Origin of the sequence: Isoalcanivorax pacificus W11-5 (assembly GCF_000299335.2) — a bacterium.
Classification (GTDB): domain Bacteria; phylum Pseudomonadota; class Gammaproteobacteria; order Pseudomonadales; family Alcanivoracaceae; genus Isoalcanivorax; species Isoalcanivorax pacificus.
Genome location: NZ_CP004387.1, coordinates 1,489,286 through 1,719,971, shown reverse-complemented (window position 1 = coordinate 1,719,971; position 230,686 = coordinate 1,489,286). Strand labels below are relative to the sequence as shown.

At 63.5% G+C, this 230,686-nt stretch carries 214 protein-coding genes, 3 tRNA genes, 1 other RNA gene and 1 pseudogene (2 of these 219 cut by a window edge); 87 read left to right on the top strand and 132 right to left on the bottom strand.

Annotated elements, in window-relative coordinates:
• From S7S_RS07740 to S7S_RS07730, 3 genes are all read right to left on the bottom strand, one after another.
• Positions 1-1,019, bottom strand: the 5' portion of a protein-coding gene (locus S7S_RS07740; RefSeq protein WP_082027665.1) for a tryptophan--tRNA ligase. 196 nt of this gene lie to the left of the window's left edge; 1,019 of the gene's 1,215 nt are visible here — the first part of the coding sequence; the start codon lies at positions 1,017-1,019; its stop codon lies off the left edge, out of view.
• A 183-nt stretch (positions 1,020-1,202) separates the two neighbouring features.
• Positions 1,203-1,826, bottom strand: coding sequence for an L-threonylcarbamoyladenylate synthase (locus S7S_RS07735; RefSeq protein ID WP_008735724.1), 624 nt, complete (start codon positions 1,824-1,826; stop codon positions 1,203-1,205).
• A 126-nt stretch (positions 1,827-1,952) separates the two neighbouring features.
• On the bottom strand, positions 1,953-2,798 hold the full coding sequence (locus S7S_RS07730) for a PHP domain-containing protein (RefSeq protein ID WP_035204238.1): 846 nt from the start codon (positions 2,796-2,798) through the stop codon (positions 1,953-1,955).
• 114 nt (positions 2,799-2,912) lie between these two features.
• Between S7S_RS07730 and S7S_RS07725 the strand changes: the two genes are divergently transcribed.
• From S7S_RS07725 to S7S_RS07715, 3 genes are all read left to right on the top strand, one after another.
• Entirely contained in the window at positions 2,913-3,533 is a 621-nt protein-coding gene (locus S7S_RS07725; RefSeq protein WP_008735720.1) for an inner membrane-spanning protein YciB, read from the top strand.
• A 3-nt stretch (positions 3,534-3,536) separates the two neighbouring features.
• Complete coding sequence (locus S7S_RS07720) at positions 3,537-3,836, top strand: YciI family protein (protein ID WP_008735718.1); 300 nt, start codon at positions 3,537-3,539, stop codon at positions 3,834-3,836.
• A 74-nt stretch (positions 3,837-3,910) separates the two neighbouring features.
• Positions 3,911-4,594, top strand: a complete 684-nt coding sequence (locus tag S7S_RS07715) for a TIGR04211 family SH3 domain-containing protein (RefSeq protein ID WP_008735716.1) — start codon at positions 3,911-3,913, stop codon at positions 4,592-4,594.
• A 58-nt stretch (positions 4,595-4,652) separates the two neighbouring features.
• Here S7S_RS07715 and S7S_RS07710 read toward each other — a convergent pair whose 3' ends face one another.
• Positions 4,653-5,690, bottom strand: coding sequence for a hypothetical protein (locus S7S_RS07710; protein WP_144401618.1), 1,038 nt, complete (start codon positions 5,688-5,690; stop codon positions 4,653-4,655).
• Positions 5,691-6,014: 324 nt separating this feature from the next.
• Positions 6,015-7,193: a CaiB/BaiF CoA transferase family protein gene (locus tag S7S_RS07705; RefSeq protein WP_008735712.1), complete on the bottom strand. Its 1,179-nt coding sequence runs from the start codon at positions 7,191-7,193 to the stop codon at positions 6,015-6,017.
• A gap of 182 nt (positions 7,194-7,375) precedes the next feature.
• Between S7S_RS07705 and S7S_RS07700 the strand changes: the two genes are divergently transcribed.
• From S7S_RS07700 to S7S_RS07690, 3 genes are all read left to right on the top strand, one after another.
• Positions 7,376-8,266 (top strand): acyltransferase, encoded by an 891-nt coding sequence (locus tag S7S_RS07700; protein ID WP_008735710.1) that lies wholly within the window; start codon positions 7,376-7,378, stop codon positions 8,264-8,266.
• Between the two features lie 208 nt (positions 8,267-8,474).
• Positions 8,475-11,126: a DUF349 domain-containing protein gene (locus S7S_RS07695; RefSeq protein ID WP_008735709.1), complete on the top strand. Its 2,652-nt coding sequence runs from the start codon at positions 8,475-8,477 to the stop codon at positions 11,124-11,126.
• A 59-nt stretch (positions 11,127-11,185) separates the two neighbouring features.
• Positions 11,186-11,659 (top strand): DUF4442 domain-containing protein, encoded by a 474-nt coding sequence (locus S7S_RS07690; protein WP_035204114.1) that lies wholly within the window; start codon positions 11,186-11,188, stop codon positions 11,657-11,659.
• Positions 11,660-11,662: 3 nt separating this feature from the next.
• Here S7S_RS07690 and S7S_RS07685 read toward each other — a convergent pair whose 3' ends face one another.
• Together S7S_RS07685 and S7S_RS07680 are read right to left on the bottom strand one after the other, a co-directional pair.
• Positions 11,663-12,277 (bottom strand): DUF924 family protein, encoded by a 615-nt coding sequence (locus S7S_RS07685; RefSeq protein WP_008735705.1) that lies wholly within the window; start codon positions 12,275-12,277, stop codon positions 11,663-11,665.
• Between the two features lie 49 nt (positions 12,278-12,326).
• The gene (locus S7S_RS07680) at positions 12,327-12,944 is read right to left on the bottom strand and encodes an arylesterase (RefSeq protein ID WP_008735703.1); all 618 of its coding nucleotides are present in this window, start codon (positions 12,942-12,944) and stop codon (positions 12,327-12,329) included.
• On the opposite strand from S7S_RS07680, the gene S7S_RS07675 reads away from it, so the two are divergent.
• The 4 genes from S7S_RS07675 (at position 12,943) to S7S_RS07660 (ending at position 18,896) form a co-directional block, all read left to right on the top strand.
• Positions 12,943-13,638: an ABC transporter ATP-binding protein gene (locus S7S_RS07675; RefSeq protein ID WP_052269224.1), complete on the top strand. Its 696-nt coding sequence runs from the start codon at positions 12,943-12,945 to the stop codon at positions 13,636-13,638. The genes S7S_RS07680 and S7S_RS07675 overlap by 2 nt on opposite strands.
• Before the next feature lie 9 nt (positions 13,639-13,647).
• The gene (locus S7S_RS07670) at positions 13,648-16,101 is read left to right on the top strand and encodes an ABC transporter permease (protein ID WP_035204111.1); all 2,454 of its coding nucleotides are present in this window, start codon (positions 13,648-13,650) and stop codon (positions 16,099-16,101) included.
• 121 nt (positions 16,102-16,222) lie between these two features.
• Positions 16,223-18,238, top strand: a complete 2,016-nt coding sequence (locus S7S_RS07665) for a neutral/alkaline non-lysosomal ceramidase N-terminal domain-containing protein (RefSeq protein WP_008735697.1) — start codon at positions 16,223-16,225, stop codon at positions 18,236-18,238.
• Positions 18,239-18,287: 49 nt separating this feature from the next.
• Entirely contained in the window at positions 18,288-18,896 is a 609-nt protein-coding gene (locus S7S_RS07660) for a hypothetical protein (protein WP_144401617.1), read from the top strand.
• A gap of 21 nt (positions 18,897-18,917) precedes the next feature.
• On the opposite strand, the gene rloA3 is transcribed toward S7S_RS07660, so the two are convergent.
• Entirely contained in the window at positions 18,918-19,475 is a 558-nt protein-coding gene (gene rloA3, locus S7S_RS07655; protein WP_008735694.1) for a retropepsin-like aspartic peptidase RloA3, read from the bottom strand.
• 252 nt (positions 19,476-19,727) lie between these two features.
• On the opposite strand from rloA3, the gene S7S_RS18835 reads away from it, so the two are divergent.
• Positions 19,728-20,108 (top strand): hypothetical protein, encoded by a 381-nt coding sequence (locus tag S7S_RS18835; RefSeq protein WP_008735692.1) that lies wholly within the window; start codon positions 19,728-19,730, stop codon positions 20,106-20,108.
• 48 nt (positions 20,109-20,156) lie between these two features.
• Here the strand turns inward: S7S_RS18835 and cydX are convergent, their stop codons facing one another.
• Genes cydX through S7S_RS07635 form a run of 3 tightly spaced genes read right to left on the bottom strand, consistent with a single transcriptional unit; the run spans position 20,157 to position 23,016 of the window.
• Entirely contained in the window at positions 20,157-20,282 is a 126-nt protein-coding gene (cydX, locus tag S7S_RS19240; RefSeq protein WP_008735690.1) for a cytochrome bd-I oxidase subunit CydX, read from the bottom strand.
• A 12-nt stretch (positions 20,283-20,294) separates the two neighbouring features.
• Positions 20,295-21,425, bottom strand: a complete 1,131-nt coding sequence (gene cydB / locus S7S_RS07640) for a cytochrome d ubiquinol oxidase subunit II (RefSeq protein ID WP_008735688.1) — start codon at positions 21,423-21,425, stop codon at positions 20,295-20,297.
• A 13-nt stretch (positions 21,426-21,438) separates the two neighbouring features.
• On the bottom strand, positions 21,439-23,016 hold the full coding sequence (locus S7S_RS07635) for a cytochrome ubiquinol oxidase subunit I (protein ID WP_008735687.1): 1,578 nt from the start codon (positions 23,014-23,016) through the stop codon (positions 21,439-21,441).
• 402 nt (positions 23,017-23,418) lie between these two features.
• On the opposite strand from S7S_RS07635, the gene cydD reads away from it, so the two are divergent.
• The 3 genes from cydD to S7S_RS07620 all read left to right on the top strand — a co-directional run bounded on the left by cydD (position 23,419) and on the right by S7S_RS07620 (position 26,971).
• Positions 23,419-25,125, top strand: coding sequence for a thiol reductant ABC exporter subunit CydD (gene cydD, locus S7S_RS07630; protein WP_008735685.1), 1,707 nt, complete (start codon positions 23,419-23,421; stop codon positions 25,123-25,125).
• Positions 25,118-26,803: a thiol reductant ABC exporter subunit CydC gene (cydC, locus tag S7S_RS07625; protein ID WP_008735683.1), complete on the top strand. Its 1,686-nt coding sequence runs from the start codon at positions 25,118-25,120 to the stop codon at positions 26,801-26,803. Before cydD ends, cydC begins: the two co-directional genes overlap by 8 nt.
• Before the next feature lie 92 nt (positions 26,804-26,895).
• Positions 26,896-26,971: transfer RNA gene (locus S7S_RS07620), tRNA-Thr, on the top strand.
• 80 nt (positions 26,972-27,051) lie between these two features.
• Here the strand turns inward: S7S_RS07620 and S7S_RS07615 are convergent.
• Together S7S_RS07615 and S7S_RS07610 are read right to left on the bottom strand one after the other, a co-directional pair.
• Positions 27,052-28,815 (bottom strand): thrombospondin type 3 repeat-containing protein, encoded by a 1,764-nt coding sequence (locus S7S_RS07615; RefSeq protein ID WP_008735681.1) that lies wholly within the window; start codon positions 28,813-28,815, stop codon positions 27,052-27,054.
• Between the two features lies 1 nt (position 28,816).
• Positions 28,817-29,923 (bottom strand): OmpA family protein, encoded by a 1,107-nt coding sequence (locus tag S7S_RS07610; protein ID WP_008735680.1) that lies wholly within the window; start codon positions 29,921-29,923, stop codon positions 28,817-28,819.
• A gap of 311 nt (positions 29,924-30,234) precedes the next feature.
• Between S7S_RS07610 and S7S_RS07605 the strand changes: the two genes are divergently transcribed.
• Together S7S_RS07605 and S7S_RS07600 are read left to right on the top strand one after the other, a co-directional pair.
• Positions 30,235-30,480 (top strand): type II toxin-antitoxin system CcdA family antitoxin, encoded by a 246-nt coding sequence (locus tag S7S_RS07605; protein ID WP_008735678.1) that lies wholly within the window; start codon positions 30,235-30,237, stop codon positions 30,478-30,480.
• On the top strand, positions 30,480-30,797 hold the full coding sequence (locus S7S_RS07600; protein WP_008735675.1) for a CcdB family protein: 318 nt from the start codon (positions 30,480-30,482) through the stop codon (positions 30,795-30,797). Before S7S_RS07605 ends, S7S_RS07600 begins: the two co-directional genes overlap by 1 nt.
• A 177-nt stretch (positions 30,798-30,974) precedes the next feature.
• Here S7S_RS07600 and S7S_RS18830 read toward each other — a convergent pair whose 3' ends face one another.
• The 3 genes from S7S_RS18830 to S7S_RS07585 all read right to left on the bottom strand — a co-directional run bounded on the left by S7S_RS18830 (position 30,975) and on the right by S7S_RS07585 (position 33,866).
• Positions 30,975-31,652, bottom strand: coding sequence for a thioredoxin family protein (locus tag S7S_RS18830; protein WP_008735673.1), 678 nt, complete (start codon positions 31,650-31,652; stop codon positions 30,975-30,977).
• Between the two features lie 165 nt (positions 31,653-31,817).
• Positions 31,818-32,843, bottom strand: coding sequence for a putative solute-binding protein (locus S7S_RS07590; protein ID WP_008735671.1), 1,026 nt, complete (start codon positions 32,841-32,843; stop codon positions 31,818-31,820).
• Positions 32,844-32,924: 81 nt separating this feature from the next.
• Positions 32,925-33,866 carry a hypothetical protein gene (locus S7S_RS07585; RefSeq protein WP_144401616.1) on the bottom strand — a complete coding sequence of 314 codons (942 nt, stop codon included), beginning with the start codon at positions 33,864-33,866 and terminating at the stop codon, positions 32,925-32,927.
• A 563-nt stretch (positions 33,867-34,429) separates the two neighbouring features.
• On the opposite strand from S7S_RS07585, the gene S7S_RS07580 reads away from it, so the two are divergent.
• The 5 genes from S7S_RS07580 (at position 34,430) to S7S_RS07560 (ending at position 43,128) form a co-directional block, all read left to right on the top strand.
• On the top strand, positions 34,430-35,206 hold the full coding sequence (locus S7S_RS07580) for a helix-turn-helix transcriptional regulator (RefSeq protein WP_008735666.1): 777 nt from the start codon (positions 34,430-34,432) through the stop codon (positions 35,204-35,206).
• Between the two features lie 15 nt (positions 35,207-35,221).
• The gene (locus S7S_RS07575; protein WP_008735663.1) at positions 35,222-35,869 is read left to right on the top strand and encodes a class I SAM-dependent methyltransferase; all 648 of its coding nucleotides are present in this window, start codon (positions 35,222-35,224) and stop codon (positions 35,867-35,869) included.
• 136 nt (positions 35,870-36,005) lie between these two features.
• Complete coding sequence (locus tag S7S_RS07570) at positions 36,006-38,351, top strand: penicillin acylase family protein (RefSeq protein ID WP_008735660.1); 2,346 nt, start codon at positions 36,006-36,008, stop codon at positions 38,349-38,351.
• Positions 38,352-38,633: 282 nt separating this feature from the next.
• The gene (locus S7S_RS07565; RefSeq protein WP_008735658.1) at positions 38,634-40,247 is read left to right on the top strand and encodes a DUF4394 domain-containing protein; all 1,614 of its coding nucleotides are present in this window, start codon (positions 38,634-38,636) and stop codon (positions 40,245-40,247) included.
• Positions 40,248-40,347: 100 nt separating this feature from the next.
• Entirely contained in the window at positions 40,348-43,128 is a 2,781-nt protein-coding gene (locus S7S_RS07560; protein ID WP_008735656.1) for a hypothetical protein, read from the top strand.
• Here S7S_RS07560 and S7S_RS07555 read toward each other — a convergent pair.
• On the bottom strand, positions 43,125-43,793 hold the full coding sequence (locus tag S7S_RS07555) for a DNA-3-methyladenine glycosylase I (protein ID WP_008735655.1): 669 nt from the start codon (positions 43,791-43,793) through the stop codon (positions 43,125-43,127). The genes S7S_RS07560 and S7S_RS07555 overlap by 4 nt on opposite strands.
• Complete coding sequence (gene msrB, locus S7S_RS07550; RefSeq protein ID WP_008735653.1) at positions 43,790-44,185, bottom strand: peptide-methionine (R)-S-oxide reductase MsrB; 396 nt, start codon at positions 44,183-44,185, stop codon at positions 43,790-43,792. Before msrB ends, S7S_RS07555 begins: the two co-directional genes overlap by 4 nt.
• Before the next feature lie 123 nt (positions 44,186-44,308).
• Here msrB and S7S_RS07545 point away from each other — a divergent pair, with 123 nt between their 5' ends.
• On the top strand, positions 44,309-45,535 hold the full coding sequence (locus S7S_RS07545) for a pyridoxal phosphate-dependent aminotransferase (protein WP_008735651.1): 1,227 nt from the start codon (positions 44,309-44,311) through the stop codon (positions 45,533-45,535).
• A gap of 37 nt (positions 45,536-45,572) precedes the next feature.
• The gene (locus S7S_RS07540; protein ID WP_008735649.1) at positions 45,573-46,067 is read left to right on the top strand and encodes a hypothetical protein; all 495 of its coding nucleotides are present in this window, start codon (positions 45,573-45,575) and stop codon (positions 46,065-46,067) included.
• A gap of 2 nt (positions 46,068-46,069) precedes the next feature.
• Here S7S_RS07540 and S7S_RS07535 read toward each other — a convergent pair whose 3' ends face one another.
• Complete coding sequence (locus tag S7S_RS07535; RefSeq protein WP_008735647.1) at positions 46,070-48,130, bottom strand: site-specific recombinase; 2,061 nt, start codon at positions 48,128-48,130, stop codon at positions 46,070-46,072.
• Between the two features lie 233 nt (positions 48,131-48,363).
• Between S7S_RS07535 and htpX the strand changes: the two genes are divergently transcribed.
• Positions 48,364-49,257, top strand: a complete 894-nt coding sequence (gene htpX / locus S7S_RS07530; RefSeq protein WP_008735644.1) for a protease HtpX — start codon at positions 48,364-48,366, stop codon at positions 49,255-49,257.
• Positions 49,258-49,307: 50 nt separating this feature from the next.
• On the opposite strand, the gene S7S_RS07525 is transcribed toward htpX, so the two are convergent.
• Entirely contained in the window at positions 49,308-50,447 is a 1,140-nt protein-coding gene (locus tag S7S_RS07525) for an ATP-NAD kinase family protein (RefSeq protein ID WP_008735642.1), read from the bottom strand.
• A gap of 205 nt (positions 50,448-50,652) precedes the next feature.
• On the opposite strand from S7S_RS07525, the gene S7S_RS07520 reads away from it, so the two are divergent.
• Entirely contained in the window at positions 50,653-50,838 is a 186-nt protein-coding gene (locus S7S_RS07520) for a PA1571 family protein (RefSeq protein ID WP_008735641.1), read from the top strand.
• Here S7S_RS07520 and S7S_RS07515 read toward each other — a convergent pair.
• Positions 50,807-51,988: a 4-phosphoerythronate dehydrogenase gene (locus tag S7S_RS07515; RefSeq protein WP_008735638.1), complete on the bottom strand. Its 1,182-nt coding sequence runs from the start codon at positions 51,986-51,988 to the stop codon at positions 50,807-50,809. The genes S7S_RS07520 and S7S_RS07515 overlap by 32 nt on opposite strands.
• 281 nt (positions 51,989-52,269) lie before the next feature.
• On the opposite strand from S7S_RS07515, the gene S7S_RS07510 reads away from it, so the two are divergent.
• From S7S_RS07510 to S7S_RS07470, 9 genes are all read left to right on the top strand, one after another.
• A complete protein-coding gene (locus S7S_RS07510) occupies positions 52,270-52,785 on the top strand; it encodes a hypothetical protein (protein WP_238582950.1) in 516 nt (171 codons plus the stop codon).
• Between the two features lie 2 nt (positions 52,786-52,787).
• Positions 52,788-54,707 carry a tetratricopeptide repeat protein gene (locus tag S7S_RS07505; protein ID WP_035204103.1) on the top strand — a complete coding sequence of 640 codons (1,920 nt, stop codon included), beginning with the start codon at positions 52,788-52,790 and terminating at the stop codon, positions 54,705-54,707.
• Positions 54,704-57,721, top strand: coding sequence for a tetratricopeptide repeat protein (locus tag S7S_RS07500; protein WP_008735631.1), 3,018 nt, complete (start codon positions 54,704-54,706; stop codon positions 57,719-57,721). Before S7S_RS07505 ends, S7S_RS07500 begins: the two co-directional genes overlap by 4 nt.
• On the top strand, positions 57,702-58,406 hold the full coding sequence (locus S7S_RS07495) for a tetratricopeptide repeat protein (RefSeq protein ID WP_082027662.1): 705 nt from the start codon (positions 57,702-57,704) through the stop codon (positions 58,404-58,406). The genes S7S_RS07500 and S7S_RS07495 overlap by 20 nt, the downstream gene beginning before the upstream one ends.
• Complete coding sequence (locus tag S7S_RS07490) at positions 58,403-58,693, top strand: hypothetical protein (RefSeq protein ID WP_008735626.1); 291 nt, start codon at positions 58,403-58,405, stop codon at positions 58,691-58,693. The genes S7S_RS07495 and S7S_RS07490 overlap by 4 nt, the downstream gene beginning before the upstream one ends.
• 199 nt (positions 58,694-58,892) lie before the next feature.
• Complete coding sequence (locus S7S_RS07485) at positions 58,893-59,600, top strand: MotA/TolQ/ExbB proton channel family protein (RefSeq protein ID WP_008735625.1); 708 nt, start codon at positions 58,893-58,895, stop codon at positions 59,598-59,600.
• 41 nt (positions 59,601-59,641) lie between these two features.
• Positions 59,642-60,160 (top strand): ExbD/TolR family protein, encoded by a 519-nt coding sequence (locus tag S7S_RS07480; protein ID WP_008735623.1) that lies wholly within the window; start codon positions 59,642-59,644, stop codon positions 60,158-60,160.
• A complete protein-coding gene (locus S7S_RS07475) occupies positions 60,157-60,666 on the top strand; it encodes an ExbD/TolR family protein (protein ID WP_008735621.1) in 510 nt (169 codons plus the stop codon). The genes S7S_RS07480 and S7S_RS07475 overlap by 4 nt, the downstream gene beginning before the upstream one ends.
• Positions 60,663-61,640 carry an AgmX/PglI C-terminal domain-containing protein gene (locus tag S7S_RS07470; protein ID WP_008735619.1) on the top strand — a complete coding sequence of 326 codons (978 nt, stop codon included), beginning with the start codon at positions 60,663-60,665 and terminating at the stop codon, positions 61,638-61,640. Before S7S_RS07475 ends, S7S_RS07470 begins: the two co-directional genes overlap by 4 nt.
• Positions 61,641-61,715: 75 nt before the next feature.
• Here S7S_RS07470 and S7S_RS07465 read toward each other — a convergent pair whose 3' ends face one another.
• Positions 61,716-62,339, bottom strand: a complete 624-nt coding sequence (locus tag S7S_RS07465; protein WP_008735618.1) for an elongation factor P hydroxylase — start codon at positions 62,337-62,339, stop codon at positions 61,716-61,718.
• 15 nt (positions 62,340-62,354) lie between these two features.
• Between S7S_RS07465 and S7S_RS07460 the strand changes: the two genes are divergently transcribed.
• The gene (locus S7S_RS07460; protein ID WP_008735617.1) at positions 62,355-63,716 is read left to right on the top strand and encodes an MATE family efflux transporter; all 1,362 of its coding nucleotides are present in this window, start codon (positions 62,355-62,357) and stop codon (positions 63,714-63,716) included.
• A gap of 33 nt (positions 63,717-63,749) precedes the next feature.
• On the opposite strand, the gene S7S_RS07455 is transcribed toward S7S_RS07460, so the two are convergent.
• The 12 genes from S7S_RS07455 to S7S_RS07405 all read right to left on the bottom strand — a co-directional run bounded on the left by S7S_RS07455 (position 63,750) and on the right by S7S_RS07405 (position 76,653).
• A complete protein-coding gene (locus S7S_RS07455) occupies positions 63,750-64,898 on the bottom strand; it encodes an acyl-CoA dehydrogenase family protein (RefSeq protein WP_008735614.1) in 1,149 nt (382 codons plus the stop codon).
• Positions 64,899-65,018: 120 nt separating this feature from the next.
• Positions 65,019-65,615, bottom strand: a complete 597-nt coding sequence (recR, locus tag S7S_RS07450) for a recombination mediator RecR (protein ID WP_008735613.1) — start codon at positions 65,613-65,615, stop codon at positions 65,019-65,021.
• A 13-nt stretch (positions 65,616-65,628) separates the two neighbouring features.
• Positions 65,629-65,949 carry a YbaB/EbfC family nucleoid-associated protein gene (locus S7S_RS07445; RefSeq protein WP_008735611.1) on the bottom strand — a complete coding sequence of 107 codons (321 nt, stop codon included), beginning with the start codon at positions 65,947-65,949 and terminating at the stop codon, positions 65,629-65,631.
• A gap of 7 nt (positions 65,950-65,956) precedes the next feature.
• Positions 65,957-67,669 (bottom strand): DNA polymerase III subunit gamma/tau, encoded by a 1,713-nt coding sequence (gene dnaX / locus S7S_RS07440; protein ID WP_008735609.1) that lies wholly within the window; start codon positions 67,667-67,669, stop codon positions 65,957-65,959.
• Positions 67,670-67,954: 285 nt separating this feature from the next.
• An RNA gene (ffs, locus tag S7S_RS19235) (signal recognition particle sRNA small type) lies at positions 67,955-68,051 on the bottom strand.
• Between the two features lie 124 nt (positions 68,052-68,175).
• On the bottom strand, positions 68,176-70,551 hold the full coding sequence (locus tag S7S_RS07435; RefSeq protein ID WP_008735607.1) for a putative bifunctional diguanylate cyclase/phosphodiesterase: 2,376 nt from the start codon (positions 70,549-70,551) through the stop codon (positions 68,176-68,178).
• Between the two features lie 215 nt (positions 70,552-70,766).
• Entirely contained in the window at positions 70,767-71,732 is a 966-nt protein-coding gene (locus S7S_RS07430; protein WP_052269223.1) for an AraC family transcriptional regulator, read from the bottom strand.
• Positions 71,733-72,056: 324 nt separating this feature from the next.
• Complete coding sequence (locus S7S_RS07425) at positions 72,057-72,575, bottom strand: hypothetical protein (RefSeq protein ID WP_008735603.1); 519 nt, start codon at positions 72,573-72,575, stop codon at positions 72,057-72,059.
• 199 nt (positions 72,576-72,774) lie between these two features.
• Positions 72,775-73,218 carry an Hsp20 family protein gene (locus tag S7S_RS07420; RefSeq protein ID WP_008735600.1) on the bottom strand — a complete coding sequence of 148 codons (444 nt, stop codon included), beginning with the start codon at positions 73,216-73,218 and terminating at the stop codon, positions 72,775-72,777.
• A gap of 190 nt (positions 73,219-73,408) precedes the next feature.
• On the bottom strand, positions 73,409-75,490 hold the full coding sequence (locus S7S_RS07415; RefSeq protein WP_041025967.1) for a hypothetical protein: 2,082 nt from the start codon (positions 75,488-75,490) through the stop codon (positions 73,409-73,411).
• A complete protein-coding gene (locus S7S_RS07410; RefSeq protein ID WP_008739211.1) occupies positions 75,469-76,140 on the bottom strand; it encodes a 2OG-Fe(II) oxygenase in 672 nt (223 codons plus the stop codon). Before S7S_RS07410 ends, S7S_RS07415 begins: the two co-directional genes overlap by 22 nt.
• Before the next feature lie 36 nt (positions 76,141-76,176).
• Entirely contained in the window at positions 76,177-76,653 is a 477-nt protein-coding gene (locus S7S_RS07405; RefSeq protein WP_035205650.1) for a type III secretion system chaperone family protein, read from the bottom strand.
• A 181-nt stretch (positions 76,654-76,834) separates the two neighbouring features.
• On the opposite strand from S7S_RS07405, the gene S7S_RS07400 reads away from it, so the two are divergent.
• From S7S_RS07400 to S7S_RS07380, 5 genes are read left to right on the top strand one after another with little or no spacing between them, the layout of a single operon-like run.
• The gene (locus tag S7S_RS07400; RefSeq protein ID WP_008739215.1) at positions 76,835-77,515 is read left to right on the top strand and encodes a hypothetical protein; all 681 of its coding nucleotides are present in this window, start codon (positions 76,835-76,837) and stop codon (positions 77,513-77,515) included.
• 40 nt (positions 77,516-77,555) lie between these two features.
• Positions 77,556-78,368: a DUF1853 family protein gene (locus tag S7S_RS18825; protein WP_008739217.1), complete on the top strand. Its 813-nt coding sequence runs from the start codon at positions 77,556-77,558 to the stop codon at positions 78,366-78,368.
• Between the two features lie 14 nt (positions 78,369-78,382).
• Entirely contained in the window at positions 78,383-79,423 is a 1,041-nt protein-coding gene (locus S7S_RS07390) for a DUF2804 domain-containing protein (protein WP_008739218.1), read from the top strand.
• Positions 79,417-79,986, top strand: a complete 570-nt coding sequence (locus S7S_RS07385; RefSeq protein WP_008739219.1) for a DUF4282 domain-containing protein — start codon at positions 79,417-79,419, stop codon at positions 79,984-79,986. The genes S7S_RS07390 and S7S_RS07385 overlap by 7 nt, the downstream gene beginning before the upstream one ends.
• A 57-nt stretch (positions 79,987-80,043) precedes the next feature.
• On the top strand, positions 80,044-81,534 hold the full coding sequence (locus S7S_RS07380) for a protein adenylyltransferase SelO family protein (protein WP_008739220.1): 1,491 nt from the start codon (positions 80,044-80,046) through the stop codon (positions 81,532-81,534).
• 16 nt (positions 81,535-81,550) lie between these two features.
• Here S7S_RS07380 and S7S_RS07375 read toward each other — a convergent pair whose 3' ends face one another.
• The 4 genes from S7S_RS07375 to S7S_RS07360 all read right to left on the bottom strand — a co-directional run bounded on the left by S7S_RS07375 (position 81,551) and on the right by S7S_RS07360 (position 85,680).
• Positions 81,551-83,707, bottom strand: a complete 2,157-nt coding sequence (locus S7S_RS07375) for an acetyl-CoA hydrolase/transferase C-terminal domain-containing protein (protein ID WP_041025966.1) — start codon at positions 83,705-83,707, stop codon at positions 81,551-81,553.
• A 44-nt stretch (positions 83,708-83,751) separates the two neighbouring features.
• Positions 83,752-84,084 (bottom strand): DMT family transporter, encoded by a 333-nt coding sequence (locus S7S_RS07370; protein WP_008739222.1) that lies wholly within the window; start codon positions 84,082-84,084, stop codon positions 83,752-83,754.
• 315 nt (positions 84,085-84,399) lie between these two features.
• Positions 84,400-84,777, bottom strand: a complete 378-nt coding sequence (locus S7S_RS07365; protein ID WP_008739223.1) for a YbaN family protein — start codon at positions 84,775-84,777, stop codon at positions 84,400-84,402.
• Between the two features lie 81 nt (positions 84,778-84,858).
• On the bottom strand, positions 84,859-85,680 hold the full coding sequence (locus tag S7S_RS07360; protein ID WP_008739224.1) for a dienelactone hydrolase family protein: 822 nt from the start codon (positions 85,678-85,680) through the stop codon (positions 84,859-84,861).
• A gap of 97 nt (positions 85,681-85,777) precedes the next feature.
• Between S7S_RS07360 and S7S_RS07355 the strand changes: the two genes are divergently transcribed.
• Positions 85,778-86,755, top strand: a complete 978-nt coding sequence (locus tag S7S_RS07355; protein ID WP_008739225.1) for a GlxA family transcriptional regulator — start codon at positions 85,778-85,780, stop codon at positions 86,753-86,755.
• A gap of 55 nt (positions 86,756-86,810) precedes the next feature.
• On the opposite strand, the gene S7S_RS07350 is transcribed toward S7S_RS07355, so the two are convergent.
• On the bottom strand, positions 86,811-87,197 hold the full coding sequence (locus tag S7S_RS07350) for an SCP2 sterol-binding domain-containing protein (protein ID WP_008739226.1): 387 nt from the start codon (positions 87,195-87,197) through the stop codon (positions 86,811-86,813).
• Between the two features lie 152 nt (positions 87,198-87,349).
• The gene (locus S7S_RS07345) at positions 87,350-88,234 is read right to left on the bottom strand and encodes a tetratricopeptide repeat protein (protein ID WP_008739227.1); all 885 of its coding nucleotides are present in this window, start codon (positions 88,232-88,234) and stop codon (positions 87,350-87,352) included.
• Positions 88,235-88,397: 163 nt separating this feature from the next.
• Between S7S_RS07345 and S7S_RS07340 the strand changes: the two genes are divergently transcribed.
• The 3 genes from S7S_RS07340 to S7S_RS07330 all read left to right on the top strand — a co-directional run bounded on the left by S7S_RS07340 (position 88,398) and on the right by S7S_RS07330 (position 93,561).
• Positions 88,398-90,863: an acyl-CoA dehydrogenase gene (locus S7S_RS07340; protein WP_008739228.1), complete on the top strand. Its 2,466-nt coding sequence runs from the start codon at positions 88,398-88,400 to the stop codon at positions 90,861-90,863.
• Between the two features lie 143 nt (positions 90,864-91,006).
• Positions 91,007-91,684, top strand: a complete 678-nt coding sequence (locus S7S_RS07335; RefSeq protein ID WP_008739229.1) for a response regulator — start codon at positions 91,007-91,009, stop codon at positions 91,682-91,684.
• A complete protein-coding gene (locus S7S_RS07330) occupies positions 91,681-93,561 on the top strand; it encodes a sensor histidine kinase (RefSeq protein WP_008739230.1) in 1,881 nt (626 codons plus the stop codon). Before S7S_RS07335 ends, S7S_RS07330 begins: the two co-directional genes overlap by 4 nt.
• 157 nt (positions 93,562-93,718) lie before the next feature.
• Here S7S_RS07330 and S7S_RS07325 read toward each other — a convergent pair whose 3' ends face one another.
• From S7S_RS07325 to S7S_RS07315, 3 genes are all read right to left on the bottom strand, one after another.
• Positions 93,719-94,219, bottom strand: coding sequence for a porin family protein (locus tag S7S_RS07325; RefSeq protein ID WP_008739231.1), 501 nt, complete (start codon positions 94,217-94,219; stop codon positions 93,719-93,721).
• 274 nt (positions 94,220-94,493) lie between these two features.
• Entirely contained in the window at positions 94,494-96,032 is a 1,539-nt protein-coding gene (locus S7S_RS07320; RefSeq protein ID WP_008739232.1) for a transcriptional activator, read from the bottom strand.
• Positions 96,033-96,228: 196 nt separating this feature from the next.
• Complete coding sequence (locus S7S_RS07315; RefSeq protein WP_008739233.1) at positions 96,229-96,567, bottom strand: hypothetical protein; 339 nt, start codon at positions 96,565-96,567, stop codon at positions 96,229-96,231.
• 279 nt (positions 96,568-96,846) lie between these two features.
• Here S7S_RS07315 and S7S_RS07310 point away from each other — a divergent pair, with 279 nt between their 5' ends.
• Positions 96,847-97,998: an iron-containing alcohol dehydrogenase gene (locus S7S_RS07310; protein ID WP_008739234.1), complete on the top strand. Its 1,152-nt coding sequence runs from the start codon at positions 96,847-96,849 to the stop codon at positions 97,996-97,998.
• A 2-nt stretch (positions 97,999-98,000) separates the two neighbouring features.
• On the top strand, positions 98,001-98,441 hold the full coding sequence (locus S7S_RS07305; RefSeq protein WP_008739235.1) for an acyl-CoA thioesterase: 441 nt from the start codon (positions 98,001-98,003) through the stop codon (positions 98,439-98,441).
• 13 nt (positions 98,442-98,454) lie between these two features.
• Here S7S_RS07305 and S7S_RS07300 read toward each other — a convergent pair whose 3' ends face one another.
• Positions 98,455-99,621, bottom strand: a complete 1,167-nt coding sequence (locus S7S_RS07300) for an acyl-CoA dehydrogenase (protein ID WP_008739236.1) — start codon at positions 99,619-99,621, stop codon at positions 98,455-98,457.
• Between the two features lie 63 nt (positions 99,622-99,684).
• Between S7S_RS07300 and S7S_RS07295 the strand changes: the two genes are divergently transcribed.
• On the top strand, positions 99,685-100,659 hold the full coding sequence (locus S7S_RS07295; RefSeq protein WP_008739237.1) for an NAD(P)H-quinone oxidoreductase: 975 nt from the start codon (positions 99,685-99,687) through the stop codon (positions 100,657-100,659).
• Between the two features lie 192 nt (positions 100,660-100,851).
• Here S7S_RS07295 and surE read toward each other — a convergent pair whose 3' ends face one another.
• The gene (gene surE / locus S7S_RS07290; protein ID WP_008739238.1) at positions 100,852-101,637 is read right to left on the bottom strand and encodes a 5'/3'-nucleotidase SurE; all 786 of its coding nucleotides are present in this window, start codon (positions 101,635-101,637) and stop codon (positions 100,852-100,854) included.
• A gap of 147 nt (positions 101,638-101,784) precedes the next feature.
• Positions 101,785-102,438, bottom strand: a complete 654-nt coding sequence (locus S7S_RS07285) for a TetR family transcriptional regulator (protein ID WP_008739239.1) — start codon at positions 102,436-102,438, stop codon at positions 101,785-101,787.
• Between the two features lie 244 nt (positions 102,439-102,682).
• Here S7S_RS07285 and S7S_RS07280 point away from each other — a divergent pair, with 244 nt between their 5' ends.
• From S7S_RS07280 to S7S_RS07260, 5 genes are all read left to right on the top strand, one after another.
• Positions 102,683-103,837 (top strand): efflux RND transporter periplasmic adaptor subunit, encoded by a 1,155-nt coding sequence (locus S7S_RS07280; RefSeq protein WP_008739240.1) that lies wholly within the window; start codon positions 102,683-102,685, stop codon positions 103,835-103,837.
• Positions 103,838-103,855: 18 nt separating this feature from the next.
• Positions 103,856-106,993 carry an efflux RND transporter permease subunit gene (locus S7S_RS07275; RefSeq protein ID WP_008739241.1) on the top strand — a complete coding sequence of 1,046 codons (3,138 nt, stop codon included), beginning with the start codon at positions 103,856-103,858 and terminating at the stop codon, positions 106,991-106,993.
• 187 nt (positions 106,994-107,180) lie between these two features.
• On the top strand, positions 107,181-109,247 hold the full coding sequence (locus tag S7S_RS07270) for a TonB-dependent receptor family protein (RefSeq protein ID WP_008739243.1): 2,067 nt from the start codon (positions 107,181-107,183) through the stop codon (positions 109,245-109,247).
• A 3-nt stretch (positions 109,248-109,250) separates the two neighbouring features.
• The gene (locus S7S_RS07265) at positions 109,251-109,931 is read left to right on the top strand and encodes a peroxiredoxin (protein WP_008739245.1); all 681 of its coding nucleotides are present in this window, start codon (positions 109,251-109,253) and stop codon (positions 109,929-109,931) included.
• Between the two features lie 148 nt (positions 109,932-110,079).
• Positions 110,080-111,246 carry a porin gene (locus S7S_RS07260; RefSeq protein WP_008739248.1) on the top strand — a complete coding sequence of 389 codons (1,167 nt, stop codon included), beginning with the start codon at positions 110,080-110,082 and terminating at the stop codon, positions 111,244-111,246.
• Positions 111,247-111,307: 61 nt separating this feature from the next.
• Here the strand turns inward: S7S_RS07260 and S7S_RS07255 are convergent, their stop codons facing one another.
• From S7S_RS07255 to pedF, 5 genes are all read right to left on the bottom strand, one after another.
• A complete protein-coding gene (locus tag S7S_RS07255) occupies positions 111,308-112,765 on the bottom strand; it encodes a protein adenylyltransferase SelO family protein (RefSeq protein WP_008739251.1) in 1,458 nt (485 codons plus the stop codon).
• An 85-nt stretch (positions 112,766-112,850) separates the two neighbouring features.
• A complete protein-coding gene (gene exaC, locus S7S_RS07250; protein ID WP_008739253.1) occupies positions 112,851-114,371 on the bottom strand; it encodes an acetaldehyde dehydrogenase ExaC in 1,521 nt (506 codons plus the stop codon).
• Between the two features lie 106 nt (positions 114,372-114,477).
• The gene (locus tag S7S_RS07245) at positions 114,478-115,446 is read right to left on the bottom strand and encodes a quinoprotein relay system zinc metallohydrolase 1 (RefSeq protein ID WP_008739255.1); all 969 of its coding nucleotides are present in this window, start codon (positions 115,444-115,446) and stop codon (positions 114,478-114,480) included.
• Positions 115,418-116,170: a quinoprotein dehydrogenase-associated SoxYZ-like carrier gene (locus S7S_RS07240; RefSeq protein WP_008739256.1), complete on the bottom strand. Its 753-nt coding sequence runs from the start codon at positions 116,168-116,170 to the stop codon at positions 115,418-115,420. Before S7S_RS07240 ends, S7S_RS07245 begins: the two co-directional genes overlap by 29 nt.
• Before the next feature lie 3 nt (positions 116,171-116,173).
• On the bottom strand, positions 116,174-116,614 hold the full coding sequence (gene pedF, locus S7S_RS07235) for a cytochrome c-550 PedF (protein WP_035205657.1): 441 nt from the start codon (positions 116,612-116,614) through the stop codon (positions 116,174-116,176).
• A 335-nt stretch (positions 116,615-116,949) separates the two neighbouring features.
• On the opposite strand from pedF, the gene S7S_RS07230 reads away from it, so the two are divergent.
• Complete coding sequence (locus tag S7S_RS07230) at positions 116,950-118,782, top strand: PQQ-dependent methanol/ethanol family dehydrogenase (RefSeq protein ID WP_008739258.1); 1,833 nt, start codon at positions 116,950-116,952, stop codon at positions 118,780-118,782.
• A 50-nt stretch (positions 118,783-118,832) separates the two neighbouring features.
• Positions 118,833-119,495, top strand: a complete 663-nt coding sequence (locus S7S_RS07225) for a pentapeptide repeat-containing protein (RefSeq protein WP_008739259.1) — start codon at positions 118,833-118,835, stop codon at positions 119,493-119,495.
• 27 nt (positions 119,496-119,522) lie between these two features.
• Here S7S_RS07225 and S7S_RS07220 read toward each other — a convergent pair whose 3' ends face one another.
• From S7S_RS07220 to S7S_RS07185, 8 genes are all read right to left on the bottom strand, one after another.
• Positions 119,523-120,950 (bottom strand): ATP-binding response regulator, encoded by a 1,428-nt coding sequence (locus S7S_RS07220; protein ID WP_008739260.1) that lies wholly within the window; start codon positions 120,948-120,950, stop codon positions 119,523-119,525.
• Complete coding sequence (gene nosP, locus S7S_RS07215) at positions 120,928-122,085, bottom strand: nitric oxide-sensing protein NosP (RefSeq protein WP_008739261.1); 1,158 nt, start codon at positions 122,083-122,085, stop codon at positions 120,928-120,930. The genes S7S_RS07220 and nosP overlap by 23 nt, the downstream gene beginning before the upstream one ends.
• Before the next feature lie 114 nt (positions 122,086-122,199).
• Positions 122,200-122,880 (bottom strand): response regulator, encoded by a 681-nt coding sequence (locus tag S7S_RS07210; protein WP_008739262.1) that lies wholly within the window; start codon positions 122,878-122,880, stop codon positions 122,200-122,202.
• A 216-nt stretch (positions 122,881-123,096) separates the two neighbouring features.
• On the bottom strand, positions 123,097-123,876 hold the full coding sequence (locus S7S_RS07205; protein ID WP_238582949.1) for an SDR family NAD(P)-dependent oxidoreductase: 780 nt from the start codon (positions 123,874-123,876) through the stop codon (positions 123,097-123,099).
• Positions 123,877-123,887: 11 nt separating this feature from the next.
• Positions 123,888-124,652 carry an SDR family oxidoreductase gene (locus S7S_RS07200; protein ID WP_008739267.1) on the bottom strand — a complete coding sequence of 255 codons (765 nt, stop codon included), beginning with the start codon at positions 124,650-124,652 and terminating at the stop codon, positions 123,888-123,890.
• A gap of 26 nt (positions 124,653-124,678) precedes the next feature.
• Entirely contained in the window at positions 124,679-125,710 is a 1,032-nt protein-coding gene (locus S7S_RS07195; protein WP_008739270.1) for a phosphotransferase, read from the bottom strand.
• A gap of 25 nt (positions 125,711-125,735) precedes the next feature.
• Positions 125,736-126,944, bottom strand: a complete 1,209-nt coding sequence (locus S7S_RS07190; RefSeq protein WP_008739272.1) for an acyl-CoA dehydrogenase family protein — start codon at positions 126,942-126,944, stop codon at positions 125,736-125,738.
• 11 nt (positions 126,945-126,955) lie between these two features.
• Positions 126,956-127,633: a histidine phosphatase family protein gene (locus tag S7S_RS07185; RefSeq protein WP_008739274.1), complete on the bottom strand. Its 678-nt coding sequence runs from the start codon at positions 127,631-127,633 to the stop codon at positions 126,956-126,958.
• Positions 127,634-127,840: 207 nt separating this feature from the next.
• Between S7S_RS07185 and S7S_RS18820 the strand changes: the two genes are divergently transcribed.
• From S7S_RS18820 to brnA, 4 genes are all read left to right on the top strand, one after another.
• Positions 127,841-128,374: an alpha/beta fold hydrolase gene (locus S7S_RS18820; RefSeq protein ID WP_008739275.1), complete on the top strand. Its 534-nt coding sequence runs from the start codon at positions 127,841-127,843 to the stop codon at positions 128,372-128,374.
• 326 nt (positions 128,375-128,700) lie between these two features.
• Complete coding sequence (locus S7S_RS07175) at positions 128,701-128,952, top strand: hypothetical protein (protein WP_008739277.1); 252 nt, start codon at positions 128,701-128,703, stop codon at positions 128,950-128,952.
• Positions 128,953-128,984: 32 nt separating this feature from the next.
• The gene (locus S7S_RS07170; RefSeq protein ID WP_008739278.1) at positions 128,985-129,260 is read left to right on the top strand and encodes a BrnT family toxin; all 276 of its coding nucleotides are present in this window, start codon (positions 128,985-128,987) and stop codon (positions 129,258-129,260) included.
• Entirely contained in the window at positions 129,241-129,504 is a 264-nt protein-coding gene (brnA, locus tag S7S_RS07165) for a type II toxin-antitoxin system BrnA family antitoxin (RefSeq protein WP_008739280.1), read from the top strand. The genes S7S_RS07170 and brnA overlap by 20 nt, the downstream gene beginning before the upstream one ends.
• On the opposite strand, the gene S7S_RS07160 is transcribed toward brnA, so the two are convergent.
• From S7S_RS07160 to S7S_RS07140, 5 genes are all read right to left on the bottom strand, one after another.
• Complete coding sequence (locus tag S7S_RS07160) at positions 129,501-130,511, bottom strand: fatty acid desaturase family protein (protein ID WP_008739282.1); 1,011 nt, start codon at positions 130,509-130,511, stop codon at positions 129,501-129,503. The two genes, brnA and S7S_RS07160, sit on opposite strands and share 4 nt — an antisense overlap.
• 14 nt (positions 130,512-130,525) lie before the next feature.
• A complete protein-coding gene (locus tag S7S_RS07155; protein WP_008739284.1) occupies positions 130,526-131,347 on the bottom strand; it encodes a PaaX family transcriptional regulator C-terminal domain-containing protein in 822 nt (273 codons plus the stop codon).
• A gap of 561 nt (positions 131,348-131,908) precedes the next feature.
• Positions 131,909-131,999: transfer RNA gene (locus tag S7S_RS07150), tRNA-Ser, on the bottom strand.
• 252 nt (positions 132,000-132,251) lie between these two features.
• Entirely contained in the window at positions 132,252-132,722 is a 471-nt protein-coding gene (locus S7S_RS07145; protein WP_008739285.1) for a YiiD C-terminal domain-containing protein, read from the bottom strand.
• A complete protein-coding gene (locus S7S_RS07140) occupies positions 132,719-133,279 on the bottom strand; it encodes a nitroreductase family protein (protein ID WP_008739286.1) in 561 nt (186 codons plus the stop codon). Before S7S_RS07140 ends, S7S_RS07145 begins: the two co-directional genes overlap by 4 nt.
• A 182-nt stretch (positions 133,280-133,461) precedes the next feature.
• Here S7S_RS07140 and S7S_RS07135 point away from each other — a divergent pair, with 182 nt between their 5' ends.
• Together S7S_RS07135 and S7S_RS07130 are read left to right on the top strand one after the other, a co-directional pair.
• Complete coding sequence (locus tag S7S_RS07135) at positions 133,462-135,006, top strand: adenylate/guanylate cyclase domain-containing protein (protein ID WP_008739287.1); 1,545 nt, start codon at positions 133,462-133,464, stop codon at positions 135,004-135,006.
• A 67-nt stretch (positions 135,007-135,073) separates the two neighbouring features.
• Complete coding sequence (locus S7S_RS07130; protein ID WP_008739288.1) at positions 135,074-136,570, top strand: AbgT family transporter; 1,497 nt, start codon at positions 135,074-135,076, stop codon at positions 136,568-136,570.
• Between the two features lie 13 nt (positions 136,571-136,583).
• Here the strand turns inward: S7S_RS07130 and S7S_RS07125 are convergent, their stop codons facing one another.
• From S7S_RS07125 to S7S_RS07105, 5 genes are all read right to left on the bottom strand, one after another.
• A complete protein-coding gene (locus S7S_RS07125; protein ID WP_008739289.1) occupies positions 136,584-136,901 on the bottom strand; it encodes a DUF6694 family lipoprotein in 318 nt (105 codons plus the stop codon).
• Between the two features lie 45 nt (positions 136,902-136,946).
• Positions 136,947-137,774, bottom strand: coding sequence for an NADPH-dependent 7-cyano-7-deazaguanine reductase QueF (gene queF, locus S7S_RS07120; protein WP_008739290.1), 828 nt, complete (start codon positions 137,772-137,774; stop codon positions 136,947-136,949).
• A gap of 162 nt (positions 137,775-137,936) precedes the next feature.
• Positions 137,937-138,710: an ABC transporter permease gene (locus S7S_RS07115; RefSeq protein ID WP_008739291.1), complete on the bottom strand. Its 774-nt coding sequence runs from the start codon at positions 138,708-138,710 to the stop codon at positions 137,937-137,939.
• Positions 138,707-139,639 (bottom strand): ABC transporter ATP-binding protein, encoded by a 933-nt coding sequence (locus S7S_RS07110; RefSeq protein ID WP_008739293.1) that lies wholly within the window; start codon positions 139,637-139,639, stop codon positions 138,707-138,709. Before S7S_RS07110 ends, S7S_RS07115 begins: the two co-directional genes overlap by 4 nt.
• A gap of 88 nt (positions 139,640-139,727) precedes the next feature.
• Positions 139,728-140,450, bottom strand: coding sequence for a histidine phosphatase family protein (locus tag S7S_RS07105; protein ID WP_008739296.1), 723 nt, complete (start codon positions 140,448-140,450; stop codon positions 139,728-139,730).
• A 149-nt stretch (positions 140,451-140,599) separates the two neighbouring features.
• Between S7S_RS07105 and S7S_RS07100 the strand changes: the two genes are divergently transcribed.
• Positions 140,600-141,502, top strand: coding sequence for a bile acid:sodium symporter family protein (locus tag S7S_RS07100; RefSeq protein WP_008739302.1), 903 nt, complete (start codon positions 140,600-140,602; stop codon positions 141,500-141,502).
• A gap of 8 nt (positions 141,503-141,510) precedes the next feature.
• Here S7S_RS07100 and S7S_RS07095 read toward each other — a convergent pair whose 3' ends face one another.
• Positions 141,511-142,389 carry a LysR family transcriptional regulator gene (locus S7S_RS07095; RefSeq protein ID WP_008739308.1) on the bottom strand — a complete coding sequence of 293 codons (879 nt, stop codon included), beginning with the start codon at positions 142,387-142,389 and terminating at the stop codon, positions 141,511-141,513.
• A 165-nt stretch (positions 142,390-142,554) separates the two neighbouring features.
• On the opposite strand from S7S_RS07095, the gene S7S_RS07090 reads away from it, so the two are divergent.
• Positions 142,555-143,328: a ferredoxin--NADP reductase gene (locus S7S_RS07090; RefSeq protein WP_008739310.1), complete on the top strand. Its 774-nt coding sequence runs from the start codon at positions 142,555-142,557 to the stop codon at positions 143,326-143,328.
• A gap of 288 nt (positions 143,329-143,616) precedes the next feature.
• On the opposite strand, the gene S7S_RS07085 is transcribed toward S7S_RS07090, so the two are convergent.
• The 4 genes from S7S_RS07085 to S7S_RS07070 form a co-directional block, all read right to left on the bottom strand.
• Positions 143,617-144,915 (bottom strand): sodium ion-translocating decarboxylase subunit beta, encoded by a 1,299-nt coding sequence (locus tag S7S_RS07085; RefSeq protein ID WP_008739312.1) that lies wholly within the window; start codon positions 144,913-144,915, stop codon positions 143,617-143,619.
• A 10-nt stretch (positions 144,916-144,925) separates the two neighbouring features.
• The gene (gene oadA / locus S7S_RS07080) at positions 144,926-146,701 is read right to left on the bottom strand and encodes a sodium-extruding oxaloacetate decarboxylase subunit alpha (protein ID WP_041025965.1); all 1,776 of its coding nucleotides are present in this window, start codon (positions 146,699-146,701) and stop codon (positions 144,926-144,928) included.
• 73 nt (positions 146,702-146,774) lie between these two features.
• The gene (locus tag S7S_RS07075) at positions 146,775-147,023 is read right to left on the bottom strand and encodes an OadG family protein (protein WP_008739316.1); all 249 of its coding nucleotides are present in this window, start codon (positions 147,021-147,023) and stop codon (positions 146,775-146,777) included.
• Between the two features lie 201 nt (positions 147,024-147,224).
• The gene (locus S7S_RS07070; RefSeq protein ID WP_008739318.1) at positions 147,225-148,280 is read right to left on the bottom strand and encodes a saccharopine dehydrogenase family protein; all 1,056 of its coding nucleotides are present in this window, start codon (positions 148,278-148,280) and stop codon (positions 147,225-147,227) included.
• Between the two features lie 214 nt (positions 148,281-148,494).
• On the opposite strand from S7S_RS07070, the gene S7S_RS07065 reads away from it, so the two are divergent.
• The 3 genes from S7S_RS07065 to S7S_RS19230 all read left to right on the top strand — a co-directional run bounded on the left by S7S_RS07065 (position 148,495) and on the right by S7S_RS19230 (position 150,133).
• Positions 148,495-148,571 (top strand) — tRNA-Arg (locus S7S_RS07065).
• Positions 148,572-149,126: 555 nt separating this feature from the next.
• Complete coding sequence (locus S7S_RS07060) at positions 149,127-149,666, top strand: hypothetical protein (RefSeq protein WP_008739319.1); 540 nt, start codon at positions 149,127-149,129, stop codon at positions 149,664-149,666.
• Between the two features lie 26 nt (positions 149,667-149,692).
• On the top strand, positions 149,693-150,133 hold the full coding sequence (locus S7S_RS19230) for a type II toxin-antitoxin system YafO family toxin (RefSeq protein WP_008739320.1): 441 nt from the start codon (positions 149,693-149,695) through the stop codon (positions 150,131-150,133).
• Between the two features lie 739 nt (positions 150,134-150,872).
• Here S7S_RS19230 and tnpC read toward each other — a convergent pair.
• The 4 genes from tnpC to S7S_RS07040 all read right to left on the bottom strand — a co-directional run bounded on the left by tnpC (position 150,873) and on the right by S7S_RS07040 (position 154,110).
• Positions 150,873-152,453, bottom strand: coding sequence for an IS66 family transposase (gene tnpC, locus S7S_RS07055; protein ID WP_041025964.1), 1,581 nt, complete (start codon positions 152,451-152,453; stop codon positions 150,873-150,875).
• A gap of 83 nt (positions 152,454-152,536) precedes the next feature.
• Positions 152,537-152,872 carry an IS66 family insertion sequence element accessory protein TnpB gene (gene tnpB / locus S7S_RS07050; RefSeq protein ID WP_041025929.1) on the bottom strand — a complete coding sequence of 112 codons (336 nt, stop codon included), beginning with the start codon at positions 152,870-152,872 and terminating at the stop codon, positions 152,537-152,539.
• A complete protein-coding gene (tnpA, locus tag S7S_RS18815; protein ID WP_052269201.1) occupies positions 152,869-153,213 on the bottom strand; it encodes an IS66-like element accessory protein TnpA in 345 nt (114 codons plus the stop codon). Before tnpA ends, tnpB begins: the two co-directional genes overlap by 4 nt.
• A gap of 597 nt (positions 153,214-153,810) precedes the next feature.
• Entirely contained in the window at positions 153,811-154,110 is a 300-nt protein-coding gene (locus S7S_RS07040; RefSeq protein ID WP_008740493.1) for a hypothetical protein, read from the bottom strand.
• A gap of 211 nt (positions 154,111-154,321) precedes the next feature.
• On the opposite strand from S7S_RS07040, the gene S7S_RS07035 reads away from it, so the two are divergent.
• Positions 154,322-155,224, top strand: a complete 903-nt coding sequence (locus tag S7S_RS07035) for an endonuclease (RefSeq protein ID WP_008740491.1) — start codon at positions 154,322-154,324, stop codon at positions 155,222-155,224.
• A gap of 177 nt (positions 155,225-155,401) precedes the next feature.
• The gene (locus S7S_RS07030; RefSeq protein WP_238582948.1) at positions 155,402-156,859 is read left to right on the top strand and encodes a hypothetical protein; all 1,458 of its coding nucleotides are present in this window, start codon (positions 155,402-155,404) and stop codon (positions 156,857-156,859) included.
• Between the two features lie 217 nt (positions 156,860-157,076).
• On the opposite strand, the gene S7S_RS07025 is transcribed toward S7S_RS07030, so the two are convergent.
• The 23 genes and pseudogenes from S7S_RS07025 to ccmA all read right to left on the bottom strand — a co-directional run.
• Complete coding sequence (locus tag S7S_RS07025) at positions 157,077-158,048, bottom strand: porin (RefSeq protein WP_082027657.1); 972 nt, start codon at positions 158,046-158,048, stop codon at positions 157,077-157,079.
• Between the two features lie 323 nt (positions 158,049-158,371).
• Positions 158,372-158,563 carry a 2-hydroxymuconate tautomerase gene (locus S7S_RS07020; RefSeq protein WP_008740471.1) on the bottom strand — a complete coding sequence of 64 codons (192 nt, stop codon included), beginning with the start codon at positions 158,561-158,563 and terminating at the stop codon, positions 158,372-158,374.
• A gap of 35 nt (positions 158,564-158,598) precedes the next feature.
• Positions 158,599-159,387 (bottom strand): 2-oxo-3-hexenedioate decarboxylase, encoded by a 789-nt coding sequence (dmpH, locus tag S7S_RS07015; RefSeq protein ID WP_008740470.1) that lies wholly within the window; start codon positions 159,385-159,387, stop codon positions 158,599-158,601.
• Complete coding sequence (gene dmpG, locus S7S_RS07010; protein ID WP_338010707.1) at positions 159,384-160,433, bottom strand: 4-hydroxy-2-oxovalerate aldolase; 1,050 nt, start codon at positions 160,431-160,433, stop codon at positions 159,384-159,386. The genes dmpH and dmpG overlap by 4 nt, the downstream gene beginning before the upstream one ends.
• Before the next feature lie 19 nt (positions 160,434-160,452).
• Entirely contained in the window at positions 160,453-161,394 is a 942-nt protein-coding gene (locus S7S_RS07005; RefSeq protein WP_041025962.1) for an acetaldehyde dehydrogenase (acetylating), read from the bottom strand.
• A gap of 19 nt (positions 161,395-161,413) precedes the next feature.
• The gene (gene dmpE / locus S7S_RS07000; RefSeq protein ID WP_041025961.1) at positions 161,414-162,199 is read right to left on the bottom strand and encodes a 2-oxopent-4-enoate hydratase; all 786 of its coding nucleotides are present in this window, start codon (positions 162,197-162,199) and stop codon (positions 161,414-161,416) included.
• A 32-nt stretch (positions 162,200-162,231) separates the two neighbouring features.
• Positions 162,232-163,692 (bottom strand): 2-hydroxymuconic semialdehyde dehydrogenase, encoded by a 1,461-nt coding sequence (locus S7S_RS06995; RefSeq protein ID WP_041025960.1) that lies wholly within the window; start codon positions 163,690-163,692, stop codon positions 162,232-162,234.
• 667 nt (positions 163,693-164,359) lie between these two features.
• Positions 164,360-165,217, bottom strand: coding sequence for a VOC family protein (locus S7S_RS06990; protein ID WP_041025959.1), 858 nt, complete (start codon positions 165,215-165,217; stop codon positions 164,360-164,362).
• Positions 165,218-165,678: 461 nt separating this feature from the next.
• On the bottom strand, positions 165,679-166,698 hold the full coding sequence (locus tag S7S_RS06985; protein WP_041025958.1) for a 2Fe-2S iron-sulfur cluster binding domain-containing protein: 1,020 nt from the start codon (positions 166,696-166,698) through the stop codon (positions 165,679-165,681).
• Between the two features lie 25 nt (positions 166,699-166,723).
• Complete coding sequence (locus tag S7S_RS06980) at positions 166,724-167,761, bottom strand: zinc-binding dehydrogenase (RefSeq protein ID WP_041025957.1); 1,038 nt, start codon at positions 167,759-167,761, stop codon at positions 166,724-166,726.
• 13 nt (positions 167,762-167,774) lie between these two features.
• Positions 167,775-168,284: an aromatic-ring-hydroxylating dioxygenase subunit beta gene (locus S7S_RS18810; protein WP_052269220.1), complete on the bottom strand. Its 510-nt coding sequence runs from the start codon at positions 168,282-168,284 to the stop codon at positions 167,775-167,777.
• Complete coding sequence (locus S7S_RS06970; RefSeq protein ID WP_202966535.1) at positions 168,284-169,669, bottom strand: aromatic ring-hydroxylating oxygenase subunit alpha; 1,386 nt, start codon at positions 169,667-169,669, stop codon at positions 168,284-168,286. The genes S7S_RS18810 and S7S_RS06970 overlap by 1 nt, the downstream gene beginning before the upstream one ends.
• Before the next feature lie 45 nt (positions 169,670-169,714).
• A complete protein-coding gene (locus tag S7S_RS06965) occupies positions 169,715-171,715 on the bottom strand; it encodes a TRAP transporter permease (RefSeq protein ID WP_052269219.1) in 2,001 nt (666 codons plus the stop codon).
• A 41-nt stretch (positions 171,716-171,756) separates the two neighbouring features.
• Positions 171,757-172,761: a TAXI family TRAP transporter solute-binding subunit gene (locus S7S_RS06960; protein ID WP_041025956.1), complete on the bottom strand. Its 1,005-nt coding sequence runs from the start codon at positions 172,759-172,761 to the stop codon at positions 171,757-171,759.
• Positions 172,762-173,231: 470 nt separating this feature from the next.
• Entirely contained in the window at positions 173,232-173,945 is a 714-nt protein-coding gene (locus S7S_RS06955; RefSeq protein WP_052269218.1) for a GntR family transcriptional regulator, read from the bottom strand.
• 318 nt (positions 173,946-174,263) lie between these two features.
• On the bottom strand, positions 174,264-174,743 hold the full coding sequence (bfr, locus tag S7S_RS06950) for a bacterioferritin (RefSeq protein WP_041025955.1): 480 nt from the start codon (positions 174,741-174,743) through the stop codon (positions 174,264-174,266).
• A 220-nt stretch (positions 174,744-174,963) separates the two neighbouring features.
• On the bottom strand, positions 174,964-175,197 hold the full coding sequence (locus tag S7S_RS19225) for a bacterioferritin-associated ferredoxin (RefSeq protein ID WP_008740217.1): 234 nt from the start codon (positions 175,195-175,197) through the stop codon (positions 174,964-174,966).
• A 10-nt stretch (positions 175,198-175,207) separates the two neighbouring features.
• The gene (locus S7S_RS19575; RefSeq protein ID WP_144401612.1) at positions 175,208-175,522 is read right to left on the bottom strand and encodes a hypothetical protein; all 315 of its coding nucleotides are present in this window, start codon (positions 175,520-175,522) and stop codon (positions 175,208-175,210) included.
• A gap of 10 nt (positions 175,523-175,532) precedes the next feature.
• Complete coding sequence (ccmE, locus tag S7S_RS06945; protein ID WP_041025954.1) at positions 175,533-176,021, bottom strand: cytochrome c maturation protein CcmE; 489 nt, start codon at positions 176,019-176,021, stop codon at positions 175,533-175,535.
• Entirely contained in the window at positions 176,018-176,203 is a 186-nt protein-coding gene (gene ccmD, locus S7S_RS06940; RefSeq protein ID WP_041025953.1) for a heme exporter protein CcmD, read from the bottom strand. The genes ccmE and ccmD overlap by 4 nt, the downstream gene beginning before the upstream one ends.
• The gene (locus S7S_RS06935; protein WP_082027654.1) at positions 176,203-177,135 is read right to left on the bottom strand and encodes a heme ABC transporter permease; all 933 of its coding nucleotides are present in this window, start codon (positions 177,133-177,135) and stop codon (positions 176,203-176,205) included. Before S7S_RS06935 ends, ccmD begins: the two co-directional genes overlap by 1 nt.
• Before the next feature lie 58 nt (positions 177,136-177,193).
• Positions 177,194-177,862: a heme exporter protein CcmB gene (ccmB, locus tag S7S_RS06930; RefSeq protein ID WP_041025952.1), complete on the bottom strand. Its 669-nt coding sequence runs from the start codon at positions 177,860-177,862 to the stop codon at positions 177,194-177,196.
• A pseudogene (ccmA, locus tag S7S_RS06925) lies at positions 177,859-178,461 on the bottom strand (cytochrome c biogenesis heme-transporting ATPase CcmA); the annotation flags it as partial. The pseudogene ccmA and the gene ccmB, both read right to left, overlap by 4 nt.
• 179 nt (positions 178,462-178,640) lie before the next feature.
• Here ccmA and S7S_RS06920 point away from each other — a divergent pair.
• The gene (locus S7S_RS06920; protein ID WP_041025950.1) at positions 178,641-179,177 is read left to right on the top strand and encodes a lipocalin family protein; all 537 of its coding nucleotides are present in this window, start codon (positions 178,641-178,643) and stop codon (positions 179,175-179,177) included.
• 29 nt (positions 179,178-179,206) lie between these two features.
• Complete coding sequence (locus S7S_RS06915) at positions 179,207-179,605, top strand: DUF4279 domain-containing protein (protein WP_008740227.1); 399 nt, start codon at positions 179,207-179,209, stop codon at positions 179,603-179,605.
• 120 nt (positions 179,606-179,725) lie between these two features.
• Here S7S_RS06915 and S7S_RS06910 read toward each other — a convergent pair whose 3' ends face one another.
• From S7S_RS06910 to S7S_RS06900, 3 genes are read right to left on the bottom strand one after another with little or no spacing between them, the layout of a single operon-like run.
• Positions 179,726-180,940, bottom strand: coding sequence for an MFS transporter (locus tag S7S_RS06910; protein WP_041025949.1), 1,215 nt, complete (start codon positions 180,938-180,940; stop codon positions 179,726-179,728).
• Entirely contained in the window at positions 180,937-181,530 is a 594-nt protein-coding gene (locus tag S7S_RS06905) for a TetR/AcrR family transcriptional regulator (RefSeq protein ID WP_041025948.1), read from the bottom strand. The genes S7S_RS06910 and S7S_RS06905 overlap by 4 nt, the downstream gene beginning before the upstream one ends.
• Positions 181,530-182,480, bottom strand: a complete 951-nt coding sequence (locus S7S_RS06900) for a ketopantoate reductase family protein (protein ID WP_202966533.1) — start codon at positions 182,478-182,480, stop codon at positions 181,530-181,532. The genes S7S_RS06905 and S7S_RS06900 overlap by 1 nt, the downstream gene beginning before the upstream one ends.
• A 131-nt stretch (positions 182,481-182,611) precedes the next feature.
• Here S7S_RS06900 and S7S_RS06895 point away from each other — a divergent pair, with 131 nt between their 5' ends.
• Together S7S_RS06895 and S7S_RS06890 are read left to right on the top strand one after the other, a co-directional pair.
• Positions 182,612-183,073, top strand: a complete 462-nt coding sequence (locus S7S_RS06895; protein WP_041025947.1) for a CYTH domain-containing protein — start codon at positions 182,612-182,614, stop codon at positions 183,071-183,073.
• A gap of 111 nt (positions 183,074-183,184) precedes the next feature.
• The gene (locus S7S_RS06890; protein ID WP_041025946.1) at positions 183,185-184,543 is read left to right on the top strand and encodes a hypothetical protein; all 1,359 of its coding nucleotides are present in this window, start codon (positions 183,185-183,187) and stop codon (positions 184,541-184,543) included.
• Positions 184,544-184,586: 43 nt separating this feature from the next.
• Here S7S_RS06890 and S7S_RS06885 read toward each other — a convergent pair whose 3' ends face one another.
• Positions 184,587-184,961, bottom strand: coding sequence for a carboxymuconolactone decarboxylase family protein (locus tag S7S_RS06885; protein WP_041025945.1), 375 nt, complete (start codon positions 184,959-184,961; stop codon positions 184,587-184,589).
• A 121-nt stretch (positions 184,962-185,082) separates the two neighbouring features.
• On the opposite strand from S7S_RS06885, the gene S7S_RS18805 reads away from it, so the two are divergent.
• From S7S_RS18805 to S7S_RS06865, 4 genes are all read left to right on the top strand, one after another.
• Positions 185,083-186,009, top strand: a complete 927-nt coding sequence (locus tag S7S_RS18805) for a hypothetical protein (RefSeq protein ID WP_052269217.1) — start codon at positions 185,083-185,085, stop codon at positions 186,007-186,009.
• Between the two features lie 2 nt (positions 186,010-186,011).
• On the top strand, positions 186,012-187,538 hold the full coding sequence (locus S7S_RS06875; RefSeq protein WP_008738824.1) for a Y-family DNA polymerase: 1,527 nt from the start codon (positions 186,012-186,014) through the stop codon (positions 187,536-187,538).
• Positions 187,539-187,638: 100 nt separating this feature from the next.
• Positions 187,639-188,595 carry a DUF6607 family protein gene (locus S7S_RS06870; protein ID WP_008738826.1) on the top strand — a complete coding sequence of 319 codons (957 nt, stop codon included), beginning with the start codon at positions 187,639-187,641 and terminating at the stop codon, positions 188,593-188,595.
• 215 nt (positions 188,596-188,810) lie between these two features.
• Positions 188,811-189,233 (top strand): VOC family protein, encoded by a 423-nt coding sequence (locus S7S_RS06865; RefSeq protein WP_008738827.1) that lies wholly within the window; start codon positions 188,811-188,813, stop codon positions 189,231-189,233.
• 24 nt (positions 189,234-189,257) lie between these two features.
• On the opposite strand, the gene S7S_RS06860 is transcribed toward S7S_RS06865, so the two are convergent.
• Together S7S_RS06860 and S7S_RS06855 are read right to left on the bottom strand one after the other, a co-directional pair.
• Positions 189,258-189,998 carry an NYN domain-containing protein gene (locus S7S_RS06860; RefSeq protein ID WP_035205479.1) on the bottom strand — a complete coding sequence of 247 codons (741 nt, stop codon included), beginning with the start codon at positions 189,996-189,998 and terminating at the stop codon, positions 189,258-189,260.
• Positions 189,958-190,926, bottom strand: a complete 969-nt coding sequence (locus S7S_RS06855; RefSeq protein WP_008738829.1) for a sterol desaturase family protein — start codon at positions 190,924-190,926, stop codon at positions 189,958-189,960. Before S7S_RS06855 ends, S7S_RS06860 begins: the two co-directional genes overlap by 41 nt.
• A gap of 126 nt (positions 190,927-191,052) precedes the next feature.
• Between S7S_RS06855 and S7S_RS06850 the strand changes: the two genes are divergently transcribed.
• Positions 191,053-192,063, top strand: coding sequence for a helix-turn-helix domain-containing protein (locus tag S7S_RS06850; RefSeq protein WP_008738830.1), 1,011 nt, complete (start codon positions 191,053-191,055; stop codon positions 192,061-192,063).
• 10 nt (positions 192,064-192,073) lie between these two features.
• Positions 192,074-192,739 (top strand): pirin family protein, encoded by a 666-nt coding sequence (locus S7S_RS06845; protein WP_008738831.1) that lies wholly within the window; start codon positions 192,074-192,076, stop codon positions 192,737-192,739.
• Here S7S_RS06845 and S7S_RS06840 read toward each other — a convergent pair.
• Positions 192,710-193,282, bottom strand: a complete 573-nt coding sequence (locus S7S_RS06840; RefSeq protein WP_008738832.1) for a GDYXXLXY domain-containing protein — start codon at positions 193,280-193,282, stop codon at positions 192,710-192,712. The two genes, S7S_RS06845 and S7S_RS06840, sit on opposite strands and share 30 nt — an antisense overlap.
• Positions 193,272-194,588: a DUF2157 domain-containing protein gene (locus S7S_RS06835; RefSeq protein WP_238582962.1), complete on the bottom strand. Its 1,317-nt coding sequence runs from the start codon at positions 194,586-194,588 to the stop codon at positions 193,272-193,274. The genes S7S_RS06840 and S7S_RS06835 overlap by 11 nt, the downstream gene beginning before the upstream one ends.
• A gap of 252 nt (positions 194,589-194,840) precedes the next feature.
• On the opposite strand from S7S_RS06835, the gene S7S_RS06830 reads away from it, so the two are divergent.
• The 3 genes from S7S_RS06830 (at position 194,841) to S7S_RS06820 (ending at position 199,905) form a co-directional block, all read left to right on the top strand.
• A complete protein-coding gene (locus S7S_RS06830; protein ID WP_008738834.1) occupies positions 194,841-195,866 on the top strand; it encodes a hypothetical protein in 1,026 nt (341 codons plus the stop codon).
• A gap of 101 nt (positions 195,867-195,967) precedes the next feature.
• Positions 195,968-196,570, top strand: coding sequence for an HPP family protein (locus S7S_RS06825; protein WP_008738835.1), 603 nt, complete (start codon positions 195,968-195,970; stop codon positions 196,568-196,570).
• A gap of 221 nt (positions 196,571-196,791) precedes the next feature.
• On the top strand, positions 196,792-199,905 hold the full coding sequence (locus S7S_RS06820) for an error-prone DNA polymerase (RefSeq protein ID WP_008738836.1): 3,114 nt from the start codon (positions 196,792-196,794) through the stop codon (positions 199,903-199,905).
• A gap of 73 nt (positions 199,906-199,978) precedes the next feature.
• On the opposite strand, the gene S7S_RS06815 is transcribed toward S7S_RS06820, so the two are convergent.
• On the bottom strand, positions 199,979-201,751 hold the full coding sequence (locus S7S_RS06815) for a hypothetical protein (protein ID WP_008738863.1): 1,773 nt from the start codon (positions 201,749-201,751) through the stop codon (positions 199,979-199,981).
• Between the two features lie 363 nt (positions 201,752-202,114).
• Here S7S_RS06815 and S7S_RS06810 point away from each other — a divergent pair, with 363 nt between their 5' ends.
• A complete protein-coding gene (locus S7S_RS06810) occupies positions 202,115-203,044 on the top strand; it encodes a helix-turn-helix transcriptional regulator (protein WP_008738868.1) in 930 nt (309 codons plus the stop codon).
• A 33-nt stretch (positions 203,045-203,077) separates the two neighbouring features.
• Here the strand turns inward: S7S_RS06810 and S7S_RS06805 are convergent, their stop codons facing one another.
• The 6 genes from S7S_RS06805 to S7S_RS06780 form a co-directional block, all read right to left on the bottom strand.
• Positions 203,078-203,440 (bottom strand): HVO_A0114 family putative DNA-binding protein, encoded by a 363-nt coding sequence (locus tag S7S_RS06805; RefSeq protein WP_008738870.1) that lies wholly within the window; start codon positions 203,438-203,440, stop codon positions 203,078-203,080.
• A complete protein-coding gene (locus S7S_RS06800) occupies positions 203,437-203,799 on the bottom strand; it encodes a toxin-antitoxin system TumE family protein (protein ID WP_008738872.1) in 363 nt (120 codons plus the stop codon). Before S7S_RS06800 ends, S7S_RS06805 begins: the two co-directional genes overlap by 4 nt.
• A 212-nt stretch (positions 203,800-204,011) precedes the next feature.
• Positions 204,012-204,485 (bottom strand): hypothetical protein, encoded by a 474-nt coding sequence (locus S7S_RS06795; protein WP_008738874.1) that lies wholly within the window; start codon positions 204,483-204,485, stop codon positions 204,012-204,014.
• A gap of 208 nt (positions 204,486-204,693) precedes the next feature.
• On the bottom strand, positions 204,694-206,907 hold the full coding sequence (locus tag S7S_RS06790; protein WP_008738876.1) for a patatin-like phospholipase family protein: 2,214 nt from the start codon (positions 206,905-206,907) through the stop codon (positions 204,694-204,696).
• A gap of 41 nt (positions 206,908-206,948) precedes the next feature.
• Complete coding sequence (locus S7S_RS06785) at positions 206,949-207,743, bottom strand: SDR family NAD(P)-dependent oxidoreductase (RefSeq protein WP_008738878.1); 795 nt, start codon at positions 207,741-207,743, stop codon at positions 206,949-206,951.
• Positions 207,744-207,773: 30 nt separating this feature from the next.
• Positions 207,774-209,018: an NADH:flavin oxidoreductase/NADH oxidase family protein gene (locus S7S_RS06780; protein ID WP_008738880.1), complete on the bottom strand. Its 1,245-nt coding sequence runs from the start codon at positions 209,016-209,018 to the stop codon at positions 207,774-207,776.
• A gap of 136 nt (positions 209,019-209,154) precedes the next feature.
• Here S7S_RS06780 and S7S_RS06775 point away from each other — a divergent pair, with 136 nt between their 5' ends.
• Entirely contained in the window at positions 209,155-209,478 is a 324-nt protein-coding gene (locus S7S_RS06775; RefSeq protein WP_008738882.1) for a hypothetical protein, read from the top strand.
• Between the two features lie 130 nt (positions 209,479-209,608).
• Positions 209,609-210,256, top strand: coding sequence for a hypothetical protein (locus S7S_RS06770; protein ID WP_008738884.1), 648 nt, complete (start codon positions 209,609-209,611; stop codon positions 210,254-210,256).
• Here S7S_RS06770 and S7S_RS06765 read toward each other — a convergent pair whose 3' ends face one another.
• Positions 210,257-211,138 (bottom strand): AEC family transporter, encoded by an 882-nt coding sequence (locus S7S_RS06765; RefSeq protein WP_008738886.1) that lies wholly within the window; start codon positions 211,136-211,138, stop codon positions 210,257-210,259.
• 66 nt (positions 211,139-211,204) lie between these two features.
• Here S7S_RS06765 and mnmC point away from each other — a divergent pair, with 66 nt between their 5' ends.
• Together mnmC and S7S_RS06755 are read left to right on the top strand one after the other, a co-directional pair.
• A complete protein-coding gene (gene mnmC / locus S7S_RS06760) occupies positions 211,205-213,076 on the top strand; it encodes a bifunctional tRNA (5-methylaminomethyl-2-thiouridine)(34)-methyltransferase MnmC2/FAD-dependent 5-carboxymethylaminomethyl-2-thiouridine(34) oxidoreductase MnmC1 (RefSeq protein ID WP_035205482.1) in 1,872 nt (623 codons plus the stop codon).
• On the top strand, positions 213,073-213,474 hold the full coding sequence (locus S7S_RS06755; RefSeq protein ID WP_008738927.1) for an MAPEG family protein: 402 nt from the start codon (positions 213,073-213,075) through the stop codon (positions 213,472-213,474). The genes mnmC and S7S_RS06755 overlap by 4 nt, the downstream gene beginning before the upstream one ends.
• A gap of 2 nt (positions 213,475-213,476) precedes the next feature.
• Here S7S_RS06755 and S7S_RS06750 read toward each other — a convergent pair whose 3' ends face one another.
• Both S7S_RS06750 and S7S_RS06745 read right to left on the bottom strand, forming a co-directional pair.
• Positions 213,477-213,722 (bottom strand): YheU family protein, encoded by a 246-nt coding sequence (locus S7S_RS06750; protein WP_008738929.1) that lies wholly within the window; start codon positions 213,720-213,722, stop codon positions 213,477-213,479.
• Between the two features lie 87 nt (positions 213,723-213,809).
• Positions 213,810-215,294: a flavin-containing monooxygenase gene (locus S7S_RS06745; RefSeq protein ID WP_008738931.1), complete on the bottom strand. Its 1,485-nt coding sequence runs from the start codon at positions 215,292-215,294 to the stop codon at positions 213,810-213,812.
• Positions 215,295-215,383: 89 nt separating this feature from the next.
• On the opposite strand from S7S_RS06745, the gene S7S_RS06740 reads away from it, so the two are divergent.
• Positions 215,384-216,046: a TetR/AcrR family transcriptional regulator gene (locus tag S7S_RS06740; protein ID WP_008738932.1), complete on the top strand. Its 663-nt coding sequence runs from the start codon at positions 215,384-215,386 to the stop codon at positions 216,044-216,046.
• On the opposite strand, the gene S7S_RS06735 is transcribed toward S7S_RS06740, so the two are convergent.
• The 3 genes from S7S_RS06735 to S7S_RS06725 all read right to left on the bottom strand — a co-directional run bounded on the left by S7S_RS06735 (position 216,037) and on the right by S7S_RS06725 (position 219,270).
• Positions 216,037-217,149 carry an alkane 1-monooxygenase gene (locus S7S_RS06735; RefSeq protein WP_008738933.1) on the bottom strand — a complete coding sequence of 371 codons (1,113 nt, stop codon included), beginning with the start codon at positions 217,147-217,149 and terminating at the stop codon, positions 216,037-216,039. The two genes, S7S_RS06740 and S7S_RS06735, sit on opposite strands and share 10 nt — an antisense overlap.
• Before the next feature lie 190 nt (positions 217,150-217,339).
• The gene (locus S7S_RS06730; protein ID WP_008738934.1) at positions 217,340-218,587 is read right to left on the bottom strand and encodes a DcaP family trimeric outer membrane transporter; all 1,248 of its coding nucleotides are present in this window, start codon (positions 218,585-218,587) and stop codon (positions 217,340-217,342) included.
• A gap of 245 nt (positions 218,588-218,832) precedes the next feature.
• Complete coding sequence (locus S7S_RS06725; RefSeq protein ID WP_008738935.1) at positions 218,833-219,270, bottom strand: PaaI family thioesterase; 438 nt, start codon at positions 219,268-219,270, stop codon at positions 218,833-218,835.
• Between the two features lie 55 nt (positions 219,271-219,325).
• Here S7S_RS06725 and S7S_RS06720 point away from each other — a divergent pair, with 55 nt between their 5' ends.
• Positions 219,326-220,027 carry a GntR family transcriptional regulator gene (locus S7S_RS06720; protein ID WP_008738936.1) on the top strand — a complete coding sequence of 234 codons (702 nt, stop codon included), beginning with the start codon at positions 219,326-219,328 and terminating at the stop codon, positions 220,025-220,027.
• Between the two features lie 285 nt (positions 220,028-220,312).
• Here S7S_RS06720 and S7S_RS06715 read toward each other — a convergent pair whose 3' ends face one another.
• The 10 genes from S7S_RS06715 to S7S_RS06670 form a co-directional block, all read right to left on the bottom strand.
• Positions 220,313-221,869, bottom strand: a complete 1,557-nt coding sequence (locus S7S_RS06715; RefSeq protein WP_008738937.1) for a long-chain-fatty-acid--CoA ligase — start codon at positions 221,867-221,869, stop codon at positions 220,313-220,315.
• Between the two features lie 13 nt (positions 221,870-221,882).
• Positions 221,883-222,866, bottom strand: a complete 984-nt coding sequence (locus S7S_RS06710; RefSeq protein WP_008738938.1) for a Bug family tripartite tricarboxylate transporter substrate binding protein — start codon at positions 222,864-222,866, stop codon at positions 221,883-221,885.
• 251 nt (positions 222,867-223,117) lie between these two features.
• Positions 223,118-224,518 carry a hypothetical protein gene (locus S7S_RS06705; protein WP_008738939.1) on the bottom strand — a complete coding sequence of 467 codons (1,401 nt, stop codon included), beginning with the start codon at positions 224,516-224,518 and terminating at the stop codon, positions 223,118-223,120.
• A 93-nt stretch (positions 224,519-224,611) separates the two neighbouring features.
• A complete protein-coding gene (locus S7S_RS06700) occupies positions 224,612-225,766 on the bottom strand; it encodes an acyl-CoA dehydrogenase family protein (RefSeq protein ID WP_008738940.1) in 1,155 nt (384 codons plus the stop codon).
• Between the two features lie 44 nt (positions 225,767-225,810).
• The gene (locus S7S_RS06695) at positions 225,811-226,989 is read right to left on the bottom strand and encodes a thiolase (protein ID WP_008738941.1); all 1,179 of its coding nucleotides are present in this window, start codon (positions 226,987-226,989) and stop codon (positions 225,811-225,813) included.
• Positions 226,986-227,375 (bottom strand): Zn-ribbon domain-containing OB-fold protein, encoded by a 390-nt coding sequence (locus S7S_RS06690; RefSeq protein WP_008738942.1) that lies wholly within the window; start codon positions 227,373-227,375, stop codon positions 226,986-226,988. Before S7S_RS06690 ends, S7S_RS06695 begins: the two co-directional genes overlap by 4 nt.
• Positions 227,376-227,389: 14 nt before the next feature.
• Positions 227,390-228,307, bottom strand: a complete 918-nt coding sequence (locus S7S_RS06685) for an SDR family NAD(P)-dependent oxidoreductase (protein ID WP_035205485.1) — start codon at positions 228,305-228,307, stop codon at positions 227,390-227,392.
• Positions 228,308-228,327: 20 nt separating this feature from the next.
• A complete protein-coding gene (locus S7S_RS06680; protein WP_008738944.1) occupies positions 228,328-229,110 on the bottom strand; it encodes an enoyl-CoA hydratase/isomerase family protein in 783 nt (260 codons plus the stop codon).
• 7 nt (positions 229,111-229,117) lie between these two features.
• A complete protein-coding gene (locus S7S_RS06675; RefSeq protein ID WP_008738945.1) occupies positions 229,118-229,951 on the bottom strand; it encodes an SDR family oxidoreductase in 834 nt (277 codons plus the stop codon).
• A gap of 13 nt (positions 229,952-229,964) precedes the next feature.
• A protein-coding gene (locus tag S7S_RS06670; RefSeq protein WP_008738946.1) for a Bug family tripartite tricarboxylate transporter substrate binding protein crosses the window boundary here: on the bottom strand, positions 229,965-230,686 show its 3' portion. It continues 256 nt past the right edge of the window; 722 of the gene's 978 nt are visible here — the last part of the coding sequence; the start codon falls outside the window, past its right edge; the stop codon is at positions 229,965-229,967.

Genomic DNA, 230,686 nt, shown 5'->3' with positions numbered 1-230,686 from the left:
CCGATCCCGGCCGTGGTGCAACCTTCACGCACCCACTGGCGAGTCTGCTCGTCAGAGTAGATCTGATGCAATTGCCATACCGGACAGTTGTCCGGGTTACCCGGATCGGTGCGGCGCACCCGCGCCGGGTCGGTGGGCATGCGGCGGATTTTCTCGTCCACGCTGTCCGGTTCTTCGCGCAGGCTGATGAAATTGCCATAGGACTTGGACATTTTCTGCCCGTCCAGCCCCGGCATTTTCGACGCCGGCGTCAGCAGTGCCTGGGGCTCCGGCAGGATCACCTTGCCGCCGCCTTCCAGATCACCGAGCAGCCGCTCGCGGTCACCCAGGGTAATGTTCTGCTGGTCCATCACCAGCGCGCGCGCCGTTTCCAGCGCGTTTTCGTCGCCCTGTTCCTGATACTTGCGGCGATTGTCCTGGTACACCTTTGCCTGTTTCTTGCCCATCTTGCGCACTGCTGCGGCAACGGCTTCCTCGAAGCCCGGCTCGCGGCCGTACAGGTGGTTGAAACGGCGCGCCACTTCGCGGGTGATTTCCACGTGCGCCACCTGATCGGCACCCACCGGCACCAGCCCGGCGCGGTACATCAGGATGTCCGCCGACTGCAGCAGCGGGTAGCCGAGGAAACCATAGGTCGCCAGGTCTTTCTCCTTCAGCTTTTCCTGCTGGTCCTTGTAGGTCGGCACGCGTTCCAGCCAGCCCAGCGGCGTCATCATCGACAGCAGCAGGTGCAGTTCAGCATGCTCGGGCACGCGGGACTGGATAAACAGGGTGCAGGAGCCGGGGTTCACACCCGCCGCCAGCCAGTCGATCACCATCTCCCAGACGTTCTGTTCGATACGCTGCGGGTTTTCATATTCGGTGGTCAGGGCATGCCAGTCGGCGACGAAGAAAAAGCACTCGTACTCGTGCTGCAGCCGCACCCAGTTTTTCAGTACGCCGTGGTAGTGACCCAGATGCAGGCGGCCGGTCGGCCGCATCCCTGACAACACGCGCTGAGAGGACACCACAGAACTCAAAACAGACTCCTGAAAAACAACTGACGGGGAGAGCGGCGGTCCGGGACCGCAGCATGGGCCACCCGCGCAGCTCGGCGCGGGGGCGGAAAGGCGCAAGTATACCGGGTTCCGTGAGCTGTGATCTATGCGAGAGGCAGGCTCGCGGTGTAACTGGCGGAGAAATAAGCAACCGGTGCCGGCGGTTCAGAAAATACTGTCCAGCGCCCCGGCGCCCTCGCGCACCACTTCGGGGCCATCGCCATCGACCAGCGAGATCACGGTGGTCTCGGTGACGCCGCCAAAGCCGCCGTCGATGATCAGGTCCACCTGCCCTTCCAGCACGTTGCGCACGTCCAGCGGGTCGGTCAGCGGGAACTCCTCGCCCGGCAACAGCAGGGTCGAGGTCATGATCGGCTCGCCGTGCTCGGCCAGCAGCCCCTGGCAGATGGCGTGCTCCGGGACGCGGATACCGATGGTGCGCTTCTTCGGGTGCATCAGCCGCCGTGGCACTTCATGGGTGCCGCGCAGGATCCAGGTGTAAGGGCCGGGTGTATGGGCCTTGAGCAGCCGGTAATCCGGGTTTTCCACCTTGGCATACAGCGCCAGCACCGACAGGTCCGCGCACAGCAGCGTGAACTGGTGCTTGTCATCCAGCCGGCGCAGGCGGATCAGCCGCTCCAGCGCAGCCTTTTCACCGATACCGCACCCCAGCGCATAGGTGGTGTCGGTGGGGTAAGCGATCAGGCCGCCACCACGCAACACTTCCACGGCCTCGCGCAGCAGGCGTGGCTGGGGGGTGACAGGATGGACGTGCAATACCCTGGTCATGGGGCTCCGGGATCAGTGAACAGGGCCGGCATTGTAGGGCCTGCGCCCGCTCGTCGCGAGCCTTCTGCGGGGTATGGCGTGCTGCCATCAGGCATGGCAGTGATTGGCTGAGGCTATCGGGGCCGTTCAGGCTGCGCGGAACAGCTCCCACACCGGGCGGGCACCTTCCGGCAGCGGCGGCAGCCGGCCGAGTTCCAGCCATTGTTGTGCCGGCGTGTGAAAATCGGAACCACCGGAGGCATAGAGCGGGAAATCACGCAGGCATTCGCGCAGCAGTGCCTGCTGGGCCGGATTCAGGCGCGGCATCGCCACCTCCAGCCCTTCGCCACCGGCGGCGCAGAAATCTGCCAGTAATTGCCGCAGCTTGCGTCGTGTCATGCCATAGCGCACGGGATGGGCCAGTACCGCGACGCCTCCCGTTTCGCGCAGCGCTGCCACGGCCTCTTCGAGGGCGACCCAGGGTGTGCTGACAAAGGCCGACTGGCCCGGCTTGAGGTAGCGGTTGAAGGCATGCTGCTCATCGCGCACCTTGCCGGCAGCCACCAGCATGCGCGCAAACAGCGGCCGGCCCGGCGCATCCGTACCGGCCAGGCTGGCAGCGCGTTCATAGCTGCCGGCCAGGCCGGCGGCCTTGTCCAGCTTGCGGCCAATCTGTTCCGCACGGCGCACCCGCGCCTGCTGCTGGGCTTCAACCAGTGCCAGCAACGCCGGGTGCTCCGCCTGCATGCCCAATCCGACCACGTGCAGTTCGCGATTCCCCCAGCCCACCGACAGCTCGATGCCGGTCACCAGTTCGATGCCCGCCTGGACGGCGGCTGCCCGCGCCTCCGGCAACCCGGCCAGGGTGTCATGGTCGGTCAGCGCCAGTTGCTCTACCCCGGCCGCCGCCGCGCGCGCCACCAGTTCGGCAGGCGTGAGCGTGCCATCGGAGGCAGTGCTGTGACAGTGGAAGTCGTAGCAGGGCGAAGTCATGCGGGGTCCGGGGCTGGTGAATGCGGCCAGCAGCATAGCATGAGCGCGGCGATTTCACCTGTTCACCCAAACGAGCATCCATTACCATCAGGACCTCGCAAACAGGGAGCAGGCATGAAAAAGCTGTTCGACTACCTGCCGGTGATTGTCTTTTTCGGCCTGTATTTCGCCAGCGGCCGGGACATCTATCTGGCCACCTGGGGCATCCTCATCGCCAGCCTGCTGCAGATCGTGCTGGGCTATCTGGTCTGGCGCAAGGTCGAGCGCATGCACCTGCTGGTGTTCGTCGTCACCCTGGTATTCGGCGGCCTGACGCTGCTGCTGCGCGACGAAATGTTCATCAAGTGGCGGCCGACCGTGATCTACGGTGTGCTGGCGGTGGTATTGCTGGCCGGCCAGTTCCTGCGCGAACGCTCGCTGCTGCAACGCATGTGCGAGGCGATGATGATCAGCGGGCTGGGTTATGTGGTGCCGCTGGTGAAGCGTGACTGGACCATCCTCAATATCAGCTTTGTGCTCTACTTCAGTCTGCTTGGCGGCCTGAACATCTATATCGCCTATCACTTCAGCACCGATTTCTGGGTCAATTTCAAGCTGATCGGTTTCACACTGCTGAACCTGGTGTTCTACATGGGCCTGTTCCTGTTCGTGTACAAACGGCTGCCGGAAGAGGAACGCCAGCGCCTGTTCCACGACCGCGCTGCGAAACCGGACACCCGGCAACACGAGGAATGACACGTGTTCTACGCCTTTATCAGTGAAGATGTCGCCGGTACGCTGGCGCAACGCCTGGCCGCACGGCCGGAACATCTGGCCCGCCTGCGACGCCTGCAGGATGAGGGCCGGTTACTGCTGGCCGGGCCGCACCCGGCCATTGATTGCGACGACCCGGGCGAGGCCGGTTTCACCGGCTCGCTGGTGGTGGCGGAATTCCCCAGCCTGGAGGACGCCCAACGCTGGGCCGATGCCGACCCGTACGTGGACGCGGGCGTCTACGCCCGTGTCACTGTGAAACCATTTCGTAAAGTTCTGCCCTGATGTGACCAGGGTCACAACCCGGCAGAAACGCTTTTTTCTACACTGCGCGCGCCTGTGACACGGAGTTCGAATTCATGCGCTTACGGTTTGTTCTTGGTTTTGTCTTTTTCACCGCCCTGTTCACGGGCATGACCCTGCCCGCCACCGCCCGGGCCGCTTCCGGCTGGATTGGCGACAGTATCTACGTGCCGGTGCGTGCCGGCGCCGGCACCGGTTTCCGCATCGTGCACCGGGGCCTGCGCTCCGGCACGCAAGTCGAAGTGCTGAAATGGGACCAGGGTGCTGACTGGGTGCAGATCCGCGTCGGCGATACCGAAGGCTGGGTCGAAGAGCAGTACATGAGCCGCCAGCCGATCGCCCGCATCCAGCTCGAGCGGGCGCAACAGCGCGTGCAGAATCTGGAACGGGAACTGGCCGAGGTACGCAGCGCCCTGGATGAAGCCAGCACCGAACGCGACCGCTTCTCTCAACAGGCCAGTGAACTGAACCAGAACCTGAGCGCACGCGGTGAAGAACTGGAGCAACTGCAGCAGGTGGCCGCCGATCCTCTGCGCCTGGATCGCGCCAACCGCAAGCTCAATGAAGACCTGAGCCTGCTGCGCACGGAACTGGATCAGGTCAAGGCGGAAAACGCCCTGCTGCGCAACGACCGCACCTTCCAGGGCTGGATGTTTGCCCTGCTCACCATCTTCGGCGGCATGACGCTGGGCTGGTATTTCAAATCCCGCGCCAGTCGCCAGCGCACAAGCTGGGTCTGACAACCGACGGGCGGGGCCACTCTGGCAGGAGGTTGTTCAGCAGCCTGCCAGGCCCGCCCTACCAGATCCCGAACAGTGTCTCGACCCGGAACACGATGCCGGTGGTGGTATCGAAGTCCCGCTCGCGCGGCCACAGCAGATAGGGTTCCAGTTCATAGAAGAACCAGGGCCGCCAGATATTGCGGCGATAAGTGACGCCGGCGCGGTAGTTTTCCACGCGGGTATTCGGGCGGGTAAAGCCGTCCATACTGACCAGATAACGCAGCGCTTCGCGCCGATTCAGTTCCACACCGAGCACCGCACTCTGCTGCCAGCGCCAGCCACGCCCTTCCTGAATATTCTCTTCGCTGATCTCGACAAAACTGGTGCTGCGGAACAGGCGGTGCCGGGACAGGGGCCGGTCGAAATCCACCACGGTGCGGCTGCGCCAGCCCTTCAGGTCCCGCCAGTCCACCGTTTCTTCCAGCCGGGCTGACCAGTATTCCGAGACCTGCCGCTGCTGCCGGTAGCGGCCGCGCCAGTACAGCTTGATATCCGAGCGCACACCGACGTCCATGTCGATATCCATATTGTCGGCGGTCGCCAGCACCCAGCGCAGGCCGGCCCGGGCGGCATTGTCCTCGTTGTCGCCGGTGGTCTCCGGCGAACCCTGCAGGCCGGCGTTCTCATCCTCGAATTCCCGTTCACTGGCCAGCACCAGGCTCAGCCGGTGTTCCAGATTTGGCAGATGGACGCGCACCCGAAAGCGCACGTCACTGTCACGCTCGCCGTCATCGCGAAACAACTGCGCCCCCACCACCCGCACTGACGTGCCGGCCACGCCGCGGCTCTGGTCATCGGCGTCACCAAACACGCCGTCCAGCCACTGGGTCGGCCAGCACAGGCCTCGGGAAAACGCATGGTGGGCGCGGTCGACCCATTGCAGTTCACCGCTTTCCCAGGGATCACAATCCACCGGCACGCGGTAGACCTCGCCAGTGTCGTCGGTTTCCAGCAGCACGGTACCATCCGGCTGTTCGATCCAGCCTTCCGGGTCGTCGAGTTCAGGGTCTTCCGGGAGTTCGATGACTTCAGGCGCCACAGCAGGGGGAGCCATGGCTGGCTCGGTGGGGACCGCCTCCACAGGCGGGGGCAGGTCATCGGCGCGAGCAATGACGGCCAGCACCAGCAGACAGACGACGCTGCACAGCGCAGACACTGCGCGGCGCACGCCACGCGGCGGCCCGGCATACCGGCATATCGGCTGGCTGCGCTGTGCGCTCCCTGCACACAGGGCTCTTCCCGCGTGATGCACTACTGCTCTACCTGCTCCATTGTTACCGCGAGCATAAGCGGGGACGGCGCGGCGGAGCCAGCCGGTGCCGGTAAAATCTGCGGGCAGGCCCGCAGATTTTACCGGTGCATCACACTTCGCCGGGCATTACATTGCCGCACCGATCTGCATCAGCGCCTGAATGTCGTCATCGCTGAAACCGTGCTCGGCCAGCACTTCACGCGTGTGCGCACCCGGCATGCCACCCGCAAAACGGTATTCCGGTGCCGTGGCGGAAAACTTGAACGGCGAGGCGACCTGACGCTGAGTGCCCTCCCCGGCCGGCACTTCCACCACCATGCCACGCGCCTTGAGCTGTGGGTGTTCAGCCGCCTCGGACAGCGACAGCACGGGCTCCACGCAGGCATCCACGCCGGCAAAAATGGCAGACCATTCGTCGAAGCTCTTTTCCTTCATGGCGGCACGGATTTCCGCCTTCACCTCGGCAACAATGTCCGGTGCCATGGCCAGTCCCTTTGTTGCCAGGTGCGGGCGACCAATCGCCTGACAGAACTGCAGGAAGAACTGCGGCTCCAGCCCCGCCACCGAGAACCAGCGGCCATCACGGGTTTCGTAGCAGTCATAGAAGGAGCCGCCATTGAGCTGGGTACGCTCCAGCACCGGGTCTTCGCCGGCAATCAGGGCCTGCGGTGCGGTCAGCGCGTGCAGGCTGAACGCCGCGTCGGTCATGGAAATATCGATATGCTGGCCTTCGCCGGTGGCCTGGCGATGGATCACCGCCGCCAGGATCGCCATCACCGCATGGCAGGAGCCACCGGCGATGTCCGCCGCCTGCAGGGCCATCGGTGCCGGGCCGCTGTCGCGGCGGCCGTTGTAGGCGGTCATGCCGGCAATCGCCAGGTAATTCAGGTCATGGCCGGCACGGTCACGGTACGGGCCGTCCTGGCCGTAGCCGGTGATGGAACAGTAGATCAGGCCCGGGTTGATCTCGCGCAGCGCCTCGTAGCCCACGCCCAGACGGTTCATCACGCCAGGGCGGAACTGCTCGACGATGATGTCGTAGTCCTGTACCAGCCGGTGGATCACCGCCACTGCCTCCGGCTTTTTCAGGTCCAGTGCCAGCGAACGCTTGGAGCGGTTCAGATAGCCATGCACAGCGGAAATGCCGCCGGCCATCGGCGGCAGCATGCGGACCATATCCGGCCGGGTAGGCGACTCGACACGCAGCACCTGGGCGCCGAGATCGGCCAGTATCAGGGTGCCGAACGGCCCCGGCAGCAGCGTACTGAAATCGAGCACTTTGAGCGTGGAAAGCGGACCGGCCATGGCATGCCTCTTTGATGGGTGGGGATTCAGGTTCCCGGGCAGCATAGGCAGCACGCCGCCCGGCGCCAATGACGGGGCTGCTCAAAATCCTGACCGGAGCGACCAGACAGTCCCCTGCCGGCCGGGACAGCCCCGGGCTTTTCCGCTAGGATTGCCGCTCCCTGGACTTTCTATACAACTGCATGAACATCTGGAACTACATCCGTGCACCCCTGGTTCTGCTGGGCATCCTCCTCAACACCGTGGTCATGGTGATCCCGCTCTATCTGTTCACCCTGGCCCGGATGGCGATCCGCCACGAGCGCACACAGATTGCCCTGGCCCGGGTGCTGGTGCGCATCGCCGAATCCTGGATGTGGGTCAACAACACCCTGATCGGCCTGATCAGCCGCCCGCGCTGGCAGATCGAGGGCCTTGAGGGGTTGAGCAAAGACCAGTGGTATCTGGTCACCAGCAACCACCAGTCCTGGGCCGACATCCTGGTGCTGCAGAAGGTGTTCAACCGCCGCATCCCGATGCTGAAATTCTTCCTCAAACAGGAGCTGATCCGCGTGCCGTTGCTGGGCCACGCCTGGTGGGCGCTGGATTTCCCGTTCATGAAACGGCACACCCGCGAAGAGATCGAGCGCGATCCGTCCCTGAAAGGCAAGGACCTGGAGACCACCCGCAAAGCGTGCGAGAAATTCGCCCATTTCCCGACCTCGGTGATGAATTTCTTCGAGGGCACCCGTTTCACCCAGGCCAAGCACGACCAGCAGCAGTCCCCGTACCAGCACCTGCTCAAGCCCAAGGCCGGTGGCACCGCGTTCGCACTCGGCGCCATGGGCGGCAAGCTCGGCACCCTGCTGGACGTGACCATCGTCTACCCGCAAGGCGTCTCGCGCAGCCTGATGGCCTTCCTCGGCGGTGCCATCCGCGATATCCAGATCATCATCCGGCCACGCCCCATCCCGGAGTGGGCCTCGCAGGGTGACTATGAAAACGACCCCGCCTTCCGCGCCCGTTTCCAGGCATGGATCAGCGACCTCTGGGCCGAAAAAGACGCCTTGCTGCAGGCGCGCCTGGCCCGCTGACCTCTCCACCGACCGCGCCGGGGGCTGTTGTCCCCCGGCACGGGATCGCTATCATGTCCCGCATGCCGCACCGCCATCCGGTTGATCGCGGCAGCGGCCCGCACACACCGTAACGGCTGTGTTGCACAGCCCGCCGGGGGTATGATGCGGGCCCATATACGCTACATCATCGCGGCGCCCCGCCCGGCGCCGACAGCAGGGGATATCAATGCTGGGCAAACTTTTCCGACCGCGCTGGCAGCACCAGAATGCTGCCCAGCGCCTGCGCGCCATTCACGAACTGTCCCTGGACGATCCACAAAGCGGCCATGTCCTCGCCACCCTCGCACGCGGTGACAGCGACAGCGAGGTCCGCGCTGCGGCAGCCGGGCGCCTGCCTGACCTGAAACTGCTTGATCACCTGATCAGCCAAGACACCAGCGACACCGTGCGCACCGCCGCTGCAGAACAACTGCACCGGCTGCTGGCCGGCCTGGCCGAACACTGCCCGGCGCTGGACAACCGCCTGCGCCTGGTCCAACTCACGGACAATCAGGGCACGCTGCTGTATGTCGCCCGGCAAAGCCCGGATGCCGCCTGCCGGCTGGCCGCCACCGAACGCCTGACCGACCCGGCCGCCCTGCTGGAACTGGCGCTGCATGGCCAGGACCCGGCCCAGCGCATCAGCGCCGCCGAACGTATCCAGGACGCCACCACCCTGCGCCAACTGGTGCGCGAAGGCCGAGACAAACGCGTACAACAAAGCGCCCGTGAAAAACTGCGCGAGCACCAGCAGGCCGCCCAGGCCAGCGAAGAACGCCAGCGCGCCCGCGACGCCATCCTGGCGGAAATCACCCAGCACGCCGGCCGCCAGATCGACAACCTGTACGGCCCCCGTTTGGCGCAGCTACGCCAGCAATGGCAGCAGGCCAGCGAAGGGGCCAGTGGCGAAGCACAGCGCCACTTCAACGAACAGGCCGCCCGCTGCGACGCACTGCTCGCCGCCCGCGAACAGGCGCAGGCCGAGCAGGCCCGCAAAGAGACACTGCACACCGAACAGCAGGCAGCCATCGACGGCCTGCTGGCACTGCGCGGCGAACTCACCGCAGAAGTGTTCGACAGCCATCTGGGCAGCCTGCGTGCCGCTGTGGCCATGCAAACCCGCCGCTGGCAGGCCGCCACTGAAGAGCATCCCGCCGACGCGCAGACCCAGGCGCGCTACACCGGCGTGCTGGAGGGCTGGCAACTGCTGCTTGCCGCCGCCGATGAGCTGCAGACCCGCCAGCAGGAACTGGCTGACCTGTGCACCGCCTTGCAGGCCGGCAATGGCGACGACACCCTGCTCGCCGAGGCACGACAATGGCTGGCGCAATGGCCGGCCGATGCACCACGCCCGTCGCTACTGGTCAGCCTCGCCGACCAGTTGACCCTGGCACAACCGGCCCGCGAGCCAGTACGCGAAAAACGCGAGGCCCGCCGCGCACCGCGCAGTAGTGAACAGGAAGCCCTGGACAATCTGCTCGGCGCCGTGCAACGGGAACTGCGCCAGCGCAACCTGCGCCACGCCAACCGCCTCTGGCACAAGGCCGAAGCGCTGCTGGCCGAGCACCCGGACAGCAGCCGCGCCGCGCGCATGGAAAAACTGCGTCCGGAGCTGGACGAATTGCGCGACTGGCACGCATTCGCCGCCGAACCGAAGAAAGACGACCTGTGCGCCCGCATGGAAGCACTGGCCAGTGAAGCCATGGACGCGGAAGAAAAAGCCACCGCCATCCAGGCACTGCATGACGAATGGCGCAGCCTGATGTCCTCCAACCAGGACATTGACCAGGCGCTGTGGGAACGCTTCAAGGCCGCGTCCGATATCGCCTACGAACCCTGCCGCGAACACTTTCGCGAACAGGACGCCGAGCGTGCTGCCAATCTGGCCAAACGCGCTGCGCTGTGCGATCAGCTCGACGCCCTGCTCGCCAGCCAGGCCCAGCATCCGGAGCAGACCGACTGGCCGGCGCTGTTCGAGATCCGCCGCCAGGCACCGCAGGAGTTCCGCGAATACCAGCCGGTACGCTTTACTGACGCACGCGGCATCAGCCGTCGTTTCAGCCAGCTATTGAGCACACTGGACGAACGGCTCGAACAGGCCAGCGCCCGGCACGGCGAGCTGCTGGAACAATACTGCGTGCAGGTCGAGCAATTGCTTGAACAGAGCGACCTGCGCACTGCCACCGATCAGGCGCGGCAACTGCAACAACAATGGAAACACACCGGCTGGGTGCACCCGCAGCGCTATCGCGGCCTGCACAAGCGCTTCCGCAAGGCCTGCGACGCCCTGTTCGGCCGCCAGCAGGCCGAGCGCGACGCGCAGCGCCAGCAGCACGCACAGGACAAACAGATGCTGGCTGCCGCGCTGGAACAATTTGGCGCCGCCCTGCCGACGCTGGACAGCGCGGCCCTGCGCGAACAGATACAGGCACTGGAAGCCCTGCCCTGCCCGCGCCGCGAACAGCATCTGCTGAAACAGCGCGACCAGCTGCTGCAACAGGCCCGCGCCACCCTGGCGGCATGGCCGAAACGCCAGCGCTGGCAAAAACTCAGCGAGCGCGTGGCGGCTGCACCGGACAGCGACACGGACGACACCGCCCAGCGCGAACTGGCCGTGGCGCTGGAAGTGAGTGCGGATGTGGAAAGCCCGGCGGATGCACGCGAAGAACGCATGCGCTGGCAACTGGAAAAACTGCCGCAGGCAATGAAGCGCGCCAACCCGGACCGGCTGGAAGAATGCGCACGGCTGCTCGACGACGCCGAGGCGCTGCTGGCAGCAGGCCTGCATCCGGTCATCCGCAGTCGTCTGCAACAGGCGCTGGCGCGCCTGGCTCCCTGACAACACCACCCGCTCACCGGCCCCACCGGTGAGCTTTTTCTCCTGCAGGGTAATACACCATGTCGAGAGTGCTCTGGCCTCTGATTCGTGGCGCGCGTGGCCTGGCCCGCGCATTGAACTGGTACGGCCCCTACCTCGGCGCCGGGGTGCGGGTGGAGTACATCAGTGAGGATTTCCGCGAGGCGCGCGTATCGATGGTGCAGCGCTGGTACAACACAAATTATGTCGGCACGCATTTCGGCGGCTCGCTGTATGCGCTGACGGACCCGTTCTACATGCTCTTGCTGATGCGTAACCTGGGGCCGGACCATATCGTCTGGGACAAGGCCGCCAGCATTGATTTCGTGCGGCCAGGGCGAGGCCGGGTTATGGCCACTTTCCGGCTCACTGACACCATGCTCGAAGAGGTACGCACGAAAACCGCCCACGGCGAAAAGTACACCCCCACCTGGCCGGTGGAGGTGATCGATGAAGAAGGCCTGCTGGTGGCGCGGGTGGAAAAAACGCTTTATATCCGCCGCAAGCGCGGCTGAGCATTACTGGCCATAGCGCTTTGCGTCGCGCAGGTATTCCAGTTCCTCCGGCGTGCTCTCCCGGCACAGGGCCTCGTTGCGGTGCGGGAAGCGTCCGAAGCGCTCGATCACTTCCGCGTGCTCGATGGCAAAATCGAGATTGTTCGCTATTTTTGTCGCCACCTCCGGCGGCGCGCTGTCACGCAGCCAGGCAAAGCATTTGACACACTTGCGTTGCAGCGACAGGTCCTCGGCGTGCATCAGCGGCATATAGAAAAACACCCGGCCAACCCACGGCAGCTTGTTGTCCATGCCCAGCGCCAGCCCTTCGTTCACCAGCGTCACCGCACGATGGTCACCGGCAAATGCACGCGCGGAACCCCGAAACATGTTGCGCGTGAACTGGTCCAGCAGAATCACCAGCGCCAGCCGTGCAAACGGATGGTGTTCCCAGTCCACCAGTTCCTGCGCCAGTGCGGCCTCGACCAGATCACCGAAACGATCGGTGATCTCCACATCCACACCGTGGTTGCTGCCGAACCAGAGCCCGTCACGCGGCGAGTCAGGCCAGCCATGTTCCAGACCATTACCGAACCAGAAATCCAGCACGTTCTGCCAGCGTGGTTTGTCATAAAACATAGTGTGTCCGCCCTGATCGCCTGAAGGGAATTTTAGTATTGGGGCCTGTTCATTCGCAGTGCCGGCGTACAACGTCCGCCAGCAGTGTCCAGGCATTCTCCAGCAGGCGCGGCTGTGCCGATGCCACAGGGTGAATGCCATCTTCCTGCATCAGCGACGGTTCACCACCCACGCCATCGAGAAAGAACGGCAGCAACGGCACCTCCTGCTCCTGTGCGACCTGGGTGAACACGGCCTCGAACATCCGGGTGTAGGCTTCGCCATAATTCGGCGGGATACGCATGCCGAACAGCAGCGGCTCGGCCCCCGCCTCGCGGCTGACCGTGATCATGCGCACCAGATTCTGTTTCATCTGCACCGGCGGCATACCGCGCAGACCATCGTTGCCGCCCAGTTCGATCACGACCACCGACGGAGTGTGCGCAGCCAGCAGCGCCGGCAGGCGTGCAGCGCCTCCGGCCGAGGTCTCGCCACTCACTGACGCGTTGTACACATTCAGGGTGGCACACTCACCCTCGAGTTTTTGTTCCAGCAGGCTGACCCAGCCTGCCGACTTGTCAATGCCATACGCGGCACTGATACTGTCGCCAACCACCAGAATGTCGGCCGACGCAATGGATGCCACGGCAGTCAGGCAACCACAGAGCAACGCGGACCCCAGACGCATGAATCAGACTCCTTCTTTACGGGACGACGCCTCGGCCCCCATCTTGATTGCCCGTCACCTTAGCAAACGGGTTCCCGGCCCGGAAGGTGAACTGACCCTGCTGGACGATATCGATATGACCGTGATGAGCGGCGAAAGTGTCGCCATCACCGGCCCCAGCGGCAGTGGCAAGTCTACCCTGCTCGGCCTGCTGGCCGGGCTGGATGTCCCTTCCGGTGGCGACGTCTTGCTCGCCGGCGGCGCCTTCAGCCAGCTTGATGAAGACGCCCGCGCGGTAAAACGCGGTGAATATTGCGCGTTCGTGTTCCAGTCATTCCATCTGGTCGCCGATCTCAATGTGCTGGAAAACGTCATGCTGCCGCTGGAGATACAGCGCCGTGGCAACGCCGCCGAAATTGCCCGTCAGTGGCTGGATCGCGTCGGCCTGGCGCACCGGCTGAAACACTTCCCCACCACACTGTCCGGCGGCGAACAACAGCGCGTGGCACTGGCGCGGGCGTTCGCAGTGCAACCGGCGCTGCTGTTCGCCGATGAACCCACCGGCAGCCTTGACCACGCCAACGGCGAACGCATCAGCAGCCTGCTGTTCGATCTCAACCGCGAGGCCGGCACCGCCCTGGTGCTGGTCACCCACGATGATGCACTGGCCGCGCGCTGCCATCGGCAACTGCGGCTTGATGACGGCCGGCTGTGAGGCACAACCATGCTGCGAACAGGTAGTCTCTGGCGCCCCTGGCGCGACGGCGCGTTCCGCGTGCTGGCCCTGGCACTGGGCATCGCCGCGCTGGCGCTGGCGTCCGTGGTGCTGTTGCGCGCAGAACTCGATCAGCGCTTCACCATTCGCTCGGCAGAAATGCTCGGCGGTGACCTGGTGCTGGTGGGCAGCGAACCGCCCGCCGCAGAGCAGCTTGCGCTGCTGTCGGCGCTTGACCAGGGCCAGGTGGCAGACTTCCCCACCGTGCTGGTCCACGGCGATGAAATGCTGCTGGTCAGTGCCCGCGCTGCGGATGCCGGCTACCCGGTATACGGTCAATTGCAGAGTGCCCCGGGTCGCTTCGACGCCACCCGGCCAGCGGCCACCGGACCGGCCGCCGGCGAAGTGTGGATGGCCGACCAGGCGCTCGACCGACTGGGCCTTACCATCGGCGACCAGGTGCAGATTGGCCGGCAGCCGCTGACCCTGACCGCCGTGATCCGTCAGGAACCGGATCAGGGCGCTGGCTTCTACAGCATGAGCCCGCGCGTACTGTTCAATCTCGCCGACCTCGACGCCACCGGCGTCCTCGGCCCCGGCACCCGTGTGCGCCACCGGCTGATGCTCGGTGGCAGCGCCAGCGATATCGCCACCGCCACCGCCGCACTGGACCCGGTGCTGCGCCCGGACCAGCGTCTGCGGACGCTGGAAGACGCCGCCGGCCGCACCCGTGGCCCGCTGCAGCAACTGACCCTGTGGGTCAGCCTGGGCGTGCTGCTAGTGAGCCTGCTGTGCGGCGCGGCCATCTATCTCGCCACCAGCCAGCGGGTGCGCAAGCGCGCACGCATGGCGGCGCTGCTGCGCAGCTTCGGCGCCCGGCGCGGTCAGGTGATGCAGCGTCTGCTCGGGGAAGAATTCATCGCGGTCCTGCCGGCGGTGGCCCTCGGCACCCTGCTCGGGCTGGGGCTGATCCACGGCCTGCGTGCACTGATGGGCTGGCAGGACCCGCTGGCTGCCACCCCCGGCGACTGGGTCGCGGTGCTGGCCGGGCCGCTGGTGCTGTGGCTGGCGTTCGCATTGCCCCGGCTGAGCACACTGGTGCGCACGCCGGCCATGCAGGTGCTCAATGATCGCATCAGCGCCCGGCCCGTCTCCGGCATTGTCGAACTGGCCGCCGCACTGGGCGCACCAGTGATCCTGGCCGCGCTGCTGACCGGTTCGCTGACCGAACTGGGCCAGTTGCTGCTTCTGCTGGTGGTGCTCGGTGCTTTGCTGCCATCACTGCTGTGGCCGCTGTTGAAAGTGCTCGACATCGGCAGCCAGCGTCTGCCGCTGGCCGGCCGGCTGGCGATTCGCCGGTTGAGCCGCCGCCCCGGCCTGACCCTGCCGCTGCTGGCTTCCCTGACCATCGCCATGGCCGTGCTGGCCCTGGCCGGCCAGACCGGCAGCCAGTTGCTCAATGACTGGCGCGAACGCCTGCCGGAACAGGCGCCGAACCACTTCGTCTTCAATCTGTTCGATGCCGACCTGCCCCGCTTCAACAGCTGGATGGCAGAACAGGCCGCCATCCCGCAGCCGCTGTATCCGGTGGTGCGTGGCCGCCTCACCGAGATCAATGGCGCGCCGGTGCGTGACGCCGTGACCAAGGAAAACGAGGACGCCCAGCGCGCGCTGAATCGCGACCTGGTACTGACCGAAGTCACCGACACGACGCTGCCGGACAGCAACCGCGTCACCGACGGCGACTGGCCGCCACCACCGGGCACCGTGTCGGTAGAACGGGAACTGGCCATGAACCTGGGCCTGCGCCGTGATGACACGGTGCATTTCGTCACCAGCCAGGGCACCGTCACGGCCACCATCAGCAGCATCCGTGACGTGGACTGGGACAGCTTCGAACCGAACTTCTATTTCATGTTCGCCACCGATGGCCTGGTCAGCCAGGACATCACCTGGCTGACCAGCTTCTGGCTGCCCCCCGGCGACGGCGCACGGCTGGCCGCGCTGCTGCGGGACGTGCCGCACCTGACCGTGATTGACGTCAACGCCCTGCTGGACCAGGCCCAGGACATCATCCGTCAGGCGAGCCGCGCCACTGCCCTGCTGGCGGTGTTGCTGATGGCTGCGGCGATGCTGGTGCTCGGCGCTGCACTGCTCGGTGCGCAAGCCCAGCGCGGGCGCGACAATGCATTGCTGCGCACTCTCGGCGGCGACAGGCATCTGATCCGCCGCGTCACCTGGCTGGAATCCCTGACGCTGGGCAGCGCCGCCGGCCTCTGCGCCACGCTGATCATGCTGGCGGCACTGTATCCGCTGGGCCAGCGGCTGTTTTCCGGCGCCCTGCCCTGGTCCGGCTGGCTGCTGCTGCCCCTGGCCCTCGGCCTGCTGGTGGCCGTCACGGGCGTCAGCCTCGGCGCGCGCTCGCAGCACCAGCCGGCCCTGGGGCTGCTGCGACAGGAATAACGGCAGCCAGAAGGCGTCGCGATGAGGGGTCCGCTCCTCTGAATAGGCACAGGATGACTTTGCACTAACGTACCTTAAAACAATAAGCTGCGTCCGCCACTCAACCGACAGGGACGACTCCATGCCGAAACGCCGCCGCTTGCCACGTCTGCGCCTTTTCCTGATGGCCGTGCTGCTGGGCACGGTCGGCGCGCTGACTTTCACCGCCTGGCCGTTTCTCACCTACCCGGCCACCACGCTGACCATCAGCCGCCCGGCGCCCCTGCCGCCCGCCACCAGCGGCCCGGCGCTGGCCGGTCTGGCCGAGTCGGACATCACGCCGCCCATCGGCATTCCCAAGTTCGGCTACTCCGCCTGGGCGCGCCCCTCGGATGGCTTCCGCACGCGCCTGAAAGCACGTGCCTTCTACCTGCACAGCCCGGGGCAGACACCGCTTGCCCTGGTGACCCTGGACCTCGGCGCCGGGTCACGCGTGCTGCATCACCGTGTGGCCGAGCTGATCGCCGCCCACACCGATGTGCCCGCACACGGCCTAAGCCTGCTGGTGACCCACACCCATTCCGGACCGGGCCAGTTCCTCGACAGCGATTTCTACAACGTCTTCGGCAGCAACCTGCCCGGCTTCGATCCGACACTGGCGGAATTTCTCAGCCGGCAGATCGCCGATGCCGTGATCCGCGCCTACCGCGAACGCCGCACCGCGCGCTTTGCTACCGGGCAGACCGAGGTCTACGGATTCACGCGCAACCGTTCTCTGGCAGCCTGGGCGCGCAATTTTCGCCTGGATGAAAACCGCCTCACCGATGACATGGCCTACCAGGCCGTGAACCCGACCATGACCATGCTGCGGGTCGACCTGGCCGGCGACGACGGCGCCTTTTACCCGGCCGGCGCGCTGACAGCATTTTCGATCCACGGCACCGCCATCCCGCCGTTTACGCATCCCTGGCACGCGGACGTCTGGCACTGGCTGGCACACGACGTGGCCGAGGCCATCGGCACCCGCTACGAGACACCGTTCACGCCGCTGCATGGCGCCTTCCAGGCCACCCACGCCGACAACAGCCCGGCCTGGGTCGAGGGCCAGCGCGGCGACCGCGAGGCACGCCGCATCGGCGGTGCACTCGCCGGCCACGCACTGCGCCTGTTTGAGCGCCTGGGCACGCAGCTGGATGATCAACTGGTCACCGGCGTCGGCAGCCGTGAACTGGACCTGCTCACGCTGGCACCGGACAGCCGCTTTGGCCTGTGCGAGCGAGCCATCGTCGGCGCCGCCACCGCCGGTGCAGCAAAGGGCGATGAAGTCTTTCCGATTTCCTGGCTGCCGTTCATTCGTCCCGGCCAGCCGAAAACGCTGTTCAACGACAACTGCCAGGGCGCCAAGCACTGGATGCTGTCGAAGCTGCAACTGTTGTTGCCGGCGGAACGTTTTCCCCACGAGGCACTGATCCAGGTAGTACGCATCAACGATCTGGTGCTGGTCAACCTGCCGTGGGAAGTCACGCTGGAAAGTGGCAACCGCATTCGCAAGGCGGTGCGTGAACAACTGCCAGCCGGCCGCTGGCGCGTGGAAATCTCCAGCCTTGCCAACGGCTTCTTCGGTTACGCCACCACCCCGGAAGAATATTCCCTGCAACGCTACGAAGGCGGCCACACATTGTACGGGCCGCACACGCTGGACATGCTCGCCAGCCAGAGCGCACAGCTGGCCAGCGACCTGTTCACGCACGGCAGCATTGATGACCTGCCGGCGCAGTGGCGCTTTACCTTGCTCAGCCGAGACTTCTGGCCGGTCACCGAGGCGCCGCTGGCAACGCGCACACTGTTGAGTGCACCCCGCTTCACCGACGCCGACGGACTGCGTGAACCCTACTGGGCGTTTCGCTTCCGTGGCGAACATCCCGCGCATCTGCCCCTGCATGAACCCCTGCTGCACGTAGAGCAGCAAGACGCCGACGGCCACTGGTCACTGCTGCAGGATGACCAGGGCAGCGCGCTGCAATTGCTGCGGCTGGACCAGGACGCGGAGCAGGCCGAATACGAGGTGCGCTGGTATAACCCGCCGCACACGCCGGCCACGCAGCCACGCCGGTTCCGCGTGCTGGGCCATGCCCCGCTCAGTTCGGCAGCGTTCTGAGGTAGAATCGACGGCAGACACCCCGTCGGGAAAGCATCAGGAGAGCACCATGCAACAGAGGATGTCAGGCCCCACCCGTATGCTGTTGAGTAGCGCCCTCGCCGGCGTTGTCTTCCTGACCGGCTGCGCGAGCACGTCGGACATTGCCACCCGTTACGGGGCCATCAGCCTGGACGGCAACACGCTGTTGCTGGCCACCCGTTCACCTGACCCTCAGGTACGCAAGCGCTGGGAAAACGCCTGCGAACCGGCATTCCGCAAACAGGGCTATGACGTCACACAGAGTTTCACGGTGCTGCCCGCCTGGTTTGCCACCGGCACTGACGAACTGGAACGCTGGGCCAGTGCCAATGGCATCCGCAACATCCTGGTGGCCGAACTGACCGGGCTGTTGCCGGCACCGCCAAACTACAACCCGCCGGAAGTGCTGTCCGGCAACAACATGCACCACGATGTGCAGATCATGGTGCCGGCGCGCGAGTACCGTGAAACCCGCGACGCGCCGCAGGCCAATCAGAATATCGAAGTCAATCTGCTCAACAATGAAGGGCACATTCTCTGGCGTGCCGACATGGTCACGCGCGAAGCGAACAATATCCCCGCCATCGCGCGCAGCCAGTGTGAAGCCCTGGCGCGCGCCCTGCGGCAGGCTGGATAAAGGCCCGGCAGCCGAGCCCCGTCAGTCGTCGATATCTTCATCGTCCGGTTCGGCGTCGTGCGCCATCACTTTCGAATCGTCATCGCAACGCAGCCTGTGCTCGAAGGTGCGGGTGACATCCACCGGCCCCAGATGCTGTAGCGTGCGGCGGCCGATCAGCAGCGGATAGAGCATGTCGTCCCGGTCCTCCAGGCTGAACTGCTCTTCATAAACCGTGTCGCCAATACAGATCTTCATCAGCACCACCGGGCGCCGCTCTGACCCGCCGGCACCGCGCACGCGCACGTTGCGGAACACTGGCTGCTCGAATTCCCGCGACACCACATCGCCTGTGGCCTCATCCTCGACCTCAACGGTAAAACGTACCCAGTCATCGCCATCCTGCTCGAACCGCTCGATATCCTCCGCGTGCATGGACGACGTCAATGCACCGGTGTCCAGCTTGGCCTTGACCTGGACGCCCCAGGGTTCGATGGAGGCGTTCTCGATCCACCCGAAGAGCGGCTTTTCGGCAGCCAGCACCGGCGTGGCGGCCAGCAGCAGCACCGCCACGGCGGCATATCGCATTCTGTTTCGCATGGTCCCGGGGCTCCTTTTACCTGTTGTTCAGCACATGGACCGCCCGAGGCGACCCGGCGTTCAGCAACCTGGGAAAGATTACTGATTTTTTTGCATCCCGTTTCGGTTTTACCTTCTGTTACTTGCCTGCCCTGATGTCACGCGCAGCATGGGGACAACGGCAGCCACGACGGCCGCCGGGCAACGGGCAGGACGCCCGCGCCATCCATGACCAGGGAGAGACAGGGAACGTCCGACACAGGAGGATTGACCATGAAGACGCTGCTTACCACTTCCGCCATTGCCCTGCTGCTGGCCAGCCCGGCCGGCTTTGCCCAGCAGACCACTACCGAACAGATGCAACAACGCACCGAGGCGATGCGCGAGCAGGCCGAACAGCATCGCGACAGCGCAGAGCAAGAACGGGAAGAGCGCATGGACGCCGCACGCAAGGAACGCGAGGCGATGCGCGAAGAAGCCGAGAAGCGACGTGAAGCAACCCGGGACAAGGCCGAAGAACAGCGCGAGGCGGCACAGGAACGTGCGGAACAACAACGCGAAGCCGCGGAGGAACGGCGCGAGGCTACCCGTGAACGCATCGAGGAACAACGTGACGCAAACCGTGAGCGTCTGGAACAGATGCGCGAGCAATAGGCCTGTGATCAGGAGGCACCGCCACCCGGGCGGCGCCTCCTGAAAACCTTACTCCGATGAATCGTCCTCGTTCCGCAGCCGCGTGTCGGTCTCATTCAGTTCGAACCACATGGCATTGAGAATGCCGAATGTGCACGCCAGGCCGACACCGAGAATCCAGCTGAAATACCACATGGTGCAACCTCCTCAGTACATGTCCTTGCTGACGTCGCGCTCGCTGACCTTGCCCCACAGCACCTTGTACACCCAGGCGGTGTATAGCAGCACGATGGGCAGCAGCAACGCAGTGGAGAACAGCATCACACCCAGCGTGTAGTGACTGGATGAGCTGTCCCAGACCGTCAGGCTGTGGCCGGGCTGTGTGCTGCTCGGCAGGATCATCGGGAACATGGCCACGCCCACGGTGGTGATGATCGCCGCCACCGACAGTTTCGAGCCGATAAAGCTCAGCGCACCACGTTGCGTCTGCAGGCCGAGCAGCGCCAGCAACGCCCCGGCAAAACCGGCCAGCGGCACCAGCCACAACAGCGGGTACTCGCGGAAATTCGCCAGCCATACACCGGCTTCCAGCACCACCTCCTTGCGCAGCGGATTGCTCGGCCCTTCCGGGTTCATGTCGGTCATGATGCGGTAGCCATCCATCTGGCTGATCCAGACACCGCCGATGGCAAACAGCACAATCACCACCAGCGCGGCAATCTTGCCATAGGCCCGTGCACGGGCAGCCGGTTCACCGTCGGCCTTGATCTGCAACCAGGTCGCGCCGTGCAGCACCAGCATCGACAACGACACCACACCGCACAACAGCGCAAACGGGTTCAGCAGGCCAAAGAACGAGCCGGTATAGAATGGCCGCAGGCTGCTGTCGAAATGAAACGGTACGCCCTGCAACACATTGCCCACCGCCACACCGAAGATCAGTGCCGGCACCACGCCGGAAAAACACAGTGCCGCATCCCAGCGCGCGCGCCAGGCTGGTTCCTCGCGCTTGGAGCGGAACTTGAAAGCCACCGGGCGAATGATCAGTGCGGAAAGGATCAGGAACATTGCCAGATAGAAACCGGAGAAACTCACCGCATACAACGCCGGCCAGGCCGCGAAGATGGCACCGCCTCCGAGAATGAACCAGACCTGGTTGCCTTCCCACACCGGGCCGACGGTATTGATCACCTGCCGGCGCTGGCCATCGGTGCGTGCCACCGCCGGCAGCAGGGCGGCCACGCCCATGTCAAAGCCATCGGTGATGGCAAACGCCACCAGCAGCACACCGAGCAGCGCCCACCAGATCAGACGCAGGGTTTCGTAGTCGAACAACATGGTATCTCCTCCCTTACGCCCGAATATTGTCGAAGGCCGGTGACGGCCTGTCCGTCACGTCTGCTTGTTCCGGCACATGCTCATCCGGTCCCAGGCGGATGTATTTGATCATCAGGCGGACCTCGATAACCGCCAGCACGGTGTACAGCACCATGAAGCCGGCCAGCGAGATCAGTATCTCGCTCAGGCCAATGGAACTGACCCCGAGGAACGTCGGCAACACCCCCTCGATGACCCAGGGCTGCCGGCCATACTCCGCCACCAGCCAGCCCAGCTCCGCTGCGATCCAGGGCAACGGCAGCGACAGGAACGCCACCCGCAGGAACCAGCGCGGCATCTGCCGGCGCAATGAACACAAGTAGAACGCCGCGCCGAACAGCAGGATAAAGTAGAAACCGAAGGCAACCATGAAGCGGAACGACCAGAACAACGCAAACACGTTCGGCAGCGAGTCCTGCACTGCGCTGGTGATCTGCTCATCGGTCGCGTCACGCGGGTCTTCCACATACCGCTTCAGCATCAGGGCATAACCAAGGTACTGCTGATTCTGCAGGAAGGCCTCGCGCGCCTGCGGGTTGTTGCCATCTTCCTTCAGGGTCTCCAGCGCATCGTACGCCACCAGCCCATCGCGAATGTGCATTTCCGAAAGCGCCACCAGCTCAAGGATGCCCGGAATTTCCTTGGTGAAACTGCGCGTGGCGATCAGGCCCATCATCCAGGGAACACGCAATTCATAATGTGTCTCCTGCGCCTCCCGGTCCGGAATGCCGAAGATCGTAAACGACGCCGGCGCTTCCTCGGTGTGCCACATGCCTTCAATCATCGCCAGCTTCATTTTCTGGTTGTCCGTGAGCGCATAACCGGATTCGTCACCCAGCACCACCACCGACAGCGCCGCCGCCAGGCCAAAAGACGCCGCCACCGTCAGCGAGCGCTTGGCCAGTGCCACATGACGCTTGCGCAGCAAATAGAAGGCACTGATCGACAACACGAACATCGCGCCGGTGACATAACCCGCCGCCACGGTGTGGACAAACTTGGCCTGCGCTACCGGATTGAAAATGACCTCCGCAAAGTTCGTCACTTCCATGCGCATAGTGTCCGTATTGAACACAGAACCCACCGGGTTCTGCATCCAGCCGTTGGCGATCAGAATCCAGAGTGCCGACAGGTTCGAACCGAGCGCCACCAGCCAGGTCACCGCAAGATGCTGCACCTTGCCCAGCTTGTCCCAGCCAAAGAAGAACAGGCCGACCAGGGTCGCTTCAAGGAAGAATGCCATCAGCCCTTCGATCGCCAGCGGTGCACCGAACACGTCGCCGACATAATGGCTGTAGTAGGCCCAGTTGGTACCGAACTGGAATTCCATCACGATACCGGTGGCGACGCCCATGGCGAAGTTGATACCGAACAGCAGGCCCCAGAACTTGGTCATGTCGCGCCAGATGGTGCGACCGGTCATCACATAGACACTCTCCATGATCGCAATCATGAAAGAGAGGCCCAGCGTGAGGGGAACGAACAGGAAATGGTACATCGCTGTCAGGGCAAACTGCAGCCGAGACAACTCAACCAGAGTGGCGTCGATCATCAGCGTTTCTCCCACTGATCATGCACTGGCGTATTGCCCTGCAGGCTGTCGGCACAGCCTTTGCCGCCACGACGTCCGTAGAACGCGCGGCCGGATTGATACCCGAGGGGCCAATCCGTTGCCTTCACGGTTTCGGGGGATGTGAAAGTCGTCTGCGCCGGCGATCTCCCTTGCCGGCATCAGAACGGCCCTGCATCACACACACCGTTCAAAACCATGAACTGAAAAAATCCCGACGGACTCTTTCAACACCCTGCCTGGCGTCACAGTAGACCACAGATGAAAGCCTCGGCAATCAGGTCTACCATTGATCCCCGTCATCGACGGGACATTCCGGACGAAGCATAGCACCGCCCCATACGGCTTTCACTTCAACTTTCAGGCGAGTTCATAGAAATCATCATGCCTCCTGATACAGATCAGTTTCACGCCGCGCGCGCCCGGAACGACGGCGCCCCTCTGCGCTGGCTCGCCGGGCAGTCGCGACACGCCCGTCTGCTGCTTCGCACGCTGTACCTCACCGCGCTGCTGGACACAGCATTTGCCGTATCCCAGGCCGCTCTCCTCGCCTGGCTGGCTGCGCAACTGATCAGCGGCGGCACATCGCTGTGGCTGGCCGCGCTGCTGTTGCTGCTCGTGCTCACGGTGCGCACGCTGAACAGCGCCCTGCGCGCACGTCAGGGTGCCGGTGCCGCCGCCGAGATCAGCCGCGCGGTGCGCGATGACGTGGTCGCCGCCCTGCTGCGTGGCCGTGGTGCAGCCCTGACGCCTGGCGAAGCCAGCACAGCGCTGCTGGAACAAAGCGATGCCATTGGCCGTTATCACGCCGGCTTCGCGACACAGCGGCGCATCGCCTCCATGGCAACGCTGCTGTTTCTGGCCGCGGCCTTCAGCACCGACTGGATCGTCGGCCTGATACTGCTGCTTACCGCGCCGCTGATTCCGCTGTTCATGATCCTGGTTGGTACCGGCGCACAACGCGCCGCCGACCGGCAACTGGACAGCCTGCGCTTTCTCGGTGGCTACTTTCTCGACCGCCTGCGCGGTGTACTGACATTGCGCGCCTTCGCCCGTGAACAGGCAGAGCAACACGCCGTGCAGGTGGCCACCGATGATTTTCGCCGCCGCACCATGAAGGTCCTGCGCATCGCGTTCCTGACCTCGGCAGTACTGGAATTATTTGCCGCACTGGCGGTGGCGCTGGTTGCCTTGTACGTCGGGTTGCACCTGCTGAACCTGGTTGCCATCGGCCCCGGCCCGACACTGGACTTCGGCACCGGGCTGTTTCTGCTGCTGCTCGCGCCGGAGTTCTATCAACCCCTGCGGCAACTTGCCGCGGGTTATCACGAACGCGCTGCGGCCCGTGCTGCCGCCGAGGTGCTCGCACCCTTGCTGGCCACACAGACAATGCCACCGGATACCGCCACCCTGCCCACACGCCGTGCACCATCGCTGACGCTGGCCAGCGTGAATTTTCGCTACCCCGACAACGATCAGCCACTGCTGGAAAATGCCTCACTACACCTGCCGGCCGGCGGCTGTCTGGTCATTCGCGGGGACAGCGGCACCGGCAAAAGCACACTGCTGAAACTGATCGCCGGCCTGCTGACACCCGACCACGGCCAGGTGCAGCACAACGGCCGCGCTGTCGCGCCCTTGTCGCACAGCACCGGCGCCCTGGCGTGGGCCGGCCAGCATCCCTGGTTCATACACGGCACCCTGGCCGACAATCTGAGACTGGTCGCCCCTGCCGCCGATGACGACACTCTACATGCCGTGCTCGCGCAATGTGGACTGGACAATTTGTCCAGTGGGCTGTCGACACCACTGGACGAAAATGGCGGCGGGCTGTCCGGCGGCCAGGGACGCCGGCTCGGGCTCGCGCGCGCACTGCTCAGTGACGCGCCGTTGCTGTTACTTGATGAACCCACCGCCGAACTGGACCCGGCCACGGAAGCGCGCGTACTGGACGCACTGCGGGCACAGATCGGCCACCGCACAGTGGTCATCGCAACGCATTCAGTCGCCTGTGCCGCACTGGCCGATCACAGCCTGTGGCTGAGCCAGGAGGCCGATGGCCAGATCAGCCTGGAGGTGGCCCATGTCTGAACACAACGACACCGCCGTGGCGTGGTTGCGCACGCATTTCCACAATGACCGGCACCGGCTGCGCAATGCCTGGCTGCTGGCGCTGGCCACCGCGCTGACCGGCATGGGCCTGCTGGGACTCTCCGGCTGGTTCATCAGTGCCGCCGCACTGGCCGGGCTGGCCGCCGCCGGCCCGGCCGTCGCCTTCAACCTGCTCGCGCCGAGCGCCGGCATTCGCGCGTTGGCCATGGGACGCACGGTGTCGCGGTATTTCGAACGGCTGGTGAGCCACGACGCCACATTCCAGGTCATGCAGCGCCTGCGCACACAGCTGTTCAACGCTATCCTGCCGCGCATTCCCGGCCCGCTGTCCTACCTCAGCAGCGGTCATCTGCTGGAACGGCTGCTCGGCGATGTCGAACGGCTCGAACAGGCCTGGCTCGGGCAGTGGCAACCAGGCCTGGTCGCCGCCGCCACCGCGCTGGTGATGCTCGCACTGGGGTGGCTGTTCGCCGGCCCGCTTGCCGCGCTGGTCATGCTGACGCTGTTCGCGCTGATCACCGCGCTGCTGATAACACTCTCGCGCCGCGCCGCCGCGCCGCTGCAGGCACGCATGGATATCCGCGACCAGATGCGCAGCCAGCTGGTGCAGACGCTCCAGGGGCTGCCTGATGTGCTGGCCTACGGCCTGCGTCCACGACTGCTGCACGACTGGCAAGGCCGGCTGGGCACGCTGGCCGGCCTGGAGCATCGTCTGGCGTTGCAGCAGGCCATCACCCAGGCCCTCACCCAGAGCCTGATGCAATGGCTCGCGGTGGGCGTGCTGCTGGTACTGCTGGTGCCGGTACAACAGGGCGTGGTCAGCGCCCCGCTGGCACTGGCGCTGATGCTGCTCGTGCTGGCGGCCGCTGAAGTGACGCTGCCGCTGGCGCAGGCCTTCCAGCGCTGGCCAGATACCCGCAGCACCATCAGCCGCCTGCGTACCCTGACGGACACCCCCCTGCCGGATCAGGCCGCCACCGGCACCCGTGAACCCAGCCCCGACGGCACACTGCTGGTCGACAACCTGCGCTTTGCCTGGCCCGATGCCCCGGCGCTGTTCGACGGGCTGACGTTCAGCGTCCGCGCCGGCACACCGCTCGCCGTCATCGGTGCCAGTGGCAGTGGCAAATCCACCCTGTTGCACTGCCTGATGGGCCTGCAACGGGCGGACGCCGGCACCATCCGGTTCGGCGGCGTCGTGCAAAAAGACGCCGCGCCCGAGGCCTGGCGCAGCGGCTTTGCCTTGCTGCTGCAACAGCAGCAGCTTTTTACCGGCAGCCTGCGCGACAACCTGCGCCTGGCCCGCCCGGACGCCGACGACGCACTGCTCTGGCATACCCTCGAACGGGCCAGCCTGGCCGACGTGATACGTCGCCGGGGCGGCCTCGACCTGTGGATCGGTCCGCAAGGCCTGCATCTCTCCGGTGGCCAGGGCCGGCGCCTGTCGCTGGCCCGCGTATTGCTGCGCGACAGCCCGGTGGTACTGCTCGACGAACCGTTCACCGGCCTGGAAGCCCGCACCGCTGACAGCCTGTTCGACACCCTGCAACAGACCCTGCGCGAGCGCGTGCTGATCATGGCCACCCACGACCCGCGCCACGCCGAACGGTTGCCACAACAGCTCATCCTTGGCAATACAGGCCCGGTTGCCTATTGAAGCCCCAGCCGTGGCCGACTAAACTTGCCGACCTTGCCCGGTGCCCACCGGGTGAGGCGCAAGCGTCGATCCACATCGAACGGTTGCCATGTGCCGCAATAGCTCAGTTGGTAGAGCAACTGATTCGTAATCAGTAGGTCGGAGGTTCGATTCCTCTTTGCGGCACCATTTCGTTGTTCATCCCCCTGCGCACCAACACCACGAAAAAAGGGACCGAAGCCCCTTTTCCCGCTGGTGCCTGCTCGCCGTTACGGCGAGCCGACACACACCTCGTGCACACGATAGGTCTTGTTGGCATTCAGCAGGCCCACGTATTCCAGCCGTACCGAATCAAACGCGACCGCCGGGACCTCTGCCGCCAGGAAGCGCTGGCCGCTGTCAGAGCCGATGCCAAGCAACTCCAGGTCGAGTACGCCACCGTCCACGGCGGCAGTGCCCACTTCGGCACCATTGTCATAGAAATGCACCGACACAAAGTTGCCCAGCAGGCTCAGATTAAGCAGTTGCGAGTTGGGATCGGAGATCACAAAGCCGGCGGTAGTCACACCGGCAATGTCGTTGGCAGTGTCCACGGCGTCCGCGCTGACAAAGGCGCCGCCCACCAGCAGGGCTGCACCAATATTCATCTGCGCAAAGGTCGAGGAAGTACCGTCGAGCATCAAGGCCGGATCATCCACATTGCAGCCCAGGCACAGGCCCAGTGAACCGGCGGACGCAGTGAAGTCGGTGTTGCCCAGCGGCTGATAGGTGTTGCCAACGGCGCAGTTGAAGCCATCATCATCGCAGACATCGCCCTTGCCATCGCCGTCGGCGTCTTCCTGGCCGGCGTTGGCGATCAGCGGGCAGTTGTCCGTGTCGTCGGGAATGCCGTCGCCATCGGTATCGGTGTCACCATTATCACAGGCATCACCAATGCCATCGCCGTCGGCATCTTCCTGGCCGGGGTTCGGGATCAGCGGACAGTTATCCGTATCATCGGGAATCCCGTCTCCGTCCGAGTCATTCTCACAGGCATCACCGACCCCATCACCATCGGCGTCTTCCTGACCGGGATTCGGCACCAGCGGGCAGTTGTCAGTAGCATCTGGAATACCGTCACCGTCGGTGTCCAGCGGGACTTCGCAGGCATCGCCGACGCCATCGCCATCAGCGTCTTCCTGGCCGGGGTTCGGCACCAGCGGGCAGTTGTCGGTGTCGTCGGGAACGCCGTCACCGTCGGTATCCACTGGCGGGGTGCTGCTGTCACAGACGTCACCAATGCCGTCGCCATCCGCATCAGCCTGGTCTGCGTTGGCAATCAGCGGGCAGTTGTCGCTGGGGTTGCTGATACCGTCGCCGTCGCGGTCGTTGTCGCACACGTCACCGATGCCGTCGGTGTCGAGGTCAGCCTGGTCAGTGTTCGGCAACAACAGGCAGTTGTCATCGTCGTCAGCGATGGTGTCGCCGTCGCGGTCGCCGTCACAGGCATCGCCCACGCCGTCGTTGTCGGTATCCAGCTGGGTGACATTCGGGGTGAAGCGGCAGTTGTCGTTGTTGTTCGGTACGCCGTCACCGTCACCGTCGGGATCGCACACATCGCCGATACCGTCGTTGTCGACATCGCCCTGCTCCGGATTAAAATTGTCCGGGCAGTTGTCGATGCCGTCGTCCACGCCATCACGGTCGCGGTCATTATCGGCATCGCAGGCGTCGCCAATACCGTCACCATCGGTGTCGGTCTGGTTCGGGTTCGCCACCAACGGGCAGTTGTCAGTGATGTCCGGGCGGCCGTCACCGTCGCGATCACTGTCGCAGACATCGCCGATGCCATCGCCGTCCATGTCTTCCTGCATGGCATTGGCCATGGAGGGACAGTTATCGTCCACATCCTCGATGCCATCGCCATCCTGGTCATCGGTCCGCTGTACCGGCGGCGTGCCGCCACCATCCCCATCGGCCTTGCAGCCAGCCAGCCCGGCGCCCAGGAGGGCTGCCAGCCATAGCACGCAGAATGTTTTCAACAGGCTTCCCATGTCATTGACTCCTTGACTCGCCGCTGACCCGGAATTCCACACGCCGGTTCATGGCGCGGCCGGAGGCGGTATCGTTGCTGGCAATCGGTTGCTGTTCGCCGTAGCCGGTGGCGCGCAGGCGACCGGCATCAACGCCCTGGCTGGTCAGGTAATTGCGCACAGAATCCGCACGGCGCTGCGACAATTGCTGGTTGTAGGCATCAGAGCCGGTGCTGTCGGTATGGCCGGCGATCTCCATGGTCACTTCCGGCTGTTCCTGCAGCGAACGCACGGTCTGGTCCAGTGACGGCCGTGAACTGGGGGTGATCTGGTCGGAGTTCAGCTCGAAGTTGATCGTGTTCAGAACGATGGTCTGGTTCATGATCATGCAGCCATCGGCATCGACCCGCGCACCGCTGATCGTGTTCGGGCAACGGTCACGGTCATCCGGTACGCCGTCACCATCCGTGTCCACCACAGGCCGTTCCACCACGCGTTCCACTTCGCGGGTTTCCACCACCACGCGTTCCACCACCTGGCGATAGCCAAGGGGGATCTCGAACCCCAGCGAGAACCGCCAGTCACTGAAACCGCCCTGATCCTCGGACGCCGTGCCCCGAATGCCGTCGAAATTGTCGTAGAGATAACGGGCTTCCATGCGCAGCTTCAGGCCGTTGTCGAACAGCGGCCCGGTGACAGCGCCCAGCCCCACATTGGCGTGGAATTCATAGCTGTCGTCGGCGTCGGGAATCACATCGTTGTAGACCACACCGATGGCGGCCAGGACAAACGGCGTAAAGCCGGTGCGGTCGCCAAAAGCATAGGCCAGGCCAGTGGACACCGTACCCTGGTAGAAATCCGGCTGATCCTTGATACCGCGTTCGAGAATGTAACCGCCGCCCTCAGTCTCCCACCACCAGTGGTCAGACAGTTGCCGCCCGTAGATCAGGCTGGCACCGGCCCCGTAGTTGTCCAGTTCACGGTCTTTATCGAGTCTCAGATAGCTGGCCATGGGGCTGAGGTACTGGCGGGTGGTTGTATCCTCGGTGTACTCCCCATCCTGCGCGTACACCTGCCCCGCGGTGGCACAGGCCACTATGGCCAGCGCCCCTCCGGTCAATCTGTTCATGCTGCGCTCCCTGCCGGAAAGTCAAATAACGTGGGAGCAATACTTTGCAAAGACGGGCTGAAAGAAAAGGCGCGTTCCAGTGTGGGGCCGTTGCAGTATTGTGTTCGCGGAGCGGGACTGTGATGGGTTTGTACGGGTTTCGTTTCACAGCGTGAGGGAAAGCCGGCGGCGGGCCGTCCTGATGTTCAGGTTTGGGGCCGCGATGTTGGCGCATCCGCCTGTTAGCCGGCGTGACCACCGGCTGTCATATGCCTTGCCCGGCACCCACAATGCGCATAATCTATGCGCATGAATCGTATGGAGCCACAGCCATGAATCCCACCTACAACACCCAAGCCCCCAAAAAGCCTACAAATGTCAGCATAAACAGCGACTTACTTGAAAAAGCCAGGGCATTTAATATCAACCTGTCCGCAACACTGGAGCATGCATTGACGGAGCAATTACGGACCGAACAACGCGCTCAATGGTTGCGGGAAAACGCCGATGCCATTCAGGCCTATAACCAGTTTGTCGAAGCCAACGGCACCTTTAGCGACAGCGTAAGGCGTTTCTGATGGGACAGTTCTGTGCATACAAGAACCCCAACCCGGGCACTCGCAAGCAGTATCCCTACTTGCTGGATATTCAAAGCGATTTATTGAGCGCGCTGCGAACGACTGTCGTTATTCCGCTCGCCCCCACCAGAATGGCTGCCCCGATGAGTTTATCGAGGTTGAATCCAACGTTCGATATCGATGGTGAAGGTTACACAGCCATCACGCAGGATATGGCAGGCATTGATCGCAACCAGCTCGGCGCGCAGGTTTTTGATCTGTCAGCTTATCGTTCCGACATTGTAGCGGCGGTTGATTTTGTGCTGGCTGGAATATAGCGCTGCGACGCCATTCGCCAAAGCAGCAGACCATACCCTGCGGGAGCCATATCTCACATCTGCACTTTAAATTGGTGCATACCGCACACTTCGCCGCACCCCGCTCTTCCCGGCCCAGTTGATGACATAAACCACCCCACTACCAGGCGTCAGACGGCGAACAAAAAAACAAACCCGTTACAGGTTCTGAGACAAATCGTCATTCAGAGTATCTTTATCCAGGTTACCCAGATGATGATAAATTTCCACGCCACGCCTGAACAGCTTCATATCCGGAATAGAGTGAACCTTGTATTTCTCCGCGGTCTTCTTTTGGTCATCCACATTAAGACTTGCCACCCTGATCTCACCAGATCGCTCCTTTGCAATAATCTCTAATGTGCTTTGCAGTTGCCTGCATGGCCCACACCACTCCCCCCAGAAAAACACCAACACTGGGAAATCATCGTTTACCGCTTTTTGAAAATTGAGGTCATTCAGTGGCGTAATCTGCCCACGCTCCTCCCAATGCAACTCCATGAGCCTCTTTTCCAATTCAGACTCTCGATAATATATCTCAGAATAATCTCCACCATACTCCGGATCCTGGCCACTCGGATTCTCTTCCTTTGAAAATCCAAATCGCTCCATTCCCTCTGTGAAAAGACCGTATTCCACAGAATGCCACAGCCGAACCACACGATATATACGACCAAGCTCGTTTCGGACGCCAAACGTATAGATGTCTGTCATAAAAGGGCCGTTATCCGAACCGACATCAACCGCCTGCCTCGCCACTCCATCATCATCCTTTCGGACACTCTCGCCCTTGATCAAATAGGTTTGCAATCTCACCTCCCGCTGCGCACTTTGCATTACCCTTTTCTTAGAATCCTGACAACCAAATCAAAATACCTATTTAGCGCCATATTATCAGAGCGTTTTCCCTGCATTTTTGTAGCGCTTCGTCAAACATGACAAACAAAAAACGGCGTCCACTGGACGCCGTTTTCATGTTTCTCTATTTCAGGATACAAAAACTTACCAATCCAGCTCCCGCCGATCACTGCACTCGGCCCGGCTAGCATCATGACGGCAACGAATGTTCCGCAGCAGGGACATCATGTCCTTGCTGAACAACCCTTCTTCCGTCATCGCCACACGTGCATCACGCATCATTTCGTCATAACGCTGACGGTCCGGATCGGAAATACGGATCCACCACTTGTCTTCGATGTCAGCATCGGCGCCGCTGACCAGGCGCATGGCGCGGTCAAACAGGTTCTCGAACACATAGTTGCGGGACCAGTTGGCGAATTCCTCGTCAAAACGGCTGTGGCGCGCGATGATCTGGAAGCTCAGCTGACCCAGTACGTAGTCCACGATGCCGCCATTCGGCTCCATGCCCTTGTACAGCTCCAGGCCCTTGTAGGCGAACGCCGGGGCAAAGCAGATATCCACACTGTGGTTGTTGAAGCGGCCGGCGAAGTTGGTGATGTCGGACATCACCGGGGTCATGCCGACGCTGGCGGCCATCTTGCCCTGGGTCACGTCATACTCCAGCACGGCGATGGATTTGCCGGCCAGCGCGCTGACGTTGTTGATCGCCTTGTCTTTCACGAACAGGTACGCCGCACCCATCGGCAGCACACCGAACACCTCATAGGTATTGGTGCGCATATGTTCCACGATGCGCGGGTTGTTGCTGGAAAGCACCTGGATCACGGTCTTCATGATGTCGTAGTTCGGGATCGAACCGATCGAATCCATGCTGCCCGTGTAGGTGTTGAACTGACGACCGCGCACACCGGTGATACCGGCCGCGTCGCACTGGCCTGCCTTGAGGTCCTCGGCGGCAATGCCTTCGTCGGTGTACACGCGCAGGTTGATGTCGTAGCCCTGGGTGCGGGCGGCGGCAGCGTAGTCACGCATGATGTTGTAGGTGTCACCCGAGGTGCCGAGGATATCGAACACACACAGCGTACGCTGGGTGACCGCATGGGATGACATGGATAATGGCAGCAGCGCAGCTGCGGCAAAAGCAGTGATTACCTTGCTGAAACGCATGGTTCCCTCCGGATCGTATTCGCAGAATTCGGTGCGGGGCGACGGGCTGCCGCCCCGCAGAGTGAGCGTGCTAAACAGGCATCAGAGCAGGTCGTCGATGTTGATGTCGGAATCGCCGGTGCTCTCATCCCAGAAGGTGCCCAGGCCGCCAAACGGGGTACGCTTGCCGGTGGCTTCGGTCCACAGACGATCGGAGATACCCAGCAGCATGAAGCCGGCAATGGCGTCCATCATGGCGTAGTCCGGGTTCAGGTTCTCGTCGTGCTGGGCGAAACCGCGCAGGCCGTTGCGCACTTCATCGTCATCGCCGGTGCTGTAGGCAGAGATCACGTACAGCGTACTGGAGAGACGCACACCGCTGTCATAGCCACGTTGGGCGGCCTGACGCAGTTCGGCCATGGCATCGACATTGTCCGGAGCGAGCATCGGCAGGATGTTCCAGAGCGAGGCACGGATACCGCGCGGTACGCCCCACCACTTCTCGTTGTCCAGACACTGGGCGGCACGCTCCACCTTGGCAGCGATATCGCGCGGAATACCGAGCGACACATCCGAGGCGGCGTCGTTCAGCAGCGACTGGACACCGCTGAGCAGGCCGGTCATGAACACGATTTCGTCGAAGTCCTGGCGCAGGCGCGGGCAGTCATCCAGCGTTTCGATTTCGCCATATTGCTTGACCATGCGACGGTAGGCTTCGTACTGGCGCTTGGCAGAGAGTTGTGCGTAGCGTTTCTGGGCAGCGCGGGCGTCCTGGGCCTCGGTCACGTCGCCTTTGTTCATGGCCCGCAGGTAGCGCAGTTCCTCTTCTGCCGCCTGAGCGTCAGAGCAGGTGGCGGCCATGGTATTCATCAGCACCGAAAGACGGTTCGGCTTGGAGCCCACCGTCTCGAAAGACGTCAGAAACGGGGTGAAACCTTCACCCGTCGCGCAGGCCATCCCCAGATCATCGTAGGTCATCACATAGGCGGTCATTTCACCCCGACCGAAGTTGACAAGGATGTCACCCGTGGTTTTGTACACCATGGTACAGCCCTGCATGACCATCAGTGCGGCAGCCACCCCCAGACCACGTACAGACGACCGGAAAACGCGGGAAGAAGAGCTTTTTCCTGGTTGTAGCGCGCTGGAAGTCGGGCAAGGTTTCGCAAAAGGATTAAGCATCATGCTATACATCTCCTAACTTTTTATTTCTATCGTTTTTGTTGATATCACGCTGATGAACGCTGGCTCACCCGGGCCTTCAGACCTCTGTGTGAACTCGATCAATGCAGGAGGCTAGTGTTTCGGTGAACAAACGGAAACTTAATCTGGGTAAAAGCTGCTTTTCGTTTTTAACCCTGCCCTCACCCCACCTGCAGAGGATGACATTATCCCCATAGAAAACAATCACCTGACTGCTGGCATAGCCATATCACGCAAAGACCACGCGCGGTTTTTTTTATCTGAATACAGCAGCTTGTTTTGATTTAATGCCAAACGCCGAATGGGCAATATCCGATAAATGGCAAAGAGATATTAATTTGACAGCACGCCCTTTGCTGATAATGATTCTCATCTTTTCGTGCCTGGCCCGGAACCCCTAACGCATGACCACAACAATCGGCGCGCATCTGTATATCTGGGATGATCGTTTTCTGTACACGACGGCCGGAATGACATCTGATTCGACCCAGCGGCATACCCTGACACTGCTGCTGGCCATGGACGCTGGCGGCAGTTTTACCCTCGAGGAAGACGATGGGCGCAGCGCCCGCTACAGTGCCGCGCTCATTGGCCACGGCGTGGCACGCCGGCTGGCGACACCGGACAGCGCCCTGCTGTCGCTGAACTTCGATCCGCAAAGCTATGAGTATCACACGCTGAAGGCCTTTCTCGGCCGCGCACCGGTACGGGCCGTGGAGGCACGCCTGGATGATACCCTGCGCACCGAAATGCGCGCCGCCGGCCTCGGCGTGCTGGATGGCGCCACCCTGTTCCGGCTGACCACCCGGCTGGCACACGCCATCACCGGCTACCGGCCGATCCGCCTGAGCATGGACATGCGTGTACTGCACGTGGCGCACAAGATAAAAAAGGAACTGCCGCTGCAAAGCACCGTGGAGGAGCTGGCACGGGAAGTCGGCCTGTCGGCGCACCGCCTCACGCATCTGTTTTCCGACAAGCTCGGGCTGTCGATCAAGAGCTATGTGCTGTGGGCCAAGATGCGCCGCGCGGCGGTGCTGATCGCCCTGGGACGCTCCCTGGCGGATATTGCCCATGAAGTCGGCTTTGCCGATGCCGCCCACCTGACGCGCACCTTCAAAGCGTTCTTCGGGCTGACACCCTCTTTCGTCGCCCAGCACATCAGGGTGCATCTGCACTGAATGGAGAAAATACGGATGACTCCCGAACAGCTTGCTGCCCAGTTGCGCTGCCCCCATGGCGAGGACGCCGACGACGTCGGCCTGTCCATGAACCGCGCCAACGGAGCCCTCACACTGCGCAGTATTGCCTTGCTGGACCCGGCACCCGGCCAGCGCGTGCTGGAAATCGGCCCCGGCAATGCCGCCTTCGCCACGCAGGTGGTGCACCATGCACCGGGGGTGCAGTACACCGGCCTGGACCTGTCTGCCGAGATGGTGGCGGCCGCCACCCGGCTGAACCGCGCCCTGGTGGATGACGGCCGGGCCACATTCGTGCCCGGCAGTGCGGAGCAGCTGCCGTTTGCGGACGCCTGCTTTGAACGCATATTCAGCGTCAACACGCTCTATTTCTGGACACCGGCAGAACCCTGCCTGCATGAGATCCGCCGGGTTATCACTCCGGACGGCGTGCTCTGCCTGGCCTTTGGCCATCGCGACTTCATGGCTGCCCTGCCCTTCGCTGCGCACGGCTTCACGCTGTATGACGAACAGGAGGCCTCGGCACTGCTGGACGCGACCGGCTGGCAGGTAACGGCAATCGATGAGCACCTTGAATCGGTGCGCAGCAACACCGGCGAAGCGATACAGCGACGGATGCTGATCGTCCGCGCCCGGCCCGTTTGACAGGCACTCAGAAAATGACCGGCCGGCCGCCTTACACTCGTAAGCCGAAAGGCGTAAAAAACAGCCGCTGCATTCAAATATCTACGTAATCTTCCTGATAAACTTGCCCGCAATCATAACAAGAAGGGAGAGCACCATGTTTTCACCCGCCATTCTGCGCGCTGGCCTGGCGGCTGGATTCAGTACCGCCCTGGTACTGACCGGCTGCGGCGGCGACAGTAGTTCCCGCAGACATACCCCCGAGCCGGAAACCGGCTACGCGGCCACCCTGGAACGCACCACCTACGGCGTGCCACACATCACTTCGGAGACTTACGGCGGCCTGGGCTACGGCCACGGCTACGCCATCGCCGAGGACAACCTGTGCGTACTCGCCGATGCCTTCGTCACGTTCAGTGGCGAGCGCTCGAAATACTTTGGCCGTACCGGCACGCAGGCGGCCAGTGGCACCTTCGGCGCTCCGGTCAACCTGGAAGCCGATTTCTTCTTCCGTTTCATCGCCAATGACGAAACGGTCGAGAACTTCCTCAGCCAGCAGGATGACGAATTCCACCAGCTGGTGGACGGTTTTGCCGCCGGCTATAACCGCTATGTGCGCGAAATCCAGCAGGGCGACCATGCCAACCGCCATCTGGACTGCCGCAGTGAAGAATGGCTGCGCGAAATTACCGAACAGGACATGTACCGCCGCCTGGTGGTGCTGAACCTGGCCGCCAGTTCTTCCAACTGGGTCGAGGAGATTGCCTCCGCCGCACCGCCATCCCCCGTGATCAGCCCGACGCTGGCCCGCACCGTCTCTATTGAGGACGGCCTCGGCGACATCGATCCGGAGCGGTTTGTGCTGGGTCGCAAGACCGGTATCGGCAGCAACACCTATTCATTCGGCAGCGATGCCACCGGCACCAACAGCGGCATCAACTTTGCCAACCCGCACTGGTATCTGGAAGGCGTGGACCGTTTTTATCAGGTGCACCTGACCAAGCCGGGCGAGATCGATATCGCCGGTGCCGCCATCATGGGCGCGCCGATGGTGCTGATCGGTTTCAACAACAACCTGGCCTGGGCACACACCGTGTCCACCGCGCGCCGCTTTGGCTTCTACCGCCTGCAACTGGCGGCGGATGACCCGACCAGCTACATCTTCGACGGCCAGCGCCGTGCCATGGAAGCGACGGAAATCACCGTGGAAATGGAAGACGGCACCACCGCGACCCGCACCCTGTACCGTTCGCACCTGGGTCCGATGATCAACCTCAGCGGCCTGAGCCCGGCACTGGCCTGGAACAGCGCGCAGGCCGTCACCATTCGTGACGTGAACCTGGAAAACCCGCGTTCCTTCCGCAACTTCCTGGCCTGGAACCATGCCCAGACGCTGCAGGATTTCATCGACGCGAAGAAATCCATTCTCGGCATTCCGTGGGTGAACACGTCCGCCGCCGGTCGTGACGATGGCCGCGCGTTCTACTCCGACATCACGGTGGTGCCGAACCTGCCGGATTCGCTGGTATCGCTGTGCAGCATCACCGAACTGGCGCCGGCCCTGCCGCTGCTCGCCGGCAACACCTCCGCCTGTACCTGGCGCACCGATGCCGACTCCCCGCAACCCGGTGCTTTCGGCGTCAGCAAGCTGCCCAGCCTGGAAAGCCCGGAATACGTGGCGAACATGAACGACAGCTACTGGCTGAGCAACCCGAACACGCCGCTGACCGGCTACGACCGTGTGATCGGCGCGGAAAACAATGCGCAGAGCCTGCGTACCCGCATGGGGCACACGCAGGCCCTGGAACTGGTGGCCAACCCGCCGGTGACCAGCGCACAGGTGCGTGAGGAGGTCATCAGCAGCCGCGTCTACAGCGCCGAGCAACTGAAAGACGACCTGCTCGCCGCCGCCTGCACTGGCAACCCGATTGATGTCGACGGCACCGATGTCGACGTGACCGTAGCCTGTAGCGTGCTTGATGCCTGGGACAACACCGGCAATCTGGATGCCCGTGGCGCACTCATCTGGTCGCAGTTCTGGAACCGCGCGCGCAACCTGTCGAACCTGTACACCACCCCGTTCAACGCCATGGACCCGATCAACACCCCGAATGGCCTGAACACCGCCAACGCGGACGTGATCGAAGCCTTTGGCGCTGCCGTCCAGGCCGTCAATGACTCCGGCCTGCCGCTGGATGCGCAGGTGCGTGATTACCAGACCTATCCGAAACAGGGCGTCACCATTCCGCTGTTCGGTGGTTCGGGCAACGAAGGCTATTTCACCGTGCTGAACAACACCTACATGCACGTGGTGGATTTCCCGGATGGCCAGCCCGTGCGTGCCTATACCTTCGTCGCGCACTCGCAGTCCACCGATCCGAACAGCCCGCACTTTGCGGATTACACCCAGGCGTATTCGGATAAGCAATGGAACGAATTCCCGTTCACCCGTGAAGCGATCGAAGCCTCCCTGATCGCAGAACCACTGCAACTGGAAGAGTAAACTCACCGCACCATCGCACGACCCGGAACAAGGCAGGCTTCGGCCTGCCTTGTTTTTTCGCGCACCCTTCACGCATATCTGTCACCGCACTGTCATGCAGTGCTTTTTTTTCGGTAAAACGCTGCGTCGTTACCAAACTACAATAAATCCCCCCCCTTCACTCACGCGTTCTTCCCTCCTTCACAACGAGTCTCGACAAGGCCATGCACGGAGTTATACCGGCATGCCGCCCAGCGGATTGCCGCCCAGACGATACAAGCTATACAAGGAGAGGTACCCCCAATGCGCCAGCCCCTGTTCATCGCCGTCGCGCTCGCGACATCCCTGTCACTCGTCGCCTGCGGCGGCAGTTCCAGTTCACGACGCGCACCGCCGCCGGATCTCGCGGAGGTGACGCCGGGCCCGATGGTACTGCTGACCGCAGGCGATGCGCTGATCAGCCTTGACCGGGCCGACCCCGGCAACCTCAGCGCCTCCACGGCCATCACCGGCCTGGCCACTGCCGACACGCTGGTGGGCATTGCCTACCGCCCCGCCACCGGAGACCTGTACGGCGTCGGCCTGCTGGGCAATCTGTACGTAATTGACGACAGCACCGGCGCGGTCACCAGTACCGTCACCCTGATCCCGAGCGCTACCTCACCGACCTTTGCCGGCCTGGATGGCGAGGAATTCGGTGTCGATTTCAACCCGGTACCAGACCGCCTGCGTGTGGTGTCCGACAACGGCCAGAACCTGCGCATCAACGTGGATACTGGTGAGGTGATTATCGACGGTGCCGTCAACGGCGCACCGGATGCCGACATCACCGGCTCCGCCTACACCAACAGTTTTGCCGGCACCGCCACCACGCGACTGTTCAGCATCGACAGCGACGGCGAAATGCTCTACCTGCAAAACCCGCCGAACGACGGCACGCAGACCAATCCGGTCACGCTGGGCGTGGATGCTTCCGACCATAACGGTTTCGTGTTGGATGGACGCACCAACGAAGGCTTCGCCGCGTTCACCGTGGACGGCCGCGCCGGGCTCTACTACATCGACGTCAACGCGACAGAGAATGCCGCCACCCTGATTGGCCGGCTGGATGTCAGCGGTGGCATCAAGGGCATTGCCATTCCACCGGCCACGCCGATGGTGTACACCCTCACCGAAGACAACGAACTGGCCAGTTTCAGTCTCACCAGCCCTGGCTCGATCACCACGGTCGCCATCACCGGCTTGTCCACCACGCCCGAGGCCCTGCTCGGCATTGATTTCCGCCCGGCCACCGGCGACCTGTATGCGGTGTCCGCCCTCGGCAAGATCTACACCCTGAACACCGGCACCGGCGCCGCCACAGAAGTGGCCACGCTCGGCCCTGCGCCCGCGCCGGACAACGATTTCGTCATGCTCGACGCGGGCGACTATGTGCTGGATTTCAACCCGGTACCGGATCGCCTGCGGCTGATGAGCGAACTCGGCCAGAACCTGCGCATCAACGTCGACACCGGCGCGGCACTCGTGGACGGCAGCGTCAACCAGGCCGGTGCCACCCCCGTACTGACCGCCGCCGCCTACACCAACAGCTACGCCAACCCGCCGGGCACCCAGCTCTACACCATCGACATCGACGGCCAGCAATACAACCTGCAGAACCCGCCCAATGACGGCACCCAGGTACCGCAGGGCGCACTGCCGATTGTCGCGGCGGGAGACCAGGGCTTTGATATCGCCGGCGGCGACAACGGACTGGTACTGGTCGCACTGTCCGACGACGCAGCAGGCCCGCATGTGCTCTACAAACTCAACCTCACTACCGGCGCATTCACGCTGGTGGGGGCCGATGCCGCGAGTTCCACCATCGGCGGCGCCAGCGGTCCGTCATTGCGCAGCCTCGCCATCGATCTGCAATAACCATCACGGCGGCGGCAAGCGCCGCCGCTTTTTTTGTTGCGCGGCCTGGCGTGCCCGCGTGTAACATCGGGCGCAGACTCACTGCGGCCGGAGATGCCCATTGCTATCACGCCCTGTTACCCGCCTGCTGGCAACGCTTGCCCTGACGTTACCCCTGGGCAGCTACGCCAACCCGCCGCAGAATCCGCTCAGCGTCGGCTGGCGTGACAACGGCCGCCACTGGCAGAGCATCGAAACCGAACAGGTGCGCATCCACTATCTCAGCGGCAACGAAGCCCAGGCCCGGTACGCCGCCGCCATCGCCGCGCAGGCACACCAGCGGCTCACTGACACGCTGCAATGGCAGCCCCGCGACAAACCGGAACTGGTACTGACCGACGACTACGACCTGGCCAACGGCTGGGCCACTGCCCTGCCCTTCGCACAAAGCCGGTTGTACCTGTCGCCCTCCGACGGTTTCGATACGCTGGAGAACAGCGACGACTGGCTCAGCACGCTGATCACGCACGAATACACGCATGTGATTCATCTGGATAAAGGCGACCGCACACCGTTGCGGCTGCGCAGCCTTTTCGGTCGCTTTGCGTTGCTGTTTCCGAACCAGTTCCAGCCCGGCTTCATGATCGAAGGTTTGGCGGTCCATCAGGAATCCGATGCTGCCACCGGCACCGGCCGCGCCTACAGTGCGCTGTATGCTGGTGAAATGCAGGCGCAGGCGGATGCCGGCCTGCGCAGTATCAGCCAGGTCAGTGTCACCAACCGCCGCTGGCCGTCCGGCGACGGATATCTGTACGGCGCGTTTTTCATGCGTTTTCTGTCTGAGCAGTATGGCGAAGACAGCATCCTGCGGCTGATCGACCAGTACAGCGGCAACCTGGTGCCGTTTTCACTGAACAGCACCGCCAGGCAGATTTACGGCAAGGATTTCCGCGCACTGTGGCAGGAATACCAGACCTGGCTGCGCGCGCATTTCCCGGCACAGGCGCAACAGGGCCTGCCCGGCCGTGCGCTGACCACACATGGCCTGAACAGCTTCCCGCCCGTGGCACGTGGCAACGCCCTCTACCGCATCCACAGCGACGGCCACGGCAGGCAATCATTGATGCGCTATCAGCAGGGCGCCGCGCCAGAACGCGTGACCCGGGTGCGCGATGCCGGCCTGTTCGATGTCGATGCCAACGGCCGGGTAATCATGGCCAGCCTGCGTCCCCGTCGGGAAAACCGGCTGTGGAGTGATCTATACCTGTACGACGGTCACTGGCAGCGGCTCACTATTGATGGCCGCTATCGCGAAGCGCGCTGGCTGCCGGACGGTGGTCTGCTCGCACGGCAGCAGCAGGATGGCCTGTTCGCACTGCATCAGCTTGATGCCCGGGGACACCTGCAGCACATTCTCTGGCAGGGCGGCCAGGGAGACGTGCTCGGCCAGTTCGCCCTGGCCCCGGATGGCGCCTCTATCGTGGCCGCCTTCAAGCCTGCCAACCGTAGCTGGCAACTGGCCCGCATCACGCTGGCCGACGGCCAGCTCACTCTGCTCACCGACAACGGCAACCTGCAGGGCGAGCCGAGCTTTGCCGCCGACGGCAGCCTGTTGTTCAGTGCCGACTACGACGGCCGCTTTGACCTGTACCGCAGGGATCAGGCCGGGCACATCACCCGGTTGACCGACGTTTCAACGGGCGCCTTTACCCCCGTGCAAACCGCCGACGGCACGCTCTATTACCAGGGCCTGAGCGCCAGCGGCTATGACTTGTGGGCCGTGCAGGATCCCGGCACCACCACCCTGCCCGCCATCAAGCCGGCCCGCCGCCTGACGCCGCCGCCAGCCGTGGCCACCAGCGCCCCGACCCGCTACCGCCCCACCAGCGCCCGCCCACGCTGGTGGCTGCCGGTGTTCGCCGCCACCGAAGACAGTACCCAGGTCGGTGTTTCCACTGGCGGCAGCGATGCCCTCGGGCAACACAGTTATGGCCTGACCCTGTTTTATGAAACCCGCAGTGAAGAACCGGGCGGGCTGCTCGGGTATCAATACAGCAACCGCTGGCAACTGCTGCTGGAACGGGCATTGTCATTCAGTACCGCGGACGACCAGGTACAGCGCGTACGCGCCTCCGACAGCGCATCCCTGACACGCCTGAACCTGTGGAATGCCTTCGACGACCGCCTCGGCCTGCACGCCAATGTATTTTATGAACAGGATTCCGATCGTTATCGCCGCACCGGCGTGCCGCCGCGCCGGGATATCGGCCGTGGCCTGGCCGGGCTGGCGTTGGTGTTCGACAACACCGAGCAATTCCGCTACAGCATCAGCCCGGCCGCCGGCCGGCAAATTGCGCTGGTGGCGGAAACCAACGAGGCCATCGACAGCGATTACAGCGGCGAGGTCTACACGCTCGACTGGCGCGAGTATGTGCATCTGGGCGCTTCCCATGTGCTGGCGTTGCGCGCAGCGGGTGCCTGGGGTACCGAGCGCCCGAAACCCATCGTGCTCAGCGACCAGCCGGTAGACCCGAACGCCTGGTTCGGTCGCGACCGCTACCTGCTGCGCGGTTATCCCGACGATGAAATCTTCGGCCGGCGTATCGCGGTGGGCAGCGCCGAGTGGCGCTTCCCGCTGGCACGCATCCAGCGCAACTGGCACACCTATCCGCTCGGCCTGCGCGACCTGCACGGTGCCCTGTTTGCCGATACCGGCGCGGCCTGGAATGAGGTGGATTACGGGCTGAACGGCAAACAGCTCACCGGCGTTGGCGCTGAACTGACCACCGAACTGGTGCTCGGTTATCAACTGGTGCTGCCGGTGCGCGTCGGCGTGGCGCGCGGCCTGGACGAAGAACTTGGCGAAACGCGCGCCTATGTGAGTATCGGTGCAAGTTTTTAGCCGACCGTCATCGACAGGATGCGGCTGACATGCGCCTGCGGCAGGCCGGATTCCGCCTGCCAGGTATTGATCGCTGCCTGCGCCGCACGGCGATCACGCTGGCTGGCAAGCGCCCGCTCGATCACGCCATTGGCGATCAGCGCCGCGCGCACATCATCGGTGGGGTACCAGGTGTCGCGGCCCGCCATGCGCAGAAACGCCGGCGCCGAATTGCCGCCCAGTTGCTTGCCCTTGCGACCAAGCACCAGCCACAGGCCGACGATATCCTGATCCGGCCACTCGGACAGGAAACGGCCGAACCCGCCATGTTCCTGGCTGACCTCACGCACCATCTGCGCGTTGAAACGAATCGCCTGCATCTTGCCGGCATGCCGGATCAGGCGTGTATCCTGCAGGCGTTCATCCAGCATGTGATCGGACATCAGCACCAGCTTCTCCGGCTCGAAACCGAAGAACGCGTCCTCGAACGCCGGCCATTTGTTGTCCACCATGTCGTGGCTGAGGCCGGCACGGAAGATGCGCCGCATCATGGTGGACAAATACCAGGCATCACTGCGCCTGCGCAGCGTGGCGGCAGACACGACCTCCGGCAGCCTGGCCCGCACTGCCGCCTCGCCACCATGGCGACGGCAGGCCAGCGCGAAGATATCCTCGAACGCTTTCATTCCTTCTCCTCAAGGTCCAGCGAGGCGGAGTTGATGCAATAGCGCAGGCCGGTGGGCTGCGGGCCGTCGGGGAACACATGGCCAAGGTGGGCATCGCACACCGCGCACAGCACTTCGGTGCGGGTCATGCCCAGGCTCTGGTCGGTCACTTCAGCAATCACCTCGTCCTCGACCGGCTGATAGAAACTCGGCCAGCCGCTGCCGGAATCATACTTGGTTGCCGCATCGAACAGCGGCGTGCCACAGCAGACGCAGTGGTAGACACCGGGGGTCTTGCTGTCATGGTACTTGCCGGTGAAGGCCCGTTCGGTACCATGCTGCCGGGTGATGCGGAAGGTCTCCGGGTCCAGTTCCCGGCGCCACTCGTCCTCGCTCTTGCGGATCTTGTCCATACTGCTCTCCCGAAGTGAGTCGTGTCTGTCTGGTGTGATCGGCAACGCGCCTGAGGGTTCATATACAGCCAGCGAAATCGCGTTGTAGAATGCGGGCTCCTTTTTCCTGACCAAGCCCAGATCATGAGTGCGGATAAACCGGCCATTCTCAAGTCCGAAAAACTGAAAGGCGTATGTTACGACATCCGTGGCCCGGTGCTGCGTGAAGCCAACCGCATGGAGGAGGATGGCCAGCGCATCATCAAGCTGAACATCGGCAACCCGGCGCCGTTCGGCCTGATCGCCCCGGACGAGATCCTGCAGGACGTGATCCATAACCTGCCGGACTCCACCGGCTACTGCCATTCCAAGGGGCTGTTCCCGGCACGCAAGGCGGTGATGCACTACTGCCAGGAAAAGGGCATCGAAGGCGTCACCATCGACGATATCATCCTCGGCAACGGCGTCTCCGAGCTGATCGTCATGTCGATGCAGGCGCTGGTCAACAACGGCGACGAAATCCTCATTCCTGCCCCGGACTACCCGCTGTGGACCGCCGCCGTGCGGCTGGCCGGCGGCAATCCGGTGCATTATCTGTGCGACGAACAACAGGACTGGCAGCCGGCGCTGGACGATATTCGCGCCAAGATCACCCCGCGCACCCGCGCGCTGGTGATCATCAACCCGAACAATCCCACCGGCGCCAACTACAGCCGCGCCTTCCTGCAGGAAATGCTGGAGATCGCCCGGCAGCACAACCTGATCGTGTTCGCCGACGAAATCTACGACAAGATCCTCTACGACGAAGAGCAGCATGTGTCCATCGCCTCCATGGCCGAGGACCTGCTGTTCGTCACCTTCAACGGCCTGTCGAAAGCGTACCGCGCTGCCGGCTTCCGGTCCGGCTGGATGATCATCTCCGGCGCCAAGCACCTGGCGAAGGACTTCATTGAGGGCCTGGAAATGCTGGCCTCCATGCGCCTGTGCGCCAACGTGCCGGCCCAGCATGCGATCCAGACCGCCCTCGGCGGCTACCAGAGCATCGACGATCTGGTCCTGCCCAGCGGCCGCCTCGGCAAGCAGCGTGACCTGGCCTGGCAATTGCTGAACGAGATTCCCGGTGTGTCCTGCGTCAAACCGAAATCCGCGCTGTACCTGTTCCCTCGCCTGGACCCGGACGTCTACCGCATTGACGACGACGAAGCCTTCGCGCTGGACCTGCTGCGCCAGGAACGTGTGCTGATCGTCCAGGGCACGGCCTTCAACTGGCCGAAACCGGATCACTTCCGCATCGTGTTCCTGCCGCAACTGGACGACATCCAGGAAGCCATCAGCCGCATCGGGCGCTATCTGGCGCGCATGCGCAAGTAGCAACGGCAATCAGCAACCGGGAATCACGGGGCACGGTATGGCCGACATCCACATCGACGACTTCTGCCGCGATGCGGCGCTGATCCTGCTGCACCTGTACAACGCCTTCCCGCGCCCGCAGGCCATCTATGTGGAAGACATCTCCGGCCCGGACGAGCCGGACGAAGTCGGCCTGCACTCCAAACGCTACATGGCCTGCCTCGGCACCCTGCTGTGGCTGGCCAGCGAAGGCTACCTGCGCTACGACAGCCTGATCTACCAGGACGGCATTGATCAGGCCGTGCTCACCAACAAGGCATTCGTGCTGCTCAGCGCCGCCAGCGACCTGCGCCTGGCAGAACCACCCGCCAACTTGCCTGGTACCCTGATGGCGGAAAAAGGCGCCCTGGTGGAGCAGATTCGCGCCGCCCTGCGCGGCGGTCATTCCGCCGATATCAGTGCTGTAATGCGCTACTTCCTGGCGAACCGTCCGGAGGCAGTGACCTCACCGGCCACCCTGCCCCACTATCAGCGCCAACCACGGGACGACTGACATCAGGCCGCCTTGTCGCCGCTGCTTTTCTTCTCGTCCTTTTTTTCCGGCTTACCCTCCGGGACCACATCTTCCTCCGCAGGAACCGTATCCGGCGGTGGGTACAACAAGCCCGCCGGTCGCTCGCGCAGCACCTGGAAATACGCCTTCAGCAGTTTGCTGATGCTGGCGATGCGAGTACCCCGTGCACGCAGCGCCACGTTCAACGCCAGGGCAAAACTCACTACCAGGTTGACGCCCCCGATCAGCAGCGCAAACAGTACAAAACAGACAAACGCCTGCGCCGAGGGAATATCCACTGACATCGCGTAACCCACATCGGCAGACGAAAACGCCACATGGCGAATATCAATCGGCAGGCCCAGTTGATGGCCGATATAGCCGGTGGACCCCAGCAGCACACCGAAGGTGAAGTTGCTCATCAGGGCACCGTAGTTCTCGCTCGCGTAACGCGCCAGCCAGTCGCGGGCGCCGGCCGGCAACACGGCACGCAGCACCGGATGGCCGCGCAAGCGCGCCTCCATGTCCAGGTACGCGGAACGGTTGTCGAACCAGCCGGCGATCAGACCGGACACGAACAGCCACAACCCGGCAATCGCCGCATAGAACAGCGCCGGGCTTTGCCAGGGATGAATCCCGGAAAGAATGTAATCGTACCGCTCACTGCCGATCAGTGGCGCACCGCCCTGCCACTGGCTGTAGCCCCAGCCGATCAGAAACGCCACCGACAACGCCACCGCCACATTGCCAAGAATGGCGACAAACTGTGTGCGGCCCACCCGCACCAGCAGTTCGGCCAGCTTGCGCGCATTGGCCCGGCCGTGCTCACCCTGTTCCACTTTTTCGGCGATGCTCGCCGCCGTCATCGCCGGCTGCTTGGTGGCCACCGTGCAGTACAGCATGTGGATCAGCACGAACCCCAACCCATAGTTCAGGCTCACCAGCACCGTCTGCGGAAAGTCCGCCAGCCCGAGCCCCAGAATCTGTATCTTGATCAGCGCCATGAACGCAATGATGAAACCGCCGCCCGCCCCGGACGCCAGCATGCGGAAGTACTCCCGGCGGCTGCCGGCGATGTAGTGCTCGCCATGGTCACTGGAGTTTTCCGTGACACTGCGCGCCAGCAGGCGGGTGTTCTGTTGCCAGAGGGCACCGACACTGTGCCGCGCCGCCATCGCCTGCACCAGTTGCCGGAACAGCTCCACACCCCGGCGCCGGCGCTTTTCCGGGTCATCCGGATCGACCACGTCCAGCAGCAGTTCGATGCGCGCCAGCGTCTGGCTCAGACGTTCCAGCAGATGCGTCAGCGCCACGCTGGTGCCGCAGTTCACCGTGCGCCGGCGCAGGCGGGCGATTTCTTCTTCGCACTGTTCCAGCAGCACGCGGGCGTGGGCATCGTCCAGGCGGGCCGTCTCGGGATCACTCAGCCATTTCGGATACGCCTGGGTATACAGCGCCAGCTCGCGCTGCAAGGCCACAAACGCCGAATCCCGTTTCAGGATGCGCGGGTCCAGGCGCAGGATCGCCGGCTCCAGCTCTTCTGCCGCAATCCAGATCGACAACAGCTCGATGGCATACAGCACTTCGTGGCACAGCCGTTCCTGCGTGCTCGCCAGCGCTTCTGGTGAAAACTGCCACAAGGTGAACAGCAGGCTGACCCAGGCGTCATCCGGCACCTGGGCCACCCATTCAATATCGGATTTGCGACGAAAGACGATGAAGAAAACGTCCTTCACGCTGGTCATGTTGACCGGCGACGGATTCAGGCGCTCATACAGGCGCTCGCCCATTTCCTTGAGAAAGCCGCGACGGGAATACAGCCCCAGCCCGGTCAGCAACTGGAAGAAGCGCGCTTCATCAAGCCAGCCCTGCAGGCGTTCGGCGAGTTGCTGGTGGAGGTCGGGTCTGGCCTGTAAGATAGCGGCCAGCCCTGTCATGCGGTCAGCCACCGCGTCGGTGGCCTCGTGCCGGCCCGGCCGCAGCCAGTCGACGATCAGCACCATGGACTTCACGGCACTGGTTTCCGGATTGGCCAGTTCGGCCAGCATTTTGTCCAGGGACACGCAGGGCTTCCTTTTCGCAGTAGTCCGGCACGGCGGCGGCGCCCGCCGCCAGCGAGGATCATACGGTATCCGGGCGGTTGCGTCGTGCCGGCACCGGTCACCGCTGGCAACAAAAAAAAGCCGCATCCGCTTGAATTCGGGGCACAAGACCACAAAATCACTGTCAGAATTCCCCGGCGCGGGTGGCGACCCCATCCGCCCTGCCCCGTGACTATCTTGGAGAGTCTCAGCACATGATGCGCATAGCCCTGTTCCTGCTCACCAACATCGCCGTGCTGGCGGTGGCCAGCGTCGTTCTCAGCCTGCTTGGCGTGAATTCGATTCTGGCGCAGAACGGCGTCGACCTGGATCTGCAGGCCCTGCTGATCTTCAGTGCCGTGTTCGGCTTCGCCGGCTCGCTGATTTCCCTGTTCATGTCCAAGTGGATGGCGAAACGTGCGGCCCGCGTCCAGGTCATCGACCAGCCCCGCACCCAGGCCGAACAGTGGCTGGTGACCACCGTACGCGAGCTGTCCACCAAGGCCGGCATCGGCATGCCGGAGGTGGGTATCTTCCCGGCCCAGCAATCCAACGCCTTTGCCACGGGCTGGAACCGCAATGCCTCACTGGTCGCGGTGTCCGAAGGCATGCTGCAGCGTTTCAGCCGCGACGAAATCCGTGCCGTGCTGGCGCACGAGATCGGCCACGTCGCCAATGGCGACATGGTCACCCTGACACTGGTCCAGGGCGTGGTGAACACCTTCGTGATCTTCTTCTCGCGGGTGATCGGCCATGTGGTCGACCGGGTGGTGTTCAAGACCGAGCGCGGCTACGGGCCGGGCTACTACATCGTGTCCATCGTCGCGCAGATCCTGCTCGGCTTCCTGGCCACCGCCATCGTCATGTGGTTCTCGCGCTTCCGCGAATACCGGGCCGACGCGGCCGGCGCGCAACTGGCCAATCGCCAGAGCATGATCTCCGCGCTGGAACACCTGAAAGCGGAGAGCGGCGTGCCGGACCAGATGCCGGAATCACTGACCGCGTTCGGCATCAACATGGGCCTGCGCCAGGGGCTGAAATCCCTGTTCCATTCGCACCCGCCGCTGGACGACCGTATCGCCGCGCTGCGCGAGCAGCGGCACGGTTGATGCATATGAAAAGGGGAAAGGGCGCCGCTGGCGCCCTTTTCATTCTCCGCTCAGGGCTCGGCCCCGACCGGGTACAACACCTGATCCTCATAACCGCTGACCACGGGCATCCAGCCGGCCAGTGCCCGATCCAGCGCAGCATCGCCGGTATCCACCTGTAACGGCCGCCCCCGCAACGACGCCAGCTTGAGTCGCGTGGCAAGAACATGGAAATGGTCACGTCCGAGCCGGCGGATCACCGCCGGGCTGAACTGCTGGTTGCCGCGCCCGAACAGATGCCCCTGGCCGCCGATCACGGTGATCACCGCACGTGCCGGCGCATCGCCAATCAACGCCAGAATCTCCGTCGCCGTCACATCCGCCGCCACTCGCTCGCCGTTTCTGACCACATCCACGCCCAGCAGCGTATTCGGCAGGCCAAGTTGTGTCATCACCTCGGCCACCGTGGAGCCGGAGCCCATCAGATACCAGGTATCCGGTTCAAGCTGCCCGGCCATCCAGGCCGCCAGTTCCGTGACCTGCATATCCTCGGTTTCACGCCCGCCGCATTTCACCTGCTGCAGCAGACGGCTGTTGTCCGGCACCCGCAGTGTGCCGTAGTAACGTGCCCTGACGATGCCATCGCGGAACGCCTGCTCATCAATATCCCGCACTTCGCCGTCGGTCAGCCCCACCAGCTCGCCGCGCACCAGCGCTCCGAGCAGGCTGCCGGCCGCCTCCGGGTTCACGGCATAGACGCCGGAGTGCATCTTGCAGCCGGCCGGGATCCCCAGCACCGGCAGCCCGGTGCCAAGCGTGTCGTACACATCGCGGGCCGTGCCGTCCCCGCCGGCGAACAGCAGCACGTCGATGCCCTCCGCCGCCAGTGTCCGGACCGCCTCCCGGGTGTCCGGCGGGGTGCTCGGTGAGGACGGCTGGCCCAGCACCTGCGCCGGCACCCCTGCCTCCGCCGCCCAGCGCTCGCCCATCTCGCCACCCCAGGTCAGCAGCCGTACCGGCACGCCACTGTCGCGCAGTGCCGCCAGCGCCCGCACCGCACGCGGCCCGGCCTGTGGCACGGCACCCCGGGACAGCGCCTCGGCCACGGTGTCCGCGCCATCACTGCCCTTGAGTGCCACAGCGCCGCCCAGACCTGCGAGCGGGTTGACCAGCAGCCCGATGCACAGTGGCCGGGGTACCTGTTCTGACATCACCCTGCCTCCTCGGCCGCTACCGGCAAAGCCGCTGTTTTTTGCATAAGAGAGCTACGAAATGCAGTGTTTTTTTCATGAAAGAGTCATATCCGGAAACAATACTTACCTTGGCTGGCAGGCAGCGGACGCGGTAGCGTAGAGGCTGTATCGGTCGCTGACCTGGCCGATCATTTTGACACGCAACCATCAAGGCAGGTGAACCATGAACCGGAAAACCGACACCCAGGCCACACCAGATTGGGAAAAGGATTTCAATGGTGCCGCCCTGATCGATGCACAGGGACGCGAAATCCCGATCACGGAAGATATGGTACAGCAGGCTTGTGCGCATCTGGAGCGCGCCTGGCACTACCCGGCTACTGCGACACAACAACGCCAAGCCGGCTGAGCACGGTCTGCCACACCGGTGCCACCGCGCCGGTGACCCGCAGACCCGCTGTTTCATGACGTACCCGGTACGTCTTTCTTAACTGATCGAAATTCGTGCCCCGCGTGACATCCGTCAGCGGCACCCACGTTTCCCGAGACCCACCCTCCGGCGGCAGGCCCATGGCCTCGCGCAGTAGCCGGTGGTCCTCTTCCGGCCGGTAGGCCGTGCGCAACAGCGCCAGCAGGTCCGCCATGGATGCCACCGGCGCTTCCCACGTCCGGACGGGCGCCTGTTGCGGCATCGCACGTGAGGCATCCACACCCAGCCACTGGCCGAGCGCCCGGTACAACATCCAGGTCCCCCGCACCTTGCCCTCGACACTGTAGCCGGCGATATGCGGCGAACCACGCCACACCGCAGCCAGCAGCGCCGGCGGCACCTGCGGCTCCTGCTCCCACACATCCAGCACCGTCACCGGCCCCTGCCCGGCTTCAAGCCGCGCCAGCAGGGCCCGGTTATCGATCACTGGCCCCCGGCAGGTGTTGATCAGCAATTGCGCGGGGGTCAGCGCTGCCAGCCGGGCGGCATCCAGCAGATGGTGTGTCGGGTGCGGGCCGGCGGTGGTCAATGGCACATGCAGGCTGATCACATCGCAGGCCAGCACCTGTTCAAGTGTCCCGAGCGGCACCGCCGTCTGCGCGCCGGCCTCCACCTGCGGCGGGTCGCTGGCCACCACCGTACAGCCCACTGCCTCCAGCAGGCCGGCCACACTGCGCCCCACATTGCCCAGCCCGACGAGGCCGACGCGCAAACGCTGCAGTGCGCGGCCATTGTCCAGCGCCCAGGCCAGTACCGCCTGCAACACATATTCCGCCACCGCCATCGCATTGCAGCCCGGCGCGTGGGCAAAGCGGATGCCGGCCCGCGCCAGATAATCCAGGTCCACATGATCGGTGCCAATCGTGGCCGAGCCGACAAACCGCACCGACGTGCCGGCCAGCAGCGCTTCGTCCACCCGCGTCACCGAGCGCACCAGCAGCACCTGTGCCCCGGTCAGTGCAGCACGCGGCAGCGGCCGGCCGGGCACGGTGCGCACCTCGCCCAACCCGCTGAACAGTTCCAGCGCAGGCATGTTTTCATCAGCAATGATGGTCGGCACGTTCGTCACAATATTCCTCCGGCGGCAGCGCCGGCCATGATACCGCCCCCGGCAAAAAAGACACCGCTTCGGCATGATCCGGCGATAGCAAGCCCCGATGTTGGCCGCAACGCCCGCCACCGGAAGAAAAGCCTGCACCCACCGGACTTGATTTAAGTCTTTCTTCTCAGTTACAAAGAGGCTTCCGCGACGCAATCGGGGTGGAGACTGCGACGTGGCTCAGATATCAGGAAATAGGTCGTCTCTCGCGGCCAGTGATACATACATAAAAACAGCCTCAGGCCATAACAATGAAAATCCGACACGTACTCATGGTCCTCGCGGCCATGGTGGGTTGTGTGCAAGTTGCCGTTGCCCAGGACGAAGGGCTTTCCCAGCGTATCCAGACTCTCAAGCAAGGTGTGCTCGACCTCAACCGTGACCTGACGCTGCTTGAGGAAGAACTCCTCTACCCCAGCTCCCAGGCCGCGTTCTTCCTGTCCGTGGATGTCGGCACGCCGATCCGGCTGGTGGATGTGAACCTGACCCTCAACGGTCAGCACGTCGGCTACCACTTCTACACGGATGCCGAGTTCGACGCACTGACCAAGGGCGGCATCCAGCGCCTGTACACCGGTAACATCCAGAGCGGGCGCAACGTGCTCGAAGCCACCATTACCGGCTACGACCCGCGCGGCAAGGATTACCAGAAAACCACTTCCTATACCTTCGACAAAGGCCCCGGACGGAAGCTGATCGAACTGCGCGTGGTGGACGATCTTGACGCCATGCAGCACCGCTTCGAATTCCGTGAATGGGACGAGTGACCATGCGCCGCCTTCCCCGTCGACTCGGCGCCGTGGCGCTGGGCGTGCTGATGGCGTTGACGTCGGCCAGCGCCCAGGAGAGCAGCACCCGCCTGGTACTGTTCGAGGACATCCCGCTCGGCCCGCTGTCACTCGGGCTGGAAGAACAGCGCTATCTGGCGTTCGGCGAAGCGATTTTCGATTACTACAGCGATCATCAGTTCGCCGCCCTGTCCGGGCTGAAAGTAAACCAGGTGCGCGGCCTGTTCGACGAGCACACCGAGTATGCCGAACTATTGCTCGGTGAACTGTTCGTCAACTACGGGCTGCCCGCCCAGGCCGAGGAAATCTTCGATCGTCTGCTCAAGCAGGACATCCTCTCCCGCACCCGCGCGGAAACCTGGCTGCACAAGGCCGACCTGCACTATCGCCAGGGGCAGTACGACGCCGCGCGTGACATTCTGGAAAGCAACCGCCTGCGCGACCTGAAACCCGAACAACAACCGCGCCGGCAACTGATGCTGGCCAACATCCTGATCAACCAGGGCGAATTCCGCGCCGCCACCCGCGAACTGGACGCCGTCGACCCGAACAGCCTGGCCGGCGCGTACGCCGGCTACAACATCGGCGTGGCCATGATCCGCGCCGACCAGACCGACGCCGGCCTGGCCCGGCTCGACCGTGTTGCCGGGCTGCCGCCGGGCGATGAGGAAATCAATGCCCTGAAAGACCGCGCCGCCCTGGCCATCGGCCTGACCGAGCTGCAACGCCAGCGCTTCGACCAGGCCCGCGCCGCCCTGCTTCGCATCCGCGCCGACGGCCCGTTTTCCAACGAAGCCCTGATGGCGCTCGGCCTGGCCAACTACGAACGCGGTGCTGCACGCGCCGCCCTGCCCTTGTGGCTGGAGCTGGTACGCCGCAACCCGGCGCACGAATCCGTGCAGGAAGCCATGCTGCTGGCCCCGCGCGCCTACGAAGACCTCGGTGCACAGACCCAGGCGCTGGCCGGTTACCGTTTCGCCGCCGAGCAATTCCGGAACGCATTGCGTGACATCGAACAGGCCATCCGCAGCGTCGACGAGGCCGGCTGGCTGGCCAGCCTCACCCCGGACCAGGTGGACAGCCGCAGCAGCGACCCGATGGCCTGGCTGACCCGCTTCGGCACTGCCCGGGGAGCACAGGTAACGTATCTGCATGCGCTGTTCGCCGAACGTGGTTTCGCCGAGAACTATCGCCAGTATCAGCAGCTGGTACGCCTGCGTGACACCCTCGCCCGGCACCAGCGTGAACTGCCGGTGTTACTGGCGACTCTGTCACAGCGACAGCACCAGCTCGATGGTATTCTGCCGCGCATACGTGCTGAGCTGGTGGCCTTGCGCCAACAGCAACAACAACTCTCAGACAGCACGATGTTGCTGGCGATGGGGATGCCCCGGCAACTGGACATCGACACACCGGAAGATCTGGCTGGCCTGCCGCAACTGATCATGTGGCAGCGCATCGACGCCCTGCTCGACAGCGGCCGTGGCAGCAGCAGACAGCGTGACCGTCTCGCTCGCCTGCGCGGACTGCTGCTGTGGGACATTGCAAACCAGGCCCCGGAACAACGCCAGCGACAAGAACAGGACAGTGCTGCCCTGCGCACCGACGCCGAACTGGTCGGCCTGCGTATTGCGGCACTGGAACAACTGGTGCGGGATGCCAGCCTAGCGCTGCGCAGTGACCTGGGGGCACGTCTGAACGCACAAGAACAACGCATCGACCGGCTGCTGGCCGACGCCGATAGCGCCATCAATGATCTGGGGCAGGTGCTGAAAAACGACGCCTTGCGGGTGCTCGCGCAGCAGCGCGTGCGTCTGGGCGAGCACCTGGCCGAGGCACACCTGTCTGCGGCCCGCTTGCAGGACACCTCCGCCAACAGCGGACGGGGGGACCGCCCATGAGACGTTTTCCCCTGCAACGGCTGTCCGCAGCCATCATGCTCGTGTCCGGCACGCTGACCTTTGCCGGCTGCGCCAGCGCACCGCCCGCCGATCCCGCCGCCGGCCGCTACAGCGGCACGACGCTCGCAGATCTGGAACAGCACGACATCGTCATCGAACAAAAAGCACTGGAAAACGCCTCCCCGGAAATGGCGCTGGAAAACTACCGCCGCGCCATTGCCCTGCTGCCGGAACCGGAACAGCGCGCCCGGCCGCTGCGCCGCATGGCCGACCTGGCCATGAACACCGCCGAACGCCGCAGCTTTGATGACCCCGCACAACAGGCTGCGCCGTCGGTGGACACCACCGGCGAATATGATCGCAACATTGATCGCATGCTGTACGAGAATTTCCTGCGCGAAGCCGAAACCGCCACCGACCGCGAACAGCGTTACGCCCTGCTCGGCCTGGCCGGCGACATGCGCTCCAACCTGCAGGACGCCGATCTCGATACCGATTTCCGCACCGCCATCCTGCTCTATCGCACCCTGCTGGAAAGCACCCGCGACCCGGCCGAACGTGCCGACGCCTGGTACCAGCTGGCCAAGGCCTACGACCTGGCCGGCGACCTGAACGGTTCGTTGCAGTCACTGGAAGCCCTGGTGCGCGAACACCCGGACAGCGAGTACTACGTCGAGGCGCAATTCCGCCGCGGCGAGTTGCTGTTCGCCAACAGCGAATTCGACACCGCCGCCGACGCCTACGGCGCAGTGATCCGCACCGGCGGCGATAACGACTTCCTGCTGCAATCGCTGTACAAGCTGGGCTGGAGCCATTACAAGCTCGGCGACTACCGGCTCGCGCTGACACAGTTCTTTGCGCTCACCGACCGTCTGCATGGCAAACCCGAACTGGACAACCCGGCCACCATGCAGGCCAAGCTGATGCAGGATACCGCGCGCGTCATCAGCCTGACCTTTACCAATCTCGACGGCGCCGAGTCTGTACACCAGTGGTTTGCCGAGCACGGCAGCCGCCCCTACGAAGGCGATGTCTATCGCAACCTGGGCGACACCTATCTGCAGCAGGAACGCTTCCGCGACGCCGCCGACAGCTACGACCGTTTCGTCAGCACCTACCCGGACGGTCCACGCGCACCGGAATTCTCCACCCTGCAGATCGAGGCCTACCAGAAAGGTGGTTTCCCGACGCTGGTGCTGCCGGCGAAGGAACAGTTCGTCGAGCGCTACGGCGTCAACAGCCGCTTCTGGGCCGCCCAGCCGGATATCCGCGCCGGTTATGTGGACCTGCTGAAAGGCCATATTCTCGACCTGGCCCAGCACTACCACGCGCTGGCGCAGCAGACTGCCGGCAAGCAGGCCTCCCCCGCAGAAGCCTACGCCGCGCCAGTGCGCTGGTACCGCGAATACCTGGACACACCGCCCCCGGCAGCCAATCAGGCCAGCATCAATCACCGCTATGCCGAAGCCCTGTACGCCGCGCAGGACTACGCGGGCGCCGTGGCAGAATTCGAGCGCACGGCCTACGAATATCCGGACTACGCCGACGCCGACAGCGCCGGTTATTTCGCGCTGGTGGCCTATCAGGCACTGATGGGCGGCCTGCCCGCCGACACCGAACAGCAGGCCGCCGCCCGCGACGCCTGGCTGCAACGCAAGATTGCCAGCGGCCTGCGCTTCGCCGCCGCCTGGCCCGCGCACGAACAGGCAGCGCAGGTGCTGTACAACGTCAGCGAAGACCAGCTCTCGCGCAACGACGTCACCGGCGCCGTCGCCACCGCCGGCCTGCTGGTCAATCGCCAGCCGCCACCGCCGGCGGACATGCTGCGCTACGGCTGGGCCACCATTGCCAACGGCGAATTCGATCTGGGCCGCTACGATGTGGCGGAGTACGCCTACAGCACCCTGATCGGCCTGCCCAGCCTGAGCGCCACGGAAAAGACCACCTACCAGGAACGCCTCGCCGCCAGCGTGTATCGTCAGGCCGAAGGCCTGCAGGAAACCGGCGAGCTGGCCGCTGCGGCCGCCATGTTCCTGCGCGTCGCCGACGTGTATCCGCAGGCGAGCATCCGCAAGAACGCAGAATTCGATGCCGCCACCCTGTACCTGGAGCTGGCAGACCACGGCAGCGCTATCACCATCCTGGAAGATTTCCGCAGGCGCTATCCGGATGATCCGCTCACCGCCACCGTGCCGGACAAACTGGCGCTGGCCTATGAAAAGACCGGCAACTTCGGCGCTGCCGCGCTGGAGCTGGAACGCATTGCCGACACTTACGCCGACAGCGATCCCGAGCTGGGCCAGCAGGCGCTCTGGCAGGCTGCCGAAATGCAGGACCGTGCCGACGACCTGGCCGGCTCCGTGCGGCTGTATCGCAAATACGTCTGGGCCTACCCGGACCCGATCGACGTGCGCGCCGAAGCCCAGTACCGCCTGACCTCGCTGTATGAAAAAGGCGGCGACCTGGAACGCCGCGACTTCTGGCTCGACAAGCTGATCCAGACCTGGCGCGACGCCGGCGATGCCCCCAGCGTGCGCATTGCCTACCTGGGCGCCTGGGCGGCCTTCACCCTGGCCGAACCGAAGTTCGAGACGTTCCGCGACATTCGCCTGACCCAGCCGCTGCGCCGCAGCCTGGAGCAGAAAACCACCGCCATGCGCAGTGCACTGGCCAGCTATGAGCAGGTCGCCGCCATCGGCGTGGCCGAGTTCGCCACCGCCGCCAACTACAAGATCGGCGAAATGTACCGTCAGCTCGCCCTCGACATCATGGACAGCGAACGCCCCGGCAATCTGGACGAGCTGGAACTGGAAATGTACGAGCTGCTGCTGGAGGAACAGGCGCTGCCGTATGAAGACCAGGCCATCGATATCCTGATCGCCAACACCGATCTGGTGGTGGACGACATCTATGACGAGTGGGTCAAACAGAGCTTCGCCGCGCTGGGCGAATTGCTGCCGGGACGTTACGCGAAATTTGAACAGGTCGAACCCTATGTCGACATCATTTACTAAGCTGTCGCTGGCCTTGCTGTGCAGCACAGCGCTACTGCACGGTTGCAGCACCACCCCTGTGCCCGGCGACGGCGAACGGGCCGTATCGCGCTATGCTGACCAGCGCACCGGCTCGGCCGCCGCCGACAGCGATGCCGTGCATATCCCGCCGGTGCCTCACGATGCTGCTGCAGAACCGATGGCAGCCGCCGCCATGAATGATTATTTCAATGCCCTGCAGGCGCTGCGCGATGGCGACGCGGCGCGCGCGGAAAGCCTGTTCCGCGACATCGCCGAACGCTATCCGCTGCTGTCCGGCCCGTGGGTGAACCTGGGCCTGATCGCCTTGCAGCAGGACCGTTTTGACGACGCGGAAAACGCGCTGCGCCGCGCGCTCCAGGTCAATGCACGCAACCCGTATGCACATAACGCACTGGGGCTGGCACTGCGCGAGCAGGGCCGTTTTGATGAAGCCGCCGCGCATTATCAGCAGGCCGTCACGCTCGACCCGATGTACGCCCGCGCCCATTTCAATCTCGGCGTGCTGGCCGAGCTGTACCTGCAACAGCCCGCCGACGCGCTGGCGCATTTCCGTCGCTACCAGGCGTTACAGAAACAGCCGGACCAGACCGTCGCCAACTGGATCACCGACCTTGAACGGCGCGTGCCCCAGGCCGCCGTCGCCGCAGAGGACAACAAATCATGAGCTTGCGCCTGCTGCTGCCCGCCCTGCTGCTGATCCCGTTCTGTGCCCACGCCCAGGACGCCGAACCGGCCGTGGGCACCAACATCATCGGCACCCAGGAAGCCCCCACCGTGCTCAACGTGGTGCCCTGGAAAGACCGCGAAGTAAAACTCGAACGCAAGGACCCGACCTCGGCACTGCTCGACCGGGTACTGGAACCGCTGGACCCGGATGTGCTGATGCGCGAGGTGGAATACCACCAGTTGCTGAACCAGCGCAGCCAGGACGACAGCCTGTTCCTGGACTGACTTCACCCTATCAGGGTGTTGAAAAAGCATCGAAGATGCTTTTTCAAGCCACCTTTGCGGCGCAGGTCCGCAAAGGTGGACACGGAAAATCAACCGCTTGTCGCGTTTGATTTTGCTGACGGCCTGATCAGCCGTCAGCACAGGCTGTCTTCAACAGCCTGCTACGCCAACCACTCTCAACACTGCTCAGGAGATCCACATGTCAACTGCGACCCTCGATACCGCCACCACCGTTGCGGATCCGGGCCTTGTTGCCACCATCGTCGCCTTCATCCAGGACGGCGGTCTGTTCATGTACCCGATCCTGGTGGTGCTGGCCGTCGGCCTTGGCATTACCCTGGAGCGCATCATCTACCTGCAGAGCGTCAAGGGCCGCAACCGCAAAGTCTGGGCCGAGATTTTCCCCCTGCTGACCAAAGCCCAGTTCCGCCAGGCGATGGAAGCCGTGCGTGAAAACGACACCGGCATCGCCCGCGTGATCGGCTACGGCCTGGAACGCGCGCGCACCTCGCGCCGCCACGAAGACGTGGAACTGGCCATGGAAGAGGGCCTGATGGAAGTGCTGCCACGTCTGGAGACCCGCACCGGCTACATCGCCACGCTGGCCAACATCGCCACCCTGCTCGGCCTGCTCGGCACCATTCTGGGTCTGATCGCGGCCTTTACCGCCGTTGCCAGCGCCGACCCGGCACAAAAGGCCGACCTGCTGTCTGCCTCCATTTCCGTCGCCATGAACACCACCGCGTTCGGTCTGATCACCGCCATTCCGCTGCTGCTGGCCCACGCCTTCATCAACTCGATGACCAGCAAGATCGTCGACAGCATGGAAATGGCCTCGGTGAAATTCATCAACGTCTACCGCCTTGCCATCAGCCAGCAGGAACAGCGCAAGCCCGATGCCGAGTAAGCGCCAACCGTTAACCACCCACTTGCTGTCAAGGAGCCGGTATGCGGTTTCGCAAACGAGAACGTGACGACGAGGTGGAGCTGAACATCACCGCTTTTCTGAATCTGATGGTGGTGCTGATTCCGTTTTTGCTGCTGAACGCGGTGTTCGCGCAGGTGTCTGTCCTGCAACTGAACCTGCCGTCGGACAACGCAGCCCCCTCTGACCCGGACAGTCAGCGGCCGTTGGTGCTTGAAGTACTGATCTATCAGGACCGTTTCGAGGTGATCGATCGCCAGAGCGGCCCGTTGAAGATCGTGCCCAACACCGAAGACGGTGCGCACGACCGGGATGCCCTGCACACTTTCCTGGTGCAGGTGAAAGAACAATTTCCGGACATTACCGACATTACCCTGCTGTGCGAGGACGATACATCCTACGAACTGCTGGTGCAGACCATGGACACCGTGCGCCTGCGCAACGTGACGCTCAACGGCCAGCGCATCAAGCGTGAGCTGTTCCCGGACATCGGCATCGGTTCGGCACCGCCGGATGCACGCCGTGCGGGAGGTGCGTCATGAGAAAGCAGTCACCGCGCGCACAGCGCAAGGCACGGCATTACAGCCGCCGCCGCAAGGTCAGCGGCCTGAACCTGACCGCGCTGATGGACATCTTCACCATCCTGGTGTTCTTCCTGCTGGTGAACAGTTCCAACTCACAGCAGTTGCCGGACAACCCGGACATCGTGCTGCCCGAGTCCACCGCCCAGGAAGTGCCCAGCGAGGTGCTGACGTTGCAGGTCAGCCAGAACATGATCCTGCTGCAGGAGCGCCCGCTGATCAGCGTCACCGACGCCATGGCCGGTGAGGAGCGCACCATTGCCGCCCTGGTCACCGAACTGAATGGCTTTGCTGCCCGCGCCGCGCAACTGACCGGCCCGATGGAAGACGGCCGCGAACTGATGATCATGGCCGACCGGCAGACCGACTACGCCGTGCTGCAACGCATCATGCAGAGCGCCAACCAGACCGAGTACACCAGGCTGGCGTTCGCCGTGCTGCGCACCAGCGAGGAGGACGAGCAATGAGCCTGGACCAGCACTCGGCAAAGGCCGCGCCCGCCCCGGCCCAGCGTCCGCGCTCCATGGTCAGCGGCACCCTCGCCTGGGACCCGCTGCCGGGGGAACGCCTGCGCCAGAACAGCATCCTGGCACTGCTCGGCCTGCTCTGTCTGTTCCTGATCATCATGATCGAGAACACCACGGTGCCGAAGGTGGACCGTACCACGGAGGAAGTCCCGGAACGGCTGGCGCGCCTGGTGGTGGAGCGCAAGAAAGAAGAGCCGCCTCCCCCGCCGCCGGAACCCGAACCGGAGCAGCAGCAGGAAGAAGTGAAACCGGAACCCGAACCGGAGCCGAAACCCGAACCGCAACGGCGCCCGCCGCCGACACCGGAACGGGTGGAACAGGCACGCGAACGGGCCAAACAGGAACTGCAGGTATTCGAGGACTCGCTGGCCGGGCTGCGTGACATGGCGCCGGTGGTGCAGGGCCGCGAACTGCGTCGCGGCGGCGACGAAGCCGCGACCATCCAGCGCGACCTGCTGACCAGCCGCGCCGGCTCGCGTTCCGGCGGCATCGCCACCGGTTCCGTCTCCAGTGGTGGCGGCGGCAGCGGCACCCTGTCCGGGGGCCAGGTGGCGCAGGTGGAAAGCAGCATCGCCAGCAACGCCGAAGCCGCCTCGACGGTACGCCAGAGCAGCGACGGCAAGAGCCGCCGTACGGAGGAGCAGATCCGCCGCACCTTCGACCGCTACGCCGGCCGTATCAACAGCGTTTACCAGCGCGCCCTGCGCAGCAATCCGGCGCTGCAGGGCACGGTGATCGTATCGCTGGTGATCGAACCGGACGGCAGTGTCAGCGGTGCGACCATCAAGTCCACCGAGCTGAACGACGAGGAGCTGGAACGCCGCGTGATCCTGGTGATCCGCAGCATGGACTTCGGCAGCCTGCCGGTGGAAACCTGGCGCGGGGATTACCCGATCAACTTCTTCCCGAGTTGACCGGGCTGCCGCGCAAACGCTGTCCCGGAAAAAGAGAAGGCGCCATTCGGCGCCTTCTCTTTTTCCGCCACGCTGTCACCCGAAAGAATGGACCGCCTGCAGGCAATCAGGCGTGACGGCAGCGCCGTCCCGATAACGCGCGCTCAAGGCGCGCATCCAGCGAACCCAGCGCTGGTCTGCCGCCATGGCCAGGCGCCTCAGCGCTTCCTGATGCACCGCCCGGGCAAACGGCCCGTCCTCCCCGGCATCGCCGCTGAGGTTATCCAGCGACACCCGGAAATCGTGACCGCAGGCGGCACAGAACAGCAACTCCAGCGCCTGGGGTGCCACTTCCACATGCAGGAAGTTGGCCTGCTGGGCGGCATCGCGACCGTCCGGCGCATACCAGTAGCCATAGTCCTCACGGGTCCGGCGTTCAGCACCGGCCACGCACCAGTGCGCCACTTCGTGCAGCGCACTGCGGAAATAATCGCGGGTATAGAGAATCCGGTTCGGGGCACCCGGCAGATAGACCGGCTCGTCGGCGCCGCCTTCCAGGCGCGTGTCGTAGGCGGCGAGAAAAACCTGCGCAAACAGCCACTCCAGGTCACCACTGTCAAACCGCGCCGGGAACTTCGCTGCCCGTGCCGCGTCTGTCTGCTGCGACCGCTGATCCGGTTCGCCAGCCTCGTCACAATGCGGTAGATTAGCCGCCCTCATAAGGGGTTCCTGCCTGTGTCCATTCTCTCTGCCAGCCGGCGCCTTGAGCTCTCGCTGCAACTGAAACTCGCCCTGCCGATTCTCGGCGGGCAACTGGCCCAGACCGCCAACGGCTTTGTCGATACCGTGATGGCCGGCCGCGTCAGCGCCACCGACCTGGCCGCAGTCGCCGTGGGTGCGAGTGTCTGGGTGCCGCTGTTTCTGTTCATGGCCGGCGTGCTGATGAGCGTTACGCCGATCCTGTCACGCCAGCTCGGCGCGGCAGCTTACCATCGCATCAGCCCGCTGGCACAGCAGGCACTGTGGCTGGCGCTGGGCCTGGGCCTGTGCGGCGCGCTGGTGCTGCGCAGCATGGCCCCGGTGCTGCACTGGATGGACGTGGACACGGCCATGCGGCCGATGGTGCTGGGGTATCTCGAAGGGCTGAGCTGGGGCATTCCCGGCGCCGCGCTGTTCCTGGCGCTGCGCAGCTACACGGAAGCCATGGCCCACACCCGTCCGGTGCTGTGGATCAGCGTCATCGGCTTGCTGATCAACATTCCCACCAACTACGTGCTGATCTACGGCAAGCTCGGCTTCGAGCCCCTGGGCGGTGCCGGCTGCGGCTGGGCCACGGCCGTGGTGTTCTGGTGCATGGCGCTGATGATGGCGCTGTATATCCGCTTTCACCGGGCCTACCGGCGCGCGCGCCTGACCCTGAAACCGCTGGTCTTCGAGCCGAAACAGGTCAGCTATATGCTGCGCCTGGGGCTGCCGGTGGGCATGACGATTTTCTTCGAGGTGAGCATCTTTGCCGTGATTGCGCTGCTGATCAGCAGCCTCGGGCCGGTGATCGTGGCCGGGCACCAGATCGCGCTGAACTTCGCCTCGCTGGTATTCATGCTGCCGTTGAGCCTGGCGATTGCCGTGACGGTGCGCATCAGCAATGAACGCGGTCGCGGCGATGGCGAGGCCGTGCGCCGGGCCGCCAGCACATCACTGTGGCTGACGGGTGGCGCCGGCATCTGCGCCGGTATCTGCCTGTGGCTGCTGCGCGAGCAGGTGCCGCTGATCTATACCGACAACCCGGCGGTACAGCAACTGGCTGCCGGGCTGTTGTTGTACGCGGCACTGTATCAGGTGTCCGATGCGTTCCAGGTCGCCGCCAACGGTGCCCTGCGCGGGTTCGAGGACACGGCGGTGCCGATGGTGTACACGCTGCTGTCCTACTGGGGTATCGGGTTGCCGGTGGGGTTTATCCTCGGTCGTACCGACTGGCTGGTGCCGGCCATGGGCCCGGCCGGTTTCTGGATTGGCCTGCTGGCCGGGCTGACCAGTGCCGCCGTGCTGCTGGGCTGGCGCCTGCGCTGGCGGTTGCGGCAGGTCATCCGCGCCTGAACGACAACGCCCGGCGACGCCGGGCGCTTTTCTTCACAGCCCCATCTGCTTGGCGATCACTTCATTCATGATCTCGTAGGTGCCACCACCGATGGACAGGATGCGGTTGTCCCGTGCCAGCCGCTCCACCACGCTTTCGCGCATGAACCCCATGCCACCGAACAACTGCACCGCATCGTAGGTGAGCCGGTCGGAGACATTGGTGGCGAAGTTCTTCGCCATGGAAATTTCTTTTACGCAGTTCTGGCCGGCCTGAATCTTTGCCGCGATGCGGTAGGTGAATTCACGGCTGGCCTCGACCAGTGTCGCCATCTCCGCCAGCTTGTGCCGGGTCACCTGGAAACCGGCCAGCGTACGGCCAAACGCCTCGCGCTGCTTCACGTAATCCAGGCTTGCTTCCAGCGCCAGTTGCGAGGTCATGTTGGCCATCACGCACAACATCAGCCTTTCCATCTGGAAGTTGGTCATGATGCAGAAAAAACCGCCGTTTTCCGGGCCGATCAGGTTGCCCGCCGGAACGCGGCAATCCTCGAAGAACAGCTCGGCGGTGTCACTCGCCCACCAGCCGGTTTTCTTCAGATTGCGGCCGACAGAAAACCCCGGCGTACCCTTTTCGATCAACAGCAGGCTCACGCCACCAAAGCCGGTATCGCCAGTGCGCACCGCCACGGTGTAGTAATCGGCGCGCACACCGGAGGTGATGAACGTCTTGCTGCCATTGACCACATAATGGTCGCCGTCCCGCACGGCGCGGGTACGCAGGTTGGCCACGTCCGAGCCGCCGCCCGGCTCGGTGACCGCCAGCGCCGCGATCTTTTTGCCGCTGAGCACTTCCGGCACCACGCGCGCCTTGAGTTCCTCGCTGCCCCACTTCCACACCGGCGGCAGGCCGATGTCCAGTGAGCCCAGGCTGGCCACCAGCCCCCCGGAGGTGCAGCGCATCAGCTCTTCGGATGCGGCCACTTTCATGAACACGTCGTTTTCGCCGGCGCCGCCGTAGGCTTCCGGGTGGCCAATGCCCAGCAGGCCAGTTTCCGCCGCCTTGCTGTACAGCTCGCGGGGAAACTCGCCCGCTTCTTCCCAGGCATCAATGTGCGGCAGGATTTCCTTCTCGACGAACTTGCGCACGCTGTCGCGCACCATCCGGTGGGTATCGTTGAAATAATCGAGACTGGCGTTCATGGGTGGCCCCGGTAAACAGAATGAAGCCGACACTACCAAGCAAGCGCTTGGTATTCAATGACGCAAATAGCCGTGACTGAGCGCTCTGGTCAGTGCCCGGCCATTGGAAAAGCGGAGGCGTCAGACTGGCCGACGGCCGCGAAAGGCATGGGCCAGGGTGGCCCCGTCGACGAACTCCAGGTCGCCCCCCATCGGCACGCCCTGGGCGATGCGGCTCACGGTCACTGCGGTGCCGTGGACCATTTCAAGGATGTAGTGGGCGGTGGCTTCGCCCTCCACCGTGGTGCCGGTGGCGAGGATGATTTCGCTGATGTCGCCGGCCTGGATCTGCTGTTCGAGCTGATCCAGGCCGATCTGGCGCGGGCCCATGCCGTCGATCGGCGACAGCTGGCCCAGCAGCACGAAATAGCGGCCCCGGTATTCACCGGAGTGTTCGATGGCGAGCACGTCCGCCGGGGAGGACACCACGCAGACCTGGCTCTGGTCGCGACGGCTGTCCAGGCAGATCGGGCACAGGTCCCGTTCGGCGAAGTTGCGGCAGCGGCTGCACTGGCGCACCCCCTCCATGGCGCTGGTCAGGGCCTCGGCCAGGTGCCCGCCGCCCTCGCGGTTGCGTTCCAGCAGATGGTAGGCCATGCGCTGCGCAGAGCGCGGCCCCACGCCCGGCAGGCAGGTAAAGGCGTCGATCAGGCCCTGGACCAGCGGACTGTGCTTCACGGCGTTTTCCTGTTCAGAACAGTTTGAAGCCCGGCGGCATCGGCATGCCGGCAGTCATGCCGGCCATTTTTTCCTGCTGGTGTTTTTCCACTCGGCGCACGGCGTCGTTGACGGCGGCCGCGAGCAGGTCTTCCAGCATTTCCTTGTCTTCGCTCATCAGGCTCGGGTCGATCTCCACCCGGCGCACATCGTGGCGGCCATTCATGGTCACCTTGATCATGCCGGCGCCGGCCTCGCCCACCACTTCTGCGCTGGCGATTTCTTCCTGCGCCTTTTTCATGCGTTCCTGCATGGCCTGGGCCTGTTGCATCAGGCTGTTGATATCGAAATCCATACTGACCTCACTGGGCATCGGTTTCCGGCGGCTCGATGGAATGTTCATCGAGGCGGCCATTGAATGTTTCAAGCAGCGCCTGCACGGTGGCGTCGCCACTGAGCGCCGCCTTCGCCTGCGCCAGACGCTGGGCGCGACGGCGCGCAGCCAGCTCGTCCGGGGTACCGTTGGCGTCATCGTCCACGTCGATATGCAGATGCACGGCACGGCCGAGGTACTCTGACAACGCCGCTTCCAGCGCCTGCAGCCGCTCGCGGCTGTTCATCACGTCGTAGCCGCCACGCATCGCCAGTTGCCAGCGGCCGCCTTCGCGGCTCACCAGCACGCAGTTGCGCGCCAGGTTGCGGACCACGCCTTCCAGCGGCAGCCGCTCTACCAGGGCTTCCCACCAGGCAGCCGGATCGGACAGCTCGCGCTCGTCCGGTACCGGCGCCGGTGTCGGCGCGGGCGCGGCACGGGGTGGCTCGGGAGCCGGGGCAGGCTCAGGCGGCGGTGCGGGCGCCGGCGCGGTGGGCGCACTGTCGAGGATGGCCCGCAGATTCGGACGTGGTGCATCCGGTGCCGGGGCAGCGGCCACCGGAGCCGGCGCGGGACGACCCGGCGCCGGCTCAGCGGGCTTTTTTGCCGGGTCGCTGCCCCCCGCGAGCACACCGTCGGGGCGGAACACCAGCATGCGCAGCAGGATCATCTCCAGCCCCGCGCGGGCATCCGGCACGTCCGACAGGTCGCGGCGGCCGCGCACGGCGATGTCGTAGAACAGTTGCAGTTGCTCGGCCTGAAACGCGCCGGCCAGTTCAGTGATGGCGCTGTCGCTCTCGCGCTCGGGCACGATCTGCGCCACCGCCAGGCGATGCAGGGTATTGATCAACTCATCCAGCAGCGACAGCTCATCCGGGCTGTGCTCGGCCACCTGGTCCAGTGCCGCCAGCACCCCGGCCGGCTCGCCACCGGCCAGCGCCCGCAGCAGCACCAGCACATGGGCGCGGTCCACCGTGCCGAGCATGGCGGCAATACTGGTTTCGCTCAGCTGTTCGCCGCTGAAGGCAATCGCCTGGTCGGTCAGGCTCAGCGCGTCGCGCATGGAGCCGCGCGCGGCGCGGCCCAGCAGCAGCAAGCCCGGTTCCTCGAAGCGGATCATCTCCCGCTCGAGCAGCACTTTCAGGTGCGTGGCAATGCGCTCCGCCGGCAGCCCTTTCAGGTTGAACTGCAGGCAGCGCGACAGGATTGTCACCGGCAGCTTCTGCGGGTCGGTAGTGGCGAGCAGGAACTTGACGTGCGGCGGCGGCTCTTCCAGCGTTTTCAGCAGCGCGTTGAAGCTGTGCGCGGAAAGCATGTGCACTTCGTCGATCAGGTAGACCTTGTAGCGGCCTCGCGTGGGCGCGTACTGGACGTTGTCGAGCAGCTCGCGGGTGTCCTCGACCTTGGTGCGGCTGGCCGCATCCACTTCGATCAGGTCGACAAACCGCCCTTCGGCAATCTCGCGGCAGCTGTCGCACACGCCGCAGGGTTGCGAGCTGACGCCCTGCTCACAGTTCAGGCATTTGGCGAGAATCCGGGCGATGGTGGTCTTGCCGCAACCCCGGGTGCCGGTGAACAGATAGGCATGGTGCAGGCGGTCCTGGTCCAGCGCGTGGGTGAGCGCTTTCGAGACGTGCTCCTGACCCACCAGCTCGGCGAAGGTACGAGGCCGGTATTTGCGCGCAAGAACCTGATAATTCATGAAATCCGCAGCCATCCAGTGAAGACAGCAATGCTAGCCCAGCGGGGGCGTGACTGCCAGCGGGGGGGGGATGAAGGTCGGACGTCGGACGTCGGACGTCGGACGTCTGACACGAAAAGCGGGTATGGAGCAGCCGGGAAGGTTGGAGGCGATATCAGCGTCAGGCGCAAGGCGCCAGATGCCGGACGCAAAAACCAATACAGCGCAGAGAACGCCAGGACCACATCATCCCTGTTTTAGCGTCCGACGTCAGACGTCCGACGTCCGACCCAAAAATGGAGGTGGCCCCGCCAGCCACACCCCGGCACACGATGTCACTGCTACCGTTGCTCCCTTCCGGGCCTGGCGGGGTTCACAGCTGATCATTGCGGGGGGACCAACGGGGCCACCATTGCACACTGACCGGGCGCGCCGGTCAGGAGGCGCGCATTGTGGCCAAAGGCGTGCCGCTTTGCAACCGCCGCCCCGGCACGGACACGCCGTTCCCGGCTTTTTTCAGCGCAGTACTAAAGCGCGATGGTGCGCTGCGTCCAGGCATTGAGTATGTCGCGCAGGAATTCTTCCTCGTTCAGTGGCCGCGCCACCAGATAACCCTGCACATCATCGCACCCGAGCGAATCCAGCAGCCGCAGCTGGCCTTCGGTTTCCACACCTTCGGCGAGCACATTCAGGTCCAGATTGGCGGCCAGTTCGATGATGCTCGCCACCAGTACGCGATCATGCCGGTCCTGTTCCATGTCACGGATAAACGAACGGTCGATCTTCACCGTGTCCACCGGCAGGCTGCGCAGGTGCGACAGCGATGAAAAGCCGGTGCCGAAATCGTCCAGCGACAGGCCATAGCCCAGCGCGCGCAGGCGGCTCAGTACGCGCACTGCGTCCTGCATGTCACGCATGGCCGAGCTTTCGGTGATCTCGAATTCCAGTTGCGAGGCAGACAGATGATAGCGCTGGCGCAGCGCTTCGATGCGGTCCACCAGCCGTTCATCAAATAACTGCCGCGCGGACAGGTTGATCGACAGCACCAGCGGCTCCTGTTGCGCCGGCCAGCGTGACAGCGTGCGGCAGGCCTGTTCCATCACCCAGTAACCCAGGCGCAGGATCTGGCCGGTTTCCTCGGCCACGGGAATAAATTCATCCGGCGGAATGGTGCGCCCGTCCGGCGTGCGCCAGCGCAGCAATACTTCGGCGCCGGCCAGTTGGCGGCCATCCAGGCGCATGCGCGGCTGGAACGCCAGCCACAGCTCGCGGTCCGGGTCGAGCCGCTTGAGCAGCGTGGCGATTTCCGCCTTGTGGTTGAGCTGGGTGAGCATCGCCGGGCGGTAGTAGTCATGTTTGTTCTTGCCCGCGCGCTTGGCCTCGTACATGGCCAGGTCGGCGCTGCGCACCAGTTCCTCTACGTCCTGCCCGTGCTCGGGATAATGGGCCAGCCCGATGCTGCCGCTGAGCATGAATTCCACCCCGTTGAACGCTATCGGCTGACGAACGGCCGCCACCAGCCGTTCCACCCAGCCCTGCTCGTCGGCCGGCGCGGGCTGCGGCACAAACAATACGAATTCATCACCGCTGTAACGCGCCGCCAGCATGTTTTCGCCGGCCAACACCACCAGCCGGCGCGACATGGCTCTCAGCGCGGCATCCCCGGCCTTGTGGCCGAGCGAATCATTGAGCAGCTTGAAATCGTCCAGGTCGAGAAACGCCAGCAACCCGCCCTGGCAGCCTGCCAGGTGTTCACTCAGGCGGCGCTCGAAACAGCGCCGGTTCGGCAACCCGGTGAGGCCGTCATGATCGGCCAGGTACGCCAGTTTTTCTTCCTGGCGCCGGCGCTCGGACACATCGCGGACGATGGCGATGAACTGGCGCTCTTGATCGATTTCCATGTCCGAGACGCTGATCTCCACCGGGAACAACCTGCCGGTGACGTGCCGCGCGGTGAATTCCCAGGGCCGGGAGCCGACCTTGCCGGGCAAGGTGCGCGAACTCAGCCGCTGCAGCGAATGCCGTTGTGTTTCGTGCAGCGCGGGCGGCGCCAGCATGGTCACGGGCTGGCCCAGCACCTGCTCCGCGTCGTAGCCAAAAATCTGTTCGGCGGCGCGATTGAAGCCGGTGATCATGCCCTCGGTGGAGCAGATCACCACGCCATCGGAAATCTGGCCCAGCAATGTGTCGGTCCAGGTGCGCAGCTCCCATTCGCGCCGATGGCTGTGCCGCACGTGTTGCAGCGCACGTTCACCGGCATCCAGTGCCTGCGCCGCCAGCCGCTGCTCGCGCCGGCCCCAGACCAGCATCAGGGTGATCGCCATCATGTAATGCAGCCCCTGCGCCACCGCATAGCCCCAGGGCATCCAGGGGGAATAGTGCAACAACGGATAATTCAGCAGGTGCAGCGCCATCAGCCCGCAGGCCAGCGCAAAGAAACGATGGCCGTGCCAGCGGTAATCCGGCTGGCGCACCAGGAAGCACCACGCCAACGCGGCGTACCCGGCGGAGCCGAGCAGCGACAGCGGCAGCGCACGCCACGGTGATGACATGCCCGCCGCCCAGGCCACCCCCAGCCAGCCCAGTGGCAGCAGCATCCACAGCGCACTGGCACGCGGCAGGCTGCGGCCAGCGAACAGCCAGGCACCGGCCAGCATCAGCAGGCCGCGGCCACCGGAAGCATATTCCGCCGCCAGGCCGGCCAGGATCGCGGTCTCGCCGCGCGCGGTGGTGACACTGGGTAACAGATAGCGGACCGCCGCCAGGGCAAAGCCCAGGGTCCAGAGCAGATAGGCCAGTTGCCGTTCACGGCGCCAGAACTGGGCCATGATCAGCGCTACCAGGGCAGCACTGACGGCACTGCCATACAGCAGCAGGGTGTAGAGCAGCGTCTGATTGAGCATCTCTTTATTCTTCTTGTGTATGCCGACCCCCCGACGACGGCGTCATGACGACGCATCGCGGGGCGCATTCGCAATGCCGTGCAGGTTAACCGATGCGGTATCGCCATGCCGGTCGCGGCCCACATTCTGTGCCGGCACCCAGGCCGGCTCCCCGATGAAGTGTGGGCAATGTCACAAATCATCCCCGCTCTGGCGGTGGATGTAAAACCCCGTCGCTACACCGTGCGTCGGAAACGTCCAGGGCTCACGCCGGCATGCCGGCGGAAGGCCCGGTTGAAGGCCTGGCTCGACTGGTAGCCGAGCTGTTCGGCGATGGCCGTCAGCGACAGCGGCGTGCGTTGCAGCAGCTGTTCAGCCTGGCGCATCCGCAACACGCCGAGATATGCGAGCGGCGATTCACCCACCAGTTCGCGAAACCGTGCCGCGAAGGCCGAGCGCGACAGCCCGGCGGTCTGCGCCAGCGTCGCCACGGTCCACAGGTCGCCGGGCCGTTCGTGCATGGCCGCCAGCGCGCGCGCCAGGCCGGCATCACGCAGCCCGGCCAGCCAGCCTCGGCTGCCCGACTGCCCTGTGTCCATGCAGTAGCGCACGCACTGGATAAACAGCACATCCACCAGGCGGTTGAGAATGGCGTCGTTGCCCGGCGCGGCGCCGGCCAGTTCAATGCGGGCAAACTGGATACCCAGCACCAGCCAGGCCGGCGGGTTCCCGCCACTGACATGCACCACTGACGGCAGCATGCTGGTCAGCATGCGCGCGCGGGCACGGTCGATACGAAAGCGGCACAGCATCATCGAGACTTCCGTCGTGCCGCTGCCCAGGGTGATCTGCCGTTCTCCGGCACGCATGGCGCCCAGTACATGTGCGAGGCATTCCGCACGCGGGACATCCGGGTCTGGCAGCGAGATCAGCCGGTGTCCGTCGCCACCGGGAAACAGCAGCACATCGCCGGCCTCGGCCTGGTACAGCTCGCCGTTGTCGAGCAGGCAACCCAGGCGGCCTTCCAGTACTGCGTAGAATCCGGCCGCATCATCCTGTTCCGGCAGAGACAACTGCCAGGCTCCCCGGAAGGTGGTGAAAATATGGCGGGCATCGCGAAAATGGATGTCGTTGATGACAGCACTGAGCGCATCGGTAGGCTCGGTGCCAGCATGGCTGATGTCGGCATTCCCGGATAGCACGCTATCTGATACGTCGCCGCATCGTCCCTCTTTTTTGCCGTTCACTACTATGCCCCTGTCATGCAAAAAATGCGCAAACCAAGTATTCAAATGTGTCCCGGACAGTAGAGCCGTCAGCTATGTGGCTGGCGTGTGCAGCCATCCGGGTCGCGGCCCCCTGTAACCGCGATCCCGCATAATGCCTGCCTCCGCCGCCAGACAACAAGCCAATCTGCCGGGCGCGACGGGGTGCTTTTCAGGCGGCACCAATGTCATGGGACAAAGCAACGCAAAAACCGATGCCGCTTTCACGGCATCGGTGCAGGACAGAACAAAACAAACAAATCAGAAAAAGGGACTGTAGCCGTCTTCTTCGCCAGCCATGGTGGCTTCGCGGTGCTTGCCGGTCATTACCCGGTGCACGCGCCGGGCCTGGTCTTCATCGTCGGCATCCACCATCACCAGATAGTTGCCCCGCTCCACCTCGGCGAGATAACGCATCATGTGATGATTCCTGCGTGACAGCCCGATCAGGCCACCAAACCAGGCACCGTGAAACAGGAAGAAGGCGCCGGCAATCCACACCGCCCACATGTTCATCGATACGCCGAACGGGTCCATGGCCATCAGGGCCAGCCCGACCAGCAGGCCGATCACCAGCCCGATCGCCGCGCCAAGGAAGCCGCTGTGCATGAGGTCCGTCTGGTCCCAGGGCGAGACGGCGTGCACCCGCGCGCGCTCCAGCTCGGCCACGTCACGGCCCATTACGGAAATACGATTTGGCCCGATACCTTCGGCGGCCAGATCCTGATTGATGCCGGTAACACTCGGCAGTGACTGCGTCATGTAATAGAACCGTTTCATGCAGTGCCTCCTGTGCCTGCCCTCTTCTTTGACAGCAACCTCAGCGTGTCACTGTGTCGTAGCAGGTCCAGTATCGCGCCGTGGGCGCAAACAGGGGCAAGCGCCTGGCTAGACTTTCTCGCCATAAAGAAAAACGGCTGATAACCATTGGTTATCAGCCGCAGAGCGCTGAGGATAACTTTTGCCTGTCAGGCTGCCGTCAGTGGGCGATCTCGATCTGACGCGGGCGGCTGGCTTCCGGCACGACGCGGCGCAGAGAAATTTCCAGCAGGCCATCGCGCATCTCGGCACCTTCCACCTGCACATGATCGGCCAGGCGGAAACTGCGTTCGAAATTGCGGCGCGCGATGCCCCGGTGCAGCCAGGTCTGCCCGGATTGCTCCGGGTTCACGTTCTTCTCCGTGCTCTGGCGACCGGTCACTGTCAGCTGGTTTTCGCGCGCGGTGATCTGCAGCATGTCGCGGGAAAAACCGGCCACGGCCATCACGATGCGATAACGGTCTTCGCCTTCACGGACAATGTCGTAAGGGGGATAGGTGCTGGACTGGTCCGCACGCAATGCGGAATCCAGCAGTTCGTTGAAACGGTCAAACCCTACGCTGTGACGGAACAGCGGCGCCAGGGAAAATTCGGTGTTCATCATAACTCCTCCGATACGCGTCACTCAGGCCCGGTTCGCGACAACGAACCCTGCGGCACCCGCGCGACGCTATGCACAATGGTATGAGACACGTGACGTTTTCAACCGGCCGGGTTGTCACAATGAGGAAAGTGGCGACGGGAAAATATTTTTCAAGCGTTTTCTGAAAACTTTTCGGCACCGTGCGGTATTGTCAGTCGTGCCCGATGACCAGCACGTGCACCGACGCTTCCTGGCGCGGCAGGGTGACGCCGGTTGCCGGCGAGCGGGATTCCGCCTGCAACGTGAACAGCGCCTCCTCGACGGCCGTGGTGTCCTGCGGCACCCGCAGCCGCAGGCGGACACAGACGGCAGCGCCTGCCTCGACCGGGAGCCAGCGGCTTTGCGAGAGATCCTGGTAGAGCGACTCGCCCCGGCAGGTCGGATCAAGCAGCAAGGCGTGTGGCCACTCGGCCCCGGCCGGCGGCACGTAATGAAAACGCACCTGGCTGTCCGAACCGGCCTGGTAACGGAATGGCAGCAGCTCTGTCGCGCCGGGTGCCACGACACGCGGCGGGGGTGGTTCGAGCCGGCCTTCGCGCAGCAGTTGCAGGCGCAGGCCGGTGTAGGCGGTTTCGGTGCCGGCCGGCAGTCGCCAGCCCTGGCCATCCACCCATCGGGCCGGTTCACGGGCGGCCAGTTGCCAGCCCATCGGCACCGGCGCCCGCACATGCAGGTCGGTGCCGGCGTAACGCTCCGGCAGGCGCAGACGGAACTCCCCGGTGCCCTGGGTGGCCGCCTCCGCCAGTAGCCGGCCCGCCGCGTCCGTCACCTGCAGCGGCCAGCCAGGCAGGCCCGTGACGGCCTGGCCCTGTTGCGCCAGCGCCTCGATCCGGCCGCTGATCAGCGTCCCGGCGGGCTGACAGACAAACCCCGGTGCCACACCGGTCTCGCCCATCTCCCCCGCGACAGCCGGCAGGCGTCCCGCACCACCGGCGCCACCAGGCGCGGGCGCCTTACCGCCGGCGCCGCCTTCATACTGCAGTTGCCAGGGCACCGGCTGGCCGTCCCCGGCCATCAGCAGCAGGGTGCCGCCCCCTCCACCGCCACCTGCGGCGTCCGCTCCAGGCAGCCCCGCCGCACCGCGTACACTGACGGTGCCGGTATCGTCCACGGGAAACTGTCCGGCCCGCACCACGATGACGCCGCCCCCGGCCCCGCCGCTGGCCGCATTGTGCACGCCGCCGCCGGGGCTGCCGGCACCGCCGCCACCGCCCGGCATCAGCACCGGCAGACCAGCGGCGACTGCCGCCCCTCCCAGGCCACCGTCCGCACCGCCGGCCTGGCCCGGTTCGCCGCCCGCCCCGCCGCCACCGCCACTGGCGCCGCCCTGCAGCGGGCTGTTGCCACCCCCGCCAGCGTTACCGGGCGCGCCGCGCGCCATGCTGCCGCCGGGGTAGCCATCGCCAACACCCCGGCGGTCTGCCTCGGGCCGGGTATCGGGCACCGTGCCGTCCTGCCATACCCAGCGCGGCGTGCCGGCGAAGCCTTCGCCCTTGCTGCCGTGCTGGCCGTAGCCGGCCGCCAGTTCAGCGCGCCCCGGTGCCGGGTAGCGGTAATCGCCGGCGGTGGCCAGTGCGCCGTGCAGCGCCAGCCCGGCGCCACCGCGAAACCCTGCCCCGCCGGCATCCAGTGAGTAGCCGGCCAGCCGCAGGCCACGGCGCACATCCAGCGCCAGCAGCCCGCCGGACTGCCCGTCCCAGGGCAGGGGCCGGAGATCACCAGCGAGCGTCGCCTGCTCATATTGCGGTACACGCACCAGTTGCCAGCGCGCCAGGGTCGGCACCGGCCCGGCGCCGGCAGCCGTCACCTGCCGGGCACCCGGCGGTTCGCGAAAGGGATAGTCGTGCAGCAGGCCGCCGTCCACCCCGGCACCGCGCACCCGCACACGTTGCGGCCCTGCCTGTTCCACCCGCAGCCACTCGAACTGCCCGGCCTGCGAGGCGGTAACGCCATAACGGTGGTCATTGGCGGCAATCATCTGCGCGCCCTGTACCTGCCAGAGCAACAGCAGGTCACCGGGATGCAGGTTGCCCACGCCGCGCGCCGGGCCCAGCGGAATGTCCCGCTGCCCGGCCTGCAGGCTCGCGCCGTCCGGCGCAGCGAAATAGCGGTTGATGACGCCACCGGGGCTGGCCACGCCCTCGGCCCCGGGGTCGGCACACAGCGGTGCCGCCTGCCCCGGTGACGCCAGCATGGCGCCCAGCAGCAGTATCAGCGCGAGGGATCGATCCATGCGCCCGTGCTGGTGTTGCGCCGGAACCAGCCGGCAATGCTGAGGCGGTCGTGACGCGCGGGCAGCACTTCGTGGGGAATCTGCTCGCTGAGGAAGCACACCAGGCTGCCGGCGCGCGGCGCCACGTCCAGATCGTGGTGCACGGCATCCGGCTGCGGCCAGAGCCGCAGGCAACCACCGTCGGCGGGCGTCCACAGGGCGTTGAGGTAGACCACCACCGATACCACGCGTGGGTTGTCGCCGCGAAAGGCGTCCAGGTGGCGACGGTAATAAGCGCCGGGATCGTAAATGGCGAAGTGGGATTCCAGATCGAACAGGCCGAGGAACAGGCGCGAGTTGATCAACTGCCGTAACTGTTCCATCTCCTCCAGCAGACGCACCTGCGCCAGCGTGGAACCGTTCAGCCAGCAGGTACGGTCCCGGCGGATGCGCTCGTTCTGCTGCAGTTGTTCGTTGCGCCCGATGGCGGCCTCGGTGAAGCCGCCCTGGCGGTCACGCAGCAACGCCTCGCGGCGCAGGGCGCGTACCAGGACCGGGGAAAAATAGGCTGGCTCCACTGCATAGCCCCGGGTGGCCAGCCCATCGACAATGCGATCCCGGGGGCCGTGTCCCAAACCACCGCCGTGGGGCGGTTGCAGCAATTCTTCCATGGAGGTACCCAGCCATCAGGTGGAAACAGGCTCGCCTCAATGCAGCGCGCTATGGGGTGGCGGGCCACCGTCGCGCTGACTTTCCGGCAAGGCCAGGCAATCAGTCTGCTGGCAATCGTCCAGCAACTGATCGCAGGCGTCCACACAGACTTGCACAAAATGGATGAACTGCTCGGTGCTGATGCCGTTGCGGGTCAACAGCAGGTCGCAGGCAATCAGGCGAGGCAGGGTTTCGTCGTTCACGTCGAGAAAGATTTTCAGCACCGGCAGCGTCATGTTGAGCCGCGCCAGGTCCGCCTGCACCAGAAACAGGCTTGACGGCCGCACTTCCAGCTCGACGTTCATCAGCACCCCTTCCTCTTCCAGGAACAGCCGTGCTTCGGCCACCCCTTCGCGGGCCTGCAGGGCACTCAGGTGCAGTCCGTGGCACTGGTCGCAGATATAGAACTCGATGCCCGCTTGCTGCAGCCAGCGCTGCAACTGGTCGGCATCGGGCGTGACAAGTGGAAGCATGCCGTTCTCCGAATTGACTGGCGGCGAATGATCAATGATTCGCCGGGCAAAGGAAAGGGCGCACCGGCGTGACAGGAATGCGCCCTGCCGCTGGCCATTGCGGTCATTGGCGTGGCGCCACCAGCCCGGTAGGCTGCCGCCTTCTACACAGGAACCATAACAAGAATACGGAGCCGCCTGCATGGCCTACTACGTCGCGTTCCGCTCCAGCGAGCGCCTGCACCGCACCACCGACGGCTTTATCCAGCGCATGCGCGAGCCCGCGCCCCGGCTGGAACCGGCCACCATCGAATCGATCATGGCCGATTTCCTCGACCAGTCGCTGGCGGTGTTCTTCCTGCGCCCGGCAGAGCTGGTCGGCCTCAGCGGCAGCATGCTGCGTGGCGTGACGCTGGCCGCCGACACCATCAACAAGGCGGCCCGGCTGGTGGTCAGCCGGGCGGCGAAAAAACTCGACCTCGCCCAGCACCGCGAGACGGCCCGCTATATGGACCAGATGCGCCGCATGATCCCCGCGGACGACGGCAGCGAAGACTGGTACGTCCTGTTCCCGATCGAAGACACCCTGGCCGGCCGCCTTGAGCAGGCCATGGCATTGTGCGAGGCCGGCCAGCCGGACCAGGCACGCCCGGCGCTGGTGGAATACCTGCACGCCCTCACCGATGTGGCGCTGTACTGGTACTTCGAGCAGCCGATCAAGCTGCTCGGTTTCGGCCCGATCATGCGCAAGATGGCCGACGTCGCACTGGATACCACCCGCAAGGCCACCCACGGCGTGATCCGCAAAGTGTTCGCGGACCTCAAGGGCGAACAGGTCGGGCACGCCACCCGCTACATGCACAGCCTGCTGCGCACGCTGTGACATGCGATACTCGGCCGTCCCCCGGCCGAGTGTTCTGCTGATGGCGTGTTACTGGCCCGACAACATCGCGCAATGGCGTCTGGCGCCTGCCCTGATCGATACCGCGGCCCTGCCCGGTGTCGGCGATGCCGGTGCCCTGCTCGCGCCCGCCGGCGCCCCGGCGCTGCCGGCGGCCGACAACGACCGCCGCCTGGGCCGGCTGTTCGAGCGTCATGTACAGGACTGGATTACCCGCACACCGGCTCTCACCCTGCGCGCGCACAATGTGGCGATCCACGATGGCACGCGCACACTTGGCGAACTGGATCTGCTGGTGTCACACGGCAACACGCTGATGCACTGGGAAGTGACACTGAAATTCTATCTCGGCGTCGACGAGACGTTCTGGCCCGGCCCCGACCCGAGGGACCAGTTTGCCCGGCGCCTGCACCGGCTGCGCACCCACCAGTTTCCACTGCTCGCCCGGCCGGCCACCGGCGCCCGGCTGGCTGCGCTCGGGCTGTCGACCCCACGCAGCCAGCACCTGCTGAGCCGCGGCATGCTGTTCTATCCTCACGACCGTCTGCTGGCACCACCGGCTGGCGCCCACCCCGATCACCTGCGGGGCACCTGGTGGCCACTGTCCGCCGTGCCGCGCGAAGGGCGTTTTCTGCCGATTCCCAAATCGCACTGGCTTGATATCAAAATGCTGTCGAACAATTCTCAGAACTGGCTTGCCTCACCCCGGTTGATTGACTATGTTCACGCACAGGACCGCCCGGTCATGGTGTTGTACGAGTCTCAGGCTCACGCATACCTGCCGGGCGTTGTTGTCTCTGACGGCTGGCTCGATGTTGTCAGCCGCCGCGCCTGAGTAATGGCCCGACCATGTTTGATAATTCCGATAACAACACCGCACGTCTGATTGATGCCCGCGGCCAGGTGGCCTTCGGCCTGTTTCCCGGCAGCGTGGCAGACATCAACGGCCGCGAGGCCGACTACCGCACGCCCATGGGCCGCCCGGCCAGCCGTCTTGCCCGGCATTTCAATTACAAACAGTTCCAGTATTTTGGCGTGATCAGCGACGATCTGCTGGCCGGCTGCGCACTGGCCGACACTGCCTGGATGGGCATCGCGTTTTTCTATCTGTTCGAGCCCGCGACCGGCCGGCTGGTGGAACACACCTGGCGCTCGCCGATGAGTCGCGCGTTGCGCATGTCGGCGTCCCCGGTCGAGGGCGAGAGTGTGTTTCAGCAACAGGGGGTGGATATTCGCATGGGTTACCAGCCGCACAACGGCGGCCTGCGCAAGACGCTTTCGGTCACCTTGCCATCGCTGACATTGCAGGCGCAGATGGACGAAAGCGCCGCCTATGAACCGATGTCGATCTGCACGCGCACCGGCGTCAACGGTTGGGTGTACGCCAATAAAGTCGCTGGCGTCGATGTCAGCGGCACATTGCAACGTGACGGCAGCACACTGTCACTGAGCGATCTCCATGCCTGCGGCCATCACGACTTTTCCGCCGGCTACATGCGCCGCGAAACCTTCTGGAACTGGGCCTGCCTGAGCGGCCATGCCGGTGGTCACCGGCTCGGGCTGAATCTCTCCTGCGGCGTCAACGAAACCAGTTTTACCGAGAACTGCCTGTGGCTGGATGACCGGCTGATCAAGGTCGACACCACCGTGTTCGACTACCAGCGTGACAATCTGCTGGCGCCCTGGCAGGTACGCAGCAATGACGGCCAGGTGGCGCTGACGTTCGAGCCGCTAGGCAATCATCGCGAACACCTGAACCTGGGTCTGTTCGCCACCAACTTCAATCAGCTGTTTGGCCGCTTCACTGGCGAAATTCGTCTTGCCGATGGCGAAACACTCGCAGTACGGAACCTGTTCGGTTTCGTTGAGGAACAGTACGCAAAATGGTAACCCCAAAAGACGCCGACACCGCTCCGGCCCGCAAGAGCGCACGTGAAAAATTCCACTTCGGCATTATCTGGGTGGTGCAGTACTGGCGCGAGCTGTTCAACTTCCGTTTTGACAAGTACATGATCATCCAGGTCATTCCCGGTGTGTACGGGCTGGCGCTGGTGGCCATCGGCTGCGGCCTGCTGTACCTGTGTGTGGAGGCCTTTTTCCAGTCCACCTGGCGCGGGCTGTTCTATCTGGTATTCGCGGCGCCATTGACGTTTCTGGTGCTGGCTTCGGTGCTGCGCGCCCTGCTGGAATTCTACATGGTGGTGTTCCGTATTTCCGAACACGTGGACGAACTGGTCGGTATCCGCGATACCGTCGACCGGCTCTCCGGCATCAGCGATTCCGTGGATGAAATGGCCGCACTGACACGCCGCATTCCGTTCTGGCGCGCCCTGACCGGCGCCGGCAAGCCGCGCCAGCGCGTCCCGGACGGCGCGCGCCGCCGCCCCGAGCAAGGCGACAGCACGCCGCGCAGCGACAACGGCAACGGCAAGCCACCACGCCCCCCCGAATGATCTCCATCGGGGCGGCGTGCCTGTTGGCGCACCGCCCCGATGTGCGATGATGGGCGCATGCCCACAGACCAGCCTGCCTCATCCATGAATCCGCTGCACACGCTCCGGTTCGACAACCGTTACCGCGCCCTGCCCGGCAGCCTGCATGCTGACGTGACACCGCAACCACTGGCCGCTCCCCGCACCCTGGCCGCGCGCAGCGACGACTGCCTCGCGCTGATCGGATTGCCGCCAGACGAGGTCAGCGATACCGCCCTGCTGGAGGCGTTTTCCGGTGAACGGCTGCTGCCCGGCATGGCACCGCTGGCACAGAAATACACCGGCCACCAGTTCGGCGTGTACAACCCGGACCTCGGCGACGGCCGCGGCCTGTTGCTGGGCGAAGTGGTACTGCCGGACGGTTCACGCCGCGACCTGCACCTGAAAGGCGCCGGCAAGACGCCGTTCTCGCGCATGGGCGATGGCCGCGCCGTGCTGCGTTCATCGATCCGCGAATTCCTCGCCAGCGAAGCACTGGCTGCGCTCGGCATCAGCACCACCCGCGCCCTGTGCGTGATCGGTTCCGACGAGCCGGTATACCGCGAAACCCGCGAGACCGGCGCCATGCTGTTGCGGGTGGCGCGCACCCATGTGCGCTTCGGTCACTTCGAATACCTGCATCACAGCGACCAGCTCGACGTGCTGCCGCAGTTGCTCGATTACGTGATTGACCTGCATCTGCCAGCCCTGCGCGACGCCGAAAACCCGGCACGCGAACTGTTCCGTACCGTGGTACACCGCACCGCCCACATGATTGCCGGCTGGCAGAACGCGGGCTTTGCCCACGGCGTGATGAACTCCGACAACATGAGCATTCTTGGCGAAACCTTCGACTACGGGCCGTACGGTTTCCTGGACGCGTTTGAACCGGGTTTTATCTGCAACCATTCCGACTGGCAGGGCCGCTATGCCTTCAACCGCCAGCCGGAAATCGGGCTGTGGAATCTGAATTGCCTGGCGCACGGGTTTTCCACCCTGATGCGCCGCGAACATCTCGTCGACGCGCTGAAAGAATACGAGGACGCCTTCCACAACCAGTACCTGGCCCTGCTGCGCGCCCGCCTGGGGCTGGCCCAGCCACACCCGCAGGACGCCGAACTGATCGGCGACCTGCTCGGCCTGATGAGCGCCGACCGCGCCGACTACACACGCAGCTTCCGGGGCCTGTGCGAGTTTGATCGCCACAGCCTGGCCACACCGGCACAGGATGAATTCCGCGACACCGTCGCCTTCCGCAACTGGTCAAAACGCTACGCCGACCGGCTCGCGCAGGAAGACAGCCAGGACGATGCCCGTGCCGCCGCCATGCGCGCCGCCAATCCGAAATATGTACTGCGGAATTATCTGGCCGAAACCGCCATCCGGCAGGCACAGGCCGGCGATTTCAGCGAAGTGATGCGGCTGCACCGGCTGCTGCGGACACCGTTCGCCGAGCAGCCGGCCATGCAGGACTATGCCGCACTGCCGCCCGACTGGGGGCGGCATCTGGAGATCAGTTGTTCGTCCTGACGGGCGCTTGTCCCGATCATGCCTCGCGAGTGGCGGCCAGCGCCGCCAGCAACAGCCGCCGGTAGAGCCGCTCGCGCAGGCCGTCGGCCTCCGCCAGCCCCATGCGCTCAAGATGCGGCGCAAAACGCTGTTCATCACCTTCCTGCCACAGCGCCCGACGGCCCAGTTCCAGATATTCCTTCTTGCTCGCTTTCTGCTTCAGCCAGGTCAGCGCATTCAGCAGGCGCTGCTCGACCTCGGTGAAATCACAGCCCAGCGGAAACTGCGGGAACGCCCGCGCCTTGTCAAAGCGCCCGGCCCGCTCCGCCAGCCGTTCCGGGGTGTTGTAGCGGAACGCTTCCGGCACCTGATAATCCTGAGCGATCTTGCCCGCCTTGCGCGCCTGGTCCAGCAACGCGTCCTGAAAACGGCTGTCGGCAATATTCACCATCGCCGCCACCACCTCGGCATCCGTTTTACCGCGCACATCGGCAATGCCGTATTCGGTGACAAAGATATCGCGCAGATGACGCGGAATCGTGGTGTGGCCGTAGGACCAGACGATATTCGAGGCCGCTTCGCCGCCGCGCTCGCGCCAGGCCCGCAGCAGCAGGATACTGCGCGCGCCCGCCAGCTCGTGCGCCTGGCAGACAAAGTTGTACTGCCCGCCGACACCGGACAGCACGCGGCCGTCTTCAAGCTGATCGGACACCGCTGCACCCAGCGCGGTGGCCGTGAACGCCGTGTTGATAAAACGCGCGTCACGCCGTTGCAGGCGCTTGAGCGGCTCGTCGCCATAAAGCTGGTTGATAAAACTGATATGCGTCATGTTGATGGCTGCAGCCTGTTCCGCCGGCAGTTCACGCAGACGCTGGTAGAACGCCGCCGGGCCGAGGAAAAACCCGCCATGCATCAACGTACCGCCGCGCAGCGGGCCGCCGATGCGTGCACCGATGGCGGCGCGGGTGCCGGTGGCAGACAAGTCATTGGCAAGCGCTTCGCTGCCCAGCAGCAGCCGGCCTTGCTCCAGCCGCGCCGCGTCCGGCATCAGGCCAAGCGATTGCAGCCAGCCCAGGGTGCCGTCATCCAGCACGTCATCCAGCACACCGGCCTCGCGCAACGCATCCAGGCTGTCCAGCGATGCCTCCGGTGACAGCACGCCCTGGTTGATCAGCGCCTGCACACATTCGTCGTCGTACACACGGCGCCGGATCACACCGCCATCCACCAGCGACATCAGGCCGTGGGTGAACATTTCACTGCACCCGTACAGGCCCTGCCCAAACGGCGCGCAGCCGCCTTCGCGGCGAATCAGTTCGGCAAACTGTTGCAGGCCGAATTCACCCAGCAGTTCGCGATACAGGTCATTGTGGTGCTCACGCAGCAACGTGTGATGCACCAGCGCATCACCCAGCGCGCCAATACCGATCTGCAACAGACCGCCATCCCGGACCAGCGTGCTGGCATTCAGGCCCACCAGATGGTCCTGCAGGGCCACCGGCATGTTTGGTGTGCTGAACAGCCGCGTGTCAGTGCCCGGCGCCTCGATCACCAGATCGAACAGCGACGCCTCCACCTCGGCATCATTGCCCATAAAGGGCAAATCCGGATGCACCTGCGCCACAGCGATAATGGTTTCGCCGGCATCGCGCCGGGCCATCAGCATCGGCAGCAAATCCAGCGACACTTCCGGGTTGCAGGCCAGGCTGAGCCTGTCCGGTGCGTCGGCGCGCACCGCCACCAATTGCGCGGCCACGTTCACCCCGGCCGCATTCAGGTCGCGCGCCACATGCGTGTAGTTGCTGCTGATGTACTGCTGTTGCGCGGTGTCGCTGCCAAGCAGGCTGCCGGGCTGGAAGAAAAACTCGCACACACGAATATTCGGCGGCAGCGCATTGCGGCGCACGGCCTTGAGATAATCCAGTTCCTCATAATCACCGAATACACGCTCGGCGAACGGATTCAGAAAACGCGCTTCCAGATCACTGCCGGCGGCCGGCTTGCCCAGCGACAGGGCGGTATAAATCGTCAGCGAAACAGCAGGGTCCGCCGCTGCGCGGCGGTAGAGCGCATTGACGAACTGATTGGGCTTGCCCAGCCCGAGTGGCATGCCAAGACGGATATCACCGCCGGTGCGCCGGATCACTTCTTCCACGGCCTCGTCCACCGACGCTACACGTCTGCCTGACTCCATGCCTGACTCCCTTGTTGTCGAAATGAAACCTGCAGGCCGGCGCGTCAGTGCGCCGCCATGTTCGAATACAGATTGATCACCAGCACCCCGGCCATGATCAGGCCAATGCCCAGCAGTGCCGGCCAGTCCGGGATCTGCCGGAACATCACCGCGCTGACCGCAACGATCAGTACGATACCCACGCCCGACCAGATTGCATAGGCGATGCCGACCGGGATACTGCGCATCACCAGCGACAGACAATAAAACGCCACGCCGTAACCACACACCACCAGCAGGCTCGGCCCGAGCCGCGAAAAGCCGGCCGATGCTTTCAGCGCACTGGTGCCAATCACCTCGGCGACAATCGCCAGGCCAAGCAACGCATAGGCCGTCATCACGTGCTCCTTTCCCGGGTAACAGACACGGCAAGCATGCCGAAGCGCCGGCCTGACCGGCAATGCAGTGCAGAGAAAAAACAGACAAAAAAAAGGCCCCTGGTCAGGAGCCTTCTTAACAAACCATAGAGACAAACCATGAAAAGACTGTGTTCTCAATACCGCATCACCGACCGCGGTCAGGATGCACAGCGGCATCGGGACCGACCCACAGGCGGGGCCAGAGCGATATCACAATAACATGATTTTCCCTCGCAGGGACAGAATGATGTCATCCGGGACTGCGCCAGCCCGCCACCCGGCGTGGCTGCCCGGTTACCCGCGCAGGCCGATCGGCGCCTCCGGCCGCGACCAGAGCCAGACCAGCACCACCGCCATCACCGGCGGCACGCCCCATTTCACCCAGAGCGGCGCCGCAGACAGCGCCAGCAACAGCACGCTGGCGGTCATCATCAGCAGCGCCAGCCACTTGGCCCGGCGCGGCACCACACCATGCTCCCGCCAGTCCCGAATCGGCGGGCCGAAGCGCGGGTGGGCCAGCAGCCAGTCATGCAGCGCCGGCCAGCCGCGTGCAGCGGCCCAGGCACCGAGCAGCATGAACACCGTGGTCGGCATACCGGGCACCACCACGCCGATCAGCCCCAGGCCCACGAACATCAGGGCCAGTATTCGCCAGCAGACACGAATCAGCATCAGCGCGCTTCTCCCGGCCACCACCGGGTGGCCTTCCTGCACGCCAGTGTAACAGCCCCGGCCAACCGGGCGGCAGACAGCTCAGCACGCCAGGCGCTGGCGGAAGAACGCCAGAATCTCGTCGCGCGCCGCCCGGGTCGGCTGGCCGGCTTCATCGATCAGGTGCGCGGTCACCACACTGTGCGGGCTGGCCACCACCTGTTCAAAAAATGGCGACAGCCCCTCACGCCGGGCTGCATCATCCGGCAGCACGCGCGCGATAAAGCGCTCGCCCAGTGCCTGCCGGTAGGCCGCGAAGCGTTGCGCACGGCAGAAGCGGTCGCCCTCGAAGCGATAGGCCATCACGGTCAGGTCTTCCTGCTCCAGCCGCTCGCGCACGGCGGCCAGTTCCTCCGGCGCGATCTCCAGCCCGGCGGGGTCATCCAGCGGCAGGGTCGGCTGCGACAGTACCGGCGCCAGCACCGCCTGCTCCAGCATCATGCTGAGGGCGAAATTGCCGGTGAAACACATGCCGATGGCCCCCACGCCCGGCCCGCCACATTCTGCGTGGGCCTGCCGGGCCAGCGCCCGCAGCCATTGCGTCACCGGGCTGGAACGGTTCATGGCGAAGGCGTGGAACTCGGCGCTGACACAGGCGCGCTGGAACACTGCCTTGCCCTCCTCCGCGTCCGGCACGGCGCCGTCCCGACCAAACAGCGACGGCATGTAGACGGTAAACCCGGCATCACGCACCCAGCGGCTGAAGCGCGCCACCTCCGGGCTGATGCCGGGCATTTCCGTCATCACGATGACCGCCGGCCCGGTGCCGGCCACATGAACCACCTTGGTGGCCTCGTTGAGGGTGACCCGGCGCGGTGTGAAATCAGTCAGTGGATCGTCTTGATGGCGTGCAGTGTGCGGCATGGCAGTGTGTTCCCCTGTTGGTCGGTGACTGGTATTGCAGCCGCCACGGGGTTAGCCTGCCAGCGTCCGTTATGACATCTTTCAGGCGTTTTCAGACATGACCGATTTTACCGTGCTGGTACTGCCCGGCGCCTATGCCAGCAGCGTGGCCGTGACGCTGGACATGCTTCAGGCCGCCGCCGCCATCGCCCCGCATCTCAATACGCCGCAGCCGCGCTGGCGCGTGGTCTCGCCCACCGCCGGCACCGTGCCGCTCAGCAGCGGCCTGCAACTGGCCACACGCACCCTGCCCGCCCGCGCGGACCGCAGCACCTGGATCATTCCCGGCCTGGGCGTGGACCAGCCGCAAGCGCTCACCGTGCGCCTGCAACAGGACGATGCCCGGCGCGCCAGTGAGGCCCTGCGCCGCCATGCCGCACGCGGCGGCGCGGTGGCGGCCTCCTGCTCGGCGGTTTTCCTGTTGCAGCACACCGGCCTGCTCACAGGCCGGCGTGCCACCACCTCCTGGTGGCTGGCCGGCCACCTGCGACAGCAGGCGCCGGCGTGTGAGGTCGCCGCAGAACAGATGGTGTGCGTGGACGGCCCGCTGTGCACCGCTGGCGCCGCGCTGGCGCAATCGGACATGATGCTGCATCTGTTGCGCAGCCGCTTTGGCACGGCACTGGCGGAACGCGTGGCACGGCTGCTGTTGCTCGATGCGCGAGAGGCGCAATCACCGTTCGTGGTGCCGTCGATGCTGGCGCAGGGGAATGAACTGATCAGGCAACTGACCCGACGCATTGAGGCGTCACTGCCGCAGCCACCGGACGTGGCCACGCTGGCCGCAGAACAGGCCATGTCCAGCCGCACGCTGTCACGGCATGTGCGCGCGGCGACCGGTCAGGGCGTGCTGGCGCTGGTGCAGAGCGTGCGCCTGAACCGTGCACGGCGGTTACTGGAATCCAGCCGCCTGAGCATCGAGCAGATTGCCGCGCAGGTCGGTTATCACGACGCCACCGCGCTGCGACGGCTGGTGCGCAAGGCCACTGGCGCCACCCCGAGTCATTTTCGTGCAGGCAACAAAAAAGCCCCGTAAAGGGGCCTTTTGCATCGCCAGTCCCGGAGGGTCTGGCGTCTGTCACGCGCGCCGATCAGGCGGTGATCGCGTGGATCTGCTTCATCAGGTCTTTCTGGGCAGCCGTCGGCTGGGCGGTTTGCAGCGCCATCAGCTTGCTCATGTCGCCTTCGATGCGGATCTGGCCGCTCATGAAGCCCTGCATGCCTGCAGACTGGTCGCCTTCGATGAAGATGCGCTTGGCCAGGTCAGCCGGCAGGATCAGGGTGGTCGGCGCGCCGTCGCGGTGGCCCTGCTCGATCATGCCACCCACCAGTGCCATCTGCTTTTCACCGTCGCCGGTGTTGACCGTAATATTGATCACTAGGTCGGCCAGTGCCGCCGGGGCTTCGATGTCGCCGGCCTGCGCACGCAGCTCTTGAACCTTGGCAAACCACTCGTCAGACAGAAATTCGCTGCTCATCTCTCTTCTCCTTGGTGTTTTATAGGCCCAATGGGTGATCCATCCGGCATGGCATTCAAACGAGCGTTCGAAAGTCTCCGTACCTTATAGAAGGCCAGCGCGGCAGGCAATAGCCGGACAGGCCAGTCGCGCTGCGCCTCCGGTCACCCCGTTCAGTAGAGATAATTGAACATCTTGCGGCGGTACTCGCTGGCCAGCGGATCGCCTTTCGGCAGGCAGTCGAACACTTTCAGCAGGGCCGCGCGGGCCACACCCTCGCGGTAGCCGGGGTGATCACGCAACAGCCGCAACAAGGCTTCCAGCCCGTCCCGAAACTGCCCTGCGGCGGCGGCCTGCAAGCCGTAGGTGTACAACGCAGCCGCCTGTTTTTCCGGGCTCTCGGGCTGGTCGATCTGGCGTGCCAGTTCGCTCAGTGGCACCGGAGCCTCGGCAAATTCTTCCAGCAGTGCAAAGCGCGCACGGAAGGGGCGCAGGGTGTCGACATCCTCCGCCACTTCGGCCAGCACCGATTGCGCGTCCTGAACCCGACCGTCGCCCAGCAGATATTCCACCAGCAGCGCACGCAGGGAATGGCGATCCGGTTCCTGCGCCAGTGTCTGCCGCAGCACGGCTTCCGCCTGTTCGCCGTGGCCCGCTGCGATGGCGCCGCGCACCTGCTCCAGAAAGGCTTCTTCCTGCGCGGCCTCGTCTTCCTCCGGGTTGCCCAGCACCGGCGCCAGCCATTGCCGCAGCGCGGCCTCGGTTTGCAGGCCGCTGAGCTCGGCCACCAGTTGTCCCTGGTACACCAGCTTCAGCGTCGGCAGGCTGCGCACGCCGAACTGCCCGGCAATGACCTGCTGCTGGTCCGCATTGACCTTCGCCAGCAACACACGGCCGGCCTGCTCGCGGACGATCTTCTCCAGCACCGGCGCCATTTGCTGGCACGGCTGACACCAGTCGGCCCAGAAGTCGACGATCACGGGCATGCGCCGGGAGGCTTCCAGCACTTCGGTCAGGTTGTGTTCGGTGACATCGATAATGAACTGTTCAGCTTGCACGTCAGGCCCTCGTTGTTCGCACTGGCGCGATTGTACGTCATTCTCAGCAGCGGAAGCATGACCAGGAAGTCGAACAATTCAGCGCCGGTTTTACGCCTTTTTCACCCATTCCGGCCGGCACTGGTCTACCATCGTGGCATCCTTCCGATGACAGGAGCTGGTTATGACTTTGTTCGTTACTGCCCTGATCCTGCTTGCGGTGCTGTGCGCCCTGTTCTATTTCGAGGTTTCGCTGCGCACCGGCTCCGCACTGTTTGCTGGCGCCTGGCTGGCCCTCGGGATCATCGCTCCCGCTTTATGGCACCCCTTGTTGCTGATTCCCCTGGTGATCGTGCTGGCGGTACTGAACGTACCCGCACTGCGCATGAACCTGATCAGCAAGCCGGTATACGGGCTGCTGAGCAAGACCATGCCCAGCATCAGCGACACCGAGCGTGAAGCGCTGGAGGCCGGTTCCACCTGGTGGGAAAAAGAACTGTTCTGCGGCAAGCCGGACTGGCAGATGTACAGCGGCATTTCGCTGCCGACGCTGACCCGCGACGAGCAGTCCTTTATCGACAACGAGGTGGAAGAACTGTGCAGCATGCTCGATGAGTGGCGCATTCACCACGAGCTGAAAGATCTGCCGCAACCGGTGTGGCAGTTCCTGCGCGACAAGGGCTTTTTTGGCCTGATCATTCCACGCGAATATGGCGGGCGTGAGTTCAGCCCGTATGCGCAGAGCCGCGTGATGAGCAAGATCGCCTCGCGCTCGCTGACCGCCGCTGTGACCGCCATGGTGCCGAATTCGCTCGGCCCGGGCGAGCTGCTGATGAAGTACGGCACCGATGAACAGAAACAGCACTGGCTGCCGGGGCTGGCCGCCGGGAAGGAACTGCCCTGCTTCGGCCTGACCGGGCCGGAAGCCGGCTCCGACGCCGGTGCCATTCCGGATATCGGCGTGGTCTGCAAGGGCGAACACGACGGCAAGGAAGTGATCGGGCTGCGACTGAATTTTTCCAAGCGCTGGATCACGCTGGCGCCGGTCGCCACCGTGGTGGGCCTGGCGTTCAAGCTGGAAGACCCGGACGGCCTGCTCGGTGACCCGTCGAAAACAGACTACGGCATTACCTGCGCCCTGATCCCTGCCAGCCATCCCGGTGTGGAAACCGGTCGCCGCCACTACCCGGGCGCCCCGTTCATGAACGGCCCGGTCACCGGCAAGGACGTGTTTATCCCGGTGGACTGGATTATCGGCGGCCCGGACATGGCCGGCAAAGGCTGGCGCATGCTGATCGAATGCCTGGGTGCCGGCCGTGGCATCTCGCTGCCGGCCCTGGCCACCGCCAGCGGTGAAGTCGGATACCGCAGTGTCGGCGCCTTTTCGCGCATTCGCCGCCAGTTCAATGTGGAAGTGGGCAAGTTCGAGGGCGTGCAGGAAGCCTCGGCGGAAATCGCCGCGCTGGCCTACACACTGGAAGCCCAGCGCCATTTCGTCACCAAGGGCCTGGAAGATGGCATTCCCTCGGTCATGACGTCGATGGCGAAGTATCACGCCACGGAAATGATGCGCGTGCTGATCAACCACGGCATGGATATCGGCGGTGGCCGCGCCATCCAGCTTGGGCCGCGTAATTTCATGGCGCTGCCGTATCAGTCGATCCCGATCGCCATCACGGTGGAAGGTGCGAACATCCTGACCCGCTCGCTGATGATCTTCGGCCAGGGTTCCATGCGCTGCCACCCGTACCTGTACGAAGAACTGCAAACGCTGACCGCCGAGGACAGCGCACAGGGGCTGCAGGATTTCGATCCGCTGTTCTTCCGGCACGCCGGCTACACACTGAGCCGGGTGGCGCGCATGCTGGTGCAGGGCCTGACCGGCGCACGCTTTTCCGACGTGCCTGACAACGCCGACGATTTCAGCCGCCGCTGGTTCCAGTTGCTGAATCGCTTCAGCACCATCCTGTCGGTGACGGCGGATACCGCGCTGGCGATCCTGGGCGGCGACCTCAAGCGTCGCGAACTGTTGTCCGCACGCCTGGGCGACGCCCACAGCCAGTTGCTGATGGCTTCCGCGATTCTGAAATTCCACGCCGCACAACCCAGCGACCGCGCCAACGATGCCCACGCGGAATACGCACTGACCCGCGCCTTCCATCTGGCCCAGGAAGCACTGTACGAGTTCTACCGCAACTTCCCTGCACGAGTGCCGGCCTGGCTGGTGAAATGGGTCGCCTTCCCGATCGGCCGCGTGATCCATGCGCCCGACGACGAACTGATCCGCGAGCTGGGCGACCTGATCATGGAGCCCACCTCGGTGCGCGAGACGCTCGGCAGCTTCACCTATATCAGCACCGACCCGAAAGACGCGCTCGGCCGGCTGGAAACCACCTACCGCAAACTGCTGGAAGTGGACGACGCCTGGCAGGCCTATCTCAAGGCACACAGCCGCGGCAAGCTGGAAGGCCGCAGCATGACCGAGCAGCTCGGTTCCGCCGCCGCCCAGGGCATCATCCGCGACAGCGACGTCCAGGCACTGCTGGCGTACGACGCGATGCGCTACGACTGCCTGCTGACCGATGCCTTTGAACCGGAATTCTTCCGGCAATCACAGGCACCGGCGGACGACGAAGGCGAGGCAGCTTAACACCGCAGGCAGTACGCGGCCGGGTGGACAGCACCCGGCCGCCGCCTGTCCGTCCATGCCGAATCCCTGTACCCAGGGATAGGCCAGCCTGCCGTTGTTCTGCATACTGCACGGCTTGTTGCACCTACCTGCTTCGAGCCGACATGGATACTCCCCCCTCCCTGACCGCAGAGCCCGCCCTGCCGTCCCCGGTCCTGATCGTGGAAGACGATCCGCTGATCCGGCGCCGCCTGGAACGGATATTGCTGCAAGTGGGCTACCGCCCCGACATGCTGTGCCACGCGGCCTCACTGGCCGAGGCACGCCAGCACCAGGCAGCGCAGTGCACGGCACTGGCGCTGGTCGATCTCGGCCTGCCCGATGGCCATGGCACCGAGCTGATCGCCGAACTGCGTGCGGCCGACCCGGCCATGGGCATTCTAGTGATTTCTGCCTGGAGTACGGAAGACGCCATCATGGCGGCGCTGCGCGCCGGTGCGACGGGTTATCTGCTGAAGGAACGCGACGACCTGGAGGTCTCCCTGTCGATCCGCAGCGTGCTGCGTGGCGGTGCACCGATCGATCCGTTCATTGCCCGCCGCCTGATTGGTGAACTGTACCGCGCGCCCCCCGTTTCCGACGACGCCACGCTGAGTACGCGTGAGGGCGAAGTGCTGCTGCTGGTGGCCGACGGACTGTCGAACCGCGAAATCGCCGAGCGCCTGCACATCTCGCGCTACACCGTCGAATCCCATGTGAAGCACATCTACCGCAAGCTGGCAGTGTCGTCCCGCATCCGCGCCATCAGCGAAGCGCGCTCGCGCGGATTGCTGGACGGATGAAGCCACCGGCAACGACATGGCACCGGGCAGCGCTCTGCCGGGCAGCGCTCTGCTGGGCAGCACTGAGCACACTGCCGCTGTGGCTGATGGTGCAGCCCGGCACTGCAAACGCTGACTGCACGCCGCACATCGCTTCGGTGATGGCCGCGCGCGACAGCGGCCAGGGCCGCCCGGTGGATGGCTGGCAGGCCGTTACACTGCCTGACAACTGGAGCCTGCGCTGGCCAGAGCATGACGGCAGTGTCTGGTACCGCCTTCAACTGCAGCGTCCGTGCCCTGGAACAGCCCCCGCCAGCGCGCTCGTCATCCACTATCTGATCATGGCAGGCGAAGTGTTCATTAACGACAGCCTGCTCTGGCGCGATCGCCACCTTACCGAGCCACTGTCCCGTTCCTGGAACAGTCCGCGTTACTGGGTACTGCCCGACACCGCCGCCACTGACGACATCGTGTGGGTGCGCGTGGCCGGTGTCGCTGCCCAGACGCCGGGGCTCGGCCGGGTCAGTATCGGCGATCAGGACGCCATGCAGGCACTGTATCTGCGGGAACTCTGGCGCACGCGCACCCTGTCCGTCATCAACCTGACCGTCTCGGCAGTGCTCGGCACCCTGGCGTTATTTGTCTGGCTGGCCTTTCCGGCCCACAGGGTGTTCGGCTACTACGCCCTGACCAGCATCTGCTGGGTACTGTTCGGCATCAATACCCTCGCCACCGAAGCCTGGCCCTTCACCAGCACTGAAGCGGTTGCGCGCGCCAACCATCTGGCCTACGCACTGTTCATCGCCAGTTTCTGCGTGTTTACGTGGCGCCTGCTGGCGCTGCACCACCCCGCCTGGCTGGAGAAAGCCCTCGGCGTGCTGGGCCTCGTTGTGCTCGGCATGATTGTACTGGTGCCCGGCTGGTCATCCCTGCAACTGGCCGGCCACCTCAGCACGCTGATCCTGCTGCTCAATATTCTGTACATCATCTGGCAGGCATTGCGCCGCCGGCAGCCAGAACACTATGTGGTGGCGGCGAGCTTTCTGCTGCTGATCGCCATTGCCGTACGCGACATCCTGGTGCTGTCGGGCGTGCTGAAAAGCGACCACGCCCTTACCCCCTATACCTGCCTGCTGTTCATGGTGATGGCCGCAGTCCTGCTGGGCACACGCGTGGCGCGCAATGCCCGGCGCATCGAACGTTTCAATCAGGAACTCAGCAACGCCGTCGATCAGGCCTGTGCCGACCTGAGCCGCACCCTGGCGAAAGAGCACCAGCTCGCCATCCACAATTCCCGCCTGCAGGAGCGACTGCAGCTGGCCCACGATCTGCATGACGGGCTCGGCGGACAGATCGTGCGCTCCATCATGGTCATCGAACAGAATGACGCACCACTGCAGAACGAACGCTTTATATCGATGCTCAAGCTGCTGCGCGATGACTTGCGCCAGGTCATTGACAGTGGCGCCAGCGCCACGGCATCAGCCCCCGCGACACCGGCGGAGTGGGCGGCGCCATTGCGTTACCGCTTCGCCAATCTGTGCGATGCGCTGGGCATCGGCATGAGCTGGTGTGTCCCCGATAGCTGGCAGGCGCCGCCCAGCGCACTGCAATGCCTGCTGCTTGCCCGCCTGGCAGAAGAAGCGCTGACCAATGTCGTCAAGCACAGCCGGGCACACCACGCGCAGGTCACACTGCAACAGCAGGAACATTTTCTGGTGTTGCGCGTCGGGGACGACGGCATCGGGTTTGATGTGGAGGCGTTACAGGGTGCCAGCCTGGGCATTGGCCTCGACAGCATGCGGGCACGGGCAGAGCGCATGGGCGGTACGCTGACGCTGCATTCGCGCCCCGGTGCGACGGTGCTGGAAGCCAGGCTGCCACTGCAGGGCCGATAACAGCAGCGCACGCAATGACCATGCGCCCCAGGTCAGCGAACCGGCCAGCCAGTGTTGTGATGCGGGTGTTCGGGTTGTGCACCACCCCCAAGGGCTGTCGATACAGCGCCTGGGGGCGGTTCAGGGGAAGCGTGTTCCTGCATCCGGTGGTCAGCGATCAGAAGCGATACACCATGCCCACCGATACCACGTTCTGCTTGCTGAAATCGTTGTCCACCAGCTTGAGATATTCCAGCGTCAACGCGGACTGGTCGTCCATCTCCCAGTTCAGGCCGGCACCGTAGGCGGCGCCGTCGTCGCGGTAATCTTCATTGCCGACGGAGGAATCCACATAGCTGTAACCACCAATCAGGTACGGGTCCAGCTTGCCGCCGGTGGGCAGATTCACTACAGCGTAAACGCCATAGAAGTAATTCATTTCGGCATCAATGCCACGGTAGTCGTCGTCGAACAGGCCGGTGCCAAGACGCACTTCCCCGCTCAGCAGTTCATTGATCTCCAGGCCGCCACGCAGCGACAGTGCATCCAGGGAAGCTTCCTTCACCGCGCCCCGCTCAAAGTCCAGATAGCCATACTGCACGCCAAAATAGGGCGTGGAGTCGGCGATTGCCAAGCCGCTCGCGCTTGCCATCATCAGAGCACACAGGGTTCTTTTCATTGTTCATTCTCTCCTTGATCCATGATGCATACAGCGCCCGGGCCGGGCAGCCCGACCAGCATAACCAAAAGCGGGGACAGCGCCAAAAGACGTCCCGTCAGGCGGTACACGCAGACGATGAATTTGCCAACCCTGTCACCTCGACGGGACGGCATTATCGCCATAAGCGCGTTATCGGGCGGACAGGTGTTCACCGGGACATGGCGCGGGAAGTTGCCTCGGCCTGACAGGCTGAGGGCAAACTATCAGTAACAAGAATAATTCTCAACAAAAATCAGGCCACCGCATCGAGCTCCACCAGCCCGGAATCCAGGCTGAGTGTTTCGCCGTCACAGCGCAGCATCTGTTCGCTGCCGAGACGCTGGCGCAAGCCCGACACCAGCCCGTGCAGGCGCGCCATGCCGTCCGCCGGCCCTTCCGGCCAGAGCCGGTTCACGGCCTGCATCACTGGCATGGCGCCTTCCGCCTCGGCCAGTGCGACAAGCAGGGTCGTCTCCTCCGGCGGCAACAACAACGGTGCCCCGTCAAGTTGCAAGGGCAACGGGTCTGCGGCACGGACGCGCAACGGCTTGCGCCAGCCAGGCGGGGACAGGCCACGGGGTGGTGCCAGGCGGCGTGCATAAATCAGGCGCTGCACGTAATCCGGTTCCACATTCTTTTCCAGTGCCAGCGCGCAAAGTTCGGACATCGCGTCATTGCGCCACCAGGGAAAATTCAGATACTGCTGTTCGCGCCCCAGCCGCAGGGTGCTGCGCAGCAACACAGCCGCCTGGCGACGCAATCCGAACTTCAGCGCCAGATGTGCGCGCACCAGCCCCTGCGCAAACGGTACGCCAATCGACGCCATGCTGCGGCCGGTGAGTCCCACGCGGCCCATCTGCCACAGCGCCAGATGCGGCAACCCGCGCTCCAGATGCAACTGCGCCAGCCCCATGCGCGTCACTGCAATCGGAAATACCGCGCCGGCGCGCCTGGCACGTTGCACAGCCTGCCGCGCGTTGGACAGCGCCTCTGGCATATTGCCGGCGGCGCAGCAACACCAGGCACGGCAAAAATGGTAGCCGGCGCGGTCCAGATGATGCGTCGGCGGCGCGCTGCCACGCATGTCGTCCAGTTGCGCAGCGGCCTGGCGCAGATTGTTGCGGCTCAGCGACAGGTAGGCGCGCTGCATGTGGAAATGCGAATCCCACACATGCACGCCACTTTCCACGGCCAGCGCCAGGCCCGCCGTCACCGCCGCTTCGCAGGCGTCAAAATCCAGGAACAACCGCCGCACCATGGCATCGATGGAATAGCTGATCAGCAACGCGTGCGGTTCGCGGGTACTCATCCGCAATGGCGCCATGCGCTGGCGCAGTGCTTCTGCGGCAAGCAGGTCGCCGCGCCAGATGTGATACAGCACCAGATAGTTGGCAGCGGTCAGGCGCACGTAGGTGTAGCCGTGCTGATCAACAATACGTTCGCAGCGCTGCGCGTACTCGCCGATGCGTGCATGGCCCGGCTGGCGAAACACCAGCATGCCGAACATGGCGACCTGCACCTCTTCGCGTATCTGCACGGGCAGGTTGTTCGGCTGCTCGCTGAACACGCGCTGATGGCGTTCGACAAAACGGATCAGTGTGTCAAAGCCGGAGAACTCCGACAGCGACAGGATGCGGCCGTGCACGGCCCGGCACAGCAATTGCCAGCTTGAGGCGAGATTCGGTGAAGGTTGGGAATGGGACAGACGAAACGGCACCTCCGCCTGCCGCGCGGCGGCCAGCGGATCGCGAAAGAAATCATCGTTGTCGGGTACAAAAGCAACAACTGACACGGCTACATCCCTGGCCGGAAACAGGACAGGCTATCCTCGGGCTGGCCATGCAGCGGCCAGCTGTCCGGAGCACGCGGCGCCTGTCCGTATCACCTGCGATCCCGCAGGTTCCCCACACTGCCCCGCCCGAACACGCCCCGGGCAAGGCATCTTGCCAGCATGCCAGTCTGCACGCCAGTACGCCACTGTCGTGCCATCAGTCCTCGCGGCGATATTCGCCATCAATCACATTGCCACGCGGCGGCGGCTGAAACGGGTCCTGTCCGGCGAACGGATCCGCAGCACGCCCTTCCCTTGCAGCACGCTGCATGGCTTCCGCCTGGGCACGGGCCTGTTCCATCGCGGCCCGGATCTGGCGCCGGAAGCGCCAGAAGCGGATCGCAAACACCAGCACCAGCACCGCGACAATGCCGAGCACGATCAGAAACACGAAGGCGCCAACAAACAGCGACGCCGCCAGCAACACGGCGGCACTGATCGCCGCCACCACACGGACCAACGGATTGGCCGGGGCATTTCCTTCCAGATGATTCATCTCGGGAACCTGTTTCCTGTGGTCTAGAACGATCACCGTGCCGTCCTGCGGCAGGCATTGGCGGCAGATGCCTGCGGCATCTGCACTAGGGAACCTCTGCGGGCCGGTCCCCGCGCGATATCAGTTTGTCACTGTCTTCTGAGACAGGTCACCCTGCCCCGTGTTCCCTGTCCGCGCGGCAACTCACAGCCGCTGACAGGATGGTTTACCATGTGCGGCGCCTGTCATCACGCCATTCACCCGGCATGACCGGCGTCGCCAACGCCAGGGAGCACCGCCATGACACCCTTTACCTTCAGCACCACGCAAAGCCTGATCTGTGAACCCGGCGCCAGCGACCGGCTGGCGGAGATCGCCGCCTCGCTGGGCATGCAGCGCCCGTGCGTGGTCACCGACGGTGGCATCCTCGGCAGCGGCCTGCTGACCCCGGTGCTTGAGCATCTGCGCTCGGCCGGCCTGTCCGTCACCCTGTTCAGCGATGTGGTCGCTGACCCGCCGGAAGCCGTAGTGCTGGATGCGCTCGCGCAGGCCCGTGACGGCCAGTGCGACGGCGTGATCGGCTTCGGCGGCGGCAGCGCCATGGACACCGCCAAGCTGGTCGCCCTGCTGCTCAATAATGGCCAGCGGCTGCAGGACGTATATGGGGTCGGCAACGCCCAGGGCAAGCGCCTGCCGCTGATCCAGGTACCGACCACCGCCGGCACCGGCTCGGAGGTGACACCGATCGCCATCGTCACCACCGGCGAAACCACCAAGCAGGGTGTCGTGGCGCCACAATTGCTGCCGGATATCGCCGTGCTGGATGCCCGCCTGACCCTGGGCCTGCCGCCGGCGGTCACCGCCGCCACCGGCATCGATGCGATGGTGCACGCCATTGAGGCCTACACCAGCAAACACCGCAAGAACCCCTATTCCGACATGCTGGCCCGCGAGGCCCTTCACCTGCTGGCCCGCCATATCGAAGCCGCCGTGCAGACCGGCGAGGACGAAACCGCCCGCAGCCAGATGCTGCTCGGGGCCATGCTTGCCGGCCAGGCCTTCGCCAATGCCCCGGTGGCCGCCGTGCACGCGCTGGCCTACCCGCTCGGCGGCATCTATCACATCCCGCACGGGCTGAGTAATTCCCTGGTGCTGCCGCATGTGCTGCGCTTCAACCTGGAGAGCGCACGGCACGAGTACACCGAACTGGCCGGCATTATCCTGCCGCAGAACGAAGGCCACGCTGACGACGCAGCCGAACGGATGATCGACTATCTGGAAGAACTGGCCGTGCGGCTTGCGTTGCCCACTCGCCTGCGCGAACTGGATATTCCGGAATCCGCTCTCGGCCGGCTGGCCGCCGACGCCATGCTGCAACAGCGCCTGCTGGTGAACAATCCGCGCACGGTGACGGAAGACGACGCCCTCGCCATCTACAAGGCAGCCTGGTAACCATGAACGACACACAACGCGGCACCCGCGCCGACTACCGCTACTTCACCCCGATCACCACGCGCTGGCACGACAACGATGTCTATGGCCACGTCAACAACGTGACTTACTACAGCTATTTCGATTCCGTTGCGAATCACTTTCTGATTCACGAAGGCGGGCTGGATATTCATCAGGGCAGCGTGATCGGGCTGGTGGTGAGTTCCGGCTGCCGTTATCACGCTGCCCTGGCATACCCGGACATTCTCGCCGGCGGCCTGCGCGTCAACCGGCTGGGCAATTCATCGGTGGAATACGGGCTGGCGATTTTCCGTGATGGCGTCGATGAGGCCGCTGCGGAAGGTTTTTTTACCCATGTGTTCGTGGACCGCAGCACGCGCCGGCCGGTGCCCATCCCCGAACCGTTGCGCACCGCCCTGGCCAGCCTGTCGCAGAGCGGGTAGCGCCGTCGCGCCTTCAGGCAAACGCCTGCAAACCCGTCTGCGCACGGCCCAGGATCAGGGCATGCACGTCGTGCGTGCCTTCGTAGGTATTCACCGCCTCCAGATTCATCAGATGGCGCATCACATGGTATTCATCCGAAATACCGTTGCCGCCGTGCATGTCGCGCGCCTGGCGGGCAATGTCCAGCGCCTTGCCGCAGTTGTTGCGCTTCAGCAGCGACACCATTTCCGGCGCCCAGTCGCCTGCATCCATCAACCGGCCCAGACGCAGGCAGCCCTGTAATCCCAGCGTGATCTCCGTCTGCATGTCGGCCAGCTTGCGCTGCACCAGTTGCGTGGCCGCCAGCGGCCGGTCAAATTGATGCCGGTCGAGCGTGTATTGCCGTGCCGCATGCCAGCAGAATTCCGCCGCGCCCAGCGCGCCCCAGCTGATGCCGTAGCGCGCCTTGTTCAGGCAACTGAACGGGCCTTTCAGGCCCTCGACGTGCAAACGGTTTTCCGCCGGCACAAAGGCATCCTCCAGCACGATCTGTCCGGTGACGGAGGCACGCAGGGACAACTTGCCCTCGATCTTCGGCGTGCTGAAACCGGGCGTACCGCGCTCGACCACAAAGCCGGTGATGCGGCCATCGAGCTTTGCCCACACAACCGCCAGGTCAGCCAGCGGCGAATTGGTGATCCAGGTCTTGGTGCCATTGAGCCGATAACCACCGTCCACCGCTTCCGCGCGCGTGGTCATGCCGCCCGGATCGGAACCGTGGTCCGGCTCCGTCAATCCGAAGCAGCCGATCCATTCGCCACTGGCCAGTTTGGGCAGGCAACGCTGGCGCAGCGCCTCGTCACCAAACGTCTCGATCGGGAACATCACCAGTGACGACTGCACACTCATGGCCGAGCGATAACCGGAATCCACCCGTTCCACTTCCCGCGCCAGCAGGCCATAGCTGACATGATTGACGCCAGCGCCACCGTACTGCGCCGCCACCGTGGCGCCCAGCAACCCCTGGGCACCCATCTCGGTCATGATCTCGCGCTCAAAGATTTCCTCGCGGTGGGCGCGCAGCACGCGCGGCATCAGCCGGTCCTGGCAGAAGGCACGGGCGCTGTCGCGCACTTGGCGCTCGTCGTCGGTGAGCTGCTGCTCCAGCAGCAGGGCATCATCCCAGCGAAAGGATTGCATGGTGTCTCCCGGTCCGGTTCGCATGTTTTAATGCCACGCAGCATATCACTGGAGGAGTTTCCCATGCGCGCATGGTGTATCCAGAACAAGACGCTTGAACTGAACACATTGCCCACGCCCGAACCCGGCCCGGAAGAAGTGCGCATCCGCGTGCGCGCCATCGGCGTCAACCGGGCCGATATTCTTCAGACGCAGGGGCTCTACCCTGCCCCACCCGGTTTTGACCAACGCATTCCGGGCCTGGAATACAGCGGCGAAGTGGACGCGGTGGGCGAACGTGTTCGCGGCCGTCAAGTCGGTGACGCGGTCATGGGCCTGGTGCCCGGATGCGCCTATGCCGAGTACGTGCTCTGCCACGAACGCGAAACACTGAGCCTGCCGGAAACAGACGGCAAGCCGCTGGATTTCGCCCGCGCCGCCACCCTGCCGGAAGCGTTTCTGACAGCGTATCGCGCCCTGTTCCTTGAGGGGGGCCTGCAAAGCGGCCAATGGTGCCTGGTGCGGCCGGCCACTGCCGGTGTCGGCCTGGCTGGCGTGCAACTGGCCGCCGCGCTGGGCGCACGGCCGATCGGCAGCAGCCGCCATCCGGACAATCTCGCCAACGCCCGCAACATGGGCCTGGTCGCGGCGGTCAGCGAAGGGCCTGGCATGGCGGACGAGTTGAAAACGCTGACGCAGGGCGAAGGCGTGGCGGTGATACTGGATATGGTCGGCCCGGACTGGGATGCGCTGTTGCCGGGGCTGCGCACCGAAGGCTCGCTGGTGATGATTGGTCTGCTCGGCGGCACAAAGACCAGCCTGAATCTGGCCGGCCTGCTGCAACGGCGGCAGCATCTTTCCGCCATGACCATGCGCAGCCAGCCACTGGAAAATCGCATCCGCATGGCCGGGCTGTTCAACGACCGGCTGGCGCCGCTGTTCAGCGATGGCCGCCTGCAACCGCTGCCGCTGGAAACCTTCCCGTTCGATGATGCGCCATCAGCGCACACGCATATGCTGAAGTCGGATTTCAGCGGCAAACGAGTCATTGTGCTGTAGGGTGGGTAGAGCCAAAGGCGAAACCCACCATGACCATGCCGCACACTGCTCGCACAAAACCAGCGAAACCACCCGCCTCCCCAACCGGGTGATTTCGATGATTTTGCGGGAGTGATTAACAGGCATGGACCCGGTGGGTTTCGCCTTTGGCTCTACCCACCCTACGGCACATTTTGCATTGGTGGGGCTTTTTTATAGTTGAAGCTCGCCAATCTGCCACCCCGCCTGTGCCCGGTCTTCATCACAGCGTGACGTTTGCAGCGGCATCACCGACACATAGCCTTCGGCCAGCGCCACCACATCGGATTGCGGATGCGTCACGGCATCCGGTGCACGGCGAAATTCGAGCCAGTGATAGGGCAGCCCGCGTCCGTCTTCGCCGGCCTTGAGCACCGGGCGCGGCACGCTGCCTTCGATCTGCCGGGTCACGCGCGCCGCACGAATCGTCTCCGCAGGCAACGCCGGGAAATTGATGTTCCAGCACACATGATCCGGCTGACGCTGCACCAGACGGCGGATGATCCGCTCGCCGAGCACCTGCACCGGCGCCCAGTCGATCTCGTCCCGCACGCGAAACGCCTGGCTCAGCGCCACCGCCGGCACCCCCAGGTGCGCAGCAGCAAGCACCGCACCGACGGTGCCGGAATACATCACCGCATCAGACAGATTGGCACCACAGTTCACGCCGGAAATGACCAGGTCCGGCGGTGCATCGGCAAACCAGTGTGCCAGGGCAAACATCACGCAGTCGGCCGGCGTGCCCGACAGGGCATAGCGGCGCTCACCCCGGGAGTAATGACGCAACGGCTGATGCAGGGAAATCGCCTGCCCGACACCACTCTGGTCATGCTCCGGCGCCACCACCCAGACTTCACTGCCCAGTGATGCGGCCAGCACCTCGGCCACCGCCAGCCCCGGCGCGTCAATGCCGTCGTCATTGGTCACCAGTATCCGTTCAAATCGTGGCGTGTCGGCCATGCATCCGTCCCGTGAGTGCCTGAACAGGGTGTTGAAGACGCTTCAAAGCGGCTTTTTCAAGCGTGATTGAACCTGCCAATCGGCGGACACGATACCGGCAGACACCGGTGAAGGGAACTTCCCGCGCAAACATCACTCAACAGTTTTTTACGCGTTTGCTACGGGATCGGACTGTTGCAGATAGGGGCAATGGCGCAAAGTATGCAGAAAGCCATCCACCAGTTCCGTGCCCTGCTGCCGCAGGCAGAAACTTTCAGGCTGTAATAACCAGGTAAATATCAGACCGGTAAGCTGGGCGTGAAACTGCACCACTGCCTTGTTGATGTCCAGGCCCGCCGGCAGTTGTTCACGGCGTACCGCATTGCGGAATCCTTCGGCCAGATAGCCGGACACCTGCCGGAAACCATCCTGGCGATGATTGAGCAGCGGCAAGGTCTCTGCCGTGTATTCACAGCGCAGGAAATAGATTTCAAACAGGCGTCTTTTCTGCGGATCACTGGCCAGCTCATTGAGCATAGTCACCATGACGGCCCGTATCGCCCCGAGCGGGTCCGGTTCGTCCGGCAACATGGCCTGCCGCAGCAGGGTATCGAACGGCACCCGCCGACGCTCGGCCATGGCAATGAAGACGTCATGCTTGTTCTTGAAATGCCAGTAGATGGCGCCGCGGGTCACCCCGGCTTCGGCGGCAATGTCATTCAGCGAGGTGCAGGAGACCCCCTTGCGATGGAACACCAGCTCCGCCGCGTCAAGAATCTGCTCTCTGGTTTCCATGGCTTCAGCCTTGGTGCGCCGTGCCATAGGGCTCTCCCGCTCATGTCATGTGTCAGGCCGGATCACCGGTCCGGGCCGGCTGCCACTATACATACGTTTGCGAATGTATGTATAGTGCCGGCTATCTATACAGAACCCGGCTGACGACCCCGTTGCGGGCCATCACGCGGGCCTGCGTGTCCACGAGACACCCTGTTCCAACGACTGTACCCAGAAAAATCAAGTAGAGGTTCCTATGCGCAGTGGTCAAATTCGTCCAGGGTTGGCGCTCATGCTGACTGCCCTGCTCGCCGCCTGCAGTGACAGCGCCCCCCCTGGCGAGCAACAGGCTCCAGAGGTGGGCTATATCACTGTCCAGAGCCAGTCCGTGACCCTGCAACGGGAATTGCCGGGCCGTACCAACCCTTACCAGATCGCCGAAGTGCGCCCGCAGGTGACCGGGGTGATCAAGGAGCGGCTGTTCGAGGAAGGCGCCGAAGTGAAGGCCGGCGACCCGCTCTATCAGATCGACGACCGTCTCTACCGCGCCGCCGTCGCCAGTGCCCAGGCCGACCTGGCCCGCGCCCGTGCTGCCAGCGAATCAGCCCGGCTGACCATCCGCCGTTTTGAGCGCCTGGTGGAAATGAAAGCGGTCAGCCAGCAGGAACACGACGAAGCCCGCGCCGCCTATGACGAAAGCGCCGCCGCCGTCGCCGCCGCCGAAGCCGCGCTGCAGACCGCACGCATCAACCTCGATTACGCCACCATCACCGCGCCGATCGATGGCCGCATCGGCCGCTCCACCGTGACCGCCGGCGCACTGGTCACCGCCAACCAGGCCCAGGCACTGACCACGATCCGCCAGCTTGATCCGATCTATGTTGACCTGACGCAATCCAACAACGAGTTGCGCCAGTTGCGCGCCGCCATGGAAGCCGGGCAGTTGCAGAAAGTCAGCGACGACGAAGCGCGCGTCACCCTGCTGATGGAAGACGGCAGCCAGTACGAGCACCCCGGCGCACTGCAATTTGCCGAATACTCGGTGGATGAAGGCACCGGCTCGGTGGCACTGCGCGCCCTGTTCCCGAACCCCGAAGGCAATCTGTTGCCGGGCATGTTCGTGCGCGCGCGCCTGCCGGAAGGCCGCCGCAGTGACGCCGTGCTGGTGCCACAGAAAGGCATCGCCCGCGACCCGCGCGGCAACGCCACCGCCATGCTGGTCTCGGCCGACAACACCGCCGAGCAACGCCCCGTGGTGGCCGAACGCGCCATCGGCAACCAGTGGCTGATCAGCGAAGGGCTGCAGGCCGGCGACAAACTGATTCTCGAAGGGCTGCAGAAAATCCGTCCCGGCGCGCCCGTGCGCGCGGTAGAACTGGACGCCGACCAGGCCGAGCCCGCCTCCGGTGACAGCGCACCCGCCGCTGCCGCCGATACCGCACGCTGAACCGCCAGGACCTGACACATGGCCAGATTCTTTATCGACCGCCCGATCTTCGCCTGGGTGATCGCCATCGTCATCATGATGGCGGGGACGCTCGCGATCACCCAGTTGCCGGTGGAGCAATACCCCACCGTGGCACCACCGGAAGTCACCATCCGTTCCAGCTACACAGGCGCCTCGGCGCAAACCGTGGAAGACTCGGTCACGCAGGTGATCGAGCAGCAGATGAACGGGATCGACAACCTGCTCTACCTGCGCTCCACCAGTGATTCCGCCGGCAACGCCAACACCGTGCTGACCTTTGCGCCGGGCACCGACCCGGACATTGCCCAGGTACAGGTGCAGAACCAGCTCCAGCGCGCCATGCCACTGCTGCCGCAGCAGGTGCAGCAACTCGGCGTGCAGGTCCGCAAATCCTCGGATTCCTTCATGATGGTGATTGCCTTCACCTCGAAGGACGGCAGCATGACCCGCGCCGACCTGGCCGACTATATTGCCGCCAACGTGCAGGACCCGATCAGCCGCGTGCAGGGTGTCGGCCAGATCCAGTTGTTTGGCGCACCCTACTCCATGCGCATCTGGCTCGACCCGCAGAAACTGAATGAATTCGCGCTGACACCCGCTGACGTGGTGCAGGCCATCGAAGTGCAGAACAACCAGGTGGCCGGCGGTGAACTCGGTGGCGCGCCAGCGGTGCCGGGGCAGCAGCTCAACGCCACCATCATTGCCCAGACACGGCTGGAAACGCCGGAGGAATTCGGCAACATCCTGCTGCGTGTACGCCAGGACGGCTCCCAGGTACGCCTGCACGATGTCGCCCGCGTCGAACTGGGAGCAGAAAGCTACGCCATCGAAGGCCGTTTCAACGGCCGCCCGGCGGCCGGCCTCGCCATCAACCTGGCCACCGGCGCCAACGCGCTGGATACCGCCACGGCCGTGCGCGCACGGTTGGCCGAACTGAGCGAATTCTTCCCCGACAACATCGAAATGCAGTACCCGTACGACACCACACCGTTCGTGGAAATCTCGATCATGGAAGTGGTCAAGACCCTGATCGAAGGTATCGTGCTGGTGTTCCTGGTGATGTACCTGTTCCTGCAGAACCTCCGCGCCACGCTGATCCCCACCATCGCCGTGCCGGTGGTGCTGCTCGGTACTTTCGGTGTGCTGTCCGCGTTCGGTTTCTCGGTGAATACGCTGACCATGTTCGGCATGGTGCTGGCCATCGGGTTGCTGGTCGATGACGCCATCGTGGTGGTGGAAAACGTCGAGCGGGTGATGGTCGAAGACAACCTGCCACCGCGCGAGGCCACGCGCAAATCCATGGGCCAGATCACCGGCGCCCTGGTGGGCATCGCACTGGTACTGTCGGCGGTGTTCATCCCGATGGCGTTCTTCCCCGGCTCCACCGGAGCCATCTATCGCCAGTTTTCCATCACCATCGTGTCTGCCATGGTGTTGTCGGTGCTGGTGGCAATGATCCTGACGCCCGCATTGTGCGCCACCATGCTCAAGCCGATTCATGCCGAGCATCAACGCACCACCGGCTTCTTCGGCTGGTTCAACCGCAATTTTGACCGCGCCTCGCGTGGCTACCGTGGCCGGGTGGAACACATCCTTGGCCGGCGCGGCCGCTACCTGCTGATCTACGCGGCCATTGTCGCCGTGCTGGCCTTTGCCTTCATGCGCATGCCGTCGGCGTTCCTGCCGGAAGAAGACCAGGGCATCCTGCTGGCTCAGGTGCAACTGCCGGCCGGTTCCACGCAGGAGCAGACCATCGAGGTGCTGAAAAAAATGGAACACCACTTCCTCGAAAACGAGAAAGACGTGGTGCAGTCCATGTTCGCCGTGGCCGGCTTCAGTTTCTCCGGCCGTGGCCAGAATGCCGGCTTTGCGTTTATCCGCCTGAAAGACTGGGAAGACCGCAACCTGGGCCAGGACGGTGCGCAGCACATCGCGCAACGGGCCATGGGTGCGTTCTCGCAGATACGTGAAGCGATCATCTTCGCGCTGAACCCGCCGGCCATCCCGGCACTGGGTGTGGCCAGCGGTTTCAACTTCCAGTTGCAGGACCGCGCCGGCCTAGGCCACGCGGCACTGACCGAGGCAAGAAACGCGCTGCTGGCCAAGGCCAATCAGCATCCGGCACTGGTGGCCGTGCGCGCCAACGGCCTGGAAGACGCCACCCAGTACAAGCTGGAAGTGGACCGCGCCAAGGCCCAGGCGCTCGGTGTGTCACTGGCGGATATCAACACCACGCTGGCCGTGGCCTGGGGTTCCAGCTATGTGAATGATTTCGTCGACCGTGGCCGCGTGAAACGCGTCTATGTACAAGCCGACGCCGCCTTCCGCATGCTGCCGGAGGACATCAGCAAATGGTACGTGCGCAACGGCGCCGGCGAGATGGTGCCCTTCTCCAGCTTCGCCACCGGCGACTGGACCTACGGGCCGCAGCAGCTGGAGCGTTACAATGGCGTCTCGTCGATGAACATCCAGGGCAGTGCGGCCCCCGGCGCCAGTACCGGCGACGCCATGCTGGCGATGGAACAACTCGCCGCCGAACTGCCGCAGGGTTTTGGTTACGAGTGGACCGGCCTGTCCTATCAGGAACGCCAGGCCGGCAGCCAGGCGCCCGCGTTGTATGCGCTCTCCATGCTGGTGGTGCTGCTGTGTCTCGCCGCACTGTATGAAAGCTGGTCGATCCCGTTCGCGGTGATGCTGGTGGTGCCACTGGGCGTGATCGGTGCCGTCCTTGCCGCGACGATGCGCGGCATGGAGAACGATGTGTTCTTCCAGGTGGGCCTGCTGACCACCATTGGCCTGTCGGCGAAGAACGCGATCCTGATCGCCGAATTCGCCAAGGACCAGGAAGAAGAAGGCATGGGGCTGCTGAAGGCGACACTGGAAGCCGTGCGCATGCGACTGCGGCCCATCCTGATGACATCGCTGGCGTTCATGCTCGGCGTGACACCGCTGATGCTCAGTAGCGGCGCCGGTTCCGGCGCCCGCAACGCGATCGGCACCGGCGTGTTCGGCGGCATGCTCACCGCCACCGTGCTGGCGATCTTCTTCATCCCGCTGTTCTACGTGGTGGTGCGCAAGCTTTCCGGCGTGCCGTTGTTCAGCAAGGACGAGGACCCGACCCGGACACAGGGCTGAACCTGTTCCGCCCTGTCACCGTGCGCATCACAACGCACGGTTTCCCCGAACGGGGCATGGCCAGCGCCATGCCCCGTTTTTGCTACTTACGGCGTAGAGCACTGCTACTTTGGCACCGGGCCACTTGAGTCGCGCAGCACAAGTGCCTAGCGTGTAAGCCACCCATCACAACAATGATGCAGACGCCATGAGACGCCTGAACCGCGACACCCTCTGTCCAGCCCTGCTGGCCTTGAGCCTGCCGGCCTGGAGCCTGGCCGATATCGCACGCCTGGACACCGTGACCGTCGACGGCACGCGCATGGAGCGCACACTCCAGGACACCCCCGGTGCCGTCAGCGTGGTCGATGGCGCCAGTGCGCAGCAGGGCCAGCAGCACCTGCAACTGGACGAAAGCCTGGCACGCGTCCCGGGCCTGTATCTGCAAAACCGCTACAACTTTGCCCAGAACCTGCGCCTGTCCAGCCGCGGCTTCGGTGCCCGCGCGCCGTTCGGCGTGCGCGGCCTGCGCGTGCGTGTGGACGGCTTTCCGGAAACCCTGCCGGATGGCCAGTCGCAGGTGGACAGCATTGATCTGGATTCCATGGCGCGTGCCACCGTTCTGCGCGGACCGTCTTCGGTGCTGTACGGTAACGCCACCGGCGGCGTGGTGGACATCGAGACGTTTTCCGGCCGCACGCTGGATCACGATGGCGAGTTGCGCCTGTCCGGTGGCAGCGACGGCTACCGCAAGGCACACCTGCATACCGGCGGAGCCAATGAACGCATGCATCACTATCTGGGCGTCACGGCACTGAACTACGACGGCTATCGCGACCAGAGCGCGGTGGAAAAATACCTGCTCAATGGGCGCCTCGGCTGGATGCTCGATGACCAGCGCGAACTGCAACTGCTGTTGTCCGCCGTCGACACCCCGTACGCCGAAGACCCCGGCGGGTTGACCCGCGCCCAGGCACACGCGGATCGCGAACGCGCCGCAACCATGGCAACGCGCCTGGATGCCGGACAGAAAGTGGACCAGCAGCGCCTGGGCGTGCTGTACCGCGATGGCGCGCTGGGCGATGGTGTATTGCAAGCCCGCGCGTTTGTCAGCCGGCGCCACTTCGACCAGCAATTACCGTTCCCCGGCAGCAGCCTGATCGATTATCAGCGCCTGTTCTACGGCGCCGGCGTGGAGTACAGCCATGCGCTGTCGCTGTTCGGGCTGTCGCACCGCTACCTGATCGGTATTGATGCCGACCGGCAGCAGGATGATCGCGGCCGCCGCAGCGTCGATGCCACCGGTGCAGTCACCGGCATCACCGCCAACGAAGACCAGACCGCCACCAGCACCGGCGTGTTCCTGCAAACCGACACTACCCTGAGCGAACACTGGACACTCTCACTGGGCGCCCGCGCTGACCGCATCCGGCTACGCATCGACGATGACCTGCTCAGCGATGGCAGCGACGACAGCGGCGAACAGAAATTCAACGAAGGCAGCTACAGCGCCGGCCTGCGCTGGGCCGTGCATCCGGACCATACGCTGTACGCCACCGTCAGTTCCGCGTTTGAAACACCCACCTTTACCGAACTGGCCAACCCCTCCGGCGCCGGCGGCTTCAACCCTGACCTTGCTCCGCAGAAGGCCCTGAACCGCGAGATCGGCGCACGTGGCCTGCTGACCGACAACCTGCTCTACGATCTCGCCGTGTTCAGCGTCCGGGTCAAAGACGAAATCACGCCCTATGAACTGGCCGGCCGCACCTTCTATGACAACGCGGCGCGCACCCGCCGCGAAGGGCTGGAACTGGCGTTACAGCACTTCACCACCGATACCCTCACCACCACCCTGGCGTGGACGTGGGCGCAGTATCGCTTTGAACGGTTTGTGGACCAGCAACAGGGCCAGGACGTGCAGGACAAGCGCATGCCCGGCCTGCCGCAGCATATCCTGTTCGCCGAGGCTGCCTGGCGGCCCCACAACGGCTTTTTCCTGATCGGCGACGTGCGTTATGCCAGCGAGGTATACGCAGAAAACACCAACGAGACCCGCATCGGCAGCAGCACTGTGGTGAATGCCCGTGTCGGCAAACGCTGGCAGTTCACGCAGCAGTATGTCGAGCTGCACACCGGCGTCAACAACCTGCTCGACCGCGACTACTACAGCAACCTGCGCATCAACGCCAACAGCGACCGGGCCGTGGAGCAACGGGGTTATTTTGAGCCGGCGCCGGGCCGTACCTTTTACGCCGGTTTCACTCTGGGCTGGTGAGGCATGCGCTACGGCCTGGGTCTGCTGCTGTGCTGTTGGCTGACACCGGCCTGCGCCCTGCTGCTGGGTGACGAGGCGCCGGATTTTCACGCCGACACCACCGCCGGTCCGTTGCATTTCGACGACTGGCGGCAGGACCACTGGGTAGTGCTGTTCTCGCACCCGGCCAGTTTCACGCCGGTCTGCACCACCGAACTCGCGGCAGTGCAGCGACGGCAGAAAGCGTTTGCTGCACGGGGCGTGCGCACCCTCGCGCTGGCGGTGAGTCCGCTGGATGATCTACGCCGCTGGCTCGACGATATCGAACGCAGCCAGGGCGTGCGCCCGGCCTTTCCGCTGATCGCGGATCATCACCGCACCATCAGCACCCGTTACGGCATGCTGCATCCCCGTGCGCAATCGGTCAGCACGGTACGCAGTGTGTTCGTCATCGACCCGCGTGGACGCCTGCGCCTGAAAATGGACTACCCGGCCCAGGTGGGGCGGAACTTTGACGAACTGCTGCGCGCCATCGATGCCCTGCAGGCCACCTATCAGTATCCGGTGCTTACGCCAGTGGACTGGCAGCCGGGCGACGACGTGATCATCTCGCCCCGGCTGTCACCTGCTGACGCGCGCATGCTGTTTCCCGCGCAGCGCGACACCGTGCTGCCCTATCTGAAATACACACCACTGCCGCAATAGCGACCCCCTTATCCTTTGGTACCTGATACCAAACGCCGACAACGCTAATACCAGCACGGCACCAAGGCGTTATTCAGCGCCCTCACCCCGCTCCCCATACTCAAGACGCCCTCTACCGACTGCAATCGACAACAACACGGAGCGCGTCATGAAGAAAAACAACACCCGGATCATTCCCCTGTCGCTGGCCTTTGCGCTGCCACTGTGCGCAATGCAGAATGCCAGCGCCGCCATCACCCTGTACGACGGCGACAACACCCTCTTCACCACGGATGGCTATATCAATGCGTTCTACGTCCACAATGATGTGGACCGCCCCGGCGACCAGTTCGACCGCCGCCAGGCGCGGGTCAAGATGGGTTTTCTGCCGAATTACCTTGGCTTCAACATGAAACGCGACGTGGGTGACCTCACGCTCGGCGCGCGCTCATCGTTCTGGGTCACCATCAACGACAGCGAAGTCAACGGCACCGGCACCGCCATTGATGTACGGCAATTCTATGGCACCGTCGGCGGCGGTTTTGGCGAGGTACTGATCGGCAAGGACTTTGGTCTGTTCGCCCGTTCCAACATCCTGCGCGACGAACTGCTGGCCGGCTACGGCCAGGCCAGCGACACCCTCGGGCTGATGGATGGCACCGGCGTGTCCTTCGGCAACATCGGCACCGGATATCCCTACCCTTTCCCCAGTTCGCAGATTACCTGGCGCAGCCCGGCCATGGGCGGCATGAACATCGCCGTCGGGATCTTTGATCCGTATGACACCACGGAAGTGGGCGGCACCGGCAAGGCGTACCAGGATGCGCCCCGGTTCGAAAGTGAAGTGAGCTACCAGATGGATCTGGGCGGCGCAACGATTTATGCCTGGGTCAACGGTGCCTACCAGACCTCGAAAAACACTGACAGCAGCGTGGACGACGTCAGCTCGCGCGGTGTCGGCTACGGCCTGCAAATGAAAGTCGCCGACCTGTCACTGACCGCCTCCGGTTTTGACGCCAAAGGCATCCATCCGCTGTTCTCCAACAACCTGGGCCAGGCCAACCTGCAGGAAATCGACAGCGACGGCTATCTGGTACAAGGCGCCTATCAGTTCGGCAAGGCGCGTCTCGCACTGTCCTACGGCCGCACCGATGACGACGGTCTGGTGCTGGGCAGCGCGGCAGAATACGAGCACAAGGCAGTGATGCTGAGCTACGCGGTCAACGATTACCTGAACCTGGTCAGCAACGTCAGCCGCTTCGAAATGGATGACAAGGCAGCCGGTGAACTGGAAAGCACCGATACCCTGGCGGTGGGGGCGACGGTTTCCTGGTAAGCCCTCCAGGCAATGGCAAAAGGGTGTCCTTGCGACACCCTTTTTGTTTTTCCGGGAACACCTAATCGTTGAACTCGCAGGCATCGATCTTCTGGAACGGCTGCGTCAGGCAACGGCGCAGGCTGGCGAGCGGCTGGAAATCGCCCTCTTCTGCGGCGTCCACAACCCGCTGCAGGTATTGTTCGCGCAGCACATACACCGGATTGACGCCGGCCATAAAGCGCTGCCGCTCCCGCTCTGTGGACGACTCCTGCTGCAACCTCTGCCGGTAGGATGCCAGCCACTGCGCCGGCAGGATGGCCTCCGGCGCAAACCCGAGCGCACGGGCAAAGGCCGCATCGGCGGCCGGATTGTCACCCCAGCTCATCAACACCCTGAAGGCCCGCGTGTAATCCGCGCCGTGCCGGTGCAGCAACACCAGCCAGCCGGCCACCAGTGACGCATCCTCCGGCCGCGACATCATCAGCCCCAGGCGCGAACGCATGCCGCACAGGATGACGTTCTCCACCTGGCTGTCGAAGCCGTCCAGCAGAGCCTGCAGACGCGGCAACGGCACCAGCGGTGCCAGGCACTGCGCCAGCACGCGCAACCCGAATGCCACGGCCTGCGGCTGGGCAGCAAAGGCATAGCGCCCCCCTGTGTCGTCGTGTGCCGGGGCCAGCGACGGCTGGTACTGTTCCATGAAGGCGCAGGTGCCGTGGTCCAGCGTAATGCCCAGCACCGACAGGTTGTCGGTGTTCAGGGTGCCATGTACAAAACCCCACACCTGCCAGGCCGCCACCAGTTGTGCACACCGCAGCACCGTATGGCGAAAAAAGGTTTCCGCATCCGCGGCCGGCGTTTCGCCATAGCAGTGGCCCAGTGACGCCACCAGCGCCGACAACGCCTGCGGATCGCGCCGGTAATGCAGCCACTCAAAATGCCCGATGCGGACATGCGACGGCGCCAGCCGCAACAAAGTGGCGGCCGGTTCCAGCCGCGTGCGCAGCACACGCGCCTGATGCACACACAGGCTCAGCGGCAGGCTGGTGGCGATACCCAGTCCATACAGCGCATGGCTGGCCAGGTATTCGCGGAGGGCGGCACGCAGGCCAAGGCGGCCATCGCCGTTACGCGAAAACGGCGTGCGCCCGCCGCCCTTGAGGTAGAGGTCCAGCCGGCCAAGCGGCATCGCCACTTCACCCAGCAGCAGCGCGCGACCGTCACCGAGCATCGGATTGAATATGCCGTGCTGGTGGCCGGCATACTTCTGCGCCAACGGCGCCATGCCCGGCAGCAGGCGCTCACCGGAATGCAGCGCGCGCAATGTCTCCACACTGGCGGCGTCAGTGCGTACCTGTCGCGCATCCAGTTGCAGCAACCGCAGTGCCGCCGGTGAAACATCGCCCAGATGGCGCACCGGCGAGAGCTGCGGGGCCTGCGCCGACCAGAGTGTCGGTGGCAGTTGTTGCCAACCCTGTACCAGCGGCAGTGACAACCAGGGATTCATCGTGCCCGCCCGTTTCAGCAACATGTTCATGCGATACCCCGGAAACAAAAAAAGCCGCCCCGTACCGGGGCGGCAGAACCGACGTCAAGGCAGACTGTCAGGAGAAGCGTGTAGCTCAGAAGAAGCCGAGCGGATTAATGTCATAACTCACCAGCAGGTTCTTGGTTTGCTGATAGTGGTCGAGGATCATCTTGTGGGTTTCACGACCGATGCCGGATTTTTTATAGCCACCGAAGGCTGCGTGCGCCGGATAGGCGTGGTAACAGTTGGTCCACACGCGCCCGGCCTTGATACCGCGCCCCATGCGGAACGCCACATTGATGTCGCGGCTCCAGACGCCGGCACCCAGGCCGAATTCGGTATCGTTGGCAATGCGCAGTGCTTCCTCTTCGTCGCGGAAGGTGGTCACACCCACCACCGGGCCGAAGATCTCTTCCTGGAACACGCGCATCTTGTTGTGGCCCTTGAACAGCGTCGGCTGAATGTAGAAACCCTGGCCCAGATCGTCCGGCAGCGCTTCGCTGCCGCCACCGGCCAGCACTTCCGCCCCTTCTTCGCGTGCAATGGTCATGTACGACATGATCTTGTCGAACTGTTCTCTGGAGGCCTGTGCGCCGACCTGTGTCTCGGTGTCCAGCGGATTGCCGCGCTGGATGGTCTTGATGCGCCGGATCACGCGTTCGATGAACTGGTCGTACATGCTTTCCTGGATCAGCGCCCGCGACGGGCAGGTGCACACTTCACCCTGGTTGAAGTACGCCAGCACCAGCCCCTCCACCGCCTTGTCGATGAAGGCTTCCTCGGCGTTCATGATGTCGGCGAAATAAACGTTCGGTGACTTGCCGCCCAGCTCCACCGTGGAGGGGATGATGTTTTCCGCCGCGCACTTGAGAATGTGCGAGCCAACCGGAGTAGAGCCGGTAAAGGCGATCTTGGCGATACGCTTGCTGGTCGCCAGCGCCTGGCCGGCTTCCTCGCCAAACCCGTTGACGATGTTGAGCACGCCCGCCGGCAACAGGTCGCCGATCACTTCCATTACTTTCAGGATCGACACCGGTGTCTGCTCGGCGGGCTTGAGCACGATGCAGTTACCTGCTGCCAGCGCCGGCGCCAGTTTCCAGGCCGCCATCAGGATCGGGAAGTTCCACGGAATGATCTGCCCGACCACGCCCAGCGGCTCGTGGAAGTGATAGGCCACCGTGTTGGCGTCGATATCCGCCGCGCTGCCTTCCTGTGCCCGGATGCAGCCAGCGAAATAACGGAAATGGTCAACGGCCAGCGGGATGTCTGCATTGAGGGTTTCCCGCACTGCCTTGCCGTTGTCCCAGGTTTCGGCCACCGCCAGCGCTTCCAGATGCTGTTCCATCCGGTCAGCAATCCTGAGCAGGATATTGCCGCGCTCCTGCACGGAAGTGCGTCCCCAGGCGTCCGCCACGCGGTGCGCGGCATCCAGTGCCAGGTCGATATCTTCTGCACTGGAGCGTGCCACCTGACAGAAGACCTGGCCATTGACCGGGCTGACATTGTCGAAATAGCGCCCTTTCACCGGCGCCACCCACTCACCGCCGATATAGTTTTCATAGCGTTGCTTAAAGGATACGACCGAGCCTTCGCTGCCGGGGTTTGCGTAAATCATTGGCTGATTCCTCTCTTGTTGTCTTGACGTCCGCGCAGGTCAACAGGGCGCGCGATGCCACATCAGGATAGGCCCGGCCGGGAAGCACCCGCATGCTACCAAGGGACTATTTTTGCTCCCCATTTGGTCTTAATGGCGCGTTAGTGTCTTGCCACAATGCATCTTCATAGCGACGGTAAAAATGGCTCACGGAACGGGTCAGCTCGAAACGCGCCAGCGGCAGGCGTGCAAAGGCCTCCGGCAAGGCGGTGTGGATCAGCTCGTTCTGCGTGGCACCGCGCGCTACACCCTCGCGCAGCAGGTTGTCGAGCCAGGCCAGCCAGGCGCGGGTCTGCACCAGCGGCGCGTCGCTGCGTGCCAGCGGGCCATGACCGGGCACTACGGCGCTGGCGTCCAGCGCGGCGAGTTCATCCAGTTCCGCCAGCCAGTGTGTCAGTGACGGCGAATGCGGGGTGGTCGGCGCACGCTGCCAGAACAGGATGTCACCGGTGAACAGCACGCCGGTATGCGGATCATGGATCACCAGATCGGCGCCGGTATGGCCTCGCAGGGCATGCAGGTGCAGCACGTAGCCGTCCAGATCCAGCGCCCCTTCGCTGACGGGCGTGTCCGGCAATCGCACCCGGGTGCCCTGCGCGGCGTCGCCAAGGCGCGCGTGAAGCGTGCCGAGAAACGCCGTTGCATCACGTTCCAGTGCCGTAATGGTGCCGGGCAGCGCCATGATGCGCGCGTCGCTGAACGCCGCATTGCCGAAGACGTGATCGGGATGATGGTGGGTGTTGATGACCCAGCGTACGGGCAGCTCGGTCAGCCCGGCGATCGCGCTGCGCAGCGCCTGCCCGTAGGCCAGGGTACTGCCGGTATCGATCACTACCACACCACCGGCTGTAATGATGAACGCGCTGTTACTGATGTCGCCGCTGTTGCGACGGTCAAATTCTTCCGCCGCGCCCTGTACCATCCAGGTGCCGGGCGCCACGGGCAGCGGCGTCAGCGCGTGTGCGGGCACGCAGGACAGACACAGCGCCAGCAGCAGGCTCGCGCGGTCAGATATCCTGTTCCAGCACGTTGCCATTGTTGTCTCGCGCGCGCAGGTGATAGCGGGTCGTATCGCTGCCGCGCATATCAATCGTCAGCTCGGGGTTTTCACTGATGGAAGCGTGCCAGGTCATGCGCGCCACGGTGTTGTCAGCGCTGGTGAATGACACCTCTTCGATATAGAACGGGCTTTCGCTGGGCAACAGGCCACTTTCCATCGGATGCATCAGGCGAAAGCGCAGCCGGTTGGCCGCCTCGGCCTGGAAACGCCGTGCGCGCACCTGGCCAAAGTCCCGCGACCAGTCCTTGCCGGAACTGGCGATGCCGGGCGTGGAACAACCGCCCCCGGCACCGTCGATAAACGTGCTGCCGACATGCCAGACACCGTTGCTGAGCACGGCGGCGCGTACCGCCGATCCCTGTTCCAGCCGCAGGTTCACTGCGACGCGGCCGAGGCCATGGGTCATTGGCTGGTAGTCGAACACCAGCGGGATCGGATTCAGTTCCACCCAGAGCAGCATCCTGTCGAAGCGGCCATTGAATGCGCTGGCATCGATGTCCACCGGCACCTGGCCGGAGTCTTCGGCAAAATCCGGTGCGCTGATGCGTACACGTTCATCGAAACGCACCGGCGTGTCGCCCAGATAGCGTTCGCGATAAAGCTGCCACATGAAGGAATCCAGCGGATCCGCCTGCGTCGTTTCATTTGCCAGACCTTGCAGGCTCCACAGCAACACCAGGCCGCACCACAGCGCGCGCATGTCTTATTGACCGGTGGTTTGCAGGCTGACGGTTTCCAGCCAGCTGCGGATCGCCCACAGGGCTTCCTGGCTCAGATAGTCGGCCATTTTCGGCATCAGCACACGACCATCACGTACCGCGCCGTTGACCACCCGCTCCTTGTACCACTCATCACCGTAATCACCGTTTTCCAGTTCGCGCAGGTCCGGGGCAATACCGCCGGACTTCGCTTCCAGGCCGTGGCAGGCAGCGCAATTCTGGTTATACGCGGAGCGGCCCACGTCCACCGCGAGTGCATGCTGCGGATGCGCTTCGCGATACGGATTGGTGTCGCGCCATGTGTCCCCCAGCAGTTCCAGGCCGCGCAGGTCGACACCCTGTGGCGTCACATTGCCGTGGCCGTGGGCAAACAGCGTGCCGCCGAGCAGCATCACACCCAGGATCATGCGTGTTGTTGTGTTCATGTCGTTACCGTCCGGATAGCGTTCAGGGTCAGCCTTCAATCTACTGACGCCCCCCGCGAAGCAGAACTAGTCCTTGGCCGCACCCGGCATAGTCCCTTGGTCGTAGACCCAATTGGCTAGAAAGTTTGCGCCCACGGTCGGTAGCCCCGGGCGCTCGCTCTCTGACTGAATAGTCTCCACAGCGCAGGCCAGGGATTGCTGTACCCCGGCGCGTCGTAACCCCGCCATACCCTGCCTGTGCCCTGATCGGCACAGACAGGTTCCACCATCCAAGCTGAGGCTGAGTTATGAAAAGAATAAGTCGATATTCGCCGCTCCACGGGAAGGTCAGCCGCATGGTCGGCATGCTTTCCGTGTCCGCCGTGCTGGCTGCCTGTTCCAGTGGCACCGTCATGGCCAAGGGCGTCACCTGGGAGGACATCGCACGGGACCAGGACACCACCGGGGACGTGCTGATGTACGGCCTGGGCATCCACGCCCAGCGCTACAGCCCGATGACACAGGTCAACAGTGAAAACGTGGCCATGCTGACACCGGCGTGGTCGTTCTCGTTCGGTGACGAAAAACAGCGCGGGCAGGAATCCCAGGCGCTGGTGCATGACGGTGTCATCTACGTGACCGGTTCCTACTCGCGTGTGTTTGCCATTGATGCGCGAACCGGTCGCCGGCTGTGGACCTACAGCCACCGTCTGCCGGACGATATCCGTCCCTGCTGTGACGTGGTCAACCGGGGCGCCGCCATTTACGGCAACAAGATTTTCTTCGGCACCCTGGATGCGTCCATCGTGGCGCTGGACAAGGACACCGGCCGTGTCGTCTGGCGTGAAAAATTTGCCGATCACCGCGTTGGCTACACCATGACCGGCGCGCCGACCATCGTGAAGGACCAGAAGACCGGCCGCGTGCTGCTGATCCACGGTTCCTCCGGCGACGAATTCGGTGTGGTCGGCAAACTGTTTGCGCGCGACCCGGAAACCGGCGAAGAAATCTGGATGCGCCCGTTCGTGGAAGGCCACATCGGCCGCCTCAACGGCGAGGACAGCACGCCCAGCGGTGACCCGCGCGCGCCGAGCTGGCCGGATGATCCGAACAGTGAAACCGGAAAAGTGCAGGCCTGGAGCCAGGGCGGTGGCGCACCGTGGCAGAGTGCAACCTTTGATGTGGCCAGCAACACCATCGTCATCGGCGCCGGCAACCCGGCTCCCTGGAATGGCTGGGCGCGCACCGCCCCGGACGGCGATCCGAAGGATTACGACAGCCTGTACACCTCTGGTCAGGTGGGCGTCGATCCAAGCACGGGCGAAATCAAGTGGTTCTATCAACACACCCCCAACGATGCCTGGGATTTCTCCGGCAACAACGAGATCGTGCTGTTCGATTACAGGGACAAGGACGGGCGCCGGCACAGCGCCGGCGCACACGCTGACCGCAACGGTTTCTTCTACGTCACCGACCGCACCAGTGGTGAACTGCTGAACGCGTTCCCGTTTGTCGATGGCATTACCTGGGCCAGCCACATTGATCTGGAAACCGGCCGCCCGGTGGAAGTGGAAGGACAACGCCCGGCACGCCTGAAAGAGGGAGAAACGCGCTCGCCCGCCGTGGAAGTGTCACCACCGTTCCTCGGCGGCAAGAACTGGAACCCGATGGCCTACAGCCAGGACACCGGTCTGTTCTATGTTCCCGGCAACCACTGGAAAGAAGACTACTGGACCGAAGAAGTTGAATACCAGCCTGGCTCCGCGTACCTCGGCATGGGTTTCCGCATCAAGCGCCTGTTTGATGATCACGTCGGCATCCTGCGGGCGATGAACCCGGTCACCGGCGAAGTCGCCTGGGAACACAAGGAACCCATGCCGCTGTGGGCCGGCGTACTGGCCACCAAGGGCAACCTGGTATTCACCGGCACCGGCGACGGCTACTTCAAGGCGTTCGATGCGAAAACCGGCGAAGAGCTGTGGAAGTTCCAGGTTGGCACCGGAATCATCTCGCCGCCGATCACCTGGGAAATGGACGGGGAACAGTATATCGGCGTGACCGCCGGCTACGGTGGCGCGGTGCCGCTGTGGGGCGGTGACATGGCCGAGCTGACCAAACCGATCTCCCAGGGAGGCTCATTCTGGGTGTTCAAGCTGCCTGAGTTTGCCCGCGATCTTGCAAAGAAATAACAACAACTGCCAGCCCGCATTGCGGGCTGGCTCTTTTCCGGAGCCACGTCATGATGCGATTCACCCTGCCCTGCCTGGCGACACTGTTTTCATTACTGCCGCTCACGGCGCTGGCCGAAGGCTTCAGTGCCGACGCACCGGCGCATAACGGCTGTGTCCTGCAACCGGAAGCCGAATGCCCCGGCGCGAATCTCAGGGGCGCCGACCTGCACGGACTGGACCTGACCGGCGCCAACTTCAAGGGCGCCAACCTCGAAGGCGCGGACCTGCGCCACACGAACCTGCGCGGGGTCGATCTGGAAGGGGCCAACCTGCGCGGCGCCAACCTTGGCCGGGCCAGCCTGATGAGCACCAACCTGCGCAGTGCGGACCTGACCGGCGCCAGCCTGCTGGCGATCCAGAGCTGGAACCTGTTTGCGCAGAACACCGTGTTCGACAACGTCGACGCCACCGGCGCCAATTTTGAGTTTGGCCGCCTGACGCGCTCGCGCTGGCACCATGCAACGCTGCGCGGTGCCAATCTGGAAATGGCCTGGCTGAACAAGGCGGCCTTCAACGGTGCCGACCTGCGCGACGCCAACCTGCAGGAGGTCAAGATGAACCTGGCTGTATTGCGGGACGCCAACCTGGAAGGCGCCAACCTGCGCTACGGAAATTTCCAGATGGTGGACATGACCGGCTGCACCGCCTGCCCGTTCGACTGGGAACACTGAACCCTGCGACGGCGCCAACCGGCGCCGTCATTCAATCTGCATGGCACCGGAAAACTGCTGCAATGCCATCTTCAGTTTCAGCGGTTTTATCGGTTTGTATACCTGCATGTAGCCACTCTGCGCGCAGCGCTGTTTCAGCCGCGCACTGCGGTCCGCTGTCACCAGGATAACCGGCAACGGCGTGCGGCGGCCGGCATTGATGAATTCCGCCACGGTGATGCCATCGTCGGTGCCCGGATCGAGATGGTAATCCATCAGCACCACATCGGCTTCGTCGGCGGTGGTATCCACCTGGGCACGCAGTGCCGACAGCGATTCCGCCACCACAACTTCACAGCCCCACTGCTCCAGCAACGTGCGCATGCCGATGCAGATCGCCTCGTCGTTATCCACCACCCATACCCGCAGCCCCAGCAGTGAATGGCTGGCCAGCTGGCCCGCCTGCATGACACGGGCGTTGTATTCCGAGGGCGGCGCCACAGGCAGCGTCAGAGAAAAGCACGAGCCTTCACTGAGCCGCGACCGGACCCGTAGCGGATGCGCCAGTATCTGGCTGATCTTTTCGACAATGGCCAAACCCAATCCCAGACCCCGTTCGTGATAGCGCACCGCCTGTTTGCCGCGTTTGAACTCCTCGAAAATCTCACCGATCTGGTCCTGGCGGATACCGATGCCGGTGTCCGCCACCATCACCTCCACCTGTCCGTTGACGCGCCGGCAGCCGAGCAGAATGGTGCCGCTTTCTGTGTAGCGCACCGCGTTGGACAGCAGGTTGCGCATGATGCGGCTGAGCAACTGCGGGTCGGAACGGACCAGCAGTGACGTGGGCACATAACGGAAGCGCAGCCCTTTCTGCTGCGCCATCTGCCGGAACTCTTCGGCCAGCACATCCAGCAACCGGCGCAGCGGGAACACGCCGATCTCCGCCGTGACCACCCCGGCATCCAGCTTCGAGGCATCGGATAAGGTGGTGATGAGGGATTCCAGATCGCGCAGGGCGGTGCTGATGTGGCTGAGCTGGAACGCGGTGTTATGGTCCGGGTTTTCCTGCAGCGCGCTGGTGAACAGCCGCGCGGCATTCAGTGGCTGCATCAGGTCGTGGCTGACGGCCGCCACAAAACGGGTCTTCGACAGGTTCGCCTGCTCGGCTTTTTCGGTGGCCTCGCGCAGGCGCAATTCCATCCGCCGCCGTTCTTCGATTTCCGCCAGCAGCTGTTTGTTCACCTCGCGCAGCGCCTGGGTCCGCTCGCGCACCTGCTCGGCCAGCACCACGGAGTGCTGGAACGCGGCGTATGGCGCCGTGGGCGCCATGTTGCTCGCCTCCACGCGCTCGATCAGCGCATCGCAGATACGCTTCAACCGCGCGTTTTCGGCCATCAGGCGCGCTTCGTGCAGATCCCAGGGCGACCGCTCGTCCGGCGGCACGGCCGCATCAGAAACGGTTTTTTCGTCCAATGACCACTCCGGTCAGCGTGTGATTGATGTGCATGCCATCGATCTGCTCGCCGTAGGTGCTGAAACCGATCACGCCATGGCGGCGCAACAGCACCGAGGCATCGTCCACCAGGTCCTCGGCCTGCAACTGGGTATGCCGCAGGCAGCAGTCGCACCCCAGCGTGACCCAGGCCGGGCCGAGACGTTCTTCAATGGCACTGAGCTTGGTGTCCAGATCATCCAGGATCGAGGCCGTGCTCATGGCAGTGAGCACGATGCCATTTTCCACTGCGCAGTAGAACGACAGGCTGAGGTCGTCGTTGACGCGCTGGATAGCGCGCGCGTAATAGCCGTCGTTGATGCGCACCGCCAGCGGAGAACAGGCGAAGGCCGCGTCATCCAGCGCCTCCACGGGCACACCTACCAGCCGTGCATACGCGACAGCGGCAGGTTCCGCGTTCAGTTCATATACGATGCGGTGCTCCGGATCGGCGGCGGTGACGACCAGCTTGGCCTTTTCCGGTACCAGGTGATGGGTGCTGAAGACTTCAAAGTCCAGCGGCGTGGTAATCATGATGACGATGGCCGCTTCACTGCAGAAACGGCCATCACTGTAGACATAGGTGCTGCTCAGGCGATATTCGTCCCCGGCCGAGCCACCGAAGCTGGTGATGCTGCCGAGTGCCGAGTTAAGCGTGGCCAGCACCATTTCCTCGTTCACGGACAGGCCGTCCATCAGGGTCAGCACGAAGGTGTTGTTTTCCGAGGGGGTGCCGGCCAGGCGGTTGCAGCATTCGCTGAGCAGGCTGTCGGTGAGCTGCTGGGCATCCAGCAGGTCGAACTCATCCAGTTTTTCCACCAGCCGCCGGCCGACACAGAAGAAGCGCTGGTCGAAGCCGATGGCCACGATGGTGCCATGGTCGTAGCCGCGCGCGGTGATTTCCCCGCAGGAAGTACAGCCGGACATCGGCAACTCACCGAAGTGCTCGCGCAAGGCGCCGGCCAGCCGGTCGAGGTCGTATTCCACCGAACAGAAGAACAGCACGAAGCCGAGATGGGGATGCAACAGCTTGTCAGCGAGCTCGGCGGCAGCGGCCTGTTCATCGCTGGCAGCGCTGAATGCCGTCAGCACGGCATTGGGCGGGGCAGCAGTCATGGTGCACTCCCGAATTTTCTTGTTGTCCTTGGACGCTCTGCTTCAAGACCCTGATTCTGGGCCTTCGCCCTGGCAGCGTGAAGCCAGCCGGCGTTGGCGTTTTGTTACACCGGTTTACTCCGTCACTTTCTGCGGCCGCTTGAGGTAGGCACCGAAATCAATGTCGCTGGCCGACAGGATTGCCTGCACACGGTTGGTTGCGCCGAGCTTGCGCAGGATGGCAGACACGTGCGCTTTGACGGTGCTTTCGGCGATATTCAGCTCGTAGGCAATGACTTTGTTGGACTCGCCACGTGCCATGCGTTCGAACACCTGCAACTGTTTGCGGGTCAGGCTCTCCAGCAGTTCCGGCAACAGGCCGGGATCATGGTGCCGTGACGAACCGGATGACGCATCCGCGCGGATAATATCTGAAGGCAGGTACACCGAACCGTTGAGGATCTGCTCCAGCGCATGAATCATCTGTTTGCGTGGCGTCGACTTGGTAATGAAGCCCACTGCACCGTAGGTGACCGTCTGCAGAATGACGCGCTTGTCTTCCTCGGCGGAGACGATCACCGCCGGCACGGTGGGAAACTGGTTACGCAACTGCACCAGCCCGCCCAGCCCCTGCATGCCCGGCATGTTCAGGTCCAGCAGCACCAGGTCGATATCGTCGTTTTCCGCCACCAGCGCCAGGGTGGCGTCCAGGTCGGAGGCTTCCAGCAATGTACTGCCGGGAAAGCCATCATCAATCACCCGCGCGATGGCCTCGCGGAAAAGGGGGTGATCGTCTGCAATCAGGACCTGATACATGAACGGCACGCTCCTGCCACCCGGCTTGTTATCGATTATTCAGGTCATGGTGCCCGCAGTGGCCGGTTCCAGGGTGTCACGGGCAGCCTGTGTAGCAGTATTAACTCTATGGGCTTACGTCTGCAGCCGCTATTGTTCGAAAGTACTATTTTGGGCAGGCACGCGACAGCGCCCTGCGCCGGGCGGCGCGGGGTGAGCGAGGAACATCGGACAGGTTCAGAAAGCGGATACACCGCCGTCGACGGCCACCGCCTGGCCGGTCATGAAGGTGTTGGCCGGCGACAACAGCATCAGCATCACCGCCACGATTTCGGCCGGCTGGCCCAGGCGTTTCATCGGTGAGCCGGCAGCCATCATGGCCTGTACAGCATCACGGTCGGTCCCGCTGAGGTCGCCTTCGTCCACCATCGGGGTGTGGGTGTAATAGGGACAGATGGCGTTGATGCGCAGCTTGTGCCGTGCCTGTTCCACGGCAGCCGTCCGGGTCAGGCCGATCACGGCATGCTTGGCGGCGGCGTAGGCACCGATCTTGGGTGCGCCGCCCAGGCCCGCCATGGAACTGACGTTCAGGATTGCCCCGCCGCCCTGCGCCCGAATGGCCGGGATCTGGTATTTCATGCCGAACATCACGCCTTTGACGTTGACCGCAAACTGGCGGTCCAACGTGGCTTCGTCCAGGTGCTCGAAGGAAATGAAGGGATGGGCGATACCGGCATTGTTGACGGCGCTGTCCAGCCCGCCGAACTGTTCGACGGCGGCGTCCACCAGCGCGCGGCACGTCGCCTCGCTGGACACGTCACCCGCCTGCGCCACCACGCTTGCGCCCTGCGAGCGCAATGAATCGGCCAGTGCATTCAGCGGAGCACTCTGGAGGTCGCCCAGCACCAGTGACGCACCGCGCTCAGCGAGTGCCTGCGCCAGCAGCGCACCAAAGCCACTGCCAGCGCCGGTGATCAGCACCCGGTGCCCGCTGAAATCCAGCAAGGGGTCACGCACTGTGCCGCCCATCAGAGGGTAAAGCCGCCATCAACGACAACACACTCGCCGGTGACATAGCTGGCCGCATCGGACACCAGGTACAACACGGTGCCGGCCATTTCATCCGGCTCGGCATGGCGGCGCATGGGAATCTGCGCAATGGCGCTTTTGTAGATGCTTTCCTGCTGGAACAGTGCGCCGGCGAATTTGGTCTTGGTCAGGCCCGGCAATAAGGCATTGACGCGAATATTGAACGGCGCGCATTCCTGCGCGAATGCTTTCGTCATGCTGATCACGGCGGCCTTGGAGATCGAATAGATGCCCTGCGCCATGCCCGGCCGGATGCCGTTCACCGAGGCGGTGTTGACGATGCTGCCACCGCCGTTGTCGCGCATCAGTTTTGCGCCTTCCACGCTCATGTAGAAGTAGCCGCGCAGGTTCACGTCCACGGTCTTGTTGAACGCATCGACTGGCGTGTCGAGGATGTGGCCGAAGTACGGGTTGGCCGCCGCGTTGTTGATCAGGATATCCAGCCTGCCATGGGCCGCGCGGATGTACTCGAACACCGCTGTGATCTGGCCCATCTCGCCGATATGGCAGGCGAAGGGTTCGGCACTGCCGCCCCTGGCCTTGATGTCGTCGGCCACGGTGCGGCAATCGTCCAGCTTGCGGCTGGAGACGATCACGTGCGCGCCCTGCTCCGCCAGCAGGCGGGCGATGGCTTCGCCGATACCCCGGCTGGCGCCGGTGACCAGCGCAACACGGCCGGTCAGGTCAAACAGTTTTGTACTCATGCTTTTCTCCTGTCAGGCGCCGTGTATCAGGCACCCTGGGTGACGATCTGCATGGCCGCCATGGCCAGCGGTTCGACCACGCTGCCGGCCCATGCGGCCTGTTTGCTGGACGCGTTGCCTTCCTGTGCCCGCTTGGCCACGCCCTGGGCGATGGCGGCAAGACGGAAGAAGCTGAACGCGAGATAGAATTCCCAGTTGTCGATGCCACTGAGGCCGCGGCGTTTGCAATAGTCGGCGACATATTCCCGTTCGGTGGGAATGCCCAGCGCACCGCGATCCTTGCCGGCCAGGCCGGACAAGGTGCCACCGGAAGCAGGCATGCGCAGTTGCATGCATTGATAGGCCAGGTCTGCCAGCGGATGGCCCAGCGTGGACAGTTCCCAGTCGAGTATGGCGATAACTTTTGGCTCGTCCGGCGCCCACATCATGTTGTCCAGGCGGAAGTCACCATGCACCAGTGACACCTGGCCGTCATCTGCCGGCTGGTGTGTCTCCAGCCACTCGATCAGTTGTTCCATCGCCTCGATGCGGCGCAGCTCCGAGGCGCGATACTGTTTGCTCCAGCGGCCAATCTGACGCTCGAAATAACTGCCGGGCTTGCCGTAGTCCGCCAGGCCAACGGCCTCGACATTGACACTGTGCAGCGCCGCCAGCACGCGGTTCATTTCATCGTACATGGCCGTGCGCTGGGCATTGTCCACTTCAGGAATCGCGGCATCCCAGAAGATCCGGCCCTGGCAGAATTCCATCACGTAAAACAGGGAGCCGATGACGTCGCGGTCTTCGCACAGATGAACGACGTTCGGCACCGGCACGTCGGTGTCGCGCAGCGCGTGCATGACACGGAACTCGCGGTCCACGGCATGCGCCGACGGCAGCAGCTTGCCCGGCGGCTGGCGACGCAGCACATACTGGCCGGACGCCGCGTCCAGACGGAACGTCGGGTTGGACTGGCCGCCGTCGAATTTGGTCGCGCTCAGCGGGCCGCGAAAGCCGGGAATCTGCGCTGCGAGATAACCGGCCAGTTTTTCGGTATCCAGGCTGTCCACCTGTGACATGAGCTTCCCTCTTTGTTGTTGTCTGTCAGCCGAACTGTGCGGCCAGGTTGCGTCCCAGCTGCATCATGTGCACCTGGTCCGGGCCATCCGCCAGCCGCAGGGTGCGGGCATAGGCAAAGAAATGCGCCAGCGGCGTATCCTGGCTCAGCCCGGCGGCGCCGTGAATCTGCATGGCGCGGTCGATCACATTCAGCGCCATGTTCGGCGCCACGATCTTGATCATGGCGATCATGTCGCGCGCGTCTTTGTTGCCGACGCGGTCCATCATGTCCGCCGCTTTCAGGGTCATCAGCCGGGCCTGTTCAATCTCGCAGTACGAGCGGGCGATGTCCTCCCGCACGGAGCCCTGCTTTATCAGTGGCTGACCGAACGCCACACGCCGGTTGGCCCGCTCGCACATCAGTTCGAACGCCCGCTGTGCCGCACCAATAAGCCGCATGCAATGATGAATGCGGCCCGGCCCGAGCCGGCCCTGGGCGATCTCGAAGCCACGGCCCTCACCGAGAATAATGTTCTCCACCGGCACGCGCACGTTTTCGAACAACACCTCGGCATGACCTTCGGGGGCATCGTTGTAGCCGAACACCGTCATGGCACGTTTCACCGTCACCCCCGGCGTGTTCACCGGCACCAGCACCTGCGATTGCTGCTGGTAGCGGTTCGGGTTGTCCGGGTCGGTCTTGCCCATCACGATCATGATCTCGCAGCTCTTGCGCATGGCGCCGCTGATGTAGAACTTGCGGCCATTGATCACGTAGTCATCGCCGTCGCGGCGGATGGAGGTCTCGATATTGGTGGCATCCGACGACGCCACCTCCGGCTCGGTCATGGCAAACGCGGAGCGGATACGGCCTTCCAGCAGCGGCGCCAGCCAGCGCTGACGCTGTTCGGCGTTGCCGTACTTGGCCAGCACTTCCATGTTGCCGGTGTCCGGTGCGGCGCAGTTGAACACTTCCGAGGCCATCACGCTGCGGCCCATTTCCTCCGCCAGCGGGGCATATTCCAGGTTGGTCAGGCCGGCGCTGTAGTCACCGTGCTCCTGCGGCAGGAACAGGTTCCACAGGCCGGCGTCGCGGGCCTGCTGCTTGAGAGTTTCCATCACCGGCGGCGTCTCCCAGGGATTCGCGGCCAGTTGTTCGGCGTAAGTGGCCTCCTGCGGCAACACCTGCTGCTGCATGAACTCGCGCACCTGGGCGCGTAGCGTCTCGACTTTGTCGCTGAAGCGAAAGTCCATAGTCATTCCCTCTAGCTGAAGGTGATAGCGCCGGGCCGGTCGGGCCGGTCTAAATGGGGCACCTGGTTAAAGGCGGCCAGCCGCAGCACTTTATGGTTGAAAAATCCCTGCGTGACGCCGGCATTGCGGGTTTGCAGGTTCAGTTCGACCACGGTCTCATCCGCCGTTTCCAGAATGTGTTTCATGGCCATGGCGATGGCGCCACCGGAGGTCACGATCAGCACGCGCTGCTGGTCGGCGTACTGTTGTTGCAGGTAGCGCAACGTGGCCGCCACCCGGTCGGAAAACTGCTGCCAGGTTTCCGGCAGTTCACCGGTCAGCGCCTGCTCCCGCCAGTGCCGCATGGCGATCTTCAGCAACCGGTAGAACGCGGAACGCGGCGCGCCTTCGATCGGGCGCGTGTCCGGAAACTGGCTCAGGCAGGCGCCCACGACAGCGTGGAAATCGAATTCATCCAGGCCGGGCTGCACATCGGCCTCCAGGCTCACGCCCATGCCCCGGCAGATGCCCTCGGCCGTTTCCCGGTGGCGCACCAGCGCGCCGGTCATCAGGGTATCGAAGGTGATATCACGCTCAGCGAAGTATTCGCCCAGCCATTCGGCCTGCTGGTGTCCGAGCGCAGAAAGTTGATCGTAGTTGGCGGCGCCAAAGGACGCCTGTCCGTGACGGACCAGATAGAACTCGGCCATGCCGTTGCTGCTCCTTACCGGCCGGGCCGCCGGGATGGTTGACTGCCGGGAACAGACTAGACAATGCTCCACCATAAATGAAATTGATATTCTGTATCCTGTTTCATTCGGATCATGCATGATGGCTCGCGCACAATGACCTCGCGGGTCGTTGCCGCAACGCGGCCTGCGCGGGATAGTCGGGCCTCCCCGTCACTGGAGCCTGTTGTGTCGCAAGCCGTTGAAACCCTTGCCGTCCCGTTTCGCAATACCTTCCATTGCCCGGTGCAGATCTACCCTGGCCCGGGCGACGCGCGCACCCTGCTGGTGCTGCCGGCCATGGGCGTGGCTGCACGTCACTACCAGACATTTGCCACCCGCCTGCAACAGCAGGGCCTGAATGTGCTGGTGCCGGAATGGCCCGGCCAGGCCAGCAGTCACCCGCGCCCGGACCGCCGCCACGACTATGGCTACCGCGCGCTGCTGACCGAGTATCTCCCTGCCCTGCTACGCCTGGCCGACGCCCGCTTTCCCGACAGCGGCAAAGCCGTACTGGTGGGGCACAGCCTCGGCGGCCAGCTTGGCACCCTGTATCTGGCACACCGCGCCACGGACGCCGGGGCACGACTGCCGGAGGCAGACCTGTTTGGCATCGCCTGCGGCAATATCCACTACCGTCACTGGCAGGGCCGCCAGCGACTGTTCACCCCCATGGCCGCCCTGGGCTTCAACTTGATCGCCCTGCTGCTGGGGAACCTCTGAATAACTCCCCGGTGGTTCTGGCTTTCCGGGCGGTGCCTGATCAAGGCGCGGCTTCGAAGGCATAGCGGGCTACGTCGAGAAGACGCAACGCGGAGCAGGCGCCGCCCGGAAAGCCCCGCAGGGCGGGCGCTGCAGCACGCATTAGCCGCGTTGCGTCGCTTGACAAGGACGATGCCATTGCCGGCGCGCCGCGCCTTGCTACTGCATGCTGTAGCACCCGCAGAACCACCGGGGAGTTATTCAGAGGTTCCCTAGGCTACCTGCCGGGGCATCGGATCGGTTTTGGCGGGCATGAACCGCCGCAACTGATCCGCGACTGGGGCCGCGTGGCCTGGCGCGGCAACTTCCGTCATATCGGGCTGCCCCTGGCCGAATCCGTGCCCGGCGCACGTGCCAGCTACCTGGGTTTCCAGGGCGACCACTACGCCCCGCCCGCGTCCACACGCGCCCTGGCGGACCAGCTTGGCCCGCCTGTCCCGATGCATCACCTCCCCGCCATCGGTAACCCGCACAGTGGCTGGCTGAAAGCACCCGAGCCGGTGGTCACGGCACTGAGTGACTGGCTAGGGGCTTGCTGACCGACTCTTAATGGTATATTTTCCATACCATTATGATGTTACGGTTCGAATACGACGACACCAAGAGCCGCGCCAACCGGCTCAAGCACGGCATTGATTTTGCCCAGGCCCGACAACTCTGGGACGATCCCGACCTGCTTGAAATACCGGCCCGGACCCTGGATGAGCCACGCTTTCTGGTGATCGGTCGTATCGGGGAGAAACACTGGTCTGCTGTGATTACCTATCGCCAGCATCGCACCCGCATCATTTCCGTCCGCCGCGCACGCACCGAGGAGGTAGCCCTGTATGAAAGCGAAGGATTTTGACCGCCGCTTCGACGACGGCGAGGATGTCAGCGCCCACCTCGACCTCCGTCAGGCACGCCGCGTCAACACGGCGCAGAAACGGGTCAATGTGGATTTTCCGGTGTGGATGATCGAGGCACTGGACCGCGAAGCCAGCCGTCTCGGCGTCACCCGGCAATCGATCATCAAGGTGTGGCTGGCCGAACGGCTGGAACAGGCTTCACAGGGCACCGCCCGCTACATGATTCACGACAGCGACGATTAAGGCTGCCGCGAGGACACCCGCTGCATCACCTGCCAATACCCCGGCGGCTCAGGCACCACCTGCCGCGCTCGCAGCAACTGATGCGCCTCGGGCAACCGGAACCAGGGCACCGCCGCCATGGCGTGATGCTCGATATGAAAATTCACATGGCACGGCGCCACGAAACTGCGCGCCAGCCAGCCGGCCCGTGTGGTGCGCGTGTTGCGGAACATGTCTGTGGTGCGTTCTGTCGCCGCATGTTCCGCCAGCGCCCGGACGCGCAGGAAAAAGGGATAGGGGCTGAGATAGGCGCCAAGCCAGGCCAGGTAAAGCCAGGGCATGCCCAGCATCCAGAGCACTCCGAACAGGATACCGTTGGTGATAAAGGTCGGCAGGCTGTTGCGCAAAAACGCCAGCAGGTACTGCCCGGCATGCCGGCCATTGCGCGGCAGCCTCTCCACATCGGACGCCACCGTCCAGCGAATTACCCCGGCATTCATCAGCGTCAGGCCGATCAGGTATTTCACGCCAGTCAGCCCGGCCAGATCGCGGGCGAACTTGCGCACCAGTGACATCCTCGTAGTGGGCAGCCCCTGAATCAGCGATATATCGCTGTCCTCGTCGGTACCGGTGCGAGCATGGTGAATGAAATGGTGCGCGCGGTATTTGCCCAGATCCAGCCCGATGGGCCGGGCACACAGCCAGTCCGTCAGGCCATCGTTGGCCCATCGGGTCTTGAACAATGTGCGGTGCGTGGCTTCGTGCGTAATGATCGCCAGTGCCAGTTGCCGGCCACCGAGCACCGCCACACCCACGGTCACCAGCGGCACCGCCAGCCAAAGAGGCTGCTGCACGGCCCAGGCCATCAATGCAAACGCCGCCGCAATCACCAGCCAGGTGGACAGTATCAGCCAGGCACCGCGCCAATCGGAGCGGGCGGTCAGGTAGCGCATTTCCTCGCGGCTGAAAATATCGGTAATGCGACGCCGGGTTTCCGGGCTGTGTCGGTATAGCTCGTCCTGATTCATATTGGTTTCCCCGGTCAGTGACGCAGCGTGCTGCCCGCCTCGGCAGGTACCTGCACCATGGCCTGATACAAGGCCGCCCAGATGCGATGGCCGGCTGCATCGAAGCGCAGCAGGCTCTCGATAAAGGCGTGCCGTGCGGCATGATCAATCATTGCGTCCGGCAACAGCGGATCGAACACCAACTGGCGAATGGCCGCATCACCGATCAGGAAGGATTCACGGGCAGCCACTTCCGGCTCCAGATCACCACTGCGGGCCAGCCACTGCTCGAGCCGCTCGGTCATGGCGCGGTACTGTTTTTCCAGGCGCGCCACCGGCCACAACTGACGCGCCTGCTGCGCCCGGCTGTCATCCAGTTCATCCAGGCGGCATACCATCGCTTCCGGCTCCAGCCCCAGGGCATGCAGGCGCTTGCGCAGCGCCGGCACACCACCGGCCAGATTGTCCGGCCGCACGGAGATGCCCTTTTCCAGTTCGCGAAATCCATTCATTTCCAGGGCACGCTCACGCTGCCGCAGCACAGCCCGATCACTGCGACCCAGGGCACCGCAATACACGGCCACCCAGCCACCCTGCCAGTCACACAGCCGCTGCTCCGCCCGCCGCCAGTCATTGATATCAGCCGCCAGGCTGGCGGCCTCCGGTGTCAGCCCGTACAGGCCGCGCCCTCTGGCTTCGATCAGCCCTTCTGACGACAACCGTGCCAGCGTGACCCGCACGCTGTTTTCCTTGACGCCAAACAGTGCGCAGGCCTCCACGGCACTGCGCGCAGACAAAGGTTCGCCGGCGGCGGCGGACAGGAGGTTGAGAATCAGGCGTTTTGGGGTGGGTTTCATGGGCGGCATCAGCTATTACGATGCGGTCAATTTATACTCGCCCGAAAAATATTACAAGAACATACCATGACAGACATTAAGAGTAATAATCGTGGCAGGCGATCACCTTCAGAAGCGCCTGGCAACTTCCGGGTTACGGCATGATCGGCCATCATCAGGAATGTCACCGAAGCCGGGCGGATGAGAAACCAGCAGATCATTAAAAAAACCGCGTAGGGCGTCATGGAAGTCCGGCGCCATAGCACCGGTCGGGATTGAATCACGTTGCGCCCCGTCATCTGCGATGACGTCCTGCGCCGCCTTCGGCGGCTGGTCGAACGGGGGTTCTCATCATGCCAGCCCTCACCGCCAGCCATAAAAAACCCGCGCACTGCCTCAGGCGGGCTGGGTGCTGCGGCGTCGGTCGGGATTGACTCGCGCTACGCGCTCGGGGCTGCGCCCCGTCATCTGCGATGACGTCCTGCGCCGCCTTCGGCGGCTGGTCGAACGGGGGTTCTCACCATGCCAGCCCTCACCGCCAGCCATAAAAAAACCCGCGCACTGCGCGGGTTCTTTTATGGCTGGCGGTGAGGGAGGGATTCGAACCCTCGATACGCTATTAACGTATACACACTTTCCAGGCGTGCTCCTTCAGCCACTCGGACACCTCACCTATAAATCCTGAACAACTTCGCTGCTTCCCGCTGTTGGGCAGGTCGCACGCCAGCGTGCTCTGCTACTCGGGCCTGTGGCCCTCGCCCCTTCGGGGCCGTCGCTACAAAACGCGACGTTCGCTTGCCTTCGGCAAGGCGTCAGCCACTCGGACACCTCACCGGATATTCAATCTGCCCGCCCAGGGAAACCCCGGCGGCAGAGGGCGCGTAGATTACCCGAGTCGCCCACTGATCGCAACGCGCATGCGTGCTCAATCCACGCTCTCATGCGAGGCCGACAAATCCCGGGCCAGGTAGTAGGCAGTGAAGCGCGCGGCCACTTCTTTTCCGGGGGCCATCAGCTCCGCAGCGATCGCCAGCCGGGCACGGCCACGGCGCTGCAGGCGGCGCGCAAACACGGCCAGGTCATCGGGCACGGCATGGACCCGTATGTGCGCATCAGCCTCCAGCGGCGCGACGTAAAGCAGGCTGGATTCGGCCGCGACCACATCCACCCGTTCCACGCAGGCCTCTCCTTCCAGGGTGGTCAGCGCCCAGCCGCCCAGGGTCAGCAGCGCGGCCTGGCTACCGGCAAAGAAGGTGCCCTTGTCATTGATGTTCGGCGCCAGTGGTGCGCCCAGCAACAACGCACCAGGCTGGTAGTCCAGCAGGGAAAATTGCAGATGCCGGGCCAATGGAATGGCCTCCAGAATGCGGGCGCCCAGTGCGTCCAGTGCGGTCACTGTGGCATGTCCCGCAGGTAAGGCACGTGGGCCTCTTCGGGCACGCGCTTGACGGAGCCGGTCGGGGTGCCCAGATAGATGTAGCCGACGATTTCATCCTTGTCGGCAAAGCCCAGCCGTCTCTTCACCAGTGGATGGCTGGCCATGCCCCCGGTACGCCACATGGCGCCGATGCCCAGTGCATGCGCCGCGACCATGATGTTCTGGATAGCCGCGCCGGTGGCGACAATCTGTTCGACCACCGGCACGCGGTTGTCCGGGTCGGTTTCCGCCACCACCACCAGGATCATCGGCGCACGCAGGGGCTTGCCGCGCAGCTTGTCCAGTGCCGCCGGATCGCAATCGGGTTCGGATTGCAGTCTCGCCTCGACGAAGATATCACCAAGCCGTTCGCGCTGGGCGCCTTCAATCACCATGAACCGCCAGGGCCGGAGCACGCCGTGATCGGGTGCGCGCATGGCGGCACGCAGCATGATGTCCAGTTGCGTGCCGTTGGGGCCGGGTTCGCCGAGCTTGGCGACGGACACCCGGTTATGCAGCGCGCTGATTGCATCCATCTGTTCTTTCCCTCGTACTTCGATACGGCCGTCATCACGACGATGGCCACGGCAAACCGGGGCATTGTACATCAGCCACCGCACGCCGCTGCAGACAGACGGTCCTTCCGGCGGGAAGCCCGCCCTTTTTCCTTACCACTCAAGTGGTTTAAGCTTGCCCGATTCATCCGCAACAGGCTGCCATGAAATCCGCCCAGCACAACCATAACAAGCGTCGCCAGGGGGACACCCGCGCCGTGGTGCGACGCCAGGCCAATTATATCCGGCTGCTGGAATTCGTCGTCGCTGCCATCGTGCTGACCGCCGGGGTGCAACTGCATCTGTATCCGGAGCTGCGCCTGCTGATGGTGGCGGTGCTGCTGGGCTATCCGCTGGCTGCGCAGGCGCTGGCTTTCCGGCTGGAAAAGAAGGGCCACCGCCAGCAGGAGGCCAGCCGCGTGCTGGTGCAGCTTGATGCGGTGCTGATCGGCCTGACCATCGCTTCGCTGCATTTCGCACTGATCCCGTCCATCGCACTGCTGATCATGGTGCACGCCAATGCGGTGACCACCGGTGGTGTGCGCCCCTGGTTGCTGAATGTGCTGCTCACCGCCACCGGTTGCGGGCTGGGCATGCTGGTGTTCGGCACCAGCGTATTGCCGGTCGAGCAGACGCCGCTGCTGATGACGCTGCTGTCGCTGCTCGGCCTGGGCATTTATGTCGGGGCGTCTTCGCTGTACGCGCTGAACCAGGCCCGCCATGTGCGTATGGCGCAGGCGCATCTGGCCCGCCAGCAGAAGCAGGCCATGGAGCTGTCGCGCAAGCTGGCGAAGTACCTGCCGCCGCAGATCTGGGGCCAGTTGTTCTCCGGCAAGCGTGACGCCAAGCTGGAAACGCGCCGCCGCAAGCTGACGGTGTTCTTCTCCGACATCAAGGGCTTCAGCAATATCTCCGAGGAGCTGCCGCTGGATACCCTGACGCGCATGCTCAACACCTATCTCAGCGAGATGACGCGCATCGCGCTGCGCTACGGCGGCACCATCGACAAGTTCATCGGCGATGCGGTCATGGTGTTTTTCGGTGACCCGGTCAGCAAGGGCTCGAAGGAAGACGCCTTCAACTGCGTCGCCATGGCCCTGGAAATGCAACGGCAGATGAAACTGCTGCGCCAGCGCTGGCAGCGCGAAGGTATCCACCAGAAGCTGGAAATCCGCATCGGTATCAACAGTGGCTATGTGACGGTGGGCAATTTCGGCGCCGAATCCCGTATGGACTACACCATCCTCGGCACGGATGTGAACCTGGCCAGCCGGCTGGAATCCTCTGCCCGGCCCGGTCGTATCATGATCTCGCAGGCCACCCATGAGCTGATTCGCGACCGGGTGATGTGCCGCAACATGGGCGAGATCGAGGTAAAAGGCTTCAATCGCCCGATCGCGGTCTATGAAGTGCAGGACCTGAAGGAAAACGCCGCCGGTGGCGGTGGTTTTGTGTCGGTGCAGACGGAAGGTTTCAGCCTGCACCTGGATGTGAAGCGCATCCGCAATTTCGACCGTGACCGCATTCTCCATGCGCTGGCCAAATCGGCACGTGATCTGCAACGCAAGAGTTCCGTCAGCACCAGCTTCGAAGCAGAGGGCTTTTCACTGCATGTGGACAGCAGCCGCCTGCGCGAGCGCGATTGCAGTAAAGTCATCGAAGTGATGGGCAAAGCCGCGCAGCGCATCCAGAAACAGCGCATTATCTAGGGGCTTCGCCCCGGCGGCGAGCTGCGAGCCAGAGCCTTTCGCCCGTAGCTAAAAAAGGAGATCGCGCATGATGGATACCCCACGCCCGGCTGGCTGGGTACATCGGTTGCTCGGTTGTCTGGAACACTGGGGCAATCGCCTGCCGCACCCGGCGCTGCTGTTCGCCCTGCTGTGCCTGGCGGTGCTGCTGGCCTCCACCCTGCTCAGCCTGCCCGGCGTCTCGGCCACGCATCCGGTCACGCAGGACAGCATCACCGTCCGCAACCTGCTCAGCGGCGACGGCATCCGTTATATGCTCGGGAGCCTGATCACCAATTTCACCGGTTTCGCCCCATTGGGCATTGCCATCGTGGCACTGCTGGGCATCGGCGTGGCCGAGCGCAGTGGCCTGCTCGGCGCCGCGCTGACCGCGCTGGTGGGCGTCGCACCCCAGGGCCTGCTGGTCCCGGTGGTGGCGTTTGCGGGAGTGATGTCGAGCATCGCCATGGATGCCGGCTATGTGGTGCTGATTCCGCTTGCCGGGTTGCTGTTCCAGCTGGCCGGCCGGCACCCGCTGGCCGGTATCGCCACGGCGTTCGCCGGGGTGTCGGGCGGGTTCAGTGCCAACCTGCTGATTGGGCCGGTGGATGCCATTCTCGCCGGCCTGAGTACCGAGGCCGCACGCCTGGCAGCGCCGGAGGCCACGGTCTCCGCCAGCGCCAATTACTGGTTCCTGGTTGCCTCCACGCTGCTGGTGACCCTGCTGGTGACACTGGTCACACGGCGCTGGATCGAGCCCTGGCTGAGTGGCCAGGCGGCCGCCGTGGTCGCTCCCCGGACGCCGGTGTTCACGGATCGCCGGCCGCTGCGGCTGGCCGGTTTCAGTGTGCTGATCATGGTGGCGCTGCTGCTGGCCCTGACGCTGCCGGCCAATGCACCACTGCGCAACCCGGAGGGCGGCCTGATCCCCTCGCCACTGGTCAGCAGCAGCGTCGTGCTGATCGCCCTGATCGCTGCGGTGGCAGGCATTGTGTATGGCAAGGCCAGTGGCAGCTTCCGGCACAGCACTGATGTGGTCGAGGCCATGGAAGAGACTCTGCGCAGCCTGTCCGGCTATCTGGTGCTGATGTTTTTCGCGGCGCAGTTCGTGGCCTGGTTCAACTGGTCGAACATCGGCATCGTGCTCGCCATTCATGGCGCGGACTGGCTCGGCGGGCTGGCGCTGCCGCAGGTGGCCGTGCTGGTGCTGATGGTGCTGTTCACCGCGCTGCTGAACCTGATGATCGGCAGTGCTTCCGCCAAATGGGGGCTGCTGGCGCCGGTGTTCGTACCGATGCTGCTGTTGCTGGGCATCAGCCCGGAAGCGACCCAGGCGGCCTATCGCGTGGGCGATTCGACCACCAATATCATTTCACCGCTGATGCCCTACTTTGTGCTGGTGCTCGGCTTTGTGCGCCGCTATCAGGCGGACGCCGGGGTCGGCACGCTGGTGACCTTGATGCTGCCTTACAGCCTGATCATGCTGTGCGGCTGGTCGCTGCTGCTGGCGCTGTGGCTGGGCATGGGCTGGCCGCTGGGCTTTTGAGCGGCCCGCCGGGTCAGCGGGCCTGGGCCTCGCGGATCTCGCCGGCGCGTTCAATCACGTCGTCGGCGGTGAGGCCATCCAGATGATCAAACGGTGAGCTGAGTTCGTCCATGTTGCCGCTTTGTGCGGCGGCCACGTCGTCACGGGTGATGCCGGTGAGCATCACGATCATCAGCGCTTCGGTGAAGAGCTGGCGTTCATTGTCATCCATGTCGGCCACCACTTTTTCCAGTGACGCCTCGAAAGCCTCCTCACTGCTGGCATCCAGGCGCGGATCACTGCACCCCACGAGCATGAGCGCCAGCATCAGACCGGCGAGATATTTTTTCATACGGACAGACCTTCCCTAGTTCACAGCAGGAGAATGCGCGGTGCGCTATTGGCGCACCACACGCAGATTCGGCGGCAGTTCCTCGAAATTGGAGCGGAACGGATTGATGTCCAGCCCGCCACGGCGGGTAAAGCGGCCATTCACACTCAGGTGACGTGGCGCACATTCGCGCTGGATATCCAGAAAAATCTGCTCCACCACCTGTTCGTGGAAACCATTGTGGTTACGGAACGAGATCAGGTAGCGCAGCAGGCTGGCATGGCTGATCGGCGTGCCGGTGTAGCGGATGATTACCGTGGCCCAGTCTGGCTGCGCCGTCACCGGACACCGGCTGCGCAGCAGGTGCGAGTAGAGCAGTTCGGTACGCTCCGGGCCCTGCTCGGTCATCAGCAGTGATGCATCGTGTTCGAACTGGTCGATATCCAGGTCGATGTGGTCCAGCGCCGTGCCCTGTGCTTCCCACATCGGTTGCCGCGCGGCTTCCTCCAGGGTCAGGACACGTACTTCCACGGCGCCATCTGCCGCACTGGAGAGGTCTTTCTCCATCGCCTGCTGCACCGCACGCCGGTCAGCGAAGCGGGTGTTGGCAAAGGAGTTCAGGTACAGCTTGAGAGACTTCGATTCCACCAGATTGCGGCTGGTGCAGGAGACACGGATCTCGGCCATGGCCACCACCGGCTTGCCACGGTTGTCCAGCCAGGACAGTTCGTAGGCATTCCAGACGTCCATGCCGTGAAACGGCAGGTGCGCATCGGCCATCTCCAGTGCCTCGCGCGCGTCCCAGCGCGGGATCGGGCACAGCAGTGAAGGCGTGTACTGATCCAGATAGTCAGTCTTGCGCCCCAGTGGGGTGTCGCTGAAGGGGTTGCCCATGGTGCTCTCCTTGGTCCTCCTGCCCCGCACGCCCTCATGGTAGCGGTGACCCGGCGGGTTCTGCTGCGAGTTTAGTGCTTCAGGCCAAAAAAGGAACCTGCGCCCGCACCGGCCAGGGGCTGGTGCGGGCCGTCTGTCCCGCCGACTGTAAAAAAAATGCGACTAGTGACGTATGCCCGTTCCACGGCGCAGCAACCACAGCGCTACCAGGAACAGCGCGACGGTAAAGCCGAGGATCGCCAGCAGCGACAGCCCGACATTGACATCGCTGACGCCGAGGATGCCGTAGCGGAAGCTGTTCACCATGTACACCACCGGGTTGAGCAGTGTCACACCGCGCCAGAACTCCGGCAGCAGCTCGATGGAATAGAACACCCCGCCGAGGTAGGTCAGCGGTGTCAGCACAAAGGTGGGAATGATGGAGATGTCATCGAAGTTGCGCGCAAACACGGCGTTGATGAAGCCGGCCAGTGAAAACAGCATCGCCGTCAGTACCACCACCAGCAGCGTCACGCCGGCATGCACCAGGCTCAGGTCGGTGAAGAACAGCGCCAGCACGGTGACAATCGCGCCCACGGCCAGCCCGCGCGCGATGCCTCCGGCGATATAGCCGCCGAGAATCACCAGCGGTGACATCGGTGACACCAGCATTTCCTCGATGGAGTGCTGGAACTTGGTGCTGAAGAACGAGCTGACCACGTTGCCGTAGCTGTTCTGGATCACGCTCATCATGATCAGGCCGGGCACGATGTACTGCATATAGTCGAAGCCGCCCATGTCACCGATGCGGCTACCGATCAGGTTACCGAAGATGACGAAATACAGCGTCATGGTGATCGCCGGCGGCAGCAGCGTCTGCGGCCAGATACGGGTAAAGCGGCGGATTTCCTTGACCAGGATAGTGAGAAACGCCACCCACTGTTCACGCAGGCTCATGCCGGCACCTCGCTGTCCAGGTTACGTTCCACCAGCCGCAGGAACAGTTCCTCCAGCCGGTTGGCCTTGTTGCGCATGCTCATGACGGCAATGTCCTGTGCCGCCAGTTGCGTGAAGACATCATTGAGCGGTTCGGATTTCGGCACGTCCACCTCCAGTGTGCGGGCATCGCGCAGGCGCACCGTAAAACCGTTCAGTACCGGCGCCGCGCTGACAGCACCGGCCAGGTCCAGAATGAAGGTTTCCACCTGCAGTTTTTCCAGCAGCGATTTCATGTCGGTGTTCTCGACGATGGTGCCGTGATCGATGATCGCGATGTGCCGGCAGAGGGATTCCGCCTCTTCCAGATAGTGGGTGGTGAGAATGATGGTCTTGCCCTGCCGGTTCAGGTCGGTGAGGAAATCCCACATTGAGCGGCGCAGTTCGATATCGACGCCAGCGGTGGGTTCATCCAGGATCAGCAGCTCCGGCTCATGCACCAGCGCCCGGGCGATCATCAGCCTGCGCTTCATGCCGCCGGAGAGTTCGCGCGCCTGGTTGTCGCGTTTTTCCCACAGCCCCAGACGGCGCAGGTATTTCTCCGCCGCCACCTTCGCCGCTCCGGCAGGAATGCCGTAGAAACCAGCTTGGGTGACGACAATATCGAACACTTTCTCGAACTGATTGAAATTGAATTCCTGCGGCACCACGCCGACTTTTTTCTTCGCCAGCTCGCGCGCACTGTCCAGCGAGTGGCCAAAGATGGTCACCTCGCCGCCGGACTTGTTCACCAGCGAACTGACAATACCGATGGTGGTGGACTTGCCCGCACCGTTCGGCCCGAGCAGGGCGAAGAAGTCGCCCTTGTGCACATCCAGGCTGATGTCTCTGAGCGCCTGAACGCCGTTCTTGTAGGTCTTGGTGAGATGACGAATGGACAGCGCAGTCAAGAGATTACCTCGCAACGGGGCAGTAGCGGATGAGCAGTCATGGGCAGACAGGCGGAAGCGGCAAATGTGCGGGCACGGCCCCCGTTTTTCAAGCGCCAGCCGGCGTTGAGGGCACAGGCGACAGATCAGGGGCCAGCGCCAGGTGGTGCACAGTGATCCGGCCGGGTTCGCCACGCCAGATCCAGTGCAGGTGCCCGGCCTCGAACCACAACCAGAGGCCTTCCATCATCCAGGGCCAGTCTTCATCACTGATTTCGTCACGGGCACGCAGGCCGGCGGTAAAGGCCGCCAGGATCGTATCGTGGGTGACGTGCACGGCCATTGAGCCCGCCGGTGGCTGGCGTGCGTGCAGATAGCGGGTCAGCTTGCCCAGCCCGTCGGCGGGGCTGAGCACACCGTCCAGGCCACCGGCCAGGTGACGGTTGATAAACCCCACCACGCCCAGTTCGAAAAACAGCGGCCCGGCCAGCCGGATATCCTGCACATAACAGCCTGGCTCGACCAGATCACTCACCTGCTCGAGCGTCAGCGGCCCGTCCACCAGCCCGGCAGCCAGGCCACCTTCGTGCATGGCCCGTGCAGTATCCAGGCAGCGCCCCACCGGGCTGGAATAAAAGGCACTGACGGGGCGCGGCAGACGTGCGCCCCAGTCACGGGCCAGCGCCACCCCTTCCGGGGTCAGGGGCAGGCGGTAATCGGCAAAGCCATTCTGCGCCTGCTCGCGCACAGAGTGACGCGTGAGCAGATGCACAGCGTGCTGGTCCGGCAGCAGTTCGAAGGCTGCCTCCAGGCGGGGATGTAAACGGGCCATAAACCACTCAGGCCGGCACGCGCCGGCTTACTCTCGGAAATCGGGGCAAGGCTCAATCATCAATGACACCCCAGGCAGCGTCAAACTTGATCCTCTCCGCCACCCCCGCCAGAATCCGGCCCGACATAAGCATTACAACTGGACCGCCCGTGCTCACTTCGCTGACCCGCCTGTTTCCGCTCTGGGCACTACTGGCCGCGTTGCTGGCCTGGGCGGTGCCCGCCCCGCTGAACCGGTTTGGCGACACCATCACACCACTGCTGATGCTGATCATGTTCAGCATGGGGCTGACACTGGACTGGCAGGACTTTGCCCGCGTATGGCAACGCCCCGGCCGCGTGGCGCTGGGTGTGCTGCTGCAGTTCTCGATCATGCCACTGGCCGCGCTGGCAGTGGCCCGGCTGCTGCAGTTGCCGCCAGAGCTGACCACCGGGCTGGTGCTGGTGGGCTGCTGCCCCGGCGGCACGGCATCGAACCTGATCTGCTATCTGGCACGCGCCAATGTGGCGCTCTCGGTGACACTCACCGCCGTCTCGACCCTGCTGGCCGTGCTGCTGACACCGGCCCTGGTGATGCTGTACCTGGGCACGCATGTCCCGGTACCGGCGGCACAGATGCTGTGGAGCCTGGTGCAGATCGTGCTGCTGCCGGTGCTCGGTGGTGTGCTGATCAATTCACTGGCCGGCAAGCGCCTGGGCGTGCTGCAACCCTGGCTGCCCCTGCTGTCGATGCTGGCCATCGTGGTGGTCATTGCGGTGATCGTGGCCATCAACGAACACCGCATCGCCACCGTGGGGCTGACAGTGCTGTGCGCCGTGGTGTTGCACAACCTGCTCGGCATGGCAGCAGGCTACGGCGCAGCGCGGCTGGCGCGCACTGGCGAGGCCGATGCGCGCACGCTGGCAATCGAAGTGGGCATGCAGAATTCCGGGCTGAGCGTGGCATTGGCGATGCAATACTTCACACCGCTGGCGGCGCTGCCCGGCGCCCTGTTCAGTGTCTGGCACAATCTGTCCGGCGCCCTGCTCGCCAGCATCTGGGGGCGGCGGTAGGCCCTCCATCACATCGCCTGGCACAGCTCCAGCCAGCGCTCGATACCGCGGCTGCGGTATTTCTGCCGGTGCAGGACAAAGTAGAACTGCCGGCGGAAATCCCGCTCCGGCACGGTCAATGGCACCAGGCTGCCACGCCGGAAGGCTTCCGCCAGTGTGACCCGGGACAGGCAACCAATGCCCAGACCGGCCTCCACCGCGCGCTTGATCGCCTCGGTATGCTGCAGTTCGAGCAGGATATTCATCCGTGGCAGCAGGCCGTGCATGGCGCGGTCGAACGTCTGTCGCGTCCCTGAGCCCTGCTCGCGCACGATCCAGGTCGCCGCCAGCAGAGCCTCATCATCCAGGCGCCCCTGAGCGGCCAGCGGGTGTTGCGGGCTGCAGAACACCACCAGTTCGTCATCACGCCAGGGCGTCACGTCCAGGTCCGGGTGCTGCATCTCGCCTTCAATCAGGCCGATATCCAGCTGAAAGTGCAGCACCGCGTCCGCGATATGCGCGGTGTTGTCTACCTCCAGCACTACCCGTACACCCGGCACCTCACTCATGTAGCGCGCCATGATACCCACTGCCAGATAGTTGCCGATGGTAAGGGTCGCCCCGACCTTCAGTTCGCCCATCTCGGTGTGCGCCGCCAGCACCCGCTCCAGCTCACCGGCCTGCTCCAGCAGCCCCTGTGCGCGGGGCAACAGGACCCGGCCCAGTTCATTCAGCTTCAGCCGCTTGCCGGCGCGGTCGAACAGCGCCACATCAAACTGCTGTTCCAGTTCCTTCAGCGCACCGCTGGCCGCCGACTGCGACATGGCCAGGCTCTCGGCGGCACGGGTAATGTTTTCGGTGCGGGCCGTGGCAAGGAACACTTCAAGCTGACGCAGGGTATAGCGCATGGCGGGCGTCTCCGGGGCCTCGTTATATCGTTATAACCGATAAGGCTTATTACTATATCCCATTTTACCGATATCATAAGCACCGTTATGCTATTGCAATACGACTGAGAATGGTTTTCATTTGCCAGCCGTTTCTTACCGCAGCAACCGCGAGAGTCAAAGCCCATGTCAAACTTGAACAAGGAAACTGTCACCAGCGTGCGTCACTGGAACGACACCCTGTTCAGCTTCACCACCAGCCGTGATCCAGGTTTCCGGTTCAAGAACGGCTACTTCACCATGATCGGGCTGGAAGTGGACGACCGGCCGCTGCTGCGTGCCTACAGCATCGTCAGCGCGAACTACGAGGAAGAGCTGGAATTCTTCAGCATCAAGGTGCCGGATGGCCCGCTCACCTCACGCCTGCAGAACATCAAGGTGGGCGACCAGGTACTGGTCGGCCGCAAGCCCACTGGCACACTGGTGGCCGATCACGTGCTGCCGGGCAAGAACCTGTACCTGCTCAGCACCGGCACCGGCCTGGCGCCGTTCATCAGCATCATCAAGGATCCGGAAATCTACGATCACTTCGACAAGATCGTGCTGACCCACGGCGTGCGCTTTGCGTCCGAGCTGGCCTATCAGGAACTGATCGAGAAAGAACTGCCGGAGCACGAGTTCTTCGGTGATGTGGTGCGCGAGAAGCTGATCTACTACCCCACAGTGACCCGCGAGCCGTATCGCAATCAGGGCCGCCTGACCAGCCTGATGGAAAGCGGCAAGCTCTACAGCGACATCGGCCTGCCGGAGATCAACCCGGACACCGACCGCTTTATGCTGTGCGGCAGCCCGGCCATGCTGAAAGACCTGACCGCCCTGCTGGATGCACGCGGCTTCCGTGAAACCCGCGGCGGCGAGCTGGGCCATTACGTCATCGAGCGCGCGTTCGTGGAAAAATGATCACGCCACGACGCCCATGAAAAAACGGCTGCATCACGCAGCCGTTTCAGGCTGCTGACAAACCTCGGCAGCCATTCTTCTACTAAAAAATTATCCACCCAGGGCAAAGAGTCGCTGTTTTTCTGGTGATAGCCTCCACTTGCATAGCCATAGGGCTGCAACCTGGAATGCGACCACCCACTTTTATATCGCCTCGAAGAGGTGATTCATAAAAACAGGGGTTTGTCCTCAGTCTGAAACGGCTGCATCACGCAGCCGTTTTTTTATCCGCAGCATGAACCCGCTGCTTCACCCCACAAAGTTCAGCAGAATCCCCGCCGCCACCGCCGACCCGATGACGCCGGCCACATTCGGCCCCATGGCGTGCATCAGCAGGAAGTTCTGCGGGTTCGCCTCCAGGCCAACCTTGTTCGCCACCCGCGCCGCCATCGGCACGGCAGACACACCGGCGGCACCGATGATCGGATTGATCTTCGACGACGACAGCAGGTTCATCAGCTTGCCCATCAGCACACCGGTGGCAGTACCGATACAGAACGCCGCCAGGCCAAGGGCCAGAATGCCCAGCGTCTCCGGCACCAGGAAACCTTCGGCGCTCAATTTCGCCCCCACGGCCAGGCCGAGCATGATGGTCACCACATTGATCAGCGCATTGCTGGTAGTTTCCACCAGACGGCTGACCACGCCGGATTCCTTCATCAGGTTGCCGAAGCAGAACATGCCCAGCAGCGGCGCCGCATCCGGCAGCAGCAAGGCCACCAGCAACAGCAGCAAAATCGGGAACATGATTTTTTCCGCACGGCTCACCGGACGCAGTTGCTCCATGCGGATTTCGCGCTCCTTGCGCGTGGTCAGCAACCGGATGATCGGCGGCTGGATCAGCGGCACCAGCGCCATGTAGGAGTAGGCCGCCACGGCGACCGCGCCCAGCAACTCCGGCGCCAGGCGCGTGGTGACATAGATCGCCGTCGGGCCGTCGGCACCGCCGATGATGCCGATGGACGCCGCCTGCGCCAGCGAGAAATCCAGCCCCAGGCCATTGAGCGCCAGCGCACCCAGCAGCGCGGCAAAAATACCGATCTGCGCGGCAGCCCCCAGCAGCAGCGTGCGCGGGTTGGCCAGCAACGGACCAAAATCCGTCATCGCCCCCACGCCCATGAAAATCAGCAGCGGGAACACGCCGGTGGTCAGGCCCACGGTATAGATCAGATACAGCAACCCGTCGCTGTAGTTGGCATCCAGCGCCAGCTCGTGCACCTGCGCCCGCAGCGCCGGCTCCGCCGCCTGATAGGCCGCGTAGAGTTCTTTCGTGGCCAGTTCGGCGCTGGCCCCCAGCATCTGCGCCATCTGCGCCACCAGTGCGTCACCGCCCAGGTTCAGTGCCTGACTGACCGCTGATTCCGCCAGCCCGGCCACCGGGATATTCGCCATCAGGCCGCCGAAGCCGATCGGCACCAGCAGCAGCGGCTCGAACTTGCGCACGATGGCCAGGTACAGCAGCACCAGGCACACCAGGATCATGATCGCCTGCCCTGCTTCGATATGATGCAGGCCGGTGCTCAGCCAGAGTTTTTCCAGTCCGTTCATGCGGCCTCCGTCAGGCGATGTTCACCAGGGCATCGCCCACCGTCACCGCATCGCCTTCCTTGACGTTGATCGCCGTAATGGTGCCGGCGCGCGGTGCTGAAATATCGGTTTCCATTTTCATGGCTTCCAGCACCATGATCTTTTCGCCTTCCTGGACGGCCTGGCCGGGTTTCACCAGTACCTTGAAGATATTGCCGGCCAGCGGCGACGGCACGGGTTCGCCGTCACCGGCGGGGGCAGCGCCGGTGGCGGGCGCGGCCCCGCCGATCGTTTTCACGCCGGTGATGTCGCCGCCGTTACTGACGGTCACTGTGTATTCGCGGCCCTCCACTTTGACGGTATAGATTTCTTCGCCGTCATCGCTGGTCACCACACTCCCCTCGCGGCCGGTAGGCGCCGGCTCAAAGGCGCTGGCATCGCCACGGTGTTGCAGGAATTTCAGGCCGATCTGCGGGAACAGGGCGTAAGTGAGTACGTCGTCGATACGACGCTCGCCGTCCGCCAGCGTGATGCCTTTTTCTGCGGCAACGCTGTCCAGCTCCGTGCTGAGCCTGTCCATCTCGTCGTCAATCAGGTCCGCCGGGCGGCCGGTCACCGGTGCATCACCATCCAGCGCGCGCGCCTGCAACGTGGCATTGAACGGCGCGGGTGCTGCACCGTATTCGCCACGCAGCACGCCACGGGTTTCCTTCGACAGCGCCTTGTAGCGCTCACCGGCCAGCACGTTCAGCACCGCCTGGGTGCCGACGATCTGCGAGGTCGGTGTCACCAGCGGAATAAAGCCCAGGTCCTCGCGCACGCGCGGGATTTCTTCCAGCACTTCGTCGAGGCGATCCGCCGCGTTCTGTTCGCGCAGCTGGCTTTCCATGTTGGTCAGCATGCCGCCGGGCACCTGGGCCACCAGAATGCGGGAGTCCACACCGCGCAGGCTGCCTTCGAATTTCGCGTACTTTTTGCGCACCTCGCGGAAATAGGCCGCGATGTCTTCCAGCAGATGAATATCCAGGCCGGTATCACGCTCCGTCCCTTCGAGGATTGCCACCACCGCTTCCGTCGGGCTGTGGCCGTAGGTCATCGACATGGAGGAAATCGCCGTGTCCACGTTATCAATGCCCGCTTCCGCCGCCTTGAGCGCGGTGGCCGTCGACAAACCGGTGGTGGCGTGGCACTGCATGTGCACCGGGATCGACAGCGTCGCTTTCAGCCGCGACACCAGTTCGAACGCCACATACGGCCGAAGCAGCCCGGCCATGTCCTTGATGCAGACCGAATGCGCGCCCATGTCCTCGACCTGTTTCGCCAAGTCAACCCACATGTCGAGGGTGTGCACCGGGCTTACCGTGTAGGAGATGGTGCCCTGCGCGTGACGGTCCTGCCGCAACACCGCCTCAATGGCACGGCGTATATTGCGCATGTCGTTCATGGCATCGAACACGCGGAACACATCCACACCATTGACCGCAGCACGTTCAACGAACTTGTCCACCACGTCGTCGGCGTAATGGCGGTAACCGAGCAGGTTCTGGCCACGCAACAGCATCTGCTGCGGCGTGTTCGGCATCGCCTTCTTGAGTTCACGGATGCGGTCCCAGGGGTCCTCGCCGAGATAGCGGATACAGGCATCGAAAGTGGCGCCGCCCCAGGATTCGAGCGACCAGAAACCCACCTGGTCCAGCTTGCCGGCAATCGGCAGCATGTCGTCGATCCGTAACCGGGTGGCGAACAGCGATTGATGCGCGTCGCGCAGCACCACATCGGTAATGCCAAGCGGTTTTTTCTCACTCATGGCCAGAACCCTTGCTTATCGAATTTGGTCGGTGCGCGACCGGCAGGCAGACCGCCGGACAACGCCGGAAAAGTCAGGACTGTCGCGCGCGGTGCTGGCGCACGGCGTCCTGCAGCACAGCAAGCATGTGCGGCGGAACCGGGCCCGAATCGGCGCTCAGGGAAGAAGATGTCGCCGTGGCCGGCGGTGGTGCATCGGGGAGGAAACGGTTGATCAGACGGGACATTACGGTGGTTGCCACCACCAGCAGGATCAGGAAGGCATAGACCACGCCAATACCCATCAGCGTCAGGTCCAGGCCCCGGGCCATCAACTCGTTCATTCAGCTACCCCTTTTCTGAAGCGGTGGCGGCGAAGATGACTGCCTGCCGGCATGCTGGGCCGGCTGCAACGCGCGCCGGGCCTTGTGGACCCACGCACACTTCGTCGCCATATGAAGCAGGCCGGCAATTTACCGGCATTGTCGACAACACGCAATGCAACCTGCGTCGCCAGACGCGCTGGCGGACAGAATTTGATCAGCTTAGCGGTCGCTGATGGAAAACGCACCTGATCCTGGCAATCGGGTAACGAAATCGGCCCCCAGCATCCCGGCCGGCGTGTGGCATCCCGGCGTTACCGTTGTCGACAGCAGGTGCATCACCACCGCCAGCGCACCGTCGATGGTCAGTGCATAGCCGTTCGCCGTGGTCAGCCGTACCACCTTGCGATCGCCCTGCCTGTTGCGGGCTTCGCCCCATACCCGGGTACTCAGCCTGGCACGGGCGCGGGCATCCGGTCCTTTGACATAGCGGGTCACCAGCCCTTTCAGGCGCGCCTGCACCCAGCGGTTGCCCAGCACCGGCCGGAACAGGTTGCCGAGCCGGGCGGCGGCAATCGCCGCCCGTGGCAATGGCAGCCAGGTATCAATATTTGGAATATCTGTCGTACACCAGGCCGTTGACACATCACCCCAGGGAATAGTCATCGCTGAACGGGGCCCGGCACCGAAATCGATCACCCGTCGGCCCCAGGCCAGCGGCTTGTCGACAATGCGTCCATCGCGCCTTACCTGGCAGCCGGTGCTGAAGCCTTCAATCACCGTTTTCGACGTGCCCGGCGATAACCCCGAGGCCGTTTCGAACCCCAGCGACAGATGCGTGGCCTCCGGCATCAGCTCTTTCAGTTTCAGCGCCACGCAATCGGTGGGGATCACGTCAAACCCGACACCGGGGCAGATCACAATGCCGGCCTGCTCCGCCCGCGCCCGTTGCGCCTGGGCGTGCTCGAACACAGCAATCTCGCCGGTGATATCCAGATAATGGGCACCCACCGCCAGGCAGCCCTCGATCATCGGCGCGCTGGTGGCCGAAAACGGCCCGGCACAATGCAGCACCAGCGCCATGCCGGCCAGCCCGTCACGCACCCTGTCCGCCGCGTCCAGCGCGAACACCCGGTGCGGCAGGTCCAGCTCCCGTGCCAGCGCCTCAATCCGCCCGGCATCACGGCCGGCCAGTACCGGCGACAACCCGCCCTGCTTCGCCGCACGGGCGATCAATTCGCCGGTGTAACCGTTGGCACCATAGATCATCCATTGCATGCGCTGGGCTCCTGTAGACAACAGATATTGGCGATGCCAGCATCAGGTACCGGCACCCGCAGCACGCATCCTCCCACGAGGACCGTCGCTGTCGTCAACATCAAAAAATCCTGGGGCATGCGCTTGACGCCGCAACGGCTATTGGGAATAATGCGCAGCCTCTTGGGGCGGCAACGACAAATTGCCACTATGGCCTTGAGAGATATGGTTTTATGCACCCGTAGCTCAGTTGGATAGAGCGTCTGGCTACGAACCAGAAGGTCGGAGGTTCGAATCCTTCCGGGTGTACCATCAAGACAAGGGGTTGCTGATCAGCAACCTCTTTCTTTTTTTGTGCTGCATCAAAAACTGCGTCAAAAAATCCACTCTTCCCAGAACGCCGCTGTGACGCCGACGCCCTCGTCCTGAATCGCCTTCTCAACGCTTGCAAATGTGCCCCCCCCTCGCCCGGATGGAGAGTATAAAAAAACCGCCCGGAGGCGGCTTGGTGCAGCCATAGACCTCGCCCTTCTCTCGAAGAGAGGCTGCACATATGACAATTAAAAGTTCTGAATCTGAACGGCCTATCAGCAAACGCCGTTTGTCCGCGATAAACGGCACATGTAATGCATTGTATACGCGCCCCTTTTAAGTCCCGTTGCCGGCGATTTTGCGCCAAAATTACGAATATATTACTATTGACAAAAAGAAAATCATCGATTTTCGAATCAAAAAATACTATTTGCCACTATTCCAAATTCGAACCGCTAGCCCGATAATCGCACTTGTAAAGCATAGATTGTGGATAAGTTTCCTGAAATCCTGTGGATAACTTTAGAGCAATTCATGCCCTCTCGGGAGCCCCAAATGAACGCAGCGGTGATGAAAACCTCGACAGCCGACGAGGTTTACATGATGACTGACGGCGCGTCAGAAGACATCAGGTTCGTCTATCGTGTTTATGTGCGCATACAGCGCCCGAACGTGTGGGAATCTTTTGTCCGAAGCATTAAGCGCCGGAAGCTGCAAATGGCCATCTCGGATGCCTGCCGCAAGGTTGAGACCCTTAACTCCGCACTGGACACCATTATCAAAGATGTTGTCATTAGATGCGAAGAGATTCCCGAGCCAAAAAGACGGAACCACCCATTCTCTTATATTGCCGAGATGATTAGCGGCTCTCTTTACGGTATCGACCAGATGCGCCAGAGCCCCGATCAGCCGGAAGGGCTGGATCGACTGTACCGCCTTGCCTGCCAGTCTAGGAATAAGTCGCTAAAGATTGCCTCTTTGCTAAAGCAAATGGAGCCACCAAGAGAAATTTTCGATAGTCAGTTTGATCGAGGCTCTCTGCTCTTGCTGTCTCAACAAACCACTCGTGCCTTGGACGCTCAGATCAAGCACTAAAAAGTAAAGCGCACTAAGGATGGGGCATGGCGGTCGAGGTTGTTATTCATCCCGATATTCGGGATTCACTTGTTAGAGACCTCGACCCCGCGCTCCTAACCAGCTTAGAAGCTCTTCTTCAGGACTTCACTCGCTACAAAGAAAGCGACGAAGAAGAGTATCCAGATTACTTTGGCAAAGACGTTCCATATTTACAGCCTGAAGGAGCATGCAAAGCCGGCCTTTGCCATATGCACCTGCTCCCTCCTGGCATATCATTCCCTCGACATATACCGATAAGATTGCGCGCCTGCCCGGCAAATAGCCCCGAGACAGATATTGCCTTGGTGTACGTTCAGGGCGAATTGTATCCGGATAGGTACTGCATACTAGCGATACTCCATCCGGACGCCCACGCACTGGCTAGAAACAATGATCGGATGCGTTGCCTGATCCGACTTGCAAATGCTTGGCGGGAGGCCAACTAACTCCACCCACAAAAAAAGCCCGCGTTAGCGGGCTTCGTTCTTTAGCTAGGCCGTTCCGAACCAAGCGCTATTCGCCTGAATTGCACACGTGAGGAGCACGTCTCACTCGACTCCAGAGAATTACCAGCGGTGATATCTTGGGACGCTTATCTGACGCAGGGCATGCTGACATATGAAATGCGGGCCCCAATACCACCGGAATCGACATATCCATACCGCCCTAGGGGCCTTTAAGAAGCGCCTTCACACAATAATTCTCGGGGTCGTACCCTTCGAGCTTCAGGAAGTCGCCCAACACAGCAAATTCCTTTTAATTTTTTCGGTAAGAGGGATTCCATGGGCGGAAGATTATCCATAAAGCAATATAACACGCTGCGAAGTTGAGAATCTCCGCCTCCTTGTTCTCCAATTCGTTCATTTGGCGCCCCTCCGGTTTTTTGTGAAATGCGTCACAGACCCCCCCCCCCCCTATCAATCTGCTGCGCAGGAATGCGGCCCCGCCGGAGCAGGGCCTGTTGCCTCAGGCTCCAACCACCCGGAGCTTGTTTCGATTGGCCCAAAGCTCCGACAGCCTGGTCATGCAATGAGAAGTCATCCTGACGCCCTTCCACCCTTTCCGAGCAGGCCATGCTTAACACAAATAAGCCTTTCATCCGGCCTGCACGTATATCAGCCCCACTGCAACACCTCTCGTGGCGGAATAAGCAAAAAAATGTAAGCGTCCGGCTATCACGCCTTGCTAAACGGCATCCGGCTTCCAGTGATGCGGCAATAGCTCATCAATGGCATTGTTCTTCTGCGTCGGCAGTCGCTGCAGCACATCTCTCAGATACGCGTACGGGTCATGCCCATTCAGTTTAGCTGACTGGATCAGACTCATGATGGCAGCAGCACGCTGGCCACTGCGCAGGCTGCCGGCGAACAACCAGTTGGAACGCCCCAGCGCCCAGGGCCGGATCTGGTTTTCCACCTGATTGTTGTCGATGGGCACGGCCCCATCCTCACAGTAGCGTATCAACGCCTGCCACCGCTTGAGGCTGTAGTCGATTGCCCTGGCCGTGGCGGAGCCGTTCGGCACTTTCTGCCGGTGTGTCATCAGCCATTGGTGCAAGCTGTTCAGGATGGGTTTTGATCGGTGTTGCCGGAGACGCTGTCGCTCATCGGCGCACAAGGCATTGGCCTCGCGCTCGATCTCGTAGAGCTGCTGGATCAGTCTCAGCGCCTGTTCGGCGATCTGGCTTTTGTTCGCCGTATGCAGGTCGTAGAACTTCCGGCGTGCATGGGCCATGCAGCCGATCTCGGTGATGCCGGTCTGGAAGCCCGCCTTGTAGCCGCTGTAGTCGTCGCAGACGAGTTTGCCCTGCCAGCCTTCGAGGAAGGTGCGGGCGTTGGCGCCGGCCCGGTTCTCGGCGAAGTCGTACACCACGGCATGCAGGGCGGCAGTGGTCGGGCTGCAGTAGGCCCAGATGTAGGCCCGGTGGGCTTTCTTCTTGCCCGGCGACAGCATGGGGACAGGCGTCTCGTCGGCATGCAGGACCGGCTGAGTAAGCAGTGTTTCACGCAGGGCGTCTGCCAGCGGTTGCAGGGCCACGCCGCAACGGCCCACCCAGTCAGCCAACGTCGAGCGGGCGATGCCCAGCCCGGCGCGGGCAAAGATCCTTTCCTGTCGGTACAGCGGCAGATGATCGGCGTATTTGGCGATCAGCAGGTGGGCCAGTAAACCGCTGGTGGGCAGGCCCTTGTCGATGATCTGCGCCGGGACCGGCGCCTGGGTGAGGCGCTCACAGTGTTTGCAGACCCACTTGCCGCGCACATGGCGCTCGACGGTAAAGGTGCCGGGGGTGTAATCGAGCTTTTCGCTGATGTCTTCGCCGATGCGCTGGAGTTGGCAGCCACAGGTGCACTCGGTGTTGTCCGGTTCGTGCGTGATGATCGTGCGCGGCAGGGCCGGCGGTAACGGGACTCGCTTGGGCTGGCACTTCGCCGGTGCCGAGGTGGCCCCCACTGATGCGACGGGCTTGGACAGTGTCACCTCAATCGCCGCGATATCCGCGTCCACCAGTTCATCCAGCAGGCTGGCCTGGTGGCTGTTCAGGCCTTCACTGCGCTTGCCGAAGCGATGGCGCTTCAGGATGGCCAGCTCCTGCGTGAGCTTGTCGTTCAGCAGCTGGTGATGCTTGAGCTGATGACCCTGCTGCGCAATGGTCTGACCTTGCTGAGCGATGGTCTGCTCTTTTTCCGCCGCATCGGCCAACAGTTGCGCCGCCAGTTGGCGTAGCTGTTCGGCAGTGAGCTGGTCGAGATGCGGCGGTGTCGTCATGGCCATTATCTTGCCAGACGCCGCCGCCGGAAGTGATACCAGAGAGGGCGCGCTGACCGGCGCACAGGCCAGCGCCAAGGGCTTTAAAGTATGGCAATACCCCGATCACAGCCGACCTGGTGCCAGGGCAAACCGACCACCAGCGCCTGAAGCTGTTCGGATGTCAGGGCGATACGCTCGCCCTGACTCAGTCCGCCCCAGACAAAGCCGCCCTGATGCAAACGCCGCGCGGCCAGCCACAGGCCAAAGCCATCATGCACCAGCACCTTCATGCGGTTGCCTCGCTTGTTGGCAAACAGGTAGGCGCAGTGGGGACGCGCTTCGCCGAATACCTGGACCACACGGGCCAAGGCCGTATCCGGGCCGGCGCGCATATCCAGCGGCTCCGTGGCCATCCAGATGGCCTCGATCCGGATCACGGCGTCAACGTCCGCAGCCAGGGAAGGGCGCGCTCGATCTGTGCCAGAGGCCAGCGGACTGTCACGCCAGGCAGCTCGAACACCACCTCGGCCACTGAGGACGCAGAGGGCGGCGGCATCGGCATGGGGACAGGGATAAATTTACTCTCAGCAGGCGGCTTCGAACTGACTTCGGCAGCACGGCGCCACTTGTGGATCAGATTCGTGTTGAGACCGTAGCGCAGCGCCACATTGGCGACGGAAGCCTCCGGGGCCTGGCACTCTTGAAGAATCCTGGCTTTGAACTCCGGGGAATAGCGGCGGCGCTTGGCGGGTGTCTTGGCAGGAAGCATCTCACTCATATTAGGTGTCCACTTAGAAATAGGTGGACACCTAAGTTACTGGCGGAAATGGCGTCGGGTAGATGAGTTCGCCGGACGGTTACAAAAAAATAGCGCCTTAACTGCCTAGAAGCAGCCTGATTGAATGGACCCAGTTTGATTCCAACCGGCATGACCTCGCCATCAATCTCTATCCAACCATCTGGCACGTTTGCTCCGTCATGCCGCCTCTGTGTGCGCAACGCGCCGGGCAGCAGCAAGTCAAGATTTGCCCAGAAATGCCTGTGTACATCGAACTCGGTCAACCCTTTGGTAGCATCACGCGCCCGGTGGTTCCGAATAATCGCATCTAGGGCGGCAACGCGAAGGAAGGCGAGGCTTGGATGTATTTTATTGGTACTTTCGTGCTCGCAAAATAGGTCAATGGCCGCTTTTGAGGAGTGCAGGACAGCTCAACCATGTCCGATAGGCTCGTCGCTTGTTCAGAAATTTCTTGGGACGCGGGCACGCTGCTCGACTGATTTCATGCCGCACCTCCTACTGACCGCAGGTTGGTGATGTATGCACCTGTGTCAACGAGCCGCCTGCTCGGTGACAGCACCGCTCTCGCAAAAACCCCTAGCCATCACACGCGCACCCAGGCGGCCGGCGGCACGTATAGCTGCGATTGATGCAGGAATTCCCGCAGGCTTTCCCTTTACGGCAGATCTTGCAGCAGCCAGATGCCAGCATAATGCCCGCGCCTTCCGCCTCACCTTCCACCGCGACCGATGCCGGGCATACTTCGCCTTCCCCGTCTGCGAGCACTGTTTCGATAGCAGACTGCGCCGTGTGTGCCGTTTCACTGATATCAGCCCAACTGGATACCGCCCAGAAAGCCACCATCAGTGCCAGCACGCGATATCCCATCTTCTTCATCCCTTCCCCCTTATATTTTTTGTGATGAAGCTCGCAATCTAGCACCGCAGAAACAGGATAAGACGCTCTTTTCAGGCCGATTCGTTGCGATACGGCTTGCGAGGAAATCCCGTACCGTCGACCTCAAAACAATGTCAAAATAACATCTTCGCCATTACCTTGATGGCATTCTCTTCATGTCCAGTGATGGCCCCCCCTCTTGATACGACTATTGTTCATCCACCTGCTCTGCCTGCTTGCTCCCGCTCTGGTCGTCGCCGCCCCGCTCGACTTCAGCCAAGCCAAAACCGAAGCCCGCCAATACATCTATTACGACCGCCACACACAGGGCGACGCCTATTGCGGCTGCAACTGGATATGGACAGGCCGCTCAGGCGGCCGCGTCGATCTGGCCGGCTGCGGCTATCAGGTGCGCGCCCAGGCTAACCGGGCGCAGCGGATCGAGTGGGAACATATCGTGCCAGCGTCGGATTTCGGGCGGCAACGGCAGTGCTGGCAGCAGGGTGGCCGGGCACAGTGCACTGCCAGTGATCCGGTGTTCTCGGTCATGGAAGCTGACCTGCACAATCTCACACCGGTAGTCGGCGAGGTAAACGCTGACCGCAGCAACTATGGTTTCGGCATGCTGCCCGGCACCACCGCGCAGCATGGCGCCTGTGATGTGCGGGTGGATTTCACACGGCGTACAGTGCAGCCGCGCGCCGCGTTCCGGGGGCAGATTGCACGCACTTACTTCTATATGGCCGACCGCTACGATCTGCGGCTTTCCGGCGCTCAACAACGGCTGTTCATGGCCTGGGACCGGCAATACCCGGTATCGGACTGGGAGCGGGAACGGGACCGGCGCATCGCCGCGCGCATGGGGCATGGCAACCCGTTCGTCAGCGGCGCCCGGCAGTGGTCGCTGAACCACCGCAATAGCCGCGACGGGCTGGTGTCGGCCGTGCCCGCGCAGGCCGCCAGCACGGTGGTGCACGGCAACCGCAACAGCCACATCTATCACCTGCCGCATTGCCCGGGCTACACCGCCATGGCGGAACGCAACCGGGTGTCGTTCAGTTCGCCGGCCAGCGCAGAAGCCGCCGGCTACCGGCGTGCCCGCAACTGCCCCTGATTTGCTCCATCAAAATATATATTCAATTGAAATATCGCTATTCCTGTGCAATGGTGCTCCCTGCCAAGGCCCCTTTTGCAGAGGGCGAGAATAACAAGCAGGAGAGCCCCCGATGCGTGAGCCAGCCTGGCCACCTGTCCCCGTTCTGTCCGCCCCGCCGGTCGCCCGGCTCCGCTGATGACACGTACATCCCCCGCCTTCCCTGCGGCCAGCGCCCCGGCCATGGTCTCGCTGCGGCTGCTCCGCCGCCTGGCCGATTTCGCCATGCCGCTGTGCATGACCGGTACGCTGCTGGATCTGGTTGCCGGCGTGCCGTTTGCCCCCTGGGTGGCCAGGCCGGCGTTGCTGGTCTACCTCGTCTTGCAGGCACGCCATTTGTCCGGCATGGCGCGCGCCGTGCTGACGGTGGCCTGTACTGGCGCCGTGCTGACTGCGTTGTTCCAGCCCGATCCCTGGCCACTGTTGCTGGAAGGGCTGGACCGCTTCTGCTTCTTCGCCACCTTCATGGCCTCGCTGAGCCTGCTGCGCGTGGCGGCGATGCGCTCGCGGCTGATCCGTGAGGCGGGCTATTCACTGATTCATCAGAAGCCGTCGATGCGTTATCCGGCGCTGTCGCTGGGAACAACGCTGTTCGGCATCATCCTGAACATCGGCGCGCTGAGCCTGTTCGGCGCCATGATCCAGAAAGGCAATACGCTGCGCTCCGCCGGCGGCGACGAAACCCTGCGTACGGCGCGGGAACGACGCATGATTCTGGCGATGCTGCGCGGCTTCGCGATCACGCCACTGACATCGCCCCTGGGCATTGCCGTGGTGGTGTTGCTCTCGAACATGCCGCAACTCACCTGGCCCATGCTGCTCCCCATCGCCCTGCCCATCGCTGCGCTGATGATGCTGCTTGGCTGGTGGCTCGACTGGTGGCAGGGGCCGCGGCCGGCACCGGGCGCGTCGGCACGCGCACGCCCCTCGCTGCGCCCGCTTGGGCGCTTCAGCCTGGTAGTAGTCGGTATCACACTGACCGCGTTTCTGTTCAGCGGCCTGGGGCATATCGGCCTGCCCATTGCGGTGCTGATTGCCTGCCCGCTGTGTGCCTTTGTCTGGCTTGCCGTGCAGCGTCGGCGGCTCAATGGCGGCAGCGGCACGGGACGTGCCTGGGCTTTGGTGGTACGGCGTGCGAGCACGATTTTTGCCGCGAATCGCAGCGAAATTGTGATGCTCGGCGGCTCTGCCTTTATTGGCGTGCTGATCACCCCGTTGGTGGATATCGAGCTGCTGAATGCGTGGCTGTCCTCATCCGGCCTGCACGGCCTGGGGCTTGCCGTGACCGCCATGCTGCTGACGTTGCTGCTTGGCCAGTGCGGCCTGAATCCGGTCATCAGTGTCACTCTGATAACCGCCCTGCTGCCTGACCCACAAGCGCTGGGGCTGGTGCCGGAAGTGCTGGCGGTGGCGCTGATGAGTGCCTGGACGCTGTCGATGATGTCGTCCCCCTTCACCACCGTACTACTGATGGTGAGCGCGTTCTGCCGCCGCTCCCCCTACTTTGTCGCCTGGCGCTGGAACGGTCTCTACTACGCCTTGTGCCTGCCGCTGGTGATCGGCGTGCTGGCGCTGGGTCAGCGGTTTCTTGGCTGACATAACACGCTGATAACGGTTTGCTGTCTCCGCCCTCCCCTGTCATGCAAAGGGGGAGGGTATTTTTTTGAGCTACGAACTACGGACCCAAAGCCTGCTTTCCTTCGCTCGCAGCCCGTAACCCGGATCTGCTCTCAAAAAAAAGGCCACACGGGAGGCATGTGGCCAAGGGATTTCCCGGTCGTTGCCACCGGGAGGAAGCAGAAAAAACTCGGCGTCAGAATTTCACGTTTACGCCCACGGCGTAGTTGGACGGGGTGGTGTCGTACTGGCCGGTTTCGGCGAACAGGTACACCTGATCGTTCAGGTGACGTTTCACCTGGAAGATCATGCCGTCGTTGTCTTCGCTATCCAGCTCGTGGTCTTTTTCCACGTAGGCCAGTGCAGAGGACCAGCGCTCGTTCAGCTTGTAGTCCACCCGGGCAGCCCAGGAAGTGAAGTCGTTGGCCAGGCCGTCCGGCACATCGTTCTGTTCCACCACTGCGCTGACCTTGAAGCTGTCCCAGCTGTAGCCGACAGACGCCGCGTTACGCTCTTCCTTCTCGCCACTGCCGGCCTGCTTGTCGGAGATGAACACCTGGCCGACGGCGAAATCGAAACCGCCGTTCTTGTACAGGGCGCGGTAGCTCCAGGCATCGATGTCACGGTCGTTGGCCTTGTTGAAGGTGAACGAACCGAAGATCACCTGCCAGCCCGCGAATTTCGGCGTGGCGTACGCGAGCAGGTTGGTGGTGGCATCACCCTGGGTGAAGAAACCGTTGATGCCGGTGCGGGCGTGCATGGCGTTGTACTCAAAGTCAGTGGTGGCGCCATAAATGTGCGCAAACTGGCCGCTGCTGGAACGCGGGGCAACCACGAAGGCACCGTAGCGGGTCGGCATGACGATCTTGGCGTCACGCACGTAGATGTCATTCGCACTGCCGCTGGGGCTGTAGACCAGCGGATCCAGGTTGTTCGCGGCAGCACCGAAGTCCGCAGTGAACTGGTAGTTGATCGCGAAACCGTCGAACTTGTAGGAGCCGGCAACGCCTGCACGCAGGTCATAGGCCCAGGCATCCAGGTCACGGCCGTCGACTTTCAGGCCACCCATGCCCATTTCGCCGGTGAATCTTGGTCCGTCTGCCAGCGCAGCGGTAGAGCCCAGCATGGCAGCACAGGAAATCGCGATAGCAAGGTTTGTTTTTTTCATGATGATTCATCCTAGTCCGGTTAAATTTTATTCTGCGACCGATGCATCGGCCCGGATCATCTGTTGCGTTGCAGTGATGACTCCTGCCTTTTCTCTGGCAATGCGAAGCTCATGCAGCGGTAGCGCTTTGCGCTGCTGCCCCGCAGGAAGTCACATCCTTTTGCGCCCGTGAGGGCGGGGTCCGTTTATTCGGTACGCTGCATAGGCAATCCTCCTGCTGGCCGACTTCTCCGCTGGCAGAAACGCTGTCGTCCCGACATGGCTACCAACCCGTCCGGGCGCCGAGTACGGCCCTTACTGCTCTGCAGGGCCGCACTCTTCCCTCAGCGCCCGAGGGCCTTGGCGGTTTCGCCGCCAATCCCCCAGTGACTCTTCGGCACCTCCTGGATCAGCACGCGCACCGCTTCGCGGCGTGCGCCAATGCTGTCGCAGATGGCGTCAGTGACGGCGGCAATCAGCTTTGCTTTTGCCTCGTCGTCACGGCCTTCCATGATCTGAATATTGGCTATCGGCATGTTTGGCCTCTACTTGATCTGTTTCTTGATCTATTTCAGACGAAACGCATGGAAACGCTGCCCATGTCCTGCGCACGCAGGGTCACGGCGTCGCCGGCTTTCACCGCCACGGCGGCGGTAATGGCGCCGGAAAGGATCACGCTGCCTGCGGGAATTTCCTCACCGCGTTCGCCGAGCATGTTGGCCAGCATGGCGATGCTGGTGGCCGGATGACCCAGCACGGCCGCACCGGCGCCGAGTTCAACCACCTTGCCGTTGATTTCCATCACCAGGCCAAGATTGCGCAGGTCCACGTCGTGAACATTGCGGGCACGGGTGCCGGTGACGAAACGCGACGAAGAGGCGTTATCGGCAATCACGCTGACCAGGTCGAATTTGAAGTCGCGGTAGCGCGAGTCGATGATCTCTACCGCCGGCAGGACAAAATCCGTTGCAGCCAATACGCTGCCCACATGGCAGCCCGGGCCTTTCAGCGGCGCCTTGGTCACAAACGCGATTTCCGCTTCCACTTTCGGGTGGATCAGGTCCTTCATTTCGATCTCGCCACTGTCCGGGCGCTCGAAATAATCGGCCAGGAAACCATAGATCGGAGTTTCAACACCCATCTGCTGCATCTTGGCGCGCGAGGTCAGGCCCATCTTCATGCCGACAATGCGGGCGCCGCGCTCGATCTTGCGGCGGCGAATTTCCCACTGCACGTCGTAGGCATCACTGAAGGTCATGTCCGGATAGTCATCCGTGATCTTGGTGATGTCGTGCGCTTGCAGCTCGGCCTGTTCAACGTGATCGGCAAGCTGTTCAATCTGTTCGCGTGTCAGGCTCATTGCGCCCCTCCGGCTGTTTGGGTGTTGGCGTCACGCTGTTGCTTGAGCATGTCCAGCGCCACGTCCACGATCATGTCTTCCTGACCGCCGACCATGCGGCGGCGGCCGAGCTCGACCAGGATGTCGACGGTCTTCAGGCCGTATTTCTGTGCCGCCACTTCGGCATGGCGCAGGAAGCTGGAGTAGACCCCGGCGTAACCGAGCGCCAGGGTTTCCCGGTCCACCCGCACCGGCCGGTCCTGCAACGGCCGCACGATGTCGTCGGCCGCGTCCATCAGCGTGTACAGGTCGGTGCCGTGGTCCCAGCCCAGCCGTTCGGCAGCGGCGATAAAGACTTCCAGCGGGGCGTTGCCGGCCCCGGCCCCCATGCCCGCCAGGCTGGCGTCGATGCGGTCACAGCCCTCTTCCACCGCAGCAATGGAATTGGCCACGCCCAGCGACAGGTTGTGGTGCGCGTGGATGCCGGTCTGGGTTTCAGGTTTCAGGGCGTCTTTCATGGCGCGGAAGCGATCACGCACGTCCTGCATGCCCAGCGCCCCGCCGGAATCCACGACATAAATGCAGGTGGCGCCGTAGTTCTCCATCAGCTTGCCCTGCTCGGCCAGCTGCTGCGGCGTGGTCATGTGGCTCATCATCAGGAAGCCGACCGTGTCCATGCCCAGTTCGCGGGCGTATTCGATGTGCTGTTTCGACACGTCCGCTTCGGTGCAGTGGGTGGCCACGCGCACGATGCGGGCGCCGGCGCTGTAGGCGGCTTTCAGGTCATGCACGGTGCCAATACCCGGCAGCAGCAGGGTCGCCACTTTTGCATGGGTCACGGTGTCGGCCACGGCTTCGATCCACTCGAGATCGGTGTGGGCACCGAAGCCGTAGTTGAAGCTGGAGCCTTGCAGGCCATCGCCGTGGGCCACTTCGATGGAATCGACTTTCGCTTTGTCCAGCGCAGCGGCGATATCGCGCACGTTCTGCAGGGAATACTGGTGGCGGATGGCGTGGGAGCCATCGCGCAGGGTCACATCGGAGATATAGAGTTTCTTGCTCATGATCGCCTCCTTGATCGGCCGTTCAGGCCGCACCGGCCGCGCGGACGCGCAGGGCCAGTTGTTCCGCGGTGGCCAGGGCCGCCGAGGTCATGATGTCCAGGTTGCCGGCGTAGGCGGGCAGGTAGTGGGCCGCGCCTTCGACTTCCAGGAAGATCGAGGTCTTCAGGCCGGAGAAGGTGCCGACACCGGGCAGGTGCAGCGGGTGGGCGTCGTCGAAGACGTCAAACTGCACTTTCTGCTTCAGGCGATAACCCGGCACATAGGCGTTTACCTTCTCGGCCATGGCCTCGACGGCCGCCTCGACCCTGGCCTGGTCGGCCAGCTCGGAGAGCACATAGACGGTGTCGCGCATCAGCAGCGGTGGCTCGGCCGGGTTGAGGATGATGATCGCCTTGCCCTTGGCAGCGCCGCCGATCACCTCAATGGCGCGGGAGGTGGTCTCGGTGAACTCATCGATGTTGGCGCGGGTGCCGGGGCCGGCGGACTTGCTGGCAATGGATGCGATGATTTCCGCGTAATGGACTTTGGCCACGGAGGAGACGGCGGCGACCATCGGGATGGTGGCCTGGCCACCGCAGGTGACCATGTTGACGTTCGGGGCGTCGAGGTGTTCGTCCAGATTGACCACGGGCACACAATAGGGGCCGATGGCCGCCGGGGTCAGGTCGACGATGCGGATCGAGGGCTTGGCTTCGCGCAGCAGTTTGTCGTTGTAGACATGGGCGCCGGCGGAGGTGGCATCGAAGACGATGCCGATGTCGGCGAATTCGGGCATGGCAATCAGGCCCTCGACGCCGGTGGCGCAGGTGGCCACACCCATGCGTGCCGCACGGGCCAGGCCGTCGGAGGCCGGGTCGATGCCGACCATCACGCCCATTTCCAGCGCCTGGCCATGGCGCAGGATCTTGATCATCAGGTCGGTGCCGATGTTGCCGGAACCGATAATCGCAGCCTTGAGTTTCATCACAATCTCCTCTCGCCGCTCAGCCGAAACGCACTGCGCAATGGCCCAGACCACCGATGGCCACTTCGACGTGATCACCGGCCACAACCGGCGCCAGCGGCACCAGTGAACCGGACAGGATCACTTCGCCCGCTTTCAGCGGCACACCAAGGCGGCCGAGCGTATTGGCCAGCCAGGCAACGCAGTTCACTGGCGAGCCCAGCGCCGCAGCGCCGGCGCCGGTGGCGATGATTTCGCCGTTCTTTTCCATCACCATGCCGCAGGTAGTGAGGTCGAGCTCTGACGGCAGCCGCGCTGCATCGCCCAGCACGAACACGCCACAGGAGGCGTTGTCGGCCACGGTGTCCTGGATCTTGATTTTCCAGTCGTGAATGCGGGAATCGACGATCTCGAAGCACGGCATCACGCATTCGGTAGCCGCGATGACCTGCGCATTGGTCACGCCCGGGCCCATCAGGTCACGCTTGAGAATGAAGGCAATTTCGCCTTCGGCGCGTGGTGCGATCATCTGGCCGGCGATTTTGATTTCATCACCGTTGGCGTACACCATGCGGTCGGTCAGGTAACCGAAGTCCGGCTGGTGCACGTTGAGCATGGTTTGCACCGCCTTGCTGGTCACACCGATCTTCTTGCCGATCACCTGCTCGCCATCCGCCAGGCGGCGTTCGAGCATGCGCACGGAAATACGGTAGGCATCGTCCAGCGTGATGGACGGCTCGCGGTCGGTCAGCGGCGCCACCGTGCTGCAGGTGCGCAGGGCGTTGTAGAGTTCGTCGCCGTACTGTTGGATCTGTTTGTCATTCATGCTTGTCACCTGTCCTGTTCAGTCGGCTGTCATCACAGCTTGATGCAGACATTGGAAAGTTCGGCGTAGAACTCCAGGCCATGCACTCCGCCCTCGCGACCAATGCCGCTTTGCTTGCTGCCACCGAACGGTGTACGCAGATCACGCAGGAACCAGCTGTTGACCCAGCACAGGCCCACGTCCATGGCGGCTGCCACGCGGTGTGCGCGGGTCAGGTTTTCGGTCCACAGCGCAGCAGCCAGGCCGTAAGGCGTGTCGTTGGCCAGCGCGATGGCCTCTTCCTCGGTATCGAACGGCCGGATATGGCAGCACGGGCCGAAGATTTCCTCGCGGATCACGACCGAGTCGTCCGACAGGCCGGTCCAGATGGTCGGTTGCACCCAGTTGCCTTCGCTCAGTTCACCCGGCATCTCCGGCTTGCCGCCGCCGGTGACAATGGTGGCGCCTTCAGCACGCGCCTTCTCGTAGTAAGAAAGCACCTTGTCCTGGTGAGTACGGCTGATCAGCGGGCCGAAGCTGACATCGTCGTCCTGCCACCAGCCCATTTTCAGTTGCTCGGCGCCCTGCTTCAGACGCTGCACGAATTCATCGAAGATCGGCCGTTCGACGTAAACGCGTTCCGTCCCCAGGCATACCTGGCCACAGTTGGCGAACACGGAACGCATTGTGCCTTCGATGGCCTTGTTCATGTCGGCATCCGCGAACACGATGGCGGCGTTCTTGCCACCCAGTTCGAGCGACACCGGCCGTACACCGCCAGCCGCCGCTTTCATGATGGCTTCGCCAGTGGAGGTCTCGCCGGTGAAGGTAATGCCGTTGACACCCGGATGGCGGGTCAGGTATTCGCCGGCCGAACCCGGGCCAAAGCCATGCACCACGTTGTACACACCCGCCGGCACACCGGCGTCATTCATGACTTCACCCAGCAGCGCCGCCGTGTGCGGGGTCTCTTCGGATGGCTTCACCACCACGGTGTTGCCACAGGCCAGCGCCGGGCCCACTTTCCAGGTCATCAGCAGCAGCGGCAGATTCCAGGGCGCGACCACACCGATGACACCGCGCGGCTTGCGCACGGCATAGTTGATGGCACCGGCGCCATCCGGTGTATCCATGATGAAACTTTCGGTGGGGACATTGCGCACCAGGTCAGCAAACACTTTGAAGTTTGCCGCGCCACGCGGGATGTCGATGTGGGAGGCCATGGACTTCGGCTTGCCGGTGTCCAGGCACTCGGCTTCAAGGAATTCATCAAAACGCGCGTTGATGCCGTCCGCCACTTTGTGCAGCAGCGCCATGCGACGCTCGACCGGCATGCGGCCCCACTCGCCTTCCAGCGCGGCACGCGCGGCTGCCACGGCACGATCCACTTCTTCCTGGCCACCTTCGTGCACCAGCGCGATCAGCTCGCCATTGGCCGGGTTACGGTCTTCGAAGGTCTTGCCCTTCGAGGACGACACGTATTCCCCGTTGATGAAATGCTTGATCTCTTTCATGTATTCAGTCCTCGATCACATCGCTCGGGCACTTGTGGCGCCCGGCACTGGCTGCTGAAAAATTTGTGTGTCGGCATCGCGCCACACCGGGCGCCTGATCATTTCCCTGATGCCGTTTCTTAATGGATATTCATCCTGAATATCGATTTTTTAATCCGGCCCCTAAAAAAAGCCCGTCATGTTTCGTCGGGCCGGAACCAGATTCATGACGCCTGCACGCCATGACGTGGTACGGATATTGCGGTGTTGCCCTTACCCTGCTTGCCGTCGCCTCGGCGACGCTGTTTCCTGCTGCGCTGCCAGGCAGCGCCACCGCACCATCATCCCGGCGGGGATCTGTCCCGCCGCTGTGACCGCGCACCGCTGTGTCATCTCATCGCGGCCCAGTCATGAAGCCTGCGCTCACGCGCGGGCTTCTTCGGTGTGCTTATCGCCGTGTCCGTTTCCCGCCATGGTGGGCACGAGCGGCCGGCGATGGCCACAGGGATGGTGCAGTGAACTCGCTCTACATCTAACAGTGTGTTGAAAAAGCCTCTTCGATGCTTTTTCAAGCCACCTTTGCGGCGCAGGCCCGCAAAGGTGGGCACGGAAAATCAATCGCTTCCCGCGCTTGATTTCGCTGACAACTTAATCAAGCTGTCAGCACAGGCTGTTTTTCAACAGCCTGCTAGGACTTGAATTCCTTGATGTTCGGACGCGCCCCCCACATACAGAAACCGGCCGGCTCAAACGGAAACTGGCGCGGCAAGTGGGTGGCGTCATCGGTGATACTGCTGACACCGCTGGAGTATTCGAACACCATGCCGTCAGGCCCTTCGAAATACAGGAACATTGCCGTGGAGGTCGGGTGCTTGCCCGGCCCGAACGTGATGTTGATGCCTTTCTCCTGCAGGAAATACCAGGAGCGCATAATGTCGTCGATGCTTTCCACCTGATGATTGATGTGCTGTACGCCAGGGTATTCCGACGGAAACAGCGCAATCTTGTGGTGTACATCGTCGATCCGCAGCAGCGGCGCCTGGCCGATCCAGTCGGACACACGCGCGCCCATGATTTTTGTCCAGAAACGTTCGTCACGGACCGGGTCGGTGCTGCGCAGGCCAATGTGCGAGAAGCCGTTGATCCCCGCGTCCCGGGACGGGAAATAGCGCCAGCCGGAATGATAAGGACGCCAGACCAGTTCGATGCGATTGCCGGACGGGTCGTTGAACGTCAGGAACGCCTGCACGAAGCGCTCTTCACATTCCTGCGTGGTGCCCCAGGTGGCTTCGGTGCCGGCATGCGCGAGCACCTGCCTGGCATCTTCCATTTCTTCGAACGACCGCAACTCGAAACCGGTGGCGTGATCGCGGGCATCACCCTCGAAGTACACCAGCGTGTGGTCACGATTGTCGGAACGGAAATACACCGCGTTACCGAGTGTACGGATTTTCTGCAGACCCAGAATATCGGTGCAGTAGCGGGTAGCGGCCTCCAGGTCGGGGGTACCCAGCCTGACATAACGGATATCGTGCAGATCAATCATGGGAGCGCTCCACGTCGATGACCGGACAGCAGATACAGGATGGCGTCCGGGTGCGGCATGACAAAACGGACACGGCAACTCCCCGATCATGACCGGGTGTCGACGAGGCAATGGCAACCTTGAACAAAGGTGCTATGCGTGGCATGGCCTGTCTCCGTCTTGTTATCTGTATGGTCCGGCCCGGGTAGCGTCGGGATACCGGATAAGGTCACTATAAGTCGAGATTACCGACTTTTCAACAAAATATATATATTTCTATAAATATAGATATTCCTGAATTTCCATTATGAAACAGGGCCTTGCAAACCACTGTTCAAGCGGGCATGGCGGATTCTCTCTCGCACACACCCCGTGGCAGGCGTGCGGGCCCTGCCGGCGGGAGGCGATGATGCCACTCCGGCACCATCTCCCCCATGGTAGTCAGCCTGCAACGCCGCCGTCCAGACAGACTCCCCTGCCGCTCAATGATCCGAGGGCAGGAATTTTTCTGCGAAAATGCGCGCCGCAGGCACACCCAGCGCCGCCAGTTTTTCCCGCGCCGCGTCGATCATCGGAGGCGGTCCGCACAGATAGGCATCGGTGGCCGCCGCCTCGGACAACAGCGTGTCATTGAGCAGGTCTGTCACAAACCCTGTGGCGCCCTGCCAGGTGTCGTCACCATTGACCACCACCTGGTGCAGCGACACCTGATCACCGTACTGGCGAATGCGTTCTTCACCGAACAGCTCACCGGCGAAGTTGGCGCCATACAGCAACACCACCTTGGGCATGGGTGCATCCTGGCTGCTGAGGTGCTCAAGCATGCTCAGCATCGGCGCAAGCCCGGTCCCACCCGCGATCATGACAATCTGTCCGGCCCGCGCCGGGCGCAGGAAGAACTGGCCATAGGCCCCCTGCACACTGACTTCACTGCCCACTTTTGCGCCGTCGCGCAACCAGTTGCTCATGGCCCCCTGCTCCAGCAGGCGCACAAAAAATTCCATGCGGCTGTTATCGGCCGGGCTGTTGGCAAATGAATAGCTGCGGCCGGGCACGGCGCCAGGCACGGTGATGTTCACGTACTGGCCGGCCAGGAACGGCAGCGGCGCGGCATCGCTTTCCAGCACGACGCGCATGACGTTATCCGCCACCGGTTCCAGTGCGGCGACACGCGCCGCCACGGTGGCCACTTCCTTTTTCAGCAGCGACAGCGGGTAACCGAATTCCAGCACCAGGTCCGAACGTGGCCGCGCCTGGCAGGCCAGCAGATAGCCTTCGTCCTGTTCGTCGTCGGTCAGCGCTTCATCACTCACATCACCAATGTCACACTGGCCGTCGGAAAGGTGCGCCTTGCACACGCCGCAGGCACCTTCGCGACAGTCGGTTTCCAGCGTCAGGCCGCTGCGCAAGGCAGCGGAGTAGACGGTTTCAATGGCGGAAGACTGAAAATGCGAGGTCGCACCGTCTTCAAACACACAGGTGATATTGTATTTATTCGACATAATGCATTCTCCAAACAGCCCGGGCTCAGCCGTGCACCGCCAGCAGCGGTTTCACGGCCTGGCCATCGAGCACCAGCTGGAACGCCTCCCGGGCGTCTTCCAGCGGCACCACATGGGAGACCAGCGGCGACAGGTCAACGCGGCCGTTGGCAATCAGATCCGCCGCTTCGATCCAGCTCCGCCAGATACGCCGGCCATGGATACTGCGAATGGTCGGACCGGTCCTGACCCATTGGGTCAGGTCCAGACTGACCGGGTGGGAGGGTGCACCGATGAGACGGAAATCCCCGCCGCGACGCAGCGCGTCCAGCGCTGCGTGCAGACCGGCTTCGGCACCGGTCAGCTCGATCACCACATCCACCCCTTCACCGTTGGTGAGCGCGTGAATTTCTTTTACCAGATTGTGCGTGCCCGGATTCAGACAGTGGCTGGCGCCCATCGCCTGCGCGCTGGCCAGCCGGACCGGGTTGAGATCGGCAGCGATCACCTGATGCGCACCCAGCGCACGTGCAGCCGCCACCGCCATCAGGCCGATCGGTCCGCAACCATTGACCAGCACACGCTGGCCGGCCACGCCAGTGCCTTCGCCACAGGCGTGCACCGCGATGCCGAACGGCTCCATCATCGCCGACAGGTGCGGCGGAAAATCCGGCGGATTGACCCAGGCAATGCTGGCCGGTACCACCACCCATTCGGCAAAGCCACCGTCCACATCAATACCGGGATAGCGCGTGTGCTCGCACAGATGACGCTGATCCAGCATGCAGGGCCGGCACTGGCCACAGGAGATGTGGCTTTCCAGGCTGACCTGATCGCCCATCTTGATGCCGAGCACACCGTCGCCGACTTCATCAACGATGCCGCACACTTCATGCCCCATTACACGCGGCAATTGCATACGGCGGGCCATGCGCGGTGCCCAGTGATAAATGTGCATGTCCGTACCGCACACGCCAGCGAAACGCACCCGCAGGCGAATTTCGCCCGGGCCAGGTCGCGGTTTGGCGACCTGGCGCAGTTCCAGCCCGTCCACTACGGGCGCTGTCTTGCATAATGCGAGCATCGCGCTCTCCGGCTCAGACGTTGTAGACATCCACGGTGCCGTCAATGACACGCTCGAGGAATGTCACTTTCTTGGTCTTGATCTTCAGTTCACCGTCGACCCGCACCAGTTCATAGTCGTACCAGACACCGCGCACGATGTTGCCGGTACGCGGATCCATGGTGGCGACAATCGCCTTGGCGCTGGCAGTCACCGTGTCACCCTGGTCGGCCAGCACGCGCACACTGCCGACGCAGTGGCTGGTGGTCGGCAGCGGTGTCGAGGCGTAGGAATCACCGGAGCTGAAACGGAACACCCGGTCCTCGATGCCGCGATCCGGCAGGTAGATCAGGCTGATCTCCTGCATCGGGTCCTGGGTGGTTTCATCTTCGTTGCGCCAGGCCGGCATCCAGAACACTGCGTCCGGGGTGTACATATCGACCCATTCTTTCCACTCGCGGCGATCGATGTGATCGGCCTCGCGCGCCAGCAGTTCGCTGACTTCCATCACCCGCAGGGATTGATCATTGAGCATGGCGGTCATCAGCTGTTTTCTCCTTTACCCGTCATCTGCTTCAACCATTTGCGGTAGAAGCTGTAATACAGTGTTTCGAAATCCCAGTCGTGATTGCTGCTGACCGGATTCAACCCGATTTTCTTGGCGCCCTCGTCGGGGCCATTGACCATGCTGCTGATACCTCGGGTGACCTCGGTCCAGCGGGACGCTTCACCCAGTGCGCCGGTCTGGCAATCTTCCAGGGCAGCCAGGTCGTCCGGCGTGGCCATGCCGGTCACCATGTAGAAATCCTCAAACTTGCGAATCCGCGCGGTACGCGCTTCCTGGCTCTCGCCTTTCGGCGCAATGCAGTACACGGTGACCAGCGTACGATCCACGGACAGCGGACGGAACACACGAATCTGCGTGGACGGCTGGTCCATCAACAGCACGTTCGGGAACAGCAGCAGGTTGCGACCGCGACCGACCATCCAGTCCACCTGCGCCTCTGGCAGGCGGGACAGCAGTTCCTCACGGCCTTCCCACAACGGACCGACTTCCGGCGTGGCCCGCTCGGCCCAGATCAGCATGTGACCGCCGTCCAGGTCGTAACAGCCGGTCGGCACGATGCCGGCAATACGGCCCGCTTCGGTTTTTGCCATGCCGTCACGGCCGTTGCGCTCTTCGCGCTGCGCCACGGTGGACGCAAACACACGGTGAACGGTGCTGACGTGGTAACCGTCAACGCCGTTTTCTGCCTGCATTTTCCAGTTGCCGCGAATTACATAGTCAGAATGGCCACCGATCACTTCGATACCTTGCGGCGACTGGTCGGCAAGCATGTCCATGAAGATCTTTGCTTCGCCCAGATGTTCTTCCAGCGTCGGCACCTCGGCCACCAGGCTGCCGAACACGAAGCCACGGTAGCTGCCCACCTGGCCGATGTGCTTGAGGCCCATGGCAGACTTGTCAAAGCCATCCGGCCAGCCAGTCTTCTCGTTCTTGACCCGCACGCACTTGCCCTGGGTGTTGAAGCACCAGCCGTGGAAACGGCAGCGCAGCGTGGTGGCGTTGCCCTGCCGGCGTTCGGTCAGCAACGCGCCACGGTGAGCGCAGGCATTGATGAAGGCGTTGATCTCGCCTTCTTTATCGCGGATCACCAGTACCGGCTGACGGCCGATAAAGGTGGAATAATAGTCGCCCGGGTTCGGGATCTGGCTTTCGTGGCACAGGAACACCCAGTCTTTCTCGAAGATGTTCTGTACTTCCAGTTCGTGCAGCTCTTCATCGGTATAGATGCTGCGGTCAACCCGGTACACACCTTCACTGATACGGCTGTCCACCATACGTGCGGCGCGTTCGCGCAGTGCTTCCATGGCTGGCCCGTCAAGCTCCTGCCGGACACTGATCTTGTGTGTATTGCTTTGCGACATTTTCGTTTTCCTCCAGAGCTGTTCTTTTGCCTGCACGCTGTTGAATCAATGGCCTAGCGCACAGGCTTTAGCGTTTTTTGATTGCCACCAGGTGACCGCAGCGATCACAAAGGCCATCAGCATGCCGATGGTGTCGGTGGGAATGTTGTCAAACAGGGTCAGGGCGCCATCTTCCGGAATCATCAGCAATACCCCGGCGATACCCGCGAACAACCGGCCGGTAAGCTTGAGGGGGCGGAACAGATAGGCTTCGATGGCGGCCGCGATCATCAGGAAGCCGAACATCGCAGTGAAAAAGGCAATGCCGGTGCGCAGCCATTGCTCGCCGCTCATGTCACCCTGCAACAGCAGCGCCGGATAGGCGACGAACACAAACGGCACGATGAACGCCACGGCGCCGAAACGCATCGACTCCCAGCCCGAGCGCATGAACGGTGCGCCGGCCATGGATGCTGCGGCAAACGATGCCAGGCACACGGGCGGCGTGATCATCGACAGCACACCGAAGTACAGCACGAACAGGTGGCTGGCGAGCGGGTTGAAGCCGGCGGCCACCAGGGCCGGGGCCACCAGCGTCGCCATCAATACGTACACTGCGGTAGTCGGCATGCCCATGCCGAATACGATGGCCGCCACGGCAGTAATCAGCAGCAACATCAACGGCAGCGAACCGGCGGCATCGGCAATACTCAGCCCGAGGGAGAAACTCAGGCCCGTCAGGGACAGCACCCCGACGATGATGCCGGCGGCGGCCGTGATGGCGACGATTTCCAGCAGACTGCGACCGGTGGCGCCGAGAATGTCCACCAGCGAACGCCAGCCAATCGAATGCTCGCCCACCATTTTCGCGGCCACCAGCGTGGCCAGCAGGCTGGCGAAGGCAGCTTGTTCAGGCGACCAGCGCAGCGCAAACAACAGGAAGAACAGCATCAGTACCGGCGCCAGGAATGGCCAGTAGCGGCGCAATGTGCGCAGCGCGTCGGGACGCTCTTCGGCGGTCATCGGACGGATGCCATTGCGCGCCGCATGCAGGTGAATCTGTACCAGCAGCGCGAGATAAAACAGGATCGCAGGCACCAGCGCAGCAAGCGCCACTTCTGCGTAAGGAATACCGAGGAATTCGGCCATGATAAAGGCGGCCGCCCCCATGATCGGCGGCAGCAACTGGCCACCGGTGGACGCCACCGCTTCAATCGCGGCGGCCTGTTGCGGTTTATAACCGCATTTTTTCATCAGCGGAATCGTCACGATCCCGGTGGTCGCCACGTTGGCCACCGCACTGCCGGAAATGGACCCGAACAGCGAGGACGCCACAACCGACGCCTTGGCCGGGCCACCACGGTAACGGCCCATGGCCGCCAGCGGCAAATCCAGAAACAACTGACCGCCACCAAGACGGAACAGTGCATTACCCAGCAATACATAGGCAATCACCGTGGACACCACCACCGCCAGCGGCGTGCCCAGCACACCGGAAGAATCCAGGTGCAGGTAACCCAGCAGGAAATCCACGTCCGGCGTCTGGCCACGCAGCACGCCCGGTACATCGCCGGCAAACAGCGCATACACCAGGCACACGGCAACCAGGATCACCATGGCCCAGCCGGTGAGGCGTCGCAGCGCCTCCAGGATCAACAGCAGTGTCAGAGCGGCTGCCACGAGATTGACGTAATACTCCGCGTCAAAACCGAGGAAGCCGATCGACACCAGCCATTCGTAACGAATCGCAGTCTGCAGACACAGACCGAAGCCAAGCAGCGCACACAGCATGTCGAACACCGGCGGCCGCCCGATATTCGCCGACGACACACGCGCCGGCTTGATCAGGAATGTGGCACTCAGCGCCAGGCCAAGCACCGCCAGTGAGGCCTGCTCTCCCCAAATGGCGTATCCAAAATAGGACGGCACACTAAAGGCGTACAGGATACCCACCACCGGAATGGCAGCCAGCAGAGCCTGCGCTAGATACAGCCAGCCCCCCTGCAGGCGGATGCCGGCCGCACCGGTATCTTCATCCACCTTGCGCTGTATAGCTTCGTTTTTCACGATTCGTTACCTCTTGCCAGCAGAAAGGAAACAGCCGCGTCTTAGCGCGCTGCCTCCAGCAGGGTGGCATTCGCCTTCTCGATGTTGTCGTTCCACAGGCCCTTCTCGTCATAGAAACGCTTGGCACCTTCATGGACCGGCAGATTGAGGTCGGCATTCACCATGCCTTCCGGAATCCAGCGATTGAAAACACCGCTGATGCCACGCAGTTCGACGATGTTGTCGCTGATCGCCTTGACCACGGCGTACACCTGATCCGCTGGCACATCTTTGTTCACGGCCAGGTAGAACGGGTAGCTCCAGACATAGGCGTCATCAATCAGGCCAACGGAAGCGCCCGCTTTGTAGCCCGCCAGTTCACCAGCAGGAAACGCAGCACGAGTACGTGCCACCGCAGCGTCGTCATTGTTCATGCTGATGAAGCGGATCGGCGTCTGTGCATTGATTTCCTGCACGATGGCCTGGCCCAGCGGCACGCACATGGCGGCTTCGACACGACCTTCGCCCAGCGCCTGCACGGCCGTGCGCGAGTGAGTCACCGGCACCACGTTCACGTCGTCCCAATCCAGGCCAAAGTTGGCCATCTGGGCGGAGGCGAGCTGTTCGCAGGTCTTGTGGGCAGAGAACACGCCACTGACGCGACGGCCCTTGAGATCGGCACCGGTACGGATATCCGAATCACGACGCACGATCACACCCAGTTCGTTGGTGAAGCCCACCGCAGCCAGACGCAGGTTGCGATACGCCTCGCGGTAACCGACCCCACCATGGAAGGCTTCATGCGCATCCGCCGCGTTCAGCAGCGCGAACTGCGCGCGACCGGCGTCGACCTGCGGCACATAGATTTGCGGGCCCGACATCGGCGCGGCGAGCATGGTGTAATCGGTTTTCTGGGAAATGACGCTGGCAATGGCAGACCCGGTGGTATGCACAATGGAACCGGTGGGAGCTGTGAGCAGGCGCAACGTATCCGCCTGCGCCATGCCGGACAGTGTCGTGGCGACTGCAGTAAACAGAACGGCCAGTAGTGGCTTCTTCAGAGTCATGATTATCTTCTCCGTTTTGTTGTCGGTATTTTTTTGAAATACCGGGCCGCCGGTAGCGCTCCGATGACCCTGTTGAACTGACTATAGCAAGACTTACCGATTTTTCAATGAAATATATATATTACATGTCAAAATGGATAAACTTATTTTTTGCCAATAATATCAATCAGTTAACATGATCACTTGAAGACGTTCCGTGCGGAGACAGTGGGAAATACGGACTGAAGACAGGGCATCCCGGCCTTGCCGGTACTGCATGATGGCTAAGTGATACCATTCACCACACCATCTTAGGCAAAGCCAGCTTCCCCGGTCCAGCCCACCCTCGGTCTATCGGCCGCAGCCCATGAAAACTGAGCGATTGCGGGAGGCGAAGGGACGCTGGCAGAAAGGGAATGTGTTGCTGTGCGGTGAAAACAAAGAGCCGGTGCGACACCACACCGGCCCAGATGTGTTACGAAAGGGAACACTCAGGCTTGTCGGGCAGCCTTCGCCTCCTCGGCTTCTGCCTTGCGGAAGACATCCAGCGTGACTTCCATGGTGCGCAGCACATGCAACCGGGTTGCCTCGCAGGCATCGTCGATCCGGCGTGCCAGTGCCGCATCATAGATCGCCCGGTGCTCTTCATGCACATCACGCGGCACGTTGACCGTCATCAGCGAGATATTGCGGTAGCGCTTGTGCTGGTCATACAGGGTGCGATGCATGCGCAACAGCAGCGGCGAGTTGCAGCCGGACAGCAGGGCCGCGTGGAATTCCTCGTTGGCACGCTCGCGGGCACTGTAGTTGCCCTCGCCCGCTTCGAGCTTGGACAGCCGGTAATACGCCGCCACCAACCGTTCCTCCCAGGCTTCGTTGCCATTGGTCAGACTGTTCCGCAGTGCCTCGGTCTCGATCAGGATGCGCACATTGGTGATGTCCTGAAGATCCGCCACGCTCATCGGCACCACGCGGAAGCCGCGCTGGCCCTCGGAAATCACGAACCCGTCCGCACTGAGCCGGCTCAGCGCCTCACGTAAGGGTGTGGCGCCCACCTCGTACTGCCCGCGCAACTGCTCTACCCGCAGTTTCGCCCCCGGCTTGAGCCGGCCGGCGATCACGTCGGCACGCAGCATCATATAAGCCTGGTCAGTCAGGGTTTTCGGACGGGCATCCTTATCAAATGGAGAAGGTGTCCCAGACATACTCATTCAGCACCTATTCTTGAAATCAGTTGTCCGCGTCAGGCCGACAGATACGGCGCTCGCCTATCATGAGGCAGGCGGGATGCCGCTGGCCAGCGCGAGGGCTGGAATTCGAAAGCTAACAGCTTGCCTGTTCTGATAGCCGCCAGCTATTAAATGATGCTCATATGATAACCACAGAATCCGCGTCGCGGTAAGCCCGCCTGCCCGTCATGGGCTGTCCGGCTGGCATAACGTTCATTGAACGAGCGCCAGAAACACAAAGCCCCGGCAGTTCAGGCCAGGGCTTTTCGGAACGATGCCGTGTGGGCAAAAACGTCAGTCTTCCTCGACTTTCATCTGCGATTGCAGATAGTTTTCCAGGCCCACTTTATCGATCAGGCCGAGCTGGGTTTCCAGCCAGTCGATGTGTTCTTCCTCGGATTCGAGAATCGAATTGAACAGGTCGCGGGAAACGAAATCCTTCACCGAATCACAATATTCGATGGCGTCACGCAGCAACGGCACGGCTTCGTGCTCCAGCTTCAGGTCACACTCAAGCATTTCACGAGTGTGCTCACCGATTTTCAGCTTGCCGAGATCCTGCAGGTTGGGCAGGCCTTCGAGAAACAGGATGCGCTGGATCAGTTGATCCGCGTGTTTCATCTCGTCAATGGATTCTTCGTATTCCTTGTGGCCGAGCTTTTCCAGCCCCCAGTCCTTGTACATCCGGGCATGCAGAAAATACTGGTTGATCGCGACCAGCTCGTTGCCGAGGGCCTTGTTCAGATATTCGATCACTTTCGCGTCGCCACGCATGGTCAAGCTCCATTGGGTCTATCGGGGTGGCGACTATTGTTGGCGAGTGACCGCTTATGCGCAACCTTGCATTAACAACGGCCAACGAGAGCAGGAAAGGGAATAAGAATAACTTGCGGTCGTAATAGCGTCGACGGGGAAAGGTGCGCTTCGCACACAACACGACACACCAGACCTGAACCTGGTGTGCCGGATCGGAAAACAGATTGTCAGAAAGTCATCAGGCCGGTTGCGGGATAAACATCACCGGTTGGGCCGACGTTGCTGCTGCATAAACCGGCGCAGACGATTCGGTACGGGCTTCCCGAATCACCCCACGCGCCTGACGGGCGCACTTGCCACACTGACTTGCCACCCCGAGTTCCCGACGAAGATCGCGCAAACTGTCGCAGCCCTGGTCGACTGCTTCCCGTATTTGGCCGTCAGTGATGCCCTTGCAGAGACAGACGTACATTTGATGCTTCTCACGCTGTGTTCCGATGTTTGGGATAGTAGGCGTAATGATAACGATTATCAAGTATTTTCTGATCGCGGTGATTGATTCCGGTTATTTCCACTAAATATCTTTTATTTTCAAATGGATAGTCATGAAAAAAGGGTTCCGGCAGCAGGATGAGCCGGGCATACCAAGGGGAAAAAGGGTCTTCAGGGAGACCTGCGGAAGCCCGCCTGCATGGACGTGGCAGGTTTCGCATTCTCATGCCCACCCGGGTACCGGTTTTCTCGTGACTCAAAAAAAAGCCGCGTTCCACTGCTGTGGCGACGCGGCTTTCTCGCATACGGCAAGGCTCAGTAGTAACTGGCGCCGGCCTTGCCCTCACCGGCATCAGCGTTCTTGCCGGCCGCACCGGGATGCCCGGCACGCTCCAGCGCGTCCTGTACCTCCGGCGGCATATAGGTTTCATCGTGCTTGGCCAGCACCTCGGTGGCCTCGAAGCTCTCACGGCTGGTCAGGGTGCCGTTGGCGACAATGCCCTGCCCTTCGCGGAACAGGTCCGGCAGGATGCCCTGATAGTAGACCGTGAAGGTGCCGATACCGTCGGTGAGGTCAAACTGCACTTTCAGGCTTTCCTGGTCGCGACGCACCGAGCCTGCGGTGACCAGCCCGCCAACCCGCATGCGCTGGCCCACGGGCGCCTCGCCATTGACCACCTGCTGTGGCGTGTAGAACAGATTGATGTTGTCCGAAATCGCATACAGCAGCAGCCCTGCCGCCAGCGCCACACCCGTGAGCGCCCCAAGCACAATCAGCAGACGTTGCCTGCGTACCGGATTCATGATTTCTCCTGCATTGCCTGTCGTTGAAGCTGTCGTTGCAGCGTGCGGCGCACATTGCGGCCGTGCACCAGCGCCCAGATCACATTGACCGCGATCAGCCCGAGGCCGATGCCGAAGGCGCTCCACACGTATGGGCCGTGGATGCCCATCTGCCACAACGCCGGGAAAGATTCGAAATACATCAGCTCAGTTCCTCCTTCACCCAGGCACTGCGGCGCTCCCGCCACAGCACTTCGGTGCGTGTGCGGATCAGTACCGTCACCGCGAACAGGAAATAGGTCCCGAACATGGAGATCAGCAGCGGCGCCAGCATGCTCGGATGAATCGAGCTGCCACCGGCGCCGAACATGCTCATGGAACTGCCCTGGTGCAGGCTGTTCCACCAGTCCACCGAGTACCGCACGATGATCACGTTGATCAGGCCCACCACGCTCAGCAGACTGGCCGCACGGCCTGCCTGGCGCGGGTCACTGATCGCGTTCTGCAAGGCAATCACGCCCAGGTACATGAAGAACAGGATCAGCATGGAAGTCAGCCGTGCATCCCAGATCCAGTAGGTGCCCCATGTGGGCCGCCCCCAGATGGCGCCGGTGATCAGCGCCACCGCCGCCAGCACGGCACCAAACGGCGCAATCGCCTTGATCACGATCTCCGCCATTTTCAGGCGCCAGACCAGCGCCACCAGCCCGGCCAGGCTCATGGCTGAATAACCCATCAGCGCACCACTGGCGGCCGGCACATGCAGATAGATGATGCGATAGCTGTTGCCCTGTTCATGGTGCGGCGGCGCAAACGCCAGGCCCCAGACCATGCCGACCATCAGCATGCCGGCACTGAGCACGACCAGATACGGCAGCCACTGCCCGCTGAGGCGGTAGAAATAGCGCGGCGAACCAAGCTGGTGATACCAGCGCACCAGCGTCTGCCAATACCAGTCCGGGCGGCGCACCGCGCCCAGGTAGAACAGCACGCCCAGCACATAGCCACCTCCCAGCCAGGCGATACGGCTGGCCAGCGGCGCCTGCCAGGTGGCATACAGCACCGCCACCAGCACAAGCCCCAGCACACTGCTGAGATAAAAATGACCGGGAACCGGCCGGGCTGCCTGTGTCATCTGTTCTCCCGTTGTCACCACGTCTGACCCGGCAGGCCCGGATCGAAAATAAGGTGCCTCAGTCGCCGCTGGAAATGCGCAACCCCAGGGCCACCGCAAACGGCCCGAGGCTGATGGCCAGCATGGTCATGGCCGCCAGGATCGCCAGCACGCTGCCGGTAGCCATGCCCTCCAGTGCCCGGCCGACGCAACCGGCCCCGAACACCAGCACCGGCACATACAAGGGCAGCACCAGCAGCGCCAGCAGGATACCACCGCGGCGTACGCTCACCGTCAAGGCCGCGCCAATGGCACCAATGACCGTCAGCGCCGGTGTCCCCAGCAGCAGGCTTTGCCAGAGCGTGTCCAGCACTGTGACCGGCAATTGCATCATGTAGCCCAGCAGCGGCGCCACCAGCACCAGCGGCAGGCCGGTCAGCAGCCAGTGGGCCAGCAACCGCGCCAGCACCGGCAGGTACAGCTCGCCCGGCGCCACCAGCAATTGTTCCAGCGCGCCGCATTCTTCGTCACGGCGGAACAGACTGTCCAGCGACAGCATCACCGCCAGCAGCGCCGCTACCCAGACCACACCGGGAGCGATCAGGCGCAGGGTGTCCGGTGCCGGGCTCAGCGCCAGCGGGAACAGGCTCACCACCACCACAAAAAAGAACAGCGGGTTGATGATCTCTGCCGGGGTACGCACGCCAAGCAGCAATTCGCGCCGCAGGGTGGCGCCAAAGGCACTCATCGCGCACCTCCGCCGAGATGAATCTGACGGATATCGTCGGCCAGCCGATGGTGCGAGGTGTACAACACCAGCCCCCCGCCGGCCGCATGCTCGCGCAGACGCGCCTCGATCTGGGCCACGCCCTGCACATCAATGGCCGTAAAGGGTTCATCCAGAATCCATACCGCCTTGCCCGGCAGCCACAATCGCGCCAGCGCCACGCGCCGCTTCTGTCCGGCGGACATCGCCGCCACGGGGGCGTCTGCATAACCGGCCAGCCCGGCCGCCGCCAGGGCCGCAGGAATATCCGATACCGGCTGCTGATGCAGCGCACACAGCCAGCGCAGGTTTTCTTCCGCCGTCAGTTCTTCGCGCAGGCCCGGTAAATGGCCAAGAAACAGGATCTGGTCGTGGGCATCGCGACGTTGTGCGCCGGGCACCTGCCAGCGCACGCGACCATCGTGGAATCCGTGCAGGCCGGCCAGAATTCTCAGCAGCGTGGTCTTGCCGGCGCCATTAGGGCCAGCCACCTGCCAGATGTCTCCCGCACAGGCAGAGAAGCCGAGCTCACTGAACAGCAGGCGCTCATCGCGCTCGCAGGCCAGGGCCTCTACTTGCAGTAACGGGGATGGCTGTGTCACGGGCACTCACTCACGGGCTCACAGGGGCGTTTTCGGCGGCGGCGCAGTATAGCACGCTGCGCCGGGGTGCCCATGACGTCGCGCAGTTACAGGATTCACACTGAGCCGTGACGACGCTCTGCTAAAGTGGCCCCGTCACGGCAAAGGGAGGGTTCAGCATGCAGGCACGGAGGCTCGCAGTGATGATGATGCTGGCAACACTGCTGCCCGGCTGCGGTGGCAAGCCGGCGGACCTGCCGGTGATGGAGCAGGTAGATCTCGCACGCTATACCGGCCTCTGGTACGAAATCGCCCGCCTGCCGGCCTTTTTCCAGCGTGGCTGTTACGACGCCACCGCCCTCTACACCCTCAACAACGACGGCACCCTGGCCGTGCTCAACCGCTGCCTGCAGCAGGGCGACAGCCGGGAAATCGAGGGCACTGCCACCAGCATGGATGACACCCATGCACGCCTGAAGGTGCGTTTCGACAGTTGGCTGACCCGCCTGTTGCCAGCGGGCGATTACTGGATTGTCCATGTCGACGCCGACTACCAGCGGGCCGTGGTCGGCACGCCGGACCGCGACTATCTGTGGCTACTGGCACGCACACCGGAAATCAGCAACAGCGATTACCGGCACATGGTGGAGATCGCCGCCGGTCTGGATTTTCCGGTGGATGAACTGGTGGTGAACCGCGATCTGCGGCCACAATAGGCGCTGTCTTTTTTACGCCGGGCCAACCGATGACGGAACACCACGTTTATTTCGCCGTGTTCGGCTTCGATGAACCGCCGCAGGCCATTTCACTGCTGGCCGGCATCACCCCCGACGACAGCTGGTGCGCCGGTGATGCCTACAGCAGCCTGCTGCCCGAGGTACGACGGCTGGACAGCCGCTGGATTCTCTCCAGCAACCTCGACCAGCACGCCAGCCACCGTGATCATTTCGAGCGCCTGATACTGAAACTGGAACGGCTGGGCGACCGCCTGCCCGCACTGCGGGAGCGTTACCGGTGTGGCATCGGTGTCTCGCAGTATTTCTTCATGGACGACCCGGCGTTCTATCTGCCAGCCGATCTGCTGGCACGGGTCCAGGCGCTGGGGCTGTCACTCAGTTTCGACCAGCTTGCACTGGACAGTTAGCAAACTAGCAAAGGGACAGATGCGACAGCAGCAACCAGACGCCCCCCTGCTGCCAGCCCCACCAGCCCAGTGCACACAGCAGCGCCACCAGGCCACCGATGATCAGCTTGCCCGTCAGGCTCATCCCGCCTCCTGCATCGCCTGGATGCGCGCCACCGGCCGTTCGGTCACCCGCATGTTCAGCAACGCCGCCAGCACACCCAGGCCAATGGAAATCTGCCACACCAGTTCATAACTGCCGGTGCGGTCAAACAGGTAGCCACCCAGCCAGCCGCCCGCGAACGAACCGACCTGATGAAACAGGAACACGATACCGCCCAGCATGGACAGGTTCCGCACACCGAAAATGGTCGCCACGATGCTGTTGGTCAACGGCACCGTGGACAGCCACAGCACGCCCATGGCCATGCCAAACAGATAGGCGCTCCAGGGTGTCAGTGGCAGCCACAGGAACAGCACGATCACCACACTGCGCAGCAGATAGATCCACGCCAGCAATCCGGCGCGGAACAGGCGGCTGCCGAGCCACCCGGCCAGCCAGGTGCCGACGATGTTGAACAGCCCCACCAGCGCCAGCACCGTGGTGCCGACTGTGGCCGGCAATTGCTGGTCGACCAGATAGGCCGGCAGATGCAGGCCGATAAACACCAGCTGGAAACCGCACACGAAAAAACCCAGCGACAGCAGCCAGAAATCCGGGCGCGAGAAGGCTTCGCCCAGTGCCTGGGAAAGCGTCTGCGCCGGCGTGTTCTGCAACGGCGGCGCGGCGCGCACACGCACCATGGCGGCAAACGGCAGCATCATCAGGGCCAGGATCGCCAGCCCGATCAGCGCGCCCTGCCAGCCAATACCGCGAATCATGCCCAGCACGCCCGGCAACATCAGGAACTGGCCGAGCGAACCGGCGGCGGACACTAGGCCCATGGCCATCGGCCGCTGCGCATCCGGCACCACTCGCCCCACGGCGCCGAGAATGACGGAAAATGAGGTGGCCGACAGCGCCAGCCCGATCAGCATACCGGTGCTCAGGGTCAGCATCAGTGGCGTCGCCGCACCGCTCATGCCCCACAAACCCAGTGCGTAGAGGACGGCACCGACCAGGATCACCCGGCCGGCGCCAAAACGATCCGCGAAGGCGCCGGTAAAAGGCTGCGCCAGCCCCCAGACCAGATTCTGGATGGCAATGGCGAAGGCAAAGGTTTCCCGGCCCCAGCCATAGTCATCGCTCATCGGCGACAGGAACAGCCCGAAACTGTGGCGCACCCCCAGCGCAATGGCCAGCACCACCGCGCCGCCGATCATGACACCGAGAAAAGTACGTTGTGATGTGCTCATGAGCGTTCCTGTGCGTGCAAGGTCTTGCGGGCGGCATCAAGCAATTCTTCTGACAGCGCATCGCCGCGCGTGGCGCGCGACAACACCAGCGCACCGATCATCATGGAAAAATCCGCCAGTGCCTGACGACGACGGCTGGACATGTCCCGGCCATCGCTCAGTGCGGTGAATTCGGCCAGCAGGTGCTTCAGGCCCTCGGTATAGGCATCACGCAGCGGGCTGTCATCCGGCTCGCGCGCCACATCGCCGGCGAAACCGACCACGGGACAGCTTTCACCCGGTGCATCGCGGCTGCTGACGGACAAATGATGATCCACTGTTGCCAGCCGTGCGCGCGACGGCTTGCGAAACGGCGCGTGACGTTTGGCCCAGCGTTCTTTTGCCTGCCCGAAGGCACGCGAGCAGGCCTGCGCCGCCAGCGCTTCCTTGGAATCGAAATGGCCGTAGAAACCGCCGTGCGTCAGCCCGGCGGCAGACATCACCTCGGCGACGCTGATGCCCTGCAGCCCGCGCTCGCGGAACAGCCGCGCTGCGGCATCGCAGATGGCGTCATGGTTGGCTTCGCTCTGCTTGCGGCTGACCCGTGGCATCAGTTCGCTCCCGGCAGGTCACCGCGACGGCGGCGGGCTTCATAGGTGCGCAGGTGGGCACAGGCGATCATCAACAGCGACGTGTCCGGCGACGGGACAGTACCCGGATCACGGCGCGCCAGCAGCTCGCCAAGCAAATGCTCACCTTCGCTTTCCAGGCCCCGCTCCACATCACGCAACATGGACGCCGTCAGTGTGGAATCGCTGGTGCCCAGCACCCCGGCCAGCCGCTCGTGCGCCGCCGGACGCACCGGAAAACCGGCCTGTGCCGCCACCGCTTCACACTCCGCCTGCATCTGCTGCATCAGCGGCGCGGCACCGGCGGCAAGCATGTCGCACACTGCGCCACGCATCAGGCAGGTCAGCCCGGCGAGGGTGGCGATAAAGGTCCATTTTTCCCACATTGCCTGGAGAATGTCGTCGGCATGGCTGACGGTAAACCCGGCACCGTCCAGCACGGCGGCCACAGCGCGGGAGCGCGCGGAATAGCCGCCGGCGCGTTCACCGAATACCAGATGCGCGACGTCATTGAAATGCAGTATCCCGCCCTGCGCATTGCGGTCGGCGGAAATCATGCACAGCCCGCCCAGCACCGCCTGTTCGCCAAACCGTTCGCACAGACGATCCAGGTGTGCCATGCCGTTGAGCAGCGGCAGGATCAGGCTGTCCGGCCCCACCGCCGGCGCCATCGCTGTCATGGCACTGTCCAGGTCGCGGGCCTTGCAGCTCAGCAGGATCAGATCAAACGGCGTCAGCGCGTCATGGGTGACATGCGGCGGGGCCGGATGATGAAAATCGCCCAGCGGGCTGTGCAGGGTCAGGCCGTCGCGGGCCAGCACTTCGGCCCGGGCAGGCCGTACCAGAAAGGTCACATCCCGCCCGGCCTGTAACAGTCGCGCACCAAAATAACCGCCGACACCGCCGGCGCCCACCACCAGAATCCGCATCATGCCACCCTCACTGCCTGCATCGGGAAAGCGTCAAAAATAGATGATGAATGTCATTTATTCAACAGACAGCCGCCGCCGGATGAATCCGCTACACTCACTTCCCCACTGCCGGATTGAACGCGAGGTACCCCATGGGTGTGGAAATCGAACGCAAGTTCCTGGTGCGTGATACCGCCATGCTGGCCGGCCAGGCCGGCGAATATCTGAGCCAGGGTTATCTGAGCCATACCCCGGAAGCTACCGTGCGGGTGCGCATCGCCGGTGAACGCGCTTTCCTCACCGTCAAGGGTCGCAACGAAGGCGCCCGGCGCGCTGAGTTCGAGTACCCCGTGCCCGTGGACGACGCCCGCGACATGCTCGCACTTTGCCCGGCCGGCCGCATCGAAAAAACCCGTTACCGGTTGCCGGTCGCGGCGTTTGTCTGGGAAGTGGACGTGTTCCATGGCGACAACGACGGCCTGGTCGTGGCCGAAGTGGAACTGCCGGACGAACAGGCCGCCCTGACGCTGCCTGCCTGGGCCGGCGAGGAAGTCACTGATGACCCGCGTTATTTCAACAGCGCCTTGAGCCAGCGCCCGTTCCGAGACTGGTAGCACACTACCAGTAAGACATGCTTACGTGTCTTTCATGCCCTGCTCCTTTAAAAAGATCCCCGTCCATCACTGATGGCGAAATACAGCGCTGTTGTAAAAAAGGAGCGAGGCATGCAAAGGAAGATATGGCTGATTCTGGCGGTCACCGGACTGACCGCCTGCGGTGGCGGCGGAGGGAGCGGAGGCGGCAACAGCGCTCCGGCTGAACCTTACACCGGCACCCTTACCGGCACACTGGTTGCCCCCAATGGCAGCACCCCCATCGCTGGCGCCACACTGCATATCAGCGAAAACGATGCCCGTATCGCCATTGATGCGCGCGCAGCCGTTGCGCAGGACTGCCCGGCCCCGGACAACGCCAGTGAGTGGACTTGCTCCGGCGCCGACGGCCAATTCAGCTTCGAAGTGACCGACCTGCCCCCCGGCAGCGTACTGCATGCCCGCAAGGGGGCCTGGTCATTGACCCATACGCTGGCCCTGAACGGTTCCAACCCAGGCCAGCTCGGCCCTGTGGCCTTCGACAATGACACCGCTGCCGGCGCAGCGCGCATTGCCGTGGTCACTGGCGATTACGACCGCATTGAAGACCTGCTCGCCAAAATGGGCATGGGCGAAATCGGCAGCAGCGGCCTGGCCGCGCGTAGCGCTGCGGTGCTGACTCACGGCCATCGTCATGTCCACTCCCCCGTGACACGCAGCAGCCTGCTCGCTGCACCGGCCAGCCTTGAAGACTGCCAGGCCATTGAGGACCCGACCGAACTCTGTGACTGCCTCCAGCAGGAACTGGGCGAGGATTTTCCTTGCGACCTCAGTGGCGGTGATGGCCTGGAACTGGGCACGGAAACGTTCGATCTGTACGACGGCAATGGTGTACTGCCCACCAGCTATCCGGATGTTACCGAGCTGTTCGCCAGCCAGGACGGCCAGCCACGCCTGTTCGGCTATGACATTGTGTACGTGAACTGCGGCGCCGACCTGCCCGACAACGTCAACTGGCAGACCATCCTGCAACAGTTCGTGGCAGAAGGCGGCGTGCTGTATGCCACTGACTGGGCCAGCGAATGGGTGGAGGCATTTCATGGTGATGTGGCGCCCGCGCTGACCAGTGGCGACACACTGGAGACGCTCAACGCGACGGTGGTGGATGTGGCACTGGCCGACTGGCTGACCAACGTGACCTGTGCCGGAGACGACTGCATCGATGGCACTGCCGTGACCCTGGCCGGCTTCCTGTCAGGCTGGCACCTGCTCAAGCCCCTGGATGAAACCAGCGTAACGCCACTGGTGCGCGCCGATGTGGCCGCGTACGGATTCCCGGGGGAAACCAGCGCGCTAATGACCTACCAGTTCAGCCACGGTGACGGCCAGGTGATCTACAGTTCCTACCACACCGAACCACTGAGCCATGCGGACGGTTACCTGCCGCAGGAACGTATTCTCGAATACCTGTTCTTCAGCCAGACACCCTGAACCCGCGCCGCCGCCTGTCCTGAAGCAGGCAGCGGCGTGCATGTCATGCCTGGGCGGCGTCGATGACTTCCTGCGCCGCCCGGAAGGCATCAATGGCGGCCGGCGCGCCCGCGTAGACCGCGCAATGCAATAACGTTTCGCGAATTTCCTCCACACTGCAGCCATTGTTCAGCGCGCCACGCACATGGCCTTTCAGCTCCTGCGGGCACTTCAGCGCCGTCAGGGCTGCCAGTGTGACCAGGCTGCGGGTGCGTCGATCCAGCCCGGCCCGGGTCCAGACGCCACCCCAGGCATGTTCATTGAGAAAATCCTGCAGCGGCTGCGTGAAATCGGTGGCATTGCCGAGGGCACGGTCAACAAAGTCATCACCCATCACCTCGCGGCGCGCCTGCAGACCGGCGGACTGAGCGTCGCTCATGGTCACTCCTGAAGCACAAAGGGAAAGCATGGCAGCATATCGGCTTTCCCCCTCCGGCACTGCCCGTTTTCGGCAATCGCCACCCCTATGATACTGTCCATACAGACAGTATCATGAAGCCATGCCTACCCAGCCCCCACTCCAGTCACTGCTGCACCGCCCGGACATCTGGCGGGGCCGCGACAGTGCCGGCGCAAGCCGGCCCACGGCACGGCCCACCGGCTTCGCCGCGCTGGACAGTGCCCTGCACCACGGCGGCTGGCCAGCCCATGGCCTGACGGAAATACTGTGCGAGGCACTGTGCCCCTTGCGCCTGCTGTTGCCTGCCCTGGCCCGGACAGGCGATGAAGGCCTGGTGGTGCTGGCCAATCCCCCGGCGCTCCCTGGCGCAGCCGCCTGGCAGGCCGCAGGCATTCCACTGGAACGCCTGCTGTTGCTCACGGCCCCGGCAAACCAGCCGGCACTGCTGCGGCGTGCCTGCCTGGAAGCCGCCAGCTCCGATGCCGTAACGGCCATGCTGGTGTGGCTGCCCCGCCAGGAACGGGACCCGCGCCTGCTGCGCCGCCTGCACCTCGCCGCCCAGCAGGGTCGCTGCTGGCTGGTCGCCATACGCGACAGCCACTTCCGCCATCACAGCTCCCCGGCACCACTGCGGCTGGGCCTGACGCCAGTGCAACAACCTGAAGCCGACGTGCAGCTGGAGATCATCAAGCAGCCTGGTGGCTGGGCCGGGCAGCAGATGACGCTGGCCTGGTTTCCTCCCTCGCTGCGCCAGCCGGCGACTGCCCCGGCGCACGCGGCCACGCCGGCCCATATGGATACGCACTCGCCCACTCTGCCGGCCATCACGCCGCGTCCCGAGCCGCCGCAGGAACCACCGGAATACCGTCTCGGCCTGCCCGGCAAGGCTGCCGCGCCCCCCGTGCTGGACCTGCCGGGCCGCCCCGCCGGCGATGTGCCGCTGCCCGCTGCCGCCCCCGTGGCGCCCAAGACGCCGCCCGCTGCGGCCCGGCGGCGCAGGCGCCGGGCGGTGGACCAGGAGCACTGAACATGCCCGAGCCACTCTGGTGTGCCGTTCGCCTGCCACAACTGCCGCTGGAAGCGCTGCACAGTGATGCACAGACCCCGGCGGTACTGGCCGGGCGACAGCGGGTGTTGCTGGCCTGTCCACTCAGCCACGCCGCCGGCATCACACCCGGCATGAAGCTGGCCACCGCTCACGCCCTGTGCGACGGCCTGCGCGTCTGCCAGCGCGACCTCGCAGCGGAGCGGCAACACTTGCAGCAACTGGCCTGGCAACTGCTGCGGTTCACGCCCGGCGTAGCCCTGCACCAGCCCTGCGTGGCCGAACAGGGTCAGCAGCCCGGCACCGACGACCTGACCACGTCCCCCGGCCTGCTGCTGGATCTCGGCGGCAGCCTGCGGCTGTTCCGGGGCAGCGAAAACCTGCTGGTGGCCCTGTTCACCCGTCTGTCCGACGGCCCGCTGGACTGGCAGGCCGGGCTGGGCCATACGCCGCTGGCCGCCTGGACGCTGAGCCACGTCCCGGCGGATGTCAGCCTGCAGGCGCTGCACCGCAGCCGGCTGGGACCAGACCCCGCCGGCCCGGACCTGCGCGATGTCTTTTCGCTGGCGCTGGCCAGCCTGTCCCTGGACCTCCTGCCGCTGCACAGCACCCTGAAAGACAAACTGTTGGCACCGGGTTTCCACAGTCTCGCGGCGCTGATCGCCCTGCCCCGCCCGGCGCTGGGCCGGCGCTTCGGCAAACCCTTCCTGCACTGGCTGGAACGGCTGCTCGGCGAGCGCCCCGACCCGCGCGAATCCGTCACGCCACCCGCCCGTTTCCGCAGCCAGTACGATGTCGAAGAACCGATCACCCACCAGCAATCCCTGTTGCCACTGATGCAACGCCAACTGGCAGAACTGGAAAGCCACCTGCACTGGCGCCACCAGGCCGTGCGCAGTATCCGCTGGCAACTGACCGACCACCTGGGTGAAGCGCCGCCGCTGATCGTGCGCCGCACCCGGCCCGGCAGTGATGCCGCCACCTGGCTCACGCTCACCGGTCGGCATCTGGAGCAACACCGCCTGCGTGCCCCCGTGCTGCGTCTGGTGCTGACTGCCAGCCGCCCGGAGCGGATCGAGGGCACCAGCCACGTCCTGTTCCACGACCCCGGCGAGCGCGCCGGACGCCATGCCCTGCTGGAAAAGCTTGCCAGCCTGCCCGGCCTGAGCCTGCGCCAGGTGCGCCAGTGCGATGAGCACCTGCCGGAGCTGGCCCAGGCACTGACCGATCCCCTGCGCCCTGCGGCCAGCATCGCGCCCGCACAACCGCCGCATGCCCGGCAACCCCTGTGGCTGTTCGATCCACCCCAGCCGCTGAGCACCGGCAGTGATGGCCAGCCTCGCTGGCGCGGCGCCCCCCTGGCCCTGCTCGGCCCGGACCGCACCCTGAGCAGCCACTGGTGGCAACAGCCCCGCCAACGCGACTACTTCCTTGCCCGCCACCCCGGCAACCAGGCCCTGTGCTGGCTATACCGCTGTGACGCAGGCTGGTTTCTGCACGGGCTGTTCTGAGCCACAGATCAGAAATATTCACAACTGCTATTGATAACAATTCCCATTAATGGAAAGATGCGCCCTTTCTCCTACCCCGTACCAGAAAGGACCTGCTGACATGGCACACCTGCTTTCGCGGCTGCTGCTGAGTACCGCCCTGCTGGGCCTGGCCGCCTGCGCCACCACCCCGGCCCTCGACACCACCGATACCGCCGACCGTGAGCGTGACCGCCAGGCCATTCTCGCCATGGCCGGCCATTACGCGGTGACCTTCGACTTCCTGGAAAACCTGGCGCTGGCCCCGGACTACCACCTGCACGACAGCCATACCTCCGAGGCTCACGAACTGGTGCTGGTGGTGGAAGACACTCCCGAGCACATCGTGCTGCAACACATTCTGGTCTCCGAGCGCGGCCATGTGGTGAAACACTGGCGCCAGGACTGGACCTACCAGGCCACGGACTTCTGGGCCTACGCCGGCGACTACCGCTGGACACAGCGCCACATCAGCCCGGCAGACGCCGCCGGCAAATGGGTGCAGACCGTCTGGCAGGTGGACGACAGCCCGCGCTACGCCGGCATCGGTCGCTGGGAACATGGCCACGGCATTTCCACCTGGACCTCAGACGTCACCTGGCGCCCCCTGCCACGCCGTGAACACACCACCCGCAACGACTATGACGTGCTGGTGAGCACCAACCGCCACACCATCACGCCCACTGGCTGGGTACACGAGCAGGACAGCTACAAGTTCAACCGCGCCAACGATCAGTACCTGGCACACGAAGTGGGCACCAATACCTACACCCGCGATGACACCTTCGATCTGTCGCCGGCCGCCAGCTACTGGGAAAAGACCAGCCGCTTCTGGGCCGCTGTGCGGGACAAGTGGGACGCCCTGCTCAACGACAACGAGACCGTCGGCCTGGCACAGCCAGACAGCCAGGACTTCGAAGGCTCGCACCTGATGGCCCTGCTGCAACGCGCCAACGACCTGTCGCATCAGACACTGGACGACGCGCAACTGTCACAACGGGTGGACGACACCCTGACGCCGTTCGTGCGCCTGGACTGATCTCCCCTGGCGCCGGACAGGGACGCCGGCGCCTCCCCTTGAGCCCCTTCCCGGGCAATGCCAGAATTCCCCTTGTCGAAAAAGACAGGCCGGTGTCGGTTAGTCCGGCCATCCCGCCCAGGGATTCTGACGGGTTTCTTGTCCCGCCCCGCGACATACATCCCCGGCGTGCCACAGGGCCCGCCGGTTTTTCTGTATGTCATGAGAGGTGTCCCATGCAGCAACGTGTTTCCGTCATCACCCTGTCCGTCGCCGACATTGCCCGCAGCAAGGCGTTCTATTGCGGCGGCCTCGGCTGGCAACCCGCGTTTGAAAACGAACAGGTGCTGTTCTTCCAGATCAACGGCATGGTGTTGTCGCTGTTCCAGCGCGATGCCTATGCGCAGGACAGCACAAGACCCTACCAGCCTGGCAGCAGCACCTGTGCGCTGGGCCACAACACGCTGGATCGTGACGAAGTGGATACGGTCTACCAGCAGGCCCTGGCCGCCGGTGCGGAGGCGGTGAAAACACCGCAGGCGACGTTCTGGGGAGGGTATGCCGGCTATTTCGCCGACCCGGACGGGCATATGTGGGAGGTGGCGCACAATCCTTTCTGGCCGATCTCGGAAGAGGGTTATACGACCTTTGCGTCCTGAAAGCACAGGGGGCCAGCCGGCCCCCTATTTTGCGCGCGCGTCGCGGATATACATCAAGGTGCCGTTGCGCATTTCAATCGCAAACAGGTCACTCGCGCGAATCAGATCGCTGAGTTTCTTGTAGCCGTAATTCACGGGCGAAAAGGAAGCGTTGTTGGAGATGTACTGCCCGACACGACTCAGATTCGACCAGCCATCCTCCTCGGCGGACTGCGCCACCGCATTGCGCAGCAGGCGCACCAGCCCGGCATCATTGCGCAGCTTTGCCCGGGGCAACTTGCGTTTCGCCAGCAGGTCCGCCTCGGTGTCGTCGTCTTCCTCGTCCTTTTCCAGGTTCTCGGTATAGATAAACTGCGAGCAGGCTTTCACAAACGGCTGCGGGGTTTTCTTTGCGCCGAACCCGTACACCAGCTTGCCTTCCGCCAGCAGCCGCATCACCAGCGGGGTGAAGTCGCTGTCGCTGGTCATCAGCGCAAAGGCGTCCACGTTGCCGGCGTAGAGAATATCCATCGCGTCGATGATCATGGCCGCATCGGTGGCGTTCTTGCCGGTGGTGTAGGCAAACTGCTGGATCGGCTTGATCGCCAGCGGGTGCAACTGTTCTTCCCAGCCCTTGAGCTGTTCGCTTTTCCAGTTGCCGTAAGCGTGCCGCACATTCACCTTGCCGTACTTCGACAGTTCATCCAGCACCCCTTCCGCGGAACGATAACTGACGTTGTCACAGTCAATCAGTAACGCGATCCTTGCTTCCTTCGCCACACACATTCTCCCTCGCCATGGGCCGCTGCCACTCCGGTGGCCGCCACAGATGTTGCAGGCGTTGCCAGACGGCGCCCCGTTTCGTCATGTCCCGAAACATAGCCTGATACTCGTGCGTCCACAACGTGATCAGGTCCTGGGCCGGCGGTGGCTGGGTGACACCATAGTGAATGCGTTCCTTCTCGCGCTCATCAGCAAAGGTGCCGAACAGCCGGTCGAAGATGATCAGGATGCCGCCGTAGTTGGTGTCGATGTAGCCGGGATTGCGGCCATGGTGCACACGATGATGGCTGGGCGTATTGAAGAAAAACTCGATCACCGCAGGCAGCCGTGTCACCAGCGTGGTGTGAATAAAGAACTGGTACACCAGCGACAGCGCATAGGCCACACCGATCCACACCGGATTGAAGCCAAGCCAGATCATCGGCACATAGAACAACCACTGGCCATTGAAGATATTCAGCGCGCTCTGGCGCATGGCGGTGGAGAAATTCATCCGTTCCGAGGAGTGATGCACCACGTGCGAGGCCCAGAACCAGCGCACCCGGTGATTGGTACGGTGCATCCAGTAATAGACAAAATCGGTGCCGACAAAAACCAGCAGCCCGGTCCACACATTCAGCTCCAGATCGAACAGCCGGTGGTGGTAGACGAACGCATATACCGGGAACATCAGCACACCGGCAAACAGCAGCTCCGTCACCTGATACCCCATGCCGAGCATGAAATTGCGGATCGCCTCCGGCACATTGAACAGCGCCGGATCATGGCGGATACGGCGGTATTCCCACACCGTGACACCAATGAACACCGGCGTGACGACCACGAAAATCAGTTGCCGCAGATCCAGCGCCAGCCAGGCCGGCAGCAGGTCGCGCAATGCCAGCAGGCCACTCTGGTGAAGCATTGCCATGAACATGTCGAACAGGGACATGACCGGCCTCCCGTCTTGTTGTGATGACGCTCATTGTTACCCCGTCCGTCCCTGCCTTATTGACCATCAGCGCCTTATTTTTGACAATCGATGCCACCCTGTCCTCCGCAAGCCCGGTGACACACCATGAGCACGCTGCTACGCCTGACCGGTGCCTGGACCCGCCTGCTGACCGACTGGCTCGACACCCAGTCGCTGCCGGCGCCGGACATCCGCGCCACCCTGGCCCAGTACGCCCCGGATGACAGCGTGCCTGTGGACGTCTGGCGTACGCTGTTACAGCAGGCGGTCACGCGGGTGCCCTCGCAGGCAGCGCCGGAACTGTCCATCGGCACCGGTGTGCAGCCCCACCACGTCGGGGTACTGGGCTATCTGGTGTTGGCGACCGATACGCTCGGCGAAGCGATGCTGGCCTACCAGCGTTATGAGCGGCTGTTCTACGGTGTGAGCCTGGCGGAAGTGGCAGTCAGCGGCGACGACACCGAACTGCGCTGGCCGGCCGCATCGGTACCGCTGGGGCAACTGGCCGACGGCACCGCCATCGCCGCCCTGGTGACCTTTCTGCGACGTCAGCTACCGCCCCCGGCACCCGCCCCGACACTGGTCACCTTTGTCGGTGCGCCACAACGCATCGGGGACGCCGACGCCTACAGGCGTTTTTTCGAATGCCCGGTGCAGTTCAACGACAGCCATGTGCGCGTGCGCTTCCCCACCCGTCTGCTGGCCATGCCGATGCCCCATCGCGATCCGGCCCTGCGCGCACTGCTCGATCGCCAGGCACAGGCCCTGCTCACGGCGCTGCCGGACACCGACGCCTTCGACCGCGCCCTGCGGCAGACCCTGCCGCGCCTGCTGACCGACGGTCGCGCCGGCCTGCCGGACATGGCCCGCGCCTTGCACATGTCATCCCGCACGCTGCAACGCCGGCTCGGCGAGCACGGCGTCAGCTGGCAACAATTTCTTGATCACGCCCGCTCGGGACTGGCCGCCGAATACCTGGCGGATCACACCCTGACCCTCAGTGACGTGGCACTGCTGCTCGGCTTTTCCGAACAGAGCGCCCTTACCCGCGCCTTCCGCCGCTGGCATGGCGTCACCCCCGGGCGCTGGCGCCGCCAGCACGGCGCCCCCGACTAAGGAGCATGCTGTGTACACCCTGACCCGCGACGCACTCAGCCTGGATGGCTTCGCCGGATTGCGCGAGCGTCTCTACGTGATGGATTCCCGTCGCTTCGGCGACCAGCGCCTGCCGGACAGCAGCGAAGGGCTGGGCCAGCTGGTGTACCTGGCCGACGCCATTTTTCTGCCGCACGGCAGCACGCGCGCCCATGAACACAGCGCCGTGGACATCATCTCGGTGGTGGTGCGCGGCCGCGTGCGCCATGAAGGCAGCCTGGGAGACGGCGAAGTGCTCGAAGCCGGCGACGTGCAGGTGCAATACGCTGGCGCGTACGGCTTTCGCCACAACGAAATCAACCCGAACGACAGCGGCACGCACATGATCCAGCTCTGGCTGCAGCCACGGCGGCACGAAGGCCCGCCCCGTTACCGGGTCTGCCGGCCGGCGCCGGATGAACGCACGGCGGTCTACGGGAAATACAGCGGTGATACGCGCATCGACGTATGGCGCGCCAGCGCAGGCCGGCAGGCCGGCCAGCCCGGACGGATGCTGGGTTATCTGGTCTACGGCAGCGTGCGTGTCACCGAAGGCGAACAGACACACCACCTGGCAGCGGAAACCCTCTTTATCGGCGACGACCTGATACTGGACGCCGACAGCGCGTCACTGCTGTTGCTTGTCCACGAACTCTGACGGCCGCTCGCCCACCGCCACCAGCGCCGCCTTGCCATTCGCCGCCAGCATCACCTGCGCGGCGCCACCTTCGCGCAGGGTGTCTTCCAGTGCGAGTGCTTTTTCTTTCGGCGCGAACCAGGCTTCAATACCGAAGCGCAGCGCATACTGCTCACCACTGACCCACAGCACCCGGCCACGCAACACCGTGCCCTGCGCCGGCCGCTCCGCGCTCAGCGCGCTGGCCTGCCAGAAGCCGTCGTCACCGGGCGTCAGCGTCACGTACACACGCTGGCCTTCACGCAGGGTTTCGTTGTCGGGCAGCAGCGAGGCCGGCAACGACGACACCTGATAATTGAGCCGGGCGTAATTGCCCCGGAACAGATCGCGCGGGTCCACCGGCACCACGCGCAGCGTCACCGGCTCGCCGGTCCAGACCGGGTATTTCGCCCCCAGGTACACGCCGGCCAGAATCGCCAGTTGCAGCAGCGCCGCCAGCACCAGCAATCCGCTACGCCAGTTCATCGGTTTTTCGGTCAACGTGTGCAGCGTATCAGTGCTCATTCGCCACCTCCCGCGCCATCGCACTGCGCCAGAAACGCGCAGCGGCGAACAACACGCCCCCTGCCACCGCAAACAGCAGCGCACTGCTCAGGTAGTCTCCTATCAGATCCAGATAGCGCATCAGTACCACCGCCAGCAACAGCACGATGCCGCCATAGAAGCGCTTTGCCAGACGCCGGTTCAGGCCGGAAAAAATCAGCGCAATACCGATCGCCAGCAACACCAGGTTGATCAGCAGTGCCATCGGCACCGCCAGCCGCGCAGGCGGCACAGACAGGGGCAGCAGCAGCGCCGCAGCCACCAGCAGCACCACACCCAGCAGCCCCAGCCGCGTGCGCGCACTCATCCAGCGGGTCAGCACCGCACTGATCACCACCACGGCCATCAGCAGCCAGCACACCGGCGCGCCATGGAACAGCCAGTCCTCGCCGAATTCGCGCCAGGCCGCCGGATAACTGAACACCAGCAGCAACATCAGGCCCAGGCGCCCCAGCCAGCCCAGCACCAGCGCTGCGTCCGCCCGCCGGCCACGCAGCGGGTGATCACGCTGGGTCAGTGCCAGGGCGGCCAACAACAGACACAGCACGATTGTCAGGCCCAGGTGCTCGACCCATTCGTCATACATGCGCCAGTCCTGCCAGCGCAGCATCCACCACTGGTACAGGCCATTGAGCCAGATCACGGCCAGCACCAGCGCACTGACCAGCAGCACGCCCAGGCGCTTGCGATACAGCACCTGATACAACGCAGCCCCTATAAACAGCGGCATCAGCCACGGAAAACTGAACGGGAATTCGGTAAACATCCACAAGGCGGCCAGCGACAACTGCAACAGGTGCAGCAGCCGGCTGGCCGTCAGCCAGGCCATCGGCAGCACACCCAGCGCCCACCACAACAGGCCATCGGGATAATGCTCCCCCAGATGATAGATCTGCGCGATCAGCATGATGCTGGCGCCGTAGGCAATGCCGCCGGCAAACAGCCACAGCACCGCGTTGTCGCGCTGCCCGCGCATCCAGCGCAGCAGGCCCATGCCATTGAGCAGCGCGGTAAAGCCGATCAGGCCGAGCATGCGCCCGGCCCGCGACAGCTCATCCCAATTGTGCGACAGCAACAGCAGCAGGGCCGCGCCGCCGCACAGCACCGCCAACGCCGACAGCACCCGGTAGCCCAGTGCCGGCTTTTCCACATCCGATAATGAACGGTCATAGCGCGCCAGAATGGCCTCGCCCTGGGCGGGTTCGATCAGCCCCGCGTCGACCCAGCCACGCACTTCGCGTACCAGTTCGCCCTTGAATAAACGCATCACGCGCACAGGTGATTTCCTTCTCCACGGCGTTGCTGCAAGATTGCCCGGTAACCGGCTGGCAGGCCAGTGTTTCGCATCGGGACAGAATGCAGGCCACGTCGCCTTTCTGCCCCACAGCCCACCACAGCGCCTCCTGCTCACCCTGACCAGCCCTCACCGGCTTGCCCGTCACTGCGGCCAACGCCCGCATGGCGAGCAGGCTCTATGCTGCGGCCCTATCCCCATCCGGCACATCACAGGACAGCGATCATGACGGACACGCAGCGCGCCAAGGCCGAACAACTGCTCAATGCCCAGGTGGACTACCTGATCAGCCAGCTCGACCCCAAACAGTTCAAGAAGCTGGCCAAAGAGGAAATCGACATCGCCTTCAAGGTGATGAAAACGCTGCGCCTGAACGACGTGGTGAGCGCGGAACAGGTGCGCCACACCGCGCGCCGCTATGCCGTGGAAATGGACATCTCCGGCGCCATTCCCGAACTGATCGGTGAAATCGCTGACCGCCTGTACAACCACCCCGGCCACGACAAGAACAGCTTCGAAGACCTGATCAGCGACCAGGAAGTGGCCGAGCTGCTGGACGTCGTGCTGGAAATGGACGCGCTGCGCCAGCGCCTGATCAGCGAGATCGCCGGCAGCCCGCTGACCATCAACCTGATCTCCGACATGCTGTACCGCGGCATCCAGGGCTTCATCACCCAGGGCACCAACATGGCCGGCAGCATCCCCGGCGCCAGCTCGATGCTCAAGCTGGGCAAGTCGGTGGTCAGCAAGGCGGCCCCGGGCCTGGAAAAATCCGCCGAGCAGAACATCAAGAAATACATTGCCCACAATACCCGCAGCATCATTCGCCAGAGCGAGAAACGGCTGGAAAAGGCCATCGAGAGCGGTGAGTTTCGCCAGGCAATGCTGGATTTCTGGGACGAGATCAAGGAACAGAAAGTCGCCACCCTGCGCCGCTATGTCACCCGCGACGAACTGGAAGATGCCATGGTCACCGGCCTGGAAGCCTGGAAGCAGTTCCGCGCCACCCGCTATTTCGGCAACCTGCTTGATGCCGGGGTGGATTTCTTCTTCGAGAAGTACGGCGACACCGCCCTGGACAAACTGATCGGCGAAATGGGCGTGGACAAGAAAATGGTCCTCGACGAAGCCCTGCGCTACGCACCGCCGATCATCGAGGTGCTCAAGGAGCGCGGCATCCTGCAGGACACCCTGCGCCGCCGCCTGGAAGGCTTCTGGTTCGCCGACAGCACCCTGGCACTGCTGAAGTAACCTGCCCCGCGCCCCGCTTTGCGGGGCCTGCCCCCTGCATTGCCTGTCAGCGTTGCGGTATGATGCCGCCTCCCCTCACCCCATGGCCTCACGAATCCTCCATGAGTGAACGCAACGATCGCCTGCGCTGGCAAGTCGTCACCGGCCTGCTGAAGCACTTTCATCTGGAACGCTGGAGCGAGCGCTTCAACCCGCGCCTGGTGCTGGCCGGGTTCAACTTCATCAATGCGGGTGTCAGCATTGCCCTGATCGCCTTTATCGCGCTGATCAGCCAGGAAGCCTTCATCTTCCCCTCGCTGGGCGCCACCGCCTTCCTGCTGTTCTACCTGCCGCTGGCAGAAGCCTCCTCGCCGCGCAACGTGCTCTGTGGCCACCTGGTCGGCGCGCTGGTGGGCTGGCTCAGCCTGGCCACCTTCGGCCTGCTGGATGAGCCCTCTGCCATGCTCAACGGGGTGGAGCTGCCCCGTGTGGCCGCCGCCGGCCTGGCCCTGGGCACCACCTGCTTCCTGATGGTGCTGCTGCGCGTGGTACACCCACCCGCCGCCGCCACCTCGCTGATGGTGGCGCTGGGCACCATGACCAGCCTGCACCAGATCGAAGTGCTGCTGGCCGGCGTGGTGCTGCTGCTGATCCAGGCCATGGTCATCAATCGCCTGGCCGGCATTCCCTATCCGGTCTGGTCGAAGCACACGCCGGACACTTGACGTACTGTCCATAAGGACAGTAATCTGGGCGTCCGGTGAGCACACGGATTCCTGTGGTACTGCAACACCACGCCGTGACGATCTCCCCAGCGCCAGGGACGGCGCTTGCTCCCGGTCCCATTTCCTGCCGTCGTGCGTCATGGGCACCGCATGCGTCCTGTGCACCACGTGGCCCCTGCGTGCAAAGCGCGCAAGGTGCACTGCACAAAGAGCCTGTCGCGATGTTCGCCGAGCTGCATGTCACCACTTCGTTCACCTTCCTGACCGGCGCCAGCCAGCCCGAAGAGTTGGTGCACCGCGCCCTGGCGCTGGGCTACAGCGCGCTGGCCATCACCGATGAATGCTCCCTGGCCGGTGTCGTGCGTGCCTGGCAGGCGGCACGTGATACACCGCTGCACCTGATCATCGGCAGCCGCGTCCGCCTCACTGGCGAGCCGGCCCCCCAGGTCATCCTGCTGGCCCCGGACAACTTCGCCTACGCCAACCTGTGCCAGTTGATCACCCTCGCCCGCCGCGACAGCGACAAGGGCCAGTACCGTGTCACGCCCGACATGCTCGCCGCCCATAGCGCACACCTGCTGTGCCTGTGGCTGCCCGGCCCGGACGCCTCCCACCATGACACCGAACTGCGCTGGCTCAGCGACCTGTTTCCCGACCGCCTGTGGATCGGCTGCGCCCTGTTGCAGGACACCGACGACGCCGCGCTGTACCAGCAGCTGTATCAACTGGCCTGCACCCACCACCTGCCGATGGTGGCCTGCAACGACGTCCACATGCATGACCCGCAGCGGCAACCGTTACTGGATGTCCTCACCGCATTGCGGCACCACACCACCGTCCAGACACTCGGTTCACTGCGCTTCGCCAATGCCGAGCGTCATCTGCGGCCGCTGGCCAGGCTGCGTGCGATCTACCCGCCGGCGCTGCTGCAGGAAAGCCTGCGCATCGCCGGGCGCTGCACCTTCCGGCTCGATACGCTGCGGTATCACTATCCGCGCGAAGTGGTACCCGAGGGTCTGACAGCCGCCGCTTATCTGCGGCAACTGGTGGACGCCGGCGCCGCCCGGCGCTGGCCCGGAGCAGGCATGCCCGCCGCCGTGCGCAGGCAGGTCGAACAGGAACTCACCCTGATCCGCGAGCTGGAATACGAGTATTACTTCCTCACCGTGCACGACATTGTCGCTTTTGCCCGCAGCCAGGATATCTTCTGCCAGGGGCGCGGGTCGGCGGCCAACTCTGCGGTCTGTTACTGCCTGGGCATCACCGAAGTGGACCCCTCGCGCAGCCAGCTGCTGTTCGAACGCTTCCTGTCCCGCGAACGCGACGAGCCACCGGATATCGACGTGGATTTCGAACACGAGCGGCGCGAGGAAGTGATCCAGTACATCTACCGCAAATACGGCCGCGAGCGCGCCGCGCTGGCTGCCACCGTGATCAGCTACCGGCTGCGCTCCGCGATCCGCGATGTCGGCCGTGCCCTGGGATTCGACCAGCACCGGCTGGCGCTGCTCAGCAAACAGCTGGCCTGGTGGGACAAACCGGAAACCCTGCCCGAGCGTTTCCGCGAAGCGGGCCTGAAAGACACGCATCTTGCGCGGCTGTTCCAGGCCCGCGTGGTCGAACTGCTCGGCTTCCCGCGTCACCTGTCCCAGCATGTCGGCGGTTTCGTCATCAGCCAGCCGCCGCTGGCCACGCTGGTACCGGTGGAAAACGCCGCCATGCCGGACCGCACCATCATCCAGTGGGACAAGGACGATCTCGAAGCCCTCGGCCTGATGAAAGTGGACGTGCTGGCCCTGGGCATGCTCACCGCAATCCGCAAGATGCTCGGCGTGATCAACCGCTACCGCATGGATGCCGGGCGCACGCCGCTGACCGTGCAGGACATTCCGGCGGAAGACCCGGCCACCTACGACATGCTCTGCAAGGCAGACAGCGTCGGCGTGTTCCAGGTGGAATCCCGCGCACAGATGAGCATGCTGCCGCGCCTGAAACCGCGCCGGTTTTATGACCTGGTGATCCAGGTGGCGATCGTGCGGCCCGGCCCGATCCAGGGCGACATGGTGCATCCGTTCCTGCGTCGCCGGGCCGGGCTTGAAGCGGTGGATTACCCGGACCAGCGCATCGAAAACGTACTCTGCCGGACGCTCGGCATTCCCATTTTTCAGGAACAGGTGATCCAGATGGCCATGGTGGCCGCCAACTTCACCGGTGGCGAAGCCGACCAGTTGCGGCGTGCCATGGCACGCTGGGGCAAGAGTGGCGAGCTGCTGCAATTCCGCGACAAGGTGATCCACGGCATGCTCGGCAACGGCTACAGTCCCGACTACGCCGAACGGATTTTCGAACAGATGAAAGGCTTTGGCGGTTACGGTTTTCCTGAATCGCATTCCGCCAGTTTTGCACTGCTGGTGTATCTGTCTGCCTGGCTCAAGCGACATCACACCAGCGCGTTCTACTGTGGCCTGCTGAACAGCCTGCCGATGGGATTTTATTCGCCATCACAACTGTTGCAGGACGCCCGCCGGCACGGCATCGAAGTGCGCCCGCCGTGCGTGGATCACAGCCACTGGGACTACACCCTGGAAGATACCCGTCGCCAGCCATTGGGCATGCAGCCGGCCGTGCGTGTCGGCCTGCGGCAGATCAGCGGCTTCAATGAAGACGCCGCGCAACGCATCCTGCAGGCCCGCCGCGCCGCACGCTTTACCGATGTGGCCGATCTGTGCGCCCGTGCGCGCCTGAACCGCCGTGAACGCGAGGCGCTGGTTGCCGCCAACGCCATCGCCCGGCTCACCGGCCACCGCCACCAGGGCCAGTGGGAAATCCTCGCCGTGCAGGAACCCCCACCGCTGTTCGACCAGCCTGTGCACAGCAGCAACCTGCGTGATGGCGTGCGCCTGGATGCACCTTCGGAAGTGGACAATCTGCTGGCTGATTACCGCAGCCTGAGCCTGACCCTGGGCCGCCACCCGATGGCGCTGGTGCGCCACCGCACGCCGTTCGACCGCTGCCAGAGCGCCCGCGACCTGCGGCGTCTCAATCAGGGCCGCTTCGTGCGCGTGGCCGGCGTGGTCACCAATCGTCAGCGCCCCGGCACCGCCTCGGGCGTGCTGTTCCTGACACTGGAAGATGAAACCGGCAATACCAGCGTGATCGTCTGGCGCACACTGCAGGAACGCTGCCGCAAGGCGATTCTCAGCGGCCAGTTACTGGTGGTGAAAGGCACGCTGGAAAAAACCGAAGAAGGCGTGATCCATGTGATCGCCGGCGAAATCCTCGACGAGAGCCATGCCCTCGCTGAACTGAAAACCCGTTCGCGGGATTTCCACTGATGTAGCACCATTGAGGAAAGTGCAGCAGGGAGGGTGGCGCCCAAGGCAAAACTCACCCTCCCCCAAAGCCGCTTCAGAAACCGTCCACCGGCCTCTGATACCCCGCGCCGGGCACACTGTTCCTGCGCAGCGAGTTTGCCTCGCGGGTATTCACGTAATACACAATCGCCGTGTCCTCATCGGCATGCACCTGTATCAGCCGGTGCGGGCCCGGGGCCAATCCGTACATCACGACGTTTTCCGGCGCGGCATCGAGCTCACCCAGTACCACCATGCCGGCCTTCGGGTCGGCGGCACTGACAGCGGCAATCTGCCGTCCATGCCAGAGGAACACTTCGCTCAGTTCGGTCATGTTGCCGATGGCTTCCCCCTTGCCGGAGGACGATGCCCCCACCCATTGGCCGCCGGCAATCACCAGCGAATCACTGCCGTCGATCTTCATGGCCACGGCATTGTCCTGGCCACTGATACTGGCGCGGTTGTAGAAAATCCAGCCGTCCCGGCTGCCCAGCACCTCGGTATGCAGTGCGCCCAACCAGTCGGCCACGGTGTTATCGAGCACCTGACGGTCACTGCCGTCTGCCTTCCAGCTCACCACCGTGCTGCCAGCGGACACCGCAACACGCCCCGCCCCCGTGACCACAAACCCGGTATGGGCGCCGAGATTGTCTTCATCGTCGGACAGCAGCGACCAGCTGTCTCCTTCCACCCGATACAGATCCTGCGTGCCGACCTGGAGAATGCTGGTGATGCCGAAGTACACGACATCTCCCTCGCGGGCCAGGTGGCGAGGCTCCGGCATCAGCGGGCCGCCGCCCAGGCTGTCAGGGAAAATAAGAGGGGCGCCGTTGTCATCCAGCACCTGGCTCAGGCTGGAAGCCCAGGGGCGCGAAGGGTCATAGCGCCACAGAGCCGTTTCCGATGCGCAATCCCCGGGCGCCAGGGTTTTGATGACCAGATACTGGCTGCCGTCGCGCAGGGGACCGCCCAGCGGCCCGGCAGCGAAGGCTTCCTTGCCGTCGGGCAGATAGTTACTGGCGCCATAGGACGTGCCCCCTGCATTCAGGGTGCTGGCAACAGTCAGGAAGTATCCCCCGGCGCACTGCGTGCCCGAATCATTGGTCAGTGCAATGTAACGCCGGTCCCCGCTACTGCCGACGTGCCCCACAGCCGCGACCTGCTTGATCACATTCGATGAAAAATAATAAGGCGTATCCGTGCCGGAAAAATTCGCTCTCACATGGCTTTTGTTGCCAGGCAGGTTATAGGACACCTCGGCATCATCGGCCTCCGTATAATTTTGCCAGATCAGCGTATAGGCACCGCTCAGGCTCGCCGTGAGGTAGCTTTCCGAGGACACCCTGACGGCCGCATCGGCTGCCCCGTCCAGGCTTGCGCGCGCAAAACCTTCCGATGTTTGATTGCCGTCCTCGCGATTGTGCAGAAACAGAATATCCGTTACCCGATAGTTTTCGACGCTGCCGTCCGCGGGATCGATGTCGGCTTCATAAAGCGGAACATACGCGTGGGCACCCAGATCCTGCGTGTTGTAGACCTCCTCAATAGTGAGGTTCACCGCCTGCGATGTGTCCGGGGCGTTCACGTCAAGGGCATACAGAATGGAGCTTCCCCTGTCATCCGCACCGGTCGTGCCGTGGGTGAAATAAAGCCTGTCGTGATTGTCCGCATCGCCCTCCAGGCCGGACAGCCTCGGCAGATTCGCGCCGTCCCCCGGTCCATTGGCGCCACCGCCGGAACCGCCACCGGAACCGCCGCCACACCCCGTCAGGGCTGCCCCGACCAGCATCAGTGACAACATGCCTGTCATCTTCACGCGCATTTTCATACTGCAACTCCCTTGAATTCCGCATGGCTTCAGCCGCAGGGCAGCTCGGCGGGCGCAGTGCGCCCCGTCGCTGAAAACATTCCTGCATCCCGGCTGAACAGCGCCATTGAGCGCGGACTTTTTTATTTCTCCGAAAATACCAGCTATCGGATTTTCTCGCGGAGCCACATACTAATTTGCCGGTGTCGTTTACCGTTATCCTGCAAATGCATTACACTGCCGGCCATCCAGGTAAGGGTAAGATCCAGCCAATCTCTGCCGTCGCAGAGCCCTGAAGCCACCGACTGGCAATGTGCATCAAGCATGCAGAATCTGTTCGGAGGCTTATTGGTTGTTGATCGACGAGACAAGGGATAACGTCTTATGCACCACAAAATGGGCGATTTCATCCTCGCCATTCACGACGCCAGCATGCACCTTCCCCCCGCAGAATTTCACCGCTGGACACTAGCGGAAATCCGCCAGCATATTGATTTCGATTTCGCCATCTGGGGCGCAGGAAATGGCGAAAGCCGCCAACTGCACATGGCGACCATACTGGACCAGACCGACACGCTCTTCGATACCTGGGAAGCCGTGAAGCACGAAGATCCGTACGCCAATCTGGTCATTGGCAACACGGGCAGAACCTGGTCCATCGAACAGCTTCCCGAATTCCGCCGAAGCCGGGCCTACAACGAACACTGGGGGCTGTATTATGCCCGGCAGATGATTTCCACCATGGAACTGGACCCGCAGACCGGCCTTCACATCTTTGTCACCCTGGCACGGGAAAACCGCAGCAACACCTTCAGCCGCCAGGAGACCGAAGCCAAGAACATCATTACCCAGCACCTGTTTCTGGCCGCCCGCCATAACGACATGCATTGCCTGCGCGCCAACCAGGCCCCCGCCGCCTTTATCGACCAGCGCGGCCTGCTGCACGCATCACTGCCTGAATTTTCAGAGCTGCTTGTCAGTGAATGGGGCCGGCAGGCCGGCCAGTTCCTTCCCGATGAGGTCAACAAGGCCCTGTGGCAAACCGGGCACTACCGGAATCGTCACTTGTCGCTGAATGCAGAACGCTTTCATAACCGCCTGCTTGTCCGCGCAGGCATCACACCACCGGTGTCACTCAGCACACGGGAACTGGAAACTGCCTGGGCCTATGCGGCCGGAAACAGTCACAAGGAAGTGGCGAGGATGCTGGGCATCTCCCCTACGACGGTACGCACCCACCTGGCAAGGATTTACCAGAAACTGGCGATTTCCGACAAAGGCGCCCTGGCGATCTGGCTCAAGGAGAATGGTTGATCATCGTCGCCTGGCCTGCCCTGAATGACGTGCTCAGGCGCAGTGAATGTCGTAATGGATAGTGAACTGGCTGGCCTTGGCAATGGGCTTGATAGTGTGCCGCTGTCGCTTCAGTTCCACGATGCCGTAGCGTTCCATGGTTTTCAGCGTGCGGCTGAGGTTGCCGCGATGCCGCCCGCTGAGTTCCGCCAGTTCCATCAGCGTCTCCGGCTGGTGCTCACAGATCAGCTTGAGCAGCAGCATGTTCTGCTCGCTGAGCACCTGGCTCAGTGACTTGATGGAACCGAACCAGATTTTCGGCTCATCCCTTTTCGGCTTGAGCTTGCCCGAGGCGATCAACAACGCCCTGCGCTGGAACTGCTCCCTGGGCATGATGCCGATGTTCAATGCTTTCATTGCCCGACCTCCTGCATAAAGCGGTTCACTTCGTCAAAAAAATCCGTCAGCAACTGCTGCGCCGATGAAAACCCGTATGGAGTACCTTTATCCTGCGGCGACAGGTGCCGGTGGTCATACACCATCCGGCGCCCGCTGAACCTGCCACCCGCTTTCTCTGCCACAGCATGCGCGTTGTCGAAACCGAACAACCGCTGGTTCCATTTGTTGTGGAACGTCAGGTTGTAGCGTATGCCGTGCGGTCTTTCCGTGGAGGGCGCCACTCTCCAGGCTTCGATCTTGTACCAGTAGCCTCCGTCTTCCACGAAGGTTTGCCCATGGAGGTCCAGCAGCGCCTCCAGTCCGGGGTCCTTGGTCATGACCGGCATCCTTGCTCATGTTGTGACCAGATGATAACACCATGAACAGCCAGCACCAAGCCCCGCCCTGACGGCATGCAGACATGAAACATCAACAACGGATGACGGACCTTGCCAGGGCAGCATCGAGACAAAAAAAACCCCGGTGGGTAGGCCGGGGGCGTATCTAAACTGCTCTCAGGCAGAAACAGAACAAAAGCGGGACGGGTCTGTCAGCGGTGGGGCATCAGCGCGCTGACGACCAGGTTCGGGTTGAATTCCGCATCACGGAAGTCACGCAGGTAATCGCGGGCGAAACGCTGCACGGCGGGCTCACCGGCCACGACACTGTGTTGCAGAAACTGTTGCAGGGTCAGCCGTTCGCCGGCCATCTCCAGCAATGGCGCATCCGGGTCGAGTCCCAGATCGATCACCACGTACTCCAGGTTCTCCGCGTGCAGGCCGCTGACAATGGTCTGCATCAGATTGCGACCGGCCTCACAGGGCAGGTTCAACACCTGCGGCACGTCGGCATAATCGAGCACGCCACGATCCAGCAACACCTCGACCTGCGGGCCCAGTGCGCTGTCCTGCGCGGCAGCCAGGCACAGGGCACGCCCCAGTACCGGATGCACGTCGGCGTGTGCTGCCGTCGCGGCAACGGCACATAACAGCGTGGTCAGGACGAGGCGCGGAAATCGGTTCATGCTCTTCCAGCTAATAATTTGGCCAGCCAATAATCGGCATTGAAGCGGCGGGAATTATACGAACAAAGCACCAATCACGATAACAAATCGGGCATTGGCCTAGGTAAATCAGACGAATGGCAGGTCAGTGAACATCATTACACCGAGGCCCTGTCCAGCGCATGACGCCTGTCACATTCAACCGTAAATGGCTGCCATCAAAACGCCGCTAGCGAAACAATTGTCCGAGAAACAGGTTCACCGCGTAATCGCCGCCCTGTGCCACACCGACAGCAAGATACGCCGGCCCCACCGGCGTGTCCGCGCCGAGGAACACACTGCCGGCGGAGATGGCATTGCCGGCCCCCATATCGTCACGCGTTTCCCAGACATTGCCCCGTTCCAGCGAGGCGCCGACAAACAGCGGCACCGGTGCTGGCAATGGCGTGTCCGGCCCCAGCGGGGTCAGCGCCACCAGCCGCGTCAGTGCGCGGTGCTGGCCCCAGCGGCTGCGCGGCCCCAGCCCGGAGAGTTCGAGGAAACCACCGATCGGGATCAGGTTGGCGATATCCACCTGATCGGAATCACTCACACTGAGGTCGCCTTCCAGCAAAAAGGTATAGCGGCGCCAGGTCATGGCGAAGGTCGCTTCCCCGACAAAACGACGAAATGTGTTGTCGGCACCGAGCGACGGCTCATGCCATTGCCACTCTGCCGCCCAGCGCGTGCCACGGGTGGGAAACGCCAGATCATCCAGGGTGTCCCAGCCTATCCGTGCGAGGCTGTAGGCATCGTCATAATCGCCTTCGCCAAGCGACAGGCCACCACGAAAATCCAGATCCCCCCACTTGCGCACCATACCGGCGCGTACCTCACCGCGCTGCCGGAACAGCTGCCTGCCGATGGCCAGCCCCGCCTGCCGCTCGCGGCGCTGGTAACTGGCCAGCGCTTCCTCCTGTACCGCCTCATCGAACAGATCAATGCGATCCGCCTGATACAGCAACTGCGGCTCAATGAAGTAGCGCATGCGGAAATCTAAGGGCTGCACAAAACGCGCTTCCAGCCGTGGCGTGGTGCCGATGTCCGCGCGCATGAAGGCGGTGCCCCCCAGCCGGTTCAGCCCCGCCAGGCGCAGGCTGGCACCGAGACCGAAATCGGAGTTGCCGCGAAAGTCATCACTGACACGCAACCCGACGCGCAGGAAATTGCTGCCCTCATGCCGCACCCGGCAGACCAGCCGCAGGCCGGTCTGCCCGTCACGTTCGATGACCCGGTATCGGATGTCGCGGAAATAATCCAGGCCATAGATGGCGGAAATATCTTCCTGCAGGCGCACCGTATCCAGCGGCTGGCCGGCTTTCTGCCGCAGCAGGTTGCGGATCACCCGGTCATGCACCGGGCCGTCGTTTTCCACCTCGATAAAATCGATCACCGGCGTGCGCCCGGTTTCACCTTCCCGGGGCGGCGCCGTCACCGGCACCGTATCGCCCAGCAAATCGTTCGCCGCCAGCGTCTGGATAGCGGCGGCATAGCCGGCTGCCATGGCTTCATCCACGGCACCGAAACTGGAGTTGGTCACCCCGACAAGCTGCGGGCGGATCAGGATATCCCGCCCGGTCAGCGTTGCCTGCTGCGCATCACTATTGCTGCGCACCAGCAGGCCGGTCAGCTGATCAACCACATCCACCACCGACTGGATTTCATCGGCTGTACGCGCCGGCGTGCCCACGTCCACCACGATCAGCCGGTCCACTCCCATCGCGCGCGCCACATCCACCGGCAGATTATTGGCAATGCCACCGTCCACCAGCAGCTTGCCGTCCCACTCCACCGGTTCCAGCAAACCCGGGATCGACATGCTGGCGCGCACCGCTGTGCTCAGCCGCCCGCGCGACATCACCACCTGCTCCCCGGTCACCAGGTCAGCGGCCACCGCACGAAACGGAATCGCCAGCCGGTCAAACGAGGTGACCCGGTCAATGTCGGCAAACAACTGGTCCAGAATCTGCGTCAGGTGCTGGCCCTGGATCACACCACGCGGCAGCACGATGGCCCCGTCACGGATGTTGAGCCGGTAATCGGCCGCCAGCCCGGCATCGAGCTGGCGAAAAATGTAAGGCTGGTCGCGGCGGGGAGAGCGGTCGGTAAAGGCGTAGGCCCAGTCGGTGGTTCGCGCCACCTGCTCCACTTCGGCGGCATTCTTGCCCGAGGCATACAGCCCGCCAACAATGGCCCCCATGCTGGTGCCGGCAATGGCGTGCACGGGGATATTGTTTTCTTCCAGCGCCTGCAACACACCGATATGGGCGAACCCCCGTGCGCCACCACCGGACAGCACCAGCCCGACACGCTCGCCAGGCGCCACTTCCGGCGCCGCGTGCGCCGGGGACAGGAGAAAAAGAAAGGAAATCTGACAGATCAGAAGGATCCGCGTCCGTGCCATACACTGCCGCTCCACAGCCCGTCACAGAGGGCCGGTGGCGATCAGTCCTTCATCACTCGCCCGGCCAGTCGGGTCAACCAGCGTTCGGGCAGCAAACGCGCGCCACCGACCGAGCTCTTGTACAACATGCCCGGCACGACCACAACCCGGCCACGCGCCAGCCCGTGGAGGCCGTCGCGCGCCACCCGCTCCGCGCTCATCAATGCGGCTTTCTTGTAGCCTTCGATGCGCTGGCCAGCGACCTCAGAGAATTCCGTCTCGGTGCCGCCGGGCGCCAGCGTACTGACGACAACCCCCTGCGGCCGCAGCTCCTCCGCCAGCGCGCGCCCCAGACTCACCACGTACGCCTTGGTGGCCGCATACGTGGCCATGCCGGGGATCGGCAGATAACCCGCCACCGACCCGACCTGAAGAATCCAGCCCTGGCCACGCCCCACCATGTCGGCGGCGAACAGATGCGTGAGCGCCGTCAGGGTACGCACGTTCAGGTCGATCATGCGCAGGTGATCGTTCAGCGGCAGCGCCAGCAGCGGCTGTTGAAAGCCAAAGCCGGCATTGTTGATCAGGATGTCCATCGGCAGGTCCAGTTCGCGCAATTGCCGGTGCAACGTGTGGGCCGCATCATGCGCCAGCAGATCCATGGCGATCACTTCGCATTCGATACCGTGCGCGGCACCGGCCTCGCTGCAACGCAGCGCCATCTCATGCAGCCGCCCGGAGCGTCGCGCCACCAGAATCAGATCACAGCCCGCCGCCGCCAGTTGCAGTGCCATGGCCGCGCCGATACCACTGGACGCGCCAGTGACCAGTGCCCGCTTGCCCCTGAATACGTCCATGCTCCGCTCCCTGCCCTGCCGCTGTTCTGATCAGGCGCGCATGCGCCCCATGCGCAGTCGTCGCCAGCCCACCACGCCCAGCACCTTGAGCAGCGACCCCAGCCCGGAGGCATCTGCCTGCGGTGCCTTGCCACGGCTGATCCGGTCGAGTTGCAGCGTGTACCAGGACACTTCCATCATCGCCATGTCATCCACCGGCTTCAGCCCGGTGCGAATCGGCTTCACCTCACTGATCACCGCCTGGCCGGACAACACATCGTGCGCCAGCGCCGGTGCCAGCACCAGTGGCCGTGCCAGGCCCACCACATCGGTGGCGCCACTTTGCAGCGCGGCGACCATGCCTTCGGTGGTGCGAAAACCGCCCGTCACCATCAGCGGCGTGCTGACGCGGGCACGTACTTTTTCTGCGTAGTCGAGGAAATACGCCTCGCGCTGGCGTGTGCTTTCCTTCGCGCCCTGACCGGCCATGCTCGGCTTTTCGTAGGTGCCACCGGAAATCTCGATCAGGTCCATGCCCAGGCCACCGAGCGTTTCCACCACTTGCATGGATTCCTCTTCGGTAAAGCCACCGCGCTGGAAATCCGCCGAGTTGAGTTTGATCGAGACCGGGAAATCATTGCCCACGCTGGCGCGGATCGCCTTGTACACCTCACACACGAAACGCATGCGGTTTTCCAGGCTGCCACCCCACTCATCGGTACGCTGGTTATGCAGCGGCGACAGGAACTGGCTGACCAGATAACCGTGCGCGCCGTGAATCTGCACGCCGGTAAAACCGGCCTCGCGCGCCAGGGCGGCACTGCGTGCAAAGCGCTGGATCAGGTCCTGAATGTCCTCGCCGGTCAGCGCACGCGGCGTGGCAAAAAACCGTTTCAGTGCCGGGTTGCTGAAACCGATCGCCGACGGCGCCACCGGTTGCCGTGACAACAGCACCGGGCTCTGCTTGCCAGGATGGTTGAGCTGCATCCAGAGGTGCGCGCCATCGCGTGTGCCAGCACGAGCCCAGGCCTGCAGCGCCGCCATATCGCGGCGGTCTTCCAGCACCACATTGTGCGGTTCGCCGAGCGCGCGGCGGTCGATCATGACATTGCCGGTCACCAGCAGCCCCGTGCCACCTTCTGCCCAGCACTGGTACAACCGCGACAGTTTCGGCGTCACACGATTGTCGCGCGAGCCCAGTGTTTCGCTCATGGCCGACTTGCCCAGCCGGTTTTTCAGCACCGCGCCGCAAGGCAGCGTCAGTGGTTGTGCGATCAACGTCACATCTTGCGCCATGTCATGTCTCCCCATCCGGGTGCTGTCATGATTACGCAAACAGCGGGCGGCAGACTGCGGCGCACGCCGTTCACAAACTGGCCTGCATTATGCATCCCCTGCCAATAACGGAATTATCGTTTCGGGACATTACGCCATGATTGGAGTGCTTTCTTCCCTGCTGCATCGTGACACCGCCGGCACTCACACCGTCTTCACCCGGGTGGTGTGGCTGAGCTGGGCGCTGACCCTGGCCGGCGCGCTGCTGGCCACATTGAGCATCAGCCTGCAACTGATCGGTATGGCACTGTTCTATGGCGCGATCGTGACCGGCTTTACCGCCGGGGGCGCGGCGCTGTACACCCACCAGCGCGGCGCCTGCACCGGCCTGGTGCTCGCGGCACTGATTCCGGGCCTGCTGTGGCTGGAACCCTGGCTGCCGCCCCTGCTGCTGGACGTGCTGCACGCACTGGCGCTCTGACGCACAACCCGCCTGCCAATCGCCCCGGCTGCGCCATCCGTCGCAATTCGGCGCGGCCAGCACTGCGATCGCCGCGCCGCACGGCTACACTGACGCCCACTGATACGGTTGCCAGTGGACTTCTGGAAACATGACATACCCGCCACATTTCACGACACGCCGCTTACTGCCGGCCGCGCTGCTGGCCCTGGCGCTGGGCGGCTGCCTGATGGCCCCGGACGACGCCAGCGATTACCCGAGCCTGGACCAGATCCCGATGGAAATCCCGCCTGCCGACACGGATCTCACCGCCTGGCAGGCGCCGCCACAACTGGGCGACTACCGCTTTCAGGGCGAAGCCACGCTGGAAGGCCAGCGCACGCGCATCCTGCGCTACAGTCACGCGCAGAACGAGACCCTGATCGACCTGACGCTGTTCCCGCTGCCCGGCGGCTGGGACACCATGACACCGACCCGTGCCGTGGCCGGACAGTACGGCCAGCAGCGCCAGCAACTGATCGAGCGCGCCCTGCGCCATGGTGCCCAGGAAGTCCAGCCCATGGACGAAAGCCTGGTGACCGTCGAAGGCATCAGCTACCCGGTGGCCCGGGGACAGCTGGCGCAGCGCTACCGCAGCAGCACGCTGACCACCCTGGTGCAGCTGACCGCACTGCCTCCGGTGTTCGTGCTGGCCACCGCCAGCGTGCCCTCCGGGCACACCGAGGCCACCGAGGCGCTGCTGCGCGATGCCCTGCTGGCCATCGCCCGGCTCAATGCCGACATCATTGATACGCCCTGATCACCCCCGCAACACGTACCCCAGCAGCACCGGCAACAACACAAAGGCGAGCGCGGTGGACACCACCACCATGCCCGCCACCTCCTGCGGCCCCTGCCGATAGCGCTGCGCAAACAGATAATTGAACACCGCCACCGGCATGCTCGACTGGATCAGCACCACACCCCGCAGCGCACCCTCGACCGCAAACAGCTCACAGACCAGAAAACCGACGCCAAACCCCATCAGCAACCGCAGCAGCGCAAACCCGGTTGCGCGCCCCAGCCCGGCCACCTGCAACTGCCCGAGCGAGACGCCGAGCGTGATCAGCATCATCGGGATGGTCATGCCGCCAATCAGCTCCACGGTGTTGAACAGCCACGCCGGCAAGCGCCAGCCGGTGACCACCATCAGGACGGCAATGGCCACCGACACCACCACCGGATTGGTGAACAGTTCGCGCAGAAAACTCTGCCCGCTGACCACTACCACCCCAAGCGAGAAATGGCCTATGGAATTGAGCATGAACCAGGCCAGCCCGAGCACCAGCCCCTGCTCACCGAACGCCAGCAGGCACAGCGGCAGGCCCATGTTGCCGACATTCGGAAACGTCATGGCGGTGAAATAGACCCGCAGCGACACCCCGCTGAGGCGGATCACTGCCAACGCCGCCAGCGCCGTCAACACCAGCACGGCGCCATACAGAGCGGCCACTTCCAGCAACGCCGCCTGCGACAGCGACACCGCGCTGAGTGTGGCCACGATCAGGCACGGCGCGCCGATATACATCACCAGCGAGGACACCATGCCGGTATCGAACGGACGGCCGCGCCGCACCCAGACAAACCCGATCAGCACACAGACCAGGACCGGGGCGATGATGCCGAAAATCTGAGCAACCATAGACACACACACCAGACGAAGACGTGGGGCATAATAATGCACTGGCTCACGATACAGGACGCTTTCTTGGACGACTTCGCCCCGTTGCAACCGGCCCGCATCGACTGGCAGGACACCACACCCGTGGCACGGGATTTCGACGACCCGTACTTTTCCCGCGACGATGGCCCGGCAGAAACCACCCATGTGTTTCTGCACGGCAACCAGTTACCCGAACGCTTTGCCGCCCTGCCGCCCCGCGCACGATTCGTGATCGCAGAAACCGGCTTCGGCACCGGCCTGAATTTTCTCTGCGCGGCCACGCTGTTCCTGCAACAGGCGCCGGCCGACGCCGTGCTGCACTTCGTCTCAGCGGAAAAACACCCGCTGACCCACGCAGACCTGGCCCGCGCGCACGCTGGCTGGCCCGCCTTTGCACCGCTGTGCGCAGAGCTGGCCCGGCATTACCCGGCGCTCACACCCGGTTTTCACCGCCTGTGGCTGGGCAACCGCCGCATCGCCCTGACCTTGCTGTTCGGTGACGCCGCAGTGCGTTTCGGCCAGCTACAGGCGCGTGTCGACGCCTGGTTCCTCGATGGCTTCGCACCGGCCCGCAACCCCGGCATGTGGACCGACGACCTGTTCCGGCAGTTCGCCCGCCTGAGCGCGCCGGGCGCCAGCTTCGCCACCTTCACCGCCGCCGGCTTCGTGCGGCGCGGGCTGGCCGCGCAGGGGTTTGATGTTGCCCGCGTGCCCGGCTTCGGCCGCAAGCGTGAAATGCTCACCGGGCACTTCCTCGGTGGCTGGCAACCGGCACACAGCACGCCGGGCCATGCGCTGGTTATCGGCGCCGGGCTCGCCGGTGCCACCAGCGCCCGCGCACTGGCCGAACGCGGCTGGCAGGTGACCGTGTGCGACCCCGCCGGCATTGCGCAACACGCCTCCGGCAATCTGGCCGGTGTCGTCTACACCACCCCCAGCGCCCATGCCACGCCGCAGAACCGCTTCTACCAGAGCAGCTACCTGCACGCCCTGCACTGGCTGGCGCGGCACGATTTTCCATCGCAACCTGATGACGGCGCGCTGACCGGCGTGCTGCAACTGCCACCGGATGCACGTCACCGTGACAAACAACAGGCTGCGCTGGACAGCGGCCTGTGGCCCGCCGACGTCCTGCGGCCAGCGGGCAGCGGCTGGCCTGACGCCAGCCTGTTAATGCCCGCCGGCGGTTATCTGCGTCCCCAACGCTGGTGCGAACATCTGCTGCGCCACCCGCATATCACCGTGCTGCCGGAGGCTGTCGAGACACTCACGGCAACGCAAACCGGCTGGCAGGTCGGCACCGGTCACCGCACCCACGACGCCGACATCGTCATCATCGCCAACGCCGCCGACGCCACCCGCCTGGCCGGCCTGCACTGGCTGCCGCTGAAACGCATCCGCGGCCAGGTCAGCTACTACCGCGCCACCGAGGCCAGCCAGCGTTGGTCACAGGCGATCTGCCACAGCGGCTACCTGACCCCGGCCCTGGATGGCCTGCATTGCGTCGGTGCCACCTTCGACCTGCATCAACTGGAGGCCACACCACGCGACGGGGACGACGCCCGCAACCTGGCCGAACTGGCCGCCAATCTGCCGGCGTACCACGCCGACCTCGGCGGTGCAGACGCCGCCCTGGCGGGCCATCGCGTGGGGTTTCGCTGCCAGAGCACCGATTTTCTGCCGCTGGCCGGCCCGGTGCCCGACGCCTGCGCCAACCCGTCCACGCCACAGCCCGGCCTGTACCTGAGCATTGCCCACGGCAGCCGGGGCATCACCGGCACGCCGCTGTGCGCCGAGCTGATCGCCGCGCTGGCCAATGACGAACCCGTGCCGGTGGATCAGGAAATGCTTGCCGCACTGGCCCCGGCACGCTTTATTCTTCGCCAACGGAAAAAACAACCGGAGTGGATGCCATGATGCTGACCGTTACCGCCCTCTACACGGGCCTGTTCCTGCTGTTGCTGCTGGCGCTTGCCGCCAACGTGGTGAAAAACCGCCTGCGCGGCCAGGTGTCACTGGGTGACGGCGGCAAGCCGGCACTGCAACAGGCCGTACGCGCCCACGGCAACGCCGCCGAGTACATACCGATCGTGCTGATTGGTCTGGGGATTCTGGAAAACCTGGGCACCAGCCCGGCGATGCTGCATCTCTATGGCGCCGTGTTTTTTATCGGCCGCCTGATGCACGCCTGGGGGCTGGCGCAGCCCAACACCACCAATAACGCCCGCAAGGGTGGCATCGTATTGAGCTGGCTGGTGATGCTGTTGATGGCGCTGCAACTGCTGTGGAAAGCGCTGGCACATATGGTGTTCTGAGCTCAGCCGTCGCTGTCCGGACTCAACCCCATTTCCTGTAACTGCCGGCGGGAAAAAATCGACACGCTTTCGGTGGTCTCGTCAAACCAGACCACCGCCTCCCCCCGGCGCAACTGCCGGCGCACCTGCTCGACGCGCGTGGTGAGCGGGATTTCGGTTTCACCGTAATCGGTGCCATCGCGGGTGACGAATTCCTCGATCAGATTGTCGAGGGTTTCTGCGGGAATTTCCTGCCAGGGCACATGCATCACGGCACACCTTGAAAAAGACCGCGCCAGTATACGCTGGCGCGGTGGCTATCGTCAGTGCGTCGTCAGGGCCTCGTCAGGCAGCCTTCAGTCAATGAGATAGTCCTGCTGATTGAAGCGCCGTGCCCGCAGCCGGAACTCGAACGTAAAGCCCGGCCACAGTGCCGTGATCTTGCCGCTCTTGTGCTTGTACCAGCTGTCGCAACCGGTGGCCCAGATCGAGCTGCCCAGCCGCGCCTGCAATCTCTCGTTGTAGCGCGCCTGCACTTCCGGGCGCACTTCCAGCACCTTGCCGCCGGCCTTGTTGCGCAGCGCCAGCAGGCGGGCGATGTAATCCACCTGGGTTTCGATCATGAAGATCATCGAGGTGTGGCCCAGGCCAGTGTTCGGGCCAATGATGAAATACAGGTTCGGGAAACCATTCACCAGCGTGCCCAGATACGCTTCCTCACCGTCACGCCACGCATGCGCCAGGGATTCACCGTCGCGGCCATGGACCCGGTCGGCAATGGGGTTCTCGGTGGCATAGAAACCGGTGGCGAAGATCAGCACATCGATCTCACGCTCCGTGCCATCGGCTGTGACGATCGAGTTCGCACGAATCTCGCGGATGCCATCCGTCACCAGTTCCACGTTCGGCTGTTGCAGCGCCGGGTACCAGTCATTGGAAATCAGGATGCGCTTGCAGCCGATGGTGTAGTCCGGTGTCACGATATCGCGCAGCGCCTTGTCCTTCACCTGCCGGCGGATATGCCACTCGGCCAGCTTCTGGAACAGCGTCATCAGTTTCGGGTTCAGCACCAGCCCCATCACCCGGCTCTCATGGCCCCAGTAGATGGCCGCGCGATGCAGTTGCCGGGTCAGCGGCAACTTGCGGAACAGGGTTTTCTCCGCATCCAGATAGGCGCGGTCGTTACGCGGGATGATCCAGTTCGGTGTGCGCTGGTAGACGTCCAGACGCCCTGCCTGTTTGGCAATTTCCGGCACCAGCTGGATTGCCGAGGCCCCCGTGCCGATCACCGCCACACGCTTGCCGGCCAGGTCGTAGTCATGATCCCAGCGCGAGGAGTGAAACGTCTTGCCCTGGAAACTTTCCACGCCGGGAATATCCGGCAGCTTTGGCTCGGCCAGGCCGCCGCTGCCCATCACCAGCGAACGCGCCGTGATGTCGCCACTGCCGGTCACCACCCGCCACAGGCCATTGGCCTCGTCATAGGTGGCGTTTTCCAGATTGCTGTTGAAGCGGATGTGCGGGTAGAGGCCATGGTCGTTGGCCACTTTGCGCAGATAACGGTAAAGCTCCGGCTGGGTCGGGTACTTGCGCGACCAGTCCGGGTTCGGTGCAAACGAAAACGAATACAGGTGCGACGGCACATCGCAGGCCGCGCCGGGGTAATGGTTATCGCGCCAGGTGCCGCCAACCTCATCGGCGCGTTCCAGCAGCACAAAACTGTCCTGCCCATCCTGCTTCAGCCGGATCGCCATGCCCAGCCCGGCAAAGCCGGTGCCGATGATGGCCACTTCCACGTCTGGCGTCGCCTTGTTATTCGAGATCTTGTTCGCTGCGCTCATGGTCACTCCAGTGCGGCAGGCACCCTGCCAATCTGACAATAGTGCGTGTCACTTTACTTCTGACAACAAGCCATGTCAACATTGCCGCCATGAGCACACCCACTCCCCCCAAGCCTCGCCGGGGCCGCGCCTACCGCGGTGTCAGCATCGAGGCACGCCGCGCCGAGCGGCACCAGAAGCTGCTGGACGCCGGCATCCAGGTGATCGGCACCCAGGGCTACCACGCCACCACCGTGAAAGCGGTCTGTGCCGAGGCCGGCCTCACCGAGCGCTATTTCTATGAATCGTTCAGCAACAGCGAGGCGCTGTTGTGCGAAGCCTATGCGCACATCATCGGCCAGTTGCGCGAGCGCATCGGCACCAGCCTGAGCGCGCACCAGGCGCAGCCGGACACGCTGATCGAAGCCGCCCTGAACAGTTACTTCAGCTACCTGCGGGACCACCCCGGCCATGCCCGGCTGATGATGGTGGAAGTGCTCGGTGTCAGCCCCACTGTGGACCAGCACTATCGCCGGGTGATGGAGGATTTCGCGGAGTTTCTCGCCGCCACCCGGCGTGGCCTGTATCCGGCCCAGGACACCCATGGTGTGGACGAAATGATGATTGCCACCGGGCTGATCGGTGCACTGGTGAACATGGCCATGCGCTGGATGCTCAGCGGTTTCCGCGAATCACCGGAAAGCGTCGTCGCCGCCGCCCGCACCGTGCTGCTGGCGGTCAACCGGCATCTGCTGGAAGCGGATCAGCCCTGATTGATGCGCGAACGGTCACCGCCGTAATGGTCGATCACGCGCTTGTCCATCACCCAGAACCACAGCGGCGGCACCCAGGCCAGCACGATCATTGACGCATACCCGCCGGGCAATTGCGGCGCCTCATCGAAATGCCGCAACGATTGATAGGAGCGTGTCGGGTAGGCGTGGTGATCGGAGTGCCGCTGTAACTGATACAGGAAAATATTCGTCACACGGCGATTGCTGTTCCAGGAATGTTCCGGCCGGCAGGGTTCATAACGGCCATTGTCTTTTTTGCGTCGCAGCAGCCCGTAGTGCTCGATGTAGTTCACCACTTCCAGCAGCTGGAAACCGAACACTGACTGGATCAGCAGGAACGGCAGCAGACCCCAGCCCAGCCAGAGCAGCAAGCCGCCCCACAACACCACCGACATGCCCCAGGCCTGCAGGTTATGGTTCTGCCAGTGCCACACGGGTTTTTTCTCCCGCGCCAGCCGTTCCGCTTCCAGATGCCAGGCGGAGCGCAGGCTGCCGAACACCGTGCGTGGCAGAAACCGGTAGAAGGTTTCACCAAAACGGGAGGAAGCCGGATCTTCCGGTGTCGACACGCGCACATGATGGCCGCGATTGTGCTCGACAAAAAAATGTCCGTAAAACACCGGCGCCAATGCCAGCTTCGCCAGCAGGCGTTCAAAGCCATTGGTCTTGTGCCCGAGTTCATGCGCAGTGTTGATGGCGATGCCCATGGCCGTGCCGGTGGTGATGGCGAACCCCAGGTAGCTGTACCACGGCAGCACGTAGGTGGCCGCCACATAACATGCCGTGATGAACGCCCAGTATTGAAAGGCCACGGCCACCCAGACCGCCACGCGGTAATAGGTTTCACTTTCCAGCCGTGGCACCACCTCTTCCGGCGGGTTCTCGGTTTCCTCACCCAGCAGCATATCCAGCAGCGGAATCATGACGAAAACGAATATCGGCCCGAACCACCAGGACAGGGCATTGCCGGTGGTATTGGCGAGCAGGATGGCACCCAGTGGCAGCAGCATGGTCAGCGTGCTGAGCAGCCAGAGATAGCGGCGCTTGTCGGTCCACTCCGGTTGCAGCGTCGTGGCAGTCATGACGGACCTCCGCAGTCAGCCCCGTTTTATCCATGCTGGACCCGGCGCACGGCGCGTTCAAGGTGACATTTGGCTACCGGATGTTGCGGGAAGTAAATGACGTGAAAAAAAAGCCCCGCAGGCGCGGGGCATAAAGGGAAGACAGTGAGATCAGCGCACTCTTCTGTCAGGTGGCCACACAGCGGGTACCTTAGAAATTGAACTGGGCAGACATCGCAATACGGGTCAGGTCCGGCGTACCGCCGTTGGCCATTTCCAGATCAAAGTACTGGTATTCCACGCCGTAGGTCATGCGCGGCGACGGCGACCACATCAGGTTGACGAAGCTGGCGTCGTATCGGGTGGTGGTGGTGCCGGTGTAGTCGCCTGCGTCCTGGATTTTCGAGGCGGAGTAAGCCACCGTGCTGCGCAGGGTGTCGGTCCAGTAATGACGGTAGAACACCGAGGCGCCCCAGGCGTCCACGCCCTCGATCTGGTCGCCGTTGACGATGGCATCCGGGTACGCACGCAGGCCCATGTAGCGGCCCACATTGCCGTAGTTCACCTGCAGGCGGATATCGTCTTTGCCGATGGTCGGGAAACGGGCAGTCAGGCTGTAGGCATCGGCCCACTGGCTGTCGCGGTTGACACCGTCATCCAGCGCCAGTTTGCGCGCCAGCACACCGGCGGACACATGGCCCCAGCCGCCCTTGAAGGTCAGGCGGGTGATCAGGTCCGGCGTATCCTGCTCGTCCGCGCCGGTGTCTTCCGGATTTTCCAGTGCCACCTGCCACATGCCGCCTTCGAACGGCACCGTGTAGCGCACCATGGTCTGCCGCACAAAGTTCACGTTGGACTGCTGGCCGAAGGCGATCAGCTCGCCAATACCGTTCAGGTCGGTAAACGTGGACCAGGTCTGGCCGATCAGCAGGTTGCCGTATTCACCGTACGCTTCACGCAGGCGCGGCGCATAACCGTTGGACACGAATTCGTTGGCGGCACTGTGTTCGCCATAAAAATCCCAGGACACGAACGTCTTCAGGCGCTTGTCACCGATCGGTGTCAGCGTCTCAAACGCAAACCGGCTCTGGCGGGCGCCGAGGCTAAAGCGGCCACTCTTGTTTTCGTCCAGCGCCTTCAGTGCCGTGGCCGTGACAATTTCATAGTTCTTGCCGTTGCTGAAGCCGTTGTCGGACCAGGACATGTCGGCTTTGACATAGCCACTGAATTTCAGCGTGGTGTTGCCCACCAGGATGCCGCCCCCCGGCGCGGTGCGCACCAGATCCGAACCGGACGCCGGCTGCTCGCGCAGCGCACTGCGCATGGCGTCGATTTCCTGCTGCAGCGCGTCGATCTGCCGTTGCAGGTCTGCGCCGTCCTGCGCCAGTGCCGGCAGCGGCAACAACGCCAGTGATCCGAGCAGTACAGCACCGCCTGCTTTTCTGACTGGATTGAACATGGGTGATCCTCTCTGTGTTTTTATTTTCCGGGGCGAACCCCTGTGTCGTGACAGGCCGTCATCGCGCTCTGTGCCCCCGTCACTGACGGGGTGCTCTCCCGAGCCGCATGCGTCCTCCGCGCCGCCGGAGCCGTAGCGCCGGACTCTCGGCGGCATTCGGCATACGGTGTACGGAACACCGTATACAGAATGATTCAGCCAAAAGCCGCCCCACAACGCCGGCGGCTCCGGGCCTGTCGGCCCTCTCAGGCCGGCGTATTCAGCAGAAAGGAACCGCGGCCGGTGGCCACTTTCCTGCCCTGCTCGTCCATCACATCCGCATTGCCCACCAGCACCTTGCGGCCCGGCTTGATGATCTCCGCCCGGGCGGTCAGCACGCCCTTGCCCGACGGGCGCAGGAAGCTGACATTCAGGTCCACCGTCAGCGGCTTCGAATCGAACCCGCAGACACCGCGCACCGCACTGCCCAGCACCGTGTCGATCAGCACACAGTAGATGCCGCCGTGCACCATGCCGTAGGCCTGCAACAGCTGGTCATGCACCGGCAGCGTGACTTCCGCCACGCCCCCGTCGACAAAGCTCACTGACACACCCAGAAACTTGCGAAACGGGTTGGTACGTTCCAGGCGATCTCGTGTTCGGTTGTCCAGCTCATCGGTATCCCGTTCCCCGCTGCGCGGCATGCGCGCGAGTTCGTGTTAATCTATGGCCGCTCTGTCAGCCCCGGAACGCCATGCCATGCCCAGCCCGAAATCATCCAGCCTCAAGTCATCCAGCCTGACCCCGGTCCGCCGTCGCTCCATCGAGGAGGAGGTCTACCTGCGCATGCGCGAGGCCATCCTCAGCGGCGAAATGGCCGGCGGTGACCGCCTGATCCACGAGGAGCTGGCCGGCCGTTTCGGCACCAGCCGCATCCCGGTGCGCGATGCGCTGCGTCGCCTGCAGGCCGATGGCCTGGTGGAGACCGACAGCCGCGGCATCTACACCGTCACGCCCTGCGCCATCGAGGACGTGGAAGAAATCTATTCCCTGCGCGCACTGCTCGAAGCCCGCGCCGTGGCCCTGGCCACCCCGCACCTGAGCAAGGCCGACCTGGCCGAACTGAACCAGTTGCAGCAGGCCATGGACGCCACCGAAAGCAGCGGCGACGTGGACAGCTACGTGGCCCTCAACCAGCAGTTCCACCACGCGATCTACGAAGCCGCGCGGCAACCCCGGTTGCTGAAGATCATCACCAGCCTGTGGCAGGGGCTGCCGCCGCTGACCCCGCTGAAGATTCACTCCCGCGTGCCCGCCTCCAACCGCGAGCACCATGAGATTCTGTCTGCCCTGACCGAGGGCGATGCCAAGGCCGCCGCAGCGGCCATGGCACGACATATCGACAATGCCGGCATCGCGCTGCGCGACTACATTGCCGAAGCCGGCGGGCAACTGCGTTAGGGCCTGTTCACACTCATTCCAATGGCCCTGCTGGCCCTGTTTTGCCGCCCCGCAAGGCAGCCGGTGCGTAGTGTGGCGGGTCCACATGAGCAGCGGCTAACGCGGCGGGGTGGCAAAACAGGGCCAGCCCTTCGGGTTGAGCCTGAGAACGCGCCGCTCCGCGTTGCTCGTCGTTCATTTGGGTCCACCAAACTTCTCTCCTCGCGCCTCGCCTAAAGCGCCTACTTCTGGTGATCGGCGCGTTTTCAGGCTCAACAGGGCCATTGGAATGAGTGTGAACAGGCCCTAGGACACCTGCCGCTCGCGCCCTTTCCAGTACGGCTCGCGCAACACATGCTTGAGCACCTTGCCCGGGCCCGACATCGGCAGTGCCTCGACGAACTCCACTGACTTCGGCACCTTGTAGCCGGCCAGGCATTCACGGCAAAAGGCTTGCAGCGTTTCAGCCGTCACGCTGACACCTTCGCGTTTCACCACCACCGCATGCACCGCCTCGCCCCAGGCCTCGCTGGGCACGCCGATCACGGCACAGGCCTGCACCGCTTCGTGGCGCGCGAGAATGTTTTCCACTTCGGCGGAGTACACGTTCTCGCCGCCGGAAATGATCATGTCCTTGATGCGGTCGACGATGTAGAGGTAGCCGTTCTCATCCATGTAGCCGCCGTCGCCGGTGTGCATCCAGCCGTTGCGCAAGGCCTCGGCGGTAGCCTCCGGCTTTTTCCAGTAACCCAGCATCACGTTCGGGCCACGGGCAATCACCTCGCCCACCGTGCCGCGTGGTACTTCGTTGTCGTCTTCATCAACAATGCGCACTTCCACACACAACCCGGCGCGCCCGGCGGACCGCACAATGCCGGACTCCCACGCCTCGGGCAGATGGTTGAACCAGGGATTGATGCTGATCACCGGCGCCGTTTCGGTCATGCCGTAGGCGTGCGAGAACTGCGCTTTCGGAAACGCTTTCATGGCCCGTTCCAGCACCGCCAGCGCAATCGGCGATGCGCCGTAGGTAATCCGTTCCAGGCAGTCCAGGTCGTAGTCCGCGAAGGCCGGATGATCGAGCATCATCTGGATCATGCTCGGCACCAGCACCACATCGTTGATGCGCTCGCGGCTGATCAGCGCCATCACTTCCTCAACCCGGAACGCCGGCACCGCCACGCTGGTGCCCGCCACCATGATCTGCGAGATCAGCTTGCCCAGGCTGGCAGTGTGGAACAGCGGCGCCACATACAGGCTGACGTGATGCCGCAACGGCTCGCCTTCGGCCATGCGCGCCACCGCCGAACTCCACAGATTGCGGTGCGACAGCATCACGCCCTTGGGAAAGCCGGTGGTGCCGCCGGTATAGAGAATGGTCGCCATCTCGTCGCCACCTCGACGGCAGTCCTCGACCTGCGGTGCCTCGTGCAGCCAGTCACCGAACGCCGTCACACCCTCTGGTGTTTCGGCCTGCCCCAGATGCACCACGGTCTGCAGCGCGCGGGCGCCCTGCAGCAACGAGGCGGCCATCGGCGCGAACGCATCATCCACGAACAACAGTGCGGTATCGCTGTCATCCAGCGAGTAGATGATTTCCTGCTCGCTCCAGCGAGTGTTCACCGGCACACAGACCGCGCCCGCCCACCAGCAGCCGAGAAAATACTCGGTATGGAAATCCGAATTCAGCGCCAGCAGGCCAACACGATCACCGGGCTTCACACCCGCACGTTGCAGTGCGCCGGCGAGCCGGGCGCAACGCTCGCCGAGTTCACGGTAGCTGGTGCGCCGGTCGTCCTGGATGGTCGCGAGGCGGTCCGGAAACTGCTGCACCGCGCGGTGCAATCCCTGGGTCAGATACATGATGTGCGAACCCTTAATCCAGTTTCACGCCAACTTCTTTGATGATGGCGCTCCAGATGTCATTGTCGCGCTTGACGATCGGGGCAAACTCCGCCGCCGGCAGCGGATCAATGATCAGCGACAGGTTTTCGATACGCTGTACGACTTCCGGGTCCGCCAGTGCCTTGGTGGCGCTGTCGGAAAGGCGTTGCACCACTTCGGCGGGTACACCCTTGGGACCGAACAGGCCGAACCAGCCACGGTTGTCCATGCGCTCATAGCCCAGTTCCTTGAAGGTCGGCACATCCGGCATGGCCGGCATGCGGTACGGCCCTGTGACGGCCAGTGCATTCATGCGCCCGCTCCGCACATGCGGCAGCGCGCCAACACCGGACATGATCACACCGGTAATCTGGCCGCCAAGCAGATCCGTCACCGACGGCGCTTCGCCGCGATACGGAACATGCACCCAGTCCAGGCCGGTCTGTTCGGTAAAGGCGTGCATGTACAGGTGGCCGGACGAGCCTGCACCATAGGAGCCGTACACATGCCGGCCCGGTTCCGATTTCACTTTCTGCACCAGTTGCTGTGGCGTTTCGATACCGGATTCGCCCAGCACTGTCAGCACCAGTGGCGTGGTCACCAGTTGCGCCACCGGCGTGAAATCCTCAACCGGATCAAACGGCGGATTGCTCAGCAGGTGCGGCGCCTGGACCAGCGACGAAATAGTCAGCAGCAGCGTGTAGCCATCCGGGCGTGCGTTCACCGCCGCTTCGGAACCGATCATGGTGCCGGCGCCGGAACGGTTGTCGATCACGATGGGTTGCCCAAGGTCACGGGACATGAAATCGCCCAGCACACGTGCCAGGGAATCGGTGGCACCGCCAGGCGGGAACGGCACAATCACGCGAATCGGTTTATCCGGGTAGTCGGCACTGGCGGACAGCGAGGAAAACAGGCCGGCACAGGCCAGCAACACCGCAGCGCACAACGAAAAACTCAAACGTCCAGCTTGCATGGTACTTCTCCCAGCGGATGAATTTATTTTTATATGATCACGATAGTGGGCACGGCACCCTGATCCCACAATGGCGGTTTGTATCAGCAAACATTGGCCAAACATGTCCGCGCGCGCTGCCAGCCGTTCCGCGCACAGCGAAACAGACCGGCAGGCAATTTCAGGCACTGGCCAGAGGGGGAAATTAGCGGTGGAATCCGCTGTTTTTCAGCGATGATCAGGCCGCCTGTTACGCCGGGTAACACCCGGCATTAGAACCACAGCCATGACAGCAATAACAGCCAGAGTGCACAGACACACACACCACAGAGCACATACAGGCCGTTCCAGCGCCAGCCCATGACCTGCGGGCTGACACGCACCAGCTGGCTGCTGATCAGCATGGTGCTCGCCACCGGCGAACAGCTCACTGCCAGTGTCCAGCCGCTGGCCACACTGAGCGCCAGCAATTCCGCCGACAGGCCAAACATCGACGGCTGCGCCATGGCCGCCAGGAGAATGGTCGACACCAGTACCGGATTGAGGCCGAGTTGGGGCAACGCTGTCATCAGCACCAGCACCAGCAGCGCCACCGGCGCACCATACAACCCCATGTCGGCCAGCCAGCCGGCGAACGCATCCACCGGCAGCAACGCCGCAATCAGCGTGCCCATCAGCGCGCCGGCGCAGAGCACCGCCGTTTCTGCACGCAAACCGCTGAACTGATGCGGTGCGCGCCGCATCAGCCGCGCCAGTGCAAAGCGCAGCGCCCTGCCCCAGCCGCGACGCCGGTACTGCATCACCATCCACACCAGCGCCGCCGCCGGCGCCACCAGCAGAATCGCCAGCGTCAGTGATTTGTGCAGCCATTGCTCCAGCAGCACCGCCGCCACAAACACCGCACCGACCAGTGCCAGAAAACGCAACACCGGGTGGCCCGGCATGTCCGGTTGCACCACCGGCGGCACCGCGCCGGCAAGATGACGTGGCGCACTGACACGATCCAGCCACGTGCCCAGCAGCATCAGCAGCAGCGTGGCGCCCAGACCAAGCGGCCACAGCCGCCACCATTTCAGATCCGGCAGCACGGACAGGATCACTGCCATGGTCATGGTCAGCGGTGAACCGAGCGGGGAAGTGGAAAAGCCGCGCGTGATCGCGGTGAACATACGCCGAGTACGCGCTTCACGCACCGCCACATTGCCGCCGGCAGCGGTCAGCGTATTGGCACGGCGCGCCATCACCCCGAGCAGGTTCAGCACGGCCATGTTCAGCAGAATGCCGATCATCAATGAACCGGCACTGAGCGTGGCATAGCGCTTCGACGGGGGCTGGTTGATGATTACCTGCCCGCACTGGCGCACCAGCCGCGAAGTTTCCGCTGCTTCGCGCAGGTACGACAACGCGGCCAGAAAGGTGGCAAACCAGGCGGCACGATTAAAGCCGGTGAACAGGCCGCCGGCGACATCGTCGGCGCGCCAGACAAACAGCAGCAGCACACCGGCCGCCGCAATCAGTACCGCACGCGGGATACGGGCCAGCCGTGGCCATTCGCTGATCAGGTAAAGCACCAGCGCGAGATACCCCGGCAGCGCCACTGGCGCCCAGCCGGACAATTGATAGACCAGCGTCGACACCATCACGACTGGCAGCAGCAACACGCGCGCGTGCATCGAGGTTCCCCTTCGCGGCAGGACCGCGGGTCTTTTTTGCTCTTATGAGTACAACGGGGACGCCCCGCCCGGACGGGCGGGGCCGGCAGTGCATCAGGCCGTCGCTGCGCGCACCATGTTGCGGGCAATCACGATCTGCTGGATTTGCGTGGTGCCTTCGTAGATACGGAACAGGCGCACATCACGATACAGGCGTTCGATACCGTACTCGGACATATAACCGGCGCCGCCAAAAATCTGCACGGCGCGATCTGCGACGCGGCCACACATTTCCGAGGCAAACATCTTGCAGCAGGCCGCCTCGGTGCTGATTTCCTCGCCGTTGTCACGGCGGCGGGCCGCATCAAGAATCATGCATTTTGCCGCATAGATTTCGGCCTTGCTGTCGGCCAGCATGGCCTGCACCAGCTGGAAATCGGCAATGCGCTGGCCAAACTGCTTGCGCTCGATGGCGTAGTTCAGCGCGTCTTCCAGCATGCGCTCGGCCACACCGACGCACACCGCGCCGATATGGATACGGCCTTTGTCGAGCACCTTCATGGCGGTCTTGAAACCACGGCCTTCTTTCAGGCCAATGATGTTCGAGGCCGGCACACGGCAGTCCTCAAAGATCACGTCGCAGGTGTGCGCCCCGCGCTGGCCCATTTTCTTGTCTTTCTTGCCGAGGCTGATGCCCGGCGTTTTCGCATCGACGATAAAGGCGCTGATACCACCGGCACCCTTGTCCTCCGGGTTAGTCCGCGCCATCAGCGTGAACACACCTGCGTGCGGTGCGTTGGTGATAAACCGCTTGGTGCCGTTGATCACATAGTCATCACCATCGCGTACTGCGCTGGTGCGGATCGACGCCGCATCAGAGCCGGAGCCCGGCTCGGTCAGCGCGAACGAGGCAATCACCTCGCCGGTGGCCAGGCGCGGCAGCCAGTCGGCTTTCTGTTCATCGGTGCCGTCCATCAGGATGCCCTGCGAACCGATCCCGACAGTAGTGCCGATCAGCGAGCGAAACACCGGCGATGCCTTGCACAGCTCGATCATCACCAGGCTTTCTTCTTCCATGGTCAGGCCCAGACCGCCGAATTCCTCCGGCACGGTCAGGCCGAACAGGCCGATGTCGCGCATCTTCCTGACGATATGTTCGGGAATGGCATCGGTGTCCGAGACTTCTTCCTCGCTCGGGATCAGGTCCTCGCGCACGAAACTGGTCACGGTATCGAGGAACGCGGTCATCATTTCCTGGTCGCGGATCATGCTGTGTCTCCTGCATGCCCCGGCACGCGCCGGGGCGCATCATGTTAAAGAGTCTCGGCGGTACCGAGGATAGCGGTGGACTGGCTCGACAGGGTACCGCCATTGCCGTGGGCAAGCGCCGTCTGCACGCCGGCTACCTGACGGTCGCCGCATTCACCGCGCAACTGGCGCACGGCCTCGATCAGCGCAAAGATGCCGTACATGCCCGGATGGCCCCAGGACAGGCCACCGCCGTTGGTATTCACCGGCAGGCGGCCGCCCGGTGCGATGGCGCCGTTGGCCACAAAGGCACCGCCCTCGCCTTTCTTGCAGAACCCGAGGTCTTCCAGGAACAGAATCGTGTTGATGGTGAAGGCGTCATAAAGCTGCGCGACCTGGATGTCTGCCGGAGTCATCCCCGCCATGGCAAAGGCAGCGCGGCCAGAGTCCACCGTCGCGGTGGTGGTCACATCGTGCATCGAAGAAATCTGGCGGTTCCAGCAGGCGGTCCCGTTGCCGAGCAGATACACCGGCTTCTGCGGCATGTCCTTCGCGCGGTCTGCGCGCACCAGCACATAGGCGCCGCCGCCGTCGGTCACCAGGCAGCAGTCGCGCACGGTCAGCGGGTCGGAGATCATGCGCGCATTGAGTACATCCGCAATCGACAGCGGGTCGCGGTCATAGGCGGTCGGATTGAGCTGTGCCCATTTGCGCGCGGCCACCGCCACTTCCGCCAGTTGCTCGCGTGTGGTGCCGAATTCATGCATGTGCCGCGACGCTGACAGCGCGTAGGCAGACGGCGGCAGCATCGGCTCATAGGGATGCTCATACGGCTGCGGATCAAGCATGCGACGGGTCTTGCTGATCTCGCGACGGTTCATCGTCGAGGAACGCTGCGCGCTGCCATAGCAGACCAGCACCGCGTTGCACTGGCCGCTTTGCAGCGCCAGCATGGCAGGCATCAGGTGGGCGATAAAACTGGAGCCGCCGAGCATGGTGCCGTCGATAAAGGTCGGGCGGATGCCCAGATGCTCGATGACCGGCATCGGCCACATCGGCGCGCTGACACTGGCGGTGCAGAGGCCGTCGATGTCCTGCATGGTCAGGCCGGCTTCCGCCACGGCCTGCTTGGCAGCACCGGCCAGCAGCTCCATGTCGCTGAAGCCCGGCGTCTTGCCGCAACCGAAGGTGCCGACACCGGCGATCGCCACGCTGCCGCGCAGTGCTTTCAGGTTCTGACTCATCGGGCATCTCCTTCAGCGCGGTCGAACAGTAGCACAGCGCGCTCATCCTGTTTTGCCACACGGGCCTTGACCCGCAGGCCAATCGTGACCTCCGCCGGGTCCACGCCCTCGACGCGGCTCATCAGGCGAACGCCTTCGTCCAGATCAATCAGCGACACGTTGTAGTCGCCGCCGGCCTCGGCCGCGCGGCGCACGGTGGTCACCGCGTACACGGTGCCCAGGCCAACAGGGGCCACCCAGCCCAGCGCGTCGGCCCCGCAATGCGGGCACAGTTCGCGCGGGAAGAACACATGGCGCTTGCATTCGCCGCATTGCTGGATGACGAATTCACCGCCGTCCAGTTTTTGTTGCCAGGCGATCTCGATGCCCGTGGTTTGCTCAGTCATGGTTGCCTCTCTCGTCACACCGGGTCCCAGCAGAACACGTCGCCGGACCGTTCCAGGTCAAAGAACGAGGCTTCCAGCGCCGGCAATGCATGTTCCAGCACGGTTTCCGGCGTCCAGCCTTCGCTGCGGTGCACGGAGCGCACCGGGCGCGGCTGGCTCATCAGGATGATTTCGTTGTTACGCACGGCGAAGATCTGGCCGTTGACCTTGCTGGCGTCGCTCATCAGCGTGACGGCCAGCGGTGCGATCTTGGCCGGCGTCATCTGCTTGAAGCGCTCCACGCGCTGTTTCTCTTCCGGGGTCTCCGCCGGCACCGAACCGGTCATGCGGCTCCAGGCAAACGGCGCGATGCAGTTGGAGCGCACATTGAACTTCTGCATGTCCAGCGCGATGGATTTCGACAGCGCGGCAATGCCGAGCTTGGCGGCGGAATAGTTGGCCTGGCCGTAGTTGCCGATCAGCCCGGAGGTGGACGTCATGTGCACATAGGCACCGGATTCCTGCGCTTTAAAATGCGGCGCGGCAGCGCGGCTGACGTAATAGCCACCGTACAGGTGAACGCGAATGACAGCGTCCCATTCCTGGTCGGACATCTTGTGAAAAAAGCGGTCGCGCAGGATACCGGCGTTGTTGACGATACCGTCGATGCGGCCGAAAGTGTCCAGCGCAGCGGTCACGATCTGCTGCGCAGTGTGCGGCTCGGAGACGCTGTCGGTGCTGGCCACCGCCTCACCCCCGGCGGCGCGAATTTCATCCACCACCTGTTGTGCCGGGCCGGCGTCCAGGCCATCACCGGACAGCGAGGCGCCAATATCGTTGACCACCACTTTTGCGCCCTGGGCGGCGGCCGACAGCGCGATGTCACGGCCGATGCCGCCACCGGCACCGGTCACCACCACTACTTTTCCTTCCAGCAAAGCTGCATTTGACATGACGGAGTACCTTTACGTCGTTATTCGGGCCAGTTGAACATCGGCGGCTGTTTGTTCAGAAAACGGCTGATGGCTTCGTGGTGGTAATCACACCCGAACACCAGCGCCTGCGACATGGCCTCGATATCCAGCATGGTGTTCATGTCGCTGATGGAGGACGCCGTCACCGCGCGCTTGATCAGCGACACGGCCAGCGGCGAGGCGCCGGCGAAGCTTTCAGCCAGCGTCCGGGCGCGCGCCTGTAAGGTTTCCACCGGCACGATCTCGTTGACGATACCCAGCGACTGGGCCTCCTCGGCCTTCACTTCGCGCGCGGACAGCATCAGTTCCTTTGCACGGCGTGGGCCGACGATACGCGGCAGGGTGTAGAAGGCGCCGAGGTCGGGAATGGCACCCACTTTCATGAACGACATGCAGAACCGGGCCCGTGGCGTGGCAATGATGAAATCCGCCGCCAGCGCCAGGCTGAAGCCGGCGCCGTAGGCCGGGCCATCGACCGCTGCAATCACGGGCTTGTCCAGTGCCAGGAGGTCTTTCAGCCAGTTGTGCAGGTCGGCCATGCGGTTGCGCCAGCCCTGATTATCCAGCCCGGCGCTGCCGATGCCTTTCAGGTCACCGCCGGCACAGAAGGCATCACCGGCCCCGGTAATGATCAGCGCATGGACGTTGCGGTCGTCGCGCAACTGCGTGACGACGTCACGCAGTTCGTTGCGCATCACTTCGTTCAGGGCGTTGCGGCGCTCGGGCCGGTTCAGCTCCAGCAGCGCAACGCCGTTGTCCACGGAATAGCGTGTGGCTTCCATAGGTCCCTCACTGTGCCCGCGCGCGCTGCGAAGCGGCGTAGGCGTCGGTGTAGTCACGGCCGCCGAGCAGCGAGCTGCCGCCGTCCACGGTCAATACTGCGCCGGTGACAAAACTGGCCAGCGGTGAACACAGCACGGTGGCCATGTTGGCGATCTCGTCGGTGTTACCCAGGCGTCGCAGCGGAACGGTCTGTTCCATGACCTTCAGCGCCTCCGCTGACGGTGCCAGGCGGCGCAGGCCTTCCGTGTCACCAATCGGCCCCGGCACCAGCGAATTGATACGGATACCCTCCGCGCCCCACTCCATCGCCAGCACACGGGTGAGCATGTCGATACCGGCCTTGGCCGCACAGACGTGTGCCTGGTAGGGAGTTGGATTGAACGCCTGCGGTGCAGAGATATTGAGCACCGCCGCACCCGGTTTGCGCAGGAACTCGTGCGCGCCGCGCAGCACATGGAAGGTGCCGTTGAGATCAATGTCGATCACGGTACGGAAACCGTTGGCCGACATGCCGGCGGCCGGTGCCAGAAAATTGCCGGCAGCACCGGAGATCAGCACGTCAATCGGGCCGAATGTCTCATGTGCCGTGGCCAGCGCGGCACGGATCGCCTCGGCGTCGCGCACGTCGGCACTCAGCCCGAGGGCCTCGGCGCCCAAAGCGCGCAGGCCGGCGGCGGCCGCTTCGATACGTTCTTTCGTGCGGCTGACCAGCACCACCCTGGCGCCCTGGCGGGCAAATGCCTCGCCGATCGCCAGGTTAATGCCGCTCCCGCCGCCGGCAATGAAAACATGCTTGCCGGAGAAATCCAGGGCAGCAGCCAGGTTGCTTGCGTTGCTCATAATGGTTGCCTGCTTATTCGATTTTGATGCCGGTCTGGCGAATCACGCTGGTCCAGACCTTGAGGTCGCTGTCGACAGTGTCGGCGAAGCCATCGCGGTCGCTGCCCACCGGACGCAGACCAAAGCCACGGATCACGTCAGCCATTTCCTCGGTGGCGATGATGCGCGCAATCTCCGCAGACAGTGTGTCGAGAATGTCATCCGGCACACCGCTCGGTGCGAACATGCCGAACCAGCCATACGGCTCGAAACCGGTCAGGCCCAGTTCTTTCAGAGTCGGCACCTCGGGCACCAGGTCGGAACGTTCCACACCGCTGACAGCAATGACATTGAAACGGTCGGAGTCCATGTGCGGACGAATCGAACCGGCATCGACGATGCCCAGGCTCAGGCGCTCGCCCAGCACATCAGTCATCAGCGGTGCAGAGCCACGGTACGGCACATGCACCAGGTCAAGGCCGGTCTGCTGCTTGAGCAGTTCGCCGTGGATATGGGCCGAGGTGCCGTTGCCGTAGGAGCCGTAACTGTGCTGACCCGGCTCGGCCTTCACGCGCGCAACGAATTCCTCGAACGTGGTCACGTTCATCGATTTCGGCACCACCAGCAGGTTCTGGGAACGGGCCACTTCGTTCAGCGGTTCAAAGTCATCGTCCACATCGAACGGCAACGTGGCATACAGCGCTGGCAACTGCGTCATGGCGGTGATGCCCATCAGCAGCGTGTAGCCGTCCTTGC

Bases quoted from the DNA above. Each gene is read 5' to 3' on its own strand.
- S7S_RS07735 (WP_008735724.1), bottom strand. From the start codon at position 1,826: ATGACCAGGGTATTGCACGTCCATCCTGTCACCCCCCAGCCACGCCTG.
- S7S_RS07730 (WP_035204238.1), bottom strand. From the start codon at position 2,798: ATGACTTCGCCCTGCTACGACTTCCACTGTCACAGCACTGCCTCCGAT.
- S7S_RS07725 (WP_008735720.1), top strand. From the start codon at position 2,913: ATGAAAAAGCTGTTCGACTACCTGCCGGTGATTGTCTTTTTCGGCCTG.
- S7S_RS07715 (WP_008735716.1), top strand. From the start codon at position 3,911: ATGCGCTTACGGTTTGTTCTTGGTTTTGTCTTTTTCACCGCCCTGTTC.
- S7S_RS07710 (WP_144401618.1), bottom strand. From the start codon at position 5,690: ATGGCTCCCCCTGCTGTGGCGCCTGAAGTCATCGAACTCCCGGAAGAC.
- S7S_RS07705 (WP_008735712.1), bottom strand. From the start codon at position 7,193: ATGGCCGGTCCGCTTTCCACGCTCAAAGTGCTCGATTTCAGTACGCTG.
- S7S_RS07700 (WP_008735710.1), top strand. From the start codon at position 7,376: ATGAACATCTGGAACTACATCCGTGCACCCCTGGTTCTGCTGGGCATC.
- S7S_RS07695 (WP_008735709.1), top strand. From the start codon at position 8,475: ATGCTGGGCAAACTTTTCCGACCGCGCTGGCAGCACCAGAATGCTGCC.
- S7S_RS07690 (WP_035204114.1), top strand. From the start codon at position 11,186: ATGTCGAGAGTGCTCTGGCCTCTGATTCGTGGCGCGCGTGGCCTGGCC.
- S7S_RS07685 (WP_008735705.1), bottom strand. From the start codon at position 12,277: ATGTTTTATGACAAACCACGCTGGCAGAACGTGCTGGATTTCTGGTTC.
- S7S_RS07675 (WP_052269224.1), top strand. From the start codon at position 12,943: ATGAATCAGACTCCTTCTTTACGGGACGACGCCTCGGCCCCCATCTTG.
- S7S_RS07680 (WP_008735703.1), bottom strand. From the start codon at position 12,944: ATGCGTCTGGGGTCCGCGTTGCTCTGTGGTTGCCTGACTGCCGTGGCA.
- S7S_RS07670 (WP_035204111.1), top strand. From the start codon at position 13,648: ATGCTGCGAACAGGTAGTCTCTGGCGCCCCTGGCGCGACGGCGCGTTC.
- S7S_RS07665 (WP_008735697.1), top strand. From the start codon at position 16,223: ATGCCGAAACGCCGCCGCTTGCCACGTCTGCGCCTTTTCCTGATGGCC.
- S7S_RS07660 (WP_144401617.1), top strand. From the start codon at position 18,288: ATGCAACAGAGGATGTCAGGCCCCACCCGTATGCTGTTGAGTAGCGCC.
- rloA3 (WP_008735694.1), bottom strand. From the start codon at position 19,475: ATGCGAAACAGAATGCGATATGCCGCCGTGGCGGTGCTGCTGCTGGCC.
- S7S_RS18835 (WP_008735692.1), top strand. From the start codon at position 19,728: ATGAAGACGCTGCTTACCACTTCCGCCATTGCCCTGCTGCTGGCCAGC.
- cydX (WP_008735690.1), bottom strand. From the start codon at position 20,282: ATGTGGTATTTCAGCTGGATTCTCGGTGTCGGCCTGGCGTGCACATTC.
- cydB (WP_008735688.1), bottom strand. From the start codon at position 21,425: ATGTTGTTCGACTACGAAACCCTGCGTCTGATCTGGTGGGCGCTGCTC.
- S7S_RS07635 (WP_008735687.1), bottom strand. From the start codon at position 23,016: ATGATCGACGCCACTCTGGTTGAGTTGTCTCGGCTGCAGTTTGCCCTG.
- cydD (WP_008735685.1), top strand. From the start codon at position 23,419: ATGCCTCCTGATACAGATCAGTTTCACGCCGCGCGCGCCCGGAACGAC.
- cydC (WP_008735683.1), top strand. From the start codon at position 25,118: ATGTCTGAACACAACGACACCGCCGTGGCGTGGTTGCGCACGCATTTC.
- S7S_RS07615 (WP_008735681.1), bottom strand. From the start codon at position 28,815: ATGGGAAGCCTGTTGAAAACATTCTGCGTGCTATGGCTGGCAGCCCTC.
- S7S_RS07610 (WP_008735680.1), bottom strand. From the start codon at position 29,923: ATGAACAGATTGACCGGAGGGGCGCTGGCCATAGTGGCCTGTGCCACC.
- S7S_RS07605 (WP_008735678.1), top strand. From the start codon at position 30,235: ATGAATCCCACCTACAACACCCAAGCCCCCAAAAAGCCTACAAATGTC.
- S7S_RS07600 (WP_008735675.1), top strand. From the start codon at position 30,480: ATGGGACAGTTCTGTGCATACAAGAACCCCAACCCGGGCACTCGCAAG.
- S7S_RS18830 (WP_008735673.1), bottom strand. From the start codon at position 31,652: ATGCAAAGTGCGCAGCGGGAGGTGAGATTGCAAACCTATTTGATCAAG.
- S7S_RS07590 (WP_008735671.1), bottom strand. From the start codon at position 32,843: ATGCGTTTCAGCAAGGTAATCACTGCTTTTGCCGCAGCTGCGCTGCTG.
- S7S_RS07585 (WP_144401616.1), bottom strand. From the start codon at position 33,866: ATGGTGTACAAAACCACGGGTGACATCCTTGTCAACTTCGGTCGGGGT.
- S7S_RS07580 (WP_008735666.1), top strand. From the start codon at position 34,430: ATGACCACAACAATCGGCGCGCATCTGTATATCTGGGATGATCGTTTT.
- S7S_RS07575 (WP_008735663.1), top strand. From the start codon at position 35,222: ATGACTCCCGAACAGCTTGCTGCCCAGTTGCGCTGCCCCCATGGCGAG.
- S7S_RS07570 (WP_008735660.1), top strand. From the start codon at position 36,006: ATGTTTTCACCCGCCATTCTGCGCGCTGGCCTGGCGGCTGGATTCAGT.
- S7S_RS07565 (WP_008735658.1), top strand. From the start codon at position 38,634: ATGCGCCAGCCCCTGTTCATCGCCGTCGCGCTCGCGACATCCCTGTCA.
- S7S_RS07555 (WP_008735655.1), bottom strand. From the start codon at position 43,793: ATGAAAGCGTTCGAGGATATCTTCGCGCTGGCCTGCCGTCGCCATGGT.
- msrB (WP_008735653.1), bottom strand. From the start codon at position 44,185: ATGGACAAGATCCGCAAGAGCGAGGACGAGTGGCGCCGGGAACTGGAC.
- S7S_RS07545 (WP_008735651.1), top strand. From the start codon at position 44,309: ATGAGTGCGGATAAACCGGCCATTCTCAAGTCCGAAAAACTGAAAGGC.
- S7S_RS07540 (WP_008735649.1), top strand. From the start codon at position 45,573: ATGGCCGACATCCACATCGACGACTTCTGCCGCGATGCGGCGCTGATC.
- htpX (WP_008735644.1), top strand. From the start codon at position 48,364: ATGATGCGCATAGCCCTGTTCCTGCTCACCAACATCGCCGTGCTGGCG.
- S7S_RS07525 (WP_008735642.1), bottom strand. From the start codon at position 50,447: ATGTCAGAACAGGTACCCCGGCCACTGTGCATCGGGCTGCTGGTCAAC.
- S7S_RS07520 (WP_008735641.1), top strand. From the start codon at position 50,653: ATGAACCGGAAAACCGACACCCAGGCCACACCAGATTGGGAAAAGGAT.
- S7S_RS07510 (WP_238582950.1), top strand. From the start codon at position 52,270: ATGAAAATCCGACACGTACTCATGGTCCTCGCGGCCATGGTGGGTTGT.
- S7S_RS07505 (WP_035204103.1), top strand. From the start codon at position 52,788: ATGCGCCGCCTTCCCCGTCGACTCGGCGCCGTGGCGCTGGGCGTGCTG.
- S7S_RS07500 (WP_008735631.1), top strand. From the start codon at position 54,704: ATGAGACGTTTTCCCCTGCAACGGCTGTCCGCAGCCATCATGCTCGTG.
- S7S_RS07495 (WP_082027662.1), top strand. From the start codon at position 57,702: ATGTCGACATCATTTACTAAGCTGTCGCTGGCCTTGCTGTGCAGCACA.
- S7S_RS07490 (WP_008735626.1), top strand. From the start codon at position 58,403: ATGAGCTTGCGCCTGCTGCTGCCCGCCCTGCTGCTGATCCCGTTCTGT.
- S7S_RS07485 (WP_008735625.1), top strand. From the start codon at position 58,893: ATGTCAACTGCGACCCTCGATACCGCCACCACCGTTGCGGATCCGGGC.
- S7S_RS07480 (WP_008735623.1), top strand. From the start codon at position 59,642: ATGCGGTTTCGCAAACGAGAACGTGACGACGAGGTGGAGCTGAACATC.
- S7S_RS07475 (WP_008735621.1), top strand. From the start codon at position 60,157: ATGAGAAAGCAGTCACCGCGCGCACAGCGCAAGGCACGGCATTACAGC.
- S7S_RS07470 (WP_008735619.1), top strand. From the start codon at position 60,663: ATGAGCCTGGACCAGCACTCGGCAAAGGCCGCGCCCGCCCCGGCCCAG.
- S7S_RS07465 (WP_008735618.1), bottom strand. From the start codon at position 62,339: ATGAGGGCGGCTAATCTACCGCATTGTGACGAGGCTGGCGAACCGGAT.
- S7S_RS07455 (WP_008735614.1), bottom strand. From the start codon at position 64,898: ATGAACGCCAGTCTCGATTATTTCAACGATACCCACCGGATGGTGCGC.
- S7S_RS07445 (WP_008735611.1), bottom strand. From the start codon at position 65,949: ATGGATTTCGATATCAACAGCCTGATGCAACAGGCCCAGGCCATGCAG.
- dnaX (WP_008735609.1), bottom strand. From the start codon at position 67,669: ATGAATTATCAGGTTCTTGCGCGCAAATACCGGCCTCGTACCTTCGCC.
- S7S_RS07435 (WP_008735607.1), bottom strand. From the start codon at position 70,551: ATGCTCAATCAGACGCTGCTCTACACCCTGCTGCTGTATGGCAGTGCC.
- S7S_RS07425 (WP_008735603.1), bottom strand. From the start codon at position 72,575: ATGAAACGGTTCTATTACATGACGCAGTCACTGCCGAGTGTTACCGGC.
- S7S_RS07420 (WP_008735600.1), bottom strand. From the start codon at position 73,218: ATGATGAACACCGAATTTTCCCTGGCGCCGCTGTTCCGTCACAGCGTA.
- S7S_RS07415 (WP_041025967.1), bottom strand. From the start codon at position 75,490: ATGGATCGATCCCTCGCGCTGATACTGCTGCTGGGCGCCATGCTGGCG.
- S7S_RS07410 (WP_008739211.1), bottom strand. From the start codon at position 76,140: ATGGAAGAATTGCTGCAACCGCCCCACGGCGGTGGTTTGGGACACGGC.
- S7S_RS07405 (WP_035205650.1), bottom strand. From the start codon at position 76,653: ATGCTTCCACTTGTCACGCCCGATGCCGACCAGTTGCAGCGCTGGCTG.
- S7S_RS07400 (WP_008739215.1), top strand. From the start codon at position 76,835: ATGGCCTACTACGTCGCGTTCCGCTCCAGCGAGCGCCTGCACCGCACC.
- S7S_RS18825 (WP_008739217.1), top strand. From the start codon at position 77,556: ATGGCGTGTTACTGGCCCGACAACATCGCGCAATGGCGTCTGGCGCCT.
- S7S_RS07390 (WP_008739218.1), top strand. From the start codon at position 78,383: ATGTTTGATAATTCCGATAACAACACCGCACGTCTGATTGATGCCCGC.
- S7S_RS07385 (WP_008739219.1), top strand. From the start codon at position 79,417: ATGGTAACCCCAAAAGACGCCGACACCGCTCCGGCCCGCAAGAGCGCA.
- S7S_RS07380 (WP_008739220.1), top strand. From the start codon at position 80,044: ATGCCCACAGACCAGCCTGCCTCATCCATGAATCCGCTGCACACGCTC.
- S7S_RS07375 (WP_041025966.1), bottom strand. From the start codon at position 83,707: ATGGAGTCAGGCAGACGTGTAGCGTCGGTGGACGAGGCCGTGGAAGAA.
- S7S_RS07370 (WP_008739222.1), bottom strand. From the start codon at position 84,084: ATGACGGCCTATGCGTTGCTTGGCCTGGCGATTGTCGCCGAGGTGATT.
- S7S_RS07365 (WP_008739223.1), bottom strand. From the start codon at position 84,777: ATGCTGATTCGTGTCTGCTGGCGAATACTGGCCCTGATGTTCGTGGGC.
- S7S_RS07360 (WP_008739224.1), bottom strand. From the start codon at position 85,680: ATGCCGCACACTGCACGCCATCAAGACGATCCACTGACTGATTTCACA.
- S7S_RS07355 (WP_008739225.1), top strand. From the start codon at position 85,778: ATGACCGATTTTACCGTGCTGGTACTGCCCGGCGCCTATGCCAGCAGC.
- S7S_RS07350 (WP_008739226.1), bottom strand. From the start codon at position 87,197: ATGAGCAGCGAATTTCTGTCTGACGAGTGGTTTGCCAAGGTTCAAGAG.
- S7S_RS07340 (WP_008739228.1), top strand. From the start codon at position 88,398: ATGACTTTGTTCGTTACTGCCCTGATCCTGCTTGCGGTGCTGTGCGCC.
- S7S_RS07335 (WP_008739229.1), top strand. From the start codon at position 91,007: ATGGATACTCCCCCCTCCCTGACCGCAGAGCCCGCCCTGCCGTCCCCG.
- S7S_RS07330 (WP_008739230.1), top strand. From the start codon at position 91,681: ATGAAGCCACCGGCAACGACATGGCACCGGGCAGCGCTCTGCCGGGCA.
- S7S_RS07325 (WP_008739231.1), bottom strand. From the start codon at position 94,219: ATGAAAAGAACCCTGTGTGCTCTGATGATGGCAAGCGCGAGCGGCTTG.
- S7S_RS07315 (WP_008739233.1), bottom strand. From the start codon at position 96,567: ATGAATCATCTGGAAGGAAATGCCCCGGCCAATCCGTTGGTCCGTGTG.
- S7S_RS07310 (WP_008739234.1), top strand. From the start codon at position 96,847: ATGACACCCTTTACCTTCAGCACCACGCAAAGCCTGATCTGTGAACCC.
- S7S_RS07305 (WP_008739235.1), top strand. From the start codon at position 98,001: ATGAACGACACACAACGCGGCACCCGCGCCGACTACCGCTACTTCACC.
- S7S_RS07300 (WP_008739236.1), bottom strand. From the start codon at position 99,621: ATGCAATCCTTTCGCTGGGATGATGCCCTGCTGCTGGAGCAGCAGCTC.
- S7S_RS07295 (WP_008739237.1), top strand. From the start codon at position 99,685: ATGCGCGCATGGTGTATCCAGAACAAGACGCTTGAACTGAACACATTG.
- surE (WP_008739238.1), bottom strand. From the start codon at position 101,637: ATGGCCGACACGCCACGATTTGAACGGATACTGGTGACCAATGACGAC.
- S7S_RS07285 (WP_008739239.1), bottom strand. From the start codon at position 102,438: ATGGCACGGCGCACCAAGGCTGAAGCCATGGAAACCAGAGAGCAGATT.
- S7S_RS07280 (WP_008739240.1), top strand. From the start codon at position 102,683: ATGCTGACTGCCCTGCTCGCCGCCTGCAGTGACAGCGCCCCCCCTGGC.
- S7S_RS07275 (WP_008739241.1), top strand. From the start codon at position 103,856: ATGGCCAGATTCTTTATCGACCGCCCGATCTTCGCCTGGGTGATCGCC.
- S7S_RS07270 (WP_008739243.1), top strand. From the start codon at position 107,181: ATGAGACGCCTGAACCGCGACACCCTCTGTCCAGCCCTGCTGGCCTTG.
- S7S_RS07265 (WP_008739245.1), top strand. From the start codon at position 109,251: ATGCGCTACGGCCTGGGTCTGCTGCTGTGCTGTTGGCTGACACCGGCC.
- S7S_RS07260 (WP_008739248.1), top strand. From the start codon at position 110,080: ATGAAGAAAAACAACACCCGGATCATTCCCCTGTCGCTGGCCTTTGCG.
- S7S_RS07255 (WP_008739251.1), bottom strand. From the start codon at position 112,765: ATGAACATGTTGCTGAAACGGGCGGGCACGATGAATCCCTGGTTGTCA.
- exaC (WP_008739253.1), bottom strand. From the start codon at position 114,371: ATGATTTACGCAAACCCCGGCAGCGAAGGCTCGGTCGTATCCTTTAAG.
- S7S_RS07245 (WP_008739255.1), bottom strand. From the start codon at position 115,446: ATGGCAACGTGCTGGAACAGGATATCTGACCGCGCGAGCCTGCTGCTG.
- S7S_RS07240 (WP_008739256.1), bottom strand. From the start codon at position 116,170: ATGCGCGCGCTGTGGTGCGGCCTGGTGTTGCTGTGGAGCCTGCAAGGT.
- pedF (WP_035205657.1), bottom strand. From the start codon at position 116,614: ATGAACACAACAACACGCATGATCCTGGGTGTGATGCTGCTCGGCGGC.
- S7S_RS07230 (WP_008739258.1), top strand. From the start codon at position 116,950: ATGGTCGGCATGCTTTCCGTGTCCGCCGTGCTGGCTGCCTGTTCCAGT.
- S7S_RS07225 (WP_008739259.1), top strand. From the start codon at position 118,833: ATGATGCGATTCACCCTGCCCTGCCTGGCGACACTGTTTTCATTACTG.
- nosP (WP_008739261.1), bottom strand. From the start codon at position 122,085: ATGACTGCTGCCCCGCCCAATGCCGTGCTGACGGCATTCAGCGCTGCC.
- S7S_RS07210 (WP_008739262.1), bottom strand. From the start codon at position 122,880: ATGTATCAGGTCCTGATTGCAGACGATCACCCCCTTTTCCGCGAGGCC.
- S7S_RS07200 (WP_008739267.1), bottom strand. From the start codon at position 124,652: ATGAGTACAAAACTGTTTGACCTGACCGGCCGTGTTGCGCTGGTCACC.
- S7S_RS07195 (WP_008739270.1), bottom strand. From the start codon at position 125,710: ATGTCACAGGTGGACAGCCTGGATACCGAAAAACTGGCCGGTTATCTC.
- S7S_RS07190 (WP_008739272.1), bottom strand. From the start codon at position 126,944: ATGGACTTTCGCTTCAGCGACAAAGTCGAGACGCTACGCGCCCAGGTG.
- S7S_RS07185 (WP_008739274.1), bottom strand. From the start codon at position 127,633: ATGGCCGAGTTCTATCTGGTCCGTCACGGACAGGCGTCCTTTGGCGCC.
- S7S_RS07170 (WP_008739278.1), top strand. From the start codon at position 128,985: ATGATGTTACGGTTCGAATACGACGACACCAAGAGCCGCGCCAACCGG.
- brnA (WP_008739280.1), top strand. From the start codon at position 129,241: ATGAAAGCGAAGGATTTTGACCGCCGCTTCGACGACGGCGAGGATGTC.
- S7S_RS07160 (WP_008739282.1), bottom strand. From the start codon at position 130,511: ATGAATCAGGACGAGCTATACCGACACAGCCCGGAAACCCGGCGTCGC.
- S7S_RS07155 (WP_008739284.1), bottom strand. From the start codon at position 131,347: ATGAAACCCACCCCAAAACGCCTGATTCTCAACCTCCTGTCCGCCGCC.
- S7S_RS07140 (WP_008739286.1), bottom strand. From the start codon at position 133,279: ATGGATGCAATCAGCGCGCTGCATAACCGGGTGTCCGTCGCCAAGCTC.
- S7S_RS07135 (WP_008739287.1), top strand. From the start codon at position 133,462: ATGAAATCCGCCCAGCACAACCATAACAAGCGTCGCCAGGGGGACACC.
- S7S_RS07130 (WP_008739288.1), top strand. From the start codon at position 135,074: ATGATGGATACCCCACGCCCGGCTGGCTGGGTACATCGGTTGCTCGGT.
- S7S_RS07125 (WP_008739289.1), bottom strand. From the start codon at position 136,901: ATGAAAAAATATCTCGCCGGTCTGATGCTGGCGCTCATGCTCGTGGGG.
- queF (WP_008739290.1), bottom strand. From the start codon at position 137,774: ATGGGCAACCCCTTCAGCGACACCCCACTGGGGCGCAAGACTGACTAT.
- S7S_RS07115 (WP_008739291.1), bottom strand. From the start codon at position 138,710: ATGAGCCTGCGTGAACAGTGGGTGGCGTTTCTCACTATCCTGGTCAAG.
- S7S_RS07105 (WP_008739296.1), bottom strand. From the start codon at position 140,450: ATGGCCCGTTTACATCCCCGCCTGGAGGCAGCCTTCGAACTGCTGCCG.
- S7S_RS07095 (WP_008739308.1), bottom strand. From the start codon at position 142,389: ATGCGCTATACCCTGCGTCAGCTTGAAGTGTTCCTTGCCACGGCCCGC.
- S7S_RS07090 (WP_008739310.1), top strand. From the start codon at position 142,555: ATGTCAAACTTGAACAAGGAAACTGTCACCAGCGTGCGTCACTGGAAC.
- S7S_RS07085 (WP_008739312.1), bottom strand. From the start codon at position 144,915: ATGAACGGACTGGAAAAACTCTGGCTGAGCACCGGCCTGCATCATATC.
- oadA (WP_041025965.1), bottom strand. From the start codon at position 146,701: ATGAGTGAGAAAAAACCGCTTGGCATTACCGATGTGGTGCTGCGCGAC.
- S7S_RS07075 (WP_008739316.1), bottom strand. From the start codon at position 147,023: ATGAACGAGTTGATGGCCCGGGGCCTGGACCTGACGCTGATGGGTATT.
- S7S_RS07070 (WP_008739318.1), bottom strand. From the start codon at position 148,280: ATGCAATGGATGATCTATGGTGCCAACGGTTACACCGGCGAATTGATC.
- S7S_RS07060 (WP_008739319.1), top strand. From the start codon at position 149,127: ATGAACGCAGCGGTGATGAAAACCTCGACAGCCGACGAGGTTTACATG.
- S7S_RS19230 (WP_008739320.1), top strand. From the start codon at position 149,693: ATGGCGGTCGAGGTTGTTATTCATCCCGATATTCGGGATTCACTTGTT.
- tnpC (WP_041025964.1), bottom strand. From the start codon at position 152,453: ATGACGACACCGCCGCATCTCGACCAGCTCACTGCCGAACAGCTACGC.
- tnpA (WP_052269201.1), bottom strand. From the start codon at position 153,213: ATGAGTGAGATGCTTCCTGCCAAGACACCCGCCAAGCGCCGCCGCTAT.
- S7S_RS07040 (WP_008740493.1), bottom strand. From the start codon at position 154,110: ATGAAGAAGATGGGATATCGCGTGCTGGCACTGATGGTGGCTTTCTGG.
- S7S_RS07030 (WP_238582948.1), top strand. From the start codon at position 155,402: ATGACACGTACATCCCCCGCCTTCCCTGCGGCCAGCGCCCCGGCCATG.
- S7S_RS07025 (WP_082027657.1), bottom strand. From the start codon at position 158,048: ATGAAAAAAACAAACCTTGCTATCGCGATTTCCTGTGCTGCCATGCTG.
- S7S_RS07020 (WP_008740471.1), bottom strand. From the start codon at position 158,563: ATGCCGATAGCCAATATTCAGATCATGGAAGGCCGTGACGACGAGGCA.
- dmpH (WP_008740470.1), bottom strand. From the start codon at position 159,387: ATGAGCCTGACACGCGAACAGATTGAACAGCTTGCCGATCACGTTGAA.
- S7S_RS07005 (WP_041025962.1), bottom strand. From the start codon at position 161,394: ATGAAACTCAAGGCTGCGATTATCGGTTCCGGCAACATCGGCACCGAC.
- dmpE (WP_041025961.1), bottom strand. From the start codon at position 162,199: ATGAATGACAAACAGATCCAACAGTACGGCGACGAACTCTACAACGCC.
- S7S_RS06995 (WP_041025960.1), bottom strand. From the start codon at position 163,692: ATGAAAGAGATCAAGCATTTCATCAACGGGGAATACGTGTCGTCCTCG.
- S7S_RS06990 (WP_041025959.1), bottom strand. From the start codon at position 165,217: ATGATTGATCTGCACGATATCCGTTATGTCAGGCTGGGTACCCCCGAC.
- S7S_RS06985 (WP_041025958.1), bottom strand. From the start codon at position 166,698: ATGTCGAATAAATACAATATCACCTGTGTGTTTGAAGACGGTGCGACC.
- S7S_RS06980 (WP_041025957.1), bottom strand. From the start codon at position 167,761: ATGCTCGCATTATGCAAGACAGCGCCCGTAGTGGACGGGCTGGAACTG.
- S7S_RS18810 (WP_052269220.1), bottom strand. From the start codon at position 168,284: ATGACCGCCATGCTCAATGATCAATCCCTGCGGGTGATGGAAGTCAGC.
- S7S_RS06970 (WP_202966535.1), bottom strand. From the start codon at position 169,669: ATGTCGCAAAGCAATACACACAAGATCAGTGTCCGGCAGGAGCTTGAC.
- S7S_RS06960 (WP_041025956.1), bottom strand. From the start codon at position 172,761: ATGACTCTGAAGAAGCCACTACTGGCCGTTCTGTTTACTGCAGTCGCC.
- S7S_RS06955 (WP_052269218.1), bottom strand. From the start codon at position 173,945: ATGTCTGGGACACCTTCTCCATTTGATAAGGATGCCCGTCCGAAAACC.
- bfr (WP_041025955.1), bottom strand. From the start codon at position 174,743: ATGCGTGGCGACGCGAAAGTGATCGAATATCTGAACAAGGCCCTCGGC.
- S7S_RS19225 (WP_008740217.1), bottom strand. From the start codon at position 175,197: ATGTACGTCTGTCTCTGCAAGGGCATCACTGACGGCCAAATACGGGAA.
- S7S_RS19575 (WP_144401612.1), bottom strand. From the start codon at position 175,522: ATGCGAGAAAGCCGCGTCGCCACAGCAGTGGAACGCGGCTTTTTTTTG.
- ccmE (WP_041025954.1), bottom strand. From the start codon at position 176,021: ATGAATCCGGTACGCAGGCAACGTCTGCTGATTGTGCTTGGGGCGCTC.
- ccmD (WP_041025953.1), bottom strand. From the start codon at position 176,203: ATGTATTTCGAATCTTTCCCGGCGTTGTGGCAGATGGGCATCCACGGC.
- S7S_RS06935 (WP_082027654.1), bottom strand. From the start codon at position 177,135: ATGACACAGGCAGCCCGGCCGGTTCCCGGTCATTTTTATCTCAGCAGT.
- ccmB (WP_041025952.1), bottom strand. From the start codon at position 177,862: ATGAGTGCCTTTGGCGCCACCCTGCGGCGCGAATTGCTGCTTGGCGTG.
- S7S_RS06920 (WP_041025950.1), top strand. From the start codon at position 178,641: ATGCAGGCACGGAGGCTCGCAGTGATGATGATGCTGGCAACACTGCTG.
- S7S_RS06915 (WP_008740227.1), top strand. From the start codon at position 179,207: ATGACGGAACACCACGTTTATTTCGCCGTGTTCGGCTTCGATGAACCG.
- S7S_RS06910 (WP_041025949.1), bottom strand. From the start codon at position 180,940: ATGAGCACATCACAACGTACTTTTCTCGGTGTCATGATCGGCGGCGCG.
- S7S_RS06905 (WP_041025948.1), bottom strand. From the start codon at position 181,530: ATGCCACGGGTCAGCCGCAAGCAGAGCGAAGCCAACCATGACGCCATC.
- S7S_RS06900 (WP_202966533.1), bottom strand. From the start codon at position 182,480: ATGATGCGGATTCTGGTGGTGGGCGCCGGCGGTGTCGGCGGTTATTTT.
- S7S_RS06895 (WP_041025947.1), top strand. From the start codon at position 182,612: ATGGGTGTGGAAATCGAACGCAAGTTCCTGGTGCGTGATACCGCCATG.
- S7S_RS06890 (WP_041025946.1), top strand. From the start codon at position 183,185: ATGCAAAGGAAGATATGGCTGATTCTGGCGGTCACCGGACTGACCGCC.
- S7S_RS06885 (WP_041025945.1), bottom strand. From the start codon at position 184,961: ATGAGCGACGCTCAGTCCGCCGGTCTGCAGGCGCGCCGCGAGGTGATG.
- S7S_RS18805 (WP_052269217.1), top strand. From the start codon at position 185,083: ATGCCTACCCAGCCCCCACTCCAGTCACTGCTGCACCGCCCGGACATC.
- S7S_RS06875 (WP_008738824.1), top strand. From the start codon at position 186,012: ATGCCCGAGCCACTCTGGTGTGCCGTTCGCCTGCCACAACTGCCGCTG.
- S7S_RS06870 (WP_008738826.1), top strand. From the start codon at position 187,639: ATGGCACACCTGCTTTCGCGGCTGCTGCTGAGTACCGCCCTGCTGGGC.
- S7S_RS06865 (WP_008738827.1), top strand. From the start codon at position 188,811: ATGCAGCAACGTGTTTCCGTCATCACCCTGTCCGTCGCCGACATTGCC.
- S7S_RS06860 (WP_035205479.1), bottom strand. From the start codon at position 189,998: ATGTGTGTGGCGAAGGAAGCAAGGATCGCGTTACTGATTGACTGTGAC.
- S7S_RS06855 (WP_008738829.1), bottom strand. From the start codon at position 190,926: ATGTCCCTGTTCGACATGTTCATGGCAATGCTTCACCAGAGTGGCCTG.
- S7S_RS06850 (WP_008738830.1), top strand. From the start codon at position 191,053: ATGAGCACGCTGCTACGCCTGACCGGTGCCTGGACCCGCCTGCTGACC.
- S7S_RS06840 (WP_008738832.1), bottom strand. From the start codon at position 193,282: ATGAGCACTGATACGCTGCACACGTTGACCGAAAAACCGATGAACTGG.
- S7S_RS06835 (WP_238582962.1), bottom strand. From the start codon at position 194,588: ATGCGTTTATTCAAGGGCGAACTGGTACGCGAAGTGCGTGGCTGGGTC.
- S7S_RS06830 (WP_008738834.1), top strand. From the start codon at position 194,841: ATGACGGACACGCAGCGCGCCAAGGCCGAACAACTGCTCAATGCCCAG.
- S7S_RS06825 (WP_008738835.1), top strand. From the start codon at position 195,968: ATGAGTGAACGCAACGATCGCCTGCGCTGGCAAGTCGTCACCGGCCTG.
- S7S_RS06820 (WP_008738836.1), top strand. From the start codon at position 196,792: ATGTTCGCCGAGCTGCATGTCACCACTTCGTTCACCTTCCTGACCGGC.
- S7S_RS06815 (WP_008738863.1), bottom strand. From the start codon at position 201,751: ATGAAAATGCGCGTGAAGATGACAGGCATGTTGTCACTGATGCTGGTC.
- S7S_RS06810 (WP_008738868.1), top strand. From the start codon at position 202,115: ATGCACCACAAAATGGGCGATTTCATCCTCGCCATTCACGACGCCAGC.
- S7S_RS06805 (WP_008738870.1), bottom strand. From the start codon at position 203,440: ATGAAAGCATTGAACATCGGCATCATGCCCAGGGAGCAGTTCCAGCGC.
- S7S_RS06800 (WP_008738872.1), bottom strand. From the start codon at position 203,799: ATGACCAAGGACCCCGGACTGGAGGCGCTGCTGGACCTCCATGGGCAA.
- S7S_RS06795 (WP_008738874.1), bottom strand. From the start codon at position 204,485: ATGAACCGATTTCCGCGCCTCGTCCTGACCACGCTGTTATGTGCCGTT.
- S7S_RS06790 (WP_008738876.1), bottom strand. From the start codon at position 206,907: ATGGCACGGACGCGGATCCTTCTGATCTGTCAGATTTCCTTTCTTTTT.
- S7S_RS06785 (WP_008738878.1), bottom strand. From the start codon at position 207,743: ATGGACGTATTCAGGGGCAAGCGGGCACTGGTCACTGGCGCGTCCAGT.
- S7S_RS06780 (WP_008738880.1), bottom strand. From the start codon at position 209,018: ATGGCGCAAGATGTGACGTTGATCGCACAACCACTGACGCTGCCTTGC.
- S7S_RS06775 (WP_008738882.1), top strand. From the start codon at position 209,155: ATGATTGGAGTGCTTTCTTCCCTGCTGCATCGTGACACCGCCGGCACT.
- S7S_RS06770 (WP_008738884.1), top strand. From the start codon at position 209,609: ATGACATACCCGCCACATTTCACGACACGCCGCTTACTGCCGGCCGCG.
- S7S_RS06765 (WP_008738886.1), bottom strand. From the start codon at position 211,138: ATGGTTGCTCAGATTTTCGGCATCATCGCCCCGGTCCTGGTCTGTGTG.
- S7S_RS06755 (WP_008738927.1), top strand. From the start codon at position 213,073: ATGATGCTGACCGTTACCGCCCTCTACACGGGCCTGTTCCTGCTGTTG.
- S7S_RS06750 (WP_008738929.1), bottom strand. From the start codon at position 213,722: ATGCATGTGCCCTGGCAGGAAATTCCCGCAGAAACCCTCGACAATCTG.
- S7S_RS06745 (WP_008738931.1), bottom strand. From the start codon at position 215,294: ATGAGCGCAGCGAACAAGATCTCGAATAACAAGGCGACGCCAGACGTG.
- S7S_RS06740 (WP_008738932.1), top strand. From the start codon at position 215,384: ATGAGCACACCCACTCCCCCCAAGCCTCGCCGGGGCCGCGCCTACCGC.
- S7S_RS06735 (WP_008738933.1), bottom strand. From the start codon at position 217,149: ATGACTGCCACGACGCTGCAACCGGAGTGGACCGACAAGCGCCGCTAT.
- S7S_RS06730 (WP_008738934.1), bottom strand. From the start codon at position 218,587: ATGTTCAATCCAGTCAGAAAAGCAGGCGGTGCTGTACTGCTCGGATCA.
- S7S_RS06725 (WP_008738935.1), bottom strand. From the start codon at position 219,270: ATGCCGCGCAGCGGGGAACGGGATACCGATGAGCTGGACAACCGAACA.
- S7S_RS06720 (WP_008738936.1), top strand. From the start codon at position 219,326: ATGCCCAGCCCGAAATCATCCAGCCTCAAGTCATCCAGCCTGACCCCG.
- S7S_RS06715 (WP_008738937.1), bottom strand. From the start codon at position 221,869: ATGTATCTGACCCAGGGATTGCACCGCGCGGTGCAGCAGTTTCCGGAC.
- S7S_RS06710 (WP_008738938.1), bottom strand. From the start codon at position 222,866: ATGCAAGCTGGACGTTTGAGTTTTTCGTTGTGCGCTGCGGTGTTGCTG.
- S7S_RS06705 (WP_008738939.1), bottom strand. From the start codon at position 224,518: ATGCACGCGCGCGTGTTGCTGCTGCCAGTCGTGATGGTGTCGACGCTG.
- S7S_RS06700 (WP_008738940.1), bottom strand. From the start codon at position 225,766: ATGATCCGCGACCAGGAAATGATGACCGCGTTCCTCGATACCGTGACC.
- S7S_RS06695 (WP_008738941.1), bottom strand. From the start codon at position 226,989: ATGAGTCAGAACCTGAAAGCACTGCGCGGCAGCGTGGCGATCGCCGGT.
- S7S_RS06690 (WP_008738942.1), bottom strand. From the start codon at position 227,375: ATGACTGAGCAAACCACGGGCATCGAGATCGCCTGGCAACAAAAACTG.
- S7S_RS06685 (WP_035205485.1), bottom strand. From the start codon at position 228,307: ATGTCAAATGCAGCTTTGCTGGAAGGAAAAGTAGTGGTGGTGACCGGT.
- S7S_RS06680 (WP_008738944.1), bottom strand. From the start codon at position 229,110: ATGGAAGCCACACGCTATTCCGTGGACAACGGCGTTGCGCTGCTGGAG.
- S7S_RS06675 (WP_008738945.1), bottom strand. From the start codon at position 229,951: ATGAGCAACGCAAGCAACCTGGCTGCTGCCCTGGATTTCTCCGGCAAG.